Raw genomic sequence first — 224,492 nt, forward strand, 5'->3', positions numbered from 1 at the left:
CACCCCTTCCCATCCCGAACAGGACCGTGAAACAACTTTGCGCCGATGATAGTGCTGCAACCAGTGTGAAAGTAGGTTATCGTCAGGCTTGTTATATAAAAAAACCCCGCTAGGTGCGGGGTTTTTTTTCGCCTGCGGCATTCATCGGATCAGATGCCCCAGGTGATACTTTCATTTTCCGCCTTGGCCGAGCGCAGCATTTCCATCAAGGGATAGGCGCGCTGTGAAAAATGCACTTTTTGCGCGCGCGCGTGGGCGCCCGTTTCGCCATCTTCCAGCGTTTCCGGAGTATGCACATCGTGTTCGATGTCATTTTCCGGATGCAATTTACTTTCCGCGACCTCTTTTTCCAGCAAGGCCAGGGCATCGCCCGCTTCGGCTGGCGTGATGACGCCGCGCGTGGGGTTCTTGTGCAGGATGTCGAGGATACGCTGGGCATGTTCCTGATACATCAGCACTTCAGGGGAGGATTTGGATTTGAATGAGATCAACATAAGCGCTTTCTGAAACTTGTTGTTAGTGTCGAAACAATATCACGACTTGAAATGTCGCACAGGCCGTCCGTTTGTCCCGGATTGCATATTTGCAAGCCGGATAGGCCCATCTGTTGGACAACGCACGTATTTACAAGAGCTCGCTTACCGTGAAAACACCCGTTTAAGCGATCGTTAAGTCTCAATCCAGTTTCACCGAGTCCATGAAGGTGTCGATGGTCTCGCGCGACAGCTTGCTTTCCTCGCCGAGGATGATGACCTGGAAGATGCGTTTATCCTGCGCCACAAAACGCCCGACCAGCAAGACCGGCTTGCCTTGCTGCGTGCCCGTCGCTTCGATGCTCAACGAGCTGCGTTGATGGCTGCCGGCCGCCGTGCTGCTGGCCGCCGAGGCCGATTTTTCGCTGCGCACGGTGCCGTTGATGTTTTTTAACAGGGCAGTTTGCATGGCGGGCAGGGCCGCTTGCGCCTGTTCCGCGCTGTCGAGCACGGCGCTGCCGATGGCGAAGGTATTGCCATCGATTTCGCTGGCCGTCATGGTCAGGCTGACTTTCTTGCCATCGAGATCGATTTCGCGCGTCAGCACGGCGGGCTTGCTGGGAAACAAGGCCGTGAACTGGGCGTCAGGGCTGCGATAGTCGCGCCAGTCGAATTTCGGACTGCAGGCGGTCAGGACGCAGGCGGCCGCGAGCGTAGTCAGAAAGAGGGCAAGTGACGTTTTTTTCATCAGCAGATGGTAGCAGCGCCGCCGATCGCGCGCAATCGCGCACGCGTGGCGGGCGCTGTCGCCTTCATATTTCACGCAGCACGCGCCGGTACTGGATTGCTTCGGCAATGTGCGCCTGCGTGATGCCGGGGCTGCCCGCCAGGTCCGCGATGCTGCGCGCCACGCGCAATACCCTGTGGTAGGTGCGCGCCGACCAGTGCAGGCGCGCCATGGCGCCATGCAGCAACTGTTCGCCGTGTTTGTCCAGGCGGCAATGTTGTTCGATTTCCGTGCTGCTCAGGCGCTGATTGGCTTTTCCCTGGCGTGCCAGTTGCAGGGCAAAGGCTGCCGCGACCCGCGTGGCGATGGCTTGCGTGCTTTCACCGGCGCCAGCGTGCCGGCCCAGCGCCGCCGGCGGCATGGCGGCCACTTCAATCTGCAGGTCGATACGGTCGAGCAGCGGACCGGACAGGCGGCCGTGATAGCGCAGCACGGCGTCCGGCGTGCAGCGGCAGCGTCCCGAGGCGTGACCCAGATAGCCGCACGGGCAGGGATTCATGGCGGCGATCAGCTGAAAGCGGGCCGGAAACTCGGCCTGGCGGGCCGCCCGTGAAATGTTGATCACGCCCGATTCCATGGGCTGGCGCAGCACGTCGAGCACCCGGCGCTGGAATTCGGCGATTTCATCGAGAAACAGCACGCCGCAGTGGGCCAGCGAGATTTCTCCCGGACGCGGAACATTGCCGCCACCCACCAGGGCCACGCCGGACGCCGTCTGGTGCGGGGCGCGATAGGGGCGCCGTTTCCAGTGTTCCACCTTGAAGTGACCTCCCAGCGAATGCACGGCGGCCGATTCCAGCGCCTCTTCGTCGCTCATGGGCGGCAGCACGCCGGGGAAGCGGCTGGCCAGCATGGTCTTGCCCGCGCCCGGCGGCCCCACCATCAGGACGTTATGGCCGCCCGCCGCCGCCACCTCGAGCGCCCGCCGCGCCTGCTGCTGTCCCTGCACGTCGGCGAAGTCCGGATACGCGAAAGCGGGTATGGCCAGCACGGGTTGGTGGCGTTGCAGGGCCGTGTGGCTGGCGTGCGCGGCAAAATGCGCGCAGACCTCGAGCAGGCTGTGGGCGGGATAGATGCAGGCATCGCTGACGAGCGCCGCCTCGTCCGCGTTCGCCTGCGGCAGGATGAAGGCGCGTGGCGCGCCGGCCTGCTTGCGCTGCATGGCAAAGGTCATGGCCAGGGCGCCGCGGATAGGGCGCAACTGGCCCGACAGCGACAGTTCGCCCGCGAATTCGTAGTGATGTAATTGATCGCCCGGCAACTGGCCGGAGGCAGCCAGGATGCCCAGCGCGATGGGCAGATCGAAGCGCCCCGATTCCTTGGGCAGGTCGGCCGGCGCCAGGTTGGCCGTGATGCGCCGCGCCGGCATGTCAAAGCCGCAGTTTTGCAGCGCGGCACGGACGCGGTCGCGCGATTCCTTCACTTCCGTATCCGGCAGGCCGACAATCGTAAAGGAAGGCAAGCCATTGGCAAGGTGGACTTCGACACTTACCTCGGGCGCTTCCATGCCGGCCAGGGCGCGGCTTTTCAGGACGGCCAGACTCATCAGACTCCCCTGTGGCGCGGGCGCGCGCAGGATCAGTCTAGCGCGTGAAGCGCCGTCAGGCTTGAGCTATGCCAGCAAGGCCGTCAATAACGGGCCTGGCTGGCGTCACCTTAGGCCTTCGGCTCGTTCAGGCGTGTTTCCAGTTCGATCAGGCGCAATTCCAGTGCGTCCAGTTTGGCGCGGGTCTTGGCCAGTACTTGCGCCTGGATATCGAATTCCTCGCGCGTGACCAGATCGAGGCGGGCGAAGCCCTGGGTCATCATCGATTTCACGTTTTTCTCGATATCCTTGGCAGGCGAGTTTTCGATGGCTTGATGGATCTTGCCTTGCAAGTCGTTAAAGAAGGTATTCATGTCCATGGTCAGTCCTTTTATGGTGCGGCCTGTGCATCGCACCATTGCGGTGCACAGCGGCGTTAATCTGGTGCGAAACTGGGCAAATTCATAATGCTTTAGCAGCCCCTACCCGCATGGCCACAGGCTTGGAGGGTATGTATGGCCGGAAACGCAGCTGTCAAGGTGGCAAGAGAGCTGGCACGTATTCTGCTAAAGAAGGCATGAACGCTTTGTGATCTCCAGCCAAGATTTTAAACCTCAACCGCTTTAAAAGTTCAATAAAAGGGAATCGCCATGAAGAATCTGTCCAAGAACATGACTTTAGCTGCAGCGTTGACGCTGGCCATGACCGCCTTGTGCGGCAGCGCCATGGCCCAGGATGCAGTGGCGGCGCCCGCTGCGGCCGAAGCCGTACCTGATAACGTGGTGAGCTACAACGTGGCGCTGACCAGCGACTACCGTTACCGCGGCATTTCGCAAAGCCGCTTGAACCCGGCCATCAGCGGCGGCGCCGACTATACCCATAACCCGACGGGCCTGTACGTGGGCACCTGGCTGTCGAGCATCAAATGGATCAAGGATGGCGGCGGCGATACCAGTCTGGAATGGGATATCTATGCTGGCAAGCGTGGCGAGATCAGCAAGGATTTTACCTATGACGTGGGCGGCCTGTACTACTTCTATCCTTCGAATGGGCTGAGCACCAATGCTAACACCTTCGAGCTGTATGGCCAGCTTGGCTATGGCCCGCTGTACATCAAGTACTCGCACTCGACCACCAATCTGTTCGGCGTGGCCGACAGCAAGAACAGCGGCTATCTTGACGTGGGCGGCAACTTCGACCTGATCGATGGCTACATCATGAACGTCCATGTGGGCCGCCAGAAAGTCGAGCACAACGATTCCCTCAGCTATAACGATGTCAAGATCGGCGTGACCAAGGACTTCGGCATGGCGACTGTTTCCCTCGCTGCCGTGAAGGCCAACATCACGTCGCTGGCACCCAATGGCAAGAATCTGGCGAAATCCGGTCTCGTGCTGACCGTATCCAAAACCTTTTAAGCGAGACTGCCATGAAAATGATTACTGCAATCATTAAACCGTTCAAACTGGACGAAGTACGCGAAGCCTTGTCGGCTATCAATGTGCAAGGCATTACTGTCACGGAAGTCAAAGGTTTCGGCCGCCAGAAAGGTCACACGGAACTCTACCGTGGCGCCGAGTATGTCGTCGATTTCCTGCCAAAAACCAAGATTGAAGCGGCCGTCGATGACGCCATTGTCGACCAGGCCATCGAAGCGATCGAAGGCGCCGCGCGTACCGGTAAAATCGGCGATGGCAAGATTTTCGTCTACAACCTGGAACAGGTCATCCGCATCCGTACCGGTGAAACCGGCAACGAAGCGCTCTAAGGGGAATATTGATGCGTAAAAATATAACAAAATTGCTAGCTGGGTTTGCCTGTCTGTGTGCGTTTGGCGTTGCCACGCCGAGCTTTGCCGATGCCCCCGCCAAGACGGAGGCGGCCACCACCACGGCCGTCGCCACCCCCGCCGTCACGCCGGTGCCTGACGCAGTAGCGCCGGCTGCCGCCGCTCCGGCCCCGGCCGCTGCCGCGCCAGCCGCCGCGCCCGTCGCCAACAAGGGCGATACCAGCTTCATGATGATCAGCACCTTGCTGGTGATCTTGATGACGATTCCCGGCCTGGCCCTGTTCTACGGCGGCCTGGTGCGCTCGAAGAACATGCTGTCGGTGCTGATGCAAGTGTTCATGGTGTTCGCGCTGGTCGTCGTGCTGTGGTGCATCTACGGCTATTCGATCGCCTTCACGGAAAAAACCGCCTTCTTCGGTGGCTTCGACCGCCTGTTCCTGAACGGTATCTGGGACCCGGCCAAGGGCACGTTTGCCGCCGCCGCCACCTTCAGCAAGGGCGTCGTCATTCCCGAGTTCGTGTTTGTCGCCTTCCAGGGCACGTTTGCCGCCATCACCTGCGCACTGATCGTCGGCGCCTTTGCCGAGCGCGCCAAGTTTTCCGCCGTGCTGGCCTTCGTCGTGCTGTGGTTCACGTTCGCCTACCTGCCAGCGGCCCACATGGTGTGGTTCTGGACCGGTCCTGACCTGATCACCAACGCCGCCACCTCGGCCAGCGAAGCCCTGAAGGCTGGCTGGATCTGGCAAAAAGGCGCGCTGGACTTCGCCGGCGGCACCGTCGTGCACATCAACGCCGCCGTCGCCGGCCTGGTGGGCGCGATCATGATCGGCAAGCGCGTCGGCTACGGCCGCGAATCGATGGCGCCGCACTCGCTGACGATGACCATGATAGGCGCATCCCTGCTGTGGGTGGGCTGGTTCGGTTTCAATGCCGGTTCCTCGCTGGAAGCGGGCGACGTGGCTGCGCTGGCCTTCGTCAATACCTTGCTGGCCACTGCCGCCGCCACCCTGTCGTGGGTATTCGGCGAGTGGATCAGCAAAGGCAAGCCATCGATGCTCGGTGGCGCTTCGGGTGCCGTCGCCGGGCTGGTGGCGATCACCCCGGCGGCCGGCTTTGTCGGCCCGATGGGCGGCCTGGTCATGGGCTTGCTGGCAGGTATTGTCTGCCTGTGGGGCGTGAATGGCCTGAAACGCCTGATCGGCGCCGACGATTCGCTCGACGTGTTCGGCGTGCATGGCGTGGGCGGCATCCTCGGTGCCTTGCTGACGGGTGTGTTTGCTGCACCACAATTGGGCGGCCAGGGCATCTTCGACTATGTCACCAACAAGATGTCGGCGGATCCGTACTCGATCGGCCATCAAGTGTGGGTGCAGGCGCAAGCGGTCGGCACCACCATCCTCTGGTCTGCCATCATTTCCGTCATCGCCTATAAACTGGTCGACATCGTCATTGGCCTGCGCGTACCGGAAGAAGAAGAGCGCGAAGGCCTCGATATCACGAGCCATGGCGAGCAGGCGTATCATGGCTAAATAGTAATTATCTGGCATGCCAGCGCTCCGGCGCGGCATGTCCGGCTGGAAAAGGCGCCTCATTGAGGTGCCTTTTTTTCGTTGTGGGAATGTAAAAGGTCTTTAAAACAAGGCTTTTGCCCCGATTTGGGGTACTTACACGGTAATATAGTCGGCAGTTCTGTGTGCTTTTTTGAATACTGCACATAATTTAAGGATGTAACTATGGTTCCCCATCTCGTCACGGCCCTGACCGGACCGCTGCTCGACCTCGAAAAAAAGATTCTGGCCGCGACGCCGGCCATTGAGCGCTGGTTTCGCATGGAGTGGCAAGAGCACACGCCGCCCTTCTATTGCTCGGTAGACTTGCGCAACGCCGGCTACAAGCTGGCGCCCGTCGACACCAATCTGTTCCCTGGCGGTTTTCACAACCTGGCCACGGAAATGCTGCCCCTGTCCGTGCAAGCGGCCATGGCCGCCATCGACAAGTATTGCCCGGATGCCCGTAATCTGCTGATCGTGCCGGAATTGCACAACACTACGCCGCAGTACCTGCAAAACGTGGCGCGATTGATGCAAATCTTCCGCCAGACGGGGCTGCACGTGCGCTTCGGCTCGTGGTCGCCCGAGATTACCCAACCCACGCCGCTGGCACTGCCGGACGGCAACATGCTCGTCATCGAGCCGCTCGTGCGCCTGAACAATGGCCGCCGTCTGGGCTTGAAGGATTTCGACCCGTGCACGATTCTGCTGAATAACGACTTGTCGGACGGTATACCCGATATCTTGCAAAATATTCATGAGCAAAGCCTGCTGCCGCCCTTGCACGCTGGCTGGGCCTTGCGTCGCAAGAGCAACCACTACACGGCCTACGATGAAGTGGTGAAAAAATTCGGCAAGATGATCGATGTCGACCCGTGGATGCTCAACCCTTTCCACGCCAAGTGCAGCGACGTCAATTTCCAGGAAGGCGAGGGCGAAGATGCGCTGGCCGCCAGCGTCGACGTGTTGCTGGCCAAGATCCGCAAGAAATACAAGGAATACGGCATCAAGGAAAAGCCGTTCGTCATCGTCAAGCCCGATGCGGGCACGTATGGCACGGGCATCATGACGGTGCGCGACGCGAGCGAAGTGCGCGACCTGTCGCGCAAGCAGCGCGAAAAAATGTCCATCGTCAAGGATGGCCAGCTGGTGACCGACGTCATCATCCAGGAAGGCGTACCCACGTTTGAAAGCATCAAGGATGCCGTGGCCGAGCCCGTCGTCTACATGATCGACCGCTATGTGGTGGGCGGCTTCTACCGCGTGCATGCTGAAAAAGGCGTGGACCAGAACCTGAACGCGCCCGGCTCGCAGTACGTGCCGCTGGCGTTTGCCCAGCAGCATGCCGTGCCGGACTTGAAGGCCAAGCCGGGCACGGCCGCGCCGAACCGCTTCTATGTGTATGGCGTGGTGGCGCGCCTGGCCTTGCTGGCCGCGTCGCTGGAAATGGAGCGCACGGACCCGAATCCCGAGGTGTATTGAGCCACCGACGAGACTTGCCGGGCGCGGCGACTACCGCGCCTGGCGATCTCGGCTAGAATCAAGCATTCCTTATCCAGGCTCCCCGATTGGACGCACCATGAAAATTGCATTCCTTGCCGACCCGCTGGCAGGCTTCAAGACTTACAAAGATTCCACTTTCGCCATGATGCGCGAGGCGGCCAAACGCGGCCACGCCGTCTACGCCTTCGAACAGAAGGACATGGCGCTGGAAGAGGGCATCGTCACGGCAAGGGTCAAACACATCGAGCTGACGGGTGACGAGCACGACTGGTACAAGGTAGTCTCCACCGAAGAAGTGCGCTTGTCGGCGCTGGACGCCATCATCGAGCGCAAGGACCCGCCGTTCGACATGGAATACGTGTATGGCACGTATTTGCTGGAACTGGCGGAAAAGCAGGGCGCCTGCGTCTTCAACAGGCCGTCCGCCATCCGCGACAACAACGAAAAGCTGGCCATCGCCCAGTTTTCCGAATTCACGTCGCCGACCCTGGTGACGTCGGACGAAGCGCGCCTGCGCGCCTTCCACGCCAAGCACCAGGACGTCATCTTCAAGCCGCTCGACGGCATGGGCGGCACGGGCATCTTCCGCGTCAAGGCCGACGGCCTGAACCTGGGCGCCATCATCGAGACGCTGACGGACAACGGCGCGCAAACCATCATGGCGCAGCGTTTCATCGCCGACATCGTCAAGGGCGACAAGCGCATCCTCGTCATCGGCGGCAAGCCGGTGCCGTTTTCGCTGGCGCGCATCCCGCAAGCGGGCGAAGTGCGGGGCAACCTGGCCGCCGGTGGCACGGGCGTGGCGCAGCCATTGACGGCGCGCGACCTGGAAATCGCTGAAAAGCTGGGCCCGATCCTGGCCGCGCGCGGCCTGATGCTGGTAGGATTGGACGTGATCGGCGACTACCTGACGGAAGTCAACGTCACCAGCCCGACCTGTTTCCAGGAAATCATGCAGCAGACGGGTTTTGACGTGGCCGCCATGTTTGTCGACGCCGTCGAGCATGGCGTTGCGCAAGCGCAGCAGCGCTAAAAGGTGGAATGACTATGGTAGGGATTTTGCTCATGACACATGCACCGCTGGGACAGGCATTCATCGCCGCCTGCGCGCACGTGTTCCGGGGGCCAACGGAACGGTTTGAAGCCATCGACGTCGTCGCCGACCAGGACCTGGCGGAAGTGCAGAAGCTGGCGTCGGACGCCATCTGCCGCCTCGACGACGGTTCCGGCGTGCTGGTGATTACCGACGTGAAGGGCGGCACGCCGTCGAACTGCTGCAACAAGCTGGCCGACGCGGGCAGGGTGGAAGTCATCGCCGGCATCAGCCTGCCGATGCTGCTGCGCGCCATCACGTACCGCCGCGACACGCTCGACGTGGTGGTGGAGATGGCGCTGGCCGGTGCGCAAAGCGGCGCCGTGCGCGTCGATAACCGCATTCGCGTGGGCGAGTAAAGAGTGACATGGCCGCCGCCCTGAAGGCGGCGGGTTTTATAGCAGGGCTGGCAACAATGCAGTGCATTCAGGGATAGAGACCATACAAAAATGATTCAAAAAGAACTCGAAATCATCAACAAGCTGGGACTGCACGCACGCGCCTCCGCCAAATTTACCCAGCTCGCCGCCAAGTTCAAGAGCGACGTCTGGCTGACCCGCAATGCGCGCCGCATCAATGCCAAGTCCATCATGGGCGTGATGATGCTGGCCGCCGGCAAGGGCGCGAAAGTGACCCTGGAAGCCGAGGGCGATGACGAGCAGGCATGTGTCGATGCGCTCACCGCCCTGATTAATGACAGGTTTGGCGAAGGCGAGTAATGCCCGCCGAACGCAGCCGCAGCCGCATTCCGACAGGTCACCCCATGGCATCTTTCACGCTCCACGGCATCCCGGTTTCCCGCGGCATCGCCATCGGCCGCGCGCACCTGCTGGCGCCGGCCGCCCTTGACGTCAAACATTACCTGGTGGCGCAGGAGCAGATCGAAGCCGAAGTCCAGCGCCTGCAAAACGCCATCGCCACCGTCCACAAGGAACTGCAAATCCTGTGGAACGAGCTGCCGAAGGACGCCCCCACGGAACTGGGCGCGTTCATCGACGTGCATGCGCTGATCCTGTCGGACCCGATGATCGCCGAAGCGCCGCTCGACATCATCCGTTCGCGCCACTACAACGCCGAATGGGCGCTGCTGACGCAAATCGATGAATTGTCGGCCCAGTTCGACGAAATCGAAGACCCGTACCTGCGCGAGCGCAAGGCCGACATCCAGCAAGTGGCCGAGCGCGTGCTGAAGGTCTTGCTGGGCACGGAACAGCTGCTGCCCAAGGCAGCCACCGCGGACGAGCTGGTGGCGCAGATGATCGTCGTCGCCCACGATATTTCGCCGGCCGACATGCTGCAGTTCCGCGACCGCTCCTTCATCGGTTTCATCACCGACGTGGGCGGGCAGAACTCGCACACGGCCATCGTCGCGCGCAGCCTCGATATCCCGGCCGCCGTCGGCATGTCGCAGGCGTCGATGCTGATCGAGCAGGACGACTGGCTGATCATCGACGGCGACGCCGGTGTCGTCATCGCCAACCCCAGCCCGCTGGTGCTGGAACAGTACCGCGAGCGCCAGGTGGCCATGCAGCGCGCGCGCAAGAAGCTGGGCAAGCTGAAAAAGACGCCGGCCGTCACCAAATGCGGCACGCCCGTCACCCTGCTGGCGAATATCGAATTGCCCGAGGATTGCGCGTTTGCGTTGGAGTCCGGCGCCAGCGGCGTGGGCCTGTTCCGCTCCGAATTCCTGTTCATGGGCCGCGCCCACAAGATCCCCACCGAGGACGAGCAATTCGAGGCCTACCGCAACACGGTGCAGTCGATGAAGGGCCGCGTGGTGACCATCCGCACGCTCGACATCGGCGCCGACAAGCCGCTCGACCAGGCAGACCATACGGCCCTGAATCCCGCCCTCGGCTTGCGCGCCATCCGCTATTGCCTGGCCGAGCCGCAGCTGTTCCTGACGCAGCTGCGCGCCATCCTGCGCGCCTCGGCCTTCGGCAAGGTGCGCATCCTGATCCCCATGCTCGCGCATGCATTCGAGATCGACCAGTCGCTGGCCATGATCGCGCAAGCGAAGGCCAGCCTGCGCGAGGAGGGCGTCAAGTTCGACGATGACGTCGAAGTGGGGGCCATGATCGAGATTCCGGCCGCCGCGCTGGCCTTGCCCATGTTCGTCAAGCGCATGGACTTCCTGTCGATCGGCACGAATGATCTGATCCAGTACACCCTGGCCATCGACCGGGTCGACTACGAAGTGGCGCATTTGTACAATCCGCTGCACCCGGCCGTTCTGCAATTGATCTCCATGACGATCGCGGCCGGCCACAAGGCGGGCATCGACGTGGCCGTCTGCGGCGAGATGGCGGGCGACGTGAAGCTCACGCGCCTGCTGCTGGGCATGGGACTGCGCGAGTTTTCCATGCATCCGGCCCAGCTGTTGGCGGTCAAGCAAGAGATCCTCAACAGCGACCTGGGCCTGATTGCGCCACAAATGCGCAAAATTATGCGTTCCATGGAACCAAATGTGATCGCCGAAGCCGTCCAGCAGCTGCAGCTCATGTAAACTGTCACCTTATCGGCATCAGGACACCTCGCGCGTGGCAAGAGGTGTGCTGATGCTAAAGTTGCAGCACCTATCATCGCGGTGCTGCATCGACCATGGCCCGTGGGGCCGCCCCCCTTTTATAAACCGACACACATGTCATCCATTGGAATCGTTTCGCCGCAAACCATGTATTTTGCGCAACCCCTGCAGCTGCAAAGCGGAGCATCGCTGCGGGACTATATGTTGATGTATGAAACCTACGGCACCCTGAACGCCGACAAATCGAACGCGGTGCTGGTCTGCCACGCCCTGAACGCTTCGCACCACGTGGCCGGCGTCTACGCCGACGAGCCGAAAAGCACGGGCTGGTGGGACAATATGGTCGGCCCCGGCAAGCCGCTCGACACGGACAAATTCTTCGTCATCGGCGTCAACAACCTCGGTTCCTGCTTCGGCTCGACGGGCCCCATGCACACCAATCCCGCCACCGGCAAGCCGTATGGCGCCGCCTTCCCCGTCGTCACGGTGGAAGACTGGGTCAGTGCGCAGGCGCGCCTGGCCGATGAACTGGGCATCACCCGGTTCGCCGCCGTGATGGGCGGGTCTTTGGGCGGCATGCAGGCGCTGGCGTGGAGCATCATGTTCCCCGAGCGGCTGCGCCACTGCGTGGTGATCGCCTCGACGGCCAAGCTGTCCGCGCAAAACATCGCCTTCAACGACGTGGCGCGCCAGGCCATCCTGTCCGACCCCGATTACCATGGCGGCGACTTCTATGCGCACGGCGTGGTGCCGAAGAACGGCTTGCGCGTGGCGCGCATGGTGGGCCACATCACCTACCTGTCGAATGACGATATGGCCGAAAAATTCGGCCGCAAGCTGCGCGACGCGACGCAGACGGGCGACTACAAATTCGGCTTCGGCATCGATTTCGAGATCGAATCGTATCTGCGCTACCAGGGCGACAAGTTTTCCGAATACTTCGACGCCAACACGTATTTATTGATCACCAAGGCGCTCGATTATTTCGATCCGGCGCGCGCGCATGGCGGCGACCTGGCCAAGGCCCTGTCGGGCACCAAGGCCAAGTTCTTCCTCGCCTCGTTTTCCACCGACTGGCGTTTTTCGCCCGAGCGCAGCCGCGAAATCGTCGAGGCGCTCGTGTGCAACCGCCGCCAGGTCACGTATGCCGAGATCGACGCGCCGCACGGCCACGACGCCTTTTTGCTGGAAGATGCGCGCTACATGAACATGGTGCGCGCCTATTACGGCCAGGTTTGGAACGACATCGGGGCGGGTGCGCCCGCCGCAGTACAGAACACCGCCGTCCGCCAGGGCGCGAAGGAGACCGCATGACTTTTGACGAATTGAGCGCGCTGCGCCCCGACCTGGCCTTCATCGCCCACTGGGTGCCGAACAATGCGCACGTGCTGGACGTGGGCTGCGGCGAAGGCGTGATGCTGCAGTATCTGCAAAGCGACAAGGAATGCAGCGGTTATGGCATCGAGATTGCCGACGACAAGGTGCTGGCCAGCACCCGCCGTGGCGTGAACGTGATCCAGCAGGACATGGAAAAGGGCCTGTCGATTTTTGGCGACAACAGTTTTGATACGGTGCTGTGCCTGTCGTCCCTGCAGATGATGAAGCAGGTCGAGCCGCTGCTGCGCGACATCGTGCGCGTGGGCGCCGAGGCCATCGTCTCGTTCCCCAACTTCGCCTACTGGCCGCACCGCGTGGCGCTGCTCAAAGGCCGCATGCCCGTGTCGAAATCGCTGCCCTACCAGTGGTACGACACGCCGAACGTGCGCTGCGCCACCATCAACGACTTCCGCGAACTGGCCGAGGAATGCGGCCTGGAAGTGATCGAATGCGTGGCCCTGGCCGAAGGCAAGATGGTTTCCGTGCTGCCGAATCTGCGTGGCGACCTGGCCGTCTTCCGCCTGCGTAAAAAAGCGGTGCATTGATGAGCAAAAGCCCGGCGCCTGGCTGGCGTTCCCATGCCAATGGCCGCATGCTGGCCGTGCTGGTGCTGGGCTTCAGTTCCGGCCTGCCCCTGTTCATCCTGCTGTACCTGCTGCAGGCGTGGCTGGCCAAGTCGGGCCTGAACGTCAAGGCGCTGGGGCTGTTCGCCCTGGTGCAGTTCCCCTACATCTGGAAATTCCTGTGGGCGCCCCTGATGGACCGCTACCGCATCCTGGGACTGGGAAGGCGGCGCGGCTGGATGGCGCTCACGCAAGTGGCGCTGTTCTTTTCCATCGGCGGCATGGGCATGCTGGACCCGCTCACGCAGATCGGCCTGATCGCGGCGGCCGCTGGCGGCGTGGCCTTTCTGTCTGCCAGCCAGGACATCGTCATCGACGCCTACCGGCGCGAAATCCTCAGCGATAACGAGCAGGGCCTGGGCGCGGCCGTCATCGTCAATGCGTATAAAGTGGCGGGCATGGTGCCGGGCGCGCTGTCGCTGATCCTGGCCGACCGCATGCCGTGGCAGCCCGTCTTCTGGATCACGGCCGCCTTCATGCTGCCGGGGTTTGTCTGCACCCTGCTGATCAAGGAGCCGACCGTGTACGGCTCGCCGCCGAAGACCATGCGCGAAGCGATCATTCTGCCGTTCCAGGAATTCATCGCGCGCGATGGTTGGCGTAACGCAATGTGGATACTTGCCTTCGTATTACTCTACAAAATCGGCGACAGCATGGCCACGGCGCTGGCGACGAAGTTCTATCTGGACCTGGGTTTTTCCATGACGCAGATCGGCCTGGCCGCCAACACCACGGGTTTCTGGGCCAGCCTGGCCGGCGGCGTGGTGGGCGGCGTATGGATGCTCAAGCTGGGCATCAACCGGGGCCTGTGGGTCTTCGGCGCGCTGCAGGCGATCGCCATTCTGGGATTCGCCTGGCTGGCGCAGGTGGGACCGAATACCATGCTACTGAGCGCCGTGATCGGTTTTGAAGCTTTCGCCAGCCTGGGGCTGGGCGCGGCCGCCTTTGTCGCCTTCCTGTCGCGCAGCACGGACCCGCGCTATACGGCCACGCAATATGCCTTGTTTTCCAGCCTGAGCGCCGTGCCTCGTACCCTGATCAATGCCTCGGTGGGCTTTTTGGTCGCCGAGCTGGGCTGGTTCTCGTTTTTCATCGTGTGCTTCTTCCTGGCCTTCCCGGCCATGATGATGCTGCCTAAAATTGCTCCATGGAGGTCTGCCAATGGCACCAATATCCCTTAAACGTTACACCGTCCTGGCCAGCCTGTGCGCGGCCACCGCGCTGGCGCCCCTTTCCACCCACGCCCAGCAGGCGACGGTACAGGATGGCATCAAGGTGCGTCCCTTGTCGACCACGCGCATCTTCGCCGGCGGCGCCGATTTCAATGCGGAATCGAAGCAGCAATATACGCAGCTGGTCAATGAGGCGAAGGAAAAGAATGCGCTGGTGCCCGACAGCGATCCGCAAGTCAAACGCCTGCGCGCCATCGCCCAGCGCATCATCCCGTTCGCCACGCGCTGGAACGAGGCGGCGGCCAGCTGGAACTGGCAGGTCAACCTGCTCAACTCGGACGAGGTCAACGCTTTTTGCATGCCGGGCGGGCAGATCGCTTTTTACAGCGGCATCATCACCAAATTGAATTTGACCGACGATGAAGTGGCCATCGTCATGGGCCATGAAATTTCGCACGCCTTGCGCGAGCATTCGCAGGCGCAGGCCGGCAAGGGCAACCTGGCCGCCGTCGGCGCCAAGCTGGCCGGCGCGGGACTGTCGGCCTGGCTCGGCGTCGACCCGAATCTGACCAGCACGGCGACGAACATGGCGGCCAAGGGCGTGATGCTGAAGTTCTCGCGCGACGATGAACGCGAAGCGGACCTGATCGGCATGGACCTGGCCGCGCGCGCCGGCTTCGATCCGCGCGCCGGCGTCGTGCTGTGGCAGAAGATGGCGGCCGTGAGCGCGGGCGCGCCGCCGGAATTCCTCTCGACCCACCCGTCGGGCAAGGACCGCATCTCGCAGATGAACAGCCACATGGCGCAAGTGCTGCCGCTGTACGCGCGCAGCAAGGGCGTCAGCGTGGACGCCTTGCCGCCCTACCGCAGCAACGCCATCGCGCAGCGCTAGAATGCCGGCCCGTCACGCCGCCGCACCCTTGCCCATGCGCGACGGCGTGGCGCCCAGCTATCTGTGGCTGCCGGAAGGGCAGTGGCCCGACATGCTGTCGTTTCTGCTCGAACGCTACCCGCAGATCAGCGCGGCGCAATGGCTGGATCGCATGGCGCGCGGCGAAGTGGTCAATGGCGACGGCGCCGTGCTCGGGCCCGACAGCGCGTACAAGCGCGGCATGCGCATTTTTTACTACCGCGAACTGGAACGGGAAACGCCGATTCCCTTCCAGGAAGCCATCCTGTTCCAGGACGAGCATCTGATCGTCGTCGACAAGCCGCACTTCCTGCCCATGACGCCGGGCGGGCGCTTCGTGCAGGAGACCCTGCTGACGCGCCTGAAGAAAAAACTGGACTGCGCCGCGCTGACGCCGATTCACCGCCTCGACCGCGAGACGGCCGGCGTGGTGATCTTTTCGCGCCAGCCGTCGAGCCGGGGCGCCTACCAGTCGCTGTTCCAGCGCCGCGAAGTGCGCAAGACGTATGAAGCGCTGGCGCCCGTGCTGGCGGGCCGGGAATTCCCGTTCACCTACCGCAGCCGCATGGTCGAGGGCGCGCAGTTTTTCCTGATGCGCGAGGAAGCGGGCGAGCCGAATTCGGAAACCGTCGTCGACGTCATCGAGGAGCGCGGCATTGTCGCCCTGTACCGGCTGCAGCCGCACACGGGGCGCAAGCACCAGCTGCGCGTGCACCTGGCGTCGCTCGGCATCCCCATCGTCAACGATGCGTTTTATCCCGTGGCCCTGCCGTGCAAGGAAGACGACATGTCGCAGCCCTTGCAGCTGCTGGCGCGCGCCATCGAGTTTACGGACCCGTTGACGGGCGAGCCGCGCCATTTTGAAAGCCGGCGCGTGCTCGGGTAATCCGACACCGCCACTGGCGCGGCCAACAATGTCGTCGGATGACGGCCCTGCGGCCTCGGCGGCCCCACCTAATCCGACGCCACCACGGACGTATAAAATCAACCTTTGACCGTGTAATCGATGATCAACGGTGCATGGTCGGAAAAACGCTCGTCCTTGTAGACGCTGACCGTGTGCGCCTGGGCCGCGATGCCGGGGGTGGCGACGTGATAATCGATGCGCCAGCCCACGTTCTTCGCGTAGGCCTGGCCGCGGTTGCTCCACCACGTGTACTGGTCTTCGCGCTTGTCCAGGCCGCGGTGCACGTCGACGAAGCCCACTTCGTCGAAGACGCGCGTCAGCCATGCCCGTTCCTCGGGCAGGAAGCCGGAATTCTTCTTGTTGCCCTTCCAGTTCTTCAAGTCGATTTCATGGTGGGCGATGTTCCAGTCGCCGCAGATGACCACTTCGCGGCCCAGCGACTTCAATTCCAGCAGGTGCGGCAGGAACAGCTCCATGAAGCGGAACTTGGCTTCCTGGCGTTCCGGGCCGGACGAGCCGGACGGGCAGTACACGGAAATGACGGAGAGGTTGCCAAAATCGCAGCGCACGTAGCGGCCTTCGGCATCGAATTCAGGGCTGCCGAAACCGATATGCACGGCGTCCGGCTCGACCTTGCTGTACACGCCCGTGCCCGAATACCCCTTTTTCTCGGCATAGTGGAAATGGCCATGGTAGCCGTGCGGGTTGAGGAATTCCGGCGTCATGTCGGGCAGCTGCGCCTTCAATTCCTGCACGCAGATGAAATCGGCCGTCTGCGTGCCCATCCAGTTGAAAAAGCCTTTTTTGGCGGCGGAACGGATACCGTTCAGATTGGCGGAAATAATTTTTGGCATAGGTCGAGAGTGAAAAGGGCGTTGTACGGGGCCGGCGGGCGCGGCATGGCGATTGTCTCGCCGGTGCGCGCGGATTAAAATACAGGCACTTTTAAAAAATGAGGCTAATGTGAATAATTTACGCCAGCAGTTTATCGCGTTTTCAGTATCCAAGGGAGTCTTGCGGTTCGGCGAGTTCACCACCAAGGCCGGACGCCAGTCGCCGTACTTCTTCAATGCGGGCCTGTTCCATGACGGCGCCACCCTGGCCGAACTGGCGCAGTTCTACGCGCAAACCCTGCTCGACTCGGGCGTGGAATTCGACATGCTGTTCGGCCCCGCCTACAAGGGCATCACTTTGGCGTCGGCCACCGCCGTGGCGCTGGCCGGCAAGGGCCGCAACACCTCGTTCGCCTTCAACCGCAAGGAAGCCAAGGACCATGGCGAAGGCGGCACCATCGTTGGCGCCAAGCTGCATGGCAAAGTCGTCATCATTGACGATGTGATCTCGGCCGGCACTTCGGTGCGCGAATCGGTGGACATGATACGCGCCGCTGGCGCCGAACCATGCGCCGTGCTGATCGCCCTGGACCGCATGGAGCGTTCCGGCCCGGATGGCCAGCTGTCACCAAGTTCGGCGGTGCAGGAAGTGTCGAAACAGTATGGCATCCCCGTCATCTCGATCGGCAACCTGGACGATCTGTTCGGCTACCTGAATGGCGCGGGCGCTGATCCGGAATTGCTGAAATATAAAGAAGCCGTCTCCGCATACCGCAATCGGTATGGTATTTAAGTAGTTCTCTCCAGCAGCGCCCGCAGCCGCGGGTCGCTGCAGGCGGTGGCAGCTTGCGGGTGGCATTGCAACAGCCGCCGCAACAGTGCGCCGCCGATGCCGCGCCGGCGGAATGGCGGTTTCACGAACAGCATGTTCACCGTCACTTCATCGGCGTGTCGGCTGATGTCGAGCATGGCCACCTGCTGGCCGTCGATCCACGCGCACAGCGCGCTGTCTCCTTGCCAGTCGATCTGCATCACGCCATCCATGGTTTGACCGCCGCATGCAAGCCCAGGGCAAACAGCCCGGCAAAAAAGCAGCGCTTGAATACCTGCTGCGCGATGCGTCCGCGCAGCCATTGACCGGCCAGCATGCCGGCCAGCGCCGGCAGCAGCGCATACGCGGAAGCGCCGGCCGCGCCGAGGCTGAAGTTGCCGTGCAGGGCAAGGCTGGCCGCCAGCGCCACGGTCGATGCCGTAAACGCCAGGCCCAGCGCCTGCACCAGCGCATCGCGCGCCAGCCCCAGGCCCTGCAGATACGGCACGGCGGGGATGACGAAGACGCCCGTGGCGGCCGTCACCAGTCCCGTCACGGCTCCCGCCACGGGCCCCAGCCACGCTTCGTGCCGCGCCGGCACGCGCAGCTGCAGCGATAACAATCCCGCCAGCGCATACAGCATCAGCGCCACGCCCAGCGCGACGACGGCCCAGGCGCCGCTGTCGGCCGGCAGCAGGGCGCCGCCCGCCACAGTGCCGGCCATGACGGCGGCCAGCATGGGCCACAAACGGCGCAGCAGGGCGCGCAGGCCGGGGCCGGCCGCCAGTTGCCACACGTTCGTCACCATCGATGGCACGATCAGCAGGGCGGCCGCCTGCACGGGCGGCATGACGAGGCTGAGCGTGCCCATGGCCACCGTCGGCAAGCCTAGTCCGACTACGCCCTTGACGAAGCCAGCGGCCAGAAAGCTGGCGCCGACCGCCAGCAAAAATACGATGTCCATGTTTTGATTGCAGAATGAGTGTGCGTGGATTTTGCGCGTCGCACGTACTTTCGCCAAGGCGGATTATTTTGAGTCAGCCTAAGTTAAAAGCGAAGGCTGGTAAGATGGCGCAAAGGAGAGCCGCCATGCGCTTTGATCTGGTCGATTTGCAGCTGTTTGTGAACGTTGTGGAGGCGGGGAGTCTGACGGCGGGCGCCGCGCGCAGCCATCTCGCATTGGCGTCGAGCAGCGCACGCGTGCGCGGCATGGAAGAGATGCTGGGCATGCCCTTGCTGCTGCGCGGGCGGCGTGGCGTGGAGCCGACGCCCGTGGGCCAGACCTTGCTCCATCACGCGCGCCTGGTGTTGCTGCAAATGGAGAAAATGCGCGGCGAACTTGGCGAATTTGCGCGCGGCTTGAAAGGGCAGTTGCGGCTGCTGTGCAATACGGCCGCGCTCAGCGAATTTTTGCCCGAGGCGCTAGGCGCTTTTCTCGACCGCCATCCGAACCTGACCATCGACCTGGAAGAGCGTCTCAGTTACGATATCGTCAAGGCCGTCTCGGAAGGACTGGCCGACATGGGCATCGTGTCCGACTCGGTCGACATGCGCGGCTTGCAGACGTTTTTGTTTCGCCCCGACCGGCTGGTGGTCATCGCGGCGGCCGATGGCGTGCACCACCGTGCCTTGGGCCAGGATGGCGTCGTCGATTTTGCCAGCGTGCTGGATCACGATTTCATCGGTCTGGCCGACGACAGCGCGATGCAGCAATACCTGGGCATGCATGCGGCGCGTCTGGGACGCCCATTGAAGGTGCGCGTGCGGCTGCGCAGCTTCGATGCCGTCTGCCGCATGGTGGCCAGCGGCGTGGGCATCAGCGTCGTGCCGCTGGCGGCGGCCAGCCGCTGCCAGCAGACGATGGCGCTGCGCTGCCTGGAATTATCCGATCCCTGGTCGGTACGCAATCTCACCATTTGCGTGCGCCAGTTCAGTGAATTACCCCTGTATGCGCGCCAGTTGATCGATCATCTGAAGGCGTGACAGGGCATGACAGGAGCAGCGATGCGTTTTTCAGAAGACAAGATGGCCAGCCTGCTGTGCAGCGATCAGGTCGAGCGGCCCATCCACATCTGGCAGCCCGAGCATCCCCGCGCCGTGATCCTGGCGATCCACGGCGGCATGGCGCATGCGGGCGACTACGTCACGCCGGCGCTCTACTTCCGCCAGCACGGCATCGCCACCGTCAGCTTCGACATGGTGGGCCACGATGGCCAGCGCAAGGTGGACATTCCCTCGTTCGACGCCTTCCTCGACGACGCGGAGCTGTTCCTGGCCTGGATCAAGCAAACGTATCCGGGCTTGCCCGTATTCGTCATGGGCCACTCGATGGGCGGCCTGATCGCCACCCATCTGGGGCTGGGGCGTTTTGCGGACGATGCGGCCATCAAGGGTTTTATTATCTCGTCGCCGTATTACGTGAATGCGATACCCGTGCCGAAGGTGCTGCAGATGCTGTCGGGCTGGCTGGCGCGGCGCTTCCCCACGATGAAAGTGCCGCTGGGGAACCTGACCATGCTGCTGACGCACGATCAAACCATTACGGCGCGCCATTTCCAGGACGAGCGCGATGGCATCCGCGCCAGTGCGGCCTCGGTGCGCTTCGCCCATGCCTTGACGTCGGCGCAAAAGGAACTGGCGGGCGGCTTGTCGGACTGGCGCTTCCCCCTGTTCGCCGTGGTGGCGGGCGACGACAAGCTGGCCGACAGCCGCGCCACGGAAAGCATGCTGCGCAGCGTGCCCGATGGCCTGCTCGACTATCACTACTATCCGGCCAATTATCACGAGAATTTCAATGAAGTGAACCGCGACGTCATCTTTGCCGCCATCCTGGCGTGGATGGAAAAACTGCTGGCACCCGTGCCGGCGTGAGGCGCCGGTATCGTTATAATCGGCTAGACTGAATTAACCGCCGGTATGCCGGCCCGGTCCCCGCGGCACAGGGGAATACTCAAGGAACGAACGATGCGCTTGCTGATTGCCCTGATACTCCCGTGGCTGACCTTTTTCACGATCGGCCGCCCGATCGCCGGCATCATTTGCCTGATCCTGCAAATCACCCTGATCGGCTGGCTGCCAGCGACGATCTGGGCCGTGTATGCGCTGAGCCAGTACAAGACGGACCAGAAAATCGCGGAGGCCATGCGCCGGCGCTGATGTGGGTCTAAGTCCTGTTTAAGCTGCGCTTCCTATCTTGATTCGACCGACATGAGGAGAGTGAGATGGCACCAGACAGACGCGGTACCCTGGGCCTGGCGGCGGCAATGCTGGCCGCCGGGCTGTTGCTGGGAAGTGCGGCACAGGCCCAAGCCGACAGCGCACTGCCGCCCGTGCAGAAGAGCGGAGCGGTGGAATACCTGAGCGGCGGCATTGGCCTCGACGAGTCGACGGCCATCAAGAGCGCCAGCCGGCAGTGGCCCTTGAGCCTCGAGTTTTCCGTGCAGGCGGCGGACAAGGCGGAATTTGCCTCGGACGTGAAGCTGGAAATACGCGACGCCAAGGGGGCTTCGGTGCTGGAAACGACGGCCAGCGGACCGTTCCTGTTGGCGAAGCTGGCGCCGGGCAGCTACAGCCTGCGCGCCACCTTGGCCGGCAAGACACTGGAACGCAAGGTGCAAATCAAGGCGGGATCGTCCGCGCGCGTGGAGCTGGTCTGGCCGGCGGGAACGAACCAGGGCCGGCCTTGATAGCGGGCGACGGCAAGGCGCCTGAACAGGGCTTGTCGGCGAGGGGCTTGTCGGCACATATCCTGCCCACGTCGGCGACGATGGTCGGCGTGTGCATGACGGTGCTGTCGATCGGGCACCTGGCGCCGCGCGGCGAGGTGCGCGTGGCCATCGACAAGCTGCTCGCTGTCGACGCCATCGTCTTTCTCGTCAGCGCCGTGCTCTCGTTCATGTCGCTGCGCCCCGGCCAGTCGCGCCAGCGCTACGAATGGTGGGGCGAGCTGCTGTTCATTTGCGGCCTCGCCCTGCTGGCGCTGGGCGCCGTGGTGCTGGCCTTCGTCATCAACTGAATTAGATTAGCTGACCGCGAGCACGCGCCCTTCGGCGGCGCTTTGCAGCGCCAGTTCGATCAGGCGTATCGTCGCCGCCGCATCTTCGGCCGCCACGGGCGCCGCTGCGCCGTGACGGATGGCGTCGGCCATGCCCTGGTAAAAGTCCTGGTAGCGGCCCGCCTGCATCTCAAGGTGCTCGAAATGTCCGTCCGGCTGCGTGCCCAGATGCAGCGCGCCGCGCACGGGGTCCACGCCCCAGCCGGGCTGTCCAGGCGTGCCGCCCGCCTTCAGGGCGTCTTCCTGCGGATCGAGGCCGAACTTCACGAAGCTGCCCTTGTCGCCATGCACGGCGAAGCGCGCCGTCGGCGCCTTCACCAGACAGCCCGCTTGCAGCACCACGCGCAACCGGTCGTAGTACAGCACGATGTGCATGTAGTCGACGGCTTGCGCGCCATCGCGCTGCAGGGCGATATCGGCGTACAGTTTTTCCGGCTGGCCGAACAGCTGCATGGCCTGGTCCAGCATGTGCGGACCCAGGTCGTACAGCAAGCCGCCGCCGGGCGCGCCGGACTCGCGCCAGCGCTGGCGGATCTCGGGGCGGAAGCGGTCGAAATGCGATTCGACGCTGGCGATGCGGCCCAGGGTGCCCTGCGCCAGCAGCGTTTTCAGGGTGAGGAAGTCGCCATCCCAGCGGCGGTTGTGGTACACGCTGAGCACCAGCTTGCGTTCTTTCGCCAGCGCGATCAGGCTCTGCGCCTCGGCACTGGAAATGGTGAATGGCTTGTCGACCACCACGTGCTTGCCTGCCTGCAGGGCCGCTTGCGCCAGGCTGAAATGCGCTTCGTTGGGCGCGGCGATGACGACCAGTTCGATCGATGGATCGGCAAACAGCTGCGCGGGCTGCGCATGCACGGTGGCGTTCGGCCAATCCTTGTGCACGAGCTCCGGCTTGCTGGAGGCGACGGCCGCCAGTTCCAGGGCATCGATGGCGGACAGGACGGGAGCGTGGAAGGTGGAGCCGGCAAAGCCGTAGCCGACGAGGCCGGTTTTGATCTTGTTCATGGCGTGTTCACAGGTGCGTGGAAGAATCCATGATCATACCCGCAAGCGGGCGGCGGCAGCGCTGCTGCGATGTTGCTGCGCTGCCGCCGCCCAGACATTACTTCAGGCGCCAGACGTATTGCACCTTCACGCTGGCGCCGACAGGCTTGCCGCCAGCGAGGGCCGGCTTGAACGTGCACTTGGCAATGCCGCTGCGCGCCGCCTCATCGAGGGCCGGATGGCCGCTGCTCTTGACCACGCTCGAATCCGTTACCTTGCCGGCGGCATCGACGTCGAAGGACATGGTGACCGTGCCCTCTTCCTTCGCCTTCAGGGATGCGGCTGGCCAGACCGGTTTGCCGCAGACGCCAAAGTCGATGATGGGGCGGCGTTCCAGCACGGGCGCGCTGTCGGCGGCGACGGCCTGGCCGTAAATGCCGAGGCAGGCGCCGGCCAGGGCCAGCAGCGGCACGGCCGCCTTCCAGTTCAGGGTTTGTGGTGCGGGGCGCAGCAATCGTGTGATACGTGACATGAGATCTCCTCCGTTGGCCGCCTGGGCCAGGTGGTGGGTTGAGAACTGGAGACGTTCCAGTTCCGAGAGTGCAAGAGCCAGACGCCGCGGTTCGCCCAGTTGTCTTGCTGCGAAATCATCTGCAATATGTTCGCGTTCGAGGCGCACGCCGCGTGAAATCCACCAGACGGCAGGGTGGAAGAACAGCAGCGCCTCGATGGCGTTTTGCAGCAGGTTGATCAGATAATCGTGGCGCCGGATGTGCGCCAGTTCGTGCGCCAGCAGCGCGTCGAGCAGGTGCGGCGGCATGCCGGTCAACAGCGCGGCGGGCACCAGCACCATGGGACGCCAGATGCCGGCCGTGAGCGGACTGGCGATGCCATCGAGTACGCGCAGCCGCACGGGCCGCGTCACGCCGGCATCGTGCGCCATGCGCGACAGCCTGGTCTGCAGTTGTCCATGCGTGGTGCCCGTGTTCCTGGCGCTGCGTTCTATCCACAGCATGCCCAGCGCCATGCGCACGGCCAGCATGGCGGCGCACAGGGCCCACACGCCGACGACGGCGCGCAGCAGCAGGTCCAGGTCGGGCAGGCTGTCGGGCGCCAGCAGGGCGGCGGGCAGCAAAGCGCTGGAGTACAAGGCGCCCGTGATATCACCGCCGGCCAGGCGCAGATACAAGCCCGCCGCCGGCCATGCCAGGCAGGCCAGCAGGGCGCCGCAACCGACGGCGTAGCGCGCTTCAGGACGCGCATTGCGCAGGGCTGTCCACGCCAGCGCCGTGGCGCAGCCGATCAGCAAGCCTTGCCACAGGAAGTGCAGCAGGGTCCAGCCCAGCGCTGGCACGAAGCCGCTCATGACTGATCGTCCTTGAGCATTTTTTCGATCTCTTCGCGTTCGGCGCGCGACACGCCCGTGCGCAGCGCCGCCAGCACCAGCGCCTTGGCGGAACCGGCAAAGGCCTTCTGCATCAATTCCTTGAGCAGGTTCGTCTGCAGGCTGTCCTGCGCCTGCGCCGGCGCATACACGTGCGAGCGCTGGCTTTCGTCGCGGATCAGCAAGCCCTTGCCGTGCATGATCTGCATCAGGCGCAGCACGGTGCCATACGTGATGGCCGGTTTGGCCAGCGCCATCGCCTCGTGCACCTGCTTGGCCGTGGCGGCGCCCAGCGGCCACAGTGCCTGCAGCAGATCGAGTTCGGCTGCCGTCGGTTTCGGAATGTCGGGTGTCTTGGCCATGCGGTTTTCCTCTTGCCTGAAATTCAATAGGGCTAGATTAAACCTTGTAGACAAAAATGTATACTTTAATTTTCAGATTGGAAAAAAGTGCTGTTTTTAAGCGTGAGATGAACTAGACATACTGGTATAGTTCCTGTCCGGCAGCGGCGTGGGACGCAAGTCATTGGACAGAATGACAGAAATTGGTTGCATTTGAGAAATTACTATATAATCATTGCCAATTTCACCAAGAGTACAGTTTGCCCTATCTGGCCGTTGCCTGTTAATCCATCTATTTATGAAGCCTCGCTGACCCAGGCCCAACTCTTCCCATGACAATCAAAGCAGCAATCCTGTCGACAAGCTGTGCCTTGCTTCTGGCAGGATGCATTAATACGGCGCCGCACCCCCAATATAAATTGCCGAATCCGGTACAACCTTCGACGACGCTGGCCATCAAGCCCATTTTCACGGGATCGAGGAAAGTGGCTGTCGTGTGGCGTAACGAGGTCGATTTTGCCGCGGACGGGAAATGGGCTGCCCAGCGCAGTTTTACGTTGGCCAGTTTCAATAAGGATTACCAATCCAAGCCAGTGGTAACCAGGCTGCCGGCTGGCGTGTCGCATTTTTTCGTGAATTATCCTTTGGGGTCATCCCACGAGTGTTCGATTTCCTTTGCTGCCCAGCTGCAGGAAGGGCACAAATACACCTTGCGGACGGATGACAAAGCAGGCGGGTTCTTCTCTCTGGGAGGCTGCGGTGTCAGTGTGCATGACGACGATACGCAGCAAGCCTTGCCACTCATGGTGTGCCGGGACGTCGCCACGGTGTTCAGTTCCTTCTTCTGCCGCAAGCCGGCTGATGCAGTTGCAGCTGGTGTGTCGTAAAGACGGAAAACATGCCTGTTGCGCATAAAAAAAGGACGCCGTGGCGTCCTTTTTTTTTCAAGCGGACGGTCAGCCCGCCAGCTTGGCCTTCAGCAGTTCCGTCAGCTGGGCCGGGTTGGCCTTGCCTTTGGATGCCTTCATCGCCTGGCCGATCAGCGCGTTGATCGCTGCTTCCTTGCCGGCTCGGTACTGCTCCACCGACTTGGCGTTGGCCGCCAGCACTTCGTCGACGATGGCTTCCAGGGCGCCAGTATCCGAGATCTGTTTCAGGCCCTTGGCATCGATGATGGTGTCAACGAGATTGTCGTCGTCGGACTTCGCTTCCCACATGCCTGCGAAGACTTCTTTCGCCGCCTTGTTCGAGATGGTGCCGTCGGCGATGCGCTTGAGCATGGCGGCCAATTGCGCGGCGGAGACGGGCGCGTCGTCCAGGTCCACGCCTTCGCGGTTCAGGGTCGACGACACGTCGCCCATCAGCCAGTTGGCGGCGGCCTTGGCGTTTTCCTTGCCGGCTTTGTCGACCACGGCGACGAAGTAAGTCGCCATGGCTTTCGACTGCGTCAGCACCAGCGCATCGTAGTCCGGCAGCGCGTATTCGCTGATGAAACGGGCGCGCATGGCGGCCGGCAGTTCCGGCATCGAGGCCTTGACGGTGTCGATCCACGCTTGGGAGATGACCAGCGGCGGCAGGTCAGGGTCCGGGAAGTAGCGGTAATCCTGCGCGTCTTCCTTGCTGCGCATTTCGCGCGTTTCCTTGCGATCCGGATCGTACAGGCGTGTCGCTTGCACGACCTTGCCGCCGTCTTCGATTAGTTCGATCTGGCGGCGCACTTCCACGTGCACGGCTTCTTCGATGAAGCGGAAGGAGTTCAGGTTCTTGATTTCGCAGCGGGTGCCGAATTCCTTCTGGCCGACAGGGCGCACGGAGACGTTGACGTCGCAGCGGAACGAGCCTTCCTGCATGTTGCCGTCGCAAACGCCCAGCCACATGACCAGCGAGTGCAGGGCCTTGGCGTAGGCCACGGCTTCGGCGGCGCTGCGGATTTCCGGTTCCGAGACGATTTCCAGCAGCGGCGTGCCGGCGCGGTTCAAGTCGATGCCGCTCATGCCCGCATAGTCTTCGTGCAGGGATTTACCGGCGTCTTCTTCCAGGTGTGCGCGCGTCAGGTTGACGGTCTTGGTGACGAATTCGCCATCCTTTTCGTAGCCGAAGGTCAGGGCGCCGCCGATGACGACGGGGTCCTCGAACTGGCTGATCTGGTAGCCCTTCGGCGAATCCGGATAAAAATAGTTTTTGCGCGCGAAGACCGAGTGCGGCGCCACGGTGGCGCCCACGGCCAGGCCAAAACGGATCGCGCGGTCGACGGCTTGCTTGTTCATCACGGGCAGTACGCCTGGCAGCGCCAGGTCGACGGGGCTCGCCTGCGTGTTGGCTTCGGCGCCGTACTTGATCGGCGAACCGCTGAAAATTTTGGATTCGGTCGTGAGCTGCACGTGGTTCTCAAGACCGATGACGACTTCCCATTGCATAGTGTTCTCGCTTAATTTGGTGGCGCCGCCAGTGGCGGCGCGTTTGTTCTTAGATACCGGCCGGGCTGCGCGTATGCCAGTCCGTCACTTGCTGGAACTGGTGGGCGACGTTCAGCAGCTTGGCTTCGCCAAAATAATTGCCGATGATTTGCAGGCCGACAGGGCGCTTGCCGTTTTTCTCGCCTTCGCCGAAGCCGCAAGGGATCGACATGCCGGGCAGGCCGGCCAGGCTGGTCGACAGGGTGTAGATGTCGGCCAGGTAGTTCGCCACCGGGTCGTCCGTCTTGTCGCCCAGGTCCCAGGCCACGGTCGGCGCGACCGGTCCCATGATGACGTCGCAGACGGCGTTCGGGCCATTCAGGACGGCCTCGAAATCCTGCGCGATCAGGCGGCGGATCTTTTGCGCTTTCAGATAATAGGCGTCGTAATAGCCGTGGCACAGCACATAGGTGCCGACCATGATGCGGCGCTGCACTTCGGGACCGAAGCCCTGGGCGCGCGACTTCTTGTACATGTCCTGCAAGTCCTTGTACTCGGCGGCGCGGTGGCCGTAGCGCACGCCGTCGTAGCGCGACAGGTTCGACGACGCTTCGGCCGGGGCGATCATGTAATAGGCTGGAATCGACAGGGCCGTGTTCGGCAGCGAGATGTCGACCAGGGTGGCGCCCAGCTTTTCATACTGCGCCAGCGCGCCGCGCACGGCCGCTTCCACGTCCTTGGCCAGGCCCTCGCCGAAGTACTCGCGCGGCACGCCGATGCGCAGGCCCGTCAGGGGCTGGCCCAGCTCGCGCGAAAAATCTTCCGCCACGCCGCCCTGTTCCGGCGACAGGCTGGTCGAGTCGCGTTCGTCGAAGCCGGCCATGGCACTCAAGAGCAGGGCGCAGTCTTCGGCCGAGCGGGCCATCGGGCCGCCCTGGTCCAGCGACGAGGCAAAGGCGATCATGCCGAAGCGCGAGACGCGGCCATACGTGGGCTTGATGCCGGTGATGCCGCAAAAAGCGGCTGGCTGGCGGATCGAGCCGCCCGTGTCGGTGCCGGTGGCCGCCGGCGTCAGGCCGGCCGCCACGGCGGCGGCCGAGCCACCGGACGAGCCGCCCGGCACGGCGTTCTTGTCCCACGGGTTCCGCACGGCGCCGAAGGCCGAGTTCTCATTGCCCGAGCCCATGGCAAATTCGTCGCAATTGACCTTGCCCAGGGTGACCATGCCGGCCGCCTGGAATTTTTCCACGACGGTGGCGTCAAACGGGCTGGCGTAGTTGGCCAGCATTTTCGAGCCGGCCGTCGTGCGCCAGCCTTTGGTGACGAACAAGTCCTTGTGTGCGATGGGCACGCCCGTCAATGGCGTGGCCGTGCCGGCGGCGATGCGGGCGTCCGCTTCGGCCGCTTGCGCCAGGGTCAGGGCACGGTCGACGTGCAAGAAGGCGTTCGACTTGTCCGCTTCGATGCGGTCGAGGAAATGCGTCGCCAGCGCAACGGCGGAAATTTCCTTGTTCTGCAAAAGCGTGGACAGCTGTTTGATGGATTTTGTATGCATGGCGTTTCTATTTTGATATTCGACGGGAAGGCAACAGCATGGAGCGGCGCAGTTACTCGATCACTTTTGGCACGAGATACAGGCCATCCTGTACCTTCGGCGCCACGGCCTGGTAGGCGTCGCGGCGGTTCTGTTCCGTGGCCTGGTCTTCGCGCAGGCGCAGGGCGATATTGTCCATGTGGGCGGCCAGCGGGTGGCTCAGGGGCGCCACGCCATCGGTATTGACGGCTTGCATTTGTTCGGCCAGTGCAAAAATCTTGTTCAATTGGGCCAAAGAGGTGACGGCCTGGTCGTCGGCCATGTCAAGTTGTGCCAGGTGGGCAATGCGTTTTACATCGGAGAGTGTCAGGGACATGGCGAATGGCGCGGAGTGCCGCGCATTAGTATTAAGTTGGCGTTTTGATAAAACGCGGGTATTTACTGCTATTTTGCTCACAAAAATCGAGGAATGCCGCGTAACTTGCGGCTGCAAGAGTCGCACTTTTCCATGGTTTTTGGGCAAATCGCATTCAAATTATAAGGTAGAATGGCGGGTTAATGCGTTGCCGGCGCTGATGGACCGCTGCCGCAGCATAGAAAAGATTGCGCAAGCGCCAAGCGAAACCCGAAAAAATCGCCTCCACGGATTTTCAGGGTGCCTGAAAGCGCCCGCTTTGAAACTCCCCATAAACAGCTTTTGCGCAGCTCGATGCGCTACAGGACACTCATGTTTGGTTTTTTACGCAGGTATATCTCCACCGATCTGGCCATTGACTTGGGCACGGCCAACACCCTTATTTATGTACGCGGCCTCGGTATCGTCCTGGACGAGCCATCCGTCGTCGCCATCCGCCAGGAAGGCGGTCCGAATGGCAAGAAGACCATTCAGGCAGTCGGCAAGGAAGCCAAGCAGATGCTGGGCAAGGTGCCGGGCAATATCGAAGCGATTCGTCCGATGAAAGATGGCGTGATCGCCGACTTCACCGTGACCGAGCAAATGCTCAAGCAATTCATCCGCATGGTGCACGACTCGAAATTCTTCCGTCCATCGCCGCGCATCATCATTTGCGTGCCGTGCGGTTCGACGCAGGTCGAACGCCGCGCGATCCGCGAATCGGCCCTGGGCGCCGGCGCATCGCAGGTGTACCTGATCGAAGAACCGATGGCCGCGGCCATCGGCGCGGGCTTGCCCGTGTCCGAAGCGACCGGCTCGATGGTGGTCGACATCGGCGGCGGTACCACGGAAGTGGGCATCATCTCGCTGGGCGGCATGGTCTACAAGGGTTCCGTGCGCGTCGGCGGCGACAAGTTCGATGAAGCCATCGTCAACTACATCCGCCGCAACTACGGCATGCTGATCGGCGAACAGACGGCCGAAGCCATCAAGAAGGCCATCGGTTCGGCTTTCCCTGGTTCGGAAGTGAAGGAAATGGAAGTCAAGGGCCGCAATCTGTCCGAAGGCATCCCGCGTTCGTTCACCATCTCCAGCAACGAGATCCTCGAAGCGCTGACCGACCCGCTGAACAACATCGTCTCGGCCGTGAAAAACGCGCTGGAACAGACGCCACCGGAACTGGGCGCCGACATCGCCGAGAAAGGCATGATGCTGACGGGCGGCGGCGCACTGCTGCGCGACCTGGACCGCCTGCTGATGGAGGAAACCGGCCTGCCGGTGCTGGTGGCCGAGGACCCGCTCACCTGCGTGGTGCGCGGTTCCGGGATGGCACTGGAACGTATGGACAAGCTCGGCTCGATCTTCTCCTACGAATAATCTGACAGAAGGGCCGGAAACCATTCCGGCCTTTTTTTGGTTTTGGCGCCGGCGTTTGACCGGGGCCTGCACGTTGGCGCACTGCGCCTGGCCTGATCATTGGAAGTCATGGAATACAGTCCTCCGCCACTTTTCAAACAAGGCGCCTCCGCCCGCGTCAAGATGATGGTGTTCGCCGGCATTTCTATCGCCCTGCTGCTGGTCGATTCGCGCATGCACGCGCTGACCGCCGTGCGCCAGGCAGTCGGCACAGTGCTGTATCCGGTGCAGATGGCGGCCCTGGTGCCGCGCGACGTGGCGCTTGGCGTCGGCAACTACTTTTCTTCGCTGTCCGCCCTGGAAAAACAGGTGCGCGACCTGAAGCACGAACAGATCGCCTCGGCGCAGATCCTGCAGCAGGCGCAGCTCAACATCGTTGAAAACAATCACTTGCGCAAGCTGATGGAAGCGCGCGAGCGCGTGCCCGTCAAGACCTTGATAGCCGAAGTGCTGTACGACACGCGCGATTCGGCCACGCGCAAGATCGTGCTCGATCGCGGCATCCAGAATGGCGTGGAACTGGGCCGCCCCGTGATCGACAACCTGGGCGTGGTGGGGCAGGTCACGCGCGTGTTCCCGTTCACTTCCGAAGTGACGCTCTTGACCGATGAAGAGCAGGCCATTCCCGTGCAGCTGCTGCGCAATGGCGTGCGCAGCGTGGCCATCGGGCGCGGCAAGTCCGGCACCATGGAACTGCGCTTCACGGCCCCCAGCGCCGACATCCAGATTGGCGACATCGTCATCACCTCGGGTCTCGACGGCCTGTATCCGGCCGGCCTGGCCGTGGCGCGCGTAACCCTGGTCGAGCGCAATGCGCACGGCCCGTTCGGCCGCGTCGTGTGCCAGCCGCTGGCCGGCATCGAACGCAATACCCAGTTGCTCATCCTGATGACGTCGCCCGAGATTCCGCCGCGCCCGCCCGCCGAAGACGTCAAGACGGGCCGCAAGATCGCCGGCAAGATGGCGCCGATCAAGGACCCTGCCAAGGAAGCCGCTGCCGCTGCCGCGCCCGCCAACGCGCCCGCCGCACCGGCAGCGAAACCGCCTGCCAGCCCCGCGCCGAAACCGGCTGCACCGACAGCAACGCCCGTACCAACACCTGCCGCCGTGCCACCGAAGGAAGCGACACGATGAACCGCCCGCATTACATCCTGCTGCCGGTCAGCCCCCTGTTCATCGGCTTTTCCCTGCTGTGCGCATTCCTGCTGAATTTGCTGCCATGGGGGCAGTTCGTCGGCGTGCCCGATTTCGTCGCCCTGGTGCTGGTCTTCTGGGGCATCCACCAGCCGCGCAAGGTCGGCATCGGCGTGGCCTTCTTCATGGGCCTGATGATGGACGTGCACGACTCGACCCTGCTGGGCGAGAACGCGCTGGCCTACACCCTGCTGTCGTATTTCGCCATCATGATGCACCGGCGCGTGCTGTGGTTCCCCATCATGACCCAGGCGCTGCACGTGCTGCCGCTGCTGCTGCTGACGCAGGCGCTGCAATTGCTGACGCGATTGATCGTCTCGGGCCGCTTCCCCGGCTGGCTCAATTTCATCGAGAGCTTCGTCGCCGTCGCCCTGTGGCCTTTCGTGACGTGGATTCTGCTGGCGCCACAGCGCCGCGCCGTGGACCGCGACCATAACCGGCCGATCTGACGAGCGCCTGCCATGACTGAACTGAAGAATAACGAGCGCGAACTGCATTTCTTCCGGATGCGCCTGACCGTCCTGGGCGCGCTCGTGTTTGTCTGCTTTTCGCTGCTGCTGGCGCGCTTCATCTGGCTGCAGGTGATCAAGCACGAAGACTATGCGACCAAGGCCGAGGACAACCGCATCGCCGTGGTGCCCATCGTGCCCACGCGCGGCCTGATCCTCGACCGCAATGGCGTCGTATTGGCGCGCAATTACTCGGCCTACACGCTGGAAGTGACGCCATCGAAGCTCAGTGCCAGCCTCGACTCCGTGATCGACGAGTTGTCGACCCTGGTGCAGATCGACATCAAGGACCGCCGCCGCTTCAAGAAGCTGCTGGAAGAATCGAAGAATTTCGTCAGCGTGCCCCTGCGCACGCGCCTGACGGACGAGGAAGTGGCGCGCTTCACGGCGCACCGTTTCCGCTTCCCCGGCGTGGAAGTGCAGGCGCGCTTGTTCCGCCAGTATCCGATGGGCGAGGTGGCTTCGCACGTGGTGGGCTTCATCGGCCGCATCAACCGCAACGAAGCCAAGGCGCTGGAAGAGGGCGAGGACGCGGCCAACTATAACGGCACCGACCATATCGGCAAGGAAGGCCTGGAAAAAAGCTACGAGAAGCAGCTGCACGGCACCACCGGCTACGAAGAGGTGGAAGTGTCTGCCGGCGGGCGCGCCATGCGCACCCTGTCGCGCACGGCGGCCACGCCCGGCAATAACCTGATCCTGTCGATCGACATCGAACTGCAAAAAGTGGTCGAGGAAGCGTTCGGCGAATGGCGCGGCGCGGCCGTCGCCATCGACCCGGCCACGGGCGACATCCTCGCCTACGTGTCCAAGCCCGGCTACGACCCGAATCTGTTCGTCGACGGCATCGACCAGCAAAGCTGGAACGAACTCAATACCTCGCTGGACCGGCCGATGGTCAACCGTCCCCTGTCCGGCACCTATGCGCCCGGCTCGACCTTCAAGCCCTTCATGGCGCTGGCCGCGCTGGAATTGGGCAAGCGCACGCCGAGCCAGTCGATTTCCGATCCCGGTTTCTTCATCTTGGGTGGCCACACCTTCCGCGATGACAAGGTGGGCGGTCATGGCACGGTGGACATGCACAAATCCATCGTCGTCTCGTGCAACACCTATTACTATCAGCTGGGCCGCGACATGGGCATCGACGCCATTCACGACTTCATGAAGCCGTTCGGTTTCGGCCAGCTGACGGGCATCGACCTGAATAACGAAAAGACGGGCGTGCTGCCGTCGATGGAATGGAAGCGCAACCGCTTCAAGACGCCGCAGCAGAAAAAATGGGTGGGCGGCGACACGATTTCGGTGAGTAACGGCTCGGGCTACAATTCCTACACGCCGCTGCAGATCGCCCACGCGACGGCCAACCTGGCGAACAATGGCGTGGTGATGAAGCCGCATCTGGTAAAAATCATCGAGGACGCCGCCACGCGCGCGCGCACCCTGACGGTGCCCAAGGAAAGCTACCGCATCGCGCTCAAGCAGGAAAACATCGACATCATCAAGCGCGCCATGGTGGGCGTGACCAGCGAGGCGGGCGGCACGGCCGCGCGCATCTTCACCGGCGTGCAGTACACGGTGGGCGGCAAGACGGGTACGGCGCAGGTGGTGGGCATCAAGAAAAACGAGAAGTACAATGCCAAGCTGCTGGCCGAGCGCCTGCGCGACAACGCCTTGTTTACGGCCTTCGCGCCGGCCGACAAGCCGCGCATCGCGATCGCGATCGTGGTGGAAAACGCGGGCTTCGGCGCCGGCGTGGCCGCGCCGATCGCGCGCAAGGCGCTCGATTACTACCTGCTGGGCAAGCGCCCGAGCGACAAGGAAAAGGACACGACCAAGGTGCCCAAGGAAGATGTCGACGAAGTGCGCACCCTGGAAGAAATCACGGACGAGCAGGCCGCCCCGGCGGCTCCTGCCAGGCAATAAGGAAGCACATGCCCATTAACGAGAGGCGCTCGCTGTGGCGGCGCGCCAAACCCTATCTGGCGGTGTTCGATCCGCCGCTGATGATCATCATCCTGATGCTGCTGTGTACCAGCCTGCTGACCCTGTATTCGGCCAGCATCGGCATCCCCGGCAAGATCGAGGACCATCTGCGCAACATCCTGCTGTGCTTTTTCGTCATGTGGGTGGCGGCCAATATCACGCCGCAGATGATGATGCGCATCGCCGTGCCCGCGTACACGGTATCGGTGATCCTGCTGGTGGCCGTGGCGCTGTTCGGCACCATCAAGCTCGGCGCCCGGCGCTGGCTGCATATCGGCGTGATCGATATCCAGCCCTCCGAATTCCTGAAGATCGCCACGCCGCTGATGCTGGCCTGGTTCTTCCAGCACAATGCGGGCGCCCTGCGCTGGAAATCGTTCCTGATGGCGGCCGTGCTGCTGCTGGTGCCCGTGTACCTGATCGCGCGCCAGCCCGACCTGGGCACGGCGCTGCTGGTGGTGGCGGCCGGCTTTACCGTCATCTTCCTGGCCGGCCTGTCGTGGAAGGTGCTGGCCGGCTTGCTGATCACCTTTGTGTCCTGCCTGCCGATCGCCTGGTCGCACCTGCATGATTACCAGCGCGACCGCGTGATGATGCTGATCGACCCGACCAAAGACCCGCTGGGCAAGGGCTTCCATATCATCCAGTCCATCATCGCCATCGGTTCCGGCGGCATGACGGGCAAGGGCTGGACGCATGGCACGCAGGCGCACCTGGAATTCGTTCCGGAGCGCACGACCGATTTTATTTTTGCCGTATATTCCGAGGAATTCGGCCTGGTCGGTAATTTGATCCTGATGCTGATGTATTTGCTGCTGGTGGGACGGGGGATGATGATCGCCGCCAACGCCCCCAGTTTTTTCACTCGCCTGCTGGCAGGAGCGATAACTATGATTTTCTTTACTTACGCCTTTGTAAACATGGGCATGGTCAGCGGCATCGTGCCGGTGGTCGGCGTGCCCCTTCCATTCCTCAGTTATGGCGGCACCGCGCTGCTGACCCTGGGCGTGGCCACCGGCATCCTGATGAGCATTCAGCGCCACCGCAAGCTGGTGCAAACCTGATGCGGGCGCCTTTCGACACCTTCGCCATGCGCGGGCTGAGCTTGGCCGCTTTGCTGACCCTGGCCGCCTGCGGCACCACGCCGCAAAAGCCCGCATCGCATAACGTGCCGCTGCCGTCCGGCGGCAAGGTCAAGGTGCCCGTGCGCCAGGATCCCACCTTGCCGGCATTGCCGGCGGCCGGCTCCGGGCGCGGCGGCTACTACAAGGATGACGGTCCGGGCGACAATCCGCCGGCCAACCTGCGCGACGTGCCCGACGCGGAAGTGCGCAACGAGCCGTATTCGACACGCTCGAACCGCCCCTACGTCGTCTTCGGCAAGACCTACACCCCGATCACCGACAACGAGCCGTTCAAGCAGACGGGCACGGGCACCTGGTATGGCAAGAAATTCCACGGCCAGCGCACCTCGTCGGGCGAAATCTACGATATGTACAAGATGACGGCGGCCCATCCGACCTTGCCGATTCCGTCGTATGCGCGCGTGACGAGCATCGACAGCGGCCAGCAGGTGATCGTGCGCATCAACGACCGCGGCCCGTTCCACGCCACGCGCGTCATCGACGTGTCCTACACGGCGGCGCTGAAACTGGGCTTCCTCGGCAAGGGCAGCCACCAGGTGGTCGTCGAACGGCTGCTGCCGGCCGATATCGACGCCATCCTGGCGGCGCGCGCGGCGCCGAAGCCGGTGCCGTCGGTGGTGGCCAGGTCGATCGATACGCCGGCCGACAGCGAACCGGAAATGCGCGCCGTGGTGCAGCCTGAAATCACTGCGCTGTCAGCGGTCGATGCCACCGTGGCCGCGCCCGCGCCAGCGGCGCTGGCCACCGGCTTCTACCTGCAGCTGGGCGCCTATTCGCGTGCGGACAATGCGGAAGCGGGCCGCGCGCAACTGGCGCCGTATGCGCAAACGCTGGGCCATCTCGATGTGGTGCCGGCCGGTCCCTTGTTCCGCCTGTACGGCGGACCGTTCACGAGCCGCGCCGATGCGGCGCGCGCGGCGGCCAGCCTGCCGGCGTCGGCGGGTGTCAAACCGATCGTCATCGAAAGATAAGCGTAGGTCGGATGAGGCGCAAGGCGCCGTAATCCGACGCGATTGTCATTTACAGGAGCGCAGTTCCTGCTCCGGAAACTGCGCCTTGATTTTTTCTAGCCGCGCGCGCGTGGCGGCGTCGAGGTCGCGGAACTGGTAAGCGAACTGCTTGCTGGCGCTGTAGCGCGGCGCGACCCGGGCGCTGTGCACGCCTTGCTTGTTGAGCGATGCCAGCTGGTTCTGCGCGCTCGTTTCCGACTTGAATACACCCAGTGAAATGCCCCAGCGCAGCGGGCTGCTTTCGTTCATGATGAAATAGTTCGTCACGCCCAGCTGCTTCAATTCGCCGGCCTTGCGGTCGGCGCCTTCCTTGCTGCCCTGCGGCGGGATGTACACCATGTAGCTGGAGATATCCTGGCCGGCCACGTTGCGGCGCGATTGGCGGTCGCCCAGGTCCAGCGCGGCCACTTGCGCTTCGAAGCGGCGGCCATCGGCCAGCAGGAAATTGCCCACTTCCGTGCACGCGTACGATGTCGGCGCCGCAGGTGCTGCCGCTGCCGGCTTCGCCGCCTGGTCGGCCGCTGGCGGCGCGGCGGGCGCCGTGGCCTGCTCCTGCGTCAGCAAGGTGAGCTTGCCGGCCTGCAGCTGGTTTTTCAGGCGTGCCGGCTCGCGCGTCTCGGTGCGAAAACTGCCCAGATAACCCTGGCCGATGGCCAGCACCAGCAGGTTGACGCCGGCCAGCAGCCAGAAGACGAATTTCAGCATACGTGGTTTCCTTGTGTTCCTGCGGCCCCGGCGCGCGCGGCCGCCTGCAGGCCGAGCATGACGATATTGTCGACCAGGTGCAGCGGTACCGCCAGCGCCAGGGCCGGCGCGATGCGCGGCGCGGCGCCGCCCGACAGCAGGCAGGCGCTGGCGCCGTGCATGCGCACGGCCCGTTCGATGGCGCCCGCCTGGGCCGCCAGGCAGCCCGAAAGGATGGCGTCGTCCGTGTTGTCGGCAAAGCCGGCCGGCAGGGCGGCGTCGCTGGCGATTTGCGGCAGCTGCGCCGTGTTGCGCGCCAGCGAACTGGCCATCAGTCCCAGTCCCGGCAAGATCATCCCGCCGAGGAAAACGCCATCTGCCGTGACGGCGTCGATGGTGGTGGCGGTGCCGCAATTGGCGACGATGACGGCCTGGCCCGGCGCCAGCGCCTGCGCGCCGATGGCGGCGGCAAAGCGGTCGCAGCCCAGCTGCGACGGCGCGCGGTAGCCATTTGTCAGGCCCGCCAGCTGCGGCAGCGAGACAAAGTCGCGGGCGGCGACGGGCAGCATGGCGCGCAGGCGCGTGCCGATATTGGCGCCGGCCACGTTCGACAGCAGCGCTTCATGGATGGCCAGTGGCGCCCACTGCGCGGCCAGGGTGTCGATCTGCGCATGTGCGACGGCGCCGCTGGCCAGCCAGCCGCCGGCGGCACTATCGGGGGCCACGAGTGCCCATTTGATGCGCGTATTGCCGGCGTCGATCAGCAGCAGCATGCGCTTACTCCCCCAGCAGGCGCAAGGATACGTCGCCGGACACGACTTCCTGCAGGCCGCCATCGGTACGCAGCAGCAGGCGGCCCAGGTGATCCACGCCGGCCGCCACGCCTTGCTGCAGCAACTGGCCGTTGTCGAGGATTTTCACGTGCTGGCCCTGCCACGCGTGCAGCAGATTCCAGCGCTCCGTGAACGGCGCAAAGCCCGTGTCGTCGAATTCGGCCAGCACGCCGGCCAGGCGGCTCAAGAGGGCCGCCACCAGGGTATTGCGCTCCATCTGCGCCAGCCAGGGCACGGCCGAGACGCTGCGCCCGATCTGCCGTTCCAGCGCATCGGGCATCAGCAGATTGATGCCGCAGCCGATCACGGCCCACACGGCACCATCGGCCGCCTGCTGCGTCTCGACGAGGATGCCGGCCAGTTTATGGCCATCCTTGAGCAGGTCGTTCGGCCACTTCAGCTGCACCGGCACGCCCAGCGAGGACATGGTTTCGGCCAGCGCCACGCCGACGGCCAGCGGCAATCCCACCAGCTGGTGCAGCGGTCCCTTGAAACGCCAGGCCAGCGAGAACATCAGGCTGGCGTCCGGCTGCGACACCCACGGCCGTCCGGCGCGCCCCCGTCCGGCCGTCTGCTGGCCGGCGATACGCAGGGTGGGGCCGGCCAGGGTGGCGCAGCGCGCCAGCAGGTCGGCGTTGGTCGATCCCGTTTCGTCGACCACTTCGATGGCCACATGGGAGGCGCCCGTGGCGCAATGGGCGGCGATGGCCGCGCTGTTCAAGTCTGAGTGCTTCGTCATGATGGTCAGTTCAGTTGCGTGCCTTGTGCGGCGCATTCGCGAAGGCCCGGTCGTACACGGCATTGGGCAGCGCGCGCAGCAGCTTGGCGACGACGCCCATCTGCCACGGGATCACGCGGTAGCTGTCGCCGTCGGCGATGGCGCGCGCGGCGCGTGCGGCGAATTTTTCGGCCGGCATCAAAAAGGGCATGCGGTAGGCATTGTGGCGCGTCATCGGCGTGTCGATGTAGCCGGGCGTGATGGTGACGACCTTGATGCCGGCCGGTTTCAATTCCAGGCGCAGCGATTCGCAGTAGCTGATGACGGCCGCCTTCGAGGCGCTGTAGGCTTCGGCGCCGGGCAGGCCGCGGATGCCGGCCACGCTGCCGATGCCCACCAGGCGCCCGCTGCCCTGGTTTTTCATGGCGGCGATGAAGGGCGCGAAGGTGGCGACGGTGGCCGTGACGTTGATGGCGATCAGGCGCGCGAAGGCGTCCAGGTCTTCCGCGTGTTCGCTCAGGGTGCCGTAGGATACGCCGGCGCTGGCGATGACGACGTCGATGCCGCCGGCATGGGCGATGAAGTCATCGGCCGCGCTTTTCAGGGCGGCGTGGTCGCACACGTCGACGGCGTAGGCGCGGTGGCGTTCAGGGTGGGGCAGGGAAGCGATCAGTTGCTGCAGGGTGTCGCCGCGGCGGGCCAGCAAGCCCAGCTGGGCGCCCTGGTGCGCGTACCGCAGCGCCAGGGCGGCGCCCAGTCCGCTCGACGCGCCCGTGATGAATACGCTGTAAAGCACGCGTTGCATCAGGCGATGCCCGGGCGCGCCAGGGAAGTGGCCATGCTTATTTCTTTTCCGCTTTGGCTTTCGCGACCAGCACGTCCATCACGGTGAGCGCCTGGGCGTTCAGCTGCTCTTCGTTCTTGGCCGACTTGCTGCCCTGGTCGGCTTGCGAAGGCGACGTGATGTAGCGGCCATCGATGGCGATCATGGGCCAGAACGTCACGTTATAGCCTTGCATCATGGCGTCCGCGCGGCGCACGCGGGCCGAGATGCCCATGGAACGGTAGGTGTCGATGAACTTCTGGCGATCCACGCCCTGCTTGGCGACGAAGTCGAAGACGGCGTCGTCGGTGTTCAGACGGTTGCGTTCCACGTGCATGGCGTGGAAGACGCTGGTGTGCAGCTTGTCGACCAGGCCCATGGCTTGCAGGGTGAAGAACAGCCGCTGCTGCGGCGCCACGCTCTCGTCGCGCGACACGTGCACGCGCTTGAAGACGATGTTGTCGCCCTGTTTCTTGACCCAGGCCGCCAGTTGCGGTTCGAGCACGTTGCAATGCGGGCAGTAATAGGCGAAGAACTCCGTCACTTCGATCTTCTTGCCCGATTCCGTCGCCTGCGGCGTAGGCAGGGTTTCGTACTCGACGCCGTTCTTCGGGTCGGCCGGCGAGGCCGATGCGCCCATGGCGGCCGTGCACAGTGCGGCGGCGATCAGGATGTTCTTCAGAAAACGCATGCTGGTTCCTTATTTTTGGTTACGGACGACGGCGACATCGATGCCGTTTTCAGACAGTTTGGTGCGCGCGCGGTTCATCGCTTCGAGCTGGTTGAACGGCCCGATGCGCACGCGGTGCAGCACGCCGGCATCGGTGCTGCGGTCGCTGATGGCCGCTTCGAAGCCGAGCAGCGCCAGTTTGCCGCGCGTGCTTTCGGCATCCGACATGTCGTGGAAGGCGCCGGCCTGCAGATAATAAATCCATTTGTCGCTGGCTGCATCGGCCTTGGCCTCTTTCACGTCGGCCTTCGCTTGCGGCGCGGGTGCCGCGGCCGGCGTTTTCGGCGCCGGCTTGTCTTTCAACGTACCGATCAATTCCTGCAGCGCGTCCGGTGGCGGCGCCTTCGGCTGCTGCGCTGGAGCGGGCGCTGGCGCCGGTGCGGCCGGCTGCGTCGGCGTGACGATCTCGCGAGGCTCCTTGGAGAAGTCGCGCGCCGCTTCCTTGGCCGCTTCCTTGTTGCCGTACATCGGCTTGTTCGGGTCGGCGATCTGGCCGGCCGTCGGTTCGGCCGATTTGCCGGCCTTGCCCGACTTGTCGGTGAACGGCGAGGCGCCCTTGGTGATCACCAGGGCGACCACGACGGCGATGCCCAGGCCGATGACCAGGCCGATGATGATGCCGACCAGGGTATTGCCCTGCTGGCGCCGGGTCGAAGAGAAGCGGGAAACATTAGGGGAAGCGTGACTCATTGACGGTTTGACCTTCGCGATTACATTTTGTTTGGCGCGGACACGCCGATCAGTGCCAGGCCGTTGCGCAGTACCTGGCGCGCGGCGATGACGAGAGCCAGACGGGCCATCTTGACGGCTTCGTCCTCGACCAGTACTTTTTCGGCGAAGTAGAAGCTGTGCAGGTTGGCGGCCAGGTCGCGCAGGTAGAAGGCGACTTGGTGCGGTCCCAGTTCCGCTTGCGCGCGCGCCAGCATTTCCGGGTAGGCGGCCAGGGTCGCCAGCAGGGTCGCTTCGGTCGGCGCCGTCAGTGGAGAAAGGTCGACGTTGGCGACAGTGCTTGCATCGCCGCCCCAGTTTTCCAGGATGCGGCAGATGCGCGCATGCGCATACTGCACGTAATAGACGGGATTTTCATCGGTGGTTTTCAGCGCCACGTCGACGTCGAAGACGAATTCCGTGTCGGCCTTGCGCGAGATCAGGAAGAAGCGCACGGCGTCGCGGCCCTTGGCGATGTCGCCGCCGCCCGACCATTCGATCAGGTCGCGCACGGTCACGTAGGAGCCGGCGCGCTTCGAGATCTTGACCTCTTCGCCGTCCTTCATGACGGTGACCATCTTGTGCAGCACGTAGTCGGGGTAGCCTTGCGGGATGCCCATGTCGACCGCCTGCAGGCCGGCGCGCACGCGCGCGATGGTGCCGTGGTGGTCGCTGCCCTGGATATTGATGGCCTGCACGAAGCCGCGCTGCCATTTCACCAAGTGATAGGCCACGTCCGGCACGAAATACGTGTAGGTGCCATCCGTCTTGCGCATCACGCGGTCCTTGTCGTCGCCGAAGTCGGTGGTGCGCAGCCACAGCGCGCCATCCTGCTCGTAGGTGTGGCCCGCCTTGATCAGGGTGTCGACGGCGCTGTTGACCTTGCCGTCCGCGTACAGCGACGATTCCAGGTAGTAATTGTCGAACTTCACGCCGAAGGCCTGCAAGTCGATGTCCTGCTCGTTGCGCAGATAGGTGACGGCAAACGGGCGGATCGAATCGATGTCTTCCACGTTGCCATTGGCCGTGGCAGGCTGGCCATCGCTGGCCGAGACGGTCTTGCCGGCCTTGAAGTCGTTGGCGATGTCGGCGATGTAGTCGCCGTTGTAGGCGGACTCGGGCCATTCGGCGTCGCCGGGCTTGAAGCCGCGCGCGCGCGCCTGCACGGAGTTGGCCAGGGTCTGGATCTGCACGCCCGCGTCGTTGTAATAGAACTCGCGCGTCACTTGGTAGCCTTGCGCGTCGAACAGCGAGGACAGGGCGTCGCCCAGGGCTGCCTGGCGGCCGTGGCCCACGTGCAGCGGACCGGTCGGGTTGGCCGACACGAATTCCAGGATCACTTGCTTGCCGGCGCCTGCAGCGCTGCGGCCATAGCCGTCGGCTTCGCTCAGGATGGTTTTCACCACGGCCTGCTTGGCGGCGGCGGACACGCGTACGTTGATGAAGCCGGGACCGGCGATTTCCACTGCCTCGACGAGGCCCTTGCCGGCCGGATTGGCCAGTACGGCCGTCACGATGGTTTGCGCCAGTTCGCGGGGATTCTGTTTCAGCTGCTTGGCCAGTTGCATGGCGATATTGCAGGCGACGTCGCCATGCGATGCATCGCGTGGTCGCTCGAGCACCACGGTAGGCTCGAGCGTAGTGCCGGCCAGGACTGGAGCGAGGGCGGCCTGGAACAGGGCGATGATTTCTTGTTTCTGTTGGGCGAGCATGAGCAGGATGGCGGTGGAACCGCGTTAAGAATGAATAGAATGTATCGAAAAGCAAAACGGACGGCCATGACATTGCCGCCCAGACTGCGTTAATTATACTGGTTTGCCGCCGGGAACAATACGCCAGCCGGCAGTGTTCCCGTGCCGGCGTGTTTCACGATATTATCAGGACAGCATGCCCATGTTGGTGCACGAAAACATCAGCATGGCGCATTCTGCTTGTATATATGCAGTTTTTTGCTGCAATTTACAGGTATCGCTGCAATCGCCTGGGTCAGAGGGCGCCACAAACGCTACAATCGACCCTTTATTGATGACGCGCGGCCGCGACTTTGCCTTCATGCAGCCCGCCGCGCGCAGCCACACCGGATAACTATGAACAAGCGCCCCACGCTGAAATTGAAAACCAAGCCGGCGCCAGGCCAGGCTCCTGCCGCGCCGAAGTTGCGTCCCAGCTACCATCCCGACCTGAAACCGGTCTTGCAGCCAGGCTTCCAACCCGATTTGCGTGCCGACTCGCTGGCGTTTTGCCTGCTGGGCGCGGCCAATGCCGTGGCGCAAGTGCGCACGGGCACGGCCCTGCCGCAGGCCCTGGCCAAGGTATTTACGCAATCGAACGCCAGCCCGCAGGCGCGCGGCGCCATCCAGGATATTTCCTACCGCACCATGCGCCAGCTGGGCCGCAGCGAAACCCTGGTCGGCCTGATGACGTCGAAGGCGCCCGAGCCGCCCATGCTGGCGGCCCTGCTGTGCTGCGCGCTGTCCCTGATGTCGGCCGAACCGGGCGAACAGCCGTACGAAGAATTCACGGTGGTCGACCAGGCCGTCACGGTCGCCACCTCGCACCCTGACCTGGCGCACGCCAAGGGCATGGTCAACGCCGTGCTGCGCCGTTTCTTGCGCGAGCGCAAATCCTTGCTGGAAGCGGCCCTGCAGCAACCGTTGGCGCAATGGAATTATCCGCAGTGGTGGATCGATTCGCTGCGCCTGGCCTATCCGCGCGACTGGCAAGCCATTCTGACGGCGGGCAACGCCGTGCCGCCATTGACCCTGCGCGTGAACCGCCGCAAGAGCACGGTGGAAGCGTACCTGGCCGTGCTGGCCGAGGCGGGCATTGCCGCGCGCCAGGTGGGACCGTTCGCCGTGCGCCTGGACAAGCCGATCGGCGTGGCTCTGATTCCCGGCTTCGAGCAGGGCGTCGTCTCCGTGCAGGATGCGGGCGCACAACTGGCCGCGCCGCTGCTGGACTTGCAGGACGGCATGCGCGTGCTCGATGCCTGCGCCGCGCCGGGCGGCAAGACCTGCCACATCCTCGAACTGGCCGATGTACACGTGACCGCCATCGACGCGGACGCCAAGCGCTTGCCGCGCATCGCGGAAAACCTCGAGCGCCTGGGCCTGGACGCGACACTGAAGGCGCAGGATGCGCAATCGAGCGCGTGGTGGGACGGCCAGCAGTTCGACCGCATCCTGGCCGACGTGCCGTGCACTGCCTCGGGCATCGTGCGCCGCCACCCCGATATTCGCTGGTTGCGCCGCAAGGGCGACGCGTTCCAACTTGCAACACTTTCATCTAAAATTCTGGACAACCTGTGGCAGATGCTGCGCCCCGATGGTAAATTGCTGTTCGTGACATGTTCATTGTGGCCGCAGGAGTCAGAGGCACAGGCGGCGGCATTTGCGGTGCGCAATAATGCGATCCGATTGACAGCGCCTGGCCAGCTGTTGCCGACTGGCAGCGCGGAGCAGGACCATGACGGTTTGTTCTATGCGCTATTCCAAAAAAATGCGGCTTGAGCGATTCGTCGATACTTATCCTACGGACACTACCGGCACACTTGTGACAACACGACTCTTCCGACTCCTGGCCCTGCTGCTGATGCTGGCATGTACCATGCCGCGCGCGCATGCGGCCGATATGGTCGAGATCACCCGTGCCTACATCGAAGCTGGCGAAGAGGGTTACAAGCTGGCCGCCACGTACTCGTTCGAGCTCAATCACGACCTCGATGATGCCGTGCAGCACGGCGTGCCGCTGTATTTCACGACGGAAATCGAACTGACCCGGCCCCGCTGGTACTGGTTCGATGAAAAAGCCATCGTGGCGCGCCAGACCAGCAAGCTGTCGTACAACGTGCTCACGCGCCAATATCACGTCTCGGGCGGGGGCTTGCAGCAAAGCTTTCCCACGCTCGACGATGCGCTGTTCCTGATCCGCCGTCCCAGCCGCTGGCTGGTGGCGCGGCGCGGCGAGCTGAAAGTGGGGCAGACGTATAACGTCACCTTGCGCATGGGCATGGACCGCGACTACCTGCCCAAGCCGATACAGGTCAATGCCTTCAATAACAGCGACTGGCGCCTGGCTTCGAATAAAAAAACCTTCTTGTATACGGCGGAGTAGTGAGTCAAGCATTGCGCTATCTGCTGGTGGTGGGCGGCGGCATTGTCAGTATCCTGCTGTTCCTGCTCGCGTCGGCTTCCGACAATTCCGGCTTTTTCGACCGTTACTACACCTGGCTGCTGGGGCTGAACGCGGCCGTTGCCGTGTCGCTGCTGGCGCTGGTGGGCATTTCCCTGGGCCGCCTGTATGCGCGCTACAAGAGCGGCAAGTTCGGCTCCAAGCTGATGACGCGCCTGGTGATGCTGTTCGCCGCCGTCGGCATCCTGCCCGGCCTCGTGATTTTCCTCGTCTCCGTACAATTCGTTTCCCACTCCATCGAGTCCTGGTTCAACGTCAAGATCGAAGCGGCGCTGGAATCGGGGATTGAGCTGGGCCGTGCCGGCCTCGATGCGGCCCTGGTCGAGCTCGACCACCGGGGCCACAAGGCCGTCGAAGAAATGGGCGCCGACCCGGTGGCCGGCCCTGCCGTGCTGACGAGTTTGCTGCGCGAAGAGGGCATGCAAAACGCCATGCTCGTCAGCGGCGACGGCGTGCTGCTGGCCAGCGCGGGGCCGCACAGCGCGGCCGACTTGCCGACGCCGGCCATGCTGGTGCAGGCGGCCTCGCCGGCCGGCTATGCCTCGGCCGAAGGAGGGCTGGAATTGCACGACGACGGCACGGAATCGGGCGGCGGCGGTTTCCGCTCGGGCCTGCCAGCGTCGCTGGAAACGGCGGCCAGCCTGCGCCTGCGCGTGCTGGTGGCCGTGCCGGGCCCGTCCGTTTCGCCCCGCTACCTGCAACTGCTGCAGGCCGTGCCGCCCAAGCTGGCGACGAACGGCGAGGTGCTGCGCGCCGCCTACAGCGAATACAAGGAACGTTTCGTCGCGCGCGTGGGGCTGCGCAAGATGTACATGGAAATCCTCACCTTGACCTTGCTGCTGGCCATCTTTGGCGCCATCGGCAGCGCCTTCCTGATCGCAGGCAACCTGGCCCAGCCCCTGCTGCTGCTGGCCGAAGGCACGCGCGCCGTGGCCGAGGGCGACCTGTCGCCGCGCCCCATCGTCGCCACCAAGGATGAACTGGGCACCCTGACGCAGTCGTTCAACATCATGACGCGCCAATTGCTCGATGCGCGCACGGCCGTGGAAAGCAACCGCGCCGCCCTGCAAAATGCGAAGGCCCATCTGGAATCGGTGCTGGCGAACATGTCGGCCGGCGTGATGGTGCTCGATGGCGATTTCAAACTGGTCACCTGCAATGAATCGGTCGAGCGCATCCTCCAGCATTCGGGCATGAGCATGGTGGGCCAGCCGCTGGCGCATATTGCTGGAATGGAAGAGTTTGGCGGCGCCATCATCAGCGCCTTCACGGCGCAAAGCGCGCAATCGGCATCGGGCCGCAACCAGCAGCGCCTGCACTGGCAGCGGCAGATCGAGATTCCGCGCCGCGTGGGCAGCAGCGCCGACGAGCATGACATCACCTTGCTGGCGCGCGGCTCGCGCCTGCCGCTGGAGTCGGGCAGCGGCTACATCGTCGTCTTCGATGATATATCCGACGTGATTTCCGCGCAGCGCTCGATCGCCTGGGGCGAGGTGGCGCGCCGCCTGGCGCATGAAATCAAGAATCCGCTCACGCCGATCCAGCTGTCGGCCGAGCGTCTGCAGATGAAGCTCGAAGGCAAGCTGGAGCAGCCCGACGCCGACTTGCTCAGCCGCGCCACCACCACCATCGTCAAGCAGGTCGATGCGATGAAGCGCATGGTCGACGACTTCCGCGACTATGCGCGCACGCCGCCGGCCGTGCTCGTACCGCTGCGCCTGAACGAGCTGATCGAAGAGATATTGAACCTGTACCTGCGCGGCGACGATGGCGACATCATCCACCCGCTGCTGGCGCCGAATCTGCCGATGGTGATGGGCGATCCGACCCAGTTGCGCCAGGTGATCCATAACCTGCTGCAGAACGCGCAGGACGCCATGGCCGACCTGCCGCCGGACTCGGCGCATCCGCGGATTGACGTAAGGACGGAAGCAATTCATTATCGCAGTGCGGACGGCGGCGTGAATATCGCCGTGCGGCTGGCCATCACGGACAATGGGCCTGGTTTCGCGCCAAAAATCCTGGCGCGCGCCTTCGAGCCCTATGTGACGTCGAAGGCCCGCGGCACGGGCTTGGGCCTGGCGATGGTAAAGAAAATTATCGATGAACACGGCGGACGCATCGATATCGAGAACCGGGTCGACGGCAATGGCGCTTCGGTGGTCATTTTGCTGTTAAAGTTAGCTCCCGACACTCCTGCCCAGGAATTCCTGGCGTGAGGGTCTGGTTTAGTATTTAAAACACTAATAAAATCATAGCTGTCCGCCGTGTACATCTTGTGCGCGTCGGCCGGCGAAATGAGGAAGGCAAGACACGAATGGCAAACATACTCGTAGTGGATGATGAAATGGGTATCCGTGAGTTGCTCTCGGAAATTCTGGGCGACGAAGGACATGCTATCCAGCTGGCCGAAAATGCGCAGCAGGCGCGCGAAGCGCGTGCCGCCGGTGCGCCGGATCTGGTATTGCTGGATATCTGGATGCCCGACACCGATGGCGTCACCTTGCTCAAGGAGTGGCAGCGCGATGGCTTGCTGACCATGCCGGTGATCATGATGTCGGGCCACGCCACCATCGATACGGCGGTCGAGGCGACGCGTATCGGCGCCATGAACTTCCTGGAAAAACCGATTGCCTTGCAAAAACTGCTGAAAGCAGTCCAGCAAGGCTTGACGCGGGCACAGGAAACCGTGCGTGCGCCGAGCGTGGCGCCCCGTCCCGCGGCGCCCGTGGTGGCCGAGGAAAGCAGCCATCCCGTGCCCAGCTTTGGCGGCAGCGCGCCGCAACAGCTGATGGTGCGCCCAGGCATCGCCGTACCGGCGGTGGCCGAAGGCCATGGCTACAACCTGTCATTCGACTTGCCGCTGCGCGAGGCGCGCGATGCGTTCGAACGCATGTATTTTGAACACCACCTGGGCCGCGAAGGCGGCAGCATGACCCGCGTGGCGGAAAAAACGGGCCTTGAGCGTACCCATTTGTACCGCAAGCTGAAACAGCTGGGCGTCGAACCGGGCAAGCTGGCCAAGAAAGGCCTGTGACGGCAGCCGCAAGGCATCCGACGCCGCTGACCCTGGTCAGCGGTGGCCGCGCCGCCGAGCGCGAAGCGGCCATCGCGCAAGCCTTGCAGCCTGACCAAGCGACCGCCGTGATCCTCGAGGGGCTCGCCGACGGCAACGCCATCCTGGCCGACCTGGCCGGACAAAATTCCCCTTCTCCATCGTTTCCACTGCAACTGTTGCGCATCGCGCCCGGTTGCCTGTGCTGCAGCGGCAATCTCGTATTGCGTGTAACATTAAATCGTCTGCTGCGCCATCCGCCCGCGCGCCTGTTCATCAGCCTGGCCGACGCCTCGCACATCGAACAGCTGCGCACCTGGCTGACCGCCAGTCCCTACGATGTCCTGCTGGCGCTGGAAGCAGACTTGCTTGTTTCCTCAACGTAGCTTCCTGATCGTCTTACCGCAGTCGCAGTTTGCATCTCGTTACAACTCTGTAGCCCGCAGGGTGGCCCGGTCGCTTGAAATGGCGGCGTAGGGACCCCACCTCTGTCCTGAAACCGCAAGAGTTTCTCTTGCTTGAGCGAAGGATGCAAAATGAACCTGATCTATAACAGCGAACAATATAGCGTCGTGGAATTCGGCGTCGATGGCGACCTGGAAGCCCTGCGCTTCGGCGGCTATGAAATCGTCGACAAGGGGGGCAAGCGGGAAACGTTTATCGCCGGCATCCTTGCGCAACACTTTCGCCGCGACGTCACGGAATTGATCGCCAGCGAACCCAGCATGGAAGAGATCGATGAATTTTTGGGCAGCTACGATTCCCTCATGAGCCAGCCGGTCCTGTTGCACTAATGTGATGGGCATCGCCGCCATACCAATCCGCCAGATGGCGTGGTATGGTGGCCGTGTTATCCAGCTGCAAACAGACCATGTGCCAACTTCTCGGAATGAATTGCAATGTCCCCACGGACATTGTCTTTAGTTTTACCGGCTTCGCCATGCGCGGCGGCCATACCGATACCCACCATGACGGCTGGGGCATCGCCTTTTTCGAGGGCGCCGGCGTGCGCCATTTCGTCGACCACCAGGCGGCCATCGCCTCGCCCGTGGCCGAACTGATCAAACGCTATCCGATCAAGTCGCGCAATGTCATCGCGCATATCCGCAAGGCCACGCAAGGCCAGGTGGCGCTGGAAAACTGCCACCCTTTCGTGCGCGAACTGTGGGGCCGCTACTGGGTCTTTGCCCACAATGGCGATTTGAAGGAATTTCATCCCGTGCTGACGGGCAGTTACCGCCCCGTCGGCTGCACGGACAGCGAACTGGCCTTCTGCTACCTGCTGCAGGAGCTGCATGCGCGCTTTGGCGATGCCCCGCCGGCCTTGCCGCAATTGCATGCGGCGCTGGCGCAATTGTTGCCCAGCATCGCGGCCCACGGCACGTTCAACATGATGCTGTCGAGCGGCGAGGCCCTGTTTGCCCATTGCTCGACCAGCTTGCACTATCTGGTGCGACAACATCCGTTCCCAACTGCTAAACTCTCCGATGAAGACCTGAGCGTGGACTTTTCCCAGGTAACGACGCCCCAGGACAGAGTGGCCGTGATCGTTACCCAGCCGCTGACGACGAATGAACAATGGACGGCGTTTGCGCCCGGCGAATTGAAATTATTTGTCGACGGGGTGGTGCAAGACACGCCGGCGGCCTAATTTGTTGACGACAATAAACTGGATTGCTGCCAAAATACCCACAGCGCGGGCGGAATTCAGCTAAAGTATTGTCAATAGTGAACCTTGATGCGGGCGCGGCGCGGCCGGTGTCACTCGACGTGATTGATGAAGAGTTAATGATCGATATTTCCAGCAACGACATCACCCCGAAACCCTTGCGCGTGCGCGAGTTCTATCTGGGTCGACAACCTATCCTCGACCGCAACCAGGCCCTGTTCGGCTATGAGTTGCTATTCCGCAACGCTCCGGTCGGCCCCGCCAACATTACCAGCGACCTGTCCGCCACGGCGTCCGTGATCGCCCACGCTTCCCAGCTGGGCATGGAAAAGGTCATCGGCGACGCGCTCGGTTTCGTCAACGTCGATGCCGACGTGATCATGAGCGACATCTTCGTCTTCCTGCCGCGTGAAAAAGTCGTGCTGGAAATCGTCGAATCGATGCCCGTCACGCCGGAAGTGCGCGCGCGCATCAGCGAACTGGTGGGCCATGGCTTCACCTTCGCGCTGGAAAACGTCGTGTCCGATACGTCGCAAGTGCAGGAACTGCTACCGCTGGTGCAATACGTCAAGATGGACATGAGCACGGTCGACCCGAAGGTGCTGGCAGCGCTGGCACCCCGTTTCAAGCAGGAAAACAAGAAACTGGTGGCGGAAAAGGTCGAAACGCGCGAAGAATTCAAGTCGGGCCTGGACCTGGGCTTCGATTACTTCCAGGGTTATTACTTTGCCAAGCCCGCCATCATGACGGGCAAGAAGCTGTCGCCATCGCAACTGGCCGTCATGGAACTGATGACCCTGGTGACGTCGGACGCCGACAACATGGAAATCGAGCGCGCCATCAAGCGCGACGTGTCGCTGGCCCTGAACCTGCTGCGCCTGGTCAATACGCCAGCCGTGGGCGCGCGCCAGCGCATCGATTCGCTGAGCCAGGCCGTCACCGTGCTGGGCCGCCGCCAGCTGCAGCGCTGGCTGCAAATCATGCTGTACGCGGAACCAAGCAAGCGCGGCCATAGCATGACGCCGCTGCTGATGCTGGCCACCACGCGCGGCCGTTTGCTCGAATTGCTCGCGCATAAACTGCGCCCGAACCACGCCCACTCGGCCGATATCGCCTTTACGGTCGGCATCATGTCCCTGATGGATACCTTGTTCGGCGTGCCGATGTCGGAAATCCTGAACCAGATCGAAGTGATCGACGAAGTGGCCGAAGCGCTGCTGTCGCGCGAAGGCTTCTACGGCGACCTGCTGCGCCTGGCCGAATGCATCGAGCGCATCGAAGACATGGAAGGCGAGATCGTCCCGACCTTGCGCGACCTGGCCATGTCGCCGGATGACCTGGTGGAGCTGGAAATGGCGGCCTACGAATGGAGCGATAACGTCGTCCGTTACGCACTGTAGGTCGGATTAGCGCGGCCGCCAGGCCACGCGTAATCCGACAACATTGTTGGCGATGACTGTGGTGTCGGATTACGCGCAAGCGCTAATCCGACCTACGCGACCCGTCAAAAACAGCCCTGCACGGCGACGCCGTAGCAGGGCTTTTTTACGCCGCTACGCTGCCGCACCAGGCCAGTGCTTGTGCAGCTCGGGGTCGGTGCGCAGTTCCCACAGGGCCAGCACGACGACGGCGATGCCGACGAGCAGCTCGTTCCACATGACGACGCGCTGATCGGCCAGCCGCAATACCCACGGCGAGGCGGCCACCCAGACGCCGACGAGCAGGTTGACGACGACGGCCCAGAAATAGGTCTTGTACAAGTCGAAGGCGGCCAGCACGGCGATCACCAGGCCCGAGACAATGGCGTTCATCATCTGCGGCGAGCCTTCGGGATAGGAAAAGGCCCAGGGCGAGACGATCAGCCATAGGCCCAGCAACAGGATCACCTGATCCTGCCAGCGTTTCAATTTGAAGTTGGTTGCCATATATCCTCCTTAGCCAGTCAGGGAACGGGCCGGAGCGGGCATGCAGCATGCCGGCCGGCATACTGCGTTAGTGCGCCGCGGCGCGCGAAAAGTTCCGCGCGCCGCAGGCCAAGGCGATGGCGTTACGACAGGTTCGGCGACAGCCAGCGTTCCACGTCTTCGATGCTGGCGCCACGGCGCTTGGCCATGTTTTCCACCTGGTCCATGCCGATCTTGCCGACGACGAAGTATTTCGACTCCGGGTGGGCAAAATAGAAGCCGGACACGGCCGCGCCGGGGAACATGGCATACGATTCCGTCAGCTGCATGCCGATTTCCTCGGCCTGCATGACCTCGAACATTTCTTTCTTGACGGTATGTTCCGGGCAGGCCGGGTAGCCGGGCGCCGGGCGGATGCCAACGTATTTTTCAGCGATCATGTCGTCGTTGCCCAGCTGCTCGTCCGGCACATAGCCCCACAAATCCTTGCGCACGCGCTCGTGCAGGTATTCGGCGAAGGCCTCGGCCAGGCGGTCGGCCAGCGATTTCAGCATGATGGACGAGTAATCGTCGTGCGCATCCTCGAAGCGCTTTTCGTATTTCTCGATACCGAGGCCGGACGTCACGGCAAACATGCCGATGTAATCCTTGACGCCCGATGCCTTCGGCGCGATGAAGTCGGCCAGGCACTGGTTCGGACGCTGCACGCCGTCGACCACGGGTTTGACGCCCTGCTGGCGCATGCCGTAATACGTGAACGCCACGGTACTGCGCGTATCGTCCGTGTACACCTCGATATCGTCGTCATTGATGCTGTTGGCCGGCAGCAAGGAGACGACGCCATTGGCCGTCAGCCAGCGCCCGTCGATGAGTTTTTTCAGCAAGGCCTGGGCTTCCGCGTACACCTTGGTGGCCGCGTCGCCCACCACTTCGTCCGTCAGGATGGCGGGGAAGGGGCCGGCCAGGTCCCAGGTCTGGAAGAACGGACCCCAGTCGATATAGTTGGCCAGGGTGGCCAGGTCGACGTTTTTAAACACGCGCCGGCCGATGAACTTCGGTTTCACGGGCGTGCAGGCGCCGTCGAAGGGTACTACCATGCGGTTGGCGCGCGCTTGCGCCAGCGGCAGGATGGGCAGGGCCTTCTTGTTGGCGTGCTGCTCGCGGATGCGCGCGTAGTCGAGTTCGATGTCTTCCACGTATTTGTCGCGCTGCTCCGGTGTCAGCAGTGACTGCGCGACGGACACGGAACGCGAGGCGTCCGGCACGTAGATCACGGGGCCTTCGTAGTTGTGCGCGATCTTCACGGCCGTGTGGGCGCGGCTGGTGGTGGCACCGCCGATCAGCAGGGGAATCTTGAGCATGCGGAAATGCTCGTCGCGCTGCATTTCCTTGGCGACATACGCCATTTCTTCCAGCGATGGCGTGATCAGGCCCGACAGGCCGATGATGTCGGCGTTTTCCACCTTGGCGCGCGCGAGGATTTCCGAGCACGGCACCATCACGCCCATGTTTACCACCTCGAAGTTATTGCACTGCAGAACGACGGTAACGATGTTCTTGCCGATGTCATGCACGTCGCCTTTGACGGTCGCCATGATGATCTTGCCTTTCGGCTTGGCGACGATGCCCGTGCGCTGTTCTTCCAGCAGCTTTTCTTCCTCGATGAACGGAATCAGATGGGCCACGGCCTGCTTCATGACGCGCGCCGATTTCACCACTTGCGGCAGGAACATCTTGCCCTGGCCAAACAGGTCGCCGACCACGTCCATGCCGGCCATCAAGGGACCCTCGATCACGTGGATGGGGCGACCGCCATTGTGCAGCAGTTCCTGGCGCGCTTCTTCCGTGTCTTCCACGATGAATTGCGTGATGCCGTGCACCAGCGCGTGCGACAGGCGCTCCTGCACCGTGCCTTCGCGCCAGGCCAGGGTTTGCGCCTCGGCCTTGCCGCCCGCCTTCAGGGTGCCGGCAAATTCGATCATGCGTTCCGTCGAGTCTTCGCGGCGGTTCAGCACCACGTCTTCCACGCGCTCGCGCAGTTCCGGGTCGAGGTTGTCGTACACGCCCACCATGCCGGCGTTGACGATGCCCATGGTCATGCCGGCCTTGATGGCGTGGTACAGGAACACGGTATGGATGGCTTCGCGGGCCGGATCGTTGCCACGGAAACTGAAGGACACGTTCGATACGCCGCCCGAGATCTTCGCGTACGGCAGGTTTTCCTTGATCCAGCGCGTCGCGTTGATGAAGTCGACGGCGTAGTTGTTGTGCTCTTCGATACCGGTGGCGACGGCAAAGATGTTCGGGTCGAAAATGATGTCTTCGGGCGGGAAGTCCAGCGCGTCGATCAGCAGGTGGTAGGCGCGCGCGCAAATTTCGATCTTGCGCTCGAAGGTGTCGGCCTGGCCCTTCTCATCGAAGGCCATGACGATCACGGCCGCGCCGTAGCGGCGGCACAGCTTCGCCTGGCGCAGGAATTCCTCTTCGCCTTCCTTCATCGAGATGGAATTGACGATGGCCTTGCCCTGCACGCATTTCAGGCCCGCTTCGATGACCGACCATTTCGACGAGTCGACCATGATGGGCACGCGCGAAATATCGGGTTCCGAAGCGATCAGGTTCAAGAAGCGCGTCATGGCGGCCAGCGAGTCGAGCATCGCTTCGTCCATGTTGATGTCGATCACTTGCGCGCCGTTCTCCACTTGCTGGCGCGCCACGGACAAGGCTTCGTCGTATTGCTCGTTGAGAATCATGCGCGCGAACGCTTTCGAACCCGTGACGTTGGTGCGCTCGCCCACGTTGACGAACAGCGACTCGTCGTTGACGACGAACGGTTCCAGGCCGGCCAGGCGCAAGTCGTGCGATGGGGCCGGCACGGTGCGCGGCGTGTTTTTCGACAGCAATTGACCGATGGCGGCGATGTGCTCGGGCGTGGTGCCGCAGCAGCCGCCGGCCATGTTCAAAAAACCCGCGTCGGCAAATTCGCGCAGCAGGGCGGACGTGTCGGCAGGCAACTCGTCAAAACCCGTGTCGCTCATGGGGTTGGGCAAGCCCGCGTTCGGGTAGATGCAGACGAAAGTGTCGGCGATCTTGGCCAGCTCTTCCGCGTACGGGCGCATCAGGGCGGCGCCCAGCGCGCAGTTCAGGCCGATCGTCAGCGGTTTCGCGTGGCGCACGGAATTCCAGAAGGCGGGCACGGTCTGGCCCGACAAAATGCGGCCCGACGCGTCCGTGACGGTGCCGGAAATCATCAGGGGCAGGCGCACGACGCTGGGGTTTTGCTCGTAGAACAGGTCGATGGCGAACAGGGCCGCCTTGCAGTTGAGGGTGTCGAAAATGGTTTCCACCAGCAGCACGTCGGCGCCGCCTTCCACCAGGCCCTGCGTCTGCTGCAGGTAGGCGGCCACCAATTGATCGAAGGTAACGTTGCGCGCGGCCGGGTCATTCACGTCGGGCGAGATCGACGCCGTCTTCGGCGTGGGCCCGAGGGCGCCGGCGACGAAGCGCGGCTTGTCCGGCGTGGAATATTTATCGCAGGCGGCGCGCGCCAGCTTGGCCGCCTGCACGTTCATTTCGTAGGCCAGGTGGGCCATGTGGTAATCGTCTTGCGCGATCGTCGTGGCGCCGAAGGTATTCGTTTCGATCAGGTCGGCGCCGGCCGCCAGGTAGCGCTCATGGATTTCCTGGATGATGTGCGGCTGCGTCAGGGTCAGCAGCTCATTGTTGCCCTTGACGAACAGTTCGCGCGCGCCGCTGTCGGCCGGCGCGGCGAAATCGATGAAGCGGCCGGCGGGACCGCCACGATACGCTTCTTCGTCGAGCTTGTATTGCTGGATGATCGTGCCCATGGCGCCGTCGAGGATCATGATCCGCTGCGCCAGGATGGCGCGCAAGGAGGCTTCGGTCGGGGACATGGCGGGGATCACGGTATCGTTCATTTCATGCTTTCAATAGGCAAACGGGCGGCGGCGCGGCGACAAGACTGTACGAGGCGGTTGCAGGCCAGCGGGATCAGCTGACGGAGTGTGCCGGCCGGGTAAGCCGGGCAGAAGGTGGCAATCGCCTGATTTCACCGGGTCTAAAATTATACGGCATCAGGCTGCTTTGGTTTTAAGCAAAAGCGGCCGTTCGCCCCACGGCTGGCCTTCTTGCAACACATTGCCACACATCGCCTTCCGCCACGACAGCTTCTGAAAATTTCATTCCTGAAAATCTTACTCAAAACGTTAATTCTTCCGCCAAAATTGGTAGGAAGACATGGCCTCTAGGCTGTGGAAAAATTTCCACATTATTTGCGCCATCTCAGCATATTTTTAATGATTTGAATGGCAATAGCTGCAATGGAAAATAATTTTGATTTAAGACAATACAGAGTGACGTGAATAATTCCAAAAATAAAGATTACCAAACAGATACTTTAACTATTATCAAAACCAATTGAATCAAAAGCATTAATAGTTGTCTTTAGGAATCGAATTAACCCATAATATTGGTTCTTCGAAATTACATTCTCACCAAAAGTCACCAATATGTCACATTTCTCCCATGTCCTCCCCGGCCTCGCGCTGTACCAACATGGTTGCCAGCCATGAAAAACCATCTGCTTGTAGCATCGTTTGTCATGCTGGGCCTGTCCGCTTGCGGCGGAGGAGGCGGTGGTGGCGGTGACACCGTGGTGGCAACCACGTCGGGCAATCCCGTCGTGATTCCTGCTGTGATTCCTGCCGTGACGGCCGTCTCGGCGGCGAACGTCGCCGTGGGCGGCAGCCTGGTGGTGACGGGTAGCAATCTGAGCCGCGTGACGGCTTTCCAGGTGGGCGGCGTGAACGTGACCGCCAGCGCCAGCAGCGACAGCAGCGTGACCCTGGCCATGCCGGGCGTGCCGGTCACGGGCGCCTTGAGCCTCGTCAGCGCCAGCGGCACGGCGGCCACCAGCTATAACGTGAACGTGTACCTGCCATTGAGCGTGAGCGGCGTCGCGCCGGCGACGGGTGGCGTCGGTTCCAGCGTGACGATCGCGGGCGGCGGCATGGGCGCCGTGACGGCGGTGCAGTTCGGCAATGGCGCCGCGGCAACACCGCAAAGCCAGACAGCCGGCAGCGTAACGGTGGTGGTGCCTGCGGGCGCGGCAACGGGAGCGCTGACGGTGCGCGGTCCCTACAACGACGTCATCAGCAGCGAACCGTACACGGTCTTGCCCAGCGTGGCAGTGACGTCGGTCACGTCGGCCGTCAACGGCGCGACCTTGTCGGTGACGGTGCAGGGCAGCAATCTCGACCAGGTCAGCGCGGCGACCGTGGGCAGTACGCCGGCCGTCATCGTCAGCGCCAGTGCCAGCCAGCTGGTGTTGTCCGCGCCAGCGTCGGCAACGGGGACCGTGATGCTGTCGGCCGCTTCGCGCATCGCCGTGAATGCGGGCACGGTATCGGCCTTTACTCTGGGCAGCATTGATTTCGCGCAGGTACTGAATTTGAACGCCAGCGATGCCGCCTTGCGCCTGACGCGCGGCAAGCCGGCCGCCGTGCGCGTGTCCGTGCTGGCCACGCAGGCGGGCCAGGCCAGCCCGGCCGTGACCTTGAATGCGACGGCCGCCAATGGCAGCAACCTGGGCAGCATTACCATGAGCGGCCCGTCGGTCTTGCCGACAACGAAAAGCGATTACAGTTTCAACGGCAATTTCAGCGCCGTCCTGCCTTCCGGCTGGATTCTGCCCGGCGTGCGCGTGCGCGTGACGGCCGTGGGCAACGACGGTACGCAAGTGAGCCAGGAAGCGGCGCCCGTCGTGGCCAGCGCGGCGAAAATCCACCTGGTGCTGGTACCGCTGAGCACCGACGATGGCGTGGGGCAACTGCCGGACGCGGAGGTGATCCGTACTGCGCTGACCCGCGTGTATCCGTATGCGGCGGAAAATATCAGCATTAGCACGCGCGCCCCACTGAGCGTATCGGGCAGCAGCACGGCCGACAGCTGGTGGAGCCCGACCTTGGAAGCCCTGAACGGCAAGCGCGCCCAGGAAGATAGCGGCGCCTTTTATTATGGCTTCGTGCCGAAAATGTCTTCCACGCGCGCCGCTGGCCTGGCGTACGTCAATTCTCGCACCGACAATGGCGATTTCACGGCGGCGATCGGCCTGGACGCCAGGTTCAACAGCATTGCCTCCGTCGATCCGTTCGGCAATAGCTGGCCTGAATGGCTGACTACGCTGGTGCATGAACTGGGCCACAATCATTCGCTGCAGCACGTTGCCTGCGGCGGCCCGGCTGGCGCGGCCACCGACTACCCGTATGCAAATGGCGACCTGGGCCCGCAACCGCTGTACAACAGCAGCTATGCGGGCAGCATCGGCCAGTTGAGCAAGGCGGTGTATGGCAGCACGCCGATGAAGGACGTGATGAGCTATTGCAGCGGCGCCTGGTTCTCGGACTACAGCTATGTGCGGGTACAGCAATTCCTGGAAAAACGCAGCACGCAGATTGCCGGCAGCAATGTGCTGGCCGCCAGCATGTCCGTGGCCGAGCATGGCTATCTGACCATTTCCGGCCGCATCACGCCATCTGGCGTGGGCCTGCGTCCCGCCGTTGCCTCGTCGGTGCGCATCGGTGCCGCTGTCAGCGGCAGCGGCCATGCTTATACCTTGCGCGTGTTGACGGTGTCGGGACAGACTATCGACTTGCCCTTCGATGGCGTCTCCGTGGCCGACCACGGCGGCAGCGCCATGAGCCATTTCCGCGTCAGCTTCGCCAACCCGGGCGACATCAGCGACGTGCAAGTGCTGCAAAATGGCAAGGCTTTGGCCAAGCTCGAGCGCCCGGCGCGGCGCAGCAAGGCGGCCGCCAACGATGCCACGTTCGATGCGACGCAAAGCGGCGGCAAGCTGGCGCTGGTCTGGAATGCCGAGGCGGAACCGTACGCCGCCGTGCTGCACGTGGCCGCCGATGGCCGCAAGACGGTGGTCGCCAGTGACTTGACGGGTGGCAAAGCCAGCGTCGACGTGAGCGCCTTGCCGGCCGGCGGCCGCTTCGAGGTCAGCCTGTCGTCGTCCGTGGGTGGGCGCCTGATGAAGGTGCAGCGCCGCTAAGCAAGGGCGCTCGATGCAAAAAGGGCTTGCCGCGGCAAGCCCTTTTTTATTGGTGCATAAACCGCACAGATCCTGTGCCAGGCGAAGGCTGCCGTTTTACCTCCCGCCTGCCTAGAATGGAGCTTCATCCACTTGCGGAGCATCCCATGCCCATCCTGAACCTGCGTTTGTCCACGCCACCCGATGCGCGCCAGTCGGCCGCCATCGCCGCCACCCTGAGCCAATTGACGGCGCAACTGTTGCACAAGGCGCCCGAACTGACGTCGGTGGCGATCAGCCATCTTGACGCGGCGCACTGGTTCGTCGGCGGGCCATCCTTGCAGGCGCAAGGCAAGGCCAGCTTTTTCCTCGATATCCTGATCAGCGATGAAACGAATACGGCGGCGGAAAAGGCCGCGTATATCGCCGCCGTGTTCGCCGCCATGCAGCAGTATCTCGGCGCCGTGCATGACGTCAGCTACATCCACGTGCACGATGCGCGCCAGGCGGCCTGGGGCTACGGCGGCTTGACGCAGCAGTTCCGCGCCGTGCGCAAGGCGCTGCAGCAGCCGTGATCAATCCCAGTGGCGATCTTGATAGTGCCGCACGGAAAAATCGATGAAGGCCCTGACCTTGGGTGACAGCTGGCGGCTGTGCGGATACAGCGCGTACAGGGTGCGCGGCCGCAAGGTGTAGCCGGGCAAGACTTCCACGAGCTGGCCGCTGCGCAGCGCGTCGCGCACGATGAAGGCGGCCGCGCCGGCAATCCCCATGCCGCCCACGGCCGCTTCGCGCAAGGCCACGCTGGTGTTGGCTTGCAGGCTGCCGCGCACGGCCACCTTGTGGGCGGCGCCGTCACCATCGGTGAATGACCATTCCGCCGGCTTGTCGCCGGAGGTATACATCAGGCAATTGTGCCGGACCAGGTCTTGCGGCGTGGCCGGATGGCCATGGCGGGCCAGGTAGGCGGGCGAGGCGACGGCCACTGTGCGGCTGCTGGCCAGCTGGCGCGCCACCAGGGTGGAATCGGGCAAGCCGCGCGCCAGGCGCAGCGCCACGTCGAAGCCATCGTCGATCAGATCGACGATGCGGTCATTGCAGACGAGATCAATGTGGATGTGCGGATATTGGCGGCTGAAATCGGGCAGCCAGGCGGCCAGTTCCAGGGTGCCGAAGGCCATCGGCGCATTGATGCGCAGGCTGCCGGACGGCTGCGCCTGGTGCATGGCGACGGCGCGGTCGGCCGCGTCGAGGGCGTCGAGGATGTCGCGGCTGGCCAGGTAGTATTCCTGGCCGGCGGCCGTCAGCGCGAAACGGCGCGTCGTGCGGTTGAGCAGTTGGGCGCCCAGCTGGCTTTCCAGCTGGCGCACCTGGCGCGAGACGATGGAGTGGGATATGCCCAGCGCGGCGCCGGCGGCCGTGAAGCTGCCCAGTTCCACGACGCGGCGCAGGGCGCGCAGGGCGGTCAGCTGGTCCATGGGCGCGTCTTGCCGCTATTCAGCGAAACGCTTGCCTTCGAGGGGGAAGCCCTTGATGAACTCGGCTGCGGGCAGGCGCTTGCCGCCCGGTTTTTGCAGTTCCGTCAGGCGCAAGGAGCCATTGCCGCAGGCCACGACGATGCCGTGCTGGGCGTCGGCCGCCAGCACCTGGCCAGGCGCTTCCTTGCTGTCCGCTTCGATTACCTCGGCGGCCCAGATCTTGATGGTGGTGCCATCGACCTGGCCGCAGGCGCCGGGAAACGGATTGAAGGCGCGGATTTTCAGGCCCAGTTCCAGCGCCGACATGCTGAAATCGAGCGCCGCTTCTTCCTTGGCGATTTTCGCCGCGTAGGTGACGCCCGCTTCCGGCTGCGGCACGGCTTCGAGCGGCTGCTGCTGCATCTTGCGCAGGGTCTCGACGATCATCTTGCCGCCCAGGGCGGCCAGCTTGTCGTGCAGAGTGCCGGTGGAGTCGCCCGCTTCGATGGGCGTGCGCTCGATGGCCAGCATGGGGCCCGTATCGAGGCCTTCTTCCATCTGCATGATGGTCACGCCCGTTTCATCGTCGCCCGCTTCGATGGCGCGATGAATCGGCGCGGCGCCGCGCCAGCGCGGCAGCAGGGAACCGTGGATATTGATGCAGGGTTTGATGTCGAGCGTGCTGCGCGGCAAGATCAAGCCGTAGGCCGCCACCACCATCACGTCATAGTCCGTGGCCAGCAGGCGTTCGTGGGCCGCTTTCGCTTCGGCGGCGCGCTGCGGGTCCTTGCTGTCCATGCGCAAGGACAGCGGCTGCAGCACCTCGATGCCGTGCTGTTGCGCATACTGCTTGACGGCCGAGGCGTGCAACTGCATGCCGCGTCCCGCAGGGCGGTCGGGCTGGGTCAGCACCAGCGGAATCTCGAATCCCGCTTCGTGCAAGTCTTTCAGGGCCGTGGCGGCGAATTCAGGCGTGCCTGCGAAGATCACTTTCATATGGTTCCTTGACGTGAGGTGCGCAGGCCCGCGCCCGAAGGCGCCAGGCTGGCGTGGTGTAACGACGACTGTTGCTGCTTAGTCTATCAGCTGTACTGCAAAAACTCCTTGAACACCTTACAAAACCGTAGTGAGCGGAAGCGAATTGTGGCTGAGAAGCGGAACTGTGCTTGAGCACAGTGAGCATCGCAGGCCGCAAGTCGCGACGCGCAGTAGGTTTGGTCAGGTGTTTTCAGAAACGGCGGTTCTGCGCACGCAAGCTCGCTTCGCGCTCGAGACCACGGATTTCCTTGATCATCTTGGTCTTGATGCGGTTGCGCTTGAGCGGCGACAGGTATTCGACGAATACCTTGCCCAGCAAGTGATCCATCTCATGCTGGATGCAGACGGCCAGCAAGCCATCGGCTTCCAGTTCGTACTGCTTGCCGTGGCGGTCCAGGGCGCGCACCTTGATGCGGGCAGGGCGCTCGACGCCGTCGTAGACGCCCGGCACGGACAAACAGCCTTCGTCGTAGACCTGCTTTTCTTCGCTGGCCCAGGTGATTTCCGGGTTGATGAACACTTGCAGCTGGTTTTTCTCTTCGGTGATGTCGATCACCATCATCTGGATATGCTCGTCCACTTGCGACGCGGCCAGGCCGACGCCAGGGGCGTCGTACATGGTTTCGGCCATGTCGTCGATCAGGGTTTGCAGGCGCGCGTCAAATTCGGTGACGGGCTTGGCGACCGTGTGCAGGCGAGGATCGGGGTAACGCAGGATATTTAATATGGACATACGGATTCGACTGGTTAAGGTGGGCGCCGGTGCGCCGGATTATTCATGCCTGGGCCATGCGGACGATGGCAGGGCTATTTTATTTTTGGGTACGCTACGGTTGGGCGCGTATGGCGCAACGGCGCGGCAGATGCGTTTGCCAGTGCGTCGATTAGTTTGCTGCAAAGGGAAATTTTATCACAGACGCCCCTTACCCTGTGGACGGCGGGCCGTTTTGCAGCGCCATTGCACGCATTGTTGCGCGCGTCGGTATCACGTCCGTGCCATGGCGCTAGCATGGGATGGCACAGTACACAGCGAGGTTGCCATGCATGCAATTGCAACGACGGTGGACACGGCCACGGAACTGGCGGGCTGGCTGCGCCTGCAGCACCTGCCCGGCGTGGGGCCGGTGGCGGCGCGCGCCTTGCTGGCCCGCTTCGGCTTGCCGCCGCAAATCTTCGCCGCTCCATTCGAGGTCTTGCGCGAAGTGGTGCCGGCCAGCGTGGCGCGCGCCATCGTGCAGCCGACCAAGCCGGTGGCCAACAGCCAGCTCGCGCTTACCCTGCAGTGGCTGCAGCGGCCCGGCAATGCCGTGCTGACCCTGGCCGATGCCGCGTATCCGCCCCTGCTGCTGGAAATCGCCGATCCGCCGCTCTTGTTATATGTGCGGGGGCGGGCGGAACTGCTGTCGCGTCCCGGCGTGGCCATCATCGGCAGTCGTAATGCCAGCGCGCAAGGCATGCAGAATGCGGCCGCGTTTGCGCACGCGCTCAGCACGGCGGGCCTGACCATCATTTCCGGGCTGGCGCTGGGCATCGACACGCAGGCGCACGAAGGCGGCTTGCGCGGCGCGGGCGCGACCGTGGCCGTGATCGGCACGGGCGCCGATCTGGTGTATCCACGACGCAACCTTGATCTGGCGCAAAGAATCGCCGAGCAAGGCTGCATCGTCAGCGAGTACGCGCTGGGCTTGCCGGCCATGCCGGGGAACTTTCCGCGCCGTAATCGCCTGATCAGCGGCCTGGCGCGCGGCGTGCTGGTGATCGAGGCGGCCGCGCAATCGGGCTCATTGATCACGGCGCGCCTGGCCGGCGAGCAGGGGCGCGACGTGTATGCCTTGCCCGGCTCCATCCATGCGACTTTGGCCAAGGGTTGCCATGCGCTCATCAAGCAGGGGGCCAAGCTGGTCGAGTCGGCCGATGACGTGCTGCAAGAGCTGCAGTGGCTGGGTGGCGTCCCCGCCGTGCCGGCAGCGGTGGAAGACGAGACGCCGCTGCTGGCCGCGCTGGGCCACGATCCCGTCGATGCCGATACCCTGGCCGCGCGCAGCGGCCTGGCCATGGGCGCGCTGATGGGCGAATTGCTGGCGCTGGAGCTGGCGGGGCGGGTGGAACGCTTGCCGGGAGGACTGTTTCAACGCTGCAAATGACAGCTTGTCACTTGTGTGGCGGCCTTGCAGCACGGGCGCGCTTTGTCGGTGCGCACCCTTGTGTCTTAGCGAACTTAGCTGCTAGAGTAGAGCCATGTTCGATATCCTGGTGTACCTCTACGAGACTTACTATCGCCCCGATGCCTGCCCCGAGCCGGCAGTCCTGGCGCGCAAACTGTCGGCCGTCGGTTTCGACGACGTGGAGATTTCCGAAGCGCTCGTGTGGCTGACGGACTTGAACGCCATGGCCGGCGTCGAACAAACCCTGACGGCCAGTTCCACGGGCACGCGTTTCTATGTGCAGCAGGAAAGCGACGTGCTGGGCACGGCCGCCATCGGTTTCATCCAGTTCCTCGAAAGCGCCAAGGTGCTCTCGCCGCTGCAGCGCGAAATCGTCATCGAACGGGCGCTGGCGCTCGACGAGGCGCCCGTGTCGCTGGGCAAGCTGAAAGTCATCGTGCTGATGCTGCTGTGGAGCCAAGGCAAGGAACCGGATGCGCTGATGTTCGACGACCTGTTCGTCGACGATGAAGACCTCCCGCCGCGCCTGCTGCACTAATATATCAACGCCCCTGGCCGCACCTGGCGCCACTGCCGCGCCATCTCCCTTACTATATGCTGCGACACCGCGCACGCCAGGCCATTGTTTTTGCGCTGGCGCATTCTTGCTTGCAGATAACTTGCCGAATTCTTCATTAGGCGCTTATCATTGGCCGCTTGACAAGACCACAAGTCACAAGGCCTTGCGCAGACAAAAGCGTCGGCGCCTGGCAATGCACTGTATGATGCGCATGCTGAAACTATCCTAGAGCATTTTTCGAGACTAAAAAATATGACAAAAACCCTCATCATCGCCGAGAAGCCTTCTGTCGCGAACGATATCGCGAAGACGCTTGGCGGCTTTACCAAGCACGATGAGTACTTTGAATCGGATGAATACGTCCTGTCGTCGGCGGTTGGCCACTTGCTGGAGATCGCCGTACCGGAAGAATTCGACGTGAAGCGCGGCAAATGGAGTTTCGCGCACTTGCCGATGATTCCCCCGTATTTCGCGCTCAATCCCATCCCGAAGACGGAAGCGCGCCTCAAAGTATTAAACAAGCTGATCAAGCGTAAAGACGTTTCCACCCTCATCAACGCATGCGATGCGGGGCGCGAAGGCGAGCTGATTTTCCGCCTGATCGCGCAAAACGCCAAGGCCAAGCAACCGGTCAAGCGCCTGTGGCTGCAGTCGATGACGCCGGGCGCCATCCGCGACGGTTTCGCGCACCTGCGCAGCGACGAAGAAATGCTGCCGCTGGCCGACGCGGCCCGCTGCCGTTCGGAAGCCGATTGGCTGATCGGCATCAATGGCACGCGCGCCATGACGGCGTTCAATTCGAAAGAGGGCGGCTTCTACCTGACGACCGTGGGCCGCGTGCAGACGCCGACGCTGTCCATCGTCGTCGAACGCGAAGACAAGATCAAAAAATTCGTGCCGCGCGACTTCTGGGAAGTGCGCGCCGAATTCGTCTGCGCGGCCGGCATCTACGAAGGCCGCTGGCTCGACACGAAGTTCAAGAAGGACGAGAACGATCCCGAGAAGCGCGCCGAGCGCCTGTGGAGCAAGACCGCTGCCGACTCGATCGCCACCGCCTGCCGCGGCCGCCAAGGCACCGTCACGGAAGAATCGAAGCCGACCACCTCGATGGCGCCGGGCCTGTTCGACCTGACCAGTTTGCAGCGCGAAGCGAACTCGCGTTTCGGCTTCTCGGCCAAGAACACGCTGGGCCTGGCCCAGGCGCTGTACGAAAAGCACAAGGTGCTGACGTATCCGCGTACCGATTCGCGCCACCTGCCGGAAGACTATATGCCGACCGTGCTGCAGGCGCTGGAAACGGTCAAGGAAAACAGCAACTACCACCAGTTCGCCAAGCAGATTATCGACAAGGGCTGGGTCAAGCCGAACAAGCGCATCTTCGACAACACGAAGATCTCGGATCACTTCGCGATCATCCCGACGACGATCGCGCCAAAGAATTTGTCCGAGCCGGAACAAAAATTGTACGACCTCGTCACGCGCCGCTTCATGGCCGTGTTCTTCCCGCCTGCGGAATTCCAGGTCACCACGCGCTACACGGAAGTGTCCGGCCATCAGTTCAAGACTGAAGGCAAGGTCATGACCAATCCGGGCTGGCTGGCCATCTACGGCAAGGAAGCGTCGACGGACGCGGACAAGGAAAGCAATGGCAACGGCAACCTGGTGCCAGTGGCCAAGGGCGAGAAAGTGCAGACGGAAAGCGTCAGCGCCAACGGCCTGGTCACCAAGCCGCCAGCGCGCTTCACTGAAGCAACGTTGCTGTCGGCCATGGAAGGCGCTGGCAAGCTGATCGACGACGACGAGCTGCGCGATGCGATGGCCGGCAAGGGCCTGGGCACGCCAGCGACGCGCGCGGCCACCATCGAGGGTTTGCTGACGGAACGCTATCTGATCCGCGAAGGCCGTGAACTGATTCCGACGGCCAAGGCGTCGCAGCTGATGACCTTGTTGAAAGGCCTGGGCGTCAACGAATTGACGGCGCCGGAGCTGACGGGCGAGTGGGAATACAAGCTGTCGCAGATGGAAAAAGGCAAGATTTCGCGCGAAGAATTCATGCGTGAAATCGCGCAGATGACGCAAATCATCGTCAAGCGCGCCAAGGAATACGACAACGACACGATTCCCGGCGACTACGCTACCCTGGAAACGCCATGCCCGAATTGCGGCGGCGTGGTGAAGGAAAACTACCGCCGTTTCGCCTGCACCAAGTGCGAATTCTCGATGAGCAAGACGCCGGGTTCGCGCCAGTTCGAAATCGCCGAAGTGGAACAATTGCTGAAGGACCGCACCATCGGCCCGCTGCAAGGTTTTCGCTCGAAGATGGGCCGTCCGTTCGCCGCCATTTTGCGCATCGTGCGCGATGAAGAGATCAAGAATTTCAAGCTGGAATTCGATTTCGGCCAGAACGACGAGAGCGAAGATGGCGAAGGCGTCGATTTCACGGGCCAGACGCCCGTGGGACCTTGCCCCAAGTGCAATGCCGGCGTGTATGAAATGGGCCTGGCCTATGTGTGCGAACACAGCGTGGCCAAGCCGAAGACGTGCGACTTCCGCAGCGGCCGCATCATCTTGCAGCAGGAAATCTTGCCGGAACAAATGGCAAAACTGCTCAACGATGGCAAGACGGATTTGTTGCCGGGCTTTGTATCCCAGCGTACCCGTCGCCCGTTCAAGGCTTTCCTCGTGCGCGGCAAGGATGGCAAGGTGAGCTTCGAGTTTGAAGAGCGCAAGGCCAAGCCGGGCGCCAAGACGAAGGCGGCCGAGGTCGAAGGCGAAGAAGGCGCGGCGCCAGCGAAGAAAACGGCCGTCAAGAAAGCGGCAGCCGTGAAAAAGGCGCCAGCGAAGAAAGCGGCGGCCGTGAAAAAGCCGGCCGCCAGGAAGGCGCCGGCCAAGAAAGCGGCAGCGGCCGAGTAATCGGGCGCCAGCCACAAAAAAGCCAGGGACGTCCCTGGCTTTTTTTACGTCCCGATTTTCTTGGCGTTAGTCTGACGCTTAGTCCAGGTAGTCCGAATACTCGCGCTGCGCGTAGTTCTGCAAATTCGCCCACGGCTGCGCCTTGCTGACGGTAGGCTGCAGCTTGACGTCGACGCGGCGGTAGAAGGTATTCGCGCGGTCGCCGCTTTCGATAATCAGCGGAATCTGCTTTTGCTCATCCCACAGGATGCGCTGGAACACGCCATTCTTTTCCACTTCGCGCCAGCGCGCGCCCGTCACGTTCGACGCCTGTTTCGACAGCGGCATGGCGGTCACCAGTTTTGGGTCCAGCAGGTAAAAACTGTTTTCCCAGGACCCGTCGAAATTGACGTTTTCGTATTCGGCTTTCGGGATGGAGACGACGATCTTGTCGTGCGCATCGATGTATTCCACGCGCACGGTGTTCTTTTCCAGCATCACGTGGCGGGGGATCAGCACGGGATTGAAGTGCTTGTGTTCATGCTGCGTGGCCTTCAGTGCCACTTTGGTGTTCTCGCCGTGCTTGTGGCCCGCATGCGCGTCCGTCGACGGCGCCAGCACGCGCTCGACCCACACGTGGCCGGGGCGGCGCAGCATCTTTTCTTCGTAGCGGCTTTCGCGCGTCACGCCTTCCGGCGTGAGGACGCGGCTGTAGTAGGTGATGCCCAGGTCCAGGTCGGCGGGAGCCGAAGGGGTTGCAGGAGCGGCTTGCGCGCCGGCGGCAAAGCCGGCGGCGAGGAGGACGGCGATCAGGGACGATTTCATGGTGTGGCCTTTACGTGCAGAGGGGCGGAGGGCATACGCCATCCGCCCCGGTGGGGTTGCCGTGTTGATGTGGATCAGAAGCCGAAGGCCGCCTTCAGCAAGTCAAACACCTTGGTGTTGTCCAGGGTGCCCTTGAAGGCCTTGGCGCCGGCGCCCGTGGCCAGCAGCTTGACGTCGCCGCCGCCGTGGGTTTCGCTGGCCAGACGCACGCCTGTTTCTTGCAGGTAGTTGTCTTTCAGTGCCGTGGCGCTGTCGACATTGCTGCGCAGGTCAGGGCGGTTCGGGCCATTGCCGAACACCAGGGTGGTGTAGGTATTGCCATCGGCATCCTTGCTCGGCTGGTTATCCTTGTAGCCGCGGTTGATGTCGAGGATAGGATTGCCGCGCTTGCCATAGCCGTTGAAGGCCAGGGTGTGGTCATGGTCGGCCGTGACGACGATCAGGGTGTTCTCCAGCTTTGGATCGGTTTCCTTGATCTTGGCGATGGCCGCCTTGATGGCGTCGTCGAAGGCAATGGTGTCCGTCAGCGCGCGCTTGGCGTTGATGCCATGCAAGGCGTGGTCGATGCGACCGCCTTCGACCATCAGGAAGTAGCCGTTCGTGTTTTTCGACAGTAAGTCCATGGCCTTCAGGGTCATTTCCGACAGGCTAGGCTGGGTCGCGCCTTCGCCCAGCGGTGGCGTGGCCGTGCGGTCCAGTTCATATTCCAGGTGGCTGCGGGTGCTGTACAGGCCGATGAATTTCTTGCCGCTTGGCGCTGCCGCCATTTCCGCTTTCGTCGCGGCCACGGTGTAGCCCTTGGCGGCAAATTCCGTCAGCAGGTTGCGGCCATCGGCACGGCCATACTTGTTGCTGGTCGACCAAGGCGTGAAGTGGTTGCGGCCGCCACCCATCAGCACGTCGACGCCATCGCCCAGGGCGGCGTTGTAGCCCGCGCCGCCTGGCACCGCTTGCGCGGCGATCGCGTATTGCGCATTGCGGTTGCAGATGTGCGAGAACGTCGTCGCCGGCGTGGCGTGCGTCAGTTCCGTGGTGGTGATGGCGCCCACGGCCTTGCCCTTGGCTTTCGCCAGTTCCAGGATGGTCGGCACGCTCTTGCCGCCGGCCGGGCAGTTGTCCACGCCCAGGTTGCCGTTGGCATCGCGGCCGGGCTCTTTGGCGATCGTTTCCTGTGCCATCGAGATGACTTCATTGTTCATCTTGACGCCGGTCATGTAGGCGGCCATCGATGGCGCGCTGTCCGTCGTTTGCGCATCGTTCGAGAACGTCTTGATGCGCGCCGTGCGTTCCAGCGTGTCCATCGTCAGGCTGCCGTCTTCCTTGTACTGGTAGATGCGCGCGGCCGTCACGACGGACGGGCCCATGCCGTCGCCGAGGAAGAAGATGACGTTCTTGGCGTCGGCGGCGTAGGCGCCGTTGGCAACGCTGGCGGCCACGAGCGTGGTCAACAAGGAGAGTTTCAATGCATGTTTCATGTGCTTGTCCAGTTCTGATGTCTTGATGGTTACAGACCGCCGGCCGTCTTGACCAGGCCGAATACTTTGGTGTTGTCGATGGTGCCCAGGAAGGTTTCCGAACCTTTGCCGATGGCGCCCAGGAAGACGTCGGTGCCGCCGTGGGTTTCATTGCCGGCCGAGGTGCGGATTACCGCTTCCTGGTGGTAGGCATTGGCGCTGGTGACGGTTTCGTCGAGGCTGGCCATGGCGGCGCGGCTCGATTGCGTACGGTTTTCGCCATTGCCGAAGCCGATGATGGAATACGGTGCGCCGTCCAGGTCTTTCTCGACCGCGCCGGTCACGTAGTTCTTCACCACGCCCAGCACGCCAGGGTTGCCGGCAGCCGTCTTGCCCGTGCGCTTGGCGTAGCCGTTCAGCACCAGGGTGTGGTCATGGTCGGCGGTGACGACGATCAGGGTATTGGCCAGGGTCGGATCGGTGAGCTTGGCTTTTTCGATGGCGGCCTTGATGGCGTTGTCGAACGCGACGGTGTCTTGCAACGCTTTCTTGGCCGTCGTTTCGTGCAGCGCATGGTCGATGCGGCCGCCTTCGACCATCAGGAAATAACCCTTCTTGTTCTTGGCTAGCACGTCCATGGCCTTGGTGGTCATTTCCGCCAGGCTAGGTTCCTTGGCCGCATCGCGGTCCAGGTCGTAACTCATGTGGCTGGACGTAAACACGCCGAACAGGCGGTCCGTCTTGGCCGGATCGACGGCCTTGAAGTCGGTGGCGTTGTTGGCGACCGTGTAGCTCTTCGCCTTCAGTTCGGCCACCAGGTCGCGGTCGTCGGAACGCTTGCCGCCGCTCTTGAATGGCGTAAAGAATTGTGCGCCGCCACCGAGGACCACTTCCAGGCCGGTGGCGCCCAGCGCGCTGTTGTAGCCCGTGCCGCCAGGCACGAGGGCTGCGGCGATATCGTTTTCCAGGTCGCGGTGGCAGATGTGCGAGTAAGTCGCCGCTGGCGTGGCGTGCGTCACGCGCGCCGTGCTGACGACGCCGGCGGCGAAGCCCTTGGCCTTGGCCAGTTCCAGCAAGGTGGTGGCGGGCGTGCCGTTGCCGGTGCCGCATTTGTTGACCAGCTTGTTGCCGTTTGCATCCGTGCCCGGATCGATGGCGACCGTGTTGGCCGACATCGAGATGACTTCATTGTTCATCTTGACGCCGGTCATGTAGGCGGCCATCGATGGCGCGCTGTCCGTCACTTGCGCATCGTTCGAGAACGTCTTGACGAAGGCCGTTTCCGGCAGGGTGTCCATGGTCAGCGCGCCGTCTTCGCCCACCGAATAGATGCGCGCGGCTGTCATGGTGGTCAGGCCCATGCCATCGCCAAGGAAGAAGATGACGTTTTTCGGCGGCGCTTCGGCCACCACGTCTTCTTTTTTGGCATCGCTGCCGCAGGCGGCCAGCATCAGGGTAATGGCGACGCTGCAGCCAGCGACGGAAATTTTTCTGCGTGTCATGTGGTTCATCCGGCTAGGTTTGAAAGAGCTAGCAAGATAGCAATGCAATGTGACACCATCATGACGCTGTGACACGTTTTGTAACGGCGCCACGTTGTCGCCGGCCGCGTGGCTTTCGCGCACGTCATTGACGGGAAAATACACCGTGCCGTAGCCGACATCGCTTGCCGAATCGACGATTGCACCGAATTGTGCAACAAACTATTGCGGTTTATCGGGTTTTTCTACCGAACCGAGCAACGTAAGATGCATTCATCCCAACCATCTTGTGAAGGCACATCATGTTCTCCAAATCCATCAGCAGCGTTCTTGTTTCCACCCTGTTTGCCGCCGGTGCCGCCTCGGCCGCCGCCAGCGCCCCCTTGACCCTGGAAGTATTCAACCCGGGCGAAGAGGCCATCTTCCCCGTCGCTTCCGTGCTGGTGGCGGGCAAGCATGACGCCGTGCTGATCGATGCGCAGTTTTCGCGCGCCGAAGCGCAAAAACTGGTGGAGAAGATCCGCGCCAGCGGCAAGAAACTGACGACCGTGTACATCAGCCACAGCGATCCCGATTTCTATTTTGGCCTCGACGTGATCAAGGCCGCCTTCCCGAAGGCGAAAATCGTTGCCACGCCAGAAACCGTGGCGGAAATCCGCCGCAAGGCCGATGCCAAGGTCGCCTACTGGGGCCCTATCCTGAAAGACAATGCGCCGAAAAGCATCGTCATTCCCGAAGCGTTGACGGGCAAGCGCATCGCCCTGGAAGGCCAGTCGCTGGACATCGCCGGCCCGACGCCAGCGCGCACCTATGTGTGGATTCCATCGATCAAGGCTGTCGTCGGCGGCGTGGTGCTGTTTGGTAACTTGCACGTGTGGATGGCCGATACGCAAAGCGCCCAATCGCGCCAGGACTGGCTCAAGACTCTCGATGGCATCGCCGCCCTGAACCCCGTCACCGTCGTGCCCGGCCACTTCAAGGTCGGCTCGCCCCTGACGCCGGACAGCATCAGCTATACGCGCGACTACGTGGTGACGTTTGAAGCGGAAACGGCCAAGGCCGCCAATTCGGCCGCCCTGATCGAGGCGATGAAAATGCGCTATCCGAAGGCGGGCCTGGAGGGCGCCCTGGAAACTAGCGCAAAAGTCGCCAAAGGCGAAATGAAATGGTAAAAACCTACTGCGCGACGCGATTTCCGGCCTGCGATGCTCACTGTGCTCTAGCACCGTTGCGCTTCTCTGCCAGAACTAGCGCCGCTCGCTACGGTTTTTGCAAGTCATCTGTTTCAGTTTTATAAAGGATAGAGTCATGCCCACACTGCACTACATTTTCGACCCGCTGTGCGGCTGGTGCTACGGCGCCGCGCCGCTGGTCGAGGCGGCGCGCGCCGTGCCCGGCCTGACGGTGGCGTTCCACGGCGGCGGCATGATGACGGGCAGCAATCGCCGCCAGATCACGCCCGAGTGGCGCGGCTACGTGCTGCCGCACGACCGGCGCATCGAGCAATTGTCGGGCCAGCCGTTTGGCGAAGCTTATATGAATGGTTTGCTGAACGACACGACGGCCATGATGGATTCCGGACCGCCGATCACGGCCATCCTGGCGGCTGAAGTCCTGGCCGGCAAGGGCCTGGACATGCTGCAGCGCGTGCAGCGTGCCCATTACGTGGACGGCTTGCGCATCGCCGACGTGCCCGTGCTGGTGGCGCTGGTGCAAGAGCTGGACATGGACGGGGTGGCCTTCCAGGCCGAGTATGCGCGGCAGGCGGGCGCCGCCACGCAGCGGCACATCGACGCCAGCCGCGCCTTGCTGGCGCAGGTGGGCGGCCAGGGTTTTCCTACCTTCGTGCTCGACGATGGCAGCGGCAAGCTGTCCGTGATCGATATCGGCGGCTTTTTGGGCCAGCCCGCGAAGTTGCAGGCGCAGCTTGGCGGCGTATGCGATGCGCAAGGGTGCGCATTGTAAATAGCTATCGGATCGATAAAATCAATTAGCTTTTCCTTTGTTGTTGACCTCGTTACACTAGTTCCATTAGTCAACAACGAAGGAAAAGCAGCCATGAGCCAACAGCCGCCATTCAGTACCGCCTCGGGCATCCCCGTCGCCGACAACCAGAATTCCCTCAGCGCCGGCCCCCGCGGCCCGCTGCTGCTGCAAGACTTCCATCTGATCGAAAAACTCCAGCATTTCAACCGCGAGCGCATCCCCGAGCGCGTCGTGCACGCCAAAGGTTCGGGCGCCTACGGCACCTTTACCGTCACGCACGACATTTCGCGCTACACCAAGGCCAAATTGTTTGCCGAAGTGGGCAAGCAGACGGCCACCTTCGCCCGCTTTTCCACCGTCGGCGGCGAACGCGGCAGTGCCGACACGGAACGCGACCCGCGCGGTTTCGCCGTACGTTTCTACACGGAAGAGGGCAACTGGGACTTGGTTGGCAACAACACGCCCATGTTCTTCATCAAGGACCCGATCAAGTTCCCCGACTTCGTCCACACGCAAAAGCGCGATCCGCAAAGCAATCTGAAATCGGCCGAAATGATGTTCGATTTCTGGAGCCATGCGCCGGAAAGCTTGCACCAGGTCACCATGCTGTTCTCGGACCGGGGCACGCCGGACGGCTACCGCCACATGGATGGCTTCGGCAGCCACACGTATAGCCTGATCAATGCGGACGGCCAGCGCGTGTACGTGAAATGGCACTTCAAGACGCGCCAGGGCATCAAGAATCTGCCGGCCGCGGAAGCGGGCCGCCTGGCCGGTGCCGACCCCGACTACGCCCAGCGCGACCTGTTCGGCGCCATCGAACGCGGCGATTTCCCCCAGTGGGAAGTCAAGCTGCAGGTGGCGACGCAGGAGCAACTCGATGCATGGGAGCAGCGGACGGGCTGGAACCCGTTCGACCTGACGAAAGTGTGGCCGCACGCGGACTTCCCGCTGCTGCCCGTCGGTATTTTCGAGCTGAACCGTAACCCGGACAATTACCACGCGGAAGTCGAGCAGGCGGCCTTTTCGCCGGCCAACGCCGTGCCGGGCATGGGCTACTCGCCGGACAAGATGCTGCAAGGCAGGCTGTTCGCCTACCACGACGCCCAGCTGTACCGCGTCGGCACGAACCACCAGCACCTGCCCGTGAATGCGGCCCGCTGCCCCTTCCATAACCAGCAGCGCGACGGCGGCATGGCGATCCACAATGGCGGCGCGGCGCGCAATTACGCGAACGTGGCGGCGGCAGGCAGTGCGCCGCAAGGGCTGGGCCATGGCGAGGGGGCGCTGGCACTCGATGGCGGCGCGGCGCGCTACGATGGACGCGGCGTGGAAGACGATTACACGCAGGCCGGCAATCTGTTCCGTTTGATGTCGGCTCAGGCGAAGCAGAACCTGTTCGACAACCTGGCCGGTCCCTTGAGTCTGGTGCGTCCGGAAACCTTGCAGCGTCAGCTGGGGCACTTCGACCAGGCCGATCCAGCCTATGGCGCCGGCGTGCGGACCGCTCTGCAGGCGCGCGGCGTGGCGCTGTAGCGTGTGTGGCAGGCGGAACAATCCTGTTCCGCCTGTTGTTGATGCAGCACAAATGAGCGCTTGATATTAAATATTGCCGTATGGACATATTTGCCGCCCATGCGTAGACTTGTCGGTCTGATCTGACTAGAAAGTCTTGCACTATGAATATGGCGAAGCTGTCGGTGCATGGGGACGACCCCACGCTCAAATCCATCCTCGAAGTCTTGCCCACCGATCCGGAACGGCAATGGCGCAAGGGCGAGGCGAAGGGCGCGAATCGCGTGCATCTCGATTCCGGCTTTGAAGTGCTGATCGCGCAGGCACCCAAATCGCAAGTGTTGCCATCGCGCATACGCAGCTACCTGGCCGAATGCCGCTCGCGCGGCGTGACGTTCACGATGCCGCGCATCGTGGCCGAGCTGCAACTGGAATTGAACGGCGACGACACGGTCGACGCGCCGCTCGACCTGTCGCTGGCCGACATGCAGCACCTGACGGAAATGGGCATCAGCCTGAGCCTGGTGACGCGCTCCGCCGCCTGACTCCCAACGATACCGAAGTGGCCGCCTGTATGCACAGGCGGCCATTGTTCGTCACGGTTCTTCGAGCTCGACGGTGACCATATTGTCGTCCGGCTTGCGGTCGATCAGCTTGTTGTCGGGATCGATGCCCGCCTTGCCGGGGCGGCTGCCGACGATGACGGTATAGCTCGCCTGGCGGGCCGTCATGCGCAGGCGTTCGCGCAGCAGCGGATGGCCATTCGCATCGTCGACGCCGATCTCGATCCAGTCGTGCAGGGGCGCGTCGTGTTCCTCGCCCTGTTCGCCGGCCGTCAATTTGCCCGCCTGCACCTTGATGGTGACGGCATACTTGCCGTCGCTGCGCCTGGTGGCCGTGGCCGACAGGGCGCGATTGTCGAACAGCACGATTTTCTCGAACAGGTCGTCGATCAGATAAGCCTGCTCGGGCGGCGTGACCTGGCGCAAGCCGGCAATCAGCGCCGTCACGCTCGCATACGGCGGGCCTTTCTGGCCATAGGTCTTGAGCAGGTCGCGCAGCACGCCGTTGACCTTGTCTTCGCCGATGATATCTTGCAGCAAATACATGGCCAGGCTGCCCTTGTTGTAATGGATGTAGGTCTGATTTTCATTTTCGGCCAGCGGCAATTCCTTCTTGCGCTCTTCGCTGCGTCCCATCAGGTATTGATTCAGGTCATAGCGCAGGAAGCGGCGCATCTTGGCCGGTCCCACGGTTTTCTTCATCACCATCAGGGCCGAATATTCGGCCAGGGTTTCGCTGAGCACGGTGGCGCCGCGCGTGTTGCCGCCCACCAATTGATGCGCCCACCACTGGTGCGCCACTTCGTGCGCCGTGACGTAGAACGGATAGTCGATGTCTTTCGGGTTCTTGTCGTCCACCTTGGCGATGAAGCCCAGGCCTTCCGAGTACGGGATCGTGTTCGGGAACGATTGCGCGAACGTGGCGTAGCGGGGGAACTCGACGATGCGCAGGATCTTGTGCTGGTAGGGGCCGAAGTTCTTCGTGTAGTAATCGAGCGCTTCCTTGCTGCCGCGCACGAAACGATCGAGGTTGTATTCGTGGCCGGGATGGTAGTACACGTCGATGGCCACGTCTTGCCAGCGCTCGTGCTTGACGGCGTAGCGGGCCGACTGGAAGGCGTAGAAATTCAGGATGGGCTGGTCCAGCATGTAATGGAAGTAATGGCGGCCCTTGGCGATCCAGTCGTTGTCCAGCATGCCTGGCGCGATGGCCGTCTGGCCGTCGACGGTGCTGACGGTGGCGTCAAAATTGATGCGGTCGGCGTCGTTGCTCACGTAATTGTCGGCCAGGCCCTTCGCATCATCGCGCGGCAAGGCCCGTTCGCGCGCCGGCAGACCGTGTTTCTTGCGGTCGCGCGGGTCCGTCAATTCCTGCTGCGGCTGGTAGCCGATGTGCGGCAGCACGGCATTCGTGAAGAAGGTGCCGTTGGCCACCACGGGCGTGTCCTGGCCCAGGCCGAAGATGCCGCGCGGCGCATAGCGGACGTCGAAATCGAGACCCAGGGTGGCGCCTGGCGCCAGCGGCGCGGCCAGGCGGTAGCTGTAAAAGCCCAGCTTGCCGTCGTCGAGGCCCGGATGCACGCGCGCGTCGAAACGCAGGCGCATGGTGGCGGTCGGGTCTTGCTGCACAAAAATGTGGCTGATCGGCAGGCCGGTCTTGTTTTGCAGCAGATAGCGGCCCGTGACGGCCAGGGTGCGCTGCGCCGGGTAGATGGCCACGTCGAGTTTCACGTCCGTGATTCTCGGCTGCGGCGTGGCGGCAAACTTGCGGTACTGGCGCTCGAGGCTGGCGCGGTCCGCATCGCGGGAAAATTCGGACTGGTAATCGTTGGCCACGTGGAAAACGTAGAACAGCACGCCGCCTGCGCCGACGAAGATCAGGGCGCCGCCCGCAAAGCTGGCCAGCACGCCATGCGTGAGGCCGTGGCGCGCCAGGCGCAGGCGGATGCGCCAGCTGTCCTGCGCGCCGCGGGGCCAGAACAGCAGCGACAACACCGTCAGCATGACGGCCGCGCCGCTCCAGTACAGCAGGTACCAGCGCTCGCGCAACACAAAGTGGCCGGCGCCGTTCATGGCCGAATACACGACCTCGGGCGTGCTGCCGTACAGCAGCAGCGGGTCGCCCAGGCCCAGCGAGGAAAAGCTGATGCTGGCGATGTGGTACAGAATCATGGCGAAATATGCGAGGTATTTCTGATTGATCAGCACCTGCGCGAAGATGGCCAGCACGGCCACCAGCGCATAGTAGGGCAGGTGCGACAGGAACAGCGATTCCACGTACAGGCCGGGGTCGAGGCGGTAATAGCCCTTGAAGACCTGGATCGACATGCCGCACAGCATGATGATCAGGCTCAGCAAGGCTTGCAGGCCGACCAGCGCCAACAGCTTTGACAGCAGGGGCAGCCAGTTCGGCACGGGCAGGGCGTCGAGCATCTGATACGTGCCCGCTTCCCGTTCGCGCCACACCAGCTCGCCCGCGTAGAAGGTGGTAATGATGAGCATGAACAGGGCGAACGAGGCGCTGACCATGTCCAGCACCTTTTCCGTCACGGGATAGGTATTCGTGCCGTACATGGAACCCATGTCCAGCGCGCCCGCATACATGGTCAGCACGCCGGCCAGCACGATGACGACAAAATAGATGTTCTTGATGGTTTCGCGCAGGTTCAGCCAGCTCATCTTGAAGAGCAGGGCGGCCAGGTTGCGCTGCGCGAAGTCGGGCGCTTCCTGCGTGGACAGCGAGGCGTTCGACAGGCGCTGCGGCGCCTCGCCCTCGCTGCGGCGCCTGGCGGTGCCCGCGTCCATCGTTGCGTGGAACTGAAAGCGCCAGTAGCCGAGCAGCAAGGCCACGAGGGCAAAGCCCGACCAGATGGCGCGGTTCAGCAGGTACACGCCTTCCAGGGTCACCAGGCGCGCGTTGCGCTCCGCGTTCGGCCAGTATTCCGTCAGGCGTATCAACGCCGTCGTGCCGAAGGGGTCGATCAGGGCGGCCAGGGTCTTGTAGTCGAGGTCGCGCGCCAGCGACGGCGCCACCAGGTAGCCGATCAGCATCACCACCGAGCTGATGTACACAGGCAGCATGCGCCGCGTCAGGGCCGCGATGACGAAGAAGATGGCGCCGAAGATGAACAGGTTCGGCAGCAGGGTAAACACATACGGCATCAGGTAGGCCAGCGTCCGTTGCGGCCCCAGCCGTTCCGGATCGATGCCGGGCAGCCAGGCGCCCAGCCAGGCACCGATCACGATGCTGGAAAACACCACGGCCAGCACCAGATAGGCGCCGAGGAAGCGGCCGAAGACGTACTGGTATTTCCTGATCGGCGCGCTGAAGAAGAAATGCTGCATGCCGTATTCGAAATCCTGCTGCACCGAGCGGCCCATCATGGCCGCCACCACCACGGCGCCAAAGCAGCCCAGCACGCTGCACGTGAACGCCAGCGAGCGCGGTGCGTTGATCAGGAACTTGCCGCCGAAACTGATGCTCGCCTCCTTGAAGACGCCGCCGGCGGCCGCCATCCACAGCATGGCCAAGGCCAGGAACATGGCGAAATACACCCAGGTCGACAGCAGCTTGAGTCGCTGTCGCGCTTCAAAGCGGGCGATGGCAAACATGGCCGTCCCCTCAGTCGCACTGCGGGGCGACGCGGTGGCGCCCCGCAATGGTGGCGAAATACAGGTCTTCCAGGTCGCCGATGGCTTCCTCGAAGCCGTCGCCCGGATCGTCGTCGCTGTAGACGTGGATCAGGGTGCGGCCCGACAGCAATCGCGTGGAAATGACGGCGTGGCGCTGCTGGAAGCTGGCCAGTTCTTTCTTGTCGACAAAGCGTGCCCAGATCTTGCAGCTGACTTCGTCGATCAGTTCCTGGGTCTTGCCGCATAGCAGCAAATGGCCCTTGTTGATGATGGCCATGTTGGCGCACAGGTCGGCCACGTCGGACACGATGTGGGTCGACAGGATCACCGTCTTGTCTTCGCCGATGTCGGACAGCAGATTATGGAAGCGCACCCGCTCCTGCGGGTCGAGGCCGGCCGTCGGCTCGTCGACGATGATCAGCTTCGGGTCGCCCAGCAGCGCTTGCGCGATGCCGAAGCGCTGGCGCATGCCGCCGGAAAAGCCGCCCAGGCGCTGGTGGCGCACGTCGAACAGATTGGTTTGCTGCAACAGGCCATCGACGACTTCGCGCCGGCGCGCCCGCTGCGACAGCCCTTTCAGGGTGGCGAAGTGGTCGAGCAGCTCGTAGGCCGTCACCTTCGGGTACAGGCCGAAGTCTTGCGGCAGGTAGCCGAGCATGCGGCGGATCTCGTCCTTGTCGTCGAGCACGTCGTAGTCGCCGAAGAAGACCGAGCCGGAATCGCACTCCTGCAGGGTGGCCAGGGTGCGCATCAGGGTCGACTTGCCGGCGCCGTTCGGGCCCAGCAAGCCAAACATCCCGGGCGGTATCGTCAGCGACACGTTATCCAGCGCCACCACGCCATTCGCGTAGGTTTTCGACAATTTGCGGATCTGCAATTCCATACAACTCCTGACTCATGCGTTGCTGCCCGATGCTACAGGGCTACTCTATGCTGGCATTGTATTGAATTTAAGACGTACTGGGCAGTTGCATGCGATACACGGCATTTTCGCGTGCCCAGAGTGCAGCCGGGCGGGGGTGGATGGCGCCCCGCCCCGCACCTAATTGCGGAACAACACGGATTCGCGATTGAACCACCAGCGGCACAGCATCAGCAGCGCGCCCGCGATCACCGTCGTCGAGGCCAGGATCACGCCGAACATGCGGTAATCCATGGTGCCCTTGACCAGCTCCTTCATGGCCAGCGACACGTTCGTCAGCGGCACCATGGCCCACATCCAGTTCAGTTCGACGCCTGGCAGCATGGCCGCCACCGTGGGCAGGATGACGAACAGCATCAATGGCGTGATCATGCCGGCAGCTTCCTTGTAGCTTTTCGCATAGATCGAGATCGACAGCAGCATCGAGGCGAAGATGGCGGCCGTCGGCACCAGCATCAGGGTCACCATGGCCAGGTCGGGCAAGCCGATGCTGCGTACCATGACGGCCATGTTGCCTTCGAGCGAACTGCCGAAGATGGCCAGCAGGGCGCCCATGCTGCCCACCATCAGCACGGCCGAGGTCATGCCGACGGTAAACAGCACGAGGAACTTGGCCACCACGATGGCGCTGCGCGGCACCGGGGCCAGCAGCAGCGTTTCCAGGGTGCCCCGCTCCTTTTCGCCCGCGCCCAGGTCGATGGCCGGATACATGGCCGCCGTCAGGCACACCATCAGCAGCAGATACGGCAGCATGCCGCCGACGATGGCGCCCATCTGCTCGCGCTCGTTGGCCGTCGACTGCTTGTCGAGCACGATGGGGTGCAGGGCAAAGGCCAGCTGGGCCGGACTCAGGTTCAGTGCCGACAGCGCGCTTTCGCGCAGGCTGGCGTTGTAGGCTTCGACGATCTCGCGCACCCGCTGCTGGGTCACGTCGACCGTGCTGGCGCTGTTGTAATGCAGGGTGACCTTGGCTTGCTGCTGTTGCCGCAGCGACTCTTCAAAATGGGGCGGAATGACGACGGCAAACTTGATCGTGTCGTCGCCGATGGCGCGGCGGATGTCGCCCTCGCTGGCCAGCGGCACTTCGCGCAGCTTGTGCTGCTGCGCAAAGCGCGCGCTCAAGCCCGGCGAATGGTCCTTGCCGAACAGGGCGTAGCGCATTTCCGCCGTTTTCGCGTTCTTGAACATATTGCTGGAAACATAAGCAAAGCCGCCAAAGATCAGCGGCATGGCGAAGATGGGGATGAGGATGGTGAAAATCAGCGTCTTGCGGTCGCGCGTGAGTTCCAGCAACTCTTTCAGATAAATGGTCCACATGGCTCAGGCTCTCTGGTTGATGACGCTGACAAAGGCGTCGTACAAGTCCGCGCTGCCGCCCAGGTGGCGCAGTTCGTTGACCGTGCCGTTGAAGGCGGTGGTGCCGCGGTTGATGATGCAGACGCGGTCGCACAGCTTTTCCACCTCGTGCAGGTGGTGCGTGGAAAAGATCAGCGGCACGCGCAGCGCCTTGTAGCTGGCGATGAAGTCGAGCAGGATCTTGGCCGACATCACGTCCAGCCCGGTGGTTGGCTCGTCGAGGATCACCACCTGCGGCTCGTGCACGACGGTGCGGGCGATCGCGCACTTCTGTTTCATGCCCGTCGATAACTGATCGGCCCGCTTGCCGCCGTATTCCTCCATCTGCAGCAGGGAAAACAGCTCGTCGCAGCGGCGCTTCAGCTTGTCGGCCGGCATGCCGTGCAGGCGGCCGAAATATTCCACGTTTTCGCGCGCCGTCAGGCGGCCGTACAAGCCCGTCGAACCGGACAGGAAACCGATGCTCTGACGCGCCACCAGCGGTTGCTGCAAGACATCGACGCCGTTGACGAGGGCGCTGCCCGCGTCCGCCTGCAAGGCCGTCGACAGCAGGCGCAGGGTGGTCGTCTTGCCGGCCCCATTCGGCCCCAGCAGGCCGAGCACTTCTCCGGGGGCGCAGCTGAAACTGACGTCGCGCACGGCGTGGAACCAGCCATCGTGTTCGCGCGGATCGCTGACGTGCACGCCCTTGCCCTTGTGGGGCGGCATGCGGAAACGTTTTGCCAGGTGCTTGACCTCTATCATGTGCTTCATCCATTCAATGGTGAAGGACGAGAGTAGCATGCAAAAAATGTAACTTGCAAGGTGGAAATATCGTTTGGTCTATTGAAAAAAACAGCATCTTCATGCAAGCTGGCCCGGTGGGCGCCGAGGACGGCGCGGGAGAGTGCAATGCAAACGATCGATCAGGCGATGCAGGACAAGGTACTGGCCGTGGCCCGCGCCGGCATGACCAGTGCCGAAGCCATCGGTTTCTTCCGCGTCAGCCTGGGGCTGTACTACCTGGCCGGCCTGATGACGGAGGAAACGCTCGATTTCAAGCAGATCGACGCGAAGTACAACCGGTTTATTTACCACTCGATAGGTGGCGGGCACAGCATCGCCAGCGTGCTGCAGTTCATGAGCGGCGAAAAAGTCTTGCGTGTGCTCCAATCGGAGCGTTTTCGCGCCGCGTTTGCCCAGCACTGCCCGGACATTCCCGTCGACAGCATTTCCTTCCTGATTTCACTGAACCTGGGCGTGGCGAAAAGCCTGTCCGGCCTGGACGCCGTCGGCCCCGTGGTGGACTGGATCGAGCAGGAAAAAGCGCGCACAAGTCAATAAAGCCCCGATCCCCCTGCGCGCGGCGTGGGGACGGCTGGCCGCTATCGTCCTATAATTCATGCTTTACTACTCATGAGCATAGCCACGATGACCGCGAACCGCCATTTTGACCCCCTGGATCGTTTGATTGTCGGCGCCGACAAGGCCCTGCGCGTCATGGCGGGCGTGGCCTCGGCCTCGCGCCCCACGCCGGCCGCGCATGCGCCCGATGCGGAGCTGAGTCCGGCCGAACAGCGCCACAGCGCCGGCTTGATGCGTGTCAACCATGTGGGCGAAGTGTGCGCGCAAGCCCTGTACAACTCGCAGGCGCGCTATGCGCACAGCCCGGCCATCCGCGCCCAGTTCGACGAAGCGGGACGCGAAGAGGAAGACCACCTGGCCTGGACGGCGCAGCGCCTGACGGAGCTGGGCTCGCGTCTGAGCCTGCTCAATCCCCTGTGGTATGCCGGTTCGTTTGCGCTGGGCACCATTGCCGCGCGCATGGGCGACGGCCGCAGCCTGGGTTTTGTGGTGGAAACGGAGCGCCAGGTGGAAGCGCACCTGGCCAGCCACCTGGAAGAGTTGCCGCCGCAGGACGCCAAGTCGCGCGCCATTGTGAAACAGATGGCCATCGACGAGGTGGAGCACGGCGCCGCCGCCCAGCGTTTGGGCGCCATCGACACCCCGGCGCCCGTGAAGGCGCTGATGGGGCTGATGGGTAAAGTGATGACAAAAACCGCCTATTACATCTGACAGGTCGGGTAGGTCGGATTAGGCCGCCGGCCGTAATCCGACAACATTGTTGGCGCTTGCGGTGTCGTCGGATTACGCGGGGCCTTGCCCCGCTAATCCGACCTACATCATTCCTCGATGATTTCGAAGGAGTGCGTAATTTCCGCCGTTTTCGCCAGCATGATCGACGCCGAGCAATATTTGTCATGCGACAAGGCCACGGCCCGTTCCACGGCCGTCGGTTTCAGTGCCTTGCCCCGCACGGTGAAGTGGAAGTGGATCTTGGTGAATACTTTCGGATCGGTGTCGGCGCGGTCGGCCTTCAGGGTTACTTCGCAGCCACTGACGGCTTCGCGGCCCCGTTTCAGGATCAGCACCACGTCATAGGCGGTGCAGCCGCCCGTGCCCAGCAAGACCATTTCCATGGGGCGTGGCGCCAGGTTGTGGCCGCCGCCATCGGGCGCGCCATCCATGGTCACCAGGTGGCCGGAACCCGTTTCTGCCCGAAAACTCATGCCCGACGGGCCATTCCAGCTGACTTTGCATTCCATCGTACTCTCCGAAAATTGTAAGCGTTTTGTATTGTAATAGAGGAATGCCCATCCATGTGCCGCCCGCCGGGCCGCAGCCGGCCTCGATTGCGGCTTGACGCGGCAAGGCAAAGCCGCTTATACTTGTCGGCTTTCCGTTCGCTCAGGAAAAGTAAATAAGGCAGAGTCCGAACAGCAACATCGTCGGAACCACCATTTGAGCGTGTAATCTATTAGGAAGTCAACATGAAAACATTTTCCGCTAAAGGACATGAAGTCCAGCGCGATTGGTTCGTGGTTGACGCGACGGACAAAGTCCTCGGACGTGTTGCCAGCGAAGTGGCACTCCGACTGCGCGGCAAACACAAACCAGAATTTACTCCTCACGTCGATACCGGCGACTTCATCGTCGTCATCAACGCAGGCAAACTGCGTGTGACCGGTACCAAAGCTACTGAGAAAATTTACTACCGTCACTCTGGCTATCCAGGCGGCATCTACGAAACCAACTTCCAGAAAATGCAACAGCGTTTTCCAGGTCGCGCGCTTGAGAAAGCGGTCAAAGGCATGCTGCCTAAAGGCCCACTCGGCTACGCAATGATCAAGAAGCTGAAAGTGTACGCGGAAGGTTCCCATCCGCACGCTGCTCAGCAACCTAAAGCACTTGTTCTCTAAGGAACTGACATGATCGGTAATTACAATTATGGAACCGGCCGTCGCAAAAGTGCAGTGGCTCGGGTTTTTATCAAAGTTGGCACAGGCTTGATCGTTGTTAACGGCAAACCAGCAAACGAATACTTTTCGCGCGAAACGGGTCTGATGGTCATCCGTCAACCCCTGGAACTGACCGGCAATGTCGAGCGTTTCGACATCAAAGTCAACGTCCATGGCGGCGGTGAGTCGGGCCAGGCTGGTGCAGTTCGTCACGGCATCACCCGCGCTCTGATCGACTACGATGCAGCGTTGAAACCGGAACTGGCGAAAGCCGGCTTCGTGACCCGCGATGCACGTGAAGTCGAGCGTAAAAAAGTTGGTCTGCGCAAAGCACGTCGCGCAAAGCAATTCTCGAAGCGTTAATTTCTACGCTACAGCACCTTTCGGGGTGCTGGTCGAAAAGCCGCTGGACTTCGGTCCCGCGGCTTTTTTGCATTTCAGCGTGACTCGGCGTTGCGCTGTAAAATACGCGGAAAACCCCATGGGTAGCGTTTCCCTTCATCTTTATGCAATCTATACACAAGGAAAGAACATGATCAAAGTTGGCATCGTCGGCGGCACTGGATACACGGGCGTGGAATTGCTGCGCTTGCTCGCTACCCATCCAGATGTCGAGTTGACGGCGATTACCTCGCGCAAGGAAGATGGCTTGCCCGTTGCTGACATGTATCCTTCCCTGCGTGGCCATGTCAACCTGGCGTTTACGTCGCCGGACAAGGCCAAGCTGGAGCAGTGTGACGTGGTCTTCTTTGCCACGCCACATGGCGTTGCCATGGCGCAAGCACCAGCCTTGCTGGCCGCCGGCGTGAAAGTCATCGACCTGGCCGCCGACTTCCGCCTGAAAGACCAGGCCAAGTTCGAGCAGTGGTACAAGATTCCCCACACGGCGCCCGAGCTGATCGAGCAGGCCGTGTACGGCTTGCCGGAACTGAACCGCGAAGACATCAAGCAAGCCAAGCTGATCGCCAACCCCGGTTGCTATCCGACCACCATGCAGCTGGGTTTTTACCCGTTGCTCAAGGCGGGGCTGGTCAACGCGGGCGGTTTGATCGCCGACTGCAAGTCGGGCGTGTCCGGCGCCGGCCGCAAGGCGGAAATCGGCATCCTGTTCTCGGAAAGCAGCGACAGCTTCAAGGCCTACGGCGTGGCCGGTCACCGCCACCTGCCGGAAACGACGGCGCAATTGCAGCGTTTCACGGACGAGAAAGTGGCGCTGACCTTCACGCCGCACCTGGTGCCGATGATACGTGGCATGCATTCGACCCTGTACGCGCAGCTGAACAAGGATGTCAGCAATGAAGAGCTGCAAGCCTTGTTCGAAGAGCAATACAAAGACGAGCCTTTCGTCGACGTGATGCCGTTCGGCTCGCATCCCGAAACCCGTTCCACGCGCGGCTCGAACACGCTGCGCCTGGCCTTGCACCGTCCGGAAGGCGGCAATACCGTCATCGTGCTGGTAGTGCAGGACAACCTGGTCAAGGGCGCATCGGGCCAGGCCGTGCAATGCATGAACTTGATGTTTGGCTTGAAAGAAGCGGCCGGTTTGCAACACATCGCCGTGATGCCGTAACGATACGCGACGGTGCTTGCGCGGGTCCGGCGCCTTTTTGCCGGACCTGTGATAAATTGGACTGCCACCTACCCGACAGGATGACGTTCATGTTCGAGCGCAACGCGAAAAACCCCATCGACACCTTGATCGGCGCTTCCACGCGGATCGAGGGCGACCTGCTGTTTTGCGGCGGCCTGCGCATCGACGGCCATGTGCGCGGCAACGTCACGGGCGAGCCGGGCGAGCCCACGTATGTGGTGCTGGGCGAGGCGGGCCGTATCGATGGTGAAGTGCGCTGCTCGAGCCTGGTCGTCAGCGGCGAGATCAATGGTCCCGTGTACGTGTCCGAAATGCTTGAAATCCAGCCAAAAGCCCGCATTGTAGGTGAGGTCTATTACAAGGTGCTGGAAATGCACAGCGGCGCATTGGTGCAGGGCAAGCTCAGCCGGCACGACAGCGCAGACCCCGTGCTGCACCTGGCCGTGTCGGAAATGTGAGCAGGAACAACACCGGCCTGCCGCGTCAGCGGCGGCCGCAGCGCGACTTGCGCCAACAGTCTATAATGACTTAATGTTTTCTAGTAGGAGTGCCTGATATGAATGCCGTCGCTGAAATGCAAGATGTGATCCCTTCCCCTATTATCTTTACCGATAGCGCCGCTGAAAAAGTCGCGCAGCTGATCGAAGAAGAAGGCAATCCCGACCTGAAATTGCGCGTATTCGTGCAGGGCGGCGGCTGCTCCGGTTTCCAGTATGGCTTCACCTTCGATGAAATCGTCAACGAAGATGACACCACCATGGTCAAGAACGGCGTCCAGCTGTTGATCGATTCCATGAGCTACCAGTACCTGGTCGGCGCGGAAATCGACTACAAGGATGACCTGGAAGGTGCACAGTTCGTGATCAAGAATCCGACAGCCACGTCGACCTGCGGTTGCGGTTCATCGTTCTCGGTATAAAGTAGTTTTATCGGAATGTAAAAATAGCGGATCATCGATCCGCTATTTGTGTTTCTGTGCCCGCTTAGCTCGGGTATAAGGCGCCCAATACCCTCAGCCCCTGCGCTCCCGTCACGGCCGGCAAGTTACCCGGCTTGCGCTGTGTAAAGCGCCAAGCCAGCCACGCAAAGGCCAGCGCCTCGACCTGGCTGGGCGCCACGCCCAGCGCTTCCGTCGATTCCACCGCCATGCCCGGCAATGCACGGGCCAGCGCCGCCATCAGGCTGGCGTTCTGCGCGCCGCCGCCACACACGTACACGGTTTCCGCCCGCGCCCCGTCGCGCGCGATGGCGTGCGCCAGGCTGGCGGCCGTCAGCTGCGTCAGGGTCGCCTGCACGTCGGCCGGATTGGCTTGCGCATAGTTGCTCAGCTTGCCCTGCAGCCAGTCGGCATGGAACAGGTCGCGTCCCGTGCTTTTCGGCGCCGGCAAGTCAAAATACGGTTCATCGAGCAAGTCTGCCAGCAGCGCGGGGATGACCTGGCCTGTCTCGGCCCAGGCGCCGTTGGCGTCATAGGGTTGGCCCAGGTGCCGCAAGACCCAGCCATCCATCAGCGCATTGCCCGGCCCCGTATCGTAGCCCGTCACCATGCCGTCCGCGTGCAGTACGCTGATATTGCTGATGCCGCCGATATTGGCCAGCACGCGCGTGTGGCCGGGCAGATTGAAAATGGCCTGGTGAAAAGCGGGCACCAGCGGCGCGCCCTGGCCGCCGGCCGCCACGTCGCGGCTGCGCAAGTCGGCGATGACGTCGATGCCCGTCAGTTCAGCCAGCAGGGCAGGGTTGTTCAACTGGCGCGTAAAGCCCAGCTCGGGTCGGTGGCGGATGGTCTGGCCATGCGCGCCGATGGCGGCAACGGCGTCCGGGCCGATGCCCGCTTTGCTCAAGAGCATGGCGACGCAATCGGCGTAATGGCGTACCAGTTGATTGGCCGCCAGCGCTTCGCGTTCGATTTCATTCTGGCCAGCACTTTGCAAGGCCATCAGGTCGGCGCGCAGGCTGGCGGGGAAGGGAATGTAGGCGTCGCCCAGGCTGCGCGTGCCGCCATCGTCGGAAAAGTCGACCAGCGCGCCATCGACGCCATCGAGGCTGGTGCCCGACATCAAACCGATATACAGCATGGGGTACTCCTTGAGTGCTCAGTGGTGGGATGCATTGTGCCGTATTTGTGCCGTACGCAAAAGCGCGCGGGGAAAAACAAAGGCACCGGCCATCTGCATGGGCGGTGCCTTTATATATTGCCCGAAGGCAGTGTTGCTTAGCGCGAAGCCAGTGCCGTGTCGTTCGGACGCAGCAGGGTGAAGCGGTGCATCATGTCAGCCGACACCATGCGGAAGCGGCTCAGCTCGGCGGCCGTCAATGGCGCCTGTGCTTGTACGTTCAGCTTGCTTGGGTCTTGTGCCACGCCGCCGACGCGGAATTCATAGTGCAAATGCGCGCCCGTGGACCAGCCGGTGGTGCCGACGTAGCCGATCACATCGCCCTGGCTGACTTTTTGACCTTTTTTCAGGCCCGAAGCGAAGCGGCTCATGTGGGCGTAGGCGGTGCTGTAGTTGGCCCAGTGTTTCAGGACGACAACATTGCCATAGCCGTTTTGGCTGCCGACGGAATCGACCACGCCATCGCCCGAAGCGCGGATAGGTGTACCGGTTGCTGCAGCGAAATCGATGCCCTTGTGCGCTTTCCAGTTGCCGGAAATCGGGTGTACGCGCATGGAGAAGCCGGACGAGATACGGGAAAATTCGAGGGGGGATTTCAGGAAGGCTTTTTTGAGGGACTTGCCGTCGAAACTGTAGTAACCGCCGCCTTGCTTGCTGGCTGGGTCTTCGAACCAAACGGACTGGTAAGTCGTGCCGCGGTTGGTGAATTCACCGGCCAGGATGCGGCCCGCTCGGACAAATTCGCCATCTTGCCAGAATGTTTCGTAGACAACATTAAACGAGTCGCCGCGTTTCAGGTCGGAGCGGAAGTCGATATTGGTGGAGAACATTTCCACGATTTGCGCGGAAATCGAGTCTGGCAGGCGGGTGCCGTCCAGGCTGGAGTCGGTGGCGGCGAACAGGGTGGAGGTAATCTTGCGCGCGTGCATTTCAACGCGGCGTTCCAGCTGGGCTGCCACTTCCGTGGCCACGAACTTGTCGCCCTTGCGGGTGATCAGGATGTTCTTGACCGATTTGTCCGTGCCGTCGACGAGGGTGGCGCGCATCCAGTTGAGGTCGCCGTTTTCGGTGGTTTGCGCTTGTACGCGCTTGCCCGATTTCAGCAACATCACGCCGCGCGCGATCTTGTCGGTTTTGATGAAATTGGCGGCCGCCTGATCATCCACGCCGAGACGGGTCAGCAGGGTGGCGAGGGTATCGCCAGCGCGGACTTTTTCTTCGTGGGTGAAATTCTGGTCTACCTGTTCCATCGCGGAAATTTGCGAGGCGATGTCCGGCATTTCCAGGTTCTGGGCGATGGACGTGACGGGCAGGTCCGATGCGTCCGGCGCCATGGGCGACACAGCGACCGCGCCGAAGGCGGCCACGGCGAGCAGCACCGCGGACGCACCAATAATGCGTGCCTTGCGGGTCGTCGTCAGCTGTGTGTACAGGCGTGAGCCTGTGATTTTATGTATAGGGTTCATGCAATCAGTTAAAATTTGCCCTTGAACGTGACCTGAGCTAGCGCTCTTTGTTATTGTTATTTTGATTCGTTTTCATACGGCAAGATTGATGGGATCGAGCATTATAGCAAACTCCGCAAACCTACTACCATTTTGAGATCTACAGTCAAATTTTATGGAAATCAACACCACCGCATCGCCTACAAAGGCTAACGCCGCTCAGACCGCGCTTCCGCTGTCTGACAGAGTACAAGAAGCCCTCGCGATTACCAAGCGTGGCGTCGACGAACTATTGATCGAAAGCGAATTTGCGCAAAAATTAGCACGCTCCGAGAAAACCGGTGTTCCGCTGCGCATCAAACTGGGCCTGGACCCGACCGCACCCGACTTGCACCTGGGCCACACTGTCGTGCTGAACAAGATGCGCCAGCTGCAAAACCTCGGCCATCAAGTCATTTTCCTCATTGGCGACTTCACGTCCATGATCGGCGACCCTTCGGGCCGCAACGTCACGCGCCCGCCGCTGACCAAGGAACAGATCGAGATTAACGCGATGACGTATTTCGCGCAAGCATCTTTAGTACTGGACGCCAGCAAGACGGAAATCCGCTATAACTCCGAGTGGTGCGATCCGCTGGGCGCGCGCGGCATCATCCAGCTCGCTTCCCACTACACGGTGGCGCGCATGATCGAGCGCGACGACTTCACCAAGCGCTTCCAGGGCGGCATTCCTATTTCCGTGCATGAATTCCTGTACCCGCTGATGCAGGGCTATGACTCGGTGGCCCTGAAATCGGACCTGGAACTGGGCGGCACGGACCAGAAGTTCAACCTGCTGGTGGGCCGCGAACTGCAAAAGCAGTACGGACAGGAGCAGCAGTGTATTTTGACCATGCCGCTGCTGGAAGGTTTGGACGGCGTGGAAAAAATGTCCAAGTCGAAGAACAACTACATCGGCATCACGGAACCAGGCAACACCATGTTCGCCAAGCTGATGAGCATTTCCGACGTCATGATGTGGCGCTACTACGAGCTGCTGTCGTGGCGCTCGATCGACGAACTGGCGCAGCTGAAGCGCGAAGTCGAGGAAGGCCGCAATCCGCGCGACGCCAAGGTTGCACTGGCGCAAGAAATCGTCGCCCGCTTCCATTCGCAACAGGCGGCCGAAGATGCGCTGGCCGATTTCGTCAACCGCTCGAAAGGCGGCATTCCCGACGATATCCCGGAAGTGAGCCTGGCTGGCGCGCCGCTGGGCATCCCGCAATTGCTCAAGCAAGCCGGTCTGTGCCCATCCACGTCGGAAGCCATGCGCAAGATCGACCAAGGCGGCGTGCGCATCGACGGCACCGTCATCAGCGACAAGGGCTTGCAAGTGGAAGCCGGCCAGTTCGTGTTGCAAGTTGGCAAGCGCAGCTTTGCGCGCGTCACCTTGACGGCATGATCGCGCTGCTGCAGCGCGTCACGCAAGCCAAGGTGGATGTCGCCGGCGCCACCATCGGCGCCATCGACGCCGGGCTGATGGTGCTCGTGTGCGCCGAGCGGGGCGATACGGAGAAGGAAGCGGACGCCCTGCTGGCCAAGCTGCTCGGCTACCGCGTGTTTGCCGATGAGGCGGGCAAGATGAACCGCAGCGTGACGGACGTGGCCGGCGGCTTGCTGCTGGTGCCCCAGTTTACGCTGGCGGCCGACACCAAGTCCGGCACGCGCCCGTCGTTTACGCCGGCGGCCGCGCCGCAGGACGGCTTGCGCCTGTTCACGCATTTCGTGGACCAGGCGCGCAGCCGCCATGCGACCGTGCAAACGGGGCAGTTCGGCGCCGACATGCAGGTGTCGCTGACGAACGACGGCCCCGTCACGTTCTGGCTGCAAGTGAATGCCAAATAAGCGCAAAGCCATAACTATAAAGAGGAGCAAGCGATGAAATTGTGGAGCGAGACGTTTCGTGATGGCGGCCTGATGCCGGCCGACTATGCTTTTGCCGAGATCGATCCGGCCAGCCGCGTGCGCCTCGCCGGCAACCGCAATCCCCATCTGGCCTGGGACGATGTGCCCAACGGCACCGAGTCGCTGGCCCTGTTCTGCATCGACCCCGATGCGCCGCAGGACGCCAGCCTGGCTAACCGCGATGACCAGGCCCTGCCGCTGACGGCGCTGCGCGGCGACTTTTATCACTGGAGCTTGCTCGACGTGCCGCCGGCCATGCGGGTTATTGCTGCTGGGGAATTTTCCAGCGGCATCACGCCGCGTGGCAAGGCGGCCGGTCCCGGGCTGCGCCAGGGCATCAACGACTACACGGGCTGGTTTGCCGGCGATGCCGCCATGGCTGGCGATTATTACGGCTATGATGGCCCGTGCCCGCCATGGAATGACGAGCGCATCCACCACTATATTTTCCGCCTGTACGCGCTCGACGTGCCGCAGCTGGCTTTGCCCGGGCGTTTCACGGGGCAGCAAGCCCATGCCGCCCTGTACGGCCACATCCTCGACGAAGCCCAGCTCGTCGTCGCCTACTCGCTCAACCCCGAGTTGGCACTTACCCTGAAGAAATAAAGCATGAGCACCATGATTTTATTGATACGCCATGGCGAGACGGCCTGGAATGCGGGCCGCCGCCTGCAGGGCCATATCGACATCGCCTTGAACGAGGCGGGCCTGGCGCAAGCGGCCGCGCTGGGACAGGCGCTGGCGGACGAACCGCTGGCCGCCATCATCGCCAGCGACCTGCAGCGCGCGCAGCAGACGGCGCAAGCCGTGGCCGATGTGAAAGATGTATCCGTGCAAACGGACCCCTTGCTGCGCGAGCGCTGCTATGGCGCCTTTGAAGGCTTGCTGTATGCGGACATCGCTGCGCGCTATCCGCATGAGTATGCGCAATGGCAATCGCGCCAGATCGACGCCGTGATGCCGTCGGGCGAGCGCCAGGCCGAAAGTTTCCGCCAGTTCTATGCGCGCGCGAACGATGCCATCGTCCGCTGGGCCGAACAATATGACGGCCAGACCATCGCCATCGTGGCGCACGGCGGCGTGCTCGAGTGCGCTTACCGCGAGGCGGTCGGCATGACGCTCGACAGCCCGCGCGACTTCCAGGTCAAGAATGCCAGCGTCAACCGGTTTTCGTACGCGGACGGCAAGCTGCATTTAGTGCACTGGGGAAATATCGAGCACCTGAGCGCACCCGCGATGGACGAGCTGGGCTAAGCGACCCCATCCTCACTCTGACGCACTGAGCTAAAAAAATAGTGCTTATTAAATAGGCAGGTAATCGGTTAAAATAGCAGGTTCCTCCGTCCATTCCAGGTTCCTCAGTGCAAATCGGCCCTCACATTCTGCGCAATAACGTTTTCGTCGCTCCCATGGCGGGTGTGACGGATCGGCCTTTCCGCCAGTTGTGCAAGCAGTTGGGTGCCGGCTATGCCGTGTCGGAGATGGCGGCGTCGAATCCGCGCCTGTGGGCGACGGAAAAAAGCGCGCGCCGCACGGACCATGAAGGCGAAATGGAGCCGAAAGCCGTGCAGATCGCCGGTGCCGATCCGCAAGACCTGGCCGATTGCGCCAAGTTCAACGTGGACCGGGGCGCGCAGATCATCGACATCAACATGGGTTGCCCCGTGAAAAAGGTGTGCAACAGCTGGTGCGGTTCGGCCCTGTTGCAAAACGAAAGCCTGGTCGAAAAGATCTTGCACGCCGTCGTCAACGCCGTCGACGTGCCCGTCACCCTGAAATTTCGCACGGGCTGGAACCGTGAAAACAAGAATGCCCTGAAAATCGCCCGTATCGCCGAGCAAGCCGGCATCCAGATGCTGACCTTGCATGGCCGCACGCGTGCCGATGGCTACAAGGGCGATGCCGAATATGAAACCATTGCTGCCGTGAAAGCATCGGTGGGCATCCCCGTGGTGGCCAATGGCGACATTACCAGCCCGGAAAAGGCCCGTTTTGTACTCGATCAAACGGGCGCCGATGCCGTCATGATCGGCCGCGCGGCACAGGGCCGGCCGTGGATTTGCCGTGAAATCGACCATTTTTTGCGCACTGGTACTTTATTGCCGGCGCCGTACGTGGATGAAGTGCGGACCTTGATGGATGAGCATTTGCGCGCCCATTACGCGTTTTACGGCGAATTCCTCGGCGTGCGCACGGCGCGCAAGCACATCGGCTGGTATGTGAAAGACCTGGAAGGCGGCGAAGCGTTCCGCCAGCAAATGAACTTGCTGGAGTCGACGGACGCGCAATTGCTGGCCGTCGATCAATTTTTTGAGTCGCAATGGAAATTTGGCGAACGGTTACAATACCGCCTCTCCGAATCCAGTGAAAGTGGCCTGGTAGAAGCGGCCACGGCAGCATGAGCAGATAGCAGCAAGCAGGGTAGTCAGTGATCAGCAGTACAAGGGCGAGCGCCTATACAGAGCGTCATGCAATATTAATTACAACACCGAGGCAAGAGGGCAGCACGCGGACCGCATGAGCGACGCGGCACCGGATGGCCAGGTGTTCAGCCGGTTGAAGCATACAAATGAGCAAAGAAAGCATTCAGGAAGTCGTACAGAAAAGTCTAGAAGATTACTTCAATGACCTGGGCGAACAGCAAGCATCGAATATCTACGACATGGTCGTGCTGACCGTGGAAAAGCCCATCCTGGAAGTCGTGATGACACGCGCCGATGGCAACCAGTCGCACGCCGCGCAGATGCTGGGCATCAACCGCAATACCTTGCGCAAGAAATTGCAGGAGCACGGTTTGCTGTAATGCCGGCATGCAAGTGACGCCAAGATTTGAATCCGCCGCAGCCTCAGCCCTGCGCCATTCGCCAAGAACACTTAACCACCTAGCCACAGCCATGATCAAACAAGCTCTCCTCTCCGTTTCCGACAAGACCGGCGTTCTCGAATTCGCCCGCGCCCTGTCCGCCCTCGGCGTCAACCTCCTGTCCACCGGCGGCACCGCCAAATTGCTGGCAGACAACGGTGTTCCTGTCACGGAAGTTGCCGATTACACGGGTTTCCCGGAGATGCTCGATGGCCGTGTGAAAACCCTGCACCCGAAAGTGCACGGCGGTATCCTGGCGCGCCGCGATTTCCCTGAGCACATGTCGAAACTGGTCGAGCACGACATGCCGACCATCGACATGGTGGTGGTCAACCTGTACCCGTTCCAGGGCACGGTCGCCAAGGCCGATTGCACCCTGGAAGACGCGATCGAAAACATCGATATCGGCGGCCCGACCATGCTGCGTTCGGCGGCCAAGAACCACAAGGACGTGGTCGTCATCTGCGATCCGACCGACTACGACGCGGTGCTGGCGGAAATGCGCTCGGCCGACGGCAAGGCAGGCGACGTCAGCTACGACACCAAATTCATGCTGGCGAAAAAAGTCTTTGCGCACACGGCGCAATACGATGGCGCCATCACCAACTACCTGACCAGCCTGGGCCCGACGAAAGTGCACGCCGAGCGCGGCGCCTATCCGCAAATCCTGAACGTGGCCTTTGAAAAAGTGCAAGACATGCGCTACGGTGAAAACCCGCACCAGAGCGCCGCTTTCTACCGCGACCTCGTCACCACCGATGGCGCGCTGGCCAACTATCGCCAGCTGCAAGGCAAGGAATTGTCGTACAACAACATCGCCGACGCCGATGCGGCCTGGGAATGCGTGAAGAGCATGGGCGGCTTCGAACAAAGCGCCGCTTGCGTCATCGTCAAGCACGCGAACCCCTGCGGCGTAGCCCTGGGCAAGAATGCGGCGGAAGCGTATGCGCGCGCCCTGCAGACGGACCCGACCTCGGCATTCGGTGGCATCATCGCCTTCAACACGGAACTCGACGGCGCCACCGCCGGCGAAATCGCCAAGCTGTTCGTCGAAGTGCTGATCGCCCCGTCGTTCTCGGCCGAAGCGAAACAGATTCTGTCGAGCAAGCAAAACGTGCGCATGCTGGAAATCCCGCTGGGCGCGGGCGTCAACGCCATGGACTTCAAGCGCGTCGGTGGCGGCTTGCTGGTGCAATCGCCGGATGCGAAGAACGTCGGTATCGGCGACTTGCGCGTGGTCAGCAAGCTGCAGCCAACGCCGCAGCAGCTGGCCGACCTGATGTTCGCCTGGAAAGTGGCGAAATTCGTCAAGTCGAACGCCATCGTCTTCTGCGGCAATAACATGACCCTGGGCGTGGGCGCTGGCCAGATGAGCCGTATCGACTCGGCCCGCATCGCTTCGATCAAGGCGCAAAACGCGGGCCTGTCGCTGACCGGTTCGGTGGTGGCGTCGGACGCCTTCTTCCCGTTCCGCGATGGCCTCGACGTCGTCGTCGACGCGGGTGCGACCTGCGTCATCCACCCGGGCGGCTCCATGCGCGACCAGGAAGTGATCGATGCGGCGGACGAGCGCGGCGTCGTGATGCTGTACACGGGCACGCGTCACTTCCGTCATTAATATCGATGGAGAAAGTAGGTCGGATTAGCGGGGCCGCAGGCCGCGCGTAATCCGACAGGCGCGGTTGGCGACGCTGTCGGATTACGCGTACCGCTAATCCGACCTACAGCTACTCCAAAAAGTACTCAGCGGCAGGCACCGGTTATTCACCGGTGCCTGCCGTATTCATTATAGAATCTGGCGATGATTATTCTTGGCATCGATCCTGGCTTGCGCACCACCGGCTTTGGGGTCATTGAAAAACACGGCAACAAGCTGCGCTATATCGCGTCGGGGACCGTCAAGACGGGTTCCGAAGGGGAATTGCCGCCGCGCCTGAAGGTTATCCTGCAGGGTGTGGGCGAGATCGTCGGCACCTACCAGCCCGATTGCGCGGCCATCGAAAAAGTGTTTGTCAACGTCAATCCCCAATCGACCTTGCTGCTGGGCCAGGCGCGCGGCGCGGCCATTTGCGCGCTCGTGCATGCCGATTTGTCGGTGGCCGAATACACGGCGCTGCAAGTGAAACAGGCCGTCACGGGCCATGGCAAGGCAGCCAAGGAGCAGGTGCAGGAAATGGTGTCGCGGCTGCTGTCCCTGCCCGGCTTGCCCGGCACGGATGCGGCCGATGCCCTGGGCGTGGCCATTTGTCACGCCAACAGCATCGATGCGCTGGCCATGATAGGCGCGCTGGCGCCGCAACTGCAGGGCTTGCGCATGAAGCGCGGCCGTTTAGTTGGATAATCACCCTGAAATTTAACATTAGGAACACGCGATGATAGGCCGTCTCTCCGGTATTCTGCTTGAAAAGAATCCGCCACAATTGCTGGTCGATTGCCAGGGCGTCGGCTATGAAGTCGACGTGCCGATGAGCACTTTTTACAACTTGCCCCACGTGGGCGAAAAAGTCGTGCTGTTCACGCACCAGGCCATCCGCGAAGATGCGCATTTGCTGTTTGGCTTCGGCAATGCGGCCGAGCGGGCCGTGTTCCGCCAGCTGATCAAGATCACGGGCGTGGGCGCGCGCATGGCGCTGTCGATTCTTTCCGGCATGACGATTGCCGACTTGGCGCAGGCCATCACCCTGCAGGATTCCGGCCGTTTGGTGAAAGTGCCGGGCATCGGCAAGAAGACGGCCGAGCGCCTGTTGCTGGAATTGAAGGGCAAGCTGGGAGCCGATATCGGCGCCGGCGGCGCGCATGCGGCGCCCGACGCGCAATCGGACATCCTCAACGCGCTGGTCGCGCTCGGCTATTCGGACAAGGAAGCGCTGGCCGCCGTGAAGAACGTGCCGGCTGGCACCGGTGTGTCGGACGGCATCAAACTGGCGCTGAAAGCGCTGTCGAAAGGCTGATAGGGCATGAGCATCCAGACCGACAGCTTCACGGAACAGCGCATCATCGACGCGGCGCCCATCTCGCACAACGAGGAGGCCATCGAGCGGGCCTTGCGCCCCAAGCAGCTCGATGAGTACGTGGGGCAGGAAAAGATCCGCGACCAGCTTGAGATTTTCATCACGGCCGCGCGCCAGCGCAAGGAAGCGCTCGACCACACTTTGCTGTTCGGCCCGCCTGGCCTGGGTAAGACGACCCTGGCGCACATCATCGCGCGCGAAATGGGCGTCAATTTGCGCCAGACTTCCGGCCCCGTGCTCGAGCGCCCGGGCGACCTGGCGGCGATCCTGACGAACCTGGAAGCGAACGACGTGCTGTTCATCGATGAAATCCACCGGCTGTCGCCGGTCGTCGAGGAAATTTTATATCCGGCGCTTGAGGATTATCAGATCGATATCATGATCGGCGAAGGCCCGGCAGCCCGTTCCGTGAAACTCGATCTGCAACCGTTTACCCTGGTCGGCGCCACCACGCGCGCCGGCATGCTGACCAACCCGCTGCGCGACCGCTTCGGCATCGTCGCGCGCCTCGAGTTTTATAACACGGGCGAATTGACGAAGATCGTCAGCCGCAGCGCCGCCTTGCTGAAAGCGCCCATCGACCCGGAAGGCGCGCGCGAGATCGCCCAGCGTGCCCGTGGCACGCCCCGCATCGCCAACCGTTTGCTGCGCCGCGTGCGCGATTTCGCGGAAGTCAAAAGCAATGGCGAGATCACCAAGGTGGTGGCCGACCGCGCACTGGCCATGCTCGATGTCGATTCCGTCGGCTTCGACGTGATGGACCGTAAATTGCTCGAAGCCGTGCTGTTCAAGTTCGGCGGCGGCCCCGTCGGCATCGGCAACCTGGCGGCCGCCATCGGCGAAGCGGCCGACACCATCGAAGACGTGCTGGAGCCGTATCTGATCCAGCAAGGATTCTTGCAACGCACGCCGCGTGGCCGCGTCGCCACGCCGGCCGCCTATTTGCACTTCGGCGTCAGCGCGCCGCGCATGGGCCCCGGCGGCGAAGCGTGGGAACTGTGATGGCGCAAGAAGGTATGCCAGGCATGCAAATCTGGATCGACGCCGACGCCTGTCCCGTCGTCATCAAGGAAATTTTGTACCGCGTGGCCGACCGTCTGGAGTTGCCGCTCACCCTGGTCGCGAACCAGGGCTTGCGCGTGCCGCCATCGCGTTTCATCCGCACCGTGCAAGTGCCGTCCGGCGCCGACGTGGCCGACCAGGAAATCGTGCGTTTGCTCAATCCCGGCGACCTCGTCATCACGGGCGATATTCCGCTGGCGGCCGACGTGCTGACCAAGGGCGGTTATGCGCTCAATCCGCGCGGCGAGTTTTACACGAAGGACAATATCGCCCAGCAACTGACGATGCGCGCCTTCATGGAAGAGCTGCGCAGCGGCGGCGTCGACACGGGCGGCCCGGCCGCCTTCAACCAGTCGGACCGGCAACAGTTCGCCAATAGCCTGGACCGGCATTTGAGCAAGCACCACCGCAAGCCGGCGGCGGTAGTGCGGCAGACGTAAAAAAACCGGCGCAAGCCGGTTTTTTTGTGCGCATAAAGCTTAACGCATGACTTTTTTCGTGCCCACCACTTCCACCGTTACGCGGCGGTTCTTGGCGCGCCCGGCGGCACTCGTGTTGTCGGCCACCGGCTGCGTTTCTCCCTTGCCTTCCGTATAGACGCGGTTCGTTTCCACGCCTTGCGCCACCAGGTAAGCCTTGACGGCTTCGGCGCGGCGCAAGGAGAGCTTCTGGTTGTAGGCGTCAGGGCCGACGGCATCCGTATGGCCGACCGTGACGATGACTTCCAGATCCATGCCTGTCAATTGACCGAGCAGCTGGTCCAGCGCCGCCTTGCCTTGTGGCTTGAGCGCCGATTGATCGAAATCAAACAGCGCTTCGGAAGCAAACGACACTTTTTCCGACACGGGTGCCGGTGCGGGCTTGGCCTCGATCAGCGGTGGCGCCACCGTGACGACGGGCGCCGCTTCTGGCGCCGGCTGGTAGGCGGGCGTGGCGCTGGCCGGGCGGCCCAGTTTGTACACGAGGCTGACGGAATACAGGTCCGCATCGCCACGGTTGCCGACGGCGTCGTTCAGGCGATAGCGCTCGACTTCGCCACGCAGGGCCAGCGCTTCGCTGAACTTGTATTCCAGGCCCAGGCCCAGCTTGGCGTTGAGCTTGCGCTCGCTGGCATGGGCATTGGCCGAGCCCAGCAGGCGATTGCCGCTGAATTCCGTGTTGGTCCTGGTGTAGTGCATGCCGACGCGGCCCAGCAAGGACAGGCGCTGCGACAGCGGCAGCTGGCCCAGCAAGTCCAGGTTCACGCCGCGAAAGGCCGCTTGCCCGTTCAGCACGCCGTTGCCGCTGGTGGTCGACTTGAAATCGAACTTGCCCAGGTCAAAGTAGCCTGCTTCCACGGCGAAATACTGGTTCAGCTGGCGGCCGGCAAACAGTTTATAGCCGGTGTCGCGCTGGTCCTTGCTGAAGCCGGTAACGGTTTCGCCGTTGGCGGCCAGGCTGGCGCGCAGGCGCGGCTCGTCGATGGTGGCGCGCGACTGGCCCACGCCCGCGCCGATGTACCAGGCGCTGTTGGCCCAGTCCGGATTGATGAAGGTATTGTCCTGCGCCTGCGCCGATTGCGCCGCCAGCAAGGCGCCGGTCATGACGCCCAGGGCGCCCAGTGTGTGTGCGATAGTCATGGTCATGTCCCGGTTATTTGGTGATCTGGTTGTTGCGCAGGGTAACGGCGGCAGCCGTCAGCACGCGGCCATTGAGCAGGGTCGTGTTGTCGCCCACCGTGATGGCGGCCGATTGGCCCAGGATATTGCCCTTGAAGACGCTGTTCGCTGCCAGGGTGGTCGGGCCGACGGGCAGCCAGGTGACGTTGTCGGCCGTGGCGCCATTGTTCAGGGCAACTACCGAATTGACGGTCGAGTTCAAGGTCAGCGCCGTGCGGAAGATGTACACGCCGGGACCGTTCAGGGTCAGGGTGCCCGTGATGCTGATGGCGCCCGCATAGCAATACACGCCGGGGCCGAAAGTCTGGCCACCGAGGTCGATGCCGCCGGCAAAGCTGACGTCGCAAGTCCGGCTATTGCCGTCCGTGATCGCCGCTTGCAGATCCGTCATGGCGCCGGCCAGGATGGCGCCCGACTTGTAGTTGGTAAAACCTGTCGCCTGGGTCGGGTCGACCGTTTGCGAAGGCGAACCGACGTCGCCCGTGACCAGGGTCGTGCCGCCCGAATTATTCGTGATCGAGGTGCCGGCCAGCACGCCGAACGATGCGGCGCGGCCCAGGATGATCGGGTTCAGGACGGGCGGGATGGCAACGGCCGTGACAGTCAGCAGCGCGCTGCCCGACTGGCCGCCGGCCGTGGCCGTGATGCTGCTGGTACCGGCGGCAATGCCGGTGGCGACGCCCGTGTTCAGCACGCTGGCATTGGCAACGGTGCCCGACGTCCAGGCGGCGCTGTTGGTGATGATGGCGTTCGAGCTGTCCGAATACGTTGCCGTGGCAATGAATTGCTGCTGGGCACCGACAACGATGCTGGCGGTGGCTGGCGTGACGGCAATGCTGACCAGGGTAATGGCAGGCACGGTGACGGTGGTGCTGGCTGTCTTGCCGTTGAAGCTGGCATTCATGACGCTGGTACCAAAGGTAACGCCGGTGACGAGGCCGCCGCTGGCGACGGTGGCCGAAGCTGGTGTGGCGGAAACGAAGCTGCTGCCGGACGTGACGTCAACGCTGCTGCCATCCGAATATGTGGCAAGGACGGCCAGCTGGCGCGTCGCGGCGACGGGCACGATGGGGTTTTGCGGCGTGACGGCGATCGACAGCAAGGTCGCCGGGGTGACGGTCAGTACGGTGCTGGCCGTGAGCGTGCCCGTGGTGGCCGTGATCTGCGTCGTGCCGGCAATCTTGCCGAGGGCCAGGCCGCCAGCGGCGATGCTGGCCGTGGCGGGGTTGGCCGAGGCAAAGGCCGAGACGGCCGTGACGTCGCGCGTGGCGCCGTCGCTGAAGCTGCCCGTTACCGTGAATTGCTGCGTTGCGCCGATGGCGATGGCTGGCGCGAGCGGCACGATGGCAATCGCCGTCAAGGTGGCGGGCGAGACGGTCAACTGGGCCGCCGCACTCTTGCCGCCGAACGTGGCGCTGATGCTGCTGTTGCCGGCAGCGATGCCGGTGCTCAAGCCCGTGGCGGCATTGACTGTCGCGCTGGCCGACGTGGCCGACGTCCAGGCCGCCTTGGCGCTGACGTCTTGCGCGGAGCCGTCGCTATACGTGGCGATGGCCGTAAATTGCTGGCCCGCGCCGATGGCGACCGTGGCCGTGGCTGGCGTGACGGCCAGGCTGGAAAAGGTGGCAGCCGGCAAGCCGAGGATGGGATCGCGTCCCTGGTCGCCGCCGCCGCAACCGGCCAGGGTGGCCATGGCCAGCAAACCTGCCGAGACGAGCAGCGGGTTCAGATATCGCTTGAAGAGATTCATATAGTTCCTTTGTGCATGGCAATTATTGCCGGTCATCCGCGGATGAGGTCATCCGGCAGAGCCATGCCGCCTTTCGCTACAGGGCGATGGCGTCACAGGCATGCACTATTTCATCTAGGAAACTTCAAGTATGTTCGGTGGCGCGCATAGGCGCTTGGCATTCGGAGATAGGTTCAAAAAAAGGCGATTCGGCCTGAAAAACAACGGATGTGTGCGGTAAACAGACGCAAAAAAGCCGGCGCTAAGGCCGGCTTCATCAGGGCAGGGAGGGGCTTACTCTTCGCGCACCCACGTCTGCGAACGGCCAAACATCGGCACGCCGATGTAGCCGCGCACTTGCAGCTTGGTGCCGCCTTCCGTCAGTTCCGCTTTGCTCTTGTAGGTTTTGCCATCGGCCGGGTCCGTGATTTCGCCGCCCGTCCATTCCTTGCCGTCATATTTCAGGCCGGACAGGATCACCATGCCGATGATGGGCTGGTCTTTCTTGGCGCCCGTGCACTTGTCGCACTTGGGATTTTGATCTTCATTCGGGGCACGGAACAGTTTTTCGATCTTGCCTTGCAAGACGCCATTGTTTTCCGTGATGACGACGAGGGATTTCGGCTTGCCGCTGGCGTCGTCGATGGTTTTCCACGTGCCCACGGGGGTAAAGTTGCCGTCGCGCGCGGTGGCGCTGCCGGCGATGGCCAGGGCGGCCACCAGTACGCTTGCTTTGAATACTTTATGCATCGCTAGTCTCCATTGGTTTTTTGATCGTGTCACGAACAGTTATATACCAAGGCAAGACCAGCAGTGCTGCGCGGCGTCACGGATGACGCCGCACAATCCTTCCAAACTTGCCTTATGCGCTGGCTAGTTTAGCAAACTGTTCGCGCAGTTTTTCAATTGTCGCCGAAAAACTGAGCAAACGCTCGTTTTCTTGCGCAACGATGGCGGCGGGGGCGCGCGCGACAAAGCTTTCATTGCCTAATTTGCTGTTTACTTTGGCAATTTCCGCTTCGATGCGGGCGATTTCCTTGCCCAGGCGCTCGCGTTCGGCGGCCACGTCGATTTCCACTTTCAGCATCAGCTTGGTCGTGCCGACGATGGCGACGGCCGCTGGCGAGTCCGGCAATGCATCGACGATCTGCACGTCGGCCAGCTTGCCCAGCGACTGGATGTACGGTGCGTACGACGCCAGCGCTTCTTTCTCGCTGGCATTGCCTGCTTCGACGATCAGCGGCACGCGCACGGAAGGCGAGATCTGCATTTCGCCGCGCAGGTTGCGCGTCGCATCCGTCAAGGCTTTCAGCTGCTGCATCCACGCTTCGGCCGCTTCATCGATCTTGTCGGTGTTGGCGATCGGATACGGCTGCATCATGATGGACACGCCCTTGGGCTCACCGTCGGCCTTCGGCAGCTTGCCGGCCAGCGGCGCAACGCTCTGCCACAGGGCTTCCGTGACGAAGGGGATGATCGGATGGGCCAGGCGCAGCACGACTTCCAGCACGCGCAGCAGGGTGTGGCGGGTGGCGCGCTGCTGGCCTTCCGTGCCCTGTTGCACTTGCACCTTGGCCACTTCCAGGTACCAGTCGCAATACTCGTCCCACACGAACTTGTAGATGGTGGCGGCGATATTGTCGAAACGGAAGTCTTCAAAGCCCTTGGCCACGTCCAGTTCCGCCTTTTGCAGCAGCGAGATGATCCACTTGTCCGCTTGCGACAGGTCGGCGTCGTTCGGCGTGCAATCCTTGCCTTCCGTATTCATCATGACGAAACGGGTGGCGTTCCACATCTTGTTGCAGAAGTTGCGGTAGCCTTCGCAGCGCCCCAGGTCGAAATTGATGTTGCGGCCCAGCGAAGCGTAGCTGGCCATGGTGAAGCGCACGGCGTCCGTGCCGTAGGCGGAAATGCCTTCCGGGAATTCCTTGCGTGTTGCCTTGGTGATCTTTTCCGCGTCGCGCGGGTTCATCAGGCCCGTCGTGCGCTTGACGATCAGGTTTTCCAGGTCGATGCCGTCGATCAGGTCGATCGGGTCCAGGGTGTTGCCTTTCGACTTGGACATTTTTTGCCCTGTCGAATCGCGCACCAGGCCGTGCACGTAGACGGTTTCAAACGGTACCTTGCCCGTGAAGTGCGCCGTCATCATGACCATGCGCGCGACCCAGAAGAAGATGATGTCGAAACCCGTGACCAGCACGGACGAGGGCAGGAAGGCCTTCATGTCCGGTGTTTCTTCCGGCCAGCCCATGGTCGAGAACGGTACCAGGGCGGACGAGAACCAGGTGTCGAGCACGTCGTCGTCGCGTTTCAACGGCCCCGTGCTGCCGGCGGCCTGCGCCTTGGCTTGTGCCTCGGCTTCCGTCTTGGCGACGAAGATATTGCCCTTGTCGTCGTACCAGGCGGGGATTTGATGGCCCCACCACAACTGGCGCGAGATGCACCAGTCCTGGATGTTGTTGAGCCACTGGTTGTAGGTGGTGCTCCAGTTTTCCGGCACGAACTTGATATCGCCATTGGCGACTTTATCGAGCGCCGTTTCGGCGATCGATTTGCCCGGGAAGAACGTGCCTTCCGGGGCCGGCTTGCTCATGGCGACGAACCACTGGTCCGTCAGCATCGGCTCGATGACGACGCCCGTGCGGTCGCCGCGCGGCACCATCAGCTTGTGCGGCTTGACCTGTTCCAGCAAGCCTTGCGCGTCGAGGTCGGCGACGATCTGCTTGCGCGCGGCAAAGCGGTCCATGCCGCGGTAGGCTTGCGGCGCGTCGTCGGTGATCTTCGCGTCCAGGGTCAGGATGACGATCTGCGCCAGTTTATGGCGCTGGCCCACGGCGTAATCGTTCATGTCGTGCGCGGGGGTGATCTTGACGCAGCCGGTGCCGAATTCCTTGTCGACGTATTCGTCGGCGATGATGGGGATTTCGCGGTCGGTCAGCGGCAGTTTCAGCATCTTGCCCACCAGCGCAGTGTAGCGCTCGTCCGTCGGATCGACGGCCACGGCCACGTCGCCCAGCATGGTTTCAGGACGGGTGGTGGCCACCGTCAGGAAACCGCTGCCGTCGGCCAGCGGGTATTTGATGTACCACATGGAGCCGTCTTCTTCCTCGGACACCACTTCCAGGTCGGACACCGCCGTGCCCAGCACGGGGTCCCAGTTCACGAGGCGCTTGCCGCGGTAGATCAGGCCTTGCTCGAACAGGCGCACGAAGACGTCGGTAACGACTTTCGAGCGCGGCTCGTCCATCGTGAAGTATTCGCGCTGCCAGTCGGCCGAGGCGCCCAGGCGGCGCATCTGGCCGGTGATGATGGAACCGGATTTTTCTTTCCATTCCCACACTTTTTCCACGAATTTCTCGCGGCCCAGGTCATGGCGCGAAATCTTTTGCGCGTCCAGCTGGCGTTGCACGACGATTTGCGTGGCGATGCCCGCGTGGTCGGTGCCGGGTATCCAGGCCGTGTTGTGGCCCAGCATGCGGTGGTAGCGTGTCAGGCCATCCATGATGGTCTGGTTGAACGCATGGCCCATGTGCAGGGTGCCGGTGACGTTCGGCGGCGGCAACTGGATGCTGAAGGAAGGTTTTCCGGCATCGAGGGTGGCGGTAAAGTAACCGCGCTGTTCCCACTCGGTGCGCCAGAATTGTTCAATGTCGGCGGGCTCGAAAGACTTGGCTAATTCCATGATTTGGCGTGTGATTGGCAAAAGGAACCATTATAGATGACGCGGCATCGCCTGCAGCGTGGCTAGCGTCCTTTTTCAGTGTTTTGGCGGCCTGGCGGGCCGCGAACTAACAACAGATGGCGCAATAAAACGGGGGTAAAAGGGTGGCCGATGCTATAATGCCGGCCTCGGCGCCTCCTGCCCCATCCTTGCGGACGGCGCCAGCAGACGCGGTTGTATCCAAGTTTCATATCCAACACACGTCCGCGTCTCAAGGCCAGCGCATACGCGATGCCAGCCACTTTCAGAGCGTCCCCTTCGGGCCGGGCGCCTGAGCCACGCGCACCGCCAGCGGTGCACCATTCACGGCGGAATCAACGCGGCGTGTCATTGCACGCCGCTGCCGCCACAGCTTAGCCAGGAATCTTGCTGCCTGGCCAGTCGTCTTTCGATACGGCACTCCTCAGCGCGCCTTTGGCGCCTGTGGCCGCGCCATGGCCGCTCTCTTTTCCTGGTTTCGCCTATACAAGGAAACCAGCATGAAAAAAATCTCGATCACCGTCGGCCTCGTTTCGACCATCGCCACCGTGGGCGCCTTGCCTGCGGCCCACGCCCAATCGTCCGTTGATGTGTATGGCTTGATGGACGCGGGCCTGGTGCAGGAAGGCGGCGTCAGCAAGCTCACCAGCGGCATATCGGCCGGCTCGCGCCTGGGTTTGCGCGGCACGGAATCGCTGGGCAATGGCTTGCAAGCCGTGTTCACCCTGGAAGCTGGCGTCCTGAGCGACACGGGCCGCTCCGACCAGGCGGGGCAATTGTTCGGTCGCCAGGCTTTCGTCGGCATCGACAGCCCGCTGGGCATGCTGACCGTGGGCCGCCAGTACAACCTGCAAAGCCAGGCCTTGACCGACGTGGCCGACCCGTTCGAGGGCGGCTTTGCCGGTGCTGCAACCAATCTGGCCGGCTATTCGGCCACGCGCATCGACAATACCGTGCGCTATTCCACACCTGAAATGCGCGGCGTGACGGCCACGGTCCTGTACGGCTTTGGCGAACACACGGGGATTGCGGCCGACCAGCGTTCACTGGGCCTGGCCCTCGGCTATGTGAACGGCCCATTGACCTTGCGCCTGGCGCGCCAGAGCCGTGCCGGCGAGCCGGGCAAGGCCGACGTGAACAACACCATCTTGGCCGGCAACTACAACTTCGGCGTGGCGACGGCCTTTGCCGGCTATGGCCGCAACACGGGCGACGGCAGCACCATGTTCTTTGGTGGAAATCCGTACGGCGCGGCGCAGGCGCCGGCCCAGTCGACCGACAGCCGCGACGCCATCGTCGGCGTGTCCGTGCCGCTGGGCGCGACGACCTTGCTGGCCTCGTACGTGCACAAGGATGACCGCGATGCGGCCAATCGCGATGCGCGGCAGCTGGCCGTCGGCGCCACGTATGCCTTGTCCAAGCGCAGCAAGGTGTATGTTGCCTACGCGCACATCCGCAACCGCAACGACGCCGCCTACATGGTGGGCAATGCCACGGAAGTGGGCACGGGCAACCGCGCCTTCAACGTCGGCCTGCGCCACGCGTTTTAAGACTGTGCGCTAAACGGGCAGCATGCTGCCTTCGAGCAGCAATGTTTCGAAGGCGGGGGCGGCCAGCGGGCGGCTGAACAGGTAGCCCTGCATCTGGTCGCAGCCGTGCCGGCGCAGGAAGGCCAGCTGCTGTTCCGTTTCCACGCCTTCGGCGATGACTTTCAGGCGCAGGCTGTGCGCCAGTGAAATGATGGCGCGCACGATGGCCGCGTCGTCCATGCTGTGTGTGATGTCGCTGACGAAGGTCTTGTCGATTTTCAGCACGTCGATGGGGAAGTGGCGCAGGTAGGCCAGGCTGGAATAGCCGGTGCCGAAGTCGTCGATCGACAGTTGCACGCCCAGCGCCTTCAGCTTGGCCATGATGGCCGTGGCTTGCTCCACGTCATGCATGACCATGCTTTCCGTCAATTCCAGTTCCAGGCAGGCCGCGTCGAATCCCGTGTCCGCCAGCGCCTGCGCCACCGCGTGCAGCAGGTTCTTTTGCTTGAATTGCCGCGCCGACAGGTTGACGGCCAGGCGCAGCGGGCCATGGCCGGCCAGTTGCCACGCGCGCGCCTGGGCGCATGCCGTGCGCAGCACCCAGTCGCCGATGGGAATGATCAAGCCCATTTCCTCGGCCAGGCCGATAAAGCTGGCAGGCGGAACACGCCCCAGCTGCGGATGTTGCCAGCGCAGCAGCGCTTCCATGCCCACCACCGCGCCGCTGGCCAGGTCCAGCTGGGGCTGGTATTCGAGGTGGAATTGCCCCCGTTCCAGCGCGTGGCGCAACTCGCTCTCCAGTTCCAGCCGCTCCAGGGTGCCCGCATTCATGCTTGAAGCATAGAATTGCCAGTGGCCCCGTCCCTGTTCCTTGGCGCGGTACATGGCGATGTCGGCATGCTTGATCAGGGTGTCGGCATCGACGCCATCGTCGGGATACACGGCCACGCCCATGCAGCAGCTGAGAAAAAATTCATATTCGCCCAGTTGCAGCGGCTGCGCCACGGCGTCCTGGATGCGTTGCAGGATGGCGGCGCCCGGTTCGCCATTGCCATGCTGGGGCAGCAGCAGCACGAATTCGTCGCCGCCCAGGCGCGCCACCGTATCGACTTCGCGCGTGGCGCCGCCCAGGCGCTCGGCCACGCTTTTCAGCACCAGGTCGCCCGCATCGTGGCCCAGGGTATCGTTGACGAATTTAAAGCGGTCGAGGTCGATGAAGACCACCCACAGGGGCAGGCCGCTGCGCCGCGTCACGGCCATTGCCTGTTCCAGCCGCTCGCGCAGCAGGGCCCGGTTGGCCAGGCCCGTCAGGATATCGTGCCTGGCCTGGAATTCCAGCTCCTGTTCGAAACGCATGACGGTGCTGATGTCGTATTGCGCCACGACAAAATGGCTGAGCGCGCCATCGCCATCGTCGCGCACGGGCGCGACGAACAGCTCGCTCCAGTAGCTGCTGCCATCCTTGCGGAAATTGCGCACGATGGCCTTGCCTTCGCGCTGTTCGCGCAGGGCCGCCGTAATGGCGTGCATGTCTTGCCGCCCCTGTTCCGGTCCCTGCAAGTCTTCCAGGCGCTGGCCGATGACTTCGCTGGCCGCATAGCCGGTGATGCGTTCGAAGGCGGGGTTGACGTATTCGATCAGGTAGCCGGGCGCGTCGGCGCTGCACAGGATGATGGCGTTGGCCGACACTTCGATGATGCGTTCGCGCAAACGCAGCGATTTTTCATTGTGCATGCGCGCGGCGATGTCTTCGGACAGGCGCAAATTGGCAAACTGCAGCGCCGCCGTGCGTTCGCCCGTGATGCGGGCAATCACGGAATTGCGCGACACCAGCTGAAACACATAGGCCGCTGCCAGCAGGCTCGACAGCACTCCGCCCAGCAGCACATACAGCGAGCCGCGATGGTTCGCATCCAGGCCCATGCCTTTGGCCGGCAGCAGCGCGGCGCCCAAGGTGTGGCCGCTGGCGTGATACTGCAGCAGCAGCCGTGCGCTTTCCGCCTCGATCTGGCGCGCCGAGGCGTAGCACAGGGCCGTCAGGCACAGTCCGAACGCCAGCGTGAGCAGGGCCGAGGTGGAAACGGAAATGGAGATGCGTTTGAAGAATGATTGCATGGTGGTCCCGTGGCAGCGCCGGTGCCGATCCATGATCAGGCAGGCCGGGCAGTGACTGACTGTAGGGTGCGCGGCGAAATGCCGTCCGTTCGCTACCGAACGGACAGCAATGCCGACAAGAAATATAGTCGGGTCACTGTGCCAGCGCTGTGTTACGCTGCACCACATGGCGCCCCTCGTTCGGACGCCTTTCATCGATCCCCTAGCTGACGACTGGAAAACAGGAAACCTGCCCATGTCGAGTCCGCATGCCCAGTTGCACAACCCGAATCAAAACCATTTGCTCGCCGCCATGCTCGACGCCGATTTCGCGCGCCTGGCCCCCCACCTGGAGCAAGTGTCCATGTTGCTCGGTGACGTGATCTACGATTCGGGCGACAAGCTGCAGCATGTGTATTTTCCCACCACGGCCATCGTTTCCATTCATTACCTGCTGGAAAATGGCGGCTCGTCGGAAATTGCCGGCGTCGGCAATGAAGGCGTCGTGGGCGTGTCGCTGTTCATGGGCGGCAACTCGACGCCGAGCCGCGCTGTCGTGCAGACGGGTGGCGTCGGCTACCGGCTGAAGGCGTATTTGCTGATGGAAGAATTCGACCGCGCCGGTCCCGTCATGCGCTTGCTGCTGCGCTATACGCAAGCGCTGATCACGCAAATGTCGCAGACGGCCGTGTGCAACCGTCACCATACGGTGGAGCAGCAGCTGTGCCGCTGGCTGCTGCTGACCATGGACCGCCTGCCGAACCGCGAGCTGACCATGACACAGGAGTTGATTGCCAACATGCTGGGCGTGCGCCGCGAAGGCGTGACGGAAGCGGCCGGGCGTTTGCAGACGCGCGGCTTCATCAGCTACCGGCGCGGCCATATCTCCGTGCTGGACCGCGCCGGCCTCGAAGGCCATGTGTGCGAATGCTATGGCGTGGTGAAAAAAGAATTCACGCGCCTGTTGTCGGACGTGCGCCAGCGCCAGGCGCACTGAATACCGCATCTTTCCTCTTATCGTAGTCACAAGCCCAGGCTAGCTCATGCAATCTGTTGAAAACACCCCCCCGCGCGCACCGTCGCGCTGGCCCATGGCGCTGGCGTTTTCGTTCAGCGCCATCGTGCTGCTGGCCATCGGCCTGCTGGCCTGGCGCGCGCCGTTCGAGACGGCCTGCGTCATCGATGCGCTGGTATTTTTGCTGCTGATGCTGCTCGTGGCGCTGTACCGGCGCACCCTGGCGGCCAGCCTGCCGCGCCAGCTGCTCAAGGCGGGCGCCTTGCAGGATGCGATTTTCAACAGCGCCAATTTCTCGTGCATCGCCACCGATGCGCAGGGCGTGATCCAGATTTTCAACGTGGGCGCCGAACGCATGCTGGGCTATGCGGCGAGCGACGTGGTCGACAAGCTGACGCCGGCCGGTATTTCTGACGCGCAGGAAATCGTTGCGCGCGCGGCGGCCCTCAGTGCCGAACTCGACACCGTCATCACGCCCGGCGTGGAAGCGCTCGTGTTCAAGGCCACGCGCGGCATCGAAGACATCTATGAACTGACCTACATCCGCAACGATGGCAGCCGCTTCCCCGCCATCGTCTCCGTGACGGCCTTGCGCGACGCGCAGAGCAAGGTCATCGGTTACTTGCTGATCGGCACGGACAACACGGTGCGCAAGCAGGTCGAGGCGGAACAGGCCTTGCTGGACCAGCGCCTGCGCGAACAGCAGGCGTACACGCGTTCGCTGGTCGAGAGCAATAATGCGGAGTTGACGAAGGCGCGCCAGGTGGCGGAAAAGGCCAACCGCGCCAAGTCCGAATTTTTGTCGAGCATGAGCCATGAATTGCGCACGCCGCTGAATGCCGTGCTGGGCTTTGCGCAGCTGATGGCGTCCGACGTGCCGCCACCGAGCCCGCCGCAGCAGCGCTCGATCGAGCAAATCCTCAAGGGCGGCTGGTATCTGCTGCGCCTGATCAATGAAATCCTCGACCTGGCCATGATCGAATCGGGCAAGGTCACCTTGTCGCAGGAAGCGATGTCGCTGCTTGACGTCCTGCAGGATTGCCAGGCGATGATCGCGCCGCAGGCGGAAAAGCGCGGCATCCGCATGCATTTCCCCCGCTGCGGCGAAGCCTACTTCGTGCATGCGGACCGCACGCGCGTGAAACAGGTGATGGTTAACCTGCTGTCGAACGCCATCAAGTACAACCAGGGCGGCGGCACCGTCACCGTCGATTGCAGCCAGCGCGGCACCAAGGTACGGGTCAGCGTGCGCGACAGCGGCGCCGGCCTCGACGCGGGCCAGGTGGCCCAGCTGTTCCAGCCATTCAACCGCCTGGGACAGGAAAACAGCACGGAAGAGGGCACGGGCATCGGCCTCGTCGTCACCAAGCAACTGGTCGAATTGATGGGCGGCACCATCGGTGTCGACAGCACGGTCGGCGTGGGCACCACATTCTGGTTCGAGCTGGCCGCCAGCAGCGCGCCGGCATTGGTGCTGGGCGACGGCGACGCGCTGCCGCAGGTGCAGGAGCCGCAGGAAAGCCAGCGCACCTTGCTGTACGTGGAAGACAATCCCGCCAACCTGGCGCTGGTGGAGCAATTGATCGCCCGCCGCAGCGATTTGAAGCTGCTGACGGCCATCGATGCGCACCTGGGCATCGACCTGGCGCGCACGTATCAGCCGGACGTGATCTTGATGGACATCAACCTGCCCGGCATCAGCGGCTTTGGCGCCCTGCATATCCTGCATGACGACCCGCTCACGAGCCATATTCCCGTGATGGCGCTGTCGGCCAACGCCGTGCCGCGCGATATCGAGAAGGGCCTGGAAGCGGGCTTCTTCCGCTACCTGACCAAGCCGATCAAGGTCGTCGAATTCATGGATGCGCTCGACGTGGCCCTGCACCATGCGGCCGCGCACGGCCTGGCCGACGACATTCACGCAGTACGCTAATTCAGCATTTATTTTTAGGAATACCGCCATGCTTCAAGCCACCGAGATCCTGAACGCCAGCATCCTCATCGTCGATGACCAGGAGGCGAACGTCATGCTGCTGGAGCAGGTGCTGCGCAATGCCGGTTATACGCGCATCACGTCCACCATGAACCCGCAAGCCGTGCACGCGCTGCACCAGCAGCACCGCTACGACCTGATCCTGCTCGACTTGCAGATGCCGGAAATGGATGGTTTCGAGGTCATGGAAGGCTTGCGCGACATCGAAGCGGGCAGCTACCTGCCCGTGCTGGTGATCACGGCCCAGCCCGGCCACAAGCTGCGCGCGCTGCAGGCGGGCGCCAAGGACTTCGTCAGCAAGCCGTTCGACCTGGTGGAAGTCAAAACGCGCATCCACAACATGCTGGAAGTGCGCCTGCTGTACCAGAAGCTGGCCGAATACAACAAGTCGCTCGAGCAGATGGTGGAAGAGCGCACGGCGGAGCTGCGCGAAAGCGAAGCGCGCTTCCAGCGCTTCACGGAACTGTCGTCCGACTGGTACTGGGAACAGGATGCGCAGGGCAACCTGACGCGCTTTTCCGGTCCCGTGGCTGAAATGCTGGGCATCGGCAGCGAACAAGAGCCGCAGCGCTGGAACGCCACCGAACGAGCGCTGCTCGATGCAAAAATTGCCGCGCGCGAACCTTTCCTCGATTTCATCTACAGCCGCGCCAACCTCGACGGCAGCACGCAGTACCTGCAAGTGAGCGGCGAACCGATGTTCGACAATGGCAGCCGCTTCATCGGCTACCGCGGCATCGGCCTCGATGTCACGGAGCGCCATCGCATTGCCTGATTTATACTGGGTGCTATCGATACTGACCAGGAAAAATCATGACTGACAAATCAACGCCGCAATACTGGTTCCCCGCCAAGACCTATGGCTGGGGCTGGGGCTTGCCCATCACGTGGCAGGGCTGGCTCGTGTTCCTGGCCGCGCTGGCGCTGTTCGCCTGCGGCGCCTTCCTGTTCCCGCCGCAAACCATGCTGGTCGGCTACATCGTGTATGAAGTGGCCATCGTTGCCGTGCTTATTTTCATCTGCCAGCTGAAGGGCGAACCGACCAGCTGGCGCTGGGGCAAGAAGAAGTAGAGCGATGTACAAAGACGACACCTGCAAGAAATCATCTGGCCACGCGGCGTGAACCGCGTATAATTGGCTCGCTGCCGCAAGGCGGCAAACGCTAGGGGTCCTGCCTTTCGCTGTGGAAACACGGTGCAAGCGCGGGTGAGAAATACCCTCCGAACCTGATCTGGATAATGCCAGCGAAGGGAAGCTTTAGGATGAACGCACCCCGCCTTTCCGCGTGCGCGCAGCCGAACCTCCTTAGCTGGCTCCAGGCTTAAAAATAGTCTAGCCAAGGAGCCAAAATGAACGCCAACCCGAAATTCCTCTCCGCCACCGCCACGGTCGACGAAGCCGCCATCGCGCCGCTGCCCAATTCGCGCAAGATCTATGTCGAAGGCAGCCGTCCCGACATCCGCGTGCCCATGCGCGAGATCAGCCAGTCCGACACGGAGGCGTCGTTCGGCGGCGAAAAGAATCCGCCGATCTACGTCTACGACACCTCCGGCCCGTACACGGACCCGGACGTGCAGATCGACATCCGCTCGGGCCTCGATACGCCGCGCCTGCCGTGGATCATGGAACGTGCCGACACGGAAGAATTGCCCGGCCCCACGTCCGACTACGGCATCGCCCGCCTGGCGGATCCGAAACTGGCCGAGCTGCGTTTCAATCTGCACCGCAAGCCGCGCCGCGCCATCGCCGGCAAGAACGTCACGCAGATGCATTACGCGAGGCGCGGCATCATCACGCCGGAAATGGAATTCGTCGCCATCCGCGAAAACATGCGGCGCCAGGAATATCTGCGCGAACTGAAAGCCTCCGGCCCCATGGGCGAGCGCCTGGCCGAGCTGATGGGCCGCCAGCATCCGGGCCAGGCCTACGGCGCCAGCATCCCTGCGGAAATTACGGCCGAATTCGTGCGCGAGGAAATCGCCCGCGGCCGCGCCATCATCCCCGCCAACATCAACCATCCGGAAGTCGAGCCGATGATCATCGGCCGCAATTTCCTCGTGAAGATCAATGCGAACATCGGCAATTCCGCCGTCACCTCGTCGATCGGCGAGGAAGTGGAAAAGATGACCTGGGCCATCCGCTGGGGTGGTGACAATGTGATGGATCTGTCCACAGGTAAACACATCCACGAGACGCGCGAATGGATCATCCGCAACAGCCCCGTGCCGATCGGCACCGTGCCCATTTACCAGGCCTTGGAAAAGGTCAATGGCAAGGCCGAAGATTTAACTTGGGAAATTTTCCGCGACACCCTGATCGAACAGGCCGAGCAGGGCGTCGACTACTTCACCATCCACGCTGGCGTGCTGCTGCGCTATGTGCCGATGACGGCCAAGCGCCTGACGGGCATCGTGTCGCGCGGCGGCTCCATCATGGCGAAATGGTGTCTGGCGCATCACCAGGAATCGTTCCTGTACACGCATTTCGAAGAAATTTGCGAAATCATGAAGGCGTACGACGTGTCGTTCTCGCTGGGCGACGGCTTGCGTCCCGGCTCGATCTACGACGCCAACGACGAGGCGCAGTTGGGCGAGCTGAAGACCCTGGGCGAACTGACGCAGATTGCCTGGAAGCATGACGTGCAGGTGATGATTGAGGGGCCTGGCCACGTGCCGATGCAGCTCATTAAAGAGAACATGGATTTGCAGCTGGACCAGTGCGGCGAGGCGCCGTTCTACACCTTGGGACCGCTGACGACCGACATCGCACCCGGCTACGACCACATCACGTCGGGGATCGGCGCGGCCCTGATCGGCTGGTATGGCACGGCCATGCTGTGTTACGTGACGCCGAAGGAACACCTGGGCCTGCCCAACAAGAACGACGTCAAGGACGGCATCATCACCTACAAGATCGCGGCGCATGCGGCCGACCTGGCCAAGGGCCATCCGGGTGCGCAAATCCGCGACAACGCGCTGTCGAAAGCCCGCTTCGAATTCCGCTGGGATGATCAGTTCAACATCGGCCTGGACCCGGACAAGGCGCGCGAATTCCACGATGAAACCCTGCCCAAGGATTCGGCCAAGGTGGCGCATTTCTGCTCCATGTGCGGTCCCCATTTCTGCTCGATGAAGATCACGCAGGAAGTGCGTGAATACGCGGCCGGCATGGGCATCGCGGAAGACAAGGCACTCAAGCAGGGCATGGAAATCAAGGCCATCGAATTCATCAAGAACGGCGCCGAGCTGTACCGCAAGGTCTGAGGGAGGGCGTGATGACCGCATTGATATCCATCACGCTCAACGGCGCACCGTACCAGGTGCCGCCGGGGCAAACCCTGGACCAATTGATCGCCGCCCTGTCGCTGGAAAACCAGGCGCTGGCGCTGGCCGTCAACCGCAATGTCGTGCCGCGCAAGGCGTGGCCGGGACAGGTTTTACGGGTACAAGACCAGGTTGAAATAGTCCGCGCCATCGGCGGCGGCTGAAAACGTCCAAGCAAACCTACTGCGCGTCGCGCTTTGCGGCCTGCGATGCTCACCGTGCTCTAGCACGGTTGCGCGTCTCGGCCACAAATCATCGCCGCTCGTTACGGTTTTCTTCGGACGTTTAAAAACTTAAGGAAGAACACATGAATACCGCAACACATAACGACCTGCTGACCATCGCAGGCAAACAGTATCAATCGCGCTTGCTGGTCGGCAGCGGCAAGTACAAGGATTTGCCGCAGACGCGCGAAGCGACGGATGCGGCCGAGGCGCAGATCATCACGGTGGCAATCCGCAGGGTGAACATTGGCCAGGATCCGAACGCGCCCAGCCTGCTCGACTTCGTGCCGCCGGACCAGTACACGATTTTGCCGAACACGGCCGGCTGCTACAACGCCAAGGATGCCGTCTATACCTTGCAACTGGCGCGCGAGCTGCTGGGAGGGCGCAACTTGGTGAAACTGGAAGTGCTCGGTGACGAAAAGACCTTGTTTCCGCACATGCCGGAAACCTTGATCGCGGCCGAAGCGCTGGTCAAGGATGGTTTTGACGTGATGGTGTATTGCAGCGACGACCCCATCCAGGCGAAGATCCTGGAAGATATCGGCTGCGTGGCCGTCATGCCGCTCGCGTCCCTGATCGGTTCGGGCATGGGCATTTTGAATCCCTGGAACTTGTCGCTGATCATCGAGCAGGCGAAAGTGCCCGTGCTCGTCGATGCCGGCGTGGGCACGGCGTCCGATGCGGCCATCGCCATGGAGCTCGGTTGCGATGGCGTGCTGATGAATACGGCCATTGCCGGCGCGCGCGACCCCGTGCGCATGGCGCATGCGATGAAGCTGGCCGTGCGGGCCGGGCGCGAAGCGTTTTTGGCGGGACGCATGCCGCGCAAATTTGCCGCGTCGCCGTCGTCGCCGATGGCGGGCCGCCTGGCGTGATGACGCCGATGCGCCGCACTGTGCTCGTGTTTGCCGGCGCCGATCCATCGGGTGGCGCCGGCATCGCCGCCGATATCGTGGCCATTGCGGCGCAGGGCGCACATGCCTTGCCCGTCATCACGGCGCTGACGGTGCAGGACAACGACAGGGTCTTTGGCGTCGAGCCGGTGGCGCCGGAATTGCTGCGCCGCCAGGCGCAGGCGCTGATCGACAAGATCAGCATCGATGCCGTGAAAATCGGCATTCCCGGCAGTGCCGCGAACGCGGCCGTCATTGCGCAACTGATCGCGCAATTGCGGCTGGCCCGGCCGCATTTACCTGTGGTGCTCGACCCCGTGCTGGCCAGCGGCCATGGCGACGTGCTGAGCCGGGACGATGCCGTGCTGGCGCTGGCGCCCTTGCTGCTGGTGACGACCGTCATCGTACCGAACGGCCCGGAAGCGGCGGCCCTCGGTGGCGTAGAAAACCTGCGCGCGCAAGGGTGTCAGAACGTGCTGGTGACGGGTGGTCACGGCGAAGGCGAGGCGATCGTCAACCGCTGGCTCGATGGCGCTGGTAGCGCGCGCGAGTGGCGCTGGCCGCGCCTGCCCGGCGAATTTCACGGCAGCGGCTGCACTTTGGCGTCGGCCATCGCGGCGCGCCTGGCGCAAGGCGTGCCGATGCAAGAGGCGCTTGATGGCGCGCAACACTATTGCCATGCGGCCCTGGCTGGCGCGTATGCGATTGCGCCAGGCCAGCTGATGCCGCAACGATTCATTCAATAAGGAAAACATCATGCGTGGACTGTATCTGGTCACCCCGAACTGGGACGACACCGACCGCCTGCTCGACGTGAGTGAGCAAGCCTTGCAGGAAGGCGTGGCCCTGCTGCAATACCGTCACAAAAGCGCCGACGCGGAGCAGCGGCGCGAACAGGCGGGCGCCTTGCTGGCCCTGGCCCGCAAGTATGGCGTGCCTTTCATCATCAATGACTTCATCGAACTGTGCGAAGAGCTCGACGCGGACGGCGCGCACGTGGGCGGCACGGATGCCTCCGTCGCGCAGGTGCGCGCGCGGCTGGGCAAGGACAAGCTCGTCGGCGCTTCCTGCTATGGCGACATGGCCCTGGCAAGGACGGCGCAGGCGGGCGGCGCCAGCTATGTGGCCTTCGGCGGCTTTTATCCGTCGCTCGTGAAAAAGTATCCGGTGACGACACCGCTGGACATCGTGCTGCAGGCGAAACGCGAGATCGCCTTGCCCTGCGTGGTGATCGGCGGCATGACGCCAGAGAACGCCGCGCCGCTGGCAGCGCGCGGCGCCGACATGGTGGCGGCCATCAGCAGCGTCTATCAGGCGGACGATGTGGATATTGCGGTGCAGCAATTCAATCACTTGTTTGCGGCATGAATAGGGGCGTGCAGGGCTGGTTCGGGGGAATAATCGGCATATAATAAGAACATCATTCATTACCGAGGTCCCCCATCCATGAGTCAGCCAGCCGCCGCGAAACGCCTTATCCTGATCGTTGACGATGACCAGCTCCTGTTGGAATTCCTCGGCGAAGTCCTGCGCCATGCCGGCTACGAAACAGCCCTGGCCCATTCGGCCGAAGTGGCGCTGCAACTGATCGCCCAGCGCGAGCCGGACCTGGCCTTGCTCGACATCCACATGCCGGGCATGTCCGGCCTGGAACTGGCCAAGCGCCTGCATGGCGAGACGGCCGTGCCGTTCATGTTCCTGTCCGGCAGCGGCGACAGCGAATCGGGCAAGCAGGCGGCCGCCTATGGCGCCGTCGGTTACGTGGTCAAACCCGTCGACGAGGGCCGCTTGATGCCCGCGTTTGAAGCGGGCCTGGCCCGTGCCGATGAAATCCGCCAGCTGCGCCGCACGGAGCTGAACCTGAACGCGGCCCTGGCCGCCGGCCGCGAAACGAGTTTGGCCGTGGGTTTGCTGATGGGTAAATTCCAGACGGACCGCAACACGGCCTTTGAAGTGCTGCGCGACCATGCCCGTTCCAGCCGCCGCAAGATCAATGAGATCGCCAGCCAGCTGCTGCTGGCCGAGGAAACCCTGAACGGCTTGCACGGGGCGTTCTTGAACCGCGCAAAAACCAAGTAAGCGTTTTCCTGGCGCCTGCTTTGTTATGATGTGGCGATACGGCGCGCTGGCGCGCCCGGTTCAACCATACTCAGCACACACCACAGGACACACATGAAAACCAAAGCAGCGATTGCATGGAAGGCGGGCGCGCCTTTGACCATCGAGGAAGTCGACCTGGCCGGCCCGCGCGAGGGCGAGGTACTGGTCGAGATCAAGGCCACGGGCATTTGCCATACCGATTACTACACCCTGTCGGGCGCCGATCCGGAAGGCATCTTCCCGTCCATCCTTGGCCATGAAGGCGCCGGCATCGTCGTCGACGTGGGGCCGGGCGTGAAAAGCCTGAAAAAGGATGACCACGTCATCCCCCTGTACACGCCGGAATGCCGCCAGTGCAAATTCTGCCTGTCGCAAAAAACCAATTTGTGCCAGTCGATCCGCTCGACCCAGGGCCGCGGCCTGATGCCGGATGCCACCTCGCGCTTTTCCATCGACGGCAAGCCCATCTTCCACTACATGGGTACGTCCACCTTTTCCAATTACATCGTCGTGCCGGAAATCGCCCTGGCGAAGATCCGCGAAGATGCGCCGTTCGACAAGGTTTGCTACATCGGCTGCGGCGTCACCACCGGCGTGGGCGCCGTGCTGTTTACGGCCAAGGTCGAGGCGGGCGCGAATGTCGTCGTGTTCGGCCTGGGCGGCATCGGCCTGAACGTGATCCAGGCGGCCAAGATGGTCGGCGCCGACAAGATCATCGGCGTGGACATCAATCCGGCCCGCCAGGCCATCGCGCGCAAGTTCGGCATGACGCATTTCGTCAACGCCAACGAGGTGGAAAACGTCGTCGACACCATCGTGCAGCTGACGGACGGCGGCGCCGACTATTCGTTTGAATGCATCGGCAACACCACCACCATGCGCCAGTCGCTCGAGTGCTGCCACAAGGGCTGGGGCCAGTCCATCATCATCGGCGTGGCGGCGGCCGGCCAGGAAATTTCCACCCGTCCATTCCAGCTGGTGACGGGGCGCGTGTGGAAAGGTTCCGCCTTCGGCGGCGCGCGCGGCCGCACGGACGTGCCGAAGATCGTCGACTGGTATATGGAAGGCAAGCTCAACATCGACGACCTGATCACGCACCGCCTGAAGCTCGACGACATCAACCAGGGCTTCGACCTGATGAAAAGCGGCGAGTCGATCCGCTCCGTCGTGCTGTACTAATACATTACGCCGTACCACGGCGTTTTTGCGGAGGCTGCGGCCTCCGTTTTTTTTGCCCGCCTCCATCCATCGTCCGTGTTTGCCATCCAGGGCGGTCTTTTTGCAGCCTGTCGCATGGCGCTGGAGCCGAGCTCCATCCGCCGCTAAAGTGCATGCTCCACTACTTTTGCGACGAGGCAGCCATGTCCACTTCCCACCGTTTGATCCTCAGCCTGGCCGGTATCCTGATCGGCGGCAGCGCGCTGGCCGTGCAACCGTCCCAGCCGCCCGCGCCGCCAGCGCCGCCGGCCGCACCGGCCGCACCCAGCAAACAGATCAATATTTCCATGGGCAGCGGCGATGGCTATGCGCTCGTCGACAGCACGGAGGACAGCGTCACCATGGCCGGCACCGATGTCGATGGCCAGCAGATCAAGCAGCTGCAGCGCTCGCTCAAGGGGCAGTTCCTGTGGTTCCGCGACCAGGGCAAGGGCTATGTAACGCAGGATGCCGCGCTGCTGGCCCGCGTGCGCGACGCCTGGAAGCCGTCGCAAGATCTGGGCTTTCAGATGAGCGGCCTGGGCAAGCAGATGAGCGAGCATGGCAAGGCGATGGGTGAATTGGGCAGCAAGATGGGCGCCCAGGGCGCGGCGCAGGCGAATGGCGGCACGCGCGAGGCGGCGCAGCTGCAGGCGCTGGGCCGCCAGCAGCGGGAACTGGGCCGCAAGATGGGCGAGGCGGCGCGCCGCCAGGCGCAGGCGACGACGGAGACGGCGCGCCGCGCGGCCGAGCGCGATGTCGAGAGCTTGCAGCAGCAGATGGAAGATGCGCAAGACAAGATGGAAGAGGTGAATGACCGCCTCGCCGCCGCGCACGAGCGCGAGGCGGACAAGGCGGAAGTGCTGTCGCGCCAGATGGATCAGCGGGGCAAGCCGATGGAAGTGCTGGGCAAGCAGATGGAAGCGCTGGGACGCCAGCAGGAAAAAGCCACCAAGGCGGCCGACAAGGCCACGCGCCAGGTGATCGCCCAGGCGCTCAGCGAAGGCAAGGCGAAGCCGGTGCGCTGAGCAGCGTGCCGAATCAGGGCGCCAGCGGCTTGCGCATCAGGCAGCGCAGCGCCGGATCGTGGCCATCCTGCGCTTCGCGCGCCAGCCTGCGCGCGTGGCCCGCGCCCAGCGTCGCGGCATCGGTTTCGCTGAAACCGTGGCGCGCATAGTAGGGTGCGTTCCATGGCAGGTGGCGATACGTGCTCAAGGTCAGCCAGGCGCAGCCCAGCGCCCGGGCATGGGCCGCCGCCGCGTCGAGCAGGCGCGCGGCCAGTCCCTGCCGTTGCTGCGGCAGCGCGACGGACAATTCCACGATGAACAGCTGGCCGTCGAGCGCCTCGGCCGCCAGGAAGCCCACGGGCGTATCGTGCTCATCGGCGGCCACCCACAGGCCGCCTTCGCGCCATAGCCCCTGTAATGTGCTTAGGGGCAAGGTTTCCCCTTGCGCCAGCCACGCCAGGTCCGGCCCGGCCTGGGCAAACAGGGCCGCGGCGCTGCGTTCGACCCGGGCCAGCAAGGGCAGGTCGGCGCCGGTGGCCGCGCGGATGGTGTAGCTCATGGCATGTGCCACACGGCGGCCACGGCGCGGTATTGGGCCGGCAACTGCCGCATGGCGTCGTCCTCGCTGGCATACACCTCATCTTGTACGGTTTCCCACTGCGCGTCGCAGCTGAAACGGTAGATGCGCGCTTCGTCCGCGTAACGGCAGACGGCCAGGCCGTGGATGGCGGTGGGGGCGCCACCATGCTCATTGGTGACGTGGCCGAAGGGCTGGTCGGACCAGGCCCAGGCCAGTATGCGGGCGCCGTCGAGGTGGGTGGGGGGTGTCATGGGGATACAGGCTGCGGTGTCGGGATGGCGATTGTAGCGCGCGTGGGTAAAATGCCGCGACCGCTGGACAAATGCACAGTATTTTTAGCCATGCCGGTATAATCACGGGATGCAAAATCTTCTTCACAACCTCAATCCCGAACAATTGGCTGCCGTCACCTTGCCGGCGCAGCATGCGCTGATCCTGGCAGGCGCCGGTTCGGGCAAGACCCGCGTGCTGACCACCCGCATCGCGTGGCTGATCCAGACCCAGCAGGTATCGCCGCCCGGCATCCTGGCCGTGACGTTTACGAATAAAGCCGCCAAGGAAATGCTCACGCGCCTGTCGGCCATGCTGCCGATCAATACGCGCGGCATGTGGATCGGCACCTTCCACGGCCTGTGCAACCGCTTGCTGCGCACGCATTACCGCGACGCGGCCTTGCCGCAAACGTTCCAGATCCTCGACTCGCAGGATCAATTGTCGGTGATCAAGCGCTTGTTGAAGGCAAATAATATCGATGATGAAAAATTCCCGCCGAAGACGGTGATGTATTTCATCAACAACGCCAAGGACCAGGGCTTGCGCGCCACGGACGTGGAAGCGTACGACGCGCACGAGCGCAAGATGGTCGAGCTGTACCAGTTGTACGACGACCAGTGCCAGCGCGAAGGCGTCGTCGATTTTGCGGAATTGCTGTTGCGCACGTACGAATTGCTGAGCCGCAACCAGCCGCTGCGCGAACACTACCAGGCCCGCTTCCGCCATATTCTGGTGGACGAGTTCCAGGATACCAATAACCTGCAATACAACTGGCTCAAATTGCTGGCCGGCCACGGCAGCCGCGATGGCGGCGCCCTGTTTGCCGTCGGCGACGATGACCAGAGCATCTACGCCTTCCGCGGCGCGAATGTCGGCAACATGAGCGCCTTCGAGCATGAGTTCCAGGTCAAGAACTTGATCAAGCTCGAGCAGAACTACCGCTCGCACGGCCACATCCTCGACAGCGCCAACGTGCTGATCGCGAACAACAGCAAGCGCCTGGGCAAGAATTTGCGCACGGACGCGGGCCATGGCGAGCAGGTGCGCGTGTATGAAGCCAGTTCCGATCTGCAGGAAGCGCAGTGGATCATCGAAGAGGCGAAAAGCCTGATCGCCGATGGCGCCTCGCGCAGCGAAATCGCGATTCTGTACCGCTCGAATGCGCAGTCGCGCGTGATCGAACACGCGCTGTTTTCGGCCGCGATTCCGTATCACGTGTATGGCGGCCAGCGCTACTTCCAGCGCGCCGAGGTCAAGCACGCGATTGCCTATTTGCAATTGATGGACAATCCCCACAACGATTCCGCCTTCTTGCGCGTGGTGAACTTCCCCACGCGCGGCATCGGCATGCGCTCGATCGAGCAATTGCAGGCCGCCTCGGAACAGTACGGCATTTCGCTGTACGCATCCGTGCCCTACGTGGCGGGCAAGGCGGGCAGCGTGCTGGCCGGCTTCGTCAAGCTGATCGAAGGCGTGCGTTTCGAAACGCAGCAATTGTCCTTGCCGGAAATGGTGCGCGTGGTGCTGGAAGCGAGTACCTTGCTGCAGCATTACCAGAACGAAAAAGAAGGCGCCGACCGCATCGAAAATCTGGAGCAGATGGTCAGCGCGGCCAGCCAGTTCATTTCCGAGGAAGGTTTCGGCCAGGGCGCACCGGCCCATCTGGGCCCTGCCGCCCAGGCGCAGTCGGGCGCGCCCGTCGTGAACCAGGATGGCATCGAAATTTTGGATGCGGACGCGCCGCTGCCGGCCGTGATGTCGCCGCTGTCCGCCTTCCTGTCGCACGCGTCGCTGGAAGCGGGTGACAACCAGGCGCAGGCGGGCCAGGATGCGTTGCAGATGATGACGGTGCACTCGGCCAAGGGCCTGGAATTCGACAACGTGTTCATCACGGGCCTGGAAGAGGGCCTGTTCCCGCACGAAAGCAGCTCGAAGGAAGACAACGGCGTGGAAGAGGAACGCCGGCTGATGTACGTGGCCATCACGCGCGCGCGCAAGCGGCTGTACATGAGCTTTTCGCAGACGCGCATGCTGCACGGCCAGACGCGCTACAACATGAAGTCGCGCTTCTTCGACGAATTGCCGGAAGAATCCTTGAAATGGCTGTCGCCGAAGGTGCAGGCGAACTGGTTCGGCAACCGCAAGTCGGCCTGGGACGAGGCGCCCAAGGTGGCCAGCCTCGGTTCGGACAATGCGATTGCACAAAAGATCGCGCAAAAAGCCACGGGCGGCGGCTGGCGCATCGGCGAATCCGTGGCGCACGCCAAGTTCGGCGAAGGCGTGATCGTCAACATCGAAGGCGGCGGCGGCAATGCCCGCGCGCAAATCAATTTCGGACAGCACGGCATGAAGGTGCTGGACGTGGGGATTGCGAAGCTGGAACGGCTGTGAAGGTAATCCGGCATAACAATGTTGTCGGATTACGCGTGGCCTTCAGCCCCCGCTAATCCGACCTACAGGACGATACTCTGACCGGTCGCGTAGGTCGGATTAGCGAAGCGTAATCCGACACCATTGTTGGCCTTGCAGCGTCGGATTACGCGGCGTGCCGCTAATCCGACCTATGCCGTGGCATTGCGAGGCATTCGGAAAATAAAAAAGGGGCAGCCTGCGCAGGCTGCCCCTTTTTACATCTGGCCGGCGATTATTCGCCGGTCTTGTCCAGCGACACGGTCTTGCTGTCATCGACGGGCAGGCCGAAGATCTGGCGGTAGGCCGCGTAGAACGAGCAATGCATGATGATGGTGAGTATCATCGACAGCGGCATCATCAGTTGCATCATCAGCGGCGTGCGGCCAAAGATGACGGCCAGCAACTGGCTGGTGACGACGCTGATGGCGAACCACGTGCTGGCGAAGACGATGAAGGCCGACAGCGAGCGCCAGACGGCGAAAAAGCTGAAGAACAGCGCCTTGCCCAGGCTGATGCGTTGCCAGTAGATCAGCGGCGCGGCAAAGCAGAAGGCCATGGCGGCAGGCACGTACATGACGATGGCCAGCAGGATGCCCAGGCCCAGGCGCGATTCGGGGATGGCGGCGCGCGCCGCTTCTTCCGTCAGCTGTCCGGTGACCAGTTGCCACAGCAAGCCGTCGTCCACCAGGGTCGAGGCGCCGATGGCGACGATGGCCATCAGGATGTACAGCACGCCCAGGCCCAGCAGTGAGGGAAACGCGGGCTTGCGAAAGCCCGAGATCAAGAGGCTGGGCAGGACGCGCTTGCCCTGGTCGATATTCAGGCAGCCTTGCACGAAGGCGACGGAAAACACGGGCACGAGGATGACGGGCAGCAATTGACCGAGCACGGGCACGATGCTGACGGCCAGCATGCAGAACATATAGCCGAGAAACAGCATCGACATGCCGCCAGGCTGCTGGCGAAACAGGCCGAAGCCTTGTTTTACCCAGAGCCAGCCTGTACTTGCAGGTAATTTTTCCATTTTTTAAAACAATTCCGGAGCAGGTGTGGCAATACGTTCGCGCAGAATGCGTTCGAAATGCGTGGGATCGTGCGGCGTCAGCATTTCCGCTTCGCGCGGCTGGTAATAGTCGTACAGGCGCGACAGCCAGAAGCGCAGCGCGGCGGCGCGCAGCATCGGTTGCCATGCCGTCTGTTCTTCATGCGTGAATGGCCGCACGGCCTGGTAGGCGTCAAGCAGGGCGCGCACGCGCACCGTGTCGAGCACGCCCGTGTCCAGGTCCACGCACCAGTCGTTGACGGTGACGGCCACGTCGAACAGCCAGGTGTCGCAGCCGGCAAAATAAAAGTCGAAAAAGCCCGTCAGGCGCTCGCCGTCAAACATGACGTTGTTGCGGAACAAGTCGGCATGCACGGGACCGCGCGGGATGGCTTTATACGTATCGCAGGCGGCAAAGGCGTCCTGGAAATGGATTTCCGCGCGCAGCAAATGGGCCTTGGCGTCGTCGAGGTGGGGCAGGACCAGCGGCGTAGTGGCGTTCCACCAGTCCAGGCCGCGCAAATTCGGCTGCTGCAGGGGGAAGTCCTGCGCCGCCAAATGCATTTTCGCCAGCATGGCGCCGACGGCCGCGCAGTGCACGGCTTGCGGCGCCATCTGCGAGCTGCCGTCGAGTTTGCTGACGATGGCGGCCGGTTTGCCTTGCAGGGCCGTTACCAGTTCGCCATCGGCATTGGCGATCGGCGCCGGCACCAGCACGCCCCGGTCCGCCAAATGGCGCATCAGTTGCAGATAGAACGGCAATTGCTCGAAGCTGAGGTTTTCAAAGATCGTCAGCACATACTCGCCGCGCTCCGTGCTCAGGAAAAAATTGCTGTTTTCGATGCCGGATGCGATGCCCTTGAGCGCCAGAGGTTTGCCAAGTGGAAACTGCGTGATCCACTGGCCGATATCGTCCAGGTGTAGCGCGGTAAAAACTGCCATGGGAAAGAGGGGAATGGTCTAAATGGTCAAAAAAAGCCGGCTGCCCCGCAGGCGGCCGGGGCAGGGCAGAAGAGAGTGCTTGCTTACTTCGCTGGTGCGGGCGGTGCTGGCGCGTCCGCTGCCTCTTCATCGCGTTGTTTCTGTTTCTTCTTGCCCAGGTCGAATTCCAGCACTTTCCATTGCGGGCCGCGCAGGGCGCCGTTGTGGGCCTGGTCGCCGCCGGCGGCCGGCTTCATGTAATAGGTGCTGCCGCCGCTCGTGACTTTGACTTCGGACGTCACGCCCGCTTCGCGTTTTTCGGTAATCTGCTGCTTGGTCGCCGCTGGCGCCACGGTAATGGGCGCTTCGCCCATTTCCTCGATACGTTCGAGCTGTGGCGGCGCGTCGCTCGGTTTGGCCGGCGTCTGGGCGCTGGCAATGGCCGAACATGCCAGCAGGGGCAGGGCGAGGAATGTCCAGAGTGTCGATGTACGCATCATGATGGGTTCGCTTCCATGTGTGGGACTGCAGTGCGTGCAGTGTGTAATGCCGTCAATTTATCTATAAGGCATTGTAACAAACTGGTAGGCAATGCTGTTTAAATGGGTTGAAATCGGCCGAGGTGGCAGCCCGCGTGCCCGCACGGGGCCGCCAGAGTGGCAAAAACAGCAAGAACGGCACGCGTGGCGGCCGGTGGCGCGGCCCTAAACTCTGCGATAATTGTGCGATATTCCGCCCGTTCGCCGCTGTGTCTTCCCGGCTGGCGCGGCTCACCTTATTTTATTGGCATTATGCAAAACACCCTGCTGTTAGTCGACGGTTCCAGTTACCTCTATCGCGCCTTCCATGCGCTGCCCGACCTGCGCAGCCCGGATGGCTATCCCACGGGCGCCATGCACGGCATGGTCAACATGCTGCGCCGTCTGCGCGCCGATTTCCCGGCCGCCTACATCGCCTGCGTGTTCGATGCCAAAGGTAAAACTTTCCGCGACGACATGTATCCCGAATACAAGGCCACGCGCGCCTCGATGCCGGACGACCTGCGCCTGCAGATCGAACCGATCCACGAAGCCGTGCGCGCCATGGGCTGGCCGATATTGATGGTCGACGGCGTGGAAGCGGACGATGTGATTGGTACCTTGGCCGTGCAGGCTGCCGCCGCCGGCATGAACGTGGTGGTCTCCACGGGCGACAAGGACCTGGCGCAGCTGGTCAACAGCCAGGTGACCCTGATCAATACCATGAGCAATGAAAAGCTCGACGAAGCGGCCGTGCTGGTCAAATTCGGCGTGCCGCCGAACCGCATCATCGATTACCTGTCGCTGATCGGCGATACGGTCGATAACGTGCCGGGCGTGTCGAAATGCGGCCCGAAGACGGCCGTCAAATGGCTGACCTTGTACGGCAGCCTGGAAGGCGTCATGGAAAACGCGGCCCAGGTGGGTGGCGCCGTGGGGGAAAACCTGCGCACGGCCCTGCCATGGCTGCCGCAGGCGCGCGCCCTGATCACCGTCAAGACGGATTGCGATTTGTCCGGGCACATGACGACGATCGCCGATTCGCTGGTGGCGAAGCAGGAAGACAAGGAAGCGCTGCTGGCCTTCTTCAACCGCTACGGCTTCAAGGCCCTGCTGCGCGAACTGGGCGCGGCGCTGCCGCCGATGTCTCCCGTTGGCGCACCGACAGTTGCCGGTGCCGCCATCGCGAATACGACGGGCGACATGTTTGCCGATGCGGCGCCAGCGGTGGAAGCCGTGTATGAAACCGTGCTGACGGATGAACAGCTCGATAAATGGATCGCGCTGATCGATGCGGCGCCCTTGACCGCCGTCGACACGGAAACCACGTCGCTGGAACCGATGACGGCGCAAATGGTCGGCATTTCCCTCTCGGTGGCCGAGCACGCCGCCTGCTACATCCCGCTGGCCCACGATTACGCGGGCGCGCCGGAACAATTGACGCGCGAACACGTGCTGGCGAAACTGCGCCCGTGGCTGGAAGACGAAAACAAGCCCAAGCTGGGCCAGAACCTGAAATACGACAGCCACATCTTCGCCAACCATGGCGTGACCCTGCGCGGCATCGCCCACGATACCTTGCTCGAATCGTATGTGTTCGAATCGCACAAGAAGCATGACATGGACAGCCTGGCGCTGCGCCACCTGAACTACACGACCATCCCGTTCGAGGACGTGTGCGGCAAGGGCGCCAAGCAGATCACGTTTAATCAAGTCGAGGTCGAGCAGGCGGCGAAATACGCGGCCGAGGATGCCGACGTCACCTTGCGTTTGCATAATGCCATGTGGGGCAATGTGGCGAATGATGAAAAACTGACCTTCATCTATGAAAAGATCGAGCTGCCGACGGCCGTGGTCTTGCAAAAGATCGAGCGCAACGGCGTGCTGATCGACGACGAATTGCTCAACATCCAGTCGGCCGAGCTGGCCGTGAAAATTCTGGAACTGGAAAAGAAGGCCTATGAACTGGCCGAGCAGCCGTTCAACCTGGGTTCGCCCAAGCAGATCGGCGAAATCTTCTTTGAGAAGCTGAAACTGCCGGTAATTAAAAAAACCCCGACTGGCGCGCCATCGACGGACGAGGAAGTGCTGCAGAAGCTGGCCGAGGATTATCCGCTGCCCAAGGTGCTGCTCGAATACCGGGGCATGGCCAAGCTGAAGTCGACCTATACCGATAAATTGCCGAAGATGATCAACGTCACGACGGGCAGGGTGCATACAAACTATGCGCAAGCTGTGGCCGTGACGGGACGATTGGCATCGAACGACCCGAACTTGCAGAATATCCCCATCCGCAGCGCGGAAGGCCGCCGCATCCGCGAAGCCTTCATTGCCCCGCTCGGCAGCCACATCGTCTCGGCCGACTATTCGCAGATCGAATTGCGCATCATGGCGCATATCTCGGGCGACGAAGCCATGCTGCGCGCATTTGCCGACGGCATCGACATTCACCGCGCCACGGCGGCCGAAATCTTTGGCGTGCCGGCCGCGGAAGTGCAGAGCGAACAGCGCCGCTACGCCAAGGTCATCAACTTCGGCCTGATCTACGGCATGAGCGCGTTCGGCCTGGCCGGCAACCTGGGCGTGGACCGTACGGCCGCGCAAAGCTATATCGACCGCTACTTTGCCCGTTTTTCCGGCGTGAAACAGTATATGGAAGACACGCGCCAGCAAGCCAAGGCGCGCGGCTACGTGGAAACCGTGTTCGGCCGCCGTTTGTGGTTGCCGGAAATCAATTCGCCAAACGGCCCGCGCCGCCAGGGTGCGGAACGGGCGGCGATCAACGCGCCGATGCAGGGCACGGCCGCCGACCTGATCAAGCTGGCCATGATTGCCGTGCAAGGCTGGCTGGAAACGGACAATTTGCAGACGAAGATGATCATGCAGGTGCACGATGAACTGGTGCTGGAAGTGCCGGATGCCGAGCTGGAACTGGTCAAGCGCAAGCTGCCGGAGCTGATGGCTAGCGTGGCCGCGCTGAAGGTGCCGCTGACGGCCGAGGTGGGCGTCGGACGCAACTGGGACGAAGCGCATTGATGCTGTGTCGGCTTACGCGGGGCATGCCCCGCTAAGCCGACCTACATGTTTAATTCAGCAATGACCGTAAGCCGAACGCATGTTTACTTGAGCAATGACCGTAGGTCGGCTTAGCGCGCAGCGCGTAAGCCGACATTTTTTGTCAACACACCCTTCAGGAGAAACGCATGAGCGACATGATCACCGATTGTGAAAGTTTGCTGGGCCAGAGCAGTTTGTCCGGGCCGGACGGCCGGCGTGGTTTCCTGAAGGTGGCGCTGGGCACGGGCTTTGCCGTGGCCGTGCTGCCCGTGGCGGCGCAAAACGTCATCAAGACGGATTCCGCCGGGCTCGTCACGGGCAGCATGTCGGTGATGGTCGACGGCCAGGCCGTGCCCGTGTACGCGGCCCAGCCGGAAGGCAAGACGGGTTTGCCTGTGGTACTGGTTATTTCGGAAATCTTTGGCGTGCATGAACATATCGCCGACATGGCGCGCCGTTTCGCCAAGCAGGGTTATCTGGCGTTGGCGCCCGATCTGTTCGTGCGCCAGGGCGATCCGACCAAGGTCAGCAGCATTCCCGAATTGATGAAAGGCATCATCGCCAAGACGCCGGACGCGCAGGTGATGGCCGACCTCGATGCCGTTGTGGCGTGGGCGAAACAGAATGGCGGCGACACGAGCCGCCTGGGCATCACGGGTTTCTGCTGGGGCGGGCGCATCACGTGGCTGTACGCGGCGCACAATCCGGCCGTCAAGGCGGGCGTAGCCTGGTATGGCCGCCTGGTGGGCGAAGCGACTACCTTGCAGCCGAGCAACCCCATCGATATCGCCGCCAGCTTGAAGGTCCCCGTGCTGGGCTTGTATGGCGGCAAGGATACGGGCATCAGCCAGGAATCGATCGCGAAGATGAAGGAGGCGCTGGCCAAGGGCGGCAACAAGTCCGAATTCGTCGTGTACCCCGATGCGGGCCACGCCTTCAATGCCGATTACCGCCCCAGCTACGTGGCGGCCGATGCGAAAGACGGTTATGCGCGCTGCCTGGCCTGGTTCAAGCAGCACGGCGTGGCGTGACGCCGCAACAGAAAAACACCGCATTTCCCAGAAGTTAACGCGAAAGGCGCACCGGGCTGTAAAATGCCCGCTGCGCGCCAATGCAGTACAATTGCATCTTCATCGCGCGACGCTGCCGCCAGACGCGCAAAAAATTAAACAATAGATAACAACGCATTCATCAGGCCAGACGCCAGCATCGCGGGCGCCAGTGACCCGGCGCCATTTTGAGGTAAGAAAATCATCGATCCCGTCCTTATATCCATTTTGCTCGCGACCACGATCGCGGGCGTGTTGAGCATTACCGCGGCGGCGATCTTTTCGTTTGCATTCCTTTCCAAAGTGGTCGAGCGCATGGTCAGCTTGTCCGTCGGCATCATGTTGTCGACGTCATTGCTGCACGCCTTGCCCGAAGCGTTCGAATCGCAGGCGGACCCGCGCACCCTGTTCGCCACCCTGCTGGCGGGCTTGCTGGCCTTTTTCATGCTGGAAAAATTCGCCATCCTGCGCCATTCGCACCACCACGAAGGCGATGGCCATCACCATGCGCACGGCCACGACAAGCATGAAGCGGGCAAGGCCGGCTGGATGATCCTGGTCGGCGACGGCATGCACAATTTTACGGACGGCATTCTGATCGCCGCCGCCTTCCTGGCCGACCCGAAGCTGGGTCTGGTGACGGGCCTGGCCATCATCGCGCATGAAATTCCGCAGGAAATCGGCGATTTCATCGTGCTGCTCAATGCCGGTTTCTCGCGCCTGCGCGCCTACATCTTCAACCTGCTGTGCAGCCTGATGGCGGTGGCGGGCGGCCTGCTTGGCTATTTCACCCTGGACCGCGCCAGCAATCTGATTCCTTACGTGCTCGTGTTCGCTTCGTCAGGCTTCATCTACATCGCCTTGAGCGACCTGATGCCGCAGATGCAGCGCCGCGCCACCTTGCGCGAAACCATTCCGCAAGTGCTGTTGATCGCGCTGGGCGTGTGCATCGTGCTGTTCCTGACGCACAAGCGCCACGGCGGTTGATGTACTGACTGCGTGAGTGTAGTATTGCCTTTCTGACTAACTTGCACAGAAAGGAGGAAAATATGGAAATTTTTATGCTCGCCCTATGGGATGCGCGTTCTTTAAGCGCATTTGCCAGCTCTTGCCCACGTTCTATCGCGCTGCGATAACCGGGTCAGAGCAAAGTCACCCCTCTCATATAGAGTCTTTCTCGGCTCATGGTTGTCGTTAGCGCTCCTGTTAACGCGGATGCTTGCATCCCGAACAAAGACAAGAGCCATGACTACCCTTATCTCGACACAAGCTTTACAGCTGGATACCCACGACGGTTTCCTGTTCAACGGACTCGCCTTTACCTTGCGCCAGGGCGACCGCATCGGCCTGATCGGCCACAATGGTTGCGGAAAATCCACCTTGCTGGGTCTGCTCAGCGGCACGCGCGAAGCCTCGTCCGGCACCATTCATGTCGCCCGTGCCTGCCGCTTGCAGCACGTGGAGCAGCATTTGCCAGCCGAACTTGCCAGCCTGAGCCTGTACGACGCCTTGCTGGCGCCCGTGCTGGAGCAGCCCGAGCTGCATTGGCGAGTCGACAGCCTGCTGGCCGAACTCGGTTTTGACCTGGACACGGCGCAAGTGCCCGTGCACTCGCTGTCCGGCGGCCAGCACACGCGGCTGCTGCTGGGCCGTGCCCTGCTGCAGGAGCCGAACGTGCTGCTGCTCGACGAACCGAGCAATCACCTGGACTTGCCGTCCTTGCTGTGGCTCGAGCAATTCTTGCTGGCCTGGCGCGGCGCCTTCATCCTCGTCTCGCACGACCAGCGCCTGCTCGACAACGTGGCTACGCGCAGCTGGATCTTGCGCGACAGCCGCCTCTACGACTTCGACTTGCCGTGCGGCCCCGCGCTGGCGGCGCTTGCCGAAGCGGATATGGCCGCTGCCGCCCGCCATGCGGCCGAGCAAAAGGAAATCGACCGCCTGTCGGCCAGCAGCGCCCGCCTGGCCCTGTGGGGCCGCACCTATGACAATGAAGACCTGGCGCGCAAGGCCAAGACCATGCAGCGGCGCATCGACAAACTGAAGGAGGAACAGTCGTTCGTCAGCGATGGCGCGCCGTGGCGCTTGAGCTTGCGGGGCAAGGCCTTGGCGGCCGACCAGCTGCTGGCGCTGGACGCCTTGGACGTGCGCGCCGTGCCCGCCTCGCCGCTGCTGTTCCACGTCGGCCAGCTGTGGCTGAAACCGGGCGACCGCATCGCCTTGCTGGGCGCCAACGGCAGCGGCAAGTCGTCCTTGCTGCGCCTGTGCTGGCAAGCGATACAGGCGCAGGAGGAGCGCAGCGGCCTGCGCTACCACCACGCCGCCAACATCGGTTACTACGACCAATCGCTCAAGCAACTGGCCGATGACGCCGACCTGTCCGACGCCCTATATCCGTTTGCCGTGCAGAATGAGGCCGCGCGCAGCCAGGTGGCGCGCAAGCAGGCCTTGATCTCGGCAGGCTTTCCCTATGCGCGCCATGGCCAGACGGTGGCGACCCTGAGCGGCGGCGAGCGGGCGCGGCTGCTGTTCCTGGGCTTGTCGCTGGCCAGCTACCACTTGCTGCTGCTGGACGAGCCCAGCAACCACCTGGACATGCAGGGCAAGGCGGAGCTGGGGCAAGCCTTGCAGGGTTTTGAAGGGGGCTGCCTGCTGGTGTCGCACGACCGCGACCTGATCGAAACGGCGTGCAACCGTTTTTGGGTGGTGGCCGATGGCCAGCTGGAAGAGTGGCCGGACGCGGCCAGCGCGTATGCACGACTCAGTGTGGAAGATGGGCAGGCGTTGACGCCCGCGCCAACAGTGGAGCATGCCTCTGCGGTATTGGCGGACGTCGACGTGCAGCTGGAACGCTTGTGCGAACTGGAGCAATTGATGGCCGACGACCTGGCCCGCAAGCCGCGCCACCAAAAGCCGGCCAGTCAGCAGGCGTGGCTGGCGGAACTGGAACGGCTGAATCTGGTGTTGGGGATAACGTCGTAGTTACCCACAGGTAAAAAAATGGCGGACCATCTGGTCCGCCATTTTTTTAATTTCCCGTCGCCACGGGCCGCGCCGGATCGGCGCACCATTCGCTCCACGAGCCCGGATACAGGGCCGCGCCAGGCAAGCCGGCCACTTCCATGGCCAGCAGGTTGTGGCAAGCCGTCACGCCGGAGCCGCACTGCAGGATGGCCGCTTGCGGTGAGTCTATCAATGCGCTGAAGTCGCGCTGCAGTTCGTCCGCACTTTTGAAACGGCCGTCCGCTTGCAGGTTATCCTTGAAGAAACGGTTTTTCGCGCCGGGGATGTGGCCGCCGACGGGGTCGATGGTTTCGTTTTCGCCCCGGTAGCGGTCGGGCGCGCGCGCGTCGATGACGGTCAGCGCCTGGGTTTCCAGGTTGGCGACGACGTCCTGTACGCTGACCGTGCGCGTCAGGCTGGCTTTTTCCGTGATGTTGCCGACGGGGCGGGGCGCCACCGGCGTGACCACGGGCAAACCTTGCGCCTGCCAGGCGGCCAGGCCGCCGTCGAGCACGGCGACGGAGGGATGGCCGAGCCAGCGCAGCAGCCACCACAAACGGGCGGCGAACATGCCGCCCTGGCCGTCGTAGGCGACAACTTGCGTGTCGTCGTCGATGCCCCAGCCGCGCAGGGTGGCCAGCAGGGCGTTGCGGTCGGGCAAGGGATGCCGTCCCGTAAAGTCCGCGCCGCGCGCCGTCTTGGGGCCGGACAGGGCCGTGTCGATATCGGCGAACTGCGCGTTCTGGATGTGGCCGGCGGCAAACGCATCGCTGCCGGCCGTCGGCTTGAGCAAGTCGTGGCGGCAATCGAGGATCACCCAGTCGCTGTCGTTCAGGTGGTCGGCCAGTTCGCTGGCCTGGATCAAGGTGGTGTACATCGGAAACGCTCCTTTACACTTCGCTGGCAATCGGATCCGTGCGCGCGATCGCCGCGCCACGGGCCGTGTTGCGGGTATTGTAATAGGTTGCCGCGATGCCGGAAGCGAGAATGATGCCGATGCCGGTCCAGCCGTGCCAATCGAACAGGTCGCCAAAGATCACCACGCCCCAGAAGCTGGAAAAGACGATGCCTGTGTATTGCAGGTTGGCCACCACGAGGGTCTTGCCCAGGCGATAGGCACGCGTCATGGCCATCTGCGCCATGGTGGCGCACAGGCCGATAGCGGCCAGCAAGCCGATGCCGTAGCCGCTCGTGTGCGCATGCCAGACGATGGGGCCGCCGCCGGCGCTGGCCACGTGGCCGATCACGCCGGCAAGGAAATTGACGACCGAGAAATAAAACACGACCCGGTATTCGGGCTCGCCCAGCAAGCCCAGTTTACGCACCTGCAAATAGGCGAGGGCAGACAGCATGCCGGAAATCAATGCCGTGATGGCGCCGGCCAGCTGGTCCGTCTCGAACACCGGTTGCAGCAGCAGGGTCACGCCGACAAAGCTCATGGCAATGGCCGCCACCAGCGGCCACTCGACCTGTTTCATGCCTTTCCAGAAGCCGCCGGCCAGCAGGATCACGGCGATCCAGATGGGCGCCATGTAATTCAAGGTCATGGCCGTGGCCAGCGGCAGGATGGCGATCGCATAAAACCACAGCCACAGGGCGATCACGCCCACCACGCCGCGCCACAGATGCTGGCCCGGCATCGTGGTTTTGAAGCTGCCGCCCTGGTAGAGGATGGTGCAGCTCATGACGATCATGCCGATGATGCCGCGGTACATGACGATTTCGGACGTCGAATACATATCCGACGCCAGCTTGACGCACACGCCCATGATGGCGAACATGAAACTGGCAAATAGCATCCAAAGCGATTGCATGAGAAATCCTGACGATGAAAAAGAAAAGGCCGCGCAATGCGGCCCTGGAGGGAATTACAGTTCGATATTATTGCGGTACCACTCGTGGAAGTGCTGCATGCCGTCTTCCATGGGCGACTGGTAAGGGCCCACTTCGCTCACGCCGCGCGCCATCAGGGCCTTGCGGCCCGCATCCATGCGCTGGGCGATTTCATCGTCCTCGACGCAGGTTTCCATGTACGCAGCCCGTTCCGCTTCGACGAAGTCGCGCTCGAACAGCACGATTTCTTCCGGGTAATAGAACTCCACCACGTTGCGCGTCTTTTGCGGGCCATCGGGCCACAGGGTCGAGACGACGAGCACGTGCGGATACCATTCGACCATGATGTTCGGATACAGGGTCAGCCAGATGGCGCCATACGGCGGCGCTTCGCCGCCACGGAATTGCAGCACCTGCTCTTGCCATTTCTTGTAGGCGGGCGAACCGGCCTGCTGCAAGCCGCGGTGCACGCCCACCGTTTGCACGCTGTAATCCTTGCCGAACTCCCAGCGCAGGTCGTCGCAGCTGACGAAGCTGCCCAAGCCCGGGTGGAACGGTTCGACGTGATAATCCTCGAGGTAGACTTCGATGAAGGTCTTCCAGTTGTAGTCGCACTCGTGGATTTCCACGTGGTCGAACATGTAGCCGGAAAAATCGAGGTCTTTCGAGACGGACAAATCTTTCAATTTTTCCATCACGTTGTAGCCGTTTTGCTCGAACAGCAAGCCATTCCAGCTTTGCAGCGGCGTTTTCGACAGGTTCAGGCACGGCGTCTCGGGGAAATGCGGCGCGCCGATCAGTTCACCCTTGAGGTCGTAAGTCCAGCGGTGCAGCGGGCAGACGATATGGTTGGCGTTGCCGCGGCCGTTGTACATCAGCGCCTGCCGGTGGCGGCACACGTTGGACAGCACTTCGATGCCGTTGGCGTTGCGCACGAGCATGCGCCCCTCGTTCTCAGACGCCAGGGTCGCAAAATCGCCGGTTTCCGGCACCATCAGCTCGTGCCCGACATAGCGCGGGCCGGCTTGGAACAATTGCTGCATTTCACGCTGCAACAGCGTTTCGTCAAAATAGACGTGGACCGGAAGTTGCGCGTTTGAGCGCGCCAGCTTGGCGTGAGTAGCCAGATCGGACATCCCAACCCCCCATAAATGTACAACGGTCAGCAGTGCTCCAAGCCCTTGCCTGGACAACCGCTACAGAGAGAAAGAATCCGCAAAGACCTGAATTCAAATTTGTTGAAACGGTATTTCGGACAGAACCGGCGATTATAGCGCGGATCCGGCCTCGACATTGCCAAAACCCCCGGCAATTGGCGCACTTTAATGAGAAACGTTGTCATTTACCGTGCTATTTCCGCCAGATGGGGGCGATTGGACTAAAATCCACTGACAAACGGACAATGTCATAGACTTTGAGCGCACCGATTGCGCTTTAGTTTTCACTGAATAGTGTGGTTTGTTCTAAAATAACGCTTCTATGCTGGCCGGGAGTCCCCGGCGTCTCCCTACAAGCCCCTCGTGCCACGAAGAGATCTGAGTCTATGTCGAAGAAATTAACTGCCGCTGCCGCAGCGCCGGCCTCGTTTGAAGAGGCGATGGCGGAACTGGCGCAGCTGGTAACGCAAATGGAAGCGGGCCAGTTGCCGCTGGAAGCATCGGTCGCGGCCTACCAGCGCGGCTCGGAACTGGTCAAGTATTGCGCAACCCAGCTCGATAGCGTCGAAGCGCAGGTGAAGGTATTGGAAGGCGACATGTTGAAACCGTTCGTGGATGCCGGCGAGGCCGCTCAATGACGGCCAGCGTACAGCAAGACGGCGTCACCTTTGGCGACTGGATGCAAGCGACCCAGTCGGGCGTGGAAAGCCGGCTCGACCAGTTCCTGCCGGCGGCGGACGTGGTGCCGCACAAGCTGCACGCGGCCATGCGCTATGCGCTGTTGGGTGGCGGCAAGCGCGTGCGCCCGCTGCTGGTGATGGCGGCGGGTGAATTGTTTGATGCCGATCAAGATACCCTCGCGCGCGCCGCTTGCGCGCTGGAAATGATTCACGTGTATTCGCTCGTGCATGACGACATGCCGTGCATGGATGACGACGCTTTACGCCGTGGCAAGCCCACCGTGCACATCGCCTACGATGAAGCGACGGCCCTGCTGGTCGGCGACGCGCTGCAGTCGCAGGCCTTCATGCTGCTGGCCGATGGCGCGGCGATTCCTCCGACGCGGCAGATGGCCATGGTGCGCCTGCTGGCGCACGCGTCCGGGTCAAGCGGCATGTGCGGCGGCCAGGCGATCGACCTCGACAGCGTCGGCCTGGCCTTGACCTTGCCGCAGCTGGAACAGATGCATCAACTGAAAACGGGCGCCTTGCTGCGCGCGGCCGTGATCCTCGGCGCGCTGGCGGGCAAGGACTTGACGGCGGACGAGATGACGGCGCTGAACGCCTATGCGCGCGCCGTCGGGCTGGCGTTCCAGGTGGTCGACGACGTGCTCGACGCCACTGCCGATTCGGCCACCCTGGGCAAGACGGCGGGCAAGGATGCGGCCGCCAACAAGCCCACTTACGTATCGATACTGGGGCTGGAGCCATCGAGAGCCCTGGCAGAACAATTGCGGTGCGACGCCCATGCGGCGCTGGCGCCATTCGGGGACAAGGCACGCCGTCTGCGCGAGCTGGCGGACCTGGTCGTGCAGCGGAAGGCATAAATGAAACTGTTAGAAACCATCAATGAACCAGCGCAAGTGCGCAAGCTGGCCCGCTCGCAACTGGTGCCGCTGGCCCAGGAACTGCGCAGCTTCCTGCTTGACTCCGTGTCCAAGACGGGCGGCCACCTGTCGTCCAACCTGGGCACGGTCGAGCTGACCGTCGCGCTGCATTACGTGTTCAACACGCCGCACGACCGCATCGTGTGGGACGTGGGCCACCAGACCTATTCGCACAAGATCCTGACGGGCCGCCGCGAGCGCATGCATACCCTGCGCCAGAAGGATGGCATTTCCGGCTTCCCGAAACGCGACGAAAGCGAGTACGACACCTTCGGCACGGCGCACTCGTCGACGTCGATCTCGGCCGCCCTTGGCATGGCGCAGGCCGCCAAGATCAAGGGCGACCCGCTGCACGCGATCGCCGTGATCGGCGACGGTTCGATGACGGCCGGCATGGCCTTCGAGGCGATGAACAACGCGGGCGTGCAGGAAGACGTCAACCTGCTGGTGATTTTGAACGACAACGACATGTCGATCTCGCCGCCCGTGGGCGCACTGAACCGCCACCTGGCGCGCTTGATGTCGGGCCAGTTCTATGCGGCCGCGAAAAATGTCGGCAAGTCCGTGCTGCCGGCGCCCGTGCTGGAACTGGCGAAGCGCTTTGAAGAGCACGCCAAAGGCATGGTCGTGCCCGCCACCATGTTCGAGGAATTCGGTTTCAACTACATCGGCCCCATCGATGGCCACGACCTCGATTCGCTGATCCCGACCTTGCAAAACATCAAGCAGTTGAAGGGCCCGCAATTCCTGCACGTGGTCACCAAGAAGGGCCAGGGCTACAAGCTGGCCGAGGCGGAACCGATTTTGTACCACGGCACGCCGAAGTTCAATCCGGCGGAAGGCATCAAGCCGGCGACGGCGCCGGGCAAGATGACGTACACGGAAGTGTTCGGCAACTGGCTGTGCGACATGGCGGCTCACGACAAGCGCCTGGTGGGCATCACGCCGGCCATGCGCGAAGGCTCGGGCATGGTGAAATTTGAACAGCAATTCCCCAACCGCTATTTCGACGTCGGCATCGCCGAGCAGCATTCCGTGACCTTCGGCGCCGGCCTGGCCTGCGAAGGCTTGAAACCCGTCGTGGCCATCTATTCGACCTTCCTGCAGCGCGCCTACGATCAATTGATACACGACGTGGCCCTGCAAAACCTGGACGTGACGTTCGCGCTGGACCGCGCCGGCCTCGTGGGCGCCGATGGCGCCACGCACGCGGGCAATTACGACATGGCGTTTTTACGCTGCATCCCGAACATGGTCATCATGGCCGCGTCGGACGAAAACGAATGCCGCCAAATGCTGACGACGGGCTACCACTACCCGGGCCCGGCCGCCATCCGCTATCCGCGCGGCGCCGGTGCCGGCGTGGCCATCGTGCCGGAACTGAGCAGCATCGAAATCGGCAAGGGCGAGATCAAGCGCCAGGGCAAGCGCATCGCCATCCTGGCCTTCGGTTCCATGGTGGCGCCGAGCGTGGCGGCGGGCGACAAGCTCGACGCGACGGTGGCCAACATGCGCTTCGTCAAGCCGCTCGACGTGGCGCTGGTGAAACAGCTGGCCGCGGAACACGATTACCTGGTGACGGTGGAAGAGGGCTGCATCATGGGCGGCGCCGGTTCGGCCGTGGCCGAAGCGCTGGCGGCGGAAGGGATCGTCAAGCCGATTTTGATGCTGGGCTTGCCCGACACCTTCATCGACCATGGCGACCCCGTGCAACTGCTGAAAAGCGTGGGTCTCGATGCCGCCGGCATTGCCGCGTCGATTGAACAGCGTTTTGGCGGCACGCAGCCGCGCCTGGCTGTCGTCAGCTAAGTTTGCCTGCATACAGAGAAGCGGCACTGCGGTGCCGCTTTTTTTTCGCCTTTTCCCGATTTACATTGCACTGCAACATTTTTCGCCGGGGAATGCTACGATGACGCTTTGATACCCTTTCAAAGTCCAACTTGCATTTCAGGAAACTTCACCGCCGTACGCGTGCACTGGCCGGCCGCTGGCTGACGGGCATGCACGCCTATACCGACAAGCTTGCGCAGCGCCGTCCCCTGTGGATGGTCAGCCTGGCCATCGATGAAACGAATTTGTCCGAGGGCTTGCGGGCCGCCTGCGCGTCGAGCGCCATGTTGCTGCTGGGCTTGCTGTTCGACCACCCCGATTTTTCCTGGGCCGCCATCGGTGCCTTCTGGACCTGCCTGGCCGACGCGGCCGGCACGCGGCGCATGCGTTTCGTCTCGATGGTGGGCTTCGGCTTGCTGTCCACCGTGGCAGGCGGCCTGACGGCGCTGGCGGCAGGCCATGGCGTGGCGGCCGCCGCCGTCGCCGTCATGGTGTTTTCCTGGGCCGGCGCGCTGGCGCGCATCTGGGGCGCGGCCACGGCGCAAGTGGCCATCCTGGCGGCCACGGCCTGCGTGGTGATGGTCACGCATCCTCTTGAATCGATGACGCAGACGGCGCCTTTCCTGGGTCTGTACATGTTCGGCTGCCTGTTTGCCACCGTGCTCAGTTTTACGGTCTGGCGCATCCACCCGTTCAGCCCGGCCAGGCGCGCCATCCGCGCCGCGTATTCGCGCCTGGCCGGCATCGCGCGCGACAATGCGCGCTTCCTGGAGCAGGGCCCGGCGCTGCCGGACGCCACCGCGCATGGCGCCAGCTACCGTTCGCAGGCGCGCGCCGCGCTGGAAGCGGCGCGCGTGGCGTTGGCCGCCGTGCCGCCCGCCCGCGCGGGACGCAGCGCCCTGTACGACAACTTGCTGCTGGCGCTCAGCGACGCCGAGCGCATCTTCGCCTATCTGATCGCCGTCACGCATACGTGCGAGCGCGAGCAGCAGCGCCTGCGCCAGGACCCGCGCGCGCGGCGCAGCCTGGAAGTGATGGCCGTGCTGCTGCGCCGCCTGGGACTAGCCGTGCAGCGTCAGCCGGCAACGCCGCCGCTGGCCTTGCAGCGCCGCCTGGCTGGCTGCGGACGGCGCCTGGAAGCGGCGCTGGGCGCCTTGCTGCCCTTGCGCCTGAACGTGGACTTCATGGAACTGGGCATGCCGCGCGCGACGCAGCTGCCGTGGCGCGAGGCGGCTTTCCTGGCGCTGGGGCAGGCATGGCAAACGGCGAAGGTCAACGCCACGCCCCAGTCGTTGAGCTGGCGCCACGCGGCGCGCGTGTCGCTGGCGACGACGGCCGGCTTCCTGCTGGTCGAAGCCTTGCATATTCCGTTCGGCTACTGGGCCACCATGGCGACCTTGTTGATCTTGCAGCCGTCCGTGTCGACCACCTGGCCGCGTGGCATCGAGCGCGTCGCGGGCAGCGTGCTGGGTGCCGTGCTGGCCGTGCTGATCGGCCTGTTCATTTACACGCCGCTGGGCATCTCGCTGGTGGTGTTTCCCCTGATCGTCGCCACCATGGCCTTGCGCCGGGTCAGCTACAGCCTGCACGTGCTGTTCATGACGCCGGCCTTCGTGCTGGTGGCCGACTATGCGGCGCCGGCCAGCGAGATGGTGTACGCGATTAGCCGCCTGGGCAACAATGTGCTGGGCTGCGTGCTGGCCCTGCTGGCCACGTTTTTCCTCTGGCCGGACCGCGAAGCGGACGACCTCGACCAGCGCCTGGCGAAAGCCGTGTCGGCCAACCTGAAATACCTGCTGGCCGTGCTGGCGGCGGGCGGACGGTGGGATAGCGCGATTGCGCGCCTGCGCCGCGAGGCGGGGCTGGCCAGCAATAACGCGGAGCAAGTGCTGCAGCGCCTGCGCATCGAGCGCCGCCTGGACCGCAGCAGTGGCGTGGGCCTGGCGGCATTGCGTACCTTGCCGCTGCTGCGCCGCGTGGCGGGCAGCACGGCGCGCATCAGTCTGAGTCCGCAGGCCGAACCGGCGTCGCCCGCATTGCAACGGTGGATCGCGGAGGTCAGCGGGGAAATCGATGCGCTGCTGCGCGGTGCAGCCGATGCCAGTGCGCCGGGACCCTGCGCGGCCGAAGGCTTGACTGCCCTGCAAGCGGACGCCGTGGCCCAGGTGCAACTGTTGCGCGGCTTGCTGCGCGAGCACGTGCAGGCGGCCGATGGCGCGGTGGCATCCTCGCGCTGAAGGTGGCCGCCGGGCCGGCTGCGCCCGCAACCGGCTTTTTTCATGCTTGCGGCGCCAATATTGTAGAGACGTTTGGCGCCTGCCAATCTCTCCAAATTCCACATTTCATGGGCTTCCCCGATATATTTTCCAAACTGGAAATTTATCGAAAGGAAACGTTGACTCTAAAATAAGTGCGGTCTATATTCGATTTTGCAGGATGTAAATTCTAAAAGTAATCAGCATTCAACCGCAAGCGGCATTCTTTTGCCACGTCAATCGAAGGTAGAAAATGTTTCATTATGCAAAAGAAAATTAAAACCATCGCCATGTATGGCGTGATCCTGGCCGCTGGCCTGGGCTGCGGTTATGGCCTGTCCCTGTTGCCCGGCTTGTTCAAGTCGAATTACACCGAGGGCAATTACGCCGCATATTTCCCGAATGCCCAGGCGAAAGTGGTGCTGTACGGCACGGACTGGTGCGGCTATTGCGCCAAGACGCGCGCGTATTTCAAGGAAAACAAGATCGAATTCGTCGATCTCGATATCGAGAAATCCCCGGAAGCGAAGAAAGCCCATGACGCGCTGGGCGGTGGCGGCGTGCCAGTGGTGTTGATTGGCAACCGCAAGATACAGGGTTTCAATGCGGGCGCGCTGGAAGCGGCGCTGAAGAAAATCTGATTGCAGGATGGCGTGTAAGAGACGGCGCGCCATGGTTGTCCGTCATCGTCTGTCATTTCCATAAAGGAGTGCTTATGTTCAAAAAACTGGGTTTCTTTTTGTTTGCCATGGGCGTCAGCGCCTCGTATGCCATGGCCAGCAGTACCGCCGACATTTCCGAATGCCAATCCGAGTGCTATATGGCGCTCGATGCCTGCGTCATGGAGTTCAGTGTCCCTTCGTGCGTACGCGTGAATAAAGCCTGCCTGCAGGCCTGCGGCTAAGTAACAGCCTGCCAGCCGGATAAAGCACGGCGATGCTGTTTGACAGGCATCGCCGTTTTTTTTATGTCACCCCCGCGTGCGGTCATGCCGCCACAGCACGTCGCTGCCGCCGGCAAAGCGGTTGAGCACGCGCGACAGCACGAACAGCAGGTCCGACAGGCGGTTCACGTACTGGCGCGGATGCTCATGCAGCGGTTCCGCATTGGCCAGCGCGACGATGCTGCGCTCGGCGCGGCGGCACACGGTGCGGCACACGTGGGCCAGCGAGGCGGCGCGCGAACCGGCCGGCAGGATGAATTCGGAGAGGGCCGGCAAGTCCGCATTGTATTTTGCCAGTAAATCGTCGAGGCGCAGCACGTGCTCCTCCTTGATCAGCTGGTAGCCGGGGATGCAGATTTCTCCGCCCAGGTCGAACAGGTCGTGCTGGATGGCCACCAGTTCGTCGCGCAAGGCGTCGGGCATGGCTTCGCACAGCAGCAAGCCGATATTGGAATTGAGTTCGTCCACGTCGCCCATGGCGTGGATGCGGGCGCTGTCCTTGCTGGTGCGGCTGCCGTCGCCCAGACCGGTGCTGCCATTGTCGCCCGTGCGCGTGGCGATTTTCGAAAGTCGGTTGCCCATGATGCTGATCCTGTAAAGAAGAATGGGGGCAGCATACGACACTGCGCGCCGCCTGGCCCCGGATTTGCGGGCAAATAGGACAAAAAACGCGATGCGCGCCACTTTTGTGCTTACAATCCTTGCACACCCATGTCCATTTGCCCCCATCTTATGCTCAATGCCGCTCCTGAATCCGGATTGACCGCCGCGCGCCAGCAAGCCGTCGTCGCTGCCCTGCTGGCCGTGCTGCCGGCCCGCTGCGTGCTGTCCGACGTCGAAGATACGCGTCCGTACGAATGCGACGGCTTGGCCGCCTACCGCCAGCTGCCGATGGTGGTGACCTTGCCGGACACGGAAGAACAGGTCATCGCCATCCTCGGCGTCTGCCGCGAACTTGGCGTGCCGATCGTGCCGCGCGGCGCCGGCACGGGCCTGTCGGGCGGCGCCTTGCCCATCGCCGACGGCGTGGTGCTGTCGACGGCGCGTCTGAACCGCATCGTGCGCCTCGATGCGTATGCGCGCACGGCCGTGGTGCAGCCGGGCGTGCGCAACCTGGCCATTTCCGAAGCGGCCGCGCAATATGCGCTGTATTACGCGCCCGACCCCTCGTCGCAGATCGCCTGCAGCATCGGCGGCAACGTGGCGGAAAATTCGGGCGGCGTGCATTGCCTCAAATACGGACTGACCGTGCACAACGTACTGCGCGTGCGCGTCGTCACCATCGACGGCGACGTGCTGGAACTGGGCGGCGAATGCCTGGATTCGCCAGGCCTGGACCTGCTGGCCGTCTTCATCGGCTCCGAAGGCATGCTGGGCATCGTCACGGAAGTGACCGTGAAATTGGTGCCGAAGCCGGCCACGGCCAGAGTCATCATGGCCTCGTTCGGCGACGTCGTCACGGGCGGCAATGCCGTGGCCAACGTGATCGCCGCCGGCATCATCCCGGCCGGACTGGAAATGATGGACCAGACGTCGTCGCGCATGGTCGAACCGTTCGTCAAGGCCGGCTACGACATCGATGCGGCGGCCATTTTGCTGTGCGAAGCGGACGGCACGCACGAGGAAGTGGAAGAGGAAATCGCCCGCATGACGGCCGTGCTGGAAGGGGCGGGCGCCAGCGCGATTGCCGTTTCGCAGTCGGAAGCGGAGCGCATGAAATTCTGGTCCGGCCGCAAGAACGCCTTTCCCGCCGCCGGACGCATCTCGCCCGACTACTACTGCATGGACGGCACCATCCCGCGAAAAAAACTGGCGGAAGTGCTGACGGGGATCGCCGCCATGGAAACGACGCATGGCTTGCGCTGCGCGAACGTGTTCCACGCGGGCGACGGCAATCTGCACCCCTTGATCCTGTTCGACGCCAACATGCCCGGCGAATTCGAGCGCGCCGAAGCGTTTGGCGCCGACATCCTGGCCCTGTGCGTGGCCGTGGGCGGCACCATCACGGGCGAGCATGGCGTGGGCATGGAAAAGATCAATTCCATGTGCGTGCAATTTACGCGCGCCGAACTCGATGCCTTCTTTGCCGTCAAGCGCGCCTTCGATCCCCACGCCTTGCTGAACCCGGACAAGGCGATTCCCACCTTGAACCGCTGCGCCGAATTCGGCAAGATGCATGTGACGGCGGGGCGGCTGCCATTCGCCAACCTGCCCCGTTTTTAATCTGCCGGAGACTCTTTTGCAAGCAATCGTTGAACAATTCAGGCAGCAGATCCTGGCGGCCAGCGCGGCGGGCAGCCCCTTGCGCCTGCGCGGCGGCGGCACGAAGGACTGGTATGGACAGCAGCTCAAAGGCGAGGTGCTCGACACGCGCGCCTATGCGGGCATCATCGACTATGAACCGACGGAGCTGGTAGTCACGGCCCGCTGTGGCACGCCGCTGGCGGAAATCGAGGCGGCGCTGGCCGCGCGCAACCAGATGCTGGCGTTCGAACCGCCGCATTTCGGCCCTGGCGCCACGGTGGGCGGCGCCGCCGCCAGCGCCTTGTCCGGCCCGCGCCGGGCCAGCGCCGGTGCGCTGCGCGATTTCGTGCTGGGCGCCGTGCTGATGGATGGCCATGGCGAACGCCTGGCCTTCGGCGGACAAGTCATGAAGAACGTGGCCGGCTACGATGTCTCGCGCCTGCTGGCGGGCTCCTTGGGCACCCTGGGCCTGATCCTGGAAGTGTCGCTGAAGGTGCTGCCCTTGCCGCTGCGCGAAGCGACGTTACGCTTGCCTTGCGCGGAAATCGCCGCCTTGCGCATGCTCAATGAGTGGGCGGGCAAGCCGCTGCCGATATCGGCCAGCTGCTGGCATGACGGCGTGTTGACGGTGCGCCTGTCCGGCGCCGAGGCGGCCGTCTCGGCGGCGCTGCAATCCCTGGGTGGCGAAGTGCTGACGCACGATGACGCGGCCGTCTTCTGGCTGTCCGTGCGCGAGCAAACGCACGCATTCTTTGCGGGCGCGGGCAGCCTGTGGCGCCTGTCGCTGCCGCCGCACGCCAGCGCCATGATTTTAAAAGGGCGCCAGCTGATCGAGTGGGGCGGCGCGCAGCGCTGGCTCAAGCTCGATGGCGACGCCGATGCGGCCGGCAGCGTGCAGATTCGCCAGGCCGTGGCGGCCGCTGGCGGCCACGCCACCCTGTTCCGTGGCGGCGACAAGGCCGTGGGCGTGTTCCATCCGCTGGCGCCGGCCGTGGCCACCATCCACCAGCGCCTGCGGCAGGCTTTCGACCCGGCCGGCATCTTCAACCCGCACAGAATGTATTGAGCGCGCATGCAAACCAATCTCGCCGATTTCATCAAGAATACGCCGGCAGGCGACGAAGCCGAAGCCATCCTGCGCGCCTGCGTGCATTGCGGTTTTTGCACGGCCACCTGTCCCACCTACCAGTTGCTGGGCGACGAACTCGATGGCCCGCGAGGACGCATCTACCTGATCAAGCAAGTGCTCGAAGGCGCGCCCGTCACGGCCAAGACGCAGACGCACCTGGACCGCTGCCTGACCTGCCGCAACTGCGAGTCGACCTGTCCGTCCGGGGTGCAGTACGGGCGACTGGTCGACATCGGCCGCAACGTCGTCGAGCAGCGCGTGCAGCGCCCCTTGCGCGAACGGGCGCTGCGCTTCGCGCTGAAGGAAGCCTTGCCGCGCCGCTGGCTATTTACGCCCGTGTACAAGGCGGGGCAGGCGCTGCGTCCGCTGCTCTCAAAAAACTTGCAGGATAAATTGCGCCCGGGCGCGCAAGCCGGCGCCTGGCCCACGCGCCAGCATGCGCGCAGCATGCTGCTGCTCGACGGCTGCGTGCAGCCGGCCATGTCGCCGAACATCAACGCGGCCACGGCGCGCGTGTTTGACGCGCTGGGCGTGCAACTGATCGTCGCGCCGAAGGCGGGTTGCTGCGGCGCGCTGCGCCATCACCTGAACGACCAGGACGCGGCGCTGGACGACATGCGCCGCAATATCGACGCCTGGTGGCCGTATGTGGAAAGCGCGGAAGCCATCGTCATGACGGCCTCCGGCTGCGGCGCCACGGTGAAGGAATATGGCCATTTGCTGGCGCACGATGCGCAGTATGCGGAGAAGGCGCGGCGCATCGCGGCGCTGACGCGCGATCTGTCCGAGATCATGCCGGCGTTTGAAGCGGAACTGACGGCTCTGCTGCAAGGGCGCATCGGAAAACGGGTGGCGTATCACCCGCCGTGCACCCTGCAGCATGGCCAGCAGGTGCGCGGCAAGGTGGAGCAGGTGCTGCGCGCCGTCGGCGTCGACGTGCGCCTGTGCGCGGACAGCCATCTGTGCTGCGGTTCTGCGGGCACGTATTCGATCCTGCAGCCGGCACTGTCGCAGCAGCTGCGCGACAACAAGGTGGCGAACCTGGAAGCGTGCGAGCCGGAGATGATCGTGTCGGCCAATATCGGCTGCCTGAGCCATTTGCAGTCTGGCACGGAGACGCCCGTGCGGCACTGGATAGAACTGATCGACTCGGCCTTGACGGTTAAATAGGTACTTCGCTGTACTGCGCGATGCGCCACTGCGGTGCTGGCACGAAGTTGGCGGCCCACTCCAGCACGGCGTCGGCCGGCATGGGGCGGGCGATGCCGTAGCCTTGCGCCAGGTCGCAGCCCAGCTGGATCAGCCGCGCGCCATGTTCGACGCTTTCCACGCCTTCGGCGATCACCGTCAGGCTGAAGGAACGAGCCAGGCCGATGACGGCGCGCACCAGGTGCAGGTCGTCGCGGTCGTTGAGCATATTGCGCACGAAGCTCTGGTCGATCTTGACGATGTTGGCCGGCAGGCGTTTTAAATACGACATCGACGAGTAGCCGGTGCCGAAATCGTCGAGGGCGAACGTGATGCCCAGCGCCTGGCAGGCGCGGATGATGCGGCGCACGTCTTCGATGTCGTGCAGGGCCGACGATTCGAGGATTTCCAGTTCCAGCATGCTGGCGCGCACGCCGGGAAATTCGCCGAGGATGGTTTCCAGGCGCGAGACGAAGTCCGGCTGCTGGAAGTGGCGTGCCGCGATATTCACGCTGACCACCCAGTGCTTGCCGCAAGCGGCCCAGCGCTGCATCTGCCACAGGGCCTGGCGCAGCACCCATTCGCCGATATCGATGATCAACTCCGTCTGCTCCACCAGCGGCAGGAATTGCGCGGGCGCCAGCACGCCGCGGCGCGGATGCTGCCAGCGCAGCAGCGCTTCCATGCCCACCACCGTGCCGGCGCGCATGTTGACCTTGGGCTGGTAGTACAGCCGCAGTTCGCCATTGATCAGGGCATGGCGCACTTCCGTGCGCTGGTTGTGATGCGTGCGCACTTCTTCATCGAGATTGGTGTCGAAGAAATGGTACTGGTTGCGCCCTGTCAGCTTGGCCTGGTAGACGGCGTGGTCGGCGTGGCGCAGCAGGCTTTCCGTATTCAAGTCCTTGCCCGCGTAGACGGCGATGCCGGCGCTGGCCGTCATGTGCAGCGCCTGCTGGTCGCACTGGTAGGGGCGGCCCAGTTCCGCCATCAGCTGCGTGACGTTCTGTTCGATGCTGGCGATGCTGGCCTGGCCGCACAGCAGCAGGACGAATTCATCGCCGCCCAGGCGCGCCGCGTAATGGATCTGGCCCGTAAAGTCGTGCAGGCGGCAGGCCACCTGCTTGAGGATTTCATCGCCCGCCTCGGCGCCGTAGCGGTCGTTGATGGCCTGGAAGTGGTCGAGGTCGAACAGACAGACGGCCAGCAGGCGCTGGCGTTCGCGCGCGAGGAACAGTTCCTGTTCGAAGCGGGCGGCCAGCGCGGCCCGGTTGGGCAAACCCGTCAGCACGTCATTGTAGTTTTGCCACGACAGCTTTTGCAGGGCCTGCTGCATGTGCACGGTTTCGTTCAGTTGTTCGCCCAGCTGGCGCTGACTGGTTTTCAGCGAGGTCAGCAGTGCTTCGATATCGCCGGCCATGCCGTTGAACGATTGCGACACGGCTTGCGCCTCGGGCGTGGCGCCGGCCGCCAGGCGCACGGCGAAGTTGCCGTCGCGGAAGCGGTCGGTCGCTTGCACGAAGCGCGCCAGCAGCTTGCGGTGCGTGGCCAGGATCAAGCCCAGCAGCACGAAGACGAGCACGATATTGACGGTGCTGAGGACGGCCTGCTCGCGTACCCTGAGCCACACTTGCGCCAGGGGCAGGCCGGGCGTGTAGTGCAGGTCGAGGATGCCGTCGCCACCGTCCGGCAACGCCACCGTCAGGCGGCTGCGGATGGCCGTGATGCCGGCCAGGCGCGCGAACCATGCCGGTACCGTGGCCAGCGTGCCGGCCAGCTTGCTGTCGGCCAGCACTTCGACATGCCCGCCAGCCGTGTCCCAGCGCGCGGAAACGAGGCTGCGGTTCAGCGGCAGGGCGCTGCGCAGCACTTGCCGCACGCTGTCGTGCATCGCGTGACTGTCCGCGTGCACGGCCAGCGGCAGCACGCTATTGGCCAGGAACAGGTCGAGTTGCCGCGCATCGTATTGGTAGCGCGCGTTGGCCAGCGCCGTTTCCGTGCCGAGCAGGGCGTGATAGCGAACGGCGGAAACGGCGAGTATCAGGAAGAAAATAGGAAGAAAGAGGCGGGAATAAATTCCCATCCGCATCCATGAAGATAATATTTTCCCAAAGACTGGCATCGTTTTTTGATCGATATCTGCGAATAATTATGCAAACATTATCACCGAAATTTGCTATTGGAAACACAATATTGATGTCAGGCATGAAATAAGTGCGGATTGATTGATTTCAGCAATTATTGTTTTTAATCAGACCGTTGAATTGCTACTCCAGTAGTAATTGCCGGATGTCGGCTGCCAGGCTGGCCGGTTTGCTGGCCGTCGCGTAGCGGCGAAATACGCTGCCATCCTTGCGCACCAAAAATTTGGTGAAATTCCATTTGATCGACTGCGTGCCCAATATGCCGGGCGCCGCCTGTTTTAATTGCGCAAACAGGGGATGGGTATGCGGGCCATTCACGTCGATCTTGGCAAACAGGGGAAAGGTGACGCCAAAGTTTTTCTCGCAAAAGGCGCCGATTTCCGCATTCGAGCTCGGTTCCTGCTGGCGGAATTGATTGCAGGGAAAGCCCAGCACGACCAGGCCCTGGTCGTGGAATTCGCGGTACAGCGCTTCGAGCCCTTGGTATTGCGGCGTGAAGCCGCAGGCGCTGGCCGTGTTGACGACCAACAATACCTTGCCCTTGTAGCGCGCCAGGTCGATGGGCGTGCCATCCAGTGCCTCGGCCTGGAAATCGTGGATGCTGGTCATGTCAGAGGAGTCCCAGTTTGGTGGTGCCCGTTTGCGGGGCGGGTTCCGGCGCCGTTGCGCCCTTGAGCTTGATCGTCAGGCGCAGGTCGTTGACGGAGTCCGCGTTGCGCAGCGCGTCTTCATAGCTGATGGCGCCCGCCTCGTGCAGGTCGAACAGGGCCTGGTCGAAAGTCTGCATGCCGTGTTCGCGCGATTTTTTCATCAATTCCTTGATTTCGTGCACCTGGCCCTTGAAGATCAGGTCGCTCATCAGCGGCGAATTGAGCAGGATTTCCAGCGCCGCCTTGCGTCCGCCGCCGTCCTTGTTGGGAATCAGCCGCTGCGAAATCATGCCTTTCAAATTCAGCGACAGGTCCATCAGCAACTGCTGGCGCCGCTCTTCGGGGAAGAAATTGATGATGCGGTCCAGTGCCTGGTTGGCGTTGTTCGCGTGCAAGGTGGCCAGGCACAGATGGCCCGTCTCGGCAAAGGCGATGGCATGGTCCATCGTGTCGCGGTCGCGGATTTCGCCGATCTGGATCACGTCGGGCGCCTGGCGCAGGGTGTTTTTCAGGGCCGTGGCCCAGTCGTCCGTATCGACGCCCACTTCGCGCTGGGTAACGATGCAGTTGCCGTGCGGATGGATGAATTCCACGGGGTCTTCGATGGTGATGATGTGGCCATGGCTGTGTGCGTTGCGGTGGCCCACCATGGCCGCCAGCGTGGTCGACTTGCCGCAGCCCGTGGCGCCCACCATGATGACGAGGCCGCGCTTGCTCATGACGATGTCTTGCAGGATGGCCGGTAAGCCGAGCCCATCGAGGGTGGGAATGGCGGTATTGATCAAGCGCAAGACCATGCCTGCCTGGCCCATCTGCACGAAGGCGGACACGCGGAAGCGCCCGAGGCCCTCCGGGCTGATGGCGAAATTGGCTTCGCGGCTGGACGCGAACTCGGCCGCCTGGCGTTCGTTCATGACGGCGCGCACGTAGCCGGCCGCCTGCTGCGCGTCGAGCGCGCCGCCCGCCAGCGGCGTCAGCTTGCCGTCGAGCTTGATGGCGGGCGGAAAGCCGGCCGTGATGAACAGGTCGGAGCCGCCCCGTGCGTGCATGTGCGCCAGCAGCGCGTGCATGGCGCCATAGTGTTCGTGGTTCGTCTGCATGCGCTTATCCGGGGAAGTTTTCAGGCGACTTGGCGGCCGAGCGGGCCGTTTCCGCCGAGATCGTGCCGCGACGCACGAGGTCGGCCAGGCACTGGTCCAGGGTCTGCATGCCCACGTTGCTGCCCGTCTGGATGGCCGAATACATTTGCGCCACTTTCGCTTCGCGGATCAGGTTGCGCACGGCCGGCGTGGCCAGCATGATTTCATGCGCGGCCACGCGGCCCATGCCATCCCTGGTTTTGAGCAGGTTCTGCGAAATGACGGCTTGCAAGGATTCGGACAGCATGGCGCGCACCATTTCCTTTTCCTCGGCGGGGAAGACGTCGATGATGCGGTCGATCGATTTCGCCGCCGACGAGGTGTGCAGGGTGCCGAACACGAGGTGGCCCGTTTCGGCCGCCGTCAGCGCCAGGCGGATGGTTTCCAGGTCGCGCAATTCGCCCACTAAAATCACGTCCGGGTCTTCGCGCAGGGCCGAGCGCAGCGCGTTGCTGAACGAATGCGTGTGCGAACCGACTTCACGCTGGTTGATCAGGCATTTTTTCGGTTCATGCACGAATTCGATCGGGTCTTCGATGGTCAGAATATGGTGGTTCAGGCGCTCGTTGACGTGGTTCACCATCGCCGCCAGGGTGGTCGACTTGCCGGAACCCGTCGGGCCCGTCACCAGCACCAGGCCCCGTGGACGCATGGCCAGCTCGCCGAAGATGCGCGGCGCGTTCAGGTCTTCCAGGGTCAGCACTTTCGAGGGAATCGTGCGCAGCACGGCCGAGGCACCCCGTTCCTGGTTGTAGGCGTTGACGCGGAAGCGGGCCAGGCCGGGAATTTCGAACGAGAAATCGCATTCCAGCGCTTCCTCATACGCCTTGCGCTGGCTGTCGTTCATGATGTCGTAGATCATGCTGTGCACTTCCTTGTGCTCGAGCGGCGCCACGTTCAGGCGGCGCACGTCGCCATTGACCCGTATCATCGGCGGCAGGCCGGAAGACAGGTGCAAGTCGGAAGCCTTGTTGCTGACGGAGAAAGCGAGTAGTTCGGAGATGTCCATTTATAATCCCTGTGCCTGCATTGATGGGCTGCCTGAAGCGGCCGTGCCCCGTATCCACTAGAAAATGATTATGTCCACAATCGAACTGAACTTGCAAGCCGTCCGCGACGCAATCGCGCAAGCGGCGCTGGAGGCGCAACGCACGCCCGAAGACGTGACCCTGCTGGCCGTCTCGAAAACCTTCGGCGCGGACGCCGTGCTGGACGCCATGCGCGCGGGACAGGCGGCGTTCGGCGAAAATTATCTGCAGGAGGCGCTCGACAAGATCGCCGCCGTCAAGCTTGCGCAGCCGCAAGGCGCACCCGTCTGGCATTTCATCGGCCCCATCCAGAGCAACAAGACGCGCCCCATCGCCGAGCACTTCGACTGGGTGCACACGGTGGAACGGGAAAAGATTGCCGCGCGCCTGTCCGAGCAGCGCCCGCCCGGCTTGCCGGACCTGAATATCTGCCTGCAAGTCAATATCAGCGGCGAAGCCAGCAAGAGCGGCGTGACGCCAGCCGAATTGCCTGCCCTGGCGCATGCCGTGGCGCAGCTGCCGCGTTTGCGTTTGCGCGGCCTGATGGCCATCCCCGAGCCGGAAACGGAGCTCGCGCTTCAGCGCGCTGCCTTTGCGCAGCTGCGCGCGCTGTACGAACAATTGAAGGCCGAAGGGCTGGCGCTCGACACCTTGTCGATGGGCATGTCGGCCGACTTGCGCGCCGCCGTGCTCGAAGGCGCCACCATCGTGCGCGTGGGCAGCGCCATCTTCGGTTCCCGCAACTATTCCTGATGAAGAGAGAACAAGCATGACGACAGAATTGAATATCGCCTTTGTGGGCGGCGGCAACATGGCCGCAGCCCTGATCGCCGGCCTGGCCGGCAAGCTGACCCTGGGCGGCAACATCCACGTGATCGACCCCCATGCGCCCGCGCTGGAAAAACTGCAGGCGCAATTCGGCGTCACGACGGCGACTGCCGCCGGTGACGCATTGCGCGGCGTGGACGTGATCGTGCTGGCCGTGAAACCGCAAAGCATGCGCGAAGTGGCGGCGCAATTGCTGCCCTTCCTCGACGGGGAGCGGGCGCCGTTGATCCTGTCGATCGCGGCCGGCATCCGCGCGGCCGACCTGTCGCGCTGGCTCGGCGACTATGCCGCCATCGTGCGCTGCATGCCGAATACGCCAGCCCTGATCGGCATGGGCATCACGGGCATGGTGGCCAGCAGCGGCGTGAGCGAAGAACAGAAAAAGACGGCGGATGCCATCCTGCGCGCCGTCGGCCAGACGGTCTGGCTCGAAGACGAAGCCAAGATCGACCCCGTGACGGCCGTGTCCGGCAGCGGTCCCGCCTATGTGTTTTACTTTATCGAAGCGATGCAGCAGGCGGCGGCCGAACTGGGCTTGACGCCCGAGCAGGGCACGCAGCTGGCCATTGCCACGTTTACGGGCGCGGCGCAGCTGGCGGCGAACTCCAGCGAACCCGTGTCCTTGCTGCGCGAGAGGGTCACGTCGAAAGGCGGCACGACCTACGCGGCCCTGACCAGCATGGAAGAGAGCGGCGTGAAGGCGGCCATCGTCAAGGGCATCAAGGCGGCCGCCGAGCGGGGGCGCGAGATGGGCGACGAGCTGGGCAAATAAACGCTACATCACCTTGACGGCGCGGCCGATATACAGGATCGGCCCAGTCGGCCTGCCTGTCGGCGAGCCTGTTTGCGGCTCCAGCGTGATTTCAAACAGTTGATCGGGCTGCAGCGGCGGCAGCTTGTCCAACGTCAACTTGAGGCTTTGCCCCGGCGTGACAAGGCCCAGCGAGACGGGGGCGCCCCAGTCCTTGCCCTTGGTCCAGAATTGCAGGGCCTTTTGCTGCGGCACGGCAGTCGGCCCCAGCGGGATCAGGCTCAGGTCGCGGTTCTTGCCGCCGCGTCCGCCCGCCTGCACGATCCAGCCCGGCGATTTATCCTGCGGCGCCACCAGCACCACCAGGTAGCCGGGTCCGGCTGGCGCTTGCAGTTGCGTCGTGGCCAGCACGGCCAGCGCGGCCGTGGCCGCCAGGCCGCCGCCGGCCAGCAGTCTCCAGAAGGCCAGGCTGTTCCACCACGCCTGCCAGCCGCCCGCCTGCCGCACGGCTTTCGGCGTGAACAGGCTGGCGCTGATGCGCGGCCACAGCTGGGCGGACGGCGCTTCGGGCGGCGCCAGGGTCGTCAATGGCAGCAGACGTTGTTCCCAGGCGTCGACGGCGTCGCGCAAGGCGGGCTCGCGTGGCAAACGCTGTTCCACTGCCGCGCGTTCGGCCAGCGCCAATGTGCCCAGCACGTATTCGCCGGCCAGTCTTTGCAGTTCTTCGTCGCTGTCGATCATTGCATGCACTCCCGCAAGGCGGCCAGACCCCGCTTGACCCAGGCCTTGACGGTTCCCAGCGGCGCTTGCAGGCGCTGCGCGATTTCGCTATGGGAACAGCCATCGACATAGGCGTACAGGATGCTGTTGCGTTTGCCTTCATCCAGGTGGCCGAGGCAATCATGCAGCTTGCCCAGGTCCGCCTGGTCGGCATAGGCCTCGCCCGTATCATGGCCTAGTCGTTCGTGCAGCAGGGTTTCCACGGTATCCTCGTCGGCTGACAGTTCATGGGCGCGGGCACGCACCACGTCCAGCGCCTGGTGCCGCACCACCACATAGATCCAGCCCTTGCCGCTGCCGCGCGTGGCGTCGAAACTGCCGGCGCGGCGCCAGATGTTCAGGAAGGCGTCGTGCAGCACGTCTTCGGCCAGAGCCCGCTGGCGCACGATGCGCAGGGCCACGCCCAGCAGGTAGCGGCTTTCCTGCTGGTACAGGCCATGCAATGCCTGCTGCTCGCCCCTGGCGCAGGCGCGCAGGGCGGCATCGTAATCGTAAGGGGCGGCTGGCGTTGGCAAGGTTGGCGCAATCGTCAAGGTTTAACGGTTAGCAAGTTTTCAATGCCGAGTATAGGCCAGAATCCAGCTTGCCAACCGTCAATTTAACGCTGTTATGCTGCTTTCCAGAAGATGTAGTCAGCCTGGTAGGGCACCCATTGTTTGGCGCCGATGGATTCCATGCCGCAGGGGCTGCTTGGCGCCACGCCACCGCTGGTGGCCACGCGCTGGATGTAGCTGACGCCCTGCATGGCGCCGCTGCCCGTGGCCGGGTTGGCTTTTACCAGTTGATACGGGATGTTGCCCGCGCCGGCCGGCGCCACGGCCACTTGCGTCGCCGTCACCTTCGAGCCATCCAGGTTGGCCCAGGTGGCAGGTGGCCCGACATACGTGCCCACTTGCATGCCGCTGCGGTCGTTCAAGGCCGCGTCCGGTCCCACGAAGACCCATTCATGGCCCGTCATGTCTTTCTTGGCCTTGCATTCGTAGGCGATCTTGCCCACGCCTACCGTCTGCATGGCCACCTGGTGGCCATCGGGCACTTTCACGGCGTTGGGCAATTGCTCCTGCGAATAGCGCGCGCTCATGGGAGCGCAGGCGCTCAGCAGCAGGGCGGCACACAGCACGGTGAGGGAAGGGGCGGTATGGCGTGGGGCGATGATGGCATGCATGGCGGACTCCTGGTAGTTGGCTCAACCGGCTGGTTGATATCATTACTACGCAGGGGTTTGCCATTTGGATGCAGCCAGGAAAAAAAAATTTATTCCGGCGTTTCTTTCTTGCTGAAACGCTGCGCCAGTGCCAGCACGACGGGCATGGCGGTGGTGGCGTGCTTGAGCAGCGCGCCGCTAGCCCGCAGCAGCGGCAGGAAACGGCGCGGACGCACGAGCACGAGGCCCAGCACGGCGCCCCCTATCATCAGGGGAATTTTGAAGCGCGTGGCCAGGGTGTGGCGCAGATTGCCGCCCGTGAGCGGTTCCAGCAATTGCCGCGTCTGCACGCCCAGGGCCAGGCGCTGCAGCGCGCATTCGGCCAGCAGCGCATCGCGCCGCTGCGCCAGGCTGGCGGCCGTATGCACATGCGACAGTTTGGTGGGATGCGTGGTCATGGCCGCTCCGATCCCCGGCGGGCCAGCAGTTGCAGCTCGTCCAGGTCTTTGTTCAGTTCGGAAAGTGTGAAGGACAGCAGTTTCGGCTTGCTGCGGAAACTGACGCGCACGCCCAGTAGGGTAGCGATGGCGGCGACGATGAAGACGGCGGCCGTGATGGCGATGGCGGCGATGCGGTGCGTATCCCAAAATAATACGATGACGAGGAACACGATCAATACGAGGCCGACGAACAGGCACAGCAGTGCCAGCATGGCCAGCGCCAGATAGGACAGGAAGCGCAGCGACTCTTCTTCCATTTCCACGGCCGCCAGGGCCAGACGGGTCTGGACGATGGCGGCGAGGGTCGCTGCGACTTGGGCGACATGGTGCACGATAGCCATATGCTGCCTTTCGCGTCAGGAGACGGCCTATGCCGTCGGTGCTGCGTCGGTACTAACTAGCGGCGTGACGAGGAAAGCAGCAGGCCGAACAGCACACCCACGACGGCGCCCGCGCCCACGGCTTTCCATGGATTGTCCTGCACGTATTCGTCGGTGGCCTTGGCCGCCTTCTTGGTACGTTCGAGCAAATCTTCTTCCAGCTTGATCAAGTCTTTCTTGGCCGTTTCCAGGGTGGCGATGAACTTGTCCTTGACGGCTTTGACATTCTCGCCCGTCTGATCCTTGGCGCCATCGAGCCAGCCTTCCGCTTCGTCGATGACGTTCTTCAAGTCGCCGACCAGTTTGTCGCGCGCCTTGTCGGCGTCGGCGAGGATGCTGTCGTTGCTGGATTTTCCGGTATGTATCGAGCTCATGTATTACCTCTTGGAAGTGAAACTGCACAGTGAAATACCAGTGTAGGCAGCTGCGGCCAGGCTGTCTTGCGCCGCCTCAAGGGCTACCGCGGCGCAAGGGGTATTGCTTAACGGAAAGCAAAGTCCAGTACGACGCCTGCAAACACCGCTGCTCCTAGCCAGTTATTATGCCGGAATGCCGCAAAACACGGCATACGCTCGCGTGCGCGGATCAGGGTGTAGTGGTAAACGGCGCAGCCGGCCGCCACCACCAGCCCCGCGACGAACCAATAACGCAAGCCCAGGTACCAGCCGCATGCGAGCCACAGCAGCAGGAAAACGGCATAGCAGAACATGACGATGGCCACGTCGTAGCGGCCGAAAGTGATGGCCGACGTCTTGATGCCGATTTTTAAATCGTCGTCGCGGTCGACCATCGCGTATTCCGTATCGTAGGCCACGGCCCAGAAGACATTTCCCAGCAGCAGCAGCCAGGCGACGACGGGCACGGCATCCGTGATGGCGGCAAAGCCCATGGGGATGCCGAAGCCGAAGGCGATGCCGAGATACGCTTGCGGAATGGCAAAGAAGCGCTTGAAGTAGGGATAGGTGCCGGCGATGATGACGGCCGCCACGGACAGTTGCTTGGTCAGCGCATTCAGGGGCAGGATCAGGCAAAAGGCCAGCACGGTGAGCACGCCGGCCACGGCCAGCGCTTCCTTGCCACTGATGCGTCCGCTGGTGATGGGGCGCTCCGCCGTGCGCTTGACGAATTTGTCGATATCCTGGTCGGCGTAGTCGTTGATGGCGCAGCCGGCCGAGCGCATCAGGAAAGTGCCGAGAGTAAAGATGAGCAGCAGCCGCCAGTCCGGCACGCCCTGCTGCGCCAGCCACAGCGCGCACAGGGTAGGCCACAGCAGCAATACGGTACCGATAGGCTTGTCCAGCCGTATCAGGCGGAAATACAGCGCCAGCTTGTTCATGGAAGACTCGATCTTGTTGAAGAGAAAGGTCGATTATCGCAAATAGTACGTAAATGTACTATTTTGCGCCTGGGGCGCTAGTCGTCGTCTTCGCACAAGGGGGTGATGCCGGGCAAGTTGCAGCTGGCGATGGCCGCGCACAGGGCGTCGATGGCCGCCTTGCGCGTAAAACTCTTGCGCCACAGCATCACTACCCGGCGCGATGGCACGGGTTCCGCGAACGGCCGGTATTCGAGCATGCCGTCGGTGGCGTGCATATTGGCGACGGAGGCGCGCGGCAAGACGGTCAGGCCGATGCCGCTGGCCACCATGTGACGGATGGTTTCCAGTGAAGAACCTTCAAACGTGCGCTGCATGCCGTTGCCGGGCGAGGAAAAACGCGCCATTTCGGGGCACACTTCCAGCACCTGGTCGCGGAAACAGTGGCCATTGCCCAGCAGCAGCATGGTTTCCGATTTCAAATCCTGCGCGGCGATTTTGTCGCGCGCCGTCCATGGATGCTGGCGCGGCATGGCCACGACGAACGGTTCGTCGTACAGTTCCTGCATGGCCATGCCGTGTTCGGGCAGGGGCAGGGCCATGATGGCCACGTCCAGTTCGCCCTGGCGCAGCAATTCGAGCAGGCGTACCGTGAAGTTTTCCTGCAAAATCAAGGGCATCTGCGGTACCTGGTCTATCATGGCCTTGACCAGGGGCGGCAGCAGGTAGGGGCCGATCGTGTAGATCACGCCCAGGCGCAGGGGACCGGCCAGCGGGTCCTTGTTTTGCTTGGCGAGTTCCTTGATGGCGGCCGTCTGTTCCAGCACGCGCTCGGCTTGCGCAATGATCTGCGCGCCCAGAGGGGTGACGGAGATTTCCGCGCCGCCCCGTTCGAACAGGACGACGCCCAATTCGTCTTCGAGTTTTTTGATGGCCACTGACAGGGTGGGCTGGGCAACGAAACAGGCTTCGGCGGCATGGCCGAAGTGCTTCGCTCGCGCGACTGCAACGATATATTTCAGTTCAGTCAGTGTCATAGCTTGATTGAAACACAGGAAGTACTTACTTGCAATGAATGAAAGGTGGCGCAAACGTGAAACTGTCGCGTCGATGGCGTATTGTAGCGGATCGCCCCCTATAATGCGGGACCGGGCGGCGGAGGGAGAGGGCAATGGAATTGCAGATACAGGCGCTGGAAGCGGCAATCAATTACTGGCGTGTCAGGCAACCGGCGCGCGGCAATGAATATGCGCTGTCGCCGCCCGTCAGCCGACTGGCCCGCGTGTATGCGCTGATGATTTATTACCGGCAAGATCGCATCGCCGAAGAGGGCCTGGAACCGGCCGTCCTGGCCTTGATCGATGCCTGGCGCCGCGATGGCGGCGGCATCCAAGGCGATAGCCACGCCTGAACGTGAGCATGTCGTGACCGTATTTAACCCAACAAGAGATATCCATGCCTGATTTTGAAAACAAACTGTGCGGCCGCGACGAACTGCGCGCCCGCGCGCAAGCGCTGCCGAAACCGGTGGTGGTGACCAACGGCGTGTTCGACATCCTGCACCGCGGCCACGTGACGTATCTGGCGCAGGCGCGCGCGCTGGGCGCTTCGCTGATCGTTGCCGTGAATACTGATGCTTCAGTGAAACGTCTGGGCAAGGGCGACGACCGTCCCCTGAACAATTGCGAAGACCGCATGGCCGTGCTGGCCGCGCTGGAAGCGGTGAGCCTGGTCGTGCCGTTCTCGGAAGACAGCGCCCTGGAAGTGGTGCAGGACATCGAGCCGGAAATCTATGCCAAGGGCGGCGACTACGATATGGCGGCCATTCCCGAAGGGCGTGCCGTGCTCGCGTATGGCGGCCAGGCCGTGGCCATCGATTTCGAGCACGACCGTTCGACCACCAAGCTGTTGACGAAAGTGCGGGCGCAGCAGGGCTGAAGGCCGCCGTCAATGTTTCCATACAGATAAAAAGACGTTACTATGAGAACTGCCAGCGCTGCGACTTCGTTTCGACAGCCCCAGCACGTTACACCGTCTGATTGCATCGTTTGTCATAGAAAATAAATGGATCATAAAACTTCTGGGGATTGGCCACTGCCCTCCGGCGCCTGGTACGTCGATGACGAGGGCGCATGGAGCATGCAGCGCAGCGCGGACGGCCAGAACGTCTCGCCCTTGGTGAGCGATGCCGATATCGGCAAGCTGATGCTCGCGCGGCGCCTGCCCGCAGCCGCCGGCGCACCCGTGCGCCAGTTTCCGCCCGAATTCTCGTTCGACCCCGCTTCGGGCGCGGCCTTGCAAGTGCCGCCCGACACTTCCGCCACGCCGCCGTGGGTGCCGCCGTACGGCGCTTATCCCGTCAGCGACGTGCCGCCGGCCGGCCCTGCCGGCTTGCGCCAGGCCAGCGTGCCCCTGAAACTGGCCGACCAGCGCGCGCGCGAAGAGCATGCGCAGGCCGATGCCTCGCTACCCATGCCGCCGCCCGGCGAATACGAATTCTTTTCCGCCCAGTTCGGCACCAGCGCGCCCGCGCTGCTGGCGCTCGACCCGCGCAAGGCCGTCCTGCACGCGTGGCTGCCCGCTTCGAAACGCTGGCTGGCGCTGGACCCCGACTATGGCAGCCTGCTGGCCGAATCGGACCTGGCCCACGGCGCCTGGCGCGCCGAGCTGGTGCCGGAGTTCAATAGCGTGCTGGTCTTGCCGACCAGCCATGGCCTGGCCTGCATCCGTCCCGACGTGCCTTCGCTCACCTACGTGGTCGAGCACGTGGGCGGCGCGCCGTGCGTGGCCAGCCCCGTCTGGTTCCAGAACCGCCTGTGGGCGCCGCTGCGCGACGACGATGGCCGCATCCGCTTCGTCAACCTTGATGCCGCACAAAAGCCGGGCAGCGACGTACTGCTCGACGGTGTGGTCGACCTGGGCGCCGTCAGCGCGCCCGTGGCCTACAACCGCATGGCCGTGTGGCCCTGCGCCAACGGCCAGCTGCGCTTGCAGCTGCAGCCGGACGGCAACGTGGCTGCGTCGTTTACGCCCTGGCCCGAAGGGCTGGTGCCGCATTTCGAATTCGGCAGCCCCTATGTGTCGCGCGACGGCGGCCTGTGGCAGCTGTGCTTCGAGCGCAGCCGCGGCACCTATGTCTACGTGAAGCTGGGCGCGCAGGCCGAACGGGCCGACGCGCTGGCGCCGCGCCTGTGTTCGGGCAGCTTCAATTACCGCTTCGCCACCAAGCTGAAAACGGCGCCGTGGGAAGAGCCGGAACACGGCGACGATGGCGGCAAGAACCAGGCCGTCATGCCGCTGCTGGAATCGAGCGTTGGCAACAGCGTCTTCGGCGTCAAGTTCGCCACCAGCGCCGGCCTGTCGAGCGTGCTGCGCTCGAACGAGCGCCTGGCGGCCCAGCTGGTGCAGGACGACGAGTTGCGCGAAACCGTGTTCCACACGTTCGCCGTCAGCGAGCCGTGGCGTGTGCGCCTGTTTGTCCATGAAGGCATGCTGTGGGCGTACCACCCGCTGCTGTCGCGCATCGATGGCTGGGCCTTGCAGGCATGAAAGCGCGCGTCCTGATCGCGGCCTGCGCCGCTTTGCTCAGTGCGGCCGGCGTGCAGGCGGCTGGCATCCAGCAAGCGTTTCTCGTGCAAAACTCGGGCTGGATGGAGCCGTTTTACACGGATGAACATTCGCAGCTGAAAGCCCTCGTGGGCGCCGTGGCGCAGGCCGCCACCAGCCCGTCCGATAAAGTCTACACCCTGGCCTTCAGCCAGAGCAGCGGCAGCAATGTGTCGCCCGCGCTGATCGGGCAGGGGCAGGGCGGCGCCGGCGTGGCGGGCCAACTGGCGAACTTGGGCCTGGCGCGCAAGAGCGCCGGTGGCGCGCTGGCCGACACGGATTTCCAGGAAGCCGTCACGAAGACCATCACGGGCCCGTTCCAGTCCGCCTCCGGCATCGTGTGGATTTTTACGAACAACAAGAATAGCCCGAACAACGACAGCCAGACGGCCGAGCGCAACCGCGACTTTTACCGGCTGCTGCATCTGGAACCGTCGATCACCAAGACGGTGGTGTTTCCGCTACGCATGCCCGTGCAGGGCAAGCTGTACAGCGCCAAGGGCTTGATGGTGTATGCGCTCGCATACGGCCAGCCCGCGTCGGAGGCTTTGACCCGCATCCTGGCCGAAGGGCGCTTGTCGCAAGTGCTGACGCGCCCGCCTGCGCGCTTGAAACCGGTGGACCAGGATGCCGTGCGCATCGTGCCCCAGTCCGTCAAGAACAGCGCCAATGTGCACGCCAGCCTGGGCCGCGACGGACGCACCATCGTGCTCGACGTCGACGCGGCGAACCTGGTACCGCAAGTGGTGCTGCAGGCGTCCCTGCAAAACATGTTTTTCCCGTACGTAATCGACAGCGCCAAGGTGCACGCCAGCCTGGCCGGCCAGAATGCACCGCTGCACGTTGCGCCGGATCAAATCCGCCAGCTGCAGCCGGGCGCCAGCCAGTCCGTGCAAGTGCAGTTCGCGCTGCCGATGGCGCAGATACCGTCGCCGTGGTCGGCGCAGGCGATCACCGCCATGGGCAAGCAGGTGATGCTGCCCATGCAGGCGCAGGTGGGGCTGTCGGAACAGCGGCTGGCGCTCGCGTCCAGCTTCGGCAAGGATTTGCAGGAACTGTTCCCCGGCGACCCGATCTCGGATATGTTTACGCCGCCCGACAGCGTGCGTGCGTCGCAAGCAACGATACCACTGCTGGTGCGCATCCAGTATCCGCTGCTGCCCGTGCTGGTGATACTGGGCGGCATCCTGGCGCTCGTGCTGGGCTTGCTGGCGCTGGGCCTGGTCGGCACGCGCGCCACGCGCTATAAGGTGATGGCCGATGGCGTGCAGCGGCAAGTGCTGTTAAAACCATTCAAGAGCGTGCAGATCCGCGACGATGACGGCCGCGACATTGGCGAACTCAAGCGGGGCCTGGGCAAACCGGCCGTCGTGCGCGTGGCCGAGGGCCATACCCTGAGCCTGGCCTGAACACAGATTCCTTTTTAAACTAGTCAATTCCACCAGAGGCATACCATGGCGCAAGACACTCCCAAAGACAACGCAGGTTTTACCTTGCCAGCACCGGCGTCCGCGCCGCCTGCCGCCGATGCACCGGCTGCCGGCGCAGCCGCCACCACCGCAACGACCGAGCCTGCGCCAGCGCTCGACCCTGCCAGCACGACCGATACGTCGTCGCGCGACACCCTGATCGGCGGCGTCGTGCTGTTGCTGCTGTTCATCGCCTTTTTCTTTGCCAAGAATGCCTATGCGAATGGCCTGGTCGCCAAGCGCGTGCCGCCGAACAAGGCCAATGCCTCGGGCTGGTGGCTGTTCATCTTCCTGGCCAGCCTGGCGACCGGCGTCGTGCTGGCCGCCGTGAACGCGCATAAATTCCTCGCGCCATTGTTCATGGGACCGCTGGTGCTGGTGGGCCTGGTTGCGTTACTGTTGACCTTTACTTCCAGCCGCCGCTAAGCACGCCGTAACACGTTTTATCCAAGGAATCACCATGGCAGAGAACCTGAACCAAACCATCACCGGCGGCGCCAGCGAGCGCAAGCAGGACAAGATCATCGAACTGCGCCCGACCCTGTTCATCGGCATCGGCGGCACGGGCATGCAGGTGCTGATGCGCGTGCGCCGGCGCGTCCTCAACACCTTGTGGGGCGGCGCGGGCAACCGCACGCGCATCGAGGGGCTGGCCGACTTTCCCATCGCGCAATTCATCCATTTCGACCTCGACAATGGCGCCGTGATCGAAAGCGGCGAGTCGCAGGCGAAGGACTTGCAATTCGACCAGGTGAAGTTCACGGATGATGACAAGGTGGTCGAATCGTTCGACATGGACAAGTACAGCCGCGATGAAGATTCCTTGGAAAAATATCCGCACATCAAGGAGTGGCTGCCGTTGACGCCGCAGCGCATCCGCGAATTGCGTTTCGACATGAGCAGCGGCGCCGGCCAGATCCGCGCCGTGTCGCGCCTGTATTTCTTCGACAAGTACGCGAAGATCCGCGACAAGATCCGCCTGAAGCTGAAAGCCTTGAAGGCGGGCCTGTCGCACGAGCGCCAGCTGGCCGAACTGGGCTTGCGCATGGAAACGAACCGTTTCCGCATCGTCATCGTCGGCTCCGTGGCGGGCGGCACGGGGTCCGGTTCCTTCCTCGACATGGGCTTGCTGGCGCGCTGGCTGGCGCGCAGCGAAGTGGGCGCGGCCGACGTCGAGCTGATGCTGTTCTTGCCGACCGGCTACACCAAGGCCAACAAGGACCGGGTCGAGGCCAACGGCTACGCGGCGCTGATGGAGCTGGAATCGGCGATGATGGGCAACAAGGGCTACGTGGGCCGCTGGGATGCCTACGACCGTCCGGAACTGACGCGCGAGCCCTACAGCGAGGTCTACCTGATCGATTCGGGCAACCTTGCCCAGCAGCACACCAAGGATGTCAGCGACGTCTACCACATGGTGGCCGATTCGCTGTTCGAGGATTTCGCCTCGGCCGACTTCGCGCGCGCCAAGCGCTCGATCGCCGTCAACCAGGCGCAGCACAAAAACTCGCTGTACAACGCGCCCGTGCCGCAAGACCGCTTCGGCGACATGCGGCTGTATTTCTCGAAGCGCTTTTCCTCGTTCGGCATGGCCGTGCTCGACACGCGCCAGGAAGCGGCGCGCGACGAGCGGGCCCACCGCTGGGCCGGCGCCATGCTGCAAGCGTTCTTTGGCGTGGGTGGCACGGATGCGGGCGCCAACCGGGCCACGGATACGCAGCGCGATAACTTCCTCGCCGCCAATATGTTCCTGAAGGGCACGCCCTTCAGCGATTTCCCCGAGTTTTCCGACAAGAGCATCGAACTGAAGCGCTCCAGCGGCGACTTCATCGATTTCCGCGTCGTCGACGAATTGCTGGAAGACCGCCACGGCCACTTGCTGGCAGGCGTGGAAAACCGGGTCAACACGCGCATCAACGATATCCGCACGGGCTTTGACCGCAGCGAATGGCCGGCGCAAGTGCGCGATGCCATGAAGCACCTGGAACGCGACGCCGTGCGCGACCAGGATTCCACGGCCGACACGACGGAAGACCGCATCAGCAAGCGCCGCCGCGAAGTGCTGGAAGACGTCAAGAAAGTCGTGCGCGACCAGCTGTATGGCTACCTGGACAACAAGGAATTCGGCGGCCTGGAATACGTGCTGTCCCTGGTGGAACAGATCAAGGACCGCATCGAGGCGCCGGGCAGCGGCTTGACGGCGCAGATCGGCAACAATGCCGAGCGTTACCGTGAAATCAAGGAAGCCGTGCGTTCGCGTGAATACGAGCGCCTGCTGAACAACCTGGAACAGACGCGCAGCACCTTCGGTTTCCTCAGCAACGGCGAAAAGCAGGCGGGCGTGGTGATGGATCATTTGCGCACGGAAATGGCGAATGCCTTGAAATTCCATCTGCGCGCCAAGGCGGCGGACGAGTCCGTGATTTTGCTGGGCGAACTGTCGCGCTGGCTGGGCAATCGTGTCGGCGTCGACGCGCAAGGCCGCGCGCAGTGGAATGGCCTGGTGGGCGAGCTGCAATCGGGCCGCGAAGGCGTGCTGGCCATGCTGGCCGAATTGAAAACGGCGAACACGATTTTGCAAAAGGACCTGGACAAGGAACACGCGACCCTGATCGTCATTCCCGTCACGGAAAAAGACATCGCGCTGCCATCGGCGGCCACCTTGCGCCAGTGGGCCGATGAAGCGTTCAAGGACATGGGCGGCTCGAAAGCGCTGTTCCCCATGCTGGGCGAACCGGCGCAGCGAGGCTTGATCCTGGCCAAGGTCACGCGCATGGCCGAAAACATGATCGCCACGACCAGCCTCGTGGAAGGGGCGACGAGCACGCCCGACCCGCTGTTCGAAGCGCTCGAACAGATGGAGGTGTCCGAACGCCTGGACCGTTTCCGCAAGCTGCTGGCCTGCTCGATGCCGTGGATCGACGCCAATATGGCGGGCGACTTCACGGTCGTGTCGGACCAGTTCAAGTGCGTGATCGGCGTGGCCAACGCGGCCGCCTTCAAGGCGAAGTTCGGCGCCGAGCTCGAATCGTGCATGCCGACCCAGGTGGGCATCACGGTGAGCCAGCTGGAAATCGTCGAAACGGGCATCCGCGGTCGCGCCGTCTGCTATTGCGAGCTGGCCGGCGTGCCGATGACGGTGCTGCGCGGCCTGGAAGGCTGGCGCACCAGTTACCGCAAGGAAGGCGACAACGACAAGGCGCCGACCCACACGCATATCGACCCGACGCAATTCACGCACCCGATCGCACCGAACACGGACGAGATGAAGCGCCTGGCGGAAGATTTCGGCGAATTCCTGCAAGCGATCATGCTGGGTGTGCTGACGCGCCACACGGGCCGCGTCGTGCCGCCGGGCCAGTACCAGTTTGCCGTCGAGCCGGGCGACTTGCGCCGCATCGGCAACGAGCGGGCCATACGCCAGAACGGCATGCCCGCCTCGTACGAGAAAAATATCGCCCTGCGCATCGAGGAAAAATTGACGGCGCTTGACGCCGTGCAGACGGCCGCCATGGCGGCGCTGGCAAAATACTATGAACGCACCGTGTATGCGCCCAAGCTGGTGGCGCAGGCCGATGGTTCGCAGCTGCCCTACGTCGGTTTTGGCAGCGCCATTTCCGCCGAAGTGGGTGCGCGCCTGCGCGAGTCGGCGCGCCGCAAGGGCATGGCCAGCGACGAGCTCGACCGCACGGTGCAAACCCTGCTGGGCCGCCTGAAGGAATGGGCGAGCGTCATCGGCGACTCCGACAGCGATGCCTATGACTGGGAAGTGCGCGAGCCGGAAGCGGACGGCCAGCCGCGCCTGAAGTACGCGATCAAGGCGGAAATGCTGGAAGCGGGGCGCCTCGAGCAATTGCTGCGCCCGGCCGGCGCGGCCGTTGCTCCGGCGGCGGCCGTGTTCGGCATGGCGCCGCCACCGCTGGGCGGCATGCCGCCGCCGCTGGTGGAATACCAGTATTTCCTGGGCATCAATGGCCAGCAGCAGGGACCGTTTACGGCCCAGCAGATCGTGCAGTACGTGCAGGCGGGACAGGTCGCACCGGCCACCACCAAGGTGTGGCGCGCCGGCTTGCCGGCCTGGGCCGACCTGGCCCAGTTCCCCGAACTGGCGCCCTTGTTCCTCAGCGCGCCGCCACCGTTGATGCCGCCGCCCCTGTGAACGCTGGAATGACGCTGGAATGAAGGAATAGTTTTGGATATTTGCAACAAATGCAAGACGGGCCTGTGGACCGTTGTCAGCCATTGCCCGTACTGCGGTCACGTGGTGGCGGGTGCTGCCCAGCCAGCCGCGGCCGTGCCGCCGCCGCTGCCTGTGCCAGCACCTTTGCCAGTGCCAGCACCGTCGCCGGTAGCGCCCAAGCCGTCGCCCGTGCCGGTGGCGCCTGCGCCTGCGCCGAAGGCGGTACCGAAACCGGCTGTCGTTCCACCGCCAGCGCCGCCGAAGCCGGTCCAGCCGCAAGCCGTGCCCAAGCCCGCGCCCGTGCCGCCATCGGTGCCACCCGTGCCATCACCGCCGCGCAAGTGGCTGCGCTGGCTGGGCGGTATCGCCGTGCTGGCGGCCGTCATCGTCTACATGAATGGCAAGCCGGGCGGCAAGAATGAATCGGCCTGCAATGACGCCATCGATAGCGGGCTCAAGCTGGTAGCGGATGGCAGCCTGGACGGCGCCCGCCAGAAGCTGGCGACGGCGAAGAATGTATGCACGGGCAAGTCCAGCGCGAAGGCCGACGATTTGCAGGCGGCCATCGGCAAGGCCGGTGCCGCGTCTAGCGGCTGCCAGCGCAGCGTGCGCGCCATCGAGCGCGCGATCGACGGCCATCAATTGCAGAGCGCCGCCAAGGGCATTGCCGCGCTCGACATCGATTGCGCGGGCGCATCGAGCGTCGATTCCTTGCGCAAGCAGCTGGCGCGCCAGCAGGCGGCAGCCGCGTCCGTGCTGGTGGGCGTGCGCCAGGCGCTCGACGGCAAGGATGCGACGGCGGCACAAAATGGCATCGCCAGGCTGGAAGCGATCGACCGCGAAGCGGTGGAATTGCCGCAGTTGAAGGCGGACGTGCAGGCGCTGTCGGCGCCTGCTCCTGTTTCTGTCCAAGCCCCGGCGCCGGTATCAATGCCGGCACAGCAGGAACCGGCGCCCGCGCGCGCGGTCGAACGCTCAGCGCTGGCCGAACGCCGTCCGCCGGAAACGGCGCCCGTCGATAGCGGCGCGGCCATGCGCAACGAGATGGCGCAATCGTTCCTGCGCGATGCCGAGCGTTCTTTGCTGGAAGGCAAATTCGATGCGGCCAAGACGTATCTGGAAAGCGCGCGCCGCGTCGATCCGGGCAATGCGCGCATCGACAATTTGTCGCGCCGTATCCGCGAGCGCGAACGGCAAGTGCTGCAGACGGAAACAACGATCAATTAGCAATCTGGGGAGTCACCATGCTGAACCACACCACCATGCGCGCTGCCGCTGCGCTGACCATCGCGGCCATGCTGGCCGGCTGCGCCACGGCGCCGATGAACCCGAACGGCGTACGCCAGGACAGTTCCTATCCGCAAGGCGGAACCCAGGCGGCCACGGATGAAGACCCGTGCAGCGTGGGCACCTCGGCCGCTGCCGGCGCGGCCGTGGGAGCGCTGCTGGGGGCATTGGCGGGAGGCAAGAATGGCGCGCTGAAGGGCGCGGCCATCGGCGGCGGCCTGGCGGCGGCCGGTTGCCTGGCCATCAATGTCAATTCGCGCCAGACCAAGACGGCGGCACAGGCCGACCGCGACTATATCCGCACACGGGGCGCGCTGCCGCGCGAGCCGCAAGTGGTGTCGTACACGCCGCAGCTGAGCGCCTCGACCGTCAAGCGAGGCCAGCCGTTCAAGGTCAATTCCGTGGTGGAACTGGTCAACGGCAGCGCACAAAGCGTCAACGACGTGCGCGAAGAGCTGGTCGTGCTCGATCCGCAAGGCCAGCCGTTCAAGTCCGGCTCGAAAGCGCTGGCCAGCAACAACAAGTCGGGCGGGCGCTTTGAAAACTCGTTCCAGCTGACCTTTCCGGAAGGCGTGTCGCAAGGCGTGTATGGCGTCAGGACGAATCTGTACGTGAACGGCAAGCTGGCCGCCACGCGCGACTTGCGTACGCAGCTGGTGATGCTGGATGTGGATACGCGCGTTGACGCGCAGCTGGCGCTGCGCTGATCGCCGTATGCAAACGGGTAGGTCGGATTAGCGGGGTAAAGCCCCGCGTAATCCGACAACACCACTAACGCCAACAATGTTGTCGGATTACGGCCCCTTGGGCCTAATCCGACCTACGCGCCGCCCTGGTAGCCATGCTGGCGCCACGCTTCGTAGACGACCACGGCCACCGTATTCGACAGATTCAAACTGCGGTTGTCCGGGCGCATCGGCAGGCGGATGCGTTGTTCGGCGGGAAAGCCGTCGCGCAGGGCCGGGTCCAGGCCCTTTGTTTCCGAGCCGAACACGAACACGTCGCCCGGCAGGAAGGCCACGTCGCCGAACGGACGCGAGCCGCGCGTCGTCATGGCGAACATGCGGGACGGGTCGGGCTGGGTGTCGGCCAGGAACGCGTCCCAATTCTTGTGCACCTTCATGTTGGCGTAATCGTGGTAATCGAGGCCGGCGCGCTTCATCTTGGCATCGTCGAGCGGAAAGCCCAGCGGTTCGACCAGGTGCAGCTGCGCGCCCGTATTCGCGCACAGGCGGATGACGTTGCCCGTATTGGGCGGGATTTCAGGTTCTACCAAAACAACGTGAAACAAAATGCTCTCCTTATATAAGTGATGCTAGCGTGGCGGCGTGCGCGCCACCACCAGTATGCTGACCCTGGCCGCGCCCGCGCTCTTGCAGGCGGCCGCCAGGGCGTTGACGGTATGGCCGCTGCTCATCACGTCGTCGACGATGCCGACATGACACCCTTGCAATAGCGGCGCGTGTTCGGGCGCGATGGCGAATGCGTGCGCCAGGTTGGCTTGCCGTTCCTGCGGCGCCACGCCGCTTTGCGCCCGGGTTTCGCGCACCCGCAGCGCCAGGCGGGGCTGCAGCGGAACGTCCAGCAGGCGCGCCAGCGGACGGGCAATTTCCAGCGCCTGATTAAAGCCCCGTTCGGCCAGCCGGGCCGGGCCCAAGGGCACCGGACACAGCAACTGCGGCGCCTCCCACTCTGGTTGTTGCTGAATTGCAACATGCAGCAGTTGCGCAAACAGGGGCGCCAGCGCCAGGCGCGCGCCGAATTTCAGCTGCAGCAGCAACTGGTCGACGGGCGCCGCATAATCAAACGCCGTGATCGTGGCGTCATACGCGGGCCTGTGGCGCAAACAGCGTCCGCACAACAACGCCACCTCGATGTCCGCGAGCGGATTGGCGCACTGGCGGCAGCGGTGGCGCAGTTGCGCCAGATACTGCGCGCGGCAGGGCGGGCACAGCACTTGCGAGCAGCCCATGCCGCACAGCGCGCATTGCGCCGGCAGCACCGTGGCGCCCAGCCACAGCCGCAGCGCCTGCCACGCGGCATCAAGGCGGTGCCGGGTGGCCGTCCGCATCGCGATGGCCTCGTTCCATGTACACTGCCGACATTATCTCACCTCACCCGATTCAACATGCCAGTTCCCACCAGTCCGCCCAAAATGAGTGCGCCCATCGATGCGGTGCAAGTACGCGATTTCTTTTCCCGTCCGGCGCGCGTCGCGCCATCGGACTTCCTGCGCCGCGAAGTGTCGGCACGCATGCACGAGCGCCTGGAGCTGGTGAAAATCACGCCCTTGCGCGTGCTCGACGCCGGCTGCGGCCCGGGCGCGGACTTGGCGCAGTTGCACAAGGATTATCCCGCCGCGCAGATCATCGGTCTCGATGCAGCGCAAGCGATGATGCAGGCGGCGCGCGCGCCCGCGTCGAAACTGGCCGGCCTGAACCAGTTCCTGAGCAAACTCTTGCCGGCCAAGGCGGGTGTGGATTTGCTGTGCGGCGACCTGGGCGACTTGCCGCTGGCGGCCAACAGCGTCGACCTCGTATGGTCGAACCTGGCGCTGCACTGGCACGCCCAGCCCGACCGCGTGTTTGCGGAATGGCGGCGCGCGCTGCGCCTCGATGGCTTGCTGATGTTTTCCTGTTTCGGTCCCGACACCTTCCGCGAAGTGCGCGACGCCTTTGCCGAGGCGGACTTGTATCCGCACGCCTTGCCCTTTGTCGACATGCACGACTTTGGCGACATGCTGGTCGAGACGGGCTTTTCCACGCCCGTGCTGGACATGGAGATCATCACCGTGACCTACGACACGGCGGAAAAACTGCTGGCGGACGTGCGCGCCTTCGGCGGCAATCCGCTGACCACGCGCCGGCGCGGCCTGATGGGCAAGGCGGCCTGGCAGCGCATGCTGGCCGCGCTGGAAAAGATGCGCCGTCCCGACGGCAAGCTGGGCCTGAGTTTCGAGGTGATCTATGGCCACGCCTTCTGTCCCGCGCCGCGCGTGACGCGCAACGGCGAGGCGATCATCCGTTTCGACCTGCCGCGCAAGCCCAAATAAAAGGGCAAAGAAACCGACACTTGGTCGGCATCCGCGCATGGATGTTGCAGCAAGCGTTGCAAAGCGCGCGGCGGCCGGGAGACGTGCGCGCACAAAGCCGATTATTGCTTGATGGATTCAAGTTTACTTGATTATAATCGTTGATTGTTTGTCAGCTTGCCAAGTAGAAAAAACAAGGGCTGCATACAAAATAAAAAAAACAAAGCGAGACGAATTCGAAGTTACTGCATTAGTATAGTAACCATCTTCCACACGAGGCCATTTCGATGTGGGGAAGAAAAACAGGGTTCCAGCATGGTTGTGCGCCGCCGTTTTTGCTGCGGCAGCCAGCATGGAATTCGCTGGTGCTTGACGCGCATGGCCGTATTCCGGCCGTGTTGCTTTCATGGAGGAGCGGCAGCGGTCCAGTACGGAGAAGTCCGCAGCCGTTTAAAATATCATTATTTTTTGGGTGGTTGGGGAAAACATGACACATGCAAAGCGACTTCAATCGTTGCTGCTCGGGCTGTCTTTGACAGCGTTTGGCATCGGGCGATGGGCCACGGCGGCACCGGCTGCCGGCACCTATCCCGGCACCGGCGGTCCCGTGCCGCTCGAAATGAATCTGCAGCCGCCGGCGACACAGATCGCCCATGAAATCTACGATTTGCACACCCTGATGATGATCATCTGCCTGGTGATCTTCGTGGCCGTGTTCGGCGTCATGTTTTACTCCATCTTCAAGCACCGCAAGTCCCTGGGCCACAAGCCGGCCACTTTCCACGAAAGCACCACCGTCGAGATCGCCTGGACCGTCGTGCCTTTCCTGATCGTCATCGGCATGGCCCTGCCTGCCACGCGCACCGTCGTCGGCATGAAGGATACCTCGAACGCCGATATCACCATCAAGGCCACGGGCATGCAGTGGAAATGGGGCTATGACTACCTGAAAGGCGAAGGCGAAGGCATTTCCTTCCTTTCCAACCTGTCCACGCCGCGTTCGCAAGTGGGTGCGCCGGGCGCGCCGCCGACGGAAAAACGCGGTGAAAACTACCTGATCGAAGTCGATAACGAAGTCGTCGTGCCGGTCAACAAGAAGATCCGCATGGTACTGACGGCCAACGACGTCATCCATGCCTGGTCCGTGCCCGCCTTCGGCGTCAAGCAGGATGCGATTCCCGGCTTCGTGCGCGACACCTGGTTCAAGGCCGACCATATCGGCACCTTCCGCGGCAATTGCGCCGAGCTGTGCGGCAAGGAACACGCGTTCATGCCCATCGTCGTCAAGGTCGTATCGAACGAAGACTACAAGGCCTGGGTTGATGTAAAACAAAAGGAAATGGCCGCATTGGCTGATGATCCAAGCAAGGTGTGGACCATCGACGAATTGAAGGTCAAGGGCGAGAAAGTGTATACGGCCAACTGCGTGGTCTGCCACCAGGCGACGGGCAAGGGCGTGCCCGGTGCGTTCGCGCCGCTGGACGGCTCGGCCGTGGTGAATGGTCCGAAAGCGGCACAGATCCACGTCTTGCTGAACGGGCAAAAGAGCGGCAAGTATCCCGCTGAAATGCCAGCCTGGAAACAGCTGTCCGACACGGACATTGCCGCAGTGATCACTTACACGCGCAATTCGTGGTCGAACAAGGCCGCAGAGAACATCGTTCAACCAGCCGAAATCGTGGCTGCACGCAAGTAATTAGGAGCCGCATATGAGTACTAGCACGAGCACCTTGGACCACGCCGGTCACGATCACGACCATGCCCACGACCACCCGACTGGCTACCGCCGCTGGCTGTTTGCCACCAACCACAAGGATATCGGTACCCTGTACCTGTGGTTCTCGTTCATCATGCTGCTGTCGGGCGGCGTGCTGGCCCTGATGATACGCACGGAACTGTTTCACCCAGGCCTGCAATTTTTCCACCCAGAATTTTTCAATCAGCTGACCACGATGCACGGCCTGGTGATGGTGTTTGGCGCCATCATGCCGGCCTTCGTCGGCTACGCCAACTGGATGATCCCGCTGCAAGTGGGCGCGTCCGACATGGCGTTTGCCCGCATGAACAACTTCTCGTTCTGGTTGCTGCCACCGGCCGCGCTGCTGCTGGCCACGTCCTTCCTCGTGCCGGGCGGCGCCACGGCTGCCGGCTGGACCCTGTATGCGCCGCTGTCGACGCAGATGGGGCCCGGCATGGACATGGCGATTTTCGCCATGCACCTGATGGGCGCCTCGTCCATCATGGGTTCGATCAACATCATCGTCACCATCCTGAACATGCGCGCACCCGGCATGACCCTGATGAAAATGCCGATGTTCTGCTGGACCTGGCTCATTACCGCCTATCTGCTGATCGCCGTCATGCCCGTGCTGGCCGGCGCCATCACCATGACCCTGACGGACCGCCATTTCGGCACCTCGTTCTTTAACGCGGCAGGCGGCGGCGACCCCGTCATGTACCAGCACATCTTCTGGTTCTTCGGCCACCCCGAGGTCTACATCATGATTCTGCCGGCCTTCGGCATCGTCTCGCAGATCCTGCCCGCGTTTGCCCGCAAGCCTTTGTTCGGCTACGCCTCGATGGTGTACGCCACGGCCTCGATCGCGATCCTGTCCTTCATCGTCTGGGCGCACCACATGTTTACCACCGGCATGCCGGTGACGAGCCAGCTGTTCTTCATGTACGCGACCATGCTGATCGCCGTGCCGACAGGCGTGAAAGTGTTCAACTGGATCGCCACGATGTGGAAGGGTTCCATGACGTTCGAGACGCCGATGCTGTTCTCGGTCGGCTTCATCTTTGTGTTCACCATGGGCGGCTTCACGGGCCTGATCCTGGCCGTCACGCCGATCGACATCCAGCTGCAGGATACCTATTACGTGGTGGCGCACTTCCACTACGTGCTGGTGGCCGGTTCGCTGTTCGCCCTGTTCGCCGGCTTCTACTACTGGTCGCCGAAATGGACGGGCCACATGTACAACGAGACGCGCGGCAAGATCCACTTCTGGCTGTCGCTGATCACGTTCAACGTGACCTTCTTCCCCATGCACTTCCTGGGTCTGGCCGGCATGCCGCGCCGCTACGCCGACTATCCGGCGCAGTTCACGGACTTCAACATGATCGCCTCGATCGGCGGCTTCGGTTTCGGCCTGATGCAGGTGTACTTCCTGTTCTTCGTGGTCTTGCCGACCATCCGCGGCGGCAAGGCTGCGCCGGCGAAGCCATGGGAAGGCGCGGAAGGCCTGGAATGGACCGTGCCGAGCCCGGCACCTTTCCACACGTTTGAAACGCCGCCGACCGTGAAATGAGGTATCCCGGGCCGGCGTGTTGCGCGGCCCGTCTCGCATAAAGTGCCTGTCATGACCGAACGTAAAAAACCGAACAACCTGCGTACCGGGCTGATACTGGCCGCCCTGGCGGCCTTCTTCTTCCTGTCCGTGTTCGCCAAACGGCTGTGGCTGTCGTGACGACGCCCGCGCAACAGGAAACACGCGGTCTGAACCGCAAGATGCTGGGCAAGCTGCTCGTCATTGCCGTGCTGATGTTCGGCTTTGGCTATGCCCTGATTCCCGTCTACAAGCAAATTTGCGAAGTGATGGGCATCAACGTGCTGACGCAAAAAGATGGCACGGTGGCTTACGACAACAATACGCAGGTCGACACGACGCGCAGCATCACCGTCGAGTTCGACGGCAATGCGCAGGGGCCTTGGCGCTTCCGCCCGACCGTCTCGAGCATGCAGGTGCATCCGGGCGAACTGGTGACCGTCATGTATGAAGTGGTCAACACGCAAAACCGCGTCGTCAACGCGCAAGCCATCCCCAGCTATGCGCCGCAAAGCGCCACGCCGCATTTCAAGAAGGTCGAATGCTTCTGCTTCAAGCAGCAGACCCTGAAGGCCAAGGAAGCGCGGCAGATGCCGGTGGTGTTCTTTCTCGATCCGGCCCTGCCGAAAGAGGTGAAGACCATCACCCTGTCGTACACGTTTTTCGAGATTGCCGGTCTGAGCCAGGCTCAGACGCCGGCCGTCCAATAGGAGAGTGACATGGGCGAATCCAAGCAGCCTGAAAAAGCGTCGTTCCTGTACTCGCTGCGAGCCGTCGTATGGTCGTTTACAGGCTTGCGCCGCAAGAGCGATTTCGACACGGATTCGGCCAAGCTCAATCCCGTGCACATCGTCATCGCCGGTTTCCTGGTGGTGGCTTGCCTGATCGGCATCCTGATTTCAATTGTTAAATTCGTCGTTTTATAAATTATAAAAAACCACCCTACAAGTTTTTGAGGAGATGATGATGAGTTCCAACCACGCCGCCGCACCCTATTATTTCGTGCCCGGGCCGTCGCGCTGGCCCATGCTGGGCGGCGCCAGCCTGCTGCTGACCATGATCGGCGCCTCGGCCTGGGTCAATGACGTCTCCTGGGGCCCATACGTGAACTACCTGGGCATCGCCGGCATCCTGCTGGTGCTGTATTTCTGGTTCGGCGACGCCATCAGCGAGTCGGAGCAGGGCCTGTACAGCGAGCGCATCGACCACTCTTTCCGCTGGAGCATGAGCTGGTTCATCTTTTCGGAAGTCATGTTCTTCGCCGCCTTCTTCGGCGCCCTGTTCTATGCGCGCAGCATCTCGATGCCGTGGCTGGCCGACCTCGACCACAAGGTGATCTGGCCTGATTTCGCCGCCCACTGGGGCAATACTGGCCCGGCCGGCACGGTGCAGGAATTCACCACCATGACGCCGTTCTGGATTCCAACCATCAACACGGCCCTGCTGCTGACGTCGGGCGTCACCTTGACGATTTCCCACCACGCGCTGCGCGCCGGCCACCGCGCCATGACGGCCCTGTTCCTGTTCGCCACCATCGTACTGGGCGCCATCTTCATGGGCTTCCAGGTCTACGAATACATGCACGCCTACAGCGAACTGAACTTGAAATTGACGTCGGGCATCTACGGCGCCACCTTCTTCATGCTGACGGGTTTCCACGGCTTCCACGTGACCCTGGGCGCCATCATGCTGTCCGTCATCTTGTACCGCGTGCTGAAAGGCCATTTCACGCCGGAACACCACTTCGGCTTCGAAGGCGCCGCCTGGTACTGGCACTTTGTCGACGTCGTCTGGCTGGGCCTGTACGTGGTCGTGTATTGGTTATAATGGCGGGGCAGGGCGCGCGCAGTTAGCGCTTGCGCCGGCACCATAAAAAAAGCCGTACCGGGACATCCTGGGTACGGCTTTTTTTCTGATGAGTGGATTTTTGCCATAGATGCAAGAGAATGCTGACCCCAAACCCGTCGTACAGCCGGGGTCGGTCCCTGCGGGATTGGAATCCGCCCCATTGGGGCGCATTCCCCCTTCAGGTCCGACCCCGGTATTTGTCCTTGGGTTTAATGAATTCCCGTCGGCTGGATATAGCCGAGCTTGTGCGCCAGCAGGATCAGCAGGAACAGGGTGATCGACAAGCCCACGCGCAGGGCCAGCGCCTGCACCGTGCGGTTGCTCTTGCCCTTGTCGCGCATGAGGAAGAACAGGGCCGAGCCCAGGCTGCCCAGGATCAGGATGAAGGCGATGGCAACGAGAATTTTCATGGATGGTAGCGCCAGGCTTGAGGAGGTTTCATTGTAATGCGTATCCGCTTCCATTTTAGATGGATTCCATTTGTTGTAATGCTGCTACTGGTGGCCCTGGGCGTGTCGCTGGCGCAATGGCAGCAGCGCCGTGGCGACGAGAAAGTCGCCCGCGCGGCCCGGCTCGCGGCGGGCAACCAGGCCGCGCCGCTGGCATTGACGGCCGCGCCCATGCTGCCGGCCGATGCGCAAGCGATCGAATATCGCAGGATCACCGTCACGGGCCATTTCGTGCCCGCCTGGACGGTGTACCTGGACAACCGCCCCTACAAGGGCCAGGCCGGTTTCCACGTGCTCACGCCGTTCCGGATCGACGGTTCGGCCATGCACGTGCTGGTGGCGCAAGGCTGGCTGCCGCGCAACAATGCCGAGCGCACGCGCATTCCCGATTACGCCAAGCCCACGGGCACGGTGACGATTTCCGGCATCGCGCGCCTGAACGCGGGCCATGTGATGGAACTGGGCACGGCGCCGGCCCTGGCGCCGCACGCCATCGTGCAAAATGCCGATATCGGCCAGCTGGCCCAGGCGAGCGGCCTGGCCTTGCAGCCCTTTATCCTCGAACAAACAGTTGATCCCGCAGCAACGGCGCCAGCGTCCAGCCAGCTTCCCGTGCGCGACTGGCCGGCGCCCGACCTGGGCGCCGACAAGCACCGCGGCTATGCATTCCAGTGGTACGCACTGGCACTGATGGCTTTTCTATTTTTTGTCTTTACAGGATTTCGACGTGCAAACAAACAACCCTGAAGCAACGCAAGACAGCGCCAATAAACAGGCACAAAATACGGGACGCTGGAAACTGCTGGCCGTCGTGGCCGTGTGCGCGTTTCCCATCATCGCTTCGTATTTCACGTATTACATCATCAAGCCCACGGGCCGCAACAATTACGGCGCCCTGATCGACCCGCGTTTGTACCCGATCCCCGAGGCACAGCTGCAGGTGACGGAACTGGACGGCAAGGCGTCGCCGCTGGCGCAATTCAAGGGCAAGTGGGTATTGCTGCAAACGGGGCCATCCGATTGCCTGGAAGCGTGCAAGAAGCAATTGTTTGACATGCAACAACTGCGCCTCATGCAGGGCAAGGAGCGCGAACGCCTGGAACGGGTCTGGCTGGTGACGGATGGCCAGCCGCTCGACACGCTCGTGATGCGCGAATTCGACGGCACCAGCATGCTGCGCGTCAATGGCGACGCCCTGAAGGCTTGGCTGCCCGTGGAGCCGGGAGGCAAGACCAGCGACCATCTGTATTTGATCGATCCGCTGGGCAATCTGATGATGCGTTTCCCGAAAGACGCGGATCCGAACAAGATCAAGAAAGACATCGCCAAGCTGCTCAAAGCTTCGGCGATCGGTTGAGGAGTCCGCATGCCGACGATGCATCTCTCCGCGCTGGCCCAGCTGGGCCTGACGGGTCTGCTGGTGGCGCTGCTGCCGCTGACCATGGTCTGGGTGTCCGCGGACGCCAATAAATACCGCAAGCTCGTGTGGATCGCCGTCTTCCTGACGGTCGACCTGATCATGTTTGGCGGCTTTACGCGCCTGTCCGATTCGGGCCTCGGCTGCCCGGACTGGCCCGGCTGCTACGGTTCGGCCAATCCTTTCCTTGCGCACGAGCACATCGTCGCGGCGGAAACCCTGATGCCGACGGGCCCCGTGACGGTGGTCAAGGCCTGGATCGAAATGACGCACCGCTACCTGGCCATGGCCATCGGCGTCTTGATCGTGGCGATGATGGTGCAGGCGTGGCGCCAGTGGCGCAAAAGCCAACGGCAGGAATTTGCGCCCGCGCTGCCGACGGCGCTGTTCCTGTTCGTCTGCCTGCAGGGCGCGTTCGGCGCCTGGACGGTGACATTGAAACTGCAGCCGGTGATCGTCACCATCCACTTGCTGCTGGGCATGGGCTTGCTGGCCATGCTGACGTGGCTGGGCGGGCGCCAGGACCATGCCGTGAAACCCTTGCTGCGCGCCGATGCGGACGCTGCCGTGCTGCGCCCGGTGCGCGCGCTGGCCGTCATGTCGCTCGTGCTGTTGACGGTGCAGATCGCGCTGGGCGGCTGGGTGAGTACCAACTACGCCACGCTGGCCTGCACGGATTTCCCCCTGTGCGGCGGCAAGGTGATTCCGGAGATGGATTTCGAGCATGGTTTCCATCTGTGGCGCGAGCTGGGCAAGACGGCCGCCGGACATTATTTACCGTTTTCCGCGCTGACGGCCATCCACTGGGTGCACCGCAATTTCGCCTTCATCGTGGCAGCCGGCATCGGCTACACCGTGTTTCGCGCATGGAAACTGCCGTCCCTGCGCGGCACGGCACGCTGGGTCGCGCTGGTGCTGGCCCTGCAGGCGGCAACGGGCCTGGCGACCATCTACCTGAGCTGGCCGCTGTCGATTGCCGTCATGCATAACGGCGGGGCGGCGCTGCTCGTGTTATTGCTGACCATGTTAAACTACAAGGCTAAATTCCAACTCGATGTAGCGCGCAACGTTCAGCGCGCTTGCGCCTCCGCGCCAGTGCCCTCGGCACCAGCCAGTCCTTCCCGTACCGCATAAATGACTACTCAGACCATCAGCCGTAAACCTTCCCCCCGCATCGCCCAGTATTGGGCGCTGACCAAGCCCCGCGTGACGCAACTGGCCGTGTTTTGCGCCGTCATCGGCATGTTCCTGGCCAGCGAAGAGTTGCCCGACTGGCACGCGGTGGTGTTCGGCACCATCGGTATCTGGCTGCTGGCCGGCGCCGCGTTTGCCGTCAATTGCCTGGCCGAGCGCGAAATCGATGCGCGCATGGCCCGCACGGCGCGCCGCCCGATGGCCATGGGCGACATCACGGTGAAACAGACCGTGGTGTTCGCGCTGCTGATCGGCGGCCTGGGCATGGCGATTTTGTACCACCTCGTCAATCCGCTGACCATGTGGCTGACCTTTGTCACCTTTGTCGGCTATGCCCTGATCTACACCATGATATTGAAACCGGCCACGCCGCAGAACATCGTCATCGGCGGCCTGTCCGGCGCCATGCCGCCCGCGCTGGGCTGGGCGGCCGTCGCCAACGACGTGCCGATGCAGGCCTGGCTGCTGGTCCTGATCATTTTCGTATGGACGCCGCCGCACTTCTGGGCCCTGGCCATGTACCGCCGCGACGATTACGCGCGCTCGGGCCTGCCCATGCTGCCCGTCACGCACGGCATGCAATTCACGCAATTCCACGTCTGGCTGTACTCGATCGCGCTGGCCGCCACCACCTTGCTGCCGTACGCGGTGCGTATGAGCGGCCTGATCTACCTGGCGTCTGCCGTGCTGCTCAACGCCGGCTTCCTGTACTACGCGTGGAAGATGTACCGCCACTACACGGACCTGATCGCGCGCAAGGCGTTTACTTTTTCCATCATCTACCTGGCATTGCTGTTCGCGGCCTTGCTGGTCGACCACTACATTCCTATCGGCTCATGAAAAAATACCTGACCCTGTTGCTGGCGGCCGCGCTGGTCGCCGTCCTGGCCGGCTGCGGCAAGCCTGCCGCACCGAAGCTGGCATTCAAGAACACGGACGTGACGGGCCTCGGCTATGCGCGCGAGTTCGCGCTGACGGACCACACGGGCCATCCGCGCACCCTGGCCGACTACAAGGGCAAGCTGGTGCTGATGTTCTTCGGCTACACGCAATGCCCGGACGTCTGCCCCACCACCATGGCCGACATGGCCCAGGTGATGCGGGAAATGGGCCCGCAGGCGGACCAGGTGCAAGTGCTGTTCGTCACGGTCGACCCCGAGCGCGACACGCAGCAATTGCTGGCGCAATACGTGCCCGCCTTCGACAAGCGTTTCGTGGGCCTCTACGGCAGCCTCGAAGCGACGGCCAAGGTGGCCAAGGAATTCAAGGTGTACTACGCCAAGGTCGAGGGCGAGACGGACAGCAGCTACACGGTCGACCACACGGCCGGCACCTATGTCTTCGACCGCGAAGGCAAGATTCGCCTGTTCGTGCGCCACGGTGAAAAGCCTGCCGCCATCGCGCACGATCTTAAACTTCTGCTATCCTGACCCGGTCGCGCCCGAGGGCGCCATCTTCAGGATATGCAGTACATGGACAAACGTTTCGAGCCCCACGCCCGCCTGGCAGCCATCATCTTTTTGTTGATCGGCTGCTTTTTCGTCTTGCGGCCCTTCCTGGCCGCCATGCTGTTTGCCGCCTGCGTGGGCATTTCCAGCTGGCCCCTGTATCTGCTGCTGCTGGAACGCCTGAAAGGCCGGCGCAACTGGGCGGCCGCCATCATGACCTTGTCGCTGCTGCTCGTCATCGTGCTGCCGCTGGCCCTCGTCACCTACAATCTGGCCGACAATGTGTCGCGCATCTATGAACAGTTGCGCGCCGCGCTGGAAGCGGGCGGCCTGCATCCGCCGGCCTGGCTGGCCAGCATTCCCGTGGTGGGCGAAACCATCGCCGGCTACGTGGAGCGCCTGCTCGGTGACCGCGAGGAATTACTCAATCTGGGCAAGACGATGCTGGAGCCGGCGCGCCATTTCCTCGCCTCCGGCGGCATCCTGCTGGGTACGGGCCTGGCGCAGACCAGCCTGGCCGTGTTCGTCAGCTTCTTCCTCTACCGCGACGGCCAGCAGCTGAGCCGCGCCCTGATGACGGGCGCCGGGCGCATCATCGGCGACAGCGCGCCGGGCGTGGGCCTGACCATCAGCCGCACCGTGCGCGGCGTCATGTACGGCTTGCTGGGTACGGCGCTGGCGCAGGCGCTGGTGGCCGTGGTCGGCTTTCTGATCGCCGGCGTGCCGGCCGTGGCCCTGCTGGGCGTGGCCACCTTCATCTTTTCGCTGATCCCCGTCGGACCGCCCCTGATCTGGGGCGGCGCCGCCATCTGGCTGTTTTCCGACGGCCAGACGGGCTGGGGCATCTTCATGCTGGTGTGGGGCGCCTTGCTGATCAGCGGCGTGGATAACGTCGTCAAACCCATGCTGATCAGCCGGGGCAGCAGTCTGCCGTTTTTGCTGGTGCTGCTGGGCGTGCTGGGCGGTGTGCTGGCCTTCGGCTTCGTCGGCATCTTTATCGGGCCGACCCTGCTGGCGGTGCTGTACAGCTTGCTGCAAACGTGGACGGTGGGCGAGACCACCGTGCCGCAGGGCAAAGATACCCTGACGAGCAAGAAGTAATTAATCTCTTAAATCGGCATCCAGATCCCGTTCCTGCTTAGGGATCACTTTAATGAGCACGATACGGGGCCCGTTCATCTTCTTGACGACGATGTCGAAGTCGACAAAGGTGATGCGCTGGCCCTGCTTCGGAATGTCACCGAGCTTGACCATGATCAGGCCGCCCACCGATTCCACGTCGTCCAGTCCCAGCTCCTCGTTTTCGATATCGATGCCGAGGATGCGTTCGAGCGAAAAGATGGGCAGGCTGGCCTTGCCGATCAGGGTGCCGTCGCTTTGCTTGAGCCAGTCGTTTTCATTGCGGCGGAATTCGTCGCGGATTTCACCGACCATGGCGCCGAGCAAGTTGTCCAGGGTGATGAAACCCAGCGGGCGCTTGCCCTTTTCGCCGATCAGGGCGAAGTGGGGCGCGCCGTCGCGAAAGCGCCGGAACAGTTCCAGCGCCGGCGTGCGCGCGGAAATGATGTCGACGGGACGCAGGAACGGCGTGAGCGAGGTGATCGGTTTGCCTGCCTGCTGGGCAAAGAACAGGTCTTTCAGGTGCACCACGCCCAGCACGTCATCTTCATTCGTGTCGAAATACGGATAGCGGCTGAAGCGGTTGCGCAGCACCGTGTCGAGGTTTTCTTCCAGGGTGTTCGAGGCGTGCAGGGCGATTACTTCATTGATCGGGCGCATCAGGTCCGACACCGTCATCTGTTCGAAATCGAGCGACTGGGCCAGGATGTTGCGCTCGTCGCGCGTAAACTTTTCGCCGGGCTGGCTGGTGCGCAGGATCAGTTTCAGTTCTTCGGACGAGTAATGGGCGTCGTGGCCGCCCTTGCCGGACAGGCCCGCCAGGCGCAGCACCCAGTTGGCGCTGGCGTTGAGCAGGTAGATGGCCGGATACATGGTCCAGTAAAAGCCGTACAGGGGAATCGCGCTCCACAGGCCCACGGCTTCCGGGTTGCGGATGGCCATCGATTTGGGTGCCAGCTCGCCCACGACGATATGCAGGAAGGAAATCACGCTGAAGGCGACGACGAAGGACACGCCATGGATCAGCTCTTGCGAGGTGACGCCGATGGCGCCGAACAGCGGCTCGAGCAGGCCGGCGAATGCCGGTTCGCCGACCCAGCCCAGGCCCAGCGATGCCAGGGTGATGCCCAGCTGGCAGGCGGACAGGTAGGCGTCCAGCTGGCCATGCACCTTGGCCAGGATGCGGCCCCGCAGTCCCTGCGTCTTGGCGATGGCGCGGATGCGCGTGCGCCGCAAGGTGACGATGCCAAACTCGGCGGCAACAAAAAAACCGTTCAGCGCGACCAGGAAGAGGGCGAGCAGGACTAGCAAGACATTGTGCATGGGGGCGCTGAAGATGGGCTGGTAAAACGTCATCTTAAACGACGAAGGGCGCCATAGCCTAATTTTGCCGCGCGCCACCCGGCCAGGGGCGGGCGCGCGGACGGCGGCCCTAGGCTTTGGCGGCCGTTTGCGGTCCGCCGCGCATGGCAAAGACCATGACGGCCGAGACGACGGCGGGGATGGCGACGACGAGGAAAATCGTGCTGTTGGGCCAGTTCAGGCGGATCAACTCGCCACCGAGCACGGGACCGATGATGGAGCCGATGCGGCCCACGCCCAGGCTCCAGCCTATGCCCGTCGAGCGCAGGGTGGTCGGGTAGTAGCTGGCCGCCAGGGCGTTGACGGCAGGCTGGCCGCCCACCACGCAAAAGCCGGCGATGAAAATCGTGATGAACAGGAAGGCCAGCGACACGTCCGGACGGCCGATCAGGGCAATGGCGACGGCGGCAACGAGGAAGCACGGCAGCAGGATGCGGCGGAAGCTCGAGCGGTCGATCAGCTGGCCCATGACGAGGGTGCCGATGGTGCCGCCCACTTGCAGGGCCGTGCCGGCCAGCACGGCGTTCGCCGTCGACAAGCCCGCTTCCTTGGCGATCGTCGGCAGCCAGTTCGACAGGAAATACAGGTTCAGCAAGTTCATGAAGTTGATGACCCACAGCAGTATCGTCATCTTGGCGCGGCCGCCTGTAAACAATTGCAGCACGGGCGCGCCCTTGTGTTCCTTCTCATGCACGACGTATTGCGTGTCGGCCGTGATGGTCACCGTCGGGTCGATGCGTTTCAGCCATTGCGCCACTTTATCCAGCTTGCGTTTCTTGAGCACGAGGAATTGCATCGATTCCGGCAGCAGGAAGAACATCAGTACGCCGATGACCAGCGGCACCACGCCGCCCACGTAAAACACGGATTGCCAGCCGAAGGCGGGAATCAGCGCGGCGGACAATAAACCGCCCAGCACGGCGCCCAGGGTAAAGCCGCACGAGACCAGCATCATCAGGGTGACTTTCTTGCGCAGAGGGCTGTATTCGCCGGCCAGCGCCATGGCGTTCGGCATCACGGCGCCCAGGCCCAGTCCCGTGATGAAACGGATCAGTTGCAATTGCTCGATGGTCGTTGCCAGCGGCGTGACCAGCATGCACAGGGAAAAGAAGATGGTCGAGCCGATCAGCACGGGGCGGCGGCCGAACTTGTCGGCCGTGATGCTGAACACGAGCGAGCCGACCAGCATGCCCAGCAGGCCCGCGCCAAACACGGGACCCAGGTTGGCCTTGCTCACATGCCAGTCGGCGATGATGGCCGGCGCCACATAGCCCATCGCCTGCACGTCGAAGCCATCCATGATGACGCACAGCCCGCACAGGATCAGCATGCCGATCTGGAAGGAGCCGATCTTGTTGTTATTGATGAGATCGGGAATATCGATCGTCTTGCCTGCCATGGACATGGTGCCGCTCCTGTTTTTTATGGTAATCGCGCCCTTCCGGCGAGGGCTGGGCGCGTGTTTGTCTCAGGCTTTATTACAATCGCTTTTGATTGATTATTCAAACGTTATTTTCGAATGGATTTATCAGGTTTCCTTGTTAATCTTTGTCGTCCCCTGGATGGCCGCCAGGATCACGTCGAGCGCCGGGTGCATGATCTTGCGTTCGTTCGAGATGACGTAAAACTGTTCGCGCAGGGACGAGGCGTCGCCGACCAGCACGGCGCCGAATTGCTCCTCGATATCGGCCGCCAGGCTGGCGGACGCGAAGAACAGGCCCAGGCCCTTGCGGCCAAATGCGTTGAGCATGGCGTTGTCTTCGAATTCGCCGACGACGTCGGGGCGCACGCCTTGCTGCACCATCCATTCGTCGATGCGCCCGCGCAAGGCGTTATTGCGCGCGGGCAGCAGGAAAGGCGCGCCGTGCAGGCTGTGCGGGAAATTGTCGCGGTATTGCTCGGCCAGCGCGGGGCTGCCGAACAGTTTCATGGCGCTCTCTCCCCACAGGTGGCTCGATACGCGCAGGCTGGCGCCGGCCGGCACGGCGCGGTCCGTCAAGACCAGGTCCAGTTTATGCAAGGCCAGGTCGGCCAGCAGCGATTCGAATTCATCTTCCAGGCACACGAGCTTGATGGGCTGGTCCAGGCTGCGCGTGGCGTCAAGCATGCGATAGGCCATCAGTTTCGGCAGCGAGTCGGAAATGCCCACGGTCAGGCGCATCTTTTCCGCGTCGGCGTCGGCCAGCGCGTCCTGCATCTGCTCGCCCAGCAGAAAAATCTGGTCCGCATAGCCGAGCGCCAGGCGGCCCGCTTCCGTCGGCACCAGTCGCCGTCCCTGCGGCTGCAGCAGCGACTTGCCCAGCTCCTTTTCCAGCAAGGCCAGTTGGGTGCTGATGGTTTGCACGGCCAGGCCCAGCCGCTCGGCCGCGCGCGTCACGCCGCCTTCCTTGGCGACCACCCAAAAGAAGTACAAATGGCGGTAATTGAAGCCCGTGGTTTTCATCGATCCATCCTCTATCTTCTGTTTTTACGAAGTAATACTTCCATTATCTTCTATTTTTAAATGTGTCACACGTCCCTATACTACCTTCCATTGAATTTGGATAAAGGGGAACTATCGATGAAACATTTCAGAGTGTCATTTTTGGTGACATTCATCTGCCTGGGCATTTCCGCCTGGTGGGGTTATACGCACGGTGGCGTGCAGACGATGCTGGCGGCGCTCGGTATCGCGGTAATCCTGGGCGTGATGGAAGTGTCGCTGTCGTTTGACAACGCGGTGGTCAATGCGTCGGTGCTGAAGAACTGGGACAAGTTCTGGCAGAACCTGTTCCTGGGCGTGGGCATCATCATCGCCGTCTTCGGCATGCGTTTGCTGTTCCCGCTGGTTATCGTGGCGCAAGCGGCGGACCTGGGTTTGATGGAAGTATGGAATCTGGCACTGAGCAATCCGGAACAGTACTCGATGCACCTGACGAACCACCATGCGGAAGTGGCGGCTTTCGGCGGCATTTTCCTGCTGCTGGTGTTCCTGAACTTCCTGCTGGATGACGAAAAAGAAACGCACTGGCTGGGCCGTATTGAAGAAAAACTGGGCGCGCTGGGCAAGGTATCGTCGATTTCCGTGATGATCGCGCTGGGCACCCTGATGGCCAGCCTGTCGATGATCGATGAAGGCCAGAAACTGGTGGTCCTGACGGCCGGCCTGTGGGGCATCCTGACCTACGTGGGTGTCGATGTGATCAGTGGCTTGCTGGAAGGCGACAACGGCGACGGCAACATGGGCGACATCGTCAAGCGCGGCGGTATCGGCGGCTTCCTGTACCTGGAAGTGCTCGATGCCTCGTTCAGCTTTGACGGCGTGATCGGCGCGTTCGCCATCACCAAGGATGTCGTGATCATCATGCTGGGCCTGGCTATCGGCGCGATGTTCGTGCGGTCGATGACGGTGTTCCTGGTGCGCAAGGGCACGCTCGACGAGTTCGTTTATCTGGAGCACGGCGCGCACTATGCGATCGGTATCCTGGCCGTGATCATGTTGGTCAGCATGAAGTTCCACATTCCCGAGATCTTCACGGGGCTGATCGGCGTGGCCTTCATTCTCGCTTCGCTGTGGTCGTCGATCCGTTACAAGCGACGCATGGCCTTGCTGGAAGGCAGGGACGATAAGCAGCCTGAGCTGGAAGCAGCAGCCAAGGCGTAAGAGATACGCGGCAAACGCCACACCCGTTTGCCAGCGTGATGCAGCAAGCGCCATCCCTGGTCCGGGGAGTCGGACCGGAGAAGGCGCCAGGTGTTTTGCAAGTTAATTATTCGCTGGACTTTTATTTCACATAGGAGAAATACATCATGGCAATCAGTCTGCAAAAAGGCGGCAACGTCAACCTGAGCAAGGAAGCTCCCGGCATCTCGAAGATGATCATCGGCCTGGGCTGGGATGCCCGCGCCACCGATGGCGCCGCGTTCGACATCGACGGTTCCGTGTTCCTGTTGAAGGCCGACGGCAAGGTACGCGCCGACCTCGACATGATTTTCTACAACAACCTGAAATCGAGCGACGGTTCCGTCACCCACTCGGGCGACAACACCACCGGCGCCGGCGATGGCGATGATGAAACCGTCATCGTCGATCTGGCCACGGTGCCAGCCGAGATCGACAAGATCGCCGTCTGCGTGACGATACACGATGCCGAAGCGCGCAAGCAAAACTTTGGTATGGTATCGAAGGCGTACGTACGCTGCGTGAATGCCAACGGCAACACGGAAATCGCCCGCTTCGACCTGTCGGAAGACGGTTCGGCCGAAACGGCCATGGTCTTCGGTGAAATCTACCGCAATGGCGGCGATTGGAAATTCAAGGCCATCGGCCAGGGATATAAGGGCGGTCTGGGGCCACTGGCTGCCTCTTTCGGCGTCGGCGTATAAGGTAGCCACACCAAACCTACTGCGCGGTGCGCTTTGCGGCCGGCGATGCTCACCGTACTAAAGTACGGTTGCGCTTCTCGGCCACAAATCACATCCGCTCGCTACGGTTTTGTGCGGCACCGTTACTCTGTATTAACGGCGGTTCATTATGGGAGCCGTCTCCATCATTGCCTAGTTGAGGAAGGAACAGTCAGATGCCAGTTTTTACTATTACCGGGGACGTCGACCCGTTCCTGCATGTGTCGCTTGCCAAGGGCGAGAAGATTTATTGCGAATCCAATGCGATGGTGATGATGGAAACCAATCTTGAGCTGAAAGGCAAGATGACGGGCGGCATAGGCGCCGCGCTGATGCGCACCTTTGCCAACGGGGAATCGTTCTTTCAGCAGCATATCGAGGCCATGCGTGGCGACGGCGACTGTCTGCTGTCGCCCACCTTGCCTGGCGCGATGCGGGTGCTTGAGATTGGCGCCCAGCAATACATGATCAGCGACGGCGCCTTCGTGGCGGCCAGCGCTGGCGTGGAATTGAAGGTGCGCACGCAGAGCCTTGGCAATGCGCTGTTTGCCCAGAGCGGTGGCTTTTTCATTACCGAGACGGCAGGCAGCGGCCAGTTGGCGGTGTCCGGTTTTGGCGCGATGTCGATACTGGAAGTGACGCCTGGCAAGGACGTGGTGATCGATAACTCGCACGTCGTGTGCTGGGACAACCGCCTGCAATACGAAATTTCCATGACGACCGGCAGCAGCGGCGGCTTTCTGGGGAACCTGATCAACAGCCAGACCAGCGGCGAGGGCGTGGTACTGAAGTTTTCAGGCACGGGAAAAATCCTCGTCTGCTCGCGCAACCGCGCGGCCTTCCTCGCCTGGACCCAAAGCAAGCCGGCGTAACTAATATTTGATGTAACCAAGCAAACAGGAGCTATGCGTATGTCTGTCAATTTGAGCAAGGGCCAGAAGATTTCTCTGGACAAAGAAGCTGGTACCACCCTGACCCGTATCACCATGGGCCTGGGCTGGGATGCGGCCAAGACCAAGGGTTTCCTCGGTTTCGGTTCGAAGACGGAAGCCGTCGACCTGGACGCCTCGTGCGTCATGTTCGATGAAAACAAGAGCACGTCCGACATCGTCTGGTTCCGCCAGCTGAAAAGCAAGGACGGCAGCATTGTCCACACGGGCGACAACCGCACGGGCGCGGGCGATGGCGATGACGAACAGATCAATGTCGATCTGTCGAAAGTGCCGGCGCACGTGAAAAGCCTCGTCTTCACCGTCAACAGCTTTACTGGCCAGAACTTCTCGCAGGTGGAAAACGCCTATTGCCGCATCTTGAATGCCAGCAATAACCAGGAAGTCGCGCGTTTCAACCTGTCTGTGCAAGGTTCCCACACGGCACAGATCATGGCCAAGCTGTACCGCCATAACGGCGAATGGAAGATGCACGCCATCGGCGAAAACGGCAACGGTCGCACGTTTGACGACTTGATGCCGCAAATCGCCGTGCATCTATAAGGAGCAGTACGCAGCGGGCGGGGGACGGACCGGATACCGGCCCTTGTCCGCTGCTCTAAATTTAGGAGAGTATGTCGTGATGCGATTGCTGATAGCCTTGCTACTTCCGTGTCTCACGTTTTTCATGCTGGGGCGCCCGCTGGCCGGTGCCGCCGCCTTGATTCTGCAGTGCACTGTGATCGGCTGGGTGCCGGCGGCCCTGTGGGCCCTGTACACGGTGAACCAGCATAAAACGGAGCAGGAACTGGAAGGTGCGTTAAGCCGCAGCTACATGCGCAGGCGTAGTCGGCTGATTTAAATCAGCCGGGCGCTTGGAATCCTTGCGCTAATGACACTCACGAGTAATCGTGCGTGTCATTTTTTTTTGGCCGGACAGATATTTACGCTCGGGGAAAGTTTCCATCGGTTAATTTTGCTTGATATACTTGCTATTTTATTTCCCATGATCGAGTAATGTATGCTGTTATCTAAAGTAATTTCCTACGTGATGGCTGGCGCGCTGGTGTTGGCCAGTAATTTATCGCAAGCCCAAGAAAACTTTCTTAAAGAAACGCACGAGCGGCAGTTGAAACTGGCGCAGATTTTGGGAAAAAAGGAGCTTAGTGATAAAAGTAAGGCGGACATACTGATAATGCAAGCAGCCTCGCTGGACTCCCTGGAGCGTTCGCAAGAAGCTTTGCCTTTGGTCGAGCAAGCTTTGCGGATTGCCACGCCGGAACAGCAAGCGTCTTTCACTGTTACCAAAGCAACGATTTTTTTTACCCAAGGACGTGTAGCAGATGCATTGGCCCTACTGGCGCCGCTACTTGACAGTGAACGCCAGGCAGCGGCTGCCGCCAAACCGGATGAGCGGGCCGGCAGGCTGGCAGTGCATCAATCCGGCTTCATACTCGCCGCTTTTTCCAGCGTTGAATTGGGTGACTGGAAAAACGCGTTGGCCTATCTGGCGGATACGGAATTTACGTCCGATGAACCTGAATTCGCGGAATATCGGGCAGTGGTCTATCGCTATATCATGGCGCGTGCAAACGATGCTTCGCTTGCCAATGCAAATCTTGAAAAGCAGGCTGTCCATATTGAAAAGAATAGCAAATCGCATTATGGCGCGCTGTTAAGAATGTGGCAGGGCGCGGATAATCTGACGGAGTTATCTCGCTTAATCGCGCGCAAGGACGCTGAAGAACAGCAGGATGCCTTTGCCGAAAGCTTGTTTTATATCGGCGCCTATACAAAATATGTCAAACGCGATCCTTCCTTGGCACTCAATTCCTTGCAGCAACTGAACCGGATATCACCTTATGGCAGCTTGGAATGGGTGCACGGCAAGCGCGTGCTGGCGTTGTAGCCGCCTTTGCCAACTGCCGGGCAGGCCGTGCCAAGGCGCTCACTTCTTGCAGCGTATCGGCACGTTCACGGAATTGCCGTCCGAACTCAGGTTGCGGTACTGCAGGTCTTCGCTTTCGATGGCGAAGCGGGGCACGGCGTGGACATAGCGCTGCTTGCAGACGGTGTCGTCATTGATCAGCTTACCCGCCAGCATGTAGTCGCACAGGGCGAAGCGCGATTCCTCGTCGTCGAGGATCAGCACGCGCGCGGCGCTGTACAGGGCCGATTGCAGCACTTCCGGGCTGCAGTTTTCCGGGCCTGTCAGCTTCAGATGGGTTTTCGTCTGCGTGGCCAGGCGCTGCAGCTTGACGAGGGCGGCGCGTTCTTCCTTGCGGGCGCTGTCGATGTGCGCATCGCCGCTGGACAGGCGCAGCGCCAGCGAGGCGATCTGGTCGATGGAAATATGCCAGGCAAAGCCTTCGAGCCACGTGCGGGTCTGACCGGGCAAGGGATCGGCCGCGTCGATTTCGCAGCGGTACTGGCCCAGGTGGGGGCGGCACAGCACGGGGATGGCAAAGGCCGAGGTGCGCTTGCTCTTGACGAATTTTTGGCTCAGGTCGCCAAAATTTTCATGCGTAATGGTATCGAAGCGGGCTTGCCCAAAACCCATCTTGACGAGATTTTCCTTGCGCTGGCGCGAAAACAGGGCGTCGACGGCATCGTAGATATTCTTGTTGAAGATGCGGTCCAGCGGCTGGCGCTCGTCCGACATCTTTTCGAAGACGGCGCTGGAATTGGGCGCGTTGGCGTCGATGGAAATGAGGATGAAGGGCTTGCTGTTCAGGCGCGGCGGCACGACGGCCATGTCGTTGCCGTACAGCTGCGTCAAGGCCACGTCCCACAGGGTTTCCACGCCCAGGTTGTCGGCCGCGCCGCCATCGAACAGGTGCACGTACGACGGCGACTCGCGCGACTCGGAACCGAGCTCCGGCACGAAGGTGTTTTTCGGGCGGAAACGCTCGAAGGTGACGGAATCGAACACGCCGGGAAAGGCGGCCGAGGTGGCCACAGCCGTGGCCAGGCGGATATCCTGGATCGGCGAATGCAGGGTGCCGTAAAAATACTCATAGGAAAACACCACGCGCTTGCCGCCATCGGTGGCGTCCGTCGCGTTGGCCAGGAAGATGGGGCCGTCGTGCGGCAAGTCCTCGTAGGTTTTCTTGTCGTACAGCACATCGTCAAACACGTCGGACAGGAAGGAGGTACGCGTCTTGTTCGTCAACAACATCGTCGTCAGGTTGGCCGGTTTCAGAATGGTCTGGCCGAAGAAATCCGTTTTCAGCTTGCTGCGCAGCAAGGGCCAATCCGTCTGCTTGCCATGCAGCGCATAGTAGCCGCCCGCGATGGCGCCGCCCGAGACGCCGGAGATGGCCGAGGCGCCGCTGACGAGGCCGAACTGTTCCAGCTGCTCCAGCGAGGCGGCCGAGAAATTGGCCGCGCGGCTGCCCCCGCCGGACAGGGCGATGCCGATGAAATGGTCGTTGGGCATGGGGTTCTGGATGCGCGCCTTGGGCGCGTCGATGCGCAGGCGCGGGGCTTCCTGCACGGTGAACATGCGGTTTTCGACGCCGCTGTTGGGGCGCAGGGCGAGGACCGTGCAGCCGCTCAGCAGCGCGACGAGGAGAAGTGGGGCGAACAAGCGTGGATACATGCGCGATCTGTGCGTAGTCATTGGTTGGGATACGGACGGAAACGTGTGCGATTCTAGCAAATAAACATCACTTGCCCAGCTGGAACGCCAGGATGACCGCGTTATAGCCCGCATGCACGAGCATGGGCGCGAGCAGCGATCCGCTGCGTTCGTACGCGAGTCCCGTGCACAGGCCCAGCACGAACACGGGCAGCATCGACGCGGGTGGATGCACGACGGCAAACAGGGCGGCGGCGATGCCGATCGCTTGCCAGGCCGGCAGCGAGCGGCGCAAGCCTCCCTGGATCAGGCCGCGGAAAATGAATTCCTCGCACAGGGGCGCGGCCAGTACCGTCAAGCCCAATAGCCACAGGCCGGTCCACGGACTGGCGCCCGCTGGCGCTGCCGCAGGCGGTTGCAGCATCAGCGTGCAGGCGATGCCGCAGAGGGCCGATATGGCCGCGCCTGCCGTACCCCAGCGCCAGGGGTGTTTGCCATGCGCCATGCGCGGCACGCCGGCCGTCTTGCTACGCCAGTAGACCAGGCGCACCAGCGCGTACGTGAGCGCGCCGGCGCCGCCGAAGGCGATGGCCACTTGCGCCAGCGGCTCGGCCACCTTGCTCTTGAGCAGGAGCAAGGCCAGGGTTTGCAGGGTGAAGAACAGCATGGCGGCGATCAGGCCGTCCGACGCGGAAACCCTGGCTGGCGGCGAGGCGGCCGGATCGAGCAGGTAGGGCATTTCATCGCGCGCTTTTTGCCACAGGGCCACTGCCAGCGCCGCCGTCAGCACGACGAAGGCCAGCTGCTGCGCCAGGCTGCCGGCCGCCAGGGCGGCGATGTACAGGCCCGTCAGCAGCAGGTACAGATACGTGTAGGCAGGCCGTATTTTTGACGTCGCCTCGGTGGCCAGCGGATCGCTGGCAAACACGCCCAGCGCCACGGCGATCAGCGAATACAGGGGGATGCCGGCCAGGGCCAGCAGCATCAGACCCGCCATGTCCCAGCGCCAGGCGTCTTGCCAGGCCAGCGCCGCGCCGAACAGGATCACGGGGTAGAGCAGGGCCAGCGCGGCCCACAGCTGGGCTTTTTGCCGCAGCGCCTGTTCGACGGAAACGGGAAACGTGTACAGCAGCCACAGCGCGCCGCCTTCCTTGTTGAGGGTCTGGAAGGCCGACATCATCAGCACGTAAGTGCCGAGGAAAAAGCCGGTGGAGGCCAGCAAGGCGGGGCTGGACAGCAGCTCGTGCAGGTCGCGCGCCTGGCCCGAGAACAAGGCCTGGCCGCCGAGGATCAGCAGCGGCATCAGCAGGGTCTGCACGAGAAAATTGCGGTCGCGCAGCAGCAAGCTCAGTTCGCGGCGCTGGATCACCGTACCGATGCCGGCGCGCCACCTGCCTGCAGGCGGTGCCGCCGGGACAGGCTTGCGGCTGGCTTCGCGCTGGCCCGCGCCCACCACGCCGTGGCGCAGCTGGCGGCGCAGCAGCGCCATGCCCAGCAGCATCAGGCACAGGCATTGCGCCAGCAGCAGGGCGGCCGGCAGCGCTGCCGCCGCACTCTTGGCATTGAGCAAACTCACCAGCAGGCCCGGAGGCGTCCAGGCGCTCCAGGCGGGCATGGCCGCCGCCCACGCGTGGGCAAAGCCGCCCGTGCCCATGCCGAACGACATGCCCATATACATGGGAAACAGGCCGGCTACCGACAGCAGCGCCTGCAGGTTGCCCAGCTGCGCGGGGCTGAGCGACAGGCGCAAGCCCGTGTCGACCAGGGTACGCAGCATGGCCGCCAGTGCCAGCAGGAGCAGGCAGGCAAGGAGACCCGACAGCGGTGCGAACCAGCCCTGGTTCGAGTACCACGCGATCATGGTGGTGCAGGGCCACAGCACCAGCAGGCCGAGCGGGTTGACCAGCGTGCGCTCGAGCACGCGCGCCCACAGCAGGGTGCCCTTGTCGACGGGCAGGGTGACCAGCCATTCCAGGTCCCAGTCCGGCTTCGACAGCTCTCCCATGCCCAGCGGCAGCAGCAGGCTCATCAGCCACAGCAGCGCCAATTGCAGGGTCAGGGCGCCTGCCAGCGCCGTACTGAAAGGCTGCTCGATCAAGTGGGCGATGAAGGGCGCCAGCACGCGCTCGCCCGCGTTCATGCTGCCCTTGGCCTGGCAAACGGCCACCTGGTCGAGCAGGCAATGCATGTTCAGCAGGTTGTGACGGGCGATATTGCCGGACGAAAACAGCATGGGCAAGAGCAGCAGGGCGCCCAGCAGCCAGCGCCCCCGTTTCTTGCCCGGTGTGGCGGCACGGCTCGTGGCGCCCTTCTTGAAAGAAAAACCCTTGTCGCTGACGTTGAGCAGGCGCTGCAGGCGCAAGCGGGTCAGCAGCCAGACGGCGCGCCAGGCGCCTGGTGGCGCGGGCATCACGCGGCAGCCGTTTCGTCGGTGAGCTGTAAAAAGATGTCTTCCAGGCTGCCGTCGCTGGACAGTTGCTGGCGGATATCGTCCAGGCTGCCCGTGGCCGCCAGGGCGCCCCGGTGGATGATGGCAACCCTGCTGCACAGCTTTTGCGCCATATCGAGCAGATGCGTGGAAACGAAGATGGTGGTGCCGGCCGCGGCGATGCGCAGCAGGCGTTCCTGCACGTCGCGCGAAGCACGCGGGTCGAGGCCGTTGATCGGTTCGTCGAGGATCAGCACGGCAGGATCGTGTATCAGCGCGCACGCGAGGCCCAGCTTTTTCTTCATGCCCAGCGAGTAATTGACGGCGAAATCTTCGCTTGCCTCGTCCAGGCCGAATTCCGTCAGCAGACGCGCGGCGCGGGCGGCCGCTTCCACACGCGGGTAACCATGCATTTCGGCGACGAATTGCAGGATTTCGCGGCCCCGCAAATAATCGTAAAAGATGGGATTGTCGGGCAAATAGCCGACCTTGCGCTTGACGGCGGCGCCGTCGCGGTGGCAATCGAGGCCATCGATCAGCACCTTGCCGGCGCTGGGCACGAGGATGCCCATCAGCATGCGGATGGTGGTGGTCTTGCCGGCGCCATTCGGTCCCAGGAAGCCGAAGACTTCGCCTTTATTCACCTGCAAGCTGAGCGGCTTGACGGCCTCGAACGTGCCGTAGCGCTTGGCCAAACCCTGGAATGCGATCATCGTATGCCCTCGTGTCATTTCAATACATATTGAGTAAGTGGCAAGATGATAGCGTGCCTTTCAGCCGCCGCCAAATGCGGCCAGCAGGCGCCGCTCGCCGGCCGGCGTGATGCGCAGGGCGCGGCTGTCGAGCTCGCGCTCGGCCCAGCGCTGGCGCAGGGCCAGCTGCAATATTGCGGCCCCCAGCGCGCCGCCCAGGTGGGCGCGCCGTTCGCTCCAGTCCAGGCAGGCACAGGCGAAGCGGCGGCGCTGTCTGAGCAATTGCGGCACGTCGATGCCCAGGGCCGCCATGCCGGCCTCACCCGCTTCCGACAGATGGTATTGACCGCCATCGTCGAGCAGCCAGCCTTGTGCGTGCAACTGGTCGTGCAGGGCGACGGCGACGGTGCCGGCCATGTGGTCGTAGCAGGTGCGCGCATGGCGCAGGCCGTCCGGCGTGGAGGGCGTAAACGGCGTTGCCGGCACGCCGGCCACCACCAGCAACGCTTCAAGGGCTTGGCCCACTTCCGCGCTGGCCAGGCGGTAGTAGCGGTGCTTGCCCTGCGCCACCATCGACAGCAAACCGTCGTCGCGCAAGCGGCTCAAATGGGCGCTGGCCGTCGAGGCGCCCACCTCGGCCAGCGTGGCCAATTCCGTGGCCGTGCGCGCATGGCCATCAAGCAGGCTGCACAGCATGCGCGCGCGGGCCGGTTCGGCGATGGCGCCGGCCAGTTGCGCCAGGCCCATGTCGGCCGAGGAAAGTTTGTCATCCATGATTCGTTCGCCGGCGAAGTGTTGTGGTGGAAGGATCAGCATACTCGTGTCCCAACCTTACCGCAATGGAAGCCATATGCATCTCGTCGACCCTGCCGACCCTTTTTCCGCCGTCATCCACATGGCGCCGTATGACTACTATCGCCGCCTGGCCGATGGCCCGCCGCTGCGCTTCGACGCTACGCTCGACTGCTGGCTGGCGACGGGCGCGGTCGGCGTGCAGGCCGTGCTCGAGCATCCCGCTTGCCGCGTCCGCCCGCCGGGCTTGGCCGTGCCGCAGAATCTGGCAGGCACGCCGTGCGGCGCGATTTTTGCGGAACTGGTGCGCATGAACGATGGCGAACGGCATGTCGTGCCGAAACAGGTGCTGGCGCGTGCGCTGGGCCAGGTGGACCTGCTTCGCCTGCAAGTACAGACGTCGCGCATGGCAGGCGACCGCGTGCCCGCCAGCGCCGCCCAGCTCAACGATGCGATTTTTCAATTGCCCCTGTTTGCCATGGCGGACTTGCTGGGCTTTGCGCCAGCGCAATGGCCGGCGCTGGCCGAATGGACGCGCGCTTTTGTCGCTTGCCTGTCGCCGCTGAGCAATGGTGAGCAACTGGCTGGCGCGCAGGAGGCGGCCGACGCCTTGCTGCAAGGCTTTGGCCACTTGCTGCGCGAGGGCGACGCGCGGCCGGGCAGCTTGCTGGCGAGTATCGTGACAGAGACCGATGCCATGGGGAACGGCTTGCTGGCCAACCTCGTGGGTTTGCTGTCGCAAACGTGCGACGCGACGGCCGGCTTGCTGGGCAATGCCATCGTTGCCTTGCGCACGCAGCCGGAGTTGCTGGCGCAATTGCGTGCAACGCCTGAGCGATGGCCGGCCATGCTGCGCGAGGTCAGCCAGTGTGATCCTTCGGTCCACAACACGCGCCGCTACACGGCGCAAGACGTGGAGTTCGACGGCGTGCGCGTGCCAGCCGGGCAGATGATCGTCGTCGTGCTGGCCAGCGCCGGCCAGGCGGCCTTGGGTTTTGGCCATGGCCGCCACGTCTGTCCGGGCCAGTCCATCGCGCACGCGATCGCCACGGCTTGCCTGCAGGCGTGGTCCGACGGGCTGGAAGGCATGCCGCTGGCGTGGCGTTATCTGCCGTCGTTGAATGCCCGCATCCCCGTGTTTACGCAAGGAGAAAATGCATGATCGCCGTGATTTTTGAAGTCTGGCCCAGCGCCGAAGGGCGCCAGCAGTATCTGGATATGGCGGCCGCGCTGCGGCCCCTGCTCGACGAGGTCGATGGTTTCATCTCCATCGAGCGCTTCGGCAGCTTGAGCGAGCCAGGCAAATTGCTGTCGCTGTCCTTCTTTCGCGACGAAGCGGCGCTGTCGCAGTGGCGGCAGCTGGAAGCGCACCGCGCGGCGCAAACGGCCGGCCGGCAGGGCGTGTTTGACGATTACCGCTTGCGCATCGCCGCCGTCGTGCGCGATTACGGCATGCTGGAGCGGCAACAGGCGCCGACCGACAGCCGCCAGCGCCACGATGTTAGCGGGGCAGGGCGCCCTGCGTGATCTTGACCTTGACCCGATACGCAGGCTCGGCCGCATTCAGGGCCGGCGGCGTGGCCGGATCGACGTCGAGCAGGGTGAACGTCAGGTGGTTGACGGTGACGGAACTGGAAGCGCCTGGCATGGATTCGGACAGGACGATGTCGGTGGCGCCCGCGCTGTTGAGCAGGCTGAAACTGTAGCTGACGTAGCCTTTCCACACGCACACGGCGCCCTTGCGGCAGCGGCTGTCGTTGACACGTTCGAGTTTCAGGGTATCGGTGGCCGTGATGGCGACCTGTTCGCCGGGCGACAGCACGTGGGTGACGCTGCGCGGCGTGTTTTCCGCGTCGCCGGCGCTGCCGGCCGCGCCGCAGCCGGCCAGCATCGCCAGGCAGGCGATGAGCAAGGGGAGCAGGACGGTACGGTAAGAGCGGGTCAGAGATTGCATGTTTTTCCTTTCAGGCAGAGCGTCCCGGGCATGCCTGTGCACGCATGGGATGAAATGATAATAACAAAATGATATTTTTCCGGCGCACTATTGGCGCGCTGCCGATGAATTGACGCGCCGGCCACGCGGCGCGCCGATTACTGCGTAAAATGGCTGTTTTGAAAATCAGGAAACAACCATGAAAAAAACCGACCTGGCCAAAAGCGATGCCAAGAAACTGATGGGAAAGATGAATGTTCCCGGCGCCGGTGCATTCGGTAAGGAAGCGGTCGTCGTCGACCGCCGCGAGCAGCGCAAGCGCGACCAGGCCCTGGGCCTGGTGCCATTCGCCGTCAAGCTGAACAGCGATCTGGTCTTGCAATTGCAGACCCTGGCCAAGGAACGCGGCGTGGATCTGAATGAAGTGGTCGCCGAGCTGATCACCAAAGGCTTGGCTGCAGCTTAACGGCCGACCATGTTTATCTGTTGATAAACATCATTTGTAAAACTAAAAGGCGCCTCGCGGCGCCTTTTACATTGCGGCATGGCTGGCGATTACACGTAGGCGGCCAGGGCGCCCTTCATTTTTTTCAGCGCCGCCACTTCGATTTGACGGATGCGTTCGGCCGATACGCCGAACTCGTCCGCCAGCGCGTGCAAGGTGGCGCCGGAGCCGTCGTCGTTGGCCAGCCAGCGCGCTTCGATGATGCGGCGCGAACGGGCGTCGAGCTTGCTCAAGGCCGTTTCCAGGCCTTCCGATTGCAAACGCGTCACTTGTTCCGCTTCCAGCACCTTGGTCGGCTCGCTTTGCTCCGACGACAGGTAGGCGATCGGTGAAAACTTGTCGTCTTCATCGTCGGTCGGCGATTCCAGCGCGATGTCGCGGCCGCTCAAACGCGTTTCCATCTCGATCACTTCTTCGCGCTTCACGTCGAGCAGCTTGGCCAGCGCATCGATCTGCTTCGGCGTCATCGCGTCCAGGCCCGTCTTGTGGCTGCGCAGGTTGAAGAACAGCTTGCGCTGTGCCTTCGTCGTCGCGACCTTGACCAGGCGCCAGTTTTTCAGGATGTACTCGTGCATCTCGGCTTTCACCCAGTGCATGGCGTACGACACCAGGCGCACGCCCTGGTCCGGATCGAAACGTTTCACGGCTTTCATCAAGCCGATATTGCCTTCCTGAATCAGGTCGGCATGCGGCAAGCCATAGCCCAGGTAGCCGCGGGCAATCGAGACCACCAGGCGCAGGTGCGACAGCACCAGCTCTTGCGCGGCGGCCAGGTCATTTTTTTCGCGCAGGCGTTTCGCCAGCGAAATTTCTTCGTCGTGGGTCAACATGGGCAGGCGGTTCACGGCCGAAATATAGGCGTCGATATTGCCCAGATTGCCAGTGAAACCGAGGCCCAGCGCATTACTTTTGGTCGGAACCAATGCGGACGTTGCGGACATCATAGTCATGTTTTCTCCCTCGTAGTCTTGCTTTGTTCCAGTTGGCCACGTCACGCGACGTGGTCCTGTTGTCTGTTTGCGTATTCGGTCTTGCACTTTGCAGAGCGCGGCACCATCTTCATCTGGCGTCCATGGCGCTACTGCCTTTGGTATGTCCCTATATTAGCACTCTCTGCTTGAGAGTGCCAATCAGCACATTTAATCGTCCTGATAGCCTAAATACTATGGCGGGTTAATGCTTGATATATATCTCTGAACAGCGATTTGACCACGTAGTTAGTCTACGACCTCTGGCTGAAGCGAACCTTAAGAATACTTGCTAAATATCAAGATAACAGCAGATGGGGAGGGTGAGGCGCATGGCGGCACCGCAGGCGCCGCCATGGAAGGGAAGGTCAGTTCAGGCGCGCCAGGTGGCGCTGCACGCAGAGGAAGGCGCCGATCAGGCCCAGGCCGGCGCTCAGGGCCAGCAAGCCGGCCATCGGCAGGGGCGCCAGCGGCACCAGCTGGAATTCGGACGCATACAGGCGGGCAAACTCGGCGATCGCCGTATTGAGCGGCTGCAAGGCCAGCGCCACGGCACCGAGGGCCAGCGCGCCCGCGCACAGGCCCAGCAGGGCGCCCGTGTAATAGAAGGGGCGGTGGATGAAGGTATCCGTCGCGCCGATCAGTTTCGAGATGCTGATTTCATCGCGCTGCTGCATCACCTGCAGGCGGATGGTGTTGAAGACCACGGCGATGACGGCCACGCCCAGGGTAATGGCCAGCAGCAGCAGCACCAGGCGCAGCACGCCCAGCAGGGCCGCCAGGCGCTTGACCCAGGCCGAATCGACTTGCGCCGATTCCACGCCGGGCAGGTGGCGCAGCTGTTCCGCCACGGCATCGACGTCCTGCGCCTCGCTGGCGCTGTTGAAGGCATCGAGTTTCAGCACATAGCTGTCGGGCAGGGGATTGTCGCCCAGGGTGCTGAGCACGTCGGCCAGGCCGTTCTTGTTCTTCAGGGTATCGAGCGCCTGTTCGCGCGGGATGAAGACGATCTTCGCCTTCTGGTCGTGCACGATCTTGCGCATCTCGCCGACCAGCGCCACGGCCTGCTCGCGCGGCGTGTCGATCTTCAGGAAGACGCTGATTTCCGGGTCGACGGACATCTGTTCCGACATAGGGCGCACATTGTCGAGCATGGTCAAGCCGGCGAACGGCAGCGACAGGGCGATGGCGACGACGACGACGTTGAGCAGGAAGCCGCCCGGTGACTTGCGCAGGTGGATCAGCGCCGAACCGAGCGCGAAGCGGTGTTGACGGAACCAGCCCCTCATGCGCGTTCTCCTTCGCCATCATCCAGGCCGGGCGCGAAATCGGGGTCGGGCGGGGCGAACACGGGGGCCTGCGTGGCCTTGTCGATGGCCACCAGCTGGCCGTTTTTCAGGTGGATCACGCGGGCGGCGGCATCGAGCATCTGTTCGTCATGGCTGGAAATGAGGCAGGTCACGCCCACGGAATGGAAGGCCTTCAGGGCGTCGAGCACCTTGTCGGCGCTGGCGCGGTCCAGGTTGGCCGTCGGTTCGTCGGCCAGGATGATCTGCGGCCGGTTGACGATGGCGCGCGCGATCGACACGCGCTGCTGCTCGCCGCCCGACAGTGACAGGGGACGGGCGAGGGCGCGGTCGAGCAGGCCGACTTTATCCAGCGCGGCGCGCGCGCGCTGCTCGGCGGCGGTCTTGTGGGCGCCGACGACGAGCAGCGGCAGCATGACGTTGGCCAGGATGGAGCGGTCGTTGAGCAGTTTCTGCTGCTGGAAGATCAGGCCCATGTTACGGCGCAGGAAGGGCACGCCGGCCGGCTTGAGCTTGGCCATGTCCTGCCCATTGACGATCAGCTTGCCCGACGTGGGGCGTTCCATGGCGGCGATCATTTTCAGCAGGGTGGATTTGCCGGCGCCGGACGGGCCGGCCAGGAAGACCAGCTCGCCCTTGGCAATATTCAGCGAAATGTCGCTGAGCGCCACTGCGTCGGAGGTGTATTGCTTGGAGACGTGCTGAAATTCAATCATGTAGGGGCTTATCCGAGCAGCGCTTCGACAAATTCGGCAGCCACGAAGGGCTGCAAGTCTTCAATTTTCTCACCGATACCGATGAAATACACGGGCACGGGGCGCACGCGGGCGATGGCCGCCAGCACGCCGCCCTTGGCGGTGCCGTCCAGCTTGGTGATCACCAGGCCGCTCAGCTGCAGGGCATCGTCGAAGGCCTTGACCTGGGTCAAGGCGTTCTGGCCCGTGTTGCCGTCGATGACGAGCAGGGTTTCATGCGGCGCGCCATCCATGCCCTTGCCGATCACGCGCTTGATTTTCTTCAATTCTTCCATCAGGTGCAACTGCGTCGGCAGGCGGCCCGCCGTGTCGACCATCACCACGTCGATGCCGCGCGCCTTGGCCGACTGCACCGAGTCGTAGGCCACGGCGGCCGGGTCGCCCGATTCCTGGGAAATCACGGTGACGTTGTTGCGTTCGCCCCACACCATCAGCTGCTCGCGCGCGGCGGCGCGGAAGGTGTCGCCGGCGGCCAGCAGCACGGACTGGTTATTCGACTGCATGTGCTTGGCCAGCTTGCCGATGGTGGTGGTCTTGCCGGCGCCATTCACGCCGGAAATCATCATCACCAGCGGCTTGTGGCGGCCCAGCTCGAAGCGTTTTTCCAGCGGCAGCAAGAGTTCGATGAGCAGCACTTTCAGGGCGGCCTTGACGGCGGCGGCGTCGAGCAGCTTGTCTTCCTTGACCTTTTTCTTCAGTTCCGTCAGCAGGAACTCGGTGGCGTCGATGCCCGCGTCGGACATCAGCAGCGCCGCTTCCAGCTCCTCGTACAGGGCCTCGTCGATCTTCGCGCCGACGAACAGCACGGACAGGGTGTTCGAGGTCTTCGACAGGCCCGCCTTCAGGCGCGTCATCCACGATCTTTTCTCGGGTTCGGCGGCCACGATCACGGGCACGACTTCGGCCGGCGCGCCAGTCAATGGCGCGGCCGGCGCAGCGGATGCTGGCGCGGCAGGCGGCGTGGCGGCGGGAGGGACGAGGGGCTCGGCTGGCGCGGCCTCGGGGGCGACGGGTTTTTTCTTGAAGAAACTAAACATGGATGTGTGGTGGCGGGTGCTGACCTTAGGCCCGGCGGCGCCGGACACTGTTGATCCGGCTATTCTACCAGAGCGCGCCCGGCCCTTCATGCTTTACTGTTCGATTGGCAACATTGCGCGGGTATCCACGGAGATCGCCGCAGTTCCCTCGCGTTTAATGGGTTTGCAGGGCGTCCGCCTGGTGGCGGCGGCGCCAGTCGGCGATGCTTTCCTCGACCTGGCGCAAGTCCAGCACGTGCAGGAAGGGCGGCGGGCGGCGCGACAGGGCGGGGCTGCGTCCGCCGGCCCACACTTCCACCGCCGCCGGCAGGCTCGCCTGCAGCTGGCGCAGGCTGTCACGCGTCTGCCGTTCCTTGCTGGCGCTGGAAAACGACAGCGCCACGATGTCGGCCCGCTGCGCGCGGGCGGCCGCGACGATGTCCGTCAGCGGGGTTTCCACGCCCAGCGACATGCAGTGCGCGCCCGCCGCCACGCACAGCGCCTCGGCCATCAGCAGCCCCAGGCCATGGCGCTCCTGCGGCAGGGTACTGAGGACGATGCGCGGCGTGCGCGTAGACGGGCTGCTCGCTTGCGGCAGGGAAAAGATGGCGTGGCGCATCACTGTCTGTAAGGTTTCGCTATACAGATGCTCTTCATATACGGCCAGGTCGCCGCAAGCCCACGCTTCGCCCACCATGCTCGTAAGGGGGGCGATGACGTCGATGGTGAAGGCCTTCAAGCCCAGCACGGCCAGCGCCTGACGCAGGGCGCCGCCCAATTCCGCCATCTGGTGACCGCGGCACAGGGCCAGGTAGTGCTCGAGTTGCGGTGGCGGCGCGGGCGGCGCCGCGCTGCCGGCGCTGGCCAGCTGCTGCAGTTGCACCGTGCTGTGCTGCATGATTTTTCCCGGACGAAATCCGAGGTCCAGCAGGCGCTTGACCATGCGCAATTTTTGCACTTGCTCGGCTGGATAGCTGCGCTCGCCAAAGGCATCGCGCTGGGGCTGGGGAAAGGCGTAGCGGCGCTCCCAGACACGCAAGGTTTCCTTGGCCAGCCCGGTGTCGCGTTCGACATCGCTGATGCTGAAGGCGGGAGAGGGTTGCAGGTCAGTATCCATACCAGGGGGGGCTTTGCTCGCTTGCGGAAGAACGTGGCTTGCATTTTACGCCTTCCGCCGCCCCTTACCAAATAGCTGAATCCGATCAGAAATTGCCGGCGTATAAGTTTGTGAACTGCTGAGAGCGCTCATTGACATAAATCAATATTTCATCGATTATCCATGAGGCTTATTTGTCCAGGACAAACTTAATACAGGTGCATTCATGAAAATTGCCGTCGTCGGAGCAGGAATCGCAGGATTGTCGTGTGCCTATCGCCTGGCGCAGGCGGGCCAGGACGTCACCTTGTATGAGGCGGGCGACTATTTTGGCGGCCACAGCCATACGGTGGACGTCACGCTCGATGGCGTCACGCATGGCGTCGACACGGGTTTTCTCGTGTTCAACCACGCCACCTATCCGAACCTGGTGCAACTGTTCGATGAACTCGGTGTCGAGGCGGCCGACAGTGACATGTCGTTTTCCGTGAAAATGCCGATGGGCACGGCATCCGACGCCCGCGTGCTGGAATGGGCGGGCGCCAATGTCGATACCGTGTTTACCCAGCGCAGCAATCTGCTGCGCCCGGCGTTCCTGCGCATGCTGCGCGATATCCTGCGCTTCAATCGCCAGGCCAGCGCCCTGGCCACGGGAAGCGTGCCGGCGCCGGCCATGCCGCTCGGTGAATTCCTGGACCTGCACAATTATGGCGACGAGTTCCGCCACTGGTATCTGCTGCCGATGGCCGCCTGCATCTGGTCATGCCCGGCGCGCCAGATGCTGGCTTTTCCGCTGGCCACCTTCATCCGTTTCTGCCACAACCACGGCTTGCTGCAAGTGAGCGACCGTCCGCAATGGCGCACGGTGCGGGGCGGATCGCGTGTTTACGTGGAAAAACTGCTGGCCGGTATCCCGCAGCAGCGTCTGGCTTGCCCCGTGCTGGCCGTGCGCCGCCAGCCGCACGAGGGCGCCCGCATGGTCGAGCTGCACACGGCCGCCGGCGTCGAGCATGTCGATCACGTCGTGCTCGCTTGCCACAGCGACCAGTCGCTGGCCTTGCTGGCCGACATCCGCGACGACGAGCGCTCCGTGCTCGAAGCCGTGCGCTACCAGCCTAACCGGGCCGTGCTGCATACGGATGCGTCCTGCCTGCCGCAGCGCCGCAAGGCCTGGTCCGCCTGGAATTACCAGGGTCGGCCGGCCGCGCAAGGCGATGCGCCGCAAGTGTGCGTGCATTATTTGCTGAACCAGCTGCAACCCTTGCCATTTACTACGCCCGTCATCGTCTCGCTCAATCCGCTCGACGAGCCCGCTCCGGCCAGCATCATCGACGAGTTTTCGTATGCCCACCCCGTGTTCGATGGCGCGGCCATTGCCGCCCAGGCACGCCTGGCCGGTTTCCAGGGTGCGCAGCACACGTGGTTCGCGGGCGCCTGGACGGGCTATGGTTTCCATGAAGACGGCTTGAAGTCGGGCCTGGCCGTGGCGCAAATACTCAATGGCATGGCGGCGGCGGAGCTCGGCCATGCCGCGTGATCCATCACCGCCCATGGCGCCGCAGCCCCAGCTGTGCCTGGGTCAGGTGCGCCATGCACGGCTACGCCCGCGCAAGCATGCTTTCAGTTACGGCATGTTTTATCTGCGCCTGCCCGTGCGCAGCATGGGCGCACACGATTTTTCTGCCAGCTTGATCTCGCGCAACCGCGCCAATGTGCTGTCCTTCCGCGACAGCGACCACGGCGATGGCGCGACGCCGCTGCTGGACTGGATCGACGGCTTGCTGCGTGAACATGGCGTGACGGATGCGGGTGGTGAAATCTGGCTGCAAACCATGCCGCGCATGTTCGGTTATGTCTTCAATCCCGTCAGCTTCTGGTTTTGCCACCGCCCGGATGGCGCGCTGCGGGCCGTGGTCTGCGACGTGCGCAATACCTTTGGCGAGCGCCACCTGTACCTGCTCGAACAGGGCGGCGCCATCGCGTATGGCAGCGAGTTACGCGCCAATAAAATTTTCCATGTTTCGCCGTTTTGCAAGGTGGAAGGAAATTATCGTTTCCGTTTCTTGCGCAACAGCGAACAGAACGGCGAACGCCACCTGGCCCGTGTCGATTACGACGACCTCGACGGCCCGCTGCTGCAAACGAGCTTGTCCGGCACGGCGCGGCCGCTGCGCGATGGCGCCATCGCCTGGGCCTTGCTGCGCTACCCGCTGATGACGTTAGGCGTGATGGCGCGCATCCATTGGCAAGCCTTGCGCCTGTGGCTGCGCCGCGTGCCGTTTTTCAGCAAACCCCTTCCACCACAAGAAAAGGTGTCCCGATGAGCTCCGATTCCCTGCCGACAGGCCTGCAGGCGCGCGCCTGCGTCCGTCCCGACCACACGGCCGATCACACGCACTTGGACGTGCCCGCTTCAGGACGCGTGATCCTGCGCCTGCTGGAAAAATTGCAGCATGGCGCTTTGCGCCTGCGCACGCCCGACGGCAGCATCTTGCTGTATGGCGACGGCAGCCATCCCGTCACCCTGGACTTGCACAACTGGCGTTTGTGCTCGGCCGTGCTGCGCTCGGGCGACATCGGCTTTGCGGAAACGTTTATCGCCGGCGACTGGCGTACGGACAATTTGCCGGGCTTGATCGAATTGATGATACGCAACCGCGCGCAGATCGAATCGCTGATCTACGGCAACTGGTGGGGCAACCTCGTCTACAAGCTCAGGCATTTGTTCAACCGCAATTCGCGGGCCGGCAGCAAGAAGAACATCCACGCCCATTACGACATCGGCAATGCTTTTTATCAGCTGTGGCTCGATCCGTCGATGACGTATTCGAGCGCGCTGTTCAGCGAAGGCGCCAGCCTGGAGCAGGCGCAAGGCGCCAAATACCGGCGCATCGCCGACCAGCTGCAGCTGCAGCCGGATGCCAGGGTGCTGGAAATCGGCTGCGGCTGGGGCGGCTTTGCGGAAACGGCGGCGCGCAGCTACGGCGCGCACGTGACGGGGTTGACCTTGTCGACCGAACAGCTGGCCTATGCGCGCCAGCGCCTGCACGACGCGGGGCTGGCAGGGCAAGCCGACCTGCAGCTGTGCGACTACCGCGACAGCGCCGGCCAGTACGACGCCATCGCCTCGATCGAAATGTTCGAAGCCGTGGGGCAAAGCTACTGGCCCGGCTATTTCGCATGCGTGGCGCGCAACCTGAAGCCGGGCGGCCGGGCCTGCATCCAGACCATCGTCATTGCCGACGACTTGTTCGAGCGCTACAGCAAGAGCACGGATTTCATCCAGCAATACATCTTCCCGGGCGGCATGCTGCCGTCGCCGGCCGAGTTTCGCCGCGCCGCCGAGGCGCAGGGCTTGCGCGTGGAAGACGCCTTCAGCTTTGGCCTCGATTATGCGGAAACCCTGCGCCAGTGGCGCGCCAGCTTCCTGGCCCAGCGCACGGCGCTGGAAAAGCAGGGTTTCGATGGTCGTTTCCTGCTGACCTGGGAGTTTTACCTCGCGTATTGCGAGGCCGCCTTCCAGGCGCACAACACGGATGTGATGCAATTTACCCTGATCAAGGACTGACCATGCGCCGTTTGCTTGCCGCTGTCGTGCTGTTGTTGACCATGTCCGCTGCCGTGGCAGCGCCGCCTGCCTTTATCGCCGCCGACGTGCCCGAAGCCCGGCTGGCGGGCGAGGGCGAATACACGTGGTTCGGCATGCGTATTTATCGGGCGCAGCTGTGGGTGGGCCCGCAAGGCTACCAGGGCGCGGCGTCGGCAACGGCGCCTTTCGTGCTGGAATTGCGCTATGCGCGTGCGCTCGACGGCAAGAAGATCGCCGAAGCCAGCTATGAACAGATGCAGAAAATCGGCTCGGGCACGCCGGAGCAGCGGCTGGCCTGGTTGTCCACCATGCAGCGTATCTTTCCTGATGTTAAGGAAGACCAGCGCATCGCGGGTGCCTACCGGGCCGGCATCGCGCCCGGCGTGCGCTTTTACCTTGATGGCAAGATGCTGGCCGACGTGAGCGATGGCGACTTCGCGCGCGCCTTCTTTGCCATCTGGCTCTCGCCGTCGACGACGGCGCCCAAGCTGCGCGCGGCCTTGCTGCAGAGTGCGGCGCCGCTGCCATGAATGCCGTGGGCAGCGCCTTGAACTTGCCGGCCTTGTTCAGTTATGGCCTGTTCGGCTTGCCGCTGGCCATGCTGGCGCTGCCCATCTATATATATGTGGCGCCGTTTTATGCGCAGCGCAGCAGCCTGGACCTGGCGCAGATCGGCGCCGTGCTGCTGGCGGCCCGCATCGCCGCCGCCTTCATCGACCCGGCCTTGGGTGCGTGGATGGCGCGCGGCGGGCGCAGCTATGCCGCGCTGATCGGCGCCTCGCTGCCCTTGCTGCTGCTGGGCTTTGGCGCCCTGTTCCATCCGCCGGCCATGCGTGAAGCGGCGACCCTGGCCTGGTTCCTGGCTGCCTTGCTGCTCGTCTACACCGCTTATGGCCTGGCCGGCATCGCGCACCAGAGCTGGGGCGCGGCCTTGAGCCAGCTGCGCGCGCAGCGGGCGCGCGTGACGGCCGTGCGCGAAGGCTGCGGTTTGCTGGGCGTGATCCTGGCTGCGGGGCTCACTTCCGTGTTCGGCTATGACGGCTTGTCGCTGGCCTTTGCCGCCTGCCTGCTGGCGGCGGGCGCGCTGCTGCTGGCGCGCGCGCCGCGTCCGGCTTTGCGCAGTGCCGCAGAAGCGGTTTCCGGCAAAGGCTGGCGGCTGCCATTTCGCCAGCGCGCGTTTCGCTGGCTGTTTGCCGTCCTGCTCGTCAATGGCGTGGCGGCCGCCATTCCCGCCACCCTGTTCCTGTTCTTTGCCGGCGACTACCTGCGCCTGGGCCATTATGCGGGACCGTTTTTGATCGTCTACTTTTGCGCGGCGGCCGCCTCGATGCCCGCGTGGGTGGCGCTGGCGCGCCACTTTGGCGAAGCGCGCGCCTGGGGCGGCGCCATGCTGCTGGCCGCGACCGTGTTCGTCTGGGCATATGGCCTGGGGGCGGGCGCCGCCTGGGGTTTTGCCGGCATCTGCCTGCTGTCGGGCCTGGCGCTGGGCGCCGACCTGGCCTTGCCGCCGGCCCTGCTGGCGGGGCTGATCGGCGCGGCCGGCCATGCCGGGCGGCACGAAGCGGCGTATTTCGGCTGGTGGAACTGGGGTGTGCAGATGAGCCTGGCACTGGCGGCCGGCATCGCCTTGCCCCTGCTGGCCTGGCTCGGCTATGTGCCGGGCGGCAGCGGCGGCTTGTCGGCCCTGTCTGCCGCCTACGCCTTGCTGCCCTGCGCCTTGAAACTGCTGGCGGCGGCGCTGCTGTGGCGCGCGCCCCTGCAACATATATATAGCGACCATCTGGAGAATCGACCATGCACCTCATGAAATGTTGCCGGCGCGGCATGACGGCGGCCGCCTTGCTGCTGGCGCTGGCCGCCTGTTCCACGCCGCCCACGCCGGCCATCTACGCGCAGGAATTGCCCGTACTCGACCTGCAGCAGTATTTCAAAGGCATCCTGGATGCGCACGGCATCTTCCAGGATCGCTCGGGCAAGGTGGTCAAGCGTTTTACGGTCGTGATGCGCGCCAGCTGGGTGGGCGAGACGGGAACCCTGGACGAGGATTTCACGTATTCGGACGGCAGCAAACAACGGCGCGTGTGGACCCTGCGCAAGACGGCGCCCGGGCGCTTCATCGGCACGGCGCCCGACGTGATCGGCGAAGCCGTCGGCGAAGTGGCCGGCAATGCGCTGCGCTGGCAATACGTGCTGGCGCTGCCCGTCGACGGCACGGTCTACCACGTCGACTTCGAGGACTGGATGTTCCTGATGGATGACAAGGTCATGCTGAACCGCGCCGCCATGAGCAAGTTCGGCTTTGGCCTGGGCGCCGTCACCTTATCGTTCAGCAAGCGTTCGCAGGCGGTCCCATGAATCGAAAGATCAGCAATTGGGCCGGCAAGCACGTGTGGATCATCGGCGCTTCCAGCGGCATCGGCGCCGCCTGCTCCACCTTGCTGCTGGAGCAGGGGGCGAGCGTGGCCCTGTCGGCCCGCCATCGGGCCAGCCTCGAGCAGTTGTGTGAAGGACAGCCGCTGGCGCAGGCCTTGCCGCTCGATATCACCCAGCATGCGCAGCTGCGGGCCGTCTGCGCCCAACTGCAGCAGCAGTGGACGCATATCGACCTGATCTTGGTGGTCGCCGGCGGCTATCAGGCCATGCGCGCCGATAGTTTTGACATCGAGGCGGCCCAGGGCTTGCTGGCCCTGAATGTGGGCGGCGTCTTCAATTGCCTGGACCAGGCCTTGCCATGGCTGTTGCGCCAGGGCAGCGGCGGCATCGGTATCGTCGCTTCGGTGGCCGGTTACGGCGGCTTGCCCAAGGCGCTCGCGTACGGCGCCAGCAAGGCGGCGCTGATCAACCTGACGGAGTCGCTGTATCTGGATTTGCATCCACGCGGGATTGATGTGTATCAAATCAACCCCGGTTTCGTCGCCACGCCCTTGACGGCGGACAACGATTTCACGATGCCGGCCCTGATGACGGCGCAGGACGCGGCCGCCGCCATGCTCGACGGCATCGAGCGGGGCCAGTTCCACATCCATTTCCCCAAGCGCTTTACCAATACCATGCGCCTGGCGCGGCTGTTGCCGTACCGCGCCTATTTCTGGCTGATTCGCAAGGTGACGGGCTTATGAATACAAGCATGGCGGACATGACGGAACGCGTGGAGGAGGCGCTGGCGCGCCTGGTGGCGTTTTATGAGCACCTGAGCCTGGAAAGCCTGGCCCAGCTGGGCGCCGTATATGCACCGGGCGCCCGGTTCAAGGACCCGTTCAACGAGGTGGCGGGCCATGCCGCCATCCTGGCCATCTTCGAGCACATGTTCGTGCAAGTCGATGCGCCCCGGTTTGTCGTGCTGGAAAGCCTGGGACAGGGGCAGCAAGCGTTCCTGACGTGGGAATTTCACTTCCGCATGAAACGGCTGGTATCTGGCGAACAGTGCATACGCGGCGCCACCCATGTGCGCTTCGATGCACAGGGAAGGGTGGTCATGCACCGCGATTACTGGGATGCGGCGGAAGAACTGTATGAAAAGTTACCGTTGCTGGGTGGTTTCATGCGCATGCTCCGGCGCGCAAGCCGGCGCTAAGGCCGTTTCTTGATGCTTTTAAGCAAAAAATACGAAAAAGAAAAAGTAAATTGTGCGGAAGGGGGCGCGTGAAAACTTGATTTCCGTCAAGGTGTCGTTTTTTAGACACAAATATATCAAAATATTGAGAAGGCAACATTGTAAGAAATTGTTTCAACTGATGCGCAATTTGCAAGCAAGAGTCGTCCTCATCCGTTCCAATCGGGTAGTTGAGGCGTAGCCTGGAAAACATGAAAAACATTTCTATGTGAGCAATTTAAATTACCGGAAAGTCAGTAATTCCGTTAATACTCTGCCTATTTTTCTGACGCGCGCGCCGACGTCGAAAATGGCGTCTACGCCCCTGAATAATGCGGCAATGCACCAAAACAGGGCGCAATATTTCCCATTTTGGGGCCTTCGGCAGCAAACATTGGCGATGCCGTGTATGCTTCGTCCCGTTTATCCATTATCGCCTGACAAATTGTGCGCTTTGTCGTGTAAATTTTGGAGGGCAAATGACGGGTAAAGCATGTTGATGTTTTAATCACTCGCCTGATACTGTTGCACTAATACAACGGATGTCGACAAGGCATGCGCTATGATGGAATGGTCAATCAGGCCAATGCATTGGTTGGCAAGGGGCACTGGCTCTGTCGCGTAGTACGGTTGGCGATGGTCGGGATGCCTGAAAAAGCCCTCGGCCTGGTACCGGAAGTAACATGTTGGAACTTGATGGAATGTGAAACGGTCGTTATAGTGCCGCTTCCGGTGCCCTTTGAGCACCGAACCGGCGCATGAAAATACGGCCGCTTCGCAGCCTTCAAGCTTATCGGCGCAATAGCGTGCCGATACCGATATGAATGTTCCTCTGACCGGAACAGCAATGTGGCAGGTGGAGACCTTGCCCTCACTCATAAAAAGCGCTCTGCTAGAGCGCAGCTCGAGATGCATAGGCTGTATTACTTTTTGCTTCAAAATTAAAGGAAATCGCAATGAAAAAAACTCTGATCACCCTGGCAGTTCTGGCAGCGGCCACTGGCGTCGCCCAAGCTCAATCGAGCGTTGTTATCTACGGTACCGTTGACGCTGGTTTCGTCAGCGAGCGCGGCGGTGTTAACGGCAACGTTAACAAGCTGGACAGCGGCATTGCTTCGGCTTCCCGTATCGGCTTCAAAGGCACCGAAGATCTGGGCAGCGGCCTGTCGGCACTGTTCGTTCTGGAAACAGGTTTCAACGTTGATAACGGTACGCAAGACAAAGCCGGTTCGATCTTCAACCGTCAAGCTTACGTTGGTCTGAGCAGCAAAACGACCGGCACCCTGACCCTGGGTCGTCAATACACCCCTTGGTACAACACCCTGTCGAAAGTTGCTGATCCATTCGCAGCGGGCTACGCTGGTTCCGCCAAAAACCTGTTCACAGCGAACACCCGCACCAGCAACACCGTGGTTTACGCTTCGCCAAGCTTCAACGGCTTTGACGCTGACGTGGCTTACACCTTCGGCGAGAACGCTGAGTCGAACAAAATCGGCCGCCAAATCGGCGCGTCGGCTGGCTACTCGAACGGTCCTCTGAACGCTCGCTTTGCTTACAACAACACCGACAACACCCAGTTCCAAATCGGTAGCGCACGTAACTACCTGCTGGCAGCTAACTACGACTTCGCAGTTGTTAAAGCTTACGTCGCATACGGCGTGAACAAAGGCTACAACAGCATGATCGCTAACAACGCCGTACAAAACGCTAACGGTTCGTTCTCGTCCCGTAACGCATTCGGTGGCGTCGACGCTGCCTTCAGCCGCGATAGCAACAACATCCTGGTTGGCGCAACGGTACCAGTTGGCACCGCTGGCACCGTGATGGCTTCGTTCATCCGCACGAACGATAAAGACGTCGCCAATGCTGACGCTGATCAATGGGCACTGGGCTACTCGTACGCTCTGTCGAAGCGCACGAGCACCTATGCTTCGTACGCCAAGATCAAAAACAAAAACGGCGCAGGCTACACCGTTGGTAACAACAGCAATGTTGGTACGGGCGACAAAGCCTTCAACGTTGGCGTTCGTCACTCGTTCTAATATTCGCGCAAGCGAAGCTTAGTTCCGCTGCCAGCATCCCTTCGGGGATGCTGATAAGCAAGGAAACGCGTCTCCAGGCTAGTCCTGGCGGCGCGTTTTTGCATTGGCGGCGCCAGTTATAATGGCGCCGTTACTCAAGTAAAGGAATGCCATGTATTCATCCACATCGCCGCGCCTGGCCGTCATGCTGGCCGCGCTGCTGCTCGCTGGCGCCACGGGCGCCGCTGCCGCTGCCGTCAAGGGCAAGAAGCCGGCCGGACTGGAACGCTACGGCGTGGCCGTCTACTCCGACCTGTGCCTGCAAAAGGACAGCGGCGAAATCGGCGGCCAGCGCGTCACCCTGCACCGCTTTGCCGAAGCCGATTCCGTCATCTATGAATTCACGGCTGGCGCCCTGAGCTGGCCCATCGTGGCCAACGACGTCAACCTGGACGCGGCCACGGGCGTTTTCGACTTCACCATCGCCGGCGCCGACGGCGAGGAGCGCACCATCGTCGGCAAGTTTTCCAGGGATGGCCAGACCCTGACCCTGGAAGGCGATTACTGCGGCGGCAACGTGCGCATGCCCATGAAACTGAGCCGCGTGCGCGATTTCGGCCGTCCCCTGAAAAACTGCACGCCATGCCCGGCGACGCCGCAAGCGCCCGCCGAGACAGTGCCTGCCGAGGAAAGCGCGACTGTGCCCGCTGCCTGAGCGATCACTGCTGCCAAAAAGAAAAAGGCCCGGTATCGACCGGGCCTTTGTTATTTATAGCGTCGCAAGAGGCTTACTTTGCCGCCTGTGCCTTTTCCGCCGTGGCGCGGATGGTGGCCAGGGTGGCGTTCGGCGTGATCAGGTTGCCGTCGTAGCGCAACTCGATCAGGGCCGGCAAGTTGTGCGCCTTGGCGTGCGCCAGCGCCCGTTGCAGGGCAGGGGCGAACTCTTCCGTCGCATTCACCACTTCGCCCTGCGCGCCATACGCTTGCGCCAGCGCCGCGAAATCCGGGTTGTGCAGGGTCGTGCCCGAGACGCGGCCCGGGTAGTCGCGCTCCTGGTGCATGCGGATAGTGCCGAACATCTGGTTATTGAAGACGATGATGACCACGCCCGCCTGGTATTGCATGGCGGTGGCCAGTTCCTGGCCATTCATCATGTATTCGCCATCGCCGGCAAACGTGATCACGGTGCGCTCGGGATGCACGATTTTCGCCGCCACGCCCGATGGCACGCCGTAGCCCATGGCGCCGTTGGTTGGCGCCAGCTGGGTGCGCATGCCGCCGTAGCGGTAGAAGCGGTGCGCCCACGAGGCGTAGTTGCCGGCGCCGTTCGTCAGGATGGTGTCGGCCGGCACTTGCGCCATGATCTCCTGCGTTACCTGCCACAGGTCCAGCGGCGCCTGGCCATCCTGGAAGATGGGCGGGCGCTCCTGGTAGGCGGCCAGCTCGGCCTTGGCCTCGGCCGGCGTGTGCTGCCAGGCGGTAGCGTCGACGGGAGCCATGGCGACCAGCATGGCGCACACTTGCGGCATGCCGCTGTTGATCATCAGCTCGGCCTGGTAGACGCTGCCCAGTTCCTCGGCATCCGTATGGATGTGCACGAGGCGCTGGCGCGGCACGGGCGAGTCGAACAGGGTATAGCCCCCCGTGGTCATTTCACCGAGGCGCGGCCCGATGGCGATGACCAGGTCGGCATTTTTCACGCGCGCGGCCAGTTTCGGGTTGATGCCGATGCCGACGTCGCCGATGTAGTTCGGGTGCGCATTGTCGAGCAAGTCCTGGAAGCGGAAGGCGCAGGCGACGGGCAGGTGGTTGTTTTCCGCGAACTGTTGCAGGTCGGCGCAGGCCTGCGGCGTCCAGGTGGCACCGCCCAGCAAGACCAGCGGCTGTTTCGCGGTGGCCAGCATGGCGCGCAGCTGCTGCAATTGGGCGCTGGACGGCGCCGCCTGCACGGGCTGGTAGGCGCGCGTGTCGGCCACTGTGGCCAGCGAAATGAGCATGTCTTCCGGCAGGGCCAGCACGACGGGGCCGGGGCGCCCGCTGGTGGCCACCTGGAAGGCGCGCGCCAGGTATTCGGGGATGCGCTCGGCGCGGTCGATCTGCGCCACCCACTTGGCCATCTGGCCGTACATGCGGCGATAGTCGATTTCCTGGAACGCTTCGCGGTCGACGAAATCGTTGCCCACCTGGCCGATGAACAGGATCATCGGGGTGGAATCCTGGTAAGCCGTGTGCACGCCGATCGAGGCGTTGGTGGCGCCCGGTCCGCGCGTGACGAAGCAGATGCCCGGCTTGCCCGTCAGCTTGCCGTAGGCTTCGGCCATGAAGGCGGCGCCGCCTTCCTGGCGGTTGATGATGAAGCGGATGCCGGAATCGTGCAGGGCGTCGAGCACGTCCAGGTAGCTTTCGCCAGGCACGCCAAAGGCGGTGTCGACACCGTGGATCTGCAGGGCATCGACCAGGATCTGGCCGCCGGTACGGGATTGTTGCGTCATGTTCGGCTCTTTATATTCTAGTGGGTGGCAAAGAAATGGGGCAAGCGGTGCGCATGCGCCTGCATGCAAGCAGCTTGCCTCATTCTATGTGAGCCGATTTGGCCCGGCTTTTGAAATGGCGACACCGAATTACACAATCCCCCGTACCCGGAGCCCGACGAGGTGCCCGGCGAGCGGTGTCGTGCCGGCACAGGCCTTTTTGCAGAAACATGCTGCGGCGCGGTACAATGGCGGGTGAAGCAGGCCAGACAGTCGCTGGCCGGCGCAGCAATGCGCTGGCGGGAGGAAGGTCCGGACTCCATAGAGCGGGGTGACGGTTAACGGCCGTCCGCTGAAAGCCTACTCGACGTACTTGTACGGAGAGGGGGTATAAGGCGAGGAATAGGGCCACAGAGACGAGCGTATTAAGTTACGGTGAAACGCGGTAACCTCCACCTGGTGCAATTTCAAATAGGCACGCGATGATGCTGCTCGCGGAGCGTGCGGGTAGAAAGCTTGAGCGCCCGAGTAATCTGGCGCCTAGAGGAATGACTGTCATAGCGCCAACCTGCAAGGGAAGGCGCCGTAACAAAATCCGGCCTATCGGCCTGCTTCACTTGAATTCCCGCTTCCTGGCTTGCCAGGGAGTATCTCGGCCGCGGCAGCGTTGACTGCCGCGCGCCAATCAAAAGCCCCCGCAACGGGGCTTTTTTTGTTTCTAAAAATAAGGCAATCGAGATAAAGTTGTATAGACAAGCAAAATGGACAATTGGTTAAAGTTTCTTGGTTCTAATTAATTGCTGCATTGCAAAAATAGTTTTCCCACATCAGGCCAGCCCCGGAAAACAGGGCCGGCAGGCGCCATGGACGATTATTTTTTGCTTTAAACCAAGTCTTTCGCTGCGGACGATTGCTGTTGTGCCTGGATGACGAAATTATTGTCATGTGTCAACTAACTGTAAAAAATTCAATTTTTTGATTTCGTTTTTTTCGATGTTTACGGTAGGAAAACACATGTGTGCAGATGAGGTAGCACATTCACTATCTTTCATAAGTATCTAATTTATCGATATATTTTTATTTGAGACTCCTTCAACGATATGCGCTAAGTCCTTAATTTCATTAATAAAATTCCTGTTTTGCCAATCGGAAACCGCTTGACCACTATCTTTGCTTCCTCTAAAGTGGGCAACTGTGTGAAAAAGTGTGTTTTTGTGGGAAATTTTCCCTTTTTATCGCGATGCGCAAGCGTCGCAACCCAAGCTCAAAAAAGGTCTTTCGTGTTTCAAGGCGCGTCCGCAATCAATCTCGATGCCAAAGGCAGGATGTCTATCCCTGCCAAGCACCGTGACGCGCTGGCGATTCAATGCGAAGGCCGCTTGACCCTGACCAAACACCCCGATGGCTGCCTGCTGTTTTTCCCCCGTCCCGTGTGGGAAAGTCACCGCCAGCAAATCGCCGCCTGGCCCATGTCGGCGCGCGCCTGGCAGCGCATCTTCCTCGGCAACGCCGTCGACGTCGAGCTGGACTCGGCCGGCCGCGTGCTCATCTCGCCCGAATTGCGCAACGCCGTCGGACTGGCGCGCGAAGTCATGATGATCGGCATGGGCAGCCACTTTGAAATATGGGATGCCGCCAAATTGGCCGAAAAAGAACAGCAGGCGATCGATGCCGGCACCCCCGATGTACTTTCCAATTTTTCTTTCTAAGGCTCCGTAATGACACAACTCACGGTGCCGGAATTTCAGCATCGCACGGTGCTGCTCGATGAAGCGGTCGATGCGCTCGACCTGTCGGGCGATCGCGCGCACGGCATTTACGTCGACGGCACGTTCGGCCGCGGCGGCCATAGCCGATTGATTTTGTCGCGCCTGGCGCCCGACGCGCGCCTGATCGGCTTCGACAAGGACTTGCAAGCGATCGCCACGGCCGAACAGATCGCCGACCCCCGTTTCCAGATCGTCCATGACAGCTTTGCCACCATGACGGCCAGCCTGGCCGAACGCGGCGTGCGGCAGGTGGACGGCATTTTGCTTGACCTGGGCATCTCGTCGCCGCAAGTCGACGACGCGGCGCGCGGTTTCAGCTTCCGCAACGACGGACCGCTGGACATGCGCATGGATACCACGCGCGGCATCTCCGCGGCCGAGTGGCTGGCCGTGGAGACCGAGCAGAATTTAGAGAAAGTGATACGCGATTATGGGGAAGAACGGTTTGCTTTTCAGATTGCAAAGGCGATTGTTGCTGGCCGGGCAGTCCAGCCAATTTCAAGCACACGACAGCTTGCCGGCATCGTGGCAGGCGCCGTCAAGACCCGCGAGAAGGGTAAGGACCCCGCTACCCGCACCTTTCAGGCCATACGCATTTTCATTAACAAAGAGCTCGAGGATCTCGAGATCGGCCTGAACCAGGCGTATGCCTGCCTGGCGCCCGGCGCGCGCATGGCCGTGATCAGTTTTCATTCGCTGGAAGACCGCATGGTCAAGCGCTTCTTCGCTTCGAAGGCGAACGTGGAGCAGCCTGACCGCCGCCTGCCGATCCGCGCCGTGGACTTGCCGCAGCCGGAAATGAAGCTGATTTCGAAGATGAAGCCGTCCGATGCCGAGATCGAGGGCAACCCGCGCTCGCGTTCGGCCGTGATGCGCGTGGCGCAGCGTTTGCCGCTGGCCGCTCCTGCAAACGGCGGCGCCCGATGACTGGCAAGCTGTGTGTCGTGCTGTCGGCCCTGCTGGTGTGCTGCGGCCTGTCGCTGGTGAACGCGCAGTACCAGTCGCGCCACCTGCTGATCGACCTGGAACGCGCGCAAGCGCTGTCGCGCCAGCTCGACATCGACTGGGCGCAGCTGCAGCTGGACCAGTCCACTTTGGGCAAGCATGAACGCATCGAATCGATCGCACGGCGCGACCTGAGCATGACGCCGCTGACGGCGGCGCGTACGCAATACCTGACGGAGGGCGAATAATGAAGTTGGGCGGTAATAGCAACGGCCGGGTGGCGGCATCGAAAGGCGTGCCATTCTCGAAGAACCCCGTACTGGCGGTGCGTCTGCCCGTCTGGCGTTCGCGCGTCGTGCTGTTCCTGCTGTTCTTCGCTTTCGCCGGCCTGGGGGCGCGCGCGCTGTGGCTGCAGGGCGTGTCGACGCAGTTCCTGCAAAAGCAGGGCAAAGCGCGCTATGAGCGCACCCTGGAATTGCCGGCCACGCGCGGCAAGATCACCGACCGCAATGGCCAGGTGCTCGCCTCGTCCGTCCCCGTGAAAGCCATCTGGGCCATTCCCGACGACGTGCTGCAGGCAACACCCGAAAAAATCAATGCGCTCGCCGGCCTGCTGGAAATGAACGTCAACGAATTGCGCAAGAAGCTCGATTCGGACCGCAGCTTCGTTTACCTGAAACGCCAGGTCGAGATGGACGTGGCCGACAAGATTTCCAAGCTGGGCATCGACGGCATCGACGAACGCAAGGAATACAAGCGCTTCTATCCGCAGGGCGAAGTGATGACCCACGTGGTCGGCTTTACCAACGTGGAAGACGTGGGCCAGGAAAGCATGGAACTGGCGCAGCAGAAAACCCTCGTCGGCACCACCGGCAGCCGCCGCGTGATCAAGGACCGCCTGGGCCACATCGTCGAAGACATCGGCTTCATCCACGAACCGCACGACGGCAAGGACCTGACCCTGTCCGTCGACAGCAAGATCCAGTACATCGCCTTCACGCAGCTGAAGGAAGCGGTGGAAAAATTCAACGCCAAGGCCGGCGGCGCCGTGGTGCTCGACGTGCACACGGGCGAAGTGCTGGCCCTGGCCAATTACCCGAGCTACGACCCGAACGACCGCCGCAAGCTCACGGGCCAGCAGCTGCGCAACCGCGTCATGACCGATACTTTTGAGCCAGGTTCGACCCTGAAGCCGATCACGGTCTCGCTGGCGCTCGACACGGGCCGCGTCAAGCCGGGCACTCTGATCGACACCGGTCCGGGCCGCTATACCATCGCCGACCGCACGATCACCGACACCAAGCCGCATGGCGTGATCAGCGTGGCCGAGATCATCGAAATGTCGTCGAACATCGGCACCTCGAAGATTGCGCTGGGCATGCCGTCGCAGGAAATGTGGGAAATGTTTACCAAGGTGGGCTTCGGCCAGCAGCCGAAATGGGGCTTCCCCGGCGCCGTGGCCGGCAGAGTGCGTCCCTATAAATCGTGGCGCCCGGTGGAGCAGGCGACCATGAGCTACGGTAACGGCATTTCCGTGTCGCTGATCCAGCTGGCGCGCTCCTACATGATGTTCGCGCGCGACGGCGACACAATTCCCCTGTCGTTCCAGAAGGTCAATGAACTGCCCGTGGGCCAGCAAGTGATCAAGCCGAAGACGGCCGCCGAAATGCGCGCCATGCTGGAACTGGTGGTCTCCGGCGCGCACGGCTCGGCCAAGCGCGCCCAGGTCGCCGGCTACCGCGTGGGCGGCAAGACGGGTACCGCCTACAAGGTTGAAAACGGCCGCTATGCGATGCCGCGCAAATACATCGGCTCTTTCGTGGGCATGGTGCCGATGTCGGCGCCGCGCTTCATCATTGCCGTGATGATCGATGAACCGACCGGCCCTGCCCACTATGGCGGCCAGGTTGCCGCTCCCGCTTTCGCGGCGATCGCGACCAACGCGCTGCGCGCGATGAACGTGCCGCCCGATTCCTCCGTTACCGAAATCGTGGTCCCGGCCAATGCCGGCCCGGAGGCCATGTGAAGTCACTCATGACCATACAAGACATCAGTTTGTGGATCAAAACGGCTGCCCCGTCCGGGCAGCTGACGTCCGATTCGCGCCGCGTGCAGCGCGGCGACGTGTTTTTCGCCTATGCGGGCGCCACGCAGTTCATCGCCGCCGCCATCGCGCAGGGCGCGGCCGCCATCGTGCATGACGCCGTCGAATGGAACGCCGCATGGAGCGTGCCGCACCTGCTGGTCAGCGACCTGAAACGCCTGGCCGGCCCCGTGGCGCATGCTTTTTACGGCATGCCCGACAGCGCCATGTTCAGCGCCGGCGTGACGGGCACGAATGGCAAGACCTCGTGCGCGCTGTGGCTGGCGCAAGCGCTGGCGCGCCTCGGTGTAACGTCGTCCGTCATCGGTACCTTGGGCGTGGGCCTGTGCAAGCCGCGCGGCGCCATCGAGTTCGACGTCACCGGCTACACCACGCCGGACGCCGTGCTGCTGGCGCGCAAGCTTGCCGTCATGCGCGACGCCGGCGCGCAAGCGGTCGCCATCGAAGTGTCGTCGATCGGCCTGGACCAGGAACGCGCGGCGGGCATGCATTTCGACGTGGCCATGTTTACCAATCTGACGCGCGACCACCTCGACTACCACGGCGACATGGCGGCCTACGAGGCGGCCAAAGTAAAACTGTTCGACTGGCCAGGCTTGAAAACGGCCGTCATCAATCTGGACGATGCCATGGGCCTGCGCCTGGCGCGCCACGTGGACGGCAAGCTGTCCGGCCAATACCCGGTCATCGGCTACACCTTGCAGGATGCGGCGGCCTTGCCCGACTTGCCGGGCGTATTGATGCTGCGCGCCAGCCAGTTCCGCAGCCGCAACGCCGGCACCGACTTCCACCTGGAATGCCCGCTCGGCGTGGCGCTGGTCAAGACGCAGCTGGTGGGCCACTTCAATATCAGCAACGCGCTGGCCGTGCTGGGCGCCTTGCTGGCCCATGGTACGGGTCTGCGCGCCGCCATCGACGGCATCGAATCGCTGCAGCCGGCCCCGGGCCGCATGCAGCAGGTGGGCGGCCAGGAAGCGCCGATGGTCGTCATCGATTACGCGCATACGCCGGACGCGCTGGAAAAAACCCTGGCCGCCTTGCGCCAGGTGGCGCAGGAGCGGGGCGGCCAGCTGTGGTGCGTGTTCGGCTGCGGCGGCGACCGCGATCCGGGCAAGCGTCCGCAGATGGGCGCCATCGCGCAGCTGGCCGATCATGTGCTGGTCACCAGCGACAATCCGCGCAGCGAAGACCCGCACGCCATCATCGCGCAGATCGTCGCCGGCATGCGCGCCGACGGCCCGCAGCCGCAAGCCATCGAAGACCGCGCCGCCGCCATCCTGTCGGCCATCAAGCACGCGGCCAAGCCGGACGTGATCCTGTTGGCGGGCAAGGGCCATGAGCCATACCAGGAAATCAAGGGCAAGAAACTGCCGTTCTCCGACGCCGACCATGCGCAGCTGGCCCTGTCCGCGCGCCTGACGATGATGAGGACGAACTGATGGATCGCCTCATGTACGCAAGCCTGACGGAACTGATGCCATCGCTGCAAGGCGCGCAGCTGACGGGCGACGCCGTTTTTGACGGCGTCTCGACCGACAGTCGCAGCGCCCCGGCCGGCTCGCTCTTCGTCGCCCTGCGCGGCGAGAGTTTCGACGCCCACGATTTCCTCGATCAGGTGGCCGCGCGCGGCGTCGCCGCCGTGGTGGTCGAGCGCCTGCCCGAAGGCTGGGACAGCGGCAAGGTACCGGCCATTATCGTGTCCGATACATTGGTGGCGCTGGGCCGCATCGCCAACCACTGGCGCGGCCGCTTCAAATTGCCCGTCATCGGCGTCACCGGCAGCAATGGCAAGACCACCGTCAAGGAGATGATTTCGTCCATCCTGGCGGCGGCCTTTGGCGAAGAAGGCCGGCTGGCCACGCGCGGCAACCTGAATAACGAGATCGGCGTGCCGCTGACCCTGTTCCGCCTGAGCGGGGAGCACAAGGCGGCCGTCATCGAGATGGGCATGAACCATCCTGGCGAGATCGCCCGCCTGGCCGCGATTGCCGCGCCGACCCTGGCGATGGTCAACAACGCGCAGCGCGAGCACCAGGAATTCATGCATACGGTGGAAGCCGTGGCGCGCGAGAACGGTGCCGCGCTGGCGGCCCTGGCGGATGACGGCGTAGCCGTCTTCCCGCATGGCGACGAATTCACGCCCGTGTGGCGCGAGCTGGCCGGCGCGCGCGCCGTCATCACCTTCGGCCTGTCGAAAGACGCCGACGTCAGTTGCACGCACCGCGCGGCCGAGGATTTTGGCAGCGACCTGTTCGTCAGCGTGCGCGCACGGGACGGCGGCTTGCGCCAGTTTTTTGTCGGCCTGCAGGCGGCGGGCGAACACAATGTGCGCAATGCGCTGGCGGCCGTGGCATGCGCCGTCGGCGCCGGCATCGCCATCGAACATATTCAGCAGGGCCTGGAGGCATTTTCTCCCGTGAATGGCCGCCTGCAGAAAAAACGTGCCGCCAATGGCGCCACCATCATCGACGACACGTATAACGCCAATCCGGATTCGGCGCGCGCGGCCATCGATGTGCTGGCGCAGGCCGCGGCACCACGCATCCTGGTGCTTGGCGAGATGGGCGAAGTCGGCACGCAGGGGCAGCAGTTCCACGAAGAGATCGGCGCCTACGCCGCCGCCAAAGGCATCGAACACGTGCTGGCGACGGGCGGCCTGGCGCGCCATCTGGTGAGTGCGGCGCAAGCTGCCGCGAGCCGGGAATCAGGCACGGTCGTGGAGTATTTCGAACAGTTCGACGGTTTGCTGGCGGCGCTCGATGCGCATTTGTCCGGCCGTTCGGATGCAACAGTATTAATCAAGGGCTCCCGTTTCATGAAGATGGAACGGGCCGTGCAGCATTTGATTGGTTCAAACAACAATAACAAGGAAGCTCACTAATCATGCTGCTCTGGCTCGCTCATTATTTCCAGGACGACATTGGCCCACTGCGGGTCTTTAACTTCATCACGTTCCGCGCCGTCTTCGCCACCTTGACGGCGATCCTGATCGGCCTGTGCGCCGGTCCCGCCGTGATCCGCATGCTCACGCGCATGAAGGTCGGCCAGGCCGTTCGTACGGACGGCCCGCAAACGCATCTGAAAAAACATGGCACGCCTACCATGGGCGGTGTGCTGATCCTCATCGCCATCGGCATTTCCACCCTGCTGTGGGCCGACCTGTCGAACCGCTTCATCTGGCCGGTCTTGATCGTCACCCTGGGCTTTGGCGCCGTCGGCTGGGCCGACGACTACCGCAAGGTGGTGCACCAGGACCCGGAAGGCATGCGCTCGCGCGAAAAATACTTCTGGCAGTCGCTGATCGGCATCGTCGCCGCGTTTTACCTGGCGTTTTCCGTCTCCGTGTCGGAACCTGACGCGGGCCACGTGTGGAATCTGATCTACGCCTGGGTGCAATCGGGCTTCGCCATGGACCTGCCGCCGAAGGCCGACCTGATCGTACCGTTCTTCAAGACCATCAGCTATCCGTTGGGCGTGTGGGGTTTCATCGCGCTGACCTATTGCGTCATCGTCGGCACCAGCAACGCCGTCAATTTTACCGATGGTCTCGATGGCCTGGCCATCATGCCGACCGTGATGGTGGGTACGGCCCTGGGCCTGTTCGCCTACCTGACGGGTAACGCCACCTATGCGCGCTACCTGTTCATCCCGCACATTCCGGGCGCCGGCGAACTGGTGATCTTCTGCGGCGCGCTGGCCGGTTCCGGCCTGGCCTTCCTCTGGTATAACACGCACCCCGCGAAAGTGTTCATGGGCGACGTGGGCGCGCTGGCACTGGGCGGCGCACTGGGCACCATCGCCGTCATCGTGCGCCAGGAAATCGTCCTGTTCATCATGGGCGGCATCTTCGTCGTCGAAACGCTGTCGGTGATCATCCAGGTCGTCTGGTTCAAGTACACCAAGAAGCGCTATGGCGCCGGCCGCCGCGTCTTCCTGATGGCGCCATTGCATCACCATTTTGAAC

At 62.8% G+C, this 224,492-nt stretch carries 217 protein-coding genes, 1 other RNA gene and 1 riboswitch (1 of these 219 running past the window's edge); of the genes, 138 read left to right on the forward strand and 80 right to left on the reverse strand.

The features are described from left to right. Positions 1-149 precede the first annotated feature (149 nt). The 4 genes from BLU39_RS21420 to BLU39_RS21435 form a co-directional block, all read right to left on the reverse strand. Complete coding sequence (locus BLU39_RS21420) at positions 150-494, reverse strand: DUF1840 domain-containing protein (protein ID WP_092716690.1); 345 nt, start codon at positions 492-494, stop codon at positions 150-152. A gap of 181 nt (positions 495-675) precedes the next feature. After that, entirely contained in the window at positions 676-1,221 is a 546-nt protein-coding gene (locus BLU39_RS21425; RefSeq protein ID WP_092717184.1) for a hypothetical protein, read from the reverse strand. Between the two features lie 64 nt (positions 1,222-1,285). Then, positions 1,286-2,806, reverse strand: coding sequence for a YifB family Mg chelatase-like AAA ATPase (locus tag BLU39_RS21430; protein WP_092716692.1), 1,521 nt, complete (start codon positions 2,804-2,806; stop codon positions 1,286-1,288). Between the two features lie 110 nt (positions 2,807-2,916). Continuing rightward, a complete protein-coding gene (locus tag BLU39_RS21435) occupies positions 2,917-3,165 on the reverse strand; it encodes an accessory factor UbiK family protein (RefSeq protein WP_092716695.1) in 249 nt (82 codons plus the stop codon). A gap of 270 nt (positions 3,166-3,435) precedes the next feature. On the opposite strand from BLU39_RS21435, the gene BLU39_RS21440 reads away from it, so the two are divergent. From BLU39_RS21440 to BLU39_RS21500, 13 genes are all read left to right on the forward strand, one after another. Further along, positions 3,436-4,203, forward strand: a complete 768-nt coding sequence (locus tag BLU39_RS21440) for a TorF family putative porin (protein WP_092716697.1) — start codon at positions 3,436-3,438, stop codon at positions 4,201-4,203. Between the two features lie 11 nt (positions 4,204-4,214). Further along, positions 4,215-4,553: a P-II family nitrogen regulator gene (locus BLU39_RS21445; protein ID WP_010393464.1), complete on the forward strand. Its 339-nt coding sequence runs from the start codon at positions 4,215-4,217 to the stop codon at positions 4,551-4,553. Between the two features lie 11 nt (positions 4,554-4,564). Next, positions 4,565-6,103 carry an ammonium transporter gene (locus BLU39_RS21450; RefSeq protein WP_092716699.1) on the forward strand — a complete coding sequence of 513 codons (1,539 nt, stop codon included), beginning with the start codon at positions 4,565-4,567 and terminating at the stop codon, positions 6,101-6,103. A gap of 204 nt (positions 6,104-6,307) precedes the next feature. After that, positions 6,308-7,606: a glutamate--cysteine ligase gene (gshA, locus tag BLU39_RS21455; protein ID WP_034749425.1), complete on the forward strand. Its 1,299-nt coding sequence runs from the start codon at positions 6,308-6,310 to the stop codon at positions 7,604-7,606. A 97-nt stretch (positions 7,607-7,703) separates the two neighbouring features. Next, positions 7,704-8,660 carry a glutathione synthase gene (gene gshB, locus BLU39_RS21460; protein WP_092716701.1) on the forward strand — a complete coding sequence of 319 codons (957 nt, stop codon included), beginning with the start codon at positions 7,704-7,706 and terminating at the stop codon, positions 8,658-8,660. 14 nt (positions 8,661-8,674) lie between these two features. Continuing rightward, entirely contained in the window at positions 8,675-9,079 is a 405-nt protein-coding gene (locus BLU39_RS21465; RefSeq protein WP_035824452.1) for a PTS sugar transporter subunit IIA, read from the forward strand. A 90-nt stretch (positions 9,080-9,169) separates the two neighbouring features. Then, positions 9,170-9,439, forward strand: a complete 270-nt coding sequence (locus BLU39_RS21470; RefSeq protein WP_010393142.1) for an HPr family phosphocarrier protein — start codon at positions 9,170-9,172, stop codon at positions 9,437-9,439. A 44-nt stretch (positions 9,440-9,483) separates the two neighbouring features. Further along, entirely contained in the window at positions 9,484-11,226 is a 1,743-nt protein-coding gene (ptsP, locus tag BLU39_RS21475) for a phosphoenolpyruvate--protein phosphotransferase (protein WP_092717187.1), read from the forward strand. Positions 11,227-11,361: 135 nt separating this feature from the next. Next, positions 11,362-12,561: a homoserine O-succinyltransferase MetX gene (locus tag BLU39_RS21480; RefSeq protein ID WP_092716703.1), complete on the forward strand. Its 1,200-nt coding sequence runs from the start codon at positions 11,362-11,364 to the stop codon at positions 12,559-12,561. After that, complete coding sequence (gene metW / locus BLU39_RS21485; RefSeq protein WP_034749410.1) at positions 12,558-13,169, forward strand: methionine biosynthesis protein MetW; 612 nt, start codon at positions 12,558-12,560, stop codon at positions 13,167-13,169. Before BLU39_RS21480 ends, metW begins: the two co-directional genes overlap by 4 nt. Further along, on the forward strand, positions 13,169-14,428 hold the full coding sequence (locus BLU39_RS21490; RefSeq protein ID WP_092716705.1) for an AmpG family muropeptide MFS transporter: 1,260 nt from the start codon (positions 13,169-13,171) through the stop codon (positions 14,426-14,428). The genes metW and BLU39_RS21490 overlap by 1 nt, the downstream gene beginning before the upstream one ends. Continuing rightward, complete coding sequence (locus BLU39_RS21495; RefSeq protein WP_092716708.1) at positions 14,409-15,311, forward strand: M48 family metallopeptidase; 903 nt, start codon at positions 14,409-14,411, stop codon at positions 15,309-15,311. The genes BLU39_RS21490 and BLU39_RS21495 overlap by 20 nt, the downstream gene beginning before the upstream one ends. A gap of 1 nt (position 15,312) precedes the next feature. Beyond that, positions 15,313-16,215, forward strand: a complete 903-nt coding sequence (locus tag BLU39_RS21500) for an RluA family pseudouridine synthase (protein ID WP_092716710.1) — start codon at positions 15,313-15,315, stop codon at positions 16,213-16,215. Between the two features lie 98 nt (positions 16,216-16,313). Here the strand turns inward: BLU39_RS21500 and BLU39_RS21505 are convergent, their stop codons facing one another. Further along, the gene (locus tag BLU39_RS21505) at positions 16,314-17,090 is read right to left on the reverse strand and encodes an exodeoxyribonuclease III (protein ID WP_092716712.1); all 777 of its coding nucleotides are present in this window, start codon (positions 17,088-17,090) and stop codon (positions 16,314-16,316) included. 109 nt (positions 17,091-17,199) lie between these two features. On the opposite strand from BLU39_RS21505, the gene pyrE reads away from it, so the two are divergent. Beyond that, positions 17,200-17,862 (forward strand): orotate phosphoribosyltransferase, encoded by a 663-nt coding sequence (gene pyrE, locus BLU39_RS21510; protein ID WP_010393161.1) that lies wholly within the window; start codon positions 17,200-17,202, stop codon positions 17,860-17,862. Here the strand turns inward: pyrE and BLU39_RS21515 are convergent. Then, positions 17,859-18,101 (reverse strand): GNAT family N-acetyltransferase, encoded by a 243-nt coding sequence (locus BLU39_RS21515; RefSeq protein WP_157808878.1) that lies wholly within the window; start codon positions 18,099-18,101, stop codon positions 17,859-17,861. The two genes, pyrE and BLU39_RS21515, sit on opposite strands and share 4 nt — an antisense overlap. Next, positions 18,101-18,844 carry a sulfite exporter TauE/SafE family protein gene (locus BLU39_RS21520; RefSeq protein WP_092716717.1) on the reverse strand — a complete coding sequence of 248 codons (744 nt, stop codon included), beginning with the start codon at positions 18,842-18,844 and terminating at the stop codon, positions 18,101-18,103. The genes BLU39_RS21515 and BLU39_RS21520 overlap by 1 nt, the downstream gene beginning before the upstream one ends. 125 nt (positions 18,845-18,969) lie before the next feature. Here BLU39_RS21520 and BLU39_RS21525 point away from each other — a divergent pair, with 125 nt between their 5' ends. From BLU39_RS21525 to BLU39_RS21545, 5 genes are all read left to right on the forward strand, one after another. Beyond that, positions 18,970-19,863: a LysR substrate-binding domain-containing protein gene (locus BLU39_RS21525; protein WP_034749390.1), complete on the forward strand. Its 894-nt coding sequence runs from the start codon at positions 18,970-18,972 to the stop codon at positions 19,861-19,863. Between the two features lie 21 nt (positions 19,864-19,884). Then, the gene (locus BLU39_RS21530; RefSeq protein ID WP_092716719.1) at positions 19,885-20,751 is read left to right on the forward strand and encodes an alpha/beta fold hydrolase; all 867 of its coding nucleotides are present in this window, start codon (positions 19,885-19,887) and stop codon (positions 20,749-20,751) included. A gap of 93 nt (positions 20,752-20,844) precedes the next feature. Continuing rightward, a complete protein-coding gene (locus BLU39_RS21535; RefSeq protein WP_092716721.1) occupies positions 20,845-21,036 on the forward strand; it encodes a YqaE/Pmp3 family membrane protein in 192 nt (63 codons plus the stop codon). 65 nt (positions 21,037-21,101) lie between these two features. After that, entirely contained in the window at positions 21,102-21,566 is a 465-nt protein-coding gene (locus BLU39_RS21540) for a carboxypeptidase-like regulatory domain-containing protein (protein WP_198511250.1), read from the forward strand. Between the two features lie 47 nt (positions 21,567-21,613). After that, positions 21,614-21,895, forward strand: coding sequence for a hypothetical protein (locus BLU39_RS21545; RefSeq protein ID WP_232731293.1), 282 nt, complete (start codon positions 21,614-21,616; stop codon positions 21,893-21,895). Between the two features lie 6 nt (positions 21,896-21,901). Here BLU39_RS21545 and BLU39_RS21550 read toward each other — a convergent pair whose 3' ends face one another. From BLU39_RS21550 to BLU39_RS21560, 3 genes are all read right to left on the reverse strand, one after another. After that, complete coding sequence (locus BLU39_RS21550) at positions 21,902-22,939, reverse strand: oxidoreductase (RefSeq protein ID WP_092716724.1); 1,038 nt, start codon at positions 22,937-22,939, stop codon at positions 21,902-21,904. Positions 22,940-23,036: 97 nt separating this feature from the next. Further along, the gene (locus BLU39_RS21555; protein WP_092716726.1) at positions 23,037-24,284 is read right to left on the reverse strand and encodes a M56 family metallopeptidase; all 1,248 of its coding nucleotides are present in this window, start codon (positions 24,282-24,284) and stop codon (positions 23,037-23,039) included. Next, a complete protein-coding gene (locus tag BLU39_RS21560; RefSeq protein ID WP_092716728.1) occupies positions 24,281-24,664 on the reverse strand; it encodes a BlaI/MecI/CopY family transcriptional regulator in 384 nt (127 codons plus the stop codon). The genes BLU39_RS21555 and BLU39_RS21560 overlap by 4 nt, the downstream gene beginning before the upstream one ends. Before the next feature lie 311 nt (positions 24,665-24,975). Here BLU39_RS21560 and BLU39_RS21565 point away from each other — a divergent pair, with 311 nt between their 5' ends. Continuing rightward, on the forward strand, positions 24,976-25,530 hold the full coding sequence (locus BLU39_RS21565; RefSeq protein ID WP_139178432.1) for a hypothetical protein: 555 nt from the start codon (positions 24,976-24,978) through the stop codon (positions 25,528-25,530). A gap of 69 nt (positions 25,531-25,599) precedes the next feature. Here BLU39_RS21565 and gatB read toward each other — a convergent pair whose 3' ends face one another. Genes gatB through gatC form a run of 3 tightly spaced genes read right to left on the reverse strand, consistent with a single transcriptional unit; the run spans position 25,600 to position 28,949 of the window. After that, positions 25,600-27,135, reverse strand: a complete 1,536-nt coding sequence (gene gatB, locus BLU39_RS21570; protein ID WP_269800063.1) for an Asp-tRNA(Asn)/Glu-tRNA(Gln) amidotransferase subunit GatB — start codon at positions 27,133-27,135, stop codon at positions 25,600-25,602. Beyond that, entirely contained in the window at positions 27,110-28,594 is a 1,485-nt protein-coding gene (gene gatA / locus BLU39_RS21575) for an Asp-tRNA(Asn)/Glu-tRNA(Gln) amidotransferase subunit GatA (RefSeq protein ID WP_092716735.1), read from the reverse strand. Before gatA ends, gatB begins: the two co-directional genes overlap by 26 nt. Positions 28,595-28,646: 52 nt before the next feature. Continuing rightward, a complete protein-coding gene (gene gatC / locus BLU39_RS21580; RefSeq protein WP_092716737.1) occupies positions 28,647-28,949 on the reverse strand; it encodes an Asp-tRNA(Asn)/Glu-tRNA(Gln) amidotransferase subunit GatC in 303 nt (100 codons plus the stop codon). Between the two features lie 351 nt (positions 28,950-29,300). Here gatC and BLU39_RS21585 point away from each other — a divergent pair, with 351 nt between their 5' ends. From BLU39_RS21585 to BLU39_RS21610, 6 genes are all read left to right on the forward strand, one after another. Next, complete coding sequence (locus BLU39_RS21585) at positions 29,301-30,344, forward strand: rod shape-determining protein (RefSeq protein ID WP_010393186.1); 1,044 nt, start codon at positions 29,301-29,303, stop codon at positions 30,342-30,344. 108 nt (positions 30,345-30,452) lie between these two features. Then, positions 30,453-31,517, forward strand: a complete 1,065-nt coding sequence (mreC, locus tag BLU39_RS21590) for a rod shape-determining protein MreC (RefSeq protein WP_092716739.1) — start codon at positions 30,453-30,455, stop codon at positions 31,515-31,517. Continuing rightward, on the forward strand, positions 31,514-32,026 hold the full coding sequence (mreD, locus tag BLU39_RS21595; protein ID WP_092716741.1) for a rod shape-determining protein MreD: 513 nt from the start codon (positions 31,514-31,516) through the stop codon (positions 32,024-32,026). The genes mreC and mreD overlap by 4 nt, the downstream gene beginning before the upstream one ends. Before the next feature lie 12 nt (positions 32,027-32,038). Continuing rightward, the gene (gene mrdA / locus BLU39_RS21600) at positions 32,039-34,009 is read left to right on the forward strand and encodes a penicillin-binding protein 2 (RefSeq protein ID WP_092716743.1); all 1,971 of its coding nucleotides are present in this window, start codon (positions 32,039-32,041) and stop codon (positions 34,007-34,009) included. Positions 34,010-34,017: 8 nt separating this feature from the next. Continuing rightward, positions 34,018-35,133, forward strand: coding sequence for a rod shape-determining protein RodA (gene rodA / locus BLU39_RS21605; RefSeq protein WP_046683484.1), 1,116 nt, complete (start codon positions 34,018-34,020; stop codon positions 35,131-35,133). Beyond that, positions 35,133-36,185: a septal ring lytic transglycosylase RlpA family protein gene (locus BLU39_RS21610; RefSeq protein ID WP_092716745.1), complete on the forward strand. Its 1,053-nt coding sequence runs from the start codon at positions 35,133-35,135 to the stop codon at positions 36,183-36,185. Before rodA ends, BLU39_RS21610 begins: the two co-directional genes overlap by 1 nt. A gap of 45 nt (positions 36,186-36,230) precedes the next feature. Here BLU39_RS21610 and BLU39_RS21615 read toward each other — a convergent pair whose 3' ends face one another. The 7 genes from BLU39_RS21615 to argS are packed head-to-tail and all read right to left on the reverse strand — an operon-like array spanning position 36,231 to position 42,432. After that, complete coding sequence (locus BLU39_RS21615; RefSeq protein WP_092716747.1) at positions 36,231-36,929, reverse strand: SPOR domain-containing protein; 699 nt, start codon at positions 36,927-36,929, stop codon at positions 36,231-36,233. Continuing rightward, positions 36,923-37,681, reverse strand: a complete 759-nt coding sequence (locus BLU39_RS21620; protein ID WP_092716749.1) for a type III pantothenate kinase — start codon at positions 37,679-37,681, stop codon at positions 36,923-36,925. Before BLU39_RS21620 ends, BLU39_RS21615 begins: the two co-directional genes overlap by 7 nt. 4 nt (positions 37,682-37,685) lie before the next feature. Then, on the reverse strand, positions 37,686-38,480 hold the full coding sequence (locus tag BLU39_RS21625) for a biotin--[acetyl-CoA-carboxylase] ligase (protein WP_092716751.1): 795 nt from the start codon (positions 38,478-38,480) through the stop codon (positions 37,686-37,688). 10 nt (positions 38,481-38,490) lie between these two features. Continuing rightward, positions 38,491-39,264 (reverse strand): SDR family oxidoreductase, encoded by a 774-nt coding sequence (locus BLU39_RS21630; RefSeq protein ID WP_092716753.1) that lies wholly within the window; start codon positions 39,262-39,264, stop codon positions 38,491-38,493. Positions 39,265-39,301: 37 nt separating this feature from the next. Next, positions 39,302-39,973 (reverse strand): thiol:disulfide interchange protein DsbA/DsbL, encoded by a 672-nt coding sequence (locus BLU39_RS21635; protein ID WP_034749335.1) that lies wholly within the window; start codon positions 39,971-39,973, stop codon positions 39,302-39,304. A 9-nt stretch (positions 39,974-39,982) separates the two neighbouring features. Further along, complete coding sequence (locus BLU39_RS21640; RefSeq protein ID WP_092716755.1) at positions 39,983-40,702, reverse strand: SPOR domain-containing protein; 720 nt, start codon at positions 40,700-40,702, stop codon at positions 39,983-39,985. 20 nt (positions 40,703-40,722) lie between these two features. After that, a complete protein-coding gene (argS, locus tag BLU39_RS21645) occupies positions 40,723-42,432 on the reverse strand; it encodes an arginine--tRNA ligase (RefSeq protein ID WP_092716757.1) in 1,710 nt (569 codons plus the stop codon). Between the two features lie 375 nt (positions 42,433-42,807). On the opposite strand from argS, the gene rsmB reads away from it, so the two are divergent. The 8 genes from rsmB to BLU39_RS21685 all read left to right on the forward strand — a co-directional run bounded on the left by rsmB (position 42,808) and on the right by BLU39_RS21685 (position 51,035). Further along, entirely contained in the window at positions 42,808-44,229 is a 1,422-nt protein-coding gene (gene rsmB, locus BLU39_RS21650) for a 16S rRNA (cytosine(967)-C(5))-methyltransferase RsmB (protein WP_092716760.1), read from the forward strand. A gap of 43 nt (positions 44,230-44,272) precedes the next feature. Continuing rightward, positions 44,273-44,833, forward strand: a complete 561-nt coding sequence (locus BLU39_RS21655) for a DUF4390 domain-containing protein (protein WP_232731294.1) — start codon at positions 44,273-44,275, stop codon at positions 44,831-44,833. Further along, on the forward strand, positions 44,833-47,130 hold the full coding sequence (locus BLU39_RS21660) for a sensor histidine kinase (RefSeq protein WP_092716764.1): 2,298 nt from the start codon (positions 44,833-44,835) through the stop codon (positions 47,128-47,130). Before BLU39_RS21655 ends, BLU39_RS21660 begins: the two co-directional genes overlap by 1 nt. A 98-nt stretch (positions 47,131-47,228) precedes the next feature. Then, positions 47,229-47,948, forward strand: coding sequence for a response regulator (locus BLU39_RS21665; protein ID WP_092716767.1), 720 nt, complete (start codon positions 47,229-47,231; stop codon positions 47,946-47,948). Continuing rightward, on the forward strand, positions 47,945-48,352 hold the full coding sequence (locus tag BLU39_RS21670; protein ID WP_092716769.1) for an SRPBCC family protein: 408 nt from the start codon (positions 47,945-47,947) through the stop codon (positions 48,350-48,352). The genes BLU39_RS21665 and BLU39_RS21670 overlap by 4 nt, the downstream gene beginning before the upstream one ends. A 150-nt stretch (positions 48,353-48,502) precedes the next feature. Then, on the forward strand, positions 48,503-48,760 hold the full coding sequence (locus BLU39_RS21675; protein WP_077399469.1) for a BTH_I0359 family protein: 258 nt from the start codon (positions 48,503-48,505) through the stop codon (positions 48,758-48,760). A gap of 77 nt (positions 48,761-48,837) precedes the next feature. Continuing rightward, positions 48,838-49,617, forward strand: coding sequence for a class II glutamine amidotransferase (locus BLU39_RS21680; RefSeq protein WP_092717196.1), 780 nt, complete (start codon positions 48,838-48,840; stop codon positions 49,615-49,617). 137 nt (positions 49,618-49,754) lie between these two features. Next, positions 49,755-51,035, forward strand: a complete 1,281-nt coding sequence (locus BLU39_RS21685; RefSeq protein ID WP_092716771.1) for an EAL and HDOD domain-containing protein — start codon at positions 49,755-49,757, stop codon at positions 51,033-51,035. A gap of 153 nt (positions 51,036-51,188) precedes the next feature. Here the strand turns inward: BLU39_RS21685 and BLU39_RS21690 are convergent, their stop codons facing one another. Both BLU39_RS21690 and metH read right to left on the reverse strand, forming a co-directional pair. Beyond that, entirely contained in the window at positions 51,189-51,560 is a 372-nt protein-coding gene (locus BLU39_RS21690) for an SPW repeat protein (RefSeq protein ID WP_092716773.1), read from the reverse strand. Between the two features lie 122 nt (positions 51,561-51,682). Continuing rightward, positions 51,683-55,477: a methionine synthase gene (gene metH / locus BLU39_RS21695; RefSeq protein WP_175539387.1), complete on the reverse strand. Its 3,795-nt coding sequence runs from the start codon at positions 55,475-55,477 to the stop codon at positions 51,683-51,685. A gap of 650 nt (positions 55,478-56,127) precedes the next feature. On the opposite strand from metH, the gene BLU39_RS21700 reads away from it, so the two are divergent. Both BLU39_RS21700 and BLU39_RS21705 read left to right on the forward strand, forming a co-directional pair. Next, positions 56,128-58,617, forward strand: a complete 2,490-nt coding sequence (locus tag BLU39_RS21700) for an IPT/TIG domain-containing protein (protein ID WP_139178434.1) — start codon at positions 56,128-56,130, stop codon at positions 58,615-58,617. A 146-nt stretch (positions 58,618-58,763) separates the two neighbouring features. Beyond that, positions 58,764-59,171: a tautomerase family protein gene (locus tag BLU39_RS21705; protein ID WP_092716778.1), complete on the forward strand. Its 408-nt coding sequence runs from the start codon at positions 58,764-58,766 to the stop codon at positions 59,169-59,171. Here BLU39_RS21705 and BLU39_RS21710 read toward each other — a convergent pair whose 3' ends face one another. From BLU39_RS21710 to def, 3 genes are all read right to left on the reverse strand, one after another. After that, positions 59,172-60,074, reverse strand: coding sequence for a LysR family transcriptional regulator (locus BLU39_RS21710; protein WP_092716780.1), 903 nt, complete (start codon positions 60,072-60,074; stop codon positions 59,172-59,174). A gap of 15 nt (positions 60,075-60,089) precedes the next feature. After that, on the reverse strand, positions 60,090-61,049 hold the full coding sequence (gene fmt / locus BLU39_RS21715) for a methionyl-tRNA formyltransferase (protein WP_092716783.1): 960 nt from the start codon (positions 61,047-61,049) through the stop codon (positions 60,090-60,092). A gap of 232 nt (positions 61,050-61,281) precedes the next feature. Then, positions 61,282-61,824 carry a peptide deformylase gene (gene def, locus BLU39_RS21720; protein ID WP_092716785.1) on the reverse strand — a complete coding sequence of 181 codons (543 nt, stop codon included), beginning with the start codon at positions 61,822-61,824 and terminating at the stop codon, positions 61,282-61,284. A 307-nt stretch (positions 61,825-62,131) separates the two neighbouring features. On the opposite strand from def, the gene dprA reads away from it, so the two are divergent. The 3 genes from dprA (at position 62,132) to BLU39_RS21735 (ending at position 66,728) form a co-directional block, all read left to right on the forward strand. Further along, positions 62,132-63,235: a DNA-processing protein DprA gene (dprA, locus tag BLU39_RS21725; protein ID WP_092716787.1), complete on the forward strand. Its 1,104-nt coding sequence runs from the start codon at positions 62,132-62,134 to the stop codon at positions 63,233-63,235. A gap of 94 nt (positions 63,236-63,329) precedes the next feature. After that, on the forward strand, positions 63,330-63,794 hold the full coding sequence (locus BLU39_RS21730) for a Smg family protein (protein WP_034749287.1): 465 nt from the start codon (positions 63,330-63,332) through the stop codon (positions 63,792-63,794). Between the two features lie 273 nt (positions 63,795-64,067). Next, positions 64,068-66,728, forward strand: a complete 2,661-nt coding sequence (locus BLU39_RS21735) for a DNA topoisomerase III (RefSeq protein WP_092716789.1) — start codon at positions 64,068-64,070, stop codon at positions 66,726-66,728. A 78-nt stretch (positions 66,729-66,806) separates the two neighbouring features. Here the strand turns inward: BLU39_RS21735 and BLU39_RS21740 are convergent, their stop codons facing one another. From BLU39_RS21740 to BLU39_RS21750, 3 genes are all read right to left on the reverse strand, one after another. Then, positions 66,807-67,532, reverse strand: a complete 726-nt coding sequence (locus BLU39_RS21740) for a hypothetical protein (RefSeq protein ID WP_092716792.1) — start codon at positions 67,530-67,532, stop codon at positions 66,807-66,809. Between the two features lie 74 nt (positions 67,533-67,606). After that, a complete protein-coding gene (locus BLU39_RS21745) occupies positions 67,607-69,007 on the reverse strand; it encodes an alkaline phosphatase (protein ID WP_092716794.1) in 1,401 nt (466 codons plus the stop codon). Positions 69,008-69,036: 29 nt separating this feature from the next. Further along, the gene (locus BLU39_RS21750) at positions 69,037-70,437 is read right to left on the reverse strand and encodes an alkaline phosphatase (RefSeq protein WP_232731404.1); all 1,401 of its coding nucleotides are present in this window, start codon (positions 70,435-70,437) and stop codon (positions 69,037-69,039) included. A gap of 332 nt (positions 70,438-70,769) precedes the next feature. On the opposite strand from BLU39_RS21750, the gene BLU39_RS21755 reads away from it, so the two are divergent. From BLU39_RS21755 to BLU39_RS21770, 4 genes are all read left to right on the forward strand, one after another. After that, a complete protein-coding gene (locus BLU39_RS21755; protein ID WP_092716796.1) occupies positions 70,770-71,639 on the forward strand; it encodes an MBL fold metallo-hydrolase in 870 nt (289 codons plus the stop codon). 136 nt (positions 71,640-71,775) lie between these two features. Continuing rightward, positions 71,776-72,432, forward strand: a complete 657-nt coding sequence (locus BLU39_RS21760) for a DsbA family protein (RefSeq protein WP_092716798.1) — start codon at positions 71,776-71,778, stop codon at positions 72,430-72,432. A gap of 93 nt (positions 72,433-72,525) precedes the next feature. Beyond that, on the forward strand, positions 72,526-73,989 hold the full coding sequence (locus BLU39_RS21765) for a catalase (RefSeq protein WP_092716800.1): 1,464 nt from the start codon (positions 72,526-72,528) through the stop codon (positions 73,987-73,989). Positions 73,990-74,132: 143 nt separating this feature from the next. Continuing rightward, positions 74,133-74,513, forward strand: a complete 381-nt coding sequence (locus BLU39_RS21770) for a hypothetical protein (RefSeq protein WP_139178436.1) — start codon at positions 74,133-74,135, stop codon at positions 74,511-74,513. 51 nt (positions 74,514-74,564) lie between these two features. Here BLU39_RS21770 and BLU39_RS21775 read toward each other — a convergent pair whose 3' ends face one another. The 4 genes from BLU39_RS21775 to BLU39_RS21790 form a co-directional block, all read right to left on the reverse strand. Further along, positions 74,565-78,143 (reverse strand): ABC transporter permease/M1 family aminopeptidase, encoded by a 3,579-nt coding sequence (locus tag BLU39_RS21775; RefSeq protein WP_092716804.1) that lies wholly within the window; start codon positions 78,141-78,143, stop codon positions 74,565-74,567. A 10-nt stretch (positions 78,144-78,153) separates the two neighbouring features. Further along, positions 78,154-79,047: an ABC transporter ATP-binding protein gene (locus tag BLU39_RS21780; protein WP_092716806.1), complete on the reverse strand. Its 894-nt coding sequence runs from the start codon at positions 79,045-79,047 to the stop codon at positions 78,154-78,156. A 159-nt stretch (positions 79,048-79,206) separates the two neighbouring features. Next, positions 79,207-80,403, reverse strand: coding sequence for an ABC transporter permease (locus tag BLU39_RS21785; RefSeq protein WP_092716808.1), 1,197 nt, complete (start codon positions 80,401-80,403; stop codon positions 79,207-79,209). Positions 80,404-80,406: 3 nt separating this feature from the next. Continuing rightward, positions 80,407-81,186 carry an ATP-binding cassette domain-containing protein gene (locus tag BLU39_RS21790; RefSeq protein ID WP_092717205.1) on the reverse strand — a complete coding sequence of 260 codons (780 nt, stop codon included), beginning with the start codon at positions 81,184-81,186 and terminating at the stop codon, positions 80,407-80,409. Between the two features lie 147 nt (positions 81,187-81,333). Here BLU39_RS21790 and BLU39_RS21795 point away from each other — a divergent pair, with 147 nt between their 5' ends. Both BLU39_RS21795 and coq7 read left to right on the forward strand, forming a co-directional pair. Further along, entirely contained in the window at positions 81,334-81,765 is a 432-nt protein-coding gene (locus BLU39_RS21795; RefSeq protein ID WP_072456731.1) for a hypothetical protein, read from the forward strand. Positions 81,766-81,852: 87 nt separating this feature from the next. Beyond that, the gene (coq7, locus tag BLU39_RS21800) at positions 81,853-82,497 is read left to right on the forward strand and encodes a 2-polyprenyl-3-methyl-6-methoxy-1,4-benzoquinone monooxygenase (protein WP_046683453.1); all 645 of its coding nucleotides are present in this window, start codon (positions 81,853-81,855) and stop codon (positions 82,495-82,497) included. 107 nt (positions 82,498-82,604) lie between these two features. On the opposite strand, the gene BLU39_RS21805 is transcribed toward coq7, so the two are convergent. After that, positions 82,605-83,027 (reverse strand): OsmC family protein, encoded by a 423-nt coding sequence (locus BLU39_RS21805; protein ID WP_034749235.1) that lies wholly within the window; start codon positions 83,025-83,027, stop codon positions 82,605-82,607. 225 nt (positions 83,028-83,252) lie between these two features. Here BLU39_RS21805 and rplM point away from each other — a divergent pair, with 225 nt between their 5' ends. The 5 genes from rplM to erpA all read left to right on the forward strand — a co-directional run bounded on the left by rplM (position 83,253) and on the right by erpA (position 86,230). Then, positions 83,253-83,681, forward strand: a complete 429-nt coding sequence (gene rplM / locus BLU39_RS21810) for a 50S ribosomal protein L13 (RefSeq protein WP_010393282.1) — start codon at positions 83,253-83,255, stop codon at positions 83,679-83,681. A 9-nt stretch (positions 83,682-83,690) separates the two neighbouring features. Beyond that, positions 83,691-84,083 (forward strand): 30S ribosomal protein S9, encoded by a 393-nt coding sequence (gene rpsI, locus BLU39_RS21815; protein ID WP_010393285.1) that lies wholly within the window; start codon positions 83,691-83,693, stop codon positions 84,081-84,083. A 169-nt stretch (positions 84,084-84,252) separates the two neighbouring features. Further along, complete coding sequence (argC, locus tag BLU39_RS21820; RefSeq protein ID WP_092716811.1) at positions 84,253-85,290, forward strand: N-acetyl-gamma-glutamyl-phosphate reductase; 1,038 nt, start codon at positions 84,253-84,255, stop codon at positions 85,288-85,290. 89 nt (positions 85,291-85,379) lie between these two features. Further along, on the forward strand, positions 85,380-85,769 hold the full coding sequence (locus BLU39_RS21825) for a bactofilin family protein (RefSeq protein ID WP_034785332.1): 390 nt from the start codon (positions 85,380-85,382) through the stop codon (positions 85,767-85,769). A gap of 98 nt (positions 85,770-85,867) precedes the next feature. Beyond that, the gene (gene erpA / locus BLU39_RS21830; RefSeq protein ID WP_029496047.1) at positions 85,868-86,230 is read left to right on the forward strand and encodes an iron-sulfur cluster insertion protein ErpA; all 363 of its coding nucleotides are present in this window, start codon (positions 85,868-85,870) and stop codon (positions 86,228-86,230) included. A 64-nt stretch (positions 86,231-86,294) separates the two neighbouring features. Here the strand turns inward: erpA and BLU39_RS21835 are convergent, their stop codons facing one another. Further along, positions 86,295-87,389 carry an anhydro-N-acetylmuramic acid kinase gene (locus BLU39_RS21835; protein ID WP_092716813.1) on the reverse strand — a complete coding sequence of 365 codons (1,095 nt, stop codon included), beginning with the start codon at positions 87,387-87,389 and terminating at the stop codon, positions 86,295-86,297. A 137-nt stretch (positions 87,390-87,526) separates the two neighbouring features. After that, positions 87,527-88,894 (reverse strand): M23 family metallopeptidase, encoded by a 1,368-nt coding sequence (locus BLU39_RS21840; protein WP_092716815.1) that lies wholly within the window; start codon positions 88,892-88,894, stop codon positions 87,527-87,529. A 154-nt stretch (positions 88,895-89,048) separates the two neighbouring features. Between BLU39_RS21840 and tyrS the strand changes: the two genes are divergently transcribed. The 11 genes from tyrS to BLU39_RS21895 all read left to right on the forward strand — a co-directional run bounded on the left by tyrS (position 89,049) and on the right by BLU39_RS21895 (position 98,193). Next, positions 89,049-90,314 carry a tyrosine--tRNA ligase gene (gene tyrS / locus BLU39_RS21845; RefSeq protein ID WP_092716817.1) on the forward strand — a complete coding sequence of 422 codons (1,266 nt, stop codon included), beginning with the start codon at positions 89,049-89,051 and terminating at the stop codon, positions 90,312-90,314. After that, on the forward strand, positions 90,311-90,757 hold the full coding sequence (dtd, locus tag BLU39_RS21850) for a D-aminoacyl-tRNA deacylase (RefSeq protein WP_046683449.1): 447 nt from the start codon (positions 90,311-90,313) through the stop codon (positions 90,755-90,757). Before tyrS ends, dtd begins: the two co-directional genes overlap by 4 nt. Positions 90,758-90,790: 33 nt before the next feature. Next, a complete protein-coding gene (locus BLU39_RS21855) occupies positions 90,791-91,423 on the forward strand; it encodes a YbhB/YbcL family Raf kinase inhibitor-like protein (RefSeq protein ID WP_092716819.1) in 633 nt (210 codons plus the stop codon). 3 nt (positions 91,424-91,426) lie between these two features. Further along, complete coding sequence (locus BLU39_RS21860) at positions 91,427-92,071, forward strand: histidine phosphatase family protein (RefSeq protein ID WP_092716822.1); 645 nt, start codon at positions 91,427-91,429, stop codon at positions 92,069-92,071. 107 nt (positions 92,072-92,178) lie between these two features. Continuing rightward, positions 92,179-93,219 carry a tRNA dihydrouridine synthase DusB gene (gene dusB / locus BLU39_RS21865; protein WP_092716825.1) on the forward strand — a complete coding sequence of 347 codons (1,041 nt, stop codon included), beginning with the start codon at positions 92,179-92,181 and terminating at the stop codon, positions 93,217-93,219. Between the two features lie 167 nt (positions 93,220-93,386). Beyond that, a complete protein-coding gene (locus tag BLU39_RS21870; protein ID WP_008445162.1) occupies positions 93,387-93,620 on the forward strand; it encodes a helix-turn-helix domain-containing protein in 234 nt (77 codons plus the stop codon). 91 nt (positions 93,621-93,711) lie between these two features. Continuing rightward, complete coding sequence (purH, locus tag BLU39_RS21875; protein ID WP_092716828.1) at positions 93,712-95,298, forward strand: bifunctional phosphoribosylaminoimidazolecarboxamide formyltransferase/IMP cyclohydrolase; 1,587 nt, start codon at positions 93,712-93,714, stop codon at positions 95,296-95,298. Between the two features lie 183 nt (positions 95,299-95,481). After that, positions 95,482-96,021, forward strand: coding sequence for a crossover junction endodeoxyribonuclease RuvC (ruvC, locus tag BLU39_RS21880; RefSeq protein WP_092716830.1), 540 nt, complete (start codon positions 95,482-95,484; stop codon positions 96,019-96,021). Between the two features lie 31 nt (positions 96,022-96,052). Then, positions 96,053-96,631 carry a Holliday junction branch migration protein RuvA gene (ruvA, locus tag BLU39_RS21885; RefSeq protein WP_034749203.1) on the forward strand — a complete coding sequence of 193 codons (579 nt, stop codon included), beginning with the start codon at positions 96,053-96,055 and terminating at the stop codon, positions 96,629-96,631. Positions 96,632-96,637: 6 nt separating this feature from the next. Beyond that, positions 96,638-97,693: a Holliday junction branch migration DNA helicase RuvB gene (gene ruvB / locus BLU39_RS21890; RefSeq protein WP_092716833.1), complete on the forward strand. Its 1,056-nt coding sequence runs from the start codon at positions 96,638-96,640 to the stop codon at positions 97,691-97,693. Between the two features lie 23 nt (positions 97,694-97,716). Continuing rightward, the gene (locus BLU39_RS21895) at positions 97,717-98,193 is read left to right on the forward strand and encodes a YaiI/YqxD family protein (RefSeq protein ID WP_092717208.1); all 477 of its coding nucleotides are present in this window, start codon (positions 97,717-97,719) and stop codon (positions 98,191-98,193) included. A 39-nt stretch (positions 98,194-98,232) separates the two neighbouring features. Here the strand turns inward: BLU39_RS21895 and BLU39_RS21900 are convergent, their stop codons facing one another. The 4 genes from BLU39_RS21900 to BLU39_RS21915 form a co-directional block, all read right to left on the reverse strand. After that, entirely contained in the window at positions 98,233-99,372 is a 1,140-nt protein-coding gene (locus BLU39_RS21900; protein WP_092717211.1) for an OmpA family protein, read from the reverse strand. A 13-nt stretch (positions 99,373-99,385) separates the two neighbouring features. Next, positions 99,386-101,161, reverse strand: coding sequence for an ice-binding family protein (locus tag BLU39_RS21905; RefSeq protein WP_092716834.1), 1,776 nt, complete (start codon positions 101,159-101,161; stop codon positions 99,386-99,388). 273 nt (positions 101,162-101,434) lie between these two features. Continuing rightward, positions 101,435-101,890, reverse strand: a complete 456-nt coding sequence (locus tag BLU39_RS21910; RefSeq protein ID WP_092716836.1) for a DUF2147 domain-containing protein — start codon at positions 101,888-101,890, stop codon at positions 101,435-101,437. A 112-nt stretch (positions 101,891-102,002) separates the two neighbouring features. Beyond that, positions 102,003-104,822, reverse strand: a complete 2,820-nt coding sequence (locus BLU39_RS21915; protein WP_092716839.1) for a valine--tRNA ligase — start codon at positions 104,820-104,822, stop codon at positions 102,003-102,005. A 518-nt stretch (positions 104,823-105,340) separates the two neighbouring features. Between BLU39_RS21915 and BLU39_RS21920 the strand changes: the two genes are divergently transcribed. Further along, on the forward strand, positions 105,341-106,390 hold the full coding sequence (locus BLU39_RS21920) for a porin (RefSeq protein ID WP_092716841.1): 1,050 nt from the start codon (positions 105,341-105,343) through the stop codon (positions 106,388-106,390). A gap of 9 nt (positions 106,391-106,399) precedes the next feature. Here the strand turns inward: BLU39_RS21920 and BLU39_RS21925 are convergent, their stop codons facing one another. Continuing rightward, positions 106,400-108,484 (reverse strand): putative bifunctional diguanylate cyclase/phosphodiesterase, encoded by a 2,085-nt coding sequence (locus BLU39_RS21925; RefSeq protein WP_254789031.1) that lies wholly within the window; start codon positions 108,482-108,484, stop codon positions 106,400-106,402. Positions 108,485-108,719: 235 nt separating this feature from the next. Between BLU39_RS21925 and BLU39_RS21930 the strand changes: the two genes are divergently transcribed. From BLU39_RS21930 to BLU39_RS21985, 12 genes are all read left to right on the forward strand, one after another. After that, complete coding sequence (locus BLU39_RS21930; protein ID WP_092716845.1) at positions 108,720-109,460, forward strand: Crp/Fnr family transcriptional regulator; 741 nt, start codon at positions 108,720-108,722, stop codon at positions 109,458-109,460. A 46-nt stretch (positions 109,461-109,506) separates the two neighbouring features. Next, complete coding sequence (locus BLU39_RS21935) at positions 109,507-111,411, forward strand: hybrid sensor histidine kinase/response regulator (RefSeq protein ID WP_254789032.1); 1,905 nt, start codon at positions 109,507-109,509, stop codon at positions 111,409-111,411. Positions 111,412-111,439: 28 nt separating this feature from the next. Continuing rightward, positions 111,440-112,246 (forward strand): response regulator, encoded by an 807-nt coding sequence (locus tag BLU39_RS21940; RefSeq protein WP_092716849.1) that lies wholly within the window; start codon positions 111,440-111,442, stop codon positions 112,244-112,246. A 38-nt stretch (positions 112,247-112,284) separates the two neighbouring features. Further along, on the forward strand, positions 112,285-112,542 hold the full coding sequence (locus tag BLU39_RS21945; RefSeq protein ID WP_034749180.1) for a hypothetical protein: 258 nt from the start codon (positions 112,285-112,287) through the stop codon (positions 112,540-112,542). Between the two features lie 83 nt (positions 112,543-112,625). Then, positions 112,626-112,741, forward strand: a riboswitch (TPP riboswitch). 79 nt (positions 112,742-112,820) lie between these two features. Next, a complete protein-coding gene (gene thiC, locus BLU39_RS21950; protein WP_092716852.1) occupies positions 112,821-114,734 on the forward strand; it encodes a phosphomethylpyrimidine synthase ThiC in 1,914 nt (637 codons plus the stop codon). Between the two features lie 20 nt (positions 114,735-114,754). Continuing rightward, entirely contained in the window at positions 114,755-114,958 is a 204-nt protein-coding gene (gene thiS, locus BLU39_RS21955; RefSeq protein WP_092717214.1) for a sulfur carrier protein ThiS, read from the forward strand. Positions 114,959-115,101: 143 nt separating this feature from the next. Beyond that, the gene (locus tag BLU39_RS21960; protein WP_092716854.1) at positions 115,102-115,896 is read left to right on the forward strand and encodes a thiazole synthase; all 795 of its coding nucleotides are present in this window, start codon (positions 115,102-115,104) and stop codon (positions 115,894-115,896) included. 8 nt (positions 115,897-115,904) lie between these two features. Continuing rightward, positions 115,905-116,660, forward strand: a complete 756-nt coding sequence (locus tag BLU39_RS21965) for a hydroxymethylpyrimidine/phosphomethylpyrimidine kinase (RefSeq protein WP_092717218.1) — start codon at positions 115,905-115,907, stop codon at positions 116,658-116,660. Positions 116,661-116,670: 10 nt separating this feature from the next. Further along, positions 116,671-117,282 carry a thiamine phosphate synthase gene (gene thiE, locus BLU39_RS21970; protein ID WP_092716857.1) on the forward strand — a complete coding sequence of 204 codons (612 nt, stop codon included), beginning with the start codon at positions 116,671-116,673 and terminating at the stop codon, positions 117,280-117,282. Between the two features lie 78 nt (positions 117,283-117,360). Next, positions 117,361-117,993, forward strand: a complete 633-nt coding sequence (locus BLU39_RS21975; protein WP_034749164.1) for an ANTAR domain-containing response regulator — start codon at positions 117,361-117,363, stop codon at positions 117,991-117,993. 93 nt (positions 117,994-118,086) lie between these two features. Beyond that, positions 118,087-119,193 (forward strand): S-(hydroxymethyl)glutathione dehydrogenase/class III alcohol dehydrogenase, encoded by a 1,107-nt coding sequence (locus BLU39_RS21980; protein WP_034749160.1) that lies wholly within the window; start codon positions 118,087-118,089, stop codon positions 119,191-119,193. Between the two features lie 182 nt (positions 119,194-119,375). Further along, complete coding sequence (locus BLU39_RS21985; protein ID WP_139178438.1) at positions 119,376-120,239, forward strand: hypothetical protein; 864 nt, start codon at positions 119,376-119,378, stop codon at positions 120,237-120,239. Between the two features lie 13 nt (positions 120,240-120,252). Here BLU39_RS21985 and BLU39_RS21990 read toward each other — a convergent pair whose 3' ends face one another. Continuing rightward, positions 120,253-120,777, reverse strand: coding sequence for a GNAT family N-acetyltransferase (locus BLU39_RS21990; RefSeq protein WP_092716861.1), 525 nt, complete (start codon positions 120,775-120,777; stop codon positions 120,253-120,255). Further along, complete coding sequence (locus BLU39_RS21995; protein WP_092716863.1) at positions 120,774-121,049, reverse strand: hypothetical protein; 276 nt, start codon at positions 121,047-121,049, stop codon at positions 120,774-120,776. The genes BLU39_RS21990 and BLU39_RS21995 overlap by 4 nt, the downstream gene beginning before the upstream one ends. Before the next feature lie 109 nt (positions 121,050-121,158). On the opposite strand from BLU39_RS21995, the gene BLU39_RS22000 reads away from it, so the two are divergent. Beyond that, complete coding sequence (locus BLU39_RS22000) at positions 121,159-123,462, forward strand: UvrD-helicase domain-containing protein (protein WP_092716865.1); 2,304 nt, start codon at positions 121,159-121,161, stop codon at positions 123,460-123,462. Between the two features lie 253 nt (positions 123,463-123,715). On the opposite strand, the gene BLU39_RS22005 is transcribed toward BLU39_RS22000, so the two are convergent. The 3 genes from BLU39_RS22005 to BLU39_RS22015 all read right to left on the reverse strand — a co-directional run bounded on the left by BLU39_RS22005 (position 123,716) and on the right by BLU39_RS22015 (position 125,946). After that, positions 123,716-124,507, reverse strand: a complete 792-nt coding sequence (locus BLU39_RS22005; protein ID WP_092716867.1) for a BPSS1780 family membrane protein — start codon at positions 124,505-124,507, stop codon at positions 123,716-123,718. A 3-nt stretch (positions 124,508-124,510) separates the two neighbouring features. Next, positions 124,511-125,467, reverse strand: a complete 957-nt coding sequence (locus tag BLU39_RS22010) for a homoserine kinase (protein WP_092716869.1) — start codon at positions 125,465-125,467, stop codon at positions 124,511-124,513. An 83-nt stretch (positions 125,468-125,550) separates the two neighbouring features. Next, on the reverse strand, positions 125,551-125,946 hold the full coding sequence (locus BLU39_RS22015) for a hypothetical protein (protein ID WP_092716871.1): 396 nt from the start codon (positions 125,944-125,946) through the stop codon (positions 125,551-125,553). 291 nt (positions 125,947-126,237) lie between these two features. On the opposite strand from BLU39_RS22015, the gene polA reads away from it, so the two are divergent. Both polA and BLU39_RS22025 read left to right on the forward strand, forming a co-directional pair. Further along, positions 126,238-129,000: a DNA polymerase I gene (polA, locus tag BLU39_RS22020; RefSeq protein WP_092716873.1), complete on the forward strand. Its 2,763-nt coding sequence runs from the start codon at positions 126,238-126,240 to the stop codon at positions 128,998-129,000. Between the two features lie 167 nt (positions 129,001-129,167). Next, positions 129,168-130,052 carry a dienelactone hydrolase family protein gene (locus tag BLU39_RS22025; RefSeq protein ID WP_092716875.1) on the forward strand — a complete coding sequence of 295 codons (885 nt, stop codon included), beginning with the start codon at positions 129,168-129,170 and terminating at the stop codon, positions 130,050-130,052. Between the two features lie 134 nt (positions 130,053-130,186). On the opposite strand, the gene BLU39_RS28715 is transcribed toward BLU39_RS22025, so the two are convergent. Next, positions 130,187-130,387 (reverse strand): hypothetical protein, encoded by a 201-nt coding sequence (locus tag BLU39_RS28715; RefSeq protein WP_175539385.1) that lies wholly within the window; start codon positions 130,385-130,387, stop codon positions 130,187-130,189. Here BLU39_RS28715 and BLU39_RS22030 point away from each other — a divergent pair. Both BLU39_RS22030 and BLU39_RS22035 read left to right on the forward strand, forming a co-directional pair. After that, positions 130,299-131,057: a ZIP family metal transporter gene (locus BLU39_RS22030; RefSeq protein WP_046683425.1), complete on the forward strand. Its 759-nt coding sequence runs from the start codon at positions 130,299-130,301 to the stop codon at positions 131,055-131,057. The two genes, BLU39_RS28715 and BLU39_RS22030, sit on opposite strands and share 89 nt — an antisense overlap. A gap of 258 nt (positions 131,058-131,315) precedes the next feature. Then, on the forward strand, positions 131,316-133,052 hold the full coding sequence (locus BLU39_RS22035) for an ABC-F family ATP-binding cassette domain-containing protein (protein ID WP_092716877.1): 1,737 nt from the start codon (positions 131,316-131,318) through the stop codon (positions 133,050-133,052). A gap of 46 nt (positions 133,053-133,098) precedes the next feature. Here BLU39_RS22035 and BLU39_RS22040 read toward each other — a convergent pair whose 3' ends face one another. From BLU39_RS22040 to BLU39_RS22050, 3 genes are read right to left on the reverse strand one after another with little or no spacing between them, the layout of a single operon-like run. Continuing rightward, the gene (locus BLU39_RS22040; RefSeq protein ID WP_092716879.1) at positions 133,099-133,950 is read right to left on the reverse strand and encodes a sulfurtransferase; all 852 of its coding nucleotides are present in this window, start codon (positions 133,948-133,950) and stop codon (positions 133,099-133,101) included. A 13-nt stretch (positions 133,951-133,963) separates the two neighbouring features. Further along, on the reverse strand, positions 133,964-134,887 hold the full coding sequence (locus tag BLU39_RS22045) for a DMT family transporter (protein WP_092716881.1): 924 nt from the start codon (positions 134,885-134,887) through the stop codon (positions 133,964-133,966). Positions 134,888-134,941: 54 nt separating this feature from the next. Further along, positions 134,942-136,042 (reverse strand): aromatic ring-hydroxylating oxygenase subunit alpha, encoded by a 1,101-nt coding sequence (locus BLU39_RS22050; RefSeq protein ID WP_092716883.1) that lies wholly within the window; start codon positions 136,040-136,042, stop codon positions 134,942-134,944. A 407-nt stretch (positions 136,043-136,449) separates the two neighbouring features. Between BLU39_RS22050 and BLU39_RS22055 the strand changes: the two genes are divergently transcribed. From BLU39_RS22055 to BLU39_RS22080, 6 genes are all read left to right on the forward strand, one after another. Beyond that, entirely contained in the window at positions 136,450-136,701 is a 252-nt protein-coding gene (locus BLU39_RS22055) for an exodeoxyribonuclease VII small subunit (protein ID WP_046683420.1), read from the forward strand. Then, positions 136,698-137,609, forward strand: a complete 912-nt coding sequence (locus BLU39_RS22060) for a polyprenyl synthetase family protein (protein ID WP_092716885.1) — start codon at positions 136,698-136,700, stop codon at positions 137,607-137,609. Before BLU39_RS22055 ends, BLU39_RS22060 begins: the two co-directional genes overlap by 4 nt. Continuing rightward, positions 137,610-139,478: a 1-deoxy-D-xylulose-5-phosphate synthase gene (gene dxs, locus BLU39_RS22065; protein ID WP_092716887.1), complete on the forward strand. Its 1,869-nt coding sequence runs from the start codon at positions 137,610-137,612 to the stop codon at positions 139,476-139,478. A gap of 191 nt (positions 139,479-139,669) precedes the next feature. Next, the gene (locus BLU39_RS22070) at positions 139,670-141,736 is read left to right on the forward strand and encodes an FUSC family protein (RefSeq protein WP_092717221.1); all 2,067 of its coding nucleotides are present in this window, start codon (positions 139,670-139,672) and stop codon (positions 141,734-141,736) included. 281 nt (positions 141,737-142,017) lie between these two features. After that, positions 142,018-142,395: a glutaredoxin family protein gene (locus BLU39_RS22075; RefSeq protein ID WP_254789033.1), complete on the forward strand. Its 378-nt coding sequence runs from the start codon at positions 142,018-142,020 to the stop codon at positions 142,393-142,395. 74 nt (positions 142,396-142,469) lie between these two features. Continuing rightward, the gene (locus BLU39_RS22080; RefSeq protein ID WP_070222614.1) at positions 142,470-142,658 is read left to right on the forward strand and encodes a hypothetical protein; all 189 of its coding nucleotides are present in this window, start codon (positions 142,470-142,472) and stop codon (positions 142,656-142,658) included. Positions 142,659-142,724: 66 nt separating this feature from the next. Here BLU39_RS22080 and BLU39_RS22085 read toward each other — a convergent pair whose 3' ends face one another. After that, the gene (locus tag BLU39_RS22085; RefSeq protein WP_070222612.1) at positions 142,725-143,279 is read right to left on the reverse strand and encodes a cob(I)yrinic acid a,c-diamide adenosyltransferase; all 555 of its coding nucleotides are present in this window, start codon (positions 143,277-143,279) and stop codon (positions 142,725-142,727) included. Positions 143,280-143,429: 150 nt separating this feature from the next. Between BLU39_RS22085 and BLU39_RS22090 the strand changes: the two genes are divergently transcribed. Genes BLU39_RS22090 through glcF form a run of 3 tightly spaced genes read left to right on the forward strand, consistent with a single transcriptional unit; the run spans position 143,430 to position 147,240 of the window. After that, positions 143,430-144,920, forward strand: a complete 1,491-nt coding sequence (locus tag BLU39_RS22090) for an FAD-linked oxidase C-terminal domain-containing protein (RefSeq protein WP_092716890.1) — start codon at positions 143,430-143,432, stop codon at positions 144,918-144,920. Positions 144,921-144,936: 16 nt separating this feature from the next. Then, complete coding sequence (glcE, locus tag BLU39_RS22095; protein WP_092716892.1) at positions 144,937-146,007, forward strand: glycolate oxidase subunit GlcE; 1,071 nt, start codon at positions 144,937-144,939, stop codon at positions 146,005-146,007. Between the two features lie 6 nt (positions 146,008-146,013). Beyond that, positions 146,014-147,240: a glycolate oxidase subunit GlcF gene (gene glcF / locus BLU39_RS22100; protein WP_092716894.1), complete on the forward strand. Its 1,227-nt coding sequence runs from the start codon at positions 146,014-146,016 to the stop codon at positions 147,238-147,240. Here the strand turns inward: glcF and BLU39_RS22105 are convergent. The 4 genes from BLU39_RS22105 to BLU39_RS22120 all read right to left on the reverse strand — a co-directional run bounded on the left by BLU39_RS22105 (position 147,233) and on the right by BLU39_RS22120 (position 152,200). Beyond that, on the reverse strand, positions 147,233-149,341 hold the full coding sequence (locus BLU39_RS22105) for a putative bifunctional diguanylate cyclase/phosphodiesterase (protein ID WP_092716896.1): 2,109 nt from the start codon (positions 149,339-149,341) through the stop codon (positions 147,233-147,235). The two genes, glcF and BLU39_RS22105, sit on opposite strands and share 8 nt — an antisense overlap. A 184-nt stretch (positions 149,342-149,525) precedes the next feature. Continuing rightward, positions 149,526-150,011 (reverse strand): glutathione peroxidase, encoded by a 486-nt coding sequence (locus BLU39_RS22110; protein WP_092716898.1) that lies wholly within the window; start codon positions 150,009-150,011, stop codon positions 149,526-149,528. Position 150,012: 1 nt separating this feature from the next. Then, a complete protein-coding gene (locus BLU39_RS22115) occupies positions 150,013-151,152 on the reverse strand; it encodes a PilT/PilU family type 4a pilus ATPase (RefSeq protein WP_175539389.1) in 1,140 nt (379 codons plus the stop codon). Positions 151,153-151,156: 4 nt separating this feature from the next. Next, positions 151,157-152,200, reverse strand: coding sequence for a type IV pilus twitching motility protein PilT (locus BLU39_RS22120; RefSeq protein ID WP_092716900.1), 1,044 nt, complete (start codon positions 152,198-152,200; stop codon positions 151,157-151,159). 70 nt (positions 152,201-152,270) lie between these two features. Between BLU39_RS22120 and BLU39_RS22125 the strand changes: the two genes are divergently transcribed. Beyond that, entirely contained in the window at positions 152,271-152,972 is a 702-nt protein-coding gene (locus tag BLU39_RS22125; RefSeq protein WP_092716902.1) for a YggS family pyridoxal phosphate-dependent enzyme, read from the forward strand. 16 nt (positions 152,973-152,988) lie between these two features. Continuing rightward, the gene (gene proC / locus BLU39_RS22130; RefSeq protein WP_092716904.1) at positions 152,989-153,819 is read left to right on the forward strand and encodes a pyrroline-5-carboxylate reductase; all 831 of its coding nucleotides are present in this window, start codon (positions 152,989-152,991) and stop codon (positions 153,817-153,819) included. A 3-nt stretch (positions 153,820-153,822) separates the two neighbouring features. On the opposite strand, the gene BLU39_RS22135 is transcribed toward proC, so the two are convergent. The 8 genes from BLU39_RS22135 to BLU39_RS22170 all read right to left on the reverse strand — a co-directional run bounded on the left by BLU39_RS22135 (position 153,823) and on the right by BLU39_RS22170 (position 158,954). Continuing rightward, on the reverse strand, positions 153,823-154,539 hold the full coding sequence (locus BLU39_RS22135; protein WP_092716906.1) for an anti-sigma factor: 717 nt from the start codon (positions 154,537-154,539) through the stop codon (positions 153,823-153,825). After that, positions 154,536-155,111 (reverse strand): sigma-70 family RNA polymerase sigma factor, encoded by a 576-nt coding sequence (locus tag BLU39_RS22140; protein WP_232731300.1) that lies wholly within the window; start codon positions 155,109-155,111, stop codon positions 154,536-154,538. Before BLU39_RS22140 ends, BLU39_RS22135 begins: the two co-directional genes overlap by 4 nt. A gap of 74 nt (positions 155,112-155,185) precedes the next feature. Then, positions 155,186-155,743, reverse strand: a complete 558-nt coding sequence (locus tag BLU39_RS22145; protein WP_092716908.1) for a DUF3455 domain-containing protein — start codon at positions 155,741-155,743, stop codon at positions 155,186-155,188. Between the two features lie 89 nt (positions 155,744-155,832). Then, positions 155,833-156,180 carry a hypothetical protein gene (locus BLU39_RS22150; RefSeq protein ID WP_092716910.1) on the reverse strand — a complete coding sequence of 116 codons (348 nt, stop codon included), beginning with the start codon at positions 156,178-156,180 and terminating at the stop codon, positions 155,833-155,835. After that, positions 156,177-156,563, reverse strand: a complete 387-nt coding sequence (locus tag BLU39_RS22155) for a phage holin family protein (RefSeq protein ID WP_092716913.1) — start codon at positions 156,561-156,563, stop codon at positions 156,177-156,179. The genes BLU39_RS22150 and BLU39_RS22155 overlap by 4 nt, the downstream gene beginning before the upstream one ends. A 56-nt stretch (positions 156,564-156,619) precedes the next feature. Beyond that, complete coding sequence (locus tag BLU39_RS22160; protein WP_092716915.1) at positions 156,620-156,976, reverse strand: ElaB/YgaM/YqjD family protein; 357 nt, start codon at positions 156,974-156,976, stop codon at positions 156,620-156,622. 107 nt (positions 156,977-157,083) lie between these two features. After that, on the reverse strand, positions 157,084-157,938 hold the full coding sequence (ubiA, locus tag BLU39_RS22165; protein ID WP_035824713.1) for a 4-hydroxybenzoate octaprenyltransferase: 855 nt from the start codon (positions 157,936-157,938) through the stop codon (positions 157,084-157,086). A 77-nt stretch (positions 157,939-158,015) separates the two neighbouring features. Beyond that, on the reverse strand, positions 158,016-158,954 hold the full coding sequence (locus BLU39_RS22170; RefSeq protein WP_092716917.1) for a hydrogen peroxide-inducible genes activator: 939 nt from the start codon (positions 158,952-158,954) through the stop codon (positions 158,016-158,018). Positions 158,955-159,088: 134 nt separating this feature from the next. Between BLU39_RS22170 and BLU39_RS22175 the strand changes: the two genes are divergently transcribed. The 8 genes from BLU39_RS22175 to BLU39_RS22215 all read left to right on the forward strand — a co-directional run bounded on the left by BLU39_RS22175 (position 159,089) and on the right by BLU39_RS22215 (position 169,166). After that, the gene (locus BLU39_RS22175; RefSeq protein ID WP_092716919.1) at positions 159,089-159,328 is read left to right on the forward strand and encodes a DUF3717 domain-containing protein; all 240 of its coding nucleotides are present in this window, start codon (positions 159,089-159,091) and stop codon (positions 159,326-159,328) included. A gap of 44 nt (positions 159,329-159,372) precedes the next feature. Further along, positions 159,373-159,855 carry a D-glycero-beta-D-manno-heptose 1-phosphate adenylyltransferase gene (rfaE2, locus tag BLU39_RS22180; protein WP_092716921.1) on the forward strand — a complete coding sequence of 161 codons (483 nt, stop codon included), beginning with the start codon at positions 159,373-159,375 and terminating at the stop codon, positions 159,853-159,855. A gap of 126 nt (positions 159,856-159,981) precedes the next feature. Beyond that, positions 159,982-161,466 (forward strand): hypothetical protein, encoded by a 1,485-nt coding sequence (locus tag BLU39_RS22185; RefSeq protein ID WP_139178440.1) that lies wholly within the window; start codon positions 159,982-159,984, stop codon positions 161,464-161,466. Then, entirely contained in the window at positions 161,463-162,932 is a 1,470-nt protein-coding gene (locus tag BLU39_RS22190) for a hypothetical protein (protein WP_092716925.1), read from the forward strand. The genes BLU39_RS22185 and BLU39_RS22190 overlap by 4 nt, the downstream gene beginning before the upstream one ends. Before the next feature lie 45 nt (positions 162,933-162,977). Further along, positions 162,978-163,418 (forward strand): hypothetical protein, encoded by a 441-nt coding sequence (locus BLU39_RS22195; protein ID WP_092716927.1) that lies wholly within the window; start codon positions 162,978-162,980, stop codon positions 163,416-163,418. A 34-nt stretch (positions 163,419-163,452) separates the two neighbouring features. Next, positions 163,453-167,151, forward strand: coding sequence for a tubulin-like doman-containing protein (locus tag BLU39_RS22200; protein ID WP_092716930.1), 3,699 nt, complete (start codon positions 163,453-163,455; stop codon positions 167,149-167,151). Positions 167,152-167,184: 33 nt separating this feature from the next. Then, positions 167,185-168,399 carry a hypothetical protein gene (locus BLU39_RS22210; RefSeq protein WP_139178442.1) on the forward strand — a complete coding sequence of 405 codons (1,215 nt, stop codon included), beginning with the start codon at positions 167,185-167,187 and terminating at the stop codon, positions 168,397-168,399. A 17-nt stretch (positions 168,400-168,416) separates the two neighbouring features. Continuing rightward, positions 168,417-169,166, forward strand: coding sequence for a hypothetical protein (locus tag BLU39_RS22215; protein WP_092716938.1), 750 nt, complete (start codon positions 168,417-168,419; stop codon positions 169,164-169,166). 113 nt (positions 169,167-169,279) lie between these two features. Here the strand turns inward: BLU39_RS22215 and trmL are convergent, their stop codons facing one another. Together trmL and BLU39_RS22225 are read right to left on the reverse strand one after the other, a co-directional pair. Next, positions 169,280-169,750 (reverse strand): tRNA (uridine(34)/cytosine(34)/5-carboxymethylaminomethyluridine(34)-2'-O)-methyltransferase TrmL, encoded by a 471-nt coding sequence (trmL, locus tag BLU39_RS22220; RefSeq protein ID WP_092716941.1) that lies wholly within the window; start codon positions 169,748-169,750, stop codon positions 169,280-169,282. Between the two features lie 24 nt (positions 169,751-169,774). Next, positions 169,775-170,530: a ComF family protein gene (locus BLU39_RS22225; protein ID WP_092716944.1), complete on the reverse strand. Its 756-nt coding sequence runs from the start codon at positions 170,528-170,530 to the stop codon at positions 169,775-169,777. A gap of 57 nt (positions 170,531-170,587) precedes the next feature. Between BLU39_RS22225 and BLU39_RS22230 the strand changes: the two genes are divergently transcribed. Continuing rightward, on the forward strand, positions 170,588-171,511 hold the full coding sequence (locus tag BLU39_RS22230; RefSeq protein WP_254789034.1) for a methyltransferase domain-containing protein: 924 nt from the start codon (positions 170,588-170,590) through the stop codon (positions 171,509-171,511). A gap of 123 nt (positions 171,512-171,634) precedes the next feature. Here BLU39_RS22230 and BLU39_RS28360 read toward each other — a convergent pair whose 3' ends face one another. Continuing rightward, complete coding sequence (locus BLU39_RS28360) at positions 171,635-171,898, reverse strand: hypothetical protein (RefSeq protein WP_139178444.1); 264 nt, start codon at positions 171,896-171,898, stop codon at positions 171,635-171,637. Positions 171,899-171,977: 79 nt separating this feature from the next. On the opposite strand from BLU39_RS28360, the gene coxB reads away from it, so the two are divergent. The 6 genes from coxB to BLU39_RS22255 are packed head-to-tail and all read left to right on the forward strand — an operon-like array spanning position 171,978 to position 176,643. Next, a complete protein-coding gene (coxB, locus tag BLU39_RS22235) occupies positions 171,978-173,186 on the forward strand; it encodes a cytochrome c oxidase subunit II (RefSeq protein WP_092716952.1) in 1,209 nt (402 codons plus the stop codon). Positions 173,187-173,199: 13 nt separating this feature from the next. Next, positions 173,200-174,798, forward strand: a complete 1,599-nt coding sequence (gene ctaD / locus BLU39_RS22240; protein ID WP_034749009.1) for a cytochrome c oxidase subunit I — start codon at positions 173,200-173,202, stop codon at positions 174,796-174,798. 51 nt (positions 174,799-174,849) lie between these two features. Continuing rightward, positions 174,850-174,957: a cytochrome oxidase small assembly protein gene (locus BLU39_RS28805; RefSeq protein ID WP_217635101.1), complete on the forward strand. Its 108-nt coding sequence runs from the start codon at positions 174,850-174,852 to the stop codon at positions 174,955-174,957. Further along, positions 174,954-175,526, forward strand: coding sequence for a cytochrome c oxidase assembly protein (locus BLU39_RS22245; RefSeq protein ID WP_092716955.1), 573 nt, complete (start codon positions 174,954-174,956; stop codon positions 175,524-175,526). Before BLU39_RS28805 ends, BLU39_RS22245 begins: the two co-directional genes overlap by 4 nt. Positions 175,527-175,535: 9 nt before the next feature. Beyond that, positions 175,536-175,742 (forward strand): DUF2970 domain-containing protein, encoded by a 207-nt coding sequence (locus BLU39_RS22250; protein WP_034749002.1) that lies wholly within the window; start codon positions 175,536-175,538, stop codon positions 175,740-175,742. A 40-nt stretch (positions 175,743-175,782) separates the two neighbouring features. Beyond that, the gene (locus BLU39_RS22255; protein WP_092716958.1) at positions 175,783-176,643 is read left to right on the forward strand and encodes a cytochrome c oxidase subunit 3; all 861 of its coding nucleotides are present in this window, start codon (positions 175,783-175,785) and stop codon (positions 176,641-176,643) included. 230 nt (positions 176,644-176,873) lie between these two features. Here the strand turns inward: BLU39_RS22255 and BLU39_RS22260 are convergent, their stop codons facing one another. Further along, on the reverse strand, positions 176,874-177,074 hold the full coding sequence (locus BLU39_RS22260; protein WP_034748996.1) for a twin transmembrane helix small protein: 201 nt from the start codon (positions 177,072-177,074) through the stop codon (positions 176,874-176,876). 36 nt (positions 177,075-177,110) lie between these two features. Here BLU39_RS22260 and BLU39_RS22265 point away from each other — a divergent pair, with 36 nt between their 5' ends. The 6 genes from BLU39_RS22265 to BLU39_RS22290 are packed head-to-tail and all read left to right on the forward strand — an operon-like array spanning position 177,111 to position 182,273. Then, positions 177,111-177,860 carry an SURF1 family protein gene (locus BLU39_RS22265; protein WP_092716961.1) on the forward strand — a complete coding sequence of 250 codons (750 nt, stop codon included), beginning with the start codon at positions 177,111-177,113 and terminating at the stop codon, positions 177,858-177,860. After that, on the forward strand, positions 177,841-178,470 hold the full coding sequence (locus tag BLU39_RS22270) for an SCO family protein (protein ID WP_092716964.1): 630 nt from the start codon (positions 177,841-177,843) through the stop codon (positions 178,468-178,470). The genes BLU39_RS22265 and BLU39_RS22270 overlap by 20 nt, the downstream gene beginning before the upstream one ends. An 18-nt stretch (positions 178,471-178,488) precedes the next feature. Further along, a complete protein-coding gene (locus BLU39_RS22275; protein WP_092717233.1) occupies positions 178,489-179,664 on the forward strand; it encodes a COX15/CtaA family protein in 1,176 nt (391 codons plus the stop codon). Further along, a complete protein-coding gene (cyoE, locus tag BLU39_RS22280) occupies positions 179,665-180,564 on the forward strand; it encodes a heme o synthase (RefSeq protein WP_092716966.1) in 900 nt (299 codons plus the stop codon). After that, complete coding sequence (locus BLU39_RS22285) at positions 180,561-181,154, forward strand: SCO family protein (RefSeq protein ID WP_092716969.1); 594 nt, start codon at positions 180,561-180,563, stop codon at positions 181,152-181,154. The genes cyoE and BLU39_RS22285 overlap by 4 nt, the downstream gene beginning before the upstream one ends. A 42-nt stretch (positions 181,155-181,196) precedes the next feature. Further along, positions 181,197-182,273 carry an AI-2E family transporter gene (locus BLU39_RS22290; protein ID WP_092716972.1) on the forward strand — a complete coding sequence of 359 codons (1,077 nt, stop codon included), beginning with the start codon at positions 181,197-181,199 and terminating at the stop codon, positions 182,271-182,273. Here the strand turns inward: BLU39_RS22290 and BLU39_RS22295 are convergent, their stop codons facing one another. From BLU39_RS22295 to nhaR, 3 genes are all read right to left on the reverse strand, one after another. After that, positions 182,274-183,614, reverse strand: a complete 1,341-nt coding sequence (locus BLU39_RS22295) for a hemolysin family protein (protein WP_034749482.1) — start codon at positions 183,612-183,614, stop codon at positions 182,274-182,276. 109 nt (positions 183,615-183,723) lie between these two features. Next, positions 183,724-185,058 (reverse strand): MFS transporter, encoded by a 1,335-nt coding sequence (locus BLU39_RS22300; RefSeq protein WP_092716975.1) that lies wholly within the window; start codon positions 185,056-185,058, stop codon positions 183,724-183,726. A 123-nt stretch (positions 185,059-185,181) separates the two neighbouring features. Then, positions 185,182-186,096 carry a transcriptional activator NhaR gene (gene nhaR, locus BLU39_RS22305; protein ID WP_092716978.1) on the reverse strand — a complete coding sequence of 305 codons (915 nt, stop codon included), beginning with the start codon at positions 186,094-186,096 and terminating at the stop codon, positions 185,182-185,184. Between the two features lie 117 nt (positions 186,097-186,213). Between nhaR and BLU39_RS22310 the strand changes: the two genes are divergently transcribed. From BLU39_RS22310 to BLU39_RS22335, 6 genes are all read left to right on the forward strand, one after another. Continuing rightward, complete coding sequence (locus BLU39_RS22310) at positions 186,214-187,296, forward strand: DUF475 domain-containing protein (protein WP_092716981.1); 1,083 nt, start codon at positions 186,214-186,216, stop codon at positions 187,294-187,296. 146 nt (positions 187,297-187,442) lie between these two features. Continuing rightward, positions 187,443-188,018 carry a TerD family protein gene (locus tag BLU39_RS22315; RefSeq protein WP_092716984.1) on the forward strand — a complete coding sequence of 192 codons (576 nt, stop codon included), beginning with the start codon at positions 187,443-187,445 and terminating at the stop codon, positions 188,016-188,018. Between the two features lie 194 nt (positions 188,019-188,212). After that, the gene (locus BLU39_RS22320; protein WP_092716987.1) at positions 188,213-188,908 is read left to right on the forward strand and encodes a TIGR00266 family protein; all 696 of its coding nucleotides are present in this window, start codon (positions 188,213-188,215) and stop codon (positions 188,906-188,908) included. Between the two features lie 39 nt (positions 188,909-188,947). After that, positions 188,948-189,529 (forward strand): TerD family protein, encoded by a 582-nt coding sequence (locus BLU39_RS22325; RefSeq protein ID WP_092716990.1) that lies wholly within the window; start codon positions 188,948-188,950, stop codon positions 189,527-189,529. 79 nt (positions 189,530-189,608) lie between these two features. Further along, the gene (locus tag BLU39_RS22330; RefSeq protein WP_010394888.1) at positions 189,609-189,827 is read left to right on the forward strand and encodes a hypothetical protein; all 219 of its coding nucleotides are present in this window, start codon (positions 189,609-189,611) and stop codon (positions 189,825-189,827) included. Positions 189,828-189,986: 159 nt separating this feature from the next. Next, positions 189,987-190,874, forward strand: a complete 888-nt coding sequence (locus BLU39_RS22335) for a hypothetical protein (protein ID WP_092716993.1) — start codon at positions 189,987-189,989, stop codon at positions 190,872-190,874. Between the two features lie 39 nt (positions 190,875-190,913). On the opposite strand, the gene BLU39_RS22340 is transcribed toward BLU39_RS22335, so the two are convergent. From BLU39_RS22340 to BLU39_RS22355, 4 genes are all read right to left on the reverse strand, one after another. After that, on the reverse strand, positions 190,914-192,566 hold the full coding sequence (locus tag BLU39_RS22340) for a patatin-like phospholipase family protein (protein WP_175539390.1): 1,653 nt from the start codon (positions 192,564-192,566) through the stop codon (positions 190,914-190,916). 67 nt (positions 192,567-192,633) lie between these two features. After that, on the reverse strand, positions 192,634-194,955 hold the full coding sequence (locus tag BLU39_RS22345; RefSeq protein ID WP_092716999.1) for a CPBP family intramembrane glutamic endopeptidase: 2,322 nt from the start codon (positions 194,953-194,955) through the stop codon (positions 192,634-192,636). Beyond that, complete coding sequence (locus BLU39_RS22350; protein WP_092717002.1) at positions 194,955-195,686, reverse strand: ABC transporter ATP-binding protein; 732 nt, start codon at positions 195,684-195,686, stop codon at positions 194,955-194,957. The genes BLU39_RS22345 and BLU39_RS22350 overlap by 1 nt, the downstream gene beginning before the upstream one ends. 60 nt (positions 195,687-195,746) lie before the next feature. Then, positions 195,747-196,439: an ArsR/SmtB family transcription factor gene (locus BLU39_RS22355; RefSeq protein ID WP_092717236.1), complete on the reverse strand. Its 693-nt coding sequence runs from the start codon at positions 196,437-196,439 to the stop codon at positions 195,747-195,749. 76 nt (positions 196,440-196,515) lie between these two features. Here BLU39_RS22355 and BLU39_RS22360 point away from each other — a divergent pair, with 76 nt between their 5' ends. Continuing rightward, the gene (locus BLU39_RS22360) at positions 196,516-197,619 is read left to right on the forward strand and encodes a cytochrome P450 family protein (RefSeq protein ID WP_254789035.1); all 1,104 of its coding nucleotides are present in this window, start codon (positions 196,516-196,518) and stop codon (positions 197,617-197,619) included. Then, complete coding sequence (locus BLU39_RS22365) at positions 197,616-197,984, forward strand: antibiotic biosynthesis monooxygenase family protein (protein ID WP_092717005.1); 369 nt, start codon at positions 197,616-197,618, stop codon at positions 197,982-197,984. Before BLU39_RS22360 ends, BLU39_RS22365 begins: the two co-directional genes overlap by 4 nt. Here the strand turns inward: BLU39_RS22365 and BLU39_RS22370 are convergent. After that, positions 197,959-198,411: a hypothetical protein gene (locus BLU39_RS22370; protein WP_092717008.1), complete on the reverse strand. Its 453-nt coding sequence runs from the start codon at positions 198,409-198,411 to the stop codon at positions 197,959-197,961. The genes BLU39_RS22365 and BLU39_RS22370 overlap by 26 nt on opposite strands. Positions 198,412-198,589: 178 nt before the next feature. Between BLU39_RS22370 and BLU39_RS22375 the strand changes: the two genes are divergently transcribed. Further along, entirely contained in the window at positions 198,590-198,856 is a 267-nt protein-coding gene (locus tag BLU39_RS22375) for a hypothetical protein (RefSeq protein WP_092717011.1), read from the forward strand. A gap of 89 nt (positions 198,857-198,945) precedes the next feature. Here the strand turns inward: BLU39_RS22375 and rpoH are convergent, their stop codons facing one another. The 5 genes from rpoH to BLU39_RS22400 form a co-directional block, all read right to left on the reverse strand. Beyond that, entirely contained in the window at positions 198,946-199,845 is a 900-nt protein-coding gene (gene rpoH / locus BLU39_RS22380; RefSeq protein ID WP_175539391.1) for an RNA polymerase sigma factor RpoH, read from the reverse strand. A gap of 386 nt (positions 199,846-200,231) precedes the next feature. Then, positions 200,232-201,152: a permease-like cell division protein FtsX gene (gene ftsX, locus BLU39_RS22385; RefSeq protein ID WP_092717017.1), complete on the reverse strand. Its 921-nt coding sequence runs from the start codon at positions 201,150-201,152 to the stop codon at positions 200,232-200,234. Further along, entirely contained in the window at positions 201,149-201,886 is a 738-nt protein-coding gene (locus tag BLU39_RS22390; RefSeq protein WP_092717020.1) for a cell division ATP-binding protein FtsE, read from the reverse strand. The genes ftsX and BLU39_RS22390 overlap by 4 nt, the downstream gene beginning before the upstream one ends. 8 nt (positions 201,887-201,894) lie before the next feature. Beyond that, entirely contained in the window at positions 201,895-202,962 is a 1,068-nt protein-coding gene (gene ftsY / locus BLU39_RS22395) for a signal recognition particle-docking protein FtsY (protein ID WP_092717024.1), read from the reverse strand. Positions 202,963-203,116: 154 nt separating this feature from the next. After that, complete coding sequence (locus BLU39_RS22400; RefSeq protein WP_092717027.1) at positions 203,117-204,058, reverse strand: MerR family transcriptional regulator; 942 nt, start codon at positions 204,056-204,058, stop codon at positions 203,117-203,119. A 205-nt stretch (positions 204,059-204,263) separates the two neighbouring features. Here BLU39_RS22400 and BLU39_RS22405 point away from each other — a divergent pair, with 205 nt between their 5' ends. From BLU39_RS22405 to BLU39_RS22450, 10 genes are all read left to right on the forward strand, one after another. Further along, on the forward strand, positions 204,264-205,574 hold the full coding sequence (locus BLU39_RS22405; protein ID WP_092717030.1) for an NAD(P)/FAD-dependent oxidoreductase: 1,311 nt from the start codon (positions 204,264-204,266) through the stop codon (positions 205,572-205,574). Then, complete coding sequence (locus BLU39_RS22410) at positions 205,564-206,361, forward strand: DUF1365 domain-containing protein (RefSeq protein ID WP_092717033.1); 798 nt, start codon at positions 205,564-205,566, stop codon at positions 206,359-206,361. The genes BLU39_RS22405 and BLU39_RS22410 overlap by 11 nt, the downstream gene beginning before the upstream one ends. Further along, positions 206,358-207,605: an SAM-dependent methyltransferase gene (locus BLU39_RS22415; RefSeq protein WP_254789036.1), complete on the forward strand. Its 1,248-nt coding sequence runs from the start codon at positions 206,358-206,360 to the stop codon at positions 207,603-207,605. The genes BLU39_RS22410 and BLU39_RS22415 overlap by 4 nt, the downstream gene beginning before the upstream one ends. Before the next feature lie 2 nt (positions 207,606-207,607). Beyond that, positions 207,608-208,156: a chalcone isomerase family protein gene (locus BLU39_RS22420; protein ID WP_092717036.1), complete on the forward strand. Its 549-nt coding sequence runs from the start codon at positions 207,608-207,610 to the stop codon at positions 208,154-208,156. Then, positions 208,153-209,433, forward strand: coding sequence for an MFS transporter (locus BLU39_RS22425; RefSeq protein ID WP_092717039.1), 1,281 nt, complete (start codon positions 208,153-208,155; stop codon positions 209,431-209,433). The genes BLU39_RS22420 and BLU39_RS22425 overlap by 4 nt, the downstream gene beginning before the upstream one ends. Continuing rightward, positions 209,421-209,981: a DUF3833 domain-containing protein gene (locus BLU39_RS22430; RefSeq protein ID WP_092717042.1), complete on the forward strand. Its 561-nt coding sequence runs from the start codon at positions 209,421-209,423 to the stop codon at positions 209,979-209,981. The genes BLU39_RS22425 and BLU39_RS22430 overlap by 13 nt, the downstream gene beginning before the upstream one ends. Then, complete coding sequence (locus BLU39_RS22435) at positions 209,978-210,745, forward strand: SDR family NAD(P)-dependent oxidoreductase (protein ID WP_092717045.1); 768 nt, start codon at positions 209,978-209,980, stop codon at positions 210,743-210,745. The genes BLU39_RS22430 and BLU39_RS22435 overlap by 4 nt, the downstream gene beginning before the upstream one ends. Continuing rightward, positions 210,742-211,200 carry a nuclear transport factor 2 family protein gene (locus BLU39_RS22440; protein ID WP_092717048.1) on the forward strand — a complete coding sequence of 153 codons (459 nt, stop codon included), beginning with the start codon at positions 210,742-210,744 and terminating at the stop codon, positions 211,198-211,200. Before BLU39_RS22435 ends, BLU39_RS22440 begins: the two co-directional genes overlap by 4 nt. Positions 211,201-212,174: 974 nt before the next feature. Beyond that, positions 212,175-213,260: a porin gene (locus BLU39_RS22445; protein ID WP_092717051.1), complete on the forward strand. Its 1,086-nt coding sequence runs from the start codon at positions 212,175-212,177 to the stop codon at positions 213,258-213,260. Positions 213,261-213,411: 151 nt separating this feature from the next. Beyond that, positions 213,412-213,954, forward strand: a complete 543-nt coding sequence (locus BLU39_RS22450; RefSeq protein ID WP_092717054.1) for a hypothetical protein — start codon at positions 213,412-213,414, stop codon at positions 213,952-213,954. Positions 213,955-214,027: 73 nt separating this feature from the next. Here the strand turns inward: BLU39_RS22450 and BLU39_RS22455 are convergent, their stop codons facing one another. Continuing rightward, complete coding sequence (locus BLU39_RS22455; RefSeq protein ID WP_092717057.1) at positions 214,028-215,731, reverse strand: thiamine pyrophosphate-binding protein; 1,704 nt, start codon at positions 215,729-215,731, stop codon at positions 214,028-214,030. 236 nt (positions 215,732-215,967) lie between these two features. Between BLU39_RS22455 and rnpB the strand changes: the two genes are divergently transcribed. The 8 genes from rnpB to mraY all read left to right on the forward strand — a co-directional run. Further along, an RNA gene (gene rnpB, locus BLU39_RS22460) (RNase P RNA component class A) lies at positions 215,968-216,329 on the forward strand. Positions 216,330-216,990: 661 nt separating this feature from the next. Then, a complete protein-coding gene (gene mraZ, locus BLU39_RS22465; RefSeq protein WP_035824821.1) occupies positions 216,991-217,419 on the forward strand; it encodes a division/cell wall cluster transcriptional repressor MraZ in 429 nt (142 codons plus the stop codon). A 9-nt stretch (positions 217,420-217,428) separates the two neighbouring features. Further along, positions 217,429-218,406 (forward strand): 16S rRNA (cytosine(1402)-N(4))-methyltransferase RsmH, encoded by a 978-nt coding sequence (gene rsmH, locus BLU39_RS22470; RefSeq protein WP_092717060.1) that lies wholly within the window; start codon positions 217,429-217,431, stop codon positions 218,404-218,406. After that, a complete protein-coding gene (gene ftsL / locus BLU39_RS22475; RefSeq protein WP_034748894.1) occupies positions 218,403-218,672 on the forward strand; it encodes a cell division protein FtsL in 270 nt (89 codons plus the stop codon). The genes rsmH and ftsL overlap by 4 nt, the downstream gene beginning before the upstream one ends. Further along, the gene (locus tag BLU39_RS22480; RefSeq protein WP_092717063.1) at positions 218,672-220,450 is read left to right on the forward strand and encodes a peptidoglycan D,D-transpeptidase FtsI family protein; all 1,779 of its coding nucleotides are present in this window, start codon (positions 218,672-218,674) and stop codon (positions 220,448-220,450) included. Before ftsL ends, BLU39_RS22480 begins: the two co-directional genes overlap by 1 nt. Before the next feature lie 8 nt (positions 220,451-220,458). Next, positions 220,459-221,967 (forward strand): UDP-N-acetylmuramoyl-L-alanyl-D-glutamate--2,6-diaminopimelate ligase, encoded by a 1,509-nt coding sequence (locus BLU39_RS22485; protein WP_092717066.1) that lies wholly within the window; start codon positions 220,459-220,461, stop codon positions 221,965-221,967. A gap of 11 nt (positions 221,968-221,978) precedes the next feature. Next, positions 221,979-223,409, forward strand: coding sequence for a UDP-N-acetylmuramoyl-tripeptide--D-alanyl-D-alanine ligase (gene murF, locus BLU39_RS22490; RefSeq protein WP_092717245.1), 1,431 nt, complete (start codon positions 221,979-221,981; stop codon positions 223,407-223,409). 2 nt (positions 223,410-223,411) lie between these two features. Beyond that, positions 223,412-224,492: the 5' portion of a phospho-N-acetylmuramoyl-pentapeptide-transferase gene (gene mraY / locus BLU39_RS22495; protein WP_034748886.1), read on the forward strand. 95 nt of this gene lie beyond the right edge of the window; 1,081 of the gene's 1,176 nt are visible here — the first part of the coding sequence; its start codon is at positions 223,412-223,414; its stop codon lies beyond the right edge, outside the window.

Source organism: Janthinobacterium sp. OK676, assembly GCF_900103595.1.
Taxonomy (GTDB): domain Bacteria; phylum Pseudomonadota; class Gammaproteobacteria; order Burkholderiales; family Burkholderiaceae_D; genus Janthinobacterium.

What these genes read in the sequence shown, in the direction of transcription:
- BLU39_RS21420 (WP_092716690.1), bottom strand. Translation starts at nt 494, where the DNA reads ATGTTGATCTCATTCAAATCCAAATCCTCCCCTGAAGTGCTGATGTAT.
- BLU39_RS21425 (WP_092717184.1), bottom strand. Translation starts at nt 1,221, where the DNA reads ATGAAAAAAACGTCACTTGCCCTCTTTCTGACTACGCTCGCGGCCGCC.
- BLU39_RS21430 (WP_092716692.1), bottom strand. Translation starts at nt 2,806, where the DNA reads ATGAGTCTGGCCGTCCTGAAAAGCCGCGCCCTGGCCGGCATGGAAGCG.
- BLU39_RS21435 (WP_092716695.1), bottom strand. Translation starts at nt 3,165, where the DNA reads ATGGACATGAATACCTTCTTTAACGACTTGCAAGGCAAGATCCATCAA.
- BLU39_RS21440 (WP_092716697.1), top strand. Translation starts at nt 3,436, where the DNA reads ATGAAGAATCTGTCCAAGAACATGACTTTAGCTGCAGCGTTGACGCTG.
- BLU39_RS21445 (WP_010393464.1), top strand. Translation starts at nt 4,215, where the DNA reads ATGAAAATGATTACTGCAATCATTAAACCGTTCAAACTGGACGAAGTA.
- BLU39_RS21450 (WP_092716699.1), top strand. Translation starts at nt 4,565, where the DNA reads ATGCGTAAAAATATAACAAAATTGCTAGCTGGGTTTGCCTGTCTGTGT.
- gshA (WP_034749425.1), top strand. Translation starts at nt 6,308, where the DNA reads ATGGTTCCCCATCTCGTCACGGCCCTGACCGGACCGCTGCTCGACCTC.
- gshB (WP_092716701.1), top strand. Translation starts at nt 7,704, where the DNA reads ATGAAAATTGCATTCCTTGCCGACCCGCTGGCAGGCTTCAAGACTTAC.
- BLU39_RS21465 (WP_035824452.1), top strand. Translation starts at nt 8,675, where the DNA reads ATGGTAGGGATTTTGCTCATGACACATGCACCGCTGGGACAGGCATTC.
- BLU39_RS21470 (WP_010393142.1), top strand. Translation starts at nt 9,170, where the DNA reads ATGATTCAAAAAGAACTCGAAATCATCAACAAGCTGGGACTGCACGCA.
- ptsP (WP_092717187.1), top strand. Translation starts at nt 9,484, where the DNA reads ATGGCATCTTTCACGCTCCACGGCATCCCGGTTTCCCGCGGCATCGCC.
- BLU39_RS21480 (WP_092716703.1), top strand. Translation starts at nt 11,362, where the DNA reads ATGTCATCCATTGGAATCGTTTCGCCGCAAACCATGTATTTTGCGCAA.
- metW (WP_034749410.1), top strand. Translation starts at nt 12,558, where the DNA reads ATGACTTTTGACGAATTGAGCGCGCTGCGCCCCGACCTGGCCTTCATC.
- BLU39_RS21490 (WP_092716705.1), top strand. Translation starts at nt 13,169, where the DNA reads ATGAGCAAAAGCCCGGCGCCTGGCTGGCGTTCCCATGCCAATGGCCGC.
- BLU39_RS21495 (WP_092716708.1), top strand. Translation starts at nt 14,409, where the DNA reads ATGGCACCAATATCCCTTAAACGTTACACCGTCCTGGCCAGCCTGTGC.
- BLU39_RS21500 (WP_092716710.1), top strand. Translation starts at nt 15,313, where the DNA reads ATGCCGGCCCGTCACGCCGCCGCACCCTTGCCCATGCGCGACGGCGTG.
- BLU39_RS21505 (WP_092716712.1), bottom strand. Translation starts at nt 17,090, where the DNA reads ATGCCAAAAATTATTTCCGCCAATCTGAACGGTATCCGTTCCGCCGCC.
- BLU39_RS21515 (WP_157808878.1), bottom strand. Translation starts at nt 18,101, where the DNA reads ATGCAGATCGACTGGCAAGGAGACAGCGCGCTGTGCGCGTGGATCGAC.
- BLU39_RS21520 (WP_092716717.1), bottom strand. Translation starts at nt 18,844, where the DNA reads ATGGACATCGTATTTTTGCTGGCGGTCGGCGCCAGCTTTCTGGCCGCT.
- BLU39_RS21525 (WP_034749390.1), top strand. Translation starts at nt 18,970, where the DNA reads ATGCGCTTTGATCTGGTCGATTTGCAGCTGTTTGTGAACGTTGTGGAG.
- BLU39_RS21530 (WP_092716719.1), top strand. Translation starts at nt 19,885, where the DNA reads ATGCGTTTTTCAGAAGACAAGATGGCCAGCCTGCTGTGCAGCGATCAG.
- BLU39_RS21535 (WP_092716721.1), top strand. Translation starts at nt 20,845, where the DNA reads ATGCGCTTGCTGATTGCCCTGATACTCCCGTGGCTGACCTTTTTCACG.
- BLU39_RS21540 (WP_198511250.1), top strand. Translation starts at nt 21,102, where the DNA reads ATGGCACCAGACAGACGCGGTACCCTGGGCCTGGCGGCGGCAATGCTG.
- BLU39_RS21550 (WP_092716724.1), bottom strand. Translation starts at nt 22,939, where the DNA reads ATGAACAAGATCAAAACCGGCCTCGTCGGCTACGGCTTTGCCGGCTCC.
- BLU39_RS21555 (WP_092716726.1), bottom strand. Translation starts at nt 24,284, where the DNA reads ATGAGCGGCTTCGTGCCAGCGCTGGGCTGGACCCTGCTGCACTTCCTG.
- BLU39_RS21560 (WP_092716728.1), bottom strand. Translation starts at nt 24,664, where the DNA reads ATGGCCAAGACACCCGACATTCCGAAACCGACGGCAGCCGAACTCGAT.
- BLU39_RS21565 (WP_139178432.1), top strand. Translation starts at nt 24,976, where the DNA reads ATGACAATCAAAGCAGCAATCCTGTCGACAAGCTGTGCCTTGCTTCTG.
- gatA (WP_092716735.1), bottom strand. Translation starts at nt 28,594, where the DNA reads ATGCATACAAAATCCATCAAACAGCTGTCCACGCTTTTGCAGAACAAG.
- gatC (WP_092716737.1), bottom strand. Translation starts at nt 28,949, where the DNA reads ATGTCCCTGACACTCTCCGATGTAAAACGCATTGCCCACCTGGCACAA.
- BLU39_RS21585 (WP_010393186.1), top strand. Translation starts at nt 29,301, where the DNA reads ATGTTTGGTTTTTTACGCAGGTATATCTCCACCGATCTGGCCATTGAC.
- mreC (WP_092716739.1), top strand. Translation starts at nt 30,453, where the DNA reads ATGGAATACAGTCCTCCGCCACTTTTCAAACAAGGCGCCTCCGCCCGC.
- mreD (WP_092716741.1), top strand. Translation starts at nt 31,514, where the DNA reads ATGAACCGCCCGCATTACATCCTGCTGCCGGTCAGCCCCCTGTTCATC.
- mrdA (WP_092716743.1), top strand. Translation starts at nt 32,039, where the DNA reads ATGACTGAACTGAAGAATAACGAGCGCGAACTGCATTTCTTCCGGATG.
- rodA (WP_046683484.1), top strand. Translation starts at nt 34,018, where the DNA reads ATGCCCATTAACGAGAGGCGCTCGCTGTGGCGGCGCGCCAAACCCTAT.
- BLU39_RS21610 (WP_092716745.1), top strand. Translation starts at nt 35,133, where the DNA reads ATGCGGGCGCCTTTCGACACCTTCGCCATGCGCGGGCTGAGCTTGGCC.
- BLU39_RS21615 (WP_092716747.1), bottom strand. Translation starts at nt 36,929, where the DNA reads ATGCTGAAATTCGTCTTCTGGCTGCTGGCCGGCGTCAACCTGCTGGTG.
- BLU39_RS21620 (WP_092716749.1), bottom strand. Translation starts at nt 37,681, where the DNA reads ATGCTGCTGCTGATCGACGCCGGCAATACGCGCATCAAATGGGCACTC.
- BLU39_RS21625 (WP_092716751.1), bottom strand. Translation starts at nt 38,480, where the DNA reads ATGACGAAGCACTCAGACTTGAACAGCGCGGCCATCGCCGCCCATTGC.
- BLU39_RS21630 (WP_092716753.1), bottom strand. Translation starts at nt 39,264, where the DNA reads ATGCAACGCGTGCTTTACAGCGTATTCATCACGGGCGCGTCGAGCGGA.
- BLU39_RS21635 (WP_034749335.1), bottom strand. Translation starts at nt 39,973, where the DNA reads ATGCGTTTTCTGAAGAACATCCTGATCGCCGCCGCACTGTGCACGGCC.
- BLU39_RS21640 (WP_092716755.1), bottom strand. Translation starts at nt 40,702, where the DNA reads ATGAGTCACGCTTCCCCTAATGTTTCCCGCTTCTCTTCGACCCGGCGC.
- argS (WP_092716757.1), bottom strand. Translation starts at nt 42,432, where the DNA reads ATGCTCGCCCAACAGAAACAAGAAATCATCGCCCTGTTCCAGGCCGCC.
- rsmB (WP_092716760.1), top strand. Translation starts at nt 42,808, where the DNA reads ATGAACAAGCGCCCCACGCTGAAATTGAAAACCAAGCCGGCGCCAGGC.
- BLU39_RS21665 (WP_092716767.1), top strand. Translation starts at nt 47,229, where the DNA reads ATGGCAAACATACTCGTAGTGGATGATGAAATGGGTATCCGTGAGTTG.
- BLU39_RS21675 (WP_077399469.1), top strand. Translation starts at nt 48,503, where the DNA reads ATGAACCTGATCTATAACAGCGAACAATATAGCGTCGTGGAATTCGGC.
- BLU39_RS21680 (WP_092717196.1), top strand. Translation starts at nt 48,838, where the DNA reads ATGTGCCAACTTCTCGGAATGAATTGCAATGTCCCCACGGACATTGTC.
- BLU39_RS21685 (WP_092716771.1), top strand. Translation starts at nt 49,755, where the DNA reads ATGATCGATATTTCCAGCAACGACATCACCCCGAAACCCTTGCGCGTG.
- BLU39_RS21690 (WP_092716773.1), bottom strand. Translation starts at nt 51,560, where the DNA reads ATGGCAACCAACTTCAAATTGAAACGCTGGCAGGATCAGGTGATCCTG.
- metH (WP_175539387.1), bottom strand. Translation starts at nt 55,477, where the DNA reads ATGAACGATACCGTGATCCCCGCCATGTCCCCGACCGAAGCCTCCTTG.
- BLU39_RS21700 (WP_139178434.1), top strand. Translation starts at nt 56,128, where the DNA reads ATGAAAAACCATCTGCTTGTAGCATCGTTTGTCATGCTGGGCCTGTCC.
- BLU39_RS21705 (WP_092716778.1), top strand. Translation starts at nt 58,764, where the DNA reads ATGCCCATCCTGAACCTGCGTTTGTCCACGCCACCCGATGCGCGCCAG.
- BLU39_RS21710 (WP_092716780.1), bottom strand. Translation starts at nt 60,074, where the DNA reads ATGGACCAGCTGACCGCCCTGCGCGCCCTGCGCCGCGTCGTGGAACTG.
- fmt (WP_092716783.1), bottom strand. Translation starts at nt 61,049, where the DNA reads ATGAAAGTGATCTTCGCAGGCACGCCTGAATTCGCCGCCACGGCCCTG.
- def (WP_092716785.1), bottom strand. Translation starts at nt 61,824, where the DNA reads ATGTCCATATTAAATATCCTGCGTTACCCCGATCCTCGCCTGCACACG.
- dprA (WP_092716787.1), top strand. Translation starts at nt 62,132, where the DNA reads ATGCATGCAATTGCAACGACGGTGGACACGGCCACGGAACTGGCGGGC.
- BLU39_RS21730 (WP_034749287.1), top strand. Translation starts at nt 63,330, where the DNA reads ATGTTCGATATCCTGGTGTACCTCTACGAGACTTACTATCGCCCCGAT.
- BLU39_RS21735 (WP_092716789.1), top strand. Translation starts at nt 64,068, where the DNA reads ATGACAAAAACCCTCATCATCGCCGAGAAGCCTTCTGTCGCGAACGAT.
- BLU39_RS21740 (WP_092716792.1), bottom strand. Translation starts at nt 67,532, where the DNA reads ATGAAATCGTCCCTGATCGCCGTCCTCCTCGCCGCCGGCTTTGCCGCC.
- BLU39_RS21745 (WP_092716794.1), bottom strand. Translation starts at nt 69,007, where the DNA reads ATGAAACATGCATTGAAACTCTCCTTGTTGACCACGCTCGTGGCCGCC.
- BLU39_RS21750 (WP_232731404.1), bottom strand. Translation starts at nt 70,437, where the DNA reads ATGCTGGCCGCCTGCGGCAGCGATGCCAAAAAAGAAGACGTGGTGGCC.
- BLU39_RS21755 (WP_092716796.1), top strand. Translation starts at nt 70,770, where the DNA reads ATGTTCTCCAAATCCATCAGCAGCGTTCTTGTTTCCACCCTGTTTGCC.
- BLU39_RS21760 (WP_092716798.1), top strand. Translation starts at nt 71,776, where the DNA reads ATGCCCACACTGCACTACATTTTCGACCCGCTGTGCGGCTGGTGCTAC.
- BLU39_RS21765 (WP_092716800.1), top strand. Translation starts at nt 72,526, where the DNA reads ATGAGCCAACAGCCGCCATTCAGTACCGCCTCGGGCATCCCCGTCGCC.
- BLU39_RS21770 (WP_139178436.1), top strand. Translation starts at nt 74,133, where the DNA reads ATGAATATGGCGAAGCTGTCGGTGCATGGGGACGACCCCACGCTCAAA.
- BLU39_RS21775 (WP_092716804.1), bottom strand. Translation starts at nt 78,143, where the DNA reads ATGTTTGCCATCGCCCGCTTTGAAGCGCGACAGCGACTCAAGCTGCTG.
- BLU39_RS21780 (WP_092716806.1), bottom strand. Translation starts at nt 79,047, where the DNA reads ATGGAATTGCAGATCCGCAAATTGTCGAAAACCTACGCGAATGGCGTG.
- BLU39_RS21785 (WP_092716808.1), bottom strand. Translation starts at nt 80,403, where the DNA reads ATGTGGACCATTTATCTGAAAGAGTTGCTGGAACTCACGCGCGACCGC.
- BLU39_RS21790 (WP_092717205.1), bottom strand. Translation starts at nt 81,186, where the DNA reads ATGATAGAGGTCAAGCACCTGGCAAAACGTTTCCGCATGCCGCCCCAC.
- BLU39_RS21795 (WP_072456731.1), top strand. Translation starts at nt 81,334, where the DNA reads ATGCAAACGATCGATCAGGCGATGCAGGACAAGGTACTGGCCGTGGCC.
- coq7 (WP_046683453.1), top strand. Translation starts at nt 81,853, where the DNA reads ATGACCGCGAACCGCCATTTTGACCCCCTGGATCGTTTGATTGTCGGC.
- BLU39_RS21805 (WP_034749235.1), bottom strand. Translation starts at nt 83,027, where the DNA reads ATGGAATGCAAAGTCAGCTGGAATGGCCCGTCGGGCATGAGTTTTCGG.
- rplM (WP_010393282.1), top strand. Translation starts at nt 83,253, where the DNA reads ATGAAAACATTTTCCGCTAAAGGACATGAAGTCCAGCGCGATTGGTTC.
- rpsI (WP_010393285.1), top strand. Translation starts at nt 83,691, where the DNA reads ATGATCGGTAATTACAATTATGGAACCGGCCGTCGCAAAAGTGCAGTG.
- argC (WP_092716811.1), top strand. Translation starts at nt 84,253, where the DNA reads ATGATCAAAGTTGGCATCGTCGGCGGCACTGGATACACGGGCGTGGAA.
- BLU39_RS21825 (WP_034785332.1), top strand. Translation starts at nt 85,380, where the DNA reads ATGTTCGAGCGCAACGCGAAAAACCCCATCGACACCTTGATCGGCGCT.
- erpA (WP_029496047.1), top strand. Translation starts at nt 85,868, where the DNA reads ATGAATGCCGTCGCTGAAATGCAAGATGTGATCCCTTCCCCTATTATC.
- BLU39_RS21835 (WP_092716813.1), bottom strand. Translation starts at nt 87,389, where the DNA reads ATGCTGTATATCGGTTTGATGTCGGGCACCAGCCTCGATGGCGTCGAT.
- BLU39_RS21840 (WP_092716815.1), bottom strand. Translation starts at nt 88,894, where the DNA reads ATGAACCCTATACATAAAATCACAGGCTCACGCCTGTACACACAGCTG.
- tyrS (WP_092716817.1), top strand. Translation starts at nt 89,049, where the DNA reads ATGGAAATCAACACCACCGCATCGCCTACAAAGGCTAACGCCGCTCAG.
- dtd (WP_046683449.1), top strand. Translation starts at nt 90,311, where the DNA reads ATGATCGCGCTGCTGCAGCGCGTCACGCAAGCCAAGGTGGATGTCGCC.
- BLU39_RS21855 (WP_092716819.1), top strand. Translation starts at nt 90,791, where the DNA reads ATGAAATTGTGGAGCGAGACGTTTCGTGATGGCGGCCTGATGCCGGCC.
- BLU39_RS21860 (WP_092716822.1), top strand. Translation starts at nt 91,427, where the DNA reads ATGAGCACCATGATTTTATTGATACGCCATGGCGAGACGGCCTGGAAT.
- BLU39_RS21870 (WP_008445162.1), top strand. Translation starts at nt 93,387, where the DNA reads ATGAGCAAAGAAAGCATTCAGGAAGTCGTACAGAAAAGTCTAGAAGAT.
- purH (WP_092716828.1), top strand. Translation starts at nt 93,712, where the DNA reads ATGATCAAACAAGCTCTCCTCTCCGTTTCCGACAAGACCGGCGTTCTC.
- ruvC (WP_092716830.1), top strand. Translation starts at nt 95,482, where the DNA reads ATGATTATTCTTGGCATCGATCCTGGCTTGCGCACCACCGGCTTTGGG.
- ruvA (WP_034749203.1), top strand. Translation starts at nt 96,053, where the DNA reads ATGATAGGCCGTCTCTCCGGTATTCTGCTTGAAAAGAATCCGCCACAA.
- ruvB (WP_092716833.1), top strand. Translation starts at nt 96,638, where the DNA reads ATGAGCATCCAGACCGACAGCTTCACGGAACAGCGCATCATCGACGCG.
- BLU39_RS21895 (WP_092717208.1), top strand. Translation starts at nt 97,717, where the DNA reads ATGCAAATCTGGATCGACGCCGACGCCTGTCCCGTCGTCATCAAGGAA.
- BLU39_RS21900 (WP_092717211.1), bottom strand. Translation starts at nt 99,372, where the DNA reads ATGACTATCGCACACACACTGGGCGCCCTGGGCGTCATGACCGGCGCC.
- BLU39_RS21905 (WP_092716834.1), bottom strand. Translation starts at nt 101,161, where the DNA reads ATGAATCTCTTCAAGCGATATCTGAACCCGCTGCTCGTCTCGGCAGGT.
- BLU39_RS21910 (WP_092716836.1), bottom strand. Translation starts at nt 101,890, where the DNA reads ATGCATAAAGTATTCAAAGCAAGCGTACTGGTGGCCGCCCTGGCCATC.
- BLU39_RS21915 (WP_092716839.1), bottom strand. Translation starts at nt 104,822, where the DNA reads ATGGAATTAGCCAAGTCTTTCGAGCCCGCCGACATTGAACAATTCTGG.
- BLU39_RS21920 (WP_092716841.1), top strand. Translation starts at nt 105,341, where the DNA reads ATGAAAAAAATCTCGATCACCGTCGGCCTCGTTTCGACCATCGCCACC.
- BLU39_RS21925 (WP_254789031.1), bottom strand. Translation starts at nt 108,484, where the DNA reads ATGCAATCATTCTTCAAACGCATCTCCATTTCCGTTTCCACCTCGGCC.
- BLU39_RS21930 (WP_092716845.1), top strand. Translation starts at nt 108,720, where the DNA reads ATGTCGAGTCCGCATGCCCAGTTGCACAACCCGAATCAAAACCATTTG.
- BLU39_RS21935 (WP_254789032.1), top strand. Translation starts at nt 109,507, where the DNA reads ATGCAATCTGTTGAAAACACCCCCCCGCGCGCACCGTCGCGCTGGCCC.
- BLU39_RS21940 (WP_092716849.1), top strand. Translation starts at nt 111,440, where the DNA reads ATGCTTCAAGCCACCGAGATCCTGAACGCCAGCATCCTCATCGTCGAT.
- BLU39_RS21945 (WP_034749180.1), top strand. Translation starts at nt 112,285, where the DNA reads ATGACTGACAAATCAACGCCGCAATACTGGTTCCCCGCCAAGACCTAT.
- thiC (WP_092716852.1), top strand. Translation starts at nt 112,821, where the DNA reads ATGAACGCCAACCCGAAATTCCTCTCCGCCACCGCCACGGTCGACGAA.
- BLU39_RS21960 (WP_092716854.1), top strand. Translation starts at nt 115,102, where the DNA reads ATGAATACCGCAACACATAACGACCTGCTGACCATCGCAGGCAAACAG.
- BLU39_RS21965 (WP_092717218.1), top strand. Translation starts at nt 115,905, where the DNA reads ATGCGCCGCACTGTGCTCGTGTTTGCCGGCGCCGATCCATCGGGTGGC.
- thiE (WP_092716857.1), top strand. Translation starts at nt 116,671, where the DNA reads ATGCGTGGACTGTATCTGGTCACCCCGAACTGGGACGACACCGACCGC.
- BLU39_RS21975 (WP_034749164.1), top strand. Translation starts at nt 117,361, where the DNA reads ATGAGTCAGCCAGCCGCCGCGAAACGCCTTATCCTGATCGTTGACGAT.
- BLU39_RS21980 (WP_034749160.1), top strand. Translation starts at nt 118,087, where the DNA reads ATGAAAACCAAAGCAGCGATTGCATGGAAGGCGGGCGCGCCTTTGACC.
- BLU39_RS21985 (WP_139178438.1), top strand. Translation starts at nt 119,376, where the DNA reads ATGTCCACTTCCCACCGTTTGATCCTCAGCCTGGCCGGTATCCTGATC.
- BLU39_RS21990 (WP_092716861.1), bottom strand. Translation starts at nt 120,777, where the DNA reads ATGAGCTACACCATCCGCGCGGCCACCGGCGCCGACCTGCCCTTGCTG.
- BLU39_RS21995 (WP_092716863.1), bottom strand. Translation starts at nt 121,049, where the DNA reads ATGACACCCCCCACCCACCTCGACGGCGCCCGCATACTGGCCTGGGCC.
- BLU39_RS22000 (WP_092716865.1), top strand. Translation starts at nt 121,159, where the DNA reads ATGCAAAATCTTCTTCACAACCTCAATCCCGAACAATTGGCTGCCGTC.
- BLU39_RS22005 (WP_092716867.1), bottom strand. Translation starts at nt 124,507, where the DNA reads ATGGAAAAATTACCTGCAAGTACAGGCTGGCTCTGGGTAAAACAAGGC.
- BLU39_RS22010 (WP_092716869.1), bottom strand. Translation starts at nt 125,467, where the DNA reads ATGGCAGTTTTTACCGCGCTACACCTGGACGATATCGGCCAGTGGATC.
- BLU39_RS22015 (WP_092716871.1), bottom strand. Translation starts at nt 125,946, where the DNA reads ATGATGCGTACATCGACACTCTGGACATTCCTCGCCCTGCCCCTGCTG.
- polA (WP_092716873.1), top strand. Translation starts at nt 126,238, where the DNA reads ATGCAAAACACCCTGCTGTTAGTCGACGGTTCCAGTTACCTCTATCGC.
- BLU39_RS22025 (WP_092716875.1), top strand. Translation starts at nt 129,168, where the DNA reads ATGAGCGACATGATCACCGATTGTGAAAGTTTGCTGGGCCAGAGCAGT.
- BLU39_RS28715 (WP_175539385.1), bottom strand. Translation starts at nt 130,387, where the DNA reads ATGCGCTCGACCACTTTGGAAAGGAATGCAAACGAAAAGATCGCCGCC.
- BLU39_RS22035 (WP_092716877.1), top strand. Translation starts at nt 131,316, where the DNA reads ATGACTACCCTTATCTCGACACAAGCTTTACAGCTGGATACCCACGAC.
- BLU39_RS22040 (WP_092716879.1), bottom strand. Translation starts at nt 133,950, where the DNA reads ATGTACACCACCTTGATCCAGGCCAGCGAACTGGCCGACCACCTGAAC.
- BLU39_RS22045 (WP_092716881.1), bottom strand. Translation starts at nt 134,887, where the DNA reads ATGCAATCGCTTTGGATGCTATTTGCCAGTTTCATGTTCGCCATCATG.
- BLU39_RS22050 (WP_092716883.1), bottom strand. Translation starts at nt 136,042, where the DNA reads ATGTCCGATCTGGCTACTCACGCCAAGCTGGCGCGCTCAAACGCGCAA.
- BLU39_RS22055 (WP_046683420.1), top strand. Translation starts at nt 136,450, where the DNA reads ATGTCGAAGAAATTAACTGCCGCTGCCGCAGCGCCGGCCTCGTTTGAA.
- BLU39_RS22060 (WP_092716885.1), top strand. Translation starts at nt 136,698, where the DNA reads ATGACGGCCAGCGTACAGCAAGACGGCGTCACCTTTGGCGACTGGATG.
- dxs (WP_092716887.1), top strand. Translation starts at nt 137,610, where the DNA reads ATGAAACTGTTAGAAACCATCAATGAACCAGCGCAAGTGCGCAAGCTG.
- BLU39_RS22070 (WP_092717221.1), top strand. Translation starts at nt 139,670, where the DNA reads ATGCACGCCTATACCGACAAGCTTGCGCAGCGCCGTCCCCTGTGGATG.
- BLU39_RS22075 (WP_254789033.1), top strand. Translation starts at nt 142,018, where the DNA reads ATGCAAAAGAAAATTAAAACCATCGCCATGTATGGCGTGATCCTGGCC.
- BLU39_RS22080 (WP_070222614.1), top strand. Translation starts at nt 142,470, where the DNA reads ATGTTCAAAAAACTGGGTTTCTTTTTGTTTGCCATGGGCGTCAGCGCC.
- BLU39_RS22085 (WP_070222612.1), bottom strand. Translation starts at nt 143,279, where the DNA reads ATGGGCAACCGACTTTCGAAAATCGCCACGCGCACGGGCGACAATGGC.
- BLU39_RS22090 (WP_092716890.1), top strand. Translation starts at nt 143,430, where the DNA reads ATGCTCAATGCCGCTCCTGAATCCGGATTGACCGCCGCGCGCCAGCAA.
- glcF (WP_092716894.1), top strand. Translation starts at nt 146,014, where the DNA reads ATGCAAACCAATCTCGCCGATTTCATCAAGAATACGCCGGCAGGCGAC.
- BLU39_RS22105 (WP_092716896.1), bottom strand. Translation starts at nt 149,341, where the DNA reads ATGGGAATTTATTCCCGCCTCTTTCTTCCTATTTTCTTCCTGATACTC.
- BLU39_RS22110 (WP_092716898.1), bottom strand. Translation starts at nt 150,011, where the DNA reads ATGACCAGCATCCACGATTTCCAGGCCGAGGCACTGGATGGCACGCCC.
- BLU39_RS22115 (WP_175539389.1), bottom strand. Translation starts at nt 151,152, where the DNA reads ATGCAGACGAACCACGAACACTATGGCGCCATGCACGCGCTGCTGGCG.
- BLU39_RS22120 (WP_092716900.1), bottom strand. Translation starts at nt 152,200, where the DNA reads ATGGACATCTCCGAACTACTCGCTTTCTCCGTCAGCAACAAGGCTTCC.
- BLU39_RS22125 (WP_092716902.1), top strand. Translation starts at nt 152,271, where the DNA reads ATGTCCACAATCGAACTGAACTTGCAAGCCGTCCGCGACGCAATCGCG.
- proC (WP_092716904.1), top strand. Translation starts at nt 152,989, where the DNA reads ATGACGACAGAATTGAATATCGCCTTTGTGGGCGGCGGCAACATGGCC.
- BLU39_RS22135 (WP_092716906.1), bottom strand. Translation starts at nt 154,539, where the DNA reads ATGATCGACAGCGACGAAGAACTGCAAAGACTGGCCGGCGAATACGTG.
- BLU39_RS22145 (WP_092716908.1), bottom strand. Translation starts at nt 155,743, where the DNA reads ATGCATGCCATCATCGCCCCACGCCATACCGCCCCTTCCCTCACCGTG.
- BLU39_RS22150 (WP_092716910.1), bottom strand. Translation starts at nt 156,180, where the DNA reads ATGACCACGCATCCCACCAAACTGTCGCATGTGCATACGGCCGCCAGC.
- BLU39_RS22155 (WP_092716913.1), bottom strand. Translation starts at nt 156,563, where the DNA reads ATGGCTATCGTGCACCATGTCGCCCAAGTCGCAGCGACCCTCGCCGCC.
- BLU39_RS22160 (WP_092716915.1), bottom strand. Translation starts at nt 156,976, where the DNA reads ATGAGCTCGATACATACCGGAAAATCCAGCAACGACAGCATCCTCGCC.
- ubiA (WP_035824713.1), bottom strand. Translation starts at nt 157,938, where the DNA reads ATGAACAAGCTGGCGCTGTATTTCCGCCTGATACGGCTGGACAAGCCT.
- BLU39_RS22170 (WP_092716917.1), bottom strand. Translation starts at nt 158,954, where the DNA reads ATGACACTGACTGAACTGAAATATATCGTTGCAGTCGCGCGAGCGAAG.
- BLU39_RS22175 (WP_092716919.1), top strand. Translation starts at nt 159,089, where the DNA reads ATGGAATTGCAGATACAGGCGCTGGAAGCGGCAATCAATTACTGGCGT.
- rfaE2 (WP_092716921.1), top strand. Translation starts at nt 159,373, where the DNA reads ATGCCTGATTTTGAAAACAAACTGTGCGGCCGCGACGAACTGCGCGCC.
- BLU39_RS22185 (WP_139178440.1), top strand. Translation starts at nt 159,982, where the DNA reads ATGGATCATAAAACTTCTGGGGATTGGCCACTGCCCTCCGGCGCCTGG.
- BLU39_RS22190 (WP_092716925.1), top strand. Translation starts at nt 161,463, where the DNA reads ATGAAAGCGCGCGTCCTGATCGCGGCCTGCGCCGCTTTGCTCAGTGCG.
- BLU39_RS22195 (WP_092716927.1), top strand. Translation starts at nt 162,978, where the DNA reads ATGGCGCAAGACACTCCCAAAGACAACGCAGGTTTTACCTTGCCAGCA.
- BLU39_RS22200 (WP_092716930.1), top strand. Translation starts at nt 163,453, where the DNA reads ATGGCAGAGAACCTGAACCAAACCATCACCGGCGGCGCCAGCGAGCGC.
- BLU39_RS22215 (WP_092716938.1), top strand. Translation starts at nt 168,417, where the DNA reads ATGCTGAACCACACCACCATGCGCGCTGCCGCTGCGCTGACCATCGCG.
- BLU39_RS22225 (WP_092716944.1), bottom strand. Translation starts at nt 170,530, where the DNA reads ATGCGGACGGCCACCCGGCACCGCCTTGATGCCGCGTGGCAGGCGCTG.
- BLU39_RS22230 (WP_254789034.1), top strand. Translation starts at nt 170,588, where the DNA reads ATGCCAGTTCCCACCAGTCCGCCCAAAATGAGTGCGCCCATCGATGCG.
- BLU39_RS28360 (WP_139178444.1), bottom strand. Translation starts at nt 171,898, where the DNA reads ATGAAAGCAACACGGCCGGAATACGGCCATGCGCGTCAAGCACCAGCG.
- coxB (WP_092716952.1), top strand. Translation starts at nt 171,978, where the DNA reads ATGACACATGCAAAGCGACTTCAATCGTTGCTGCTCGGGCTGTCTTTG.
- ctaD (WP_034749009.1), top strand. Translation starts at nt 173,200, where the DNA reads ATGAGTACTAGCACGAGCACCTTGGACCACGCCGGTCACGATCACGAC.
- BLU39_RS28805 (WP_217635101.1), top strand. Translation starts at nt 174,850, where the DNA reads ATGACCGAACGTAAAAAACCGAACAACCTGCGTACCGGGCTGATACTG.
- BLU39_RS22250 (WP_034749002.1), top strand. Translation starts at nt 175,536, where the DNA reads ATGGGCGAATCCAAGCAGCCTGAAAAAGCGTCGTTCCTGTACTCGCTG.
- BLU39_RS22255 (WP_092716958.1), top strand. Translation starts at nt 175,783, where the DNA reads ATGAGTTCCAACCACGCCGCCGCACCCTATTATTTCGTGCCCGGGCCG.
- BLU39_RS22260 (WP_034748996.1), bottom strand. Translation starts at nt 177,074, where the DNA reads ATGAAAATTCTCGTTGCCATCGCCTTCATCCTGATCCTGGGCAGCCTG.
- BLU39_RS22265 (WP_092716961.1), top strand. Translation starts at nt 177,111, where the DNA reads ATGCGTATCCGCTTCCATTTTAGATGGATTCCATTTGTTGTAATGCTG.
- BLU39_RS22275 (WP_092717233.1), top strand. Translation starts at nt 178,489, where the DNA reads ATGCATCTCTCCGCGCTGGCCCAGCTGGGCCTGACGGGTCTGCTGGTG.
- cyoE (WP_092716966.1), top strand. Translation starts at nt 179,665, where the DNA reads ATGACTACTCAGACCATCAGCCGTAAACCTTCCCCCCGCATCGCCCAG.
- BLU39_RS22285 (WP_092716969.1), top strand. Translation starts at nt 180,561, where the DNA reads ATGAAAAAATACCTGACCCTGTTGCTGGCGGCCGCGCTGGTCGCCGTC.
- BLU39_RS22290 (WP_092716972.1), top strand. Translation starts at nt 181,197, where the DNA reads ATGGACAAACGTTTCGAGCCCCACGCCCGCCTGGCAGCCATCATCTTT.
- BLU39_RS22295 (WP_034749482.1), bottom strand. Translation starts at nt 183,614, where the DNA reads ATGCACAATGTCTTGCTAGTCCTGCTCGCCCTCTTCCTGGTCGCGCTG.
- BLU39_RS22300 (WP_092716975.1), bottom strand. Translation starts at nt 185,058, where the DNA reads ATGTCCATGGCAGGCAAGACGATCGATATTCCCGATCTCATCAATAAC.
- nhaR (WP_092716978.1), bottom strand. Translation starts at nt 186,096, where the DNA reads ATGAAAACCACGGGCTTCAATTACCGCCATTTGTACTTCTTTTGGGTG.
- BLU39_RS22310 (WP_092716981.1), top strand. Translation starts at nt 186,214, where the DNA reads ATGAAACATTTCAGAGTGTCATTTTTGGTGACATTCATCTGCCTGGGC.
- BLU39_RS22315 (WP_092716984.1), top strand. Translation starts at nt 187,443, where the DNA reads ATGGCAATCAGTCTGCAAAAAGGCGGCAACGTCAACCTGAGCAAGGAA.
- BLU39_RS22320 (WP_092716987.1), top strand. Translation starts at nt 188,213, where the DNA reads ATGCCAGTTTTTACTATTACCGGGGACGTCGACCCGTTCCTGCATGTG.
- BLU39_RS22325 (WP_092716990.1), top strand. Translation starts at nt 188,948, where the DNA reads ATGTCTGTCAATTTGAGCAAGGGCCAGAAGATTTCTCTGGACAAAGAA.
- BLU39_RS22330 (WP_010394888.1), top strand. Translation starts at nt 189,609, where the DNA reads ATGCGATTGCTGATAGCCTTGCTACTTCCGTGTCTCACGTTTTTCATG.
- BLU39_RS22335 (WP_092716993.1), top strand. Translation starts at nt 189,987, where the DNA reads ATGCTGTTATCTAAAGTAATTTCCTACGTGATGGCTGGCGCGCTGGTG.
- BLU39_RS22340 (WP_175539390.1), bottom strand. Translation starts at nt 192,566, where the DNA reads ATGTATCCACGCTTGTTCGCCCCACTTCTCCTCGTCGCGCTGCTGAGC.
- BLU39_RS22345 (WP_092716999.1), bottom strand. Translation starts at nt 194,955, where the DNA reads ATGCCCGCGCCACCAGGCGCCTGGCGCGCCGTCTGGCTGCTGACCCGC.
- BLU39_RS22350 (WP_092717002.1), bottom strand. Translation starts at nt 195,686, where the DNA reads ATGATCGCATTCCAGGGTTTGGCCAAGCGCTACGGCACGTTCGAGGCC.
- BLU39_RS22355 (WP_092717236.1), bottom strand. Translation starts at nt 196,439, where the DNA reads ATGGATGACAAACTTTCCTCGGCCGACATGGGCCTGGCGCAACTGGCC.
- BLU39_RS22360 (WP_254789035.1), top strand. Translation starts at nt 196,516, where the DNA reads ATGCATCTCGTCGACCCTGCCGACCCTTTTTCCGCCGTCATCCACATG.
- BLU39_RS22365 (WP_092717005.1), top strand. Translation starts at nt 197,616, where the DNA reads ATGATCGCCGTGATTTTTGAAGTCTGGCCCAGCGCCGAAGGGCGCCAG.
- BLU39_RS22370 (WP_092717008.1), bottom strand. Translation starts at nt 198,411, where the DNA reads ATGCAATCTCTGACCCGCTCTTACCGTACCGTCCTGCTCCCCTTGCTC.
- BLU39_RS22375 (WP_092717011.1), top strand. Translation starts at nt 198,590, where the DNA reads ATGAAAAAAACCGACCTGGCCAAAAGCGATGCCAAGAAACTGATGGGA.
- rpoH (WP_175539391.1), bottom strand. Translation starts at nt 199,845, where the DNA reads ATGACTATGATGTCCGCAACGTCCGCATTGGTTCCGACCAAAAGTAAT.
- ftsX (WP_092717017.1), bottom strand. Translation starts at nt 201,152, where the DNA reads ATGAGGGGCTGGTTCCGTCAACACCGCTTCGCGCTCGGTTCGGCGCTG.
- BLU39_RS22390 (WP_092717020.1), bottom strand. Translation starts at nt 201,886, where the DNA reads ATGATTGAATTTCAGCACGTCTCCAAGCAATACACCTCCGACGCAGTG.
- ftsY (WP_092717024.1), bottom strand. Translation starts at nt 202,962, where the DNA reads ATGTTTAGTTTCTTCAAGAAAAAACCCGTCGCCCCCGAGGCCGCGCCA.
- BLU39_RS22400 (WP_092717027.1), bottom strand. Translation starts at nt 204,058, where the DNA reads ATGGATACTGACCTGCAACCCTCTCCCGCCTTCAGCATCAGCGATGTC.
- BLU39_RS22405 (WP_092717030.1), top strand. Translation starts at nt 204,264, where the DNA reads ATGAAAATTGCCGTCGTCGGAGCAGGAATCGCAGGATTGTCGTGTGCC.
- BLU39_RS22410 (WP_092717033.1), top strand. Translation starts at nt 205,564, where the DNA reads ATGCCGCGTGATCCATCACCGCCCATGGCGCCGCAGCCCCAGCTGTGC.
- BLU39_RS22415 (WP_254789036.1), top strand. Translation starts at nt 206,358, where the DNA reads ATGAGCTCCGATTCCCTGCCGACAGGCCTGCAGGCGCGCGCCTGCGTC.
- BLU39_RS22420 (WP_092717036.1), top strand. Translation starts at nt 207,608, where the DNA reads ATGCGCCGTTTGCTTGCCGCTGTCGTGCTGTTGTTGACCATGTCCGCT.
- BLU39_RS22425 (WP_092717039.1), top strand. Translation starts at nt 208,153, where the DNA reads ATGAATGCCGTGGGCAGCGCCTTGAACTTGCCGGCCTTGTTCAGTTAT.
- BLU39_RS22430 (WP_092717042.1), top strand. Translation starts at nt 209,421, where the DNA reads ATGCACCTCATGAAATGTTGCCGGCGCGGCATGACGGCGGCCGCCTTG.
- BLU39_RS22435 (WP_092717045.1), top strand. Translation starts at nt 209,978, where the DNA reads ATGAATCGAAAGATCAGCAATTGGGCCGGCAAGCACGTGTGGATCATC.
- BLU39_RS22440 (WP_092717048.1), top strand. Translation starts at nt 210,742, where the DNA reads ATGAATACAAGCATGGCGGACATGACGGAACGCGTGGAGGAGGCGCTG.
- BLU39_RS22445 (WP_092717051.1), top strand. Translation starts at nt 212,175, where the DNA reads ATGAAAAAAACTCTGATCACCCTGGCAGTTCTGGCAGCGGCCACTGGC.
- BLU39_RS22450 (WP_092717054.1), top strand. Translation starts at nt 213,412, where the DNA reads ATGTATTCATCCACATCGCCGCGCCTGGCCGTCATGCTGGCCGCGCTG.
- BLU39_RS22455 (WP_092717057.1), bottom strand. Translation starts at nt 215,731, where the DNA reads ATGACGCAACAATCCCGTACCGGCGGCCAGATCCTGGTCGATGCCCTG.
- rsmH (WP_092717060.1), top strand. Translation starts at nt 217,429, where the DNA reads ATGACACAACTCACGGTGCCGGAATTTCAGCATCGCACGGTGCTGCTC.
- ftsL (WP_034748894.1), top strand. Translation starts at nt 218,403, where the DNA reads ATGACTGGCAAGCTGTGTGTCGTGCTGTCGGCCCTGCTGGTGTGCTGC.
- BLU39_RS22480 (WP_092717063.1), top strand. Translation starts at nt 218,672, where the DNA reads ATGAAGTTGGGCGGTAATAGCAACGGCCGGGTGGCGGCATCGAAAGGC.
- BLU39_RS22485 (WP_092717066.1), top strand. Translation starts at nt 220,459, where the DNA reads ATGACCATACAAGACATCAGTTTGTGGATCAAAACGGCTGCCCCGTCC.
- murF (WP_092717245.1), top strand. Translation starts at nt 221,979, where the DNA reads ATGTACGCAAGCCTGACGGAACTGATGCCATCGCTGCAAGGCGCGCAG.